A 227,691-nucleotide genomic window follows, 5' to 3' on the forward strand; every position below is an offset into this window, starting at 1 on the left:
CGCCCGCAACTCGACTGGCGGCAATGGATGTGGGGGCTGGCTTTCCTGCGTGAATGCCTTCCCAGCCGGCTCGCTCCCAACATCCGGGCGATGGTTCGCATGGCCGAATACAGCCGCGCCACCCTGCGCGGGATGCGCGCCGAACTCGGCATCCAGTACGACCACCTCGAGCGCGGCATCCTGAATTTCTACCGCGATCCCCACGAATTCGAAAACTCGCAGCGCGCCGCCGGCCTGATGCGCGACTTCGGCGTCGAACGCCGTGTCGTGACCGCCGACGAAGTCATCGCCATCGAGCCCGCGCTGGCGCCGCATCGCGCCACCATCGTGGGCGGCGATTACACCCCCGAAGACGAAAGCGGGGACGTACACCTCTTTACCGTCGCGCTGGCTGAACACTGCGCGCGCGCGGGCGTCGAATTCCAATACAACACGCGGGCGACCCGGCTCCTGACTCAGGGGGGCGCGGTCACGGGCATCGAAATCATCCAGCCCGATGGCCGGTATGCCACGCTCTCGGCCGACGCCTATGTCGTCGCCATGGGTAGCTTCAGCCCCGCGATGCTGCGTCCCCTCGGAATCCCGTGCAACGTGTATCCGGCAAAGGGCTATTCGGCCACCTTCCCGGTGCTGAATCCGGGTGCGACCCCCACCGTCAGCCTGACCGACAGCAGCCACAAGATCGTCTTCTCGCGCTTGGGCGATCGGCTGCGCATGGCGGGCACGGCGGAACTGTCCGGCTATTCCCGCAGTCTGAATACCGGCCGTTGCGAGGCCTTGACCCGCCTCGCCAAAGAACTCTTTCCCGACGCGCTCGATTTCGGGCGCGTCAGCTATTGGTCGGGCTTGCGCCCGTCCACCCCCTCGAACGTACCCATCATTGGCCGCAGCCGCATTCCGAATTTGTATATCAATACAGGACACGGTACGCTTGGCTGGACGATGGGTGTTGGCTCGGGCCGGGCATTGGCCGATCTGATCAGTGGACGGCGGCCAGAACCGGAATTCCCTTTTCTTGGTCTGTGAACCTATGAAGAAACTGCAATTGGCGGGCGTTGCCCGCGCGATGTTCGCCAGCCGGCGCGCATGGGTGTTTGGCGCCGCGATGGCGATGGCCGGCGTGGCAAATGCCGCACCCGTCGAGATCCAGGTCTGGCACACCCTGACAGACGCAAACAAGGCCGAGTTCGAAAAGCTCGCCAAGCAATACAACAAGGAACAGGACGACGTCAAAGTGACGCTGCGCGGCTTCGCCTCGCCGTCCGCCCTGGAACAAGAAGCCGTTTCCGCGGTAAAGGCCAAGAAGGGCCCGAACCTGCTGCAACTGTCCGATAACCATTCGCCCGAAATCGTGGCTCAGCACAAGGCGGTGCTGCCGCTGTACGAACTGCTGGCCAAGTATCCGATCAAGGACCTGAACTGGTTTATCCCGGCCACCAGCAATTTCACGCGCGACAGCAAGGGCCGTCTGCTGGCTTTCCCCTGGATGGCCGAAGTGCCCGTGATGTTCTACAACACCGCCGCCTACAAGAAGGCCGGTCTCGATCCCAACAAGCCGGCGCGCACGTGGACCGCGTTGCAGGCTGAACTGCTGAAGCTGCGCGACGTGGCCGACATCGACTGCCCCTACGCGTCCAGCGACCAGGTCGCGGTCCACCTTGAAAACCTGGCGCCCATTAACAACCAGCAGTTCACCAGCAACAACAATGGCCTGGATGCGGTCACCAAGAAGTCCGCTGCCCCCGCCATGCAGTTCGACACGCTGTACATGCGCCACATCTCGCTGATGGTGAGCTGGAAGCGTTCGCTGCTGTTCACTGCCTATTCCGGCGACAACGCCAACGACAAGCTGTTCGCCAAGGGCGAATGCGCCGTGCTGACGGCCAATTCGGGCGCGTTTGGCCAGTTCCTGGCCACCAAGTCGCTGAACTTCGGCGTCGCGCCGCTGCCCTACTACGAGCAAGTCACCAAGGAAGGCGGCAAGCCCTTCGTCAGCGGCTCGGCATTGTGGGCGCTGGAAGGCCACCCGCAGGCGCAGGAAAAAGCCACCGCGCAGTTCCTCGCCTGGCTGTCCAAGCCGGTCGTCGCAGCCGAATGGCACCAGCGCACGGGTTACCTGCCGCTGACGGAAGCCGCGTTCCGCGCTTCCGACGTGTCGTTCTACAGCAAGATCCCGGGCGCGCAGGCTGTTGTCGCCTCGATGAGCGCCAAGCCCGTCCAGAACAGCCGCGGCTTCCGCATGGCCAACTACGATCGCATCGAGCCCGTGCTGAACAAGGAGCTCACCGACGCCTTTGACGGCAAGGTGCCGCCCGTTGCCGCACTGAACAACGCTGCCGCGCAGGCCCGCACCATCGCCACGCAGCGCTGATCGCATCCGTGCGGCAAGCAAAGCCGCACGCCACGCGCAGCAAGCAAAGCCCGGTCTTCGGACCGGGTTTTTTTTGCGCCTGAATTCGTAGCTCCATCAGTGGGGATGATTCCATCCCTACGTACATGCCAGTCTGGCGGCGCCTTCCGCGCTCGGCCACCATGCCGCTCATGCGTGTCGCTTCTGATGCGCCCTTTGTTCGCGGTGAGGCATGGTACGAATCCTTTTCCTGGCGGCCGGGCTGTCTTGCCTTGGCGCATGCTCGTGGTCGGGCCCCGGTCCGGCGGGCGGATCTTCCTGGCAGTCCGGCATCCCGTCTTCTCAGGGGTTCCGCTTCGATTGGCAACTGTCCGGCGATCCCGCCGTTGCACCGCTGCAGGTCTTCGACGACGGCCGCGAGACCTGGTTGCAGTTCTTGCCGGGACAACCGTTGCCGGCCATCTTCGGCATGGGCGACGGTGGCGAGCACCCCTTGCCGTACGTACGGCGCGACCCCTACGTCGTGGTTGCTGGCGCATGGAATGGGCTTTCCTTTCGCGGCGGCAGGTTGACCGCGCGGGCGCGGCGCGCGCATGCCGCGCCCAACCCGGCGCGCGAACCGGCATCCGCCGCCCGCCTGGCGCTGCCCACGGCGGCAGGACCCGATCCATCGCAGCGTCCGCCGCAAGATGCCAGCGCGGCCATCACGCTTTCGGCTGACACGCCCGCGCGATCGGACGGCCACGCGCTGGCCGGCGCGCTGGTGGCCCCGCAAGCCGCCCCGTTCCGCGCGGCGCCGCCCGACGCCACGCTGCGCGCCGTCCTTGCGCGCTGGGCCGACTCGGCCGGCTGGACGTTCCAACCGCAGCATTGGGCGGTTGACGTCGACATTCCGTTGGCTGCCACGGCCGAATTTCCCGGTGACTTCAAGACCGCCGTGCGCGGCCTGCTTGGCGCAACCGAACTGGCGGACCGGCCCCTGCAACCTTGTTTCTACGGCAACCGTGTTCTGCGTGTGGTGCCGCTTGCGCAATCGTGCTCACGCGCGGCCACGCCCAAAGGAGCCGCGGCATGAACCTCAGCCTGTTTGTCTGCACCGCTCGTTTGCGCAAATGCAGGGCTCTCGCGTGCGTGTCGCTCTCGTGCGTCCTCGCCGGATGCTCGGTATCTGAACGGGTCACCGACATGCGACGCGCGGCCAGCGCCCAGCATGCGGATGCCGCTTCCCGACACGCGGCCTATGCCGACGGCTTGACCGATCGTCAGGCGCGCATCGCCGCACAGGAAGTCGCCACGCCCTGGCTTGCGGGCAAGCCGCAACCGCTTGCGCGCGAGGTCGTGCTGCCGCCTGCATTGCGCGAGAACGTGAAAACCACGCTCATGCTGGCTGACGACGCGGACCTGCCCACGCTGGCACAGCGTCTGACCGCCGCTACCGGCATCGCGGTGCGCGTGCGTCCGGAAGCGCTGCTTGCCCAAGACCATTTCCTGCCGCGTCTGGCCGTCAGCGGCTCAGTAGCCGTGGCCGCGCCCGCGCGCATTGAAGTGCGCGCGGATCCGCAACCGCTCGCCGATCTGCTCGATGCGCTGGCCGCACGCTTCTCGGTGCACTGGCGTTACGAACACAACGCGCTCGAGTTCTACCGCACCGAAACGCGTGTCTTCGACCTGCGCGCGCTGACGTTGGCCAGCAAGGTCGACGTGCGGCTCGGCCGGTCCGGCAGCGCGGAAGGCGAGGGATTCGAAAGCACATCCAACACCACGCTCTCCGCGGGCGAGCACAACGCGCTGGCCATCCTGCGCGCAAACATCCTGCCATTCCTCACGCGATCCGGCGTGATCGCAGAGCCCGTGGAAGGCGCGGCCGCGCTGGTGGTTACCGATACGCCCGACGCGCTGGACCGGGTCGCGCGCTACCTCGAGCGCGAGAACAAGGCGCTGACACGCCGCGTCCGCCTCCTTTTCGAGGAGATCACCCTCATTGCCAACTCCGAGGCCGCCGGCGGCCTGGACTGGAACGCGCTGTATGCGGCCGCGGGCGCAACGGCACGACTGGCCATGCCGGGCGTGCCCGTCACCGGCGCGGGCCTGCTTCAGGCCGCATCGGCCCAAGGGCCATTCCAGGGCTCGCAGGCCATCGTCTCCGCGCTCAGCACGATGGGGGCGGTCGTGCGGCATAGCAAGATCCCGGTTCTCACCTTGAACCGCCGGCCGGTCTCGCACGCCGTGCGAACCACGTTCTCGTACATCGATCGCGTGCAGAGCACGGCAATGCCCGGCATGACGTCCAACGGCGCAAATGGGTCGCTGCCTGCGGTGTCCATCAGCCAAAAGGAAGAAACCGTCGGTTCATTCCTCACGCTGGTGCCGGACATCCAGGAAGACGGGCAGATCCTGCTCTCTATCGCATATGACAACGCAGTCGCGCAGCCCTTGAAGACGATCACGTTCGGTGAAAACGCCAATCAGGTTCAGGTGCAGCAGATCACCATCGATGGCAGTGGCACGGTGCAGCAGATCGAACTGCGCCCAGGGCAACCCATGATCGTGGCCGGCTTTGACCGCAAGCAGGATCAGCATGATCGCCAACGGCTCGCGCCCGGCTTGCCGCTCGTGGCCGGCGGTCTGGACAGCGCGGCCACCGAACGCCATACCACCCTCAGCCTGGTGACAGCCCAGGTCGAGGAAGGGTATTGATCGTGAACCGGGCCCCTCAATTTCTGCTGATCGAATGCCCCGGTGCGGATCGCATGCTGGCGTTCGGCCTGCGCTGGTTTGCGCTTATCGGCTCCAATGTCCCCAAGCTCGCCCGATCCCGCGGGCGCCGCCTGCGCGCCACGCACTACGTTGTGGGCGGATCGCCGGCGATGGTCGCGGGGTATGGGCGGGGGCGTCCGGGCCGGCGGGCGGCGCGGCCCTGGCGCCGCGCGCGGTTACCGGGCGCCACGCCGCTGCAATCGGCCGCGCAGTTGTTCGCTCTGCTGTATCCCGAGGGCGGCCATAGTCTGGTTCGCCTGCCGGATGGACGCCATTGGCTGATTGCCGCACATGGCGGCGCAGTCCTGTCGCAGACGGACAGGGTGTTCGATTCGCTGGACGATGCACAGTCGGAACAGCGCGCGCTGCTCGCGCAGCGTCCGTCGCTGACGGAACATTCGCCGGATCGGGTGTGGGCGGCATTGGCGCAGACGGTGGAGTCTGGCGCCGCGCTGACGGTGCTGCCTTCGCGTTGGGCCGAACTGCCTGCCGCGCTGCGTCTATTTCTTGCCTGCATCGGTCTTGCCGCCATCGCGCCATCTTTGTGGAACGCGAGCGTCGCCCCGTTCGCGCGCAAACCGGCGGCCCCATCCGCGCCAGCCGCGGTTCGAGACCCGATGGCCGACGCGTACGAGGCGATGCTGCAAGGCACGACGGTCCATCCCGCCACGGACCTCACGCGCCTGCTCGCCAGCGTGGCGGCGTTGCCTGTGCAGGTGCAGGGCTGGGCGCTGCGCCGCGCCCAATGCGAGGCCGCCGCGCAGCAATGGGACTGCGCGGCTGTATATGCCAGGGCTCACCCTCTTGCCACCAATCACGGGCTGCACGCGCTGCTGCCCGCCGGCTGGCAGGTGTCGTTCAAGCCGCTCGAGGAAGCCACGCTGGCCTGGCGCGTGGCGTCGGCGCCCATCCGTGTGGCCGACCTGGCGTTGCCCACGTCGATGCACGTGGACACGCGGGTGGCAGGGGGGCTGCAAGGGCTGCGTCCCGCATTCGCTTCCGTTGCGCTGTCGCCGGCCGTGCCGCTGATGCCGCGGCTGCCTGCCGCGGCGCGTGCCGTTGCGTCGCCCGGCAGCGCTGACGGTTGGGAAACGCCGCTTGTTCGCAGGCGCAGCCTGGTCTTGCATGGGCCATTGCGATCCATGGCGTTGCTGCCGGGGCCAGTGCCTGCAGCCCGCTGGTCGCGCCTTGTGGTGAATGTGCAGCCGCAACCGCGGCCCAGCCTCGTCGCGAGTGCGCTTGTCGCTGAATTGCAGGGGGATCTTTATGAACAGGAATAAGTTTTGCATCCAGCGCAGACGCGCAACCGGGCGCATGCTGGCCCGCATTGCACTGAGCGCCGCGGCGGTCTCGGCAGGCCAAGCCCGGGCCGCGGATCACGCGCAGACGCCCCAACCCTGGCCGGAGGTCGAGACTGTCCGCACCTTGTTGCGGGCGGATGCCGCGGCCGCATTGGCGGACTGCCGGGTGCCGGGCCTTTGCGGGGTTGGCGAAGGCAAGAGCGCCTCGGCGCCATCCGTTGCGCACGGCGCAGACGACATCCGCGTGACCGCGATATTCGGCACGGCGCGCGCCTTGAGCGTAGACATCGTCGTCAACGGGACCTTGCTGCGCTACCGGGCCGGCCGCGCCGATCCCGTGGCAGGCGGCGCACTGATGGCGCCGTATCGCCTGCTGGCCGTCGACGGCGCCTGCGTGCGCTTGCAGCGCGACGGTCGCGAGCAGTCGGCTTGTCTGGATGCAGGAAGGGGCCACTGATGCCGATGCACACCTTGCCCGCTTCGGCATTGCCTGCTTGCCCGCCCGAACTGCATACGCCTGAAGACGTGGCTGGCATGGAGCCGGCTTTCGTGCGCGCGCTGAGCCGCCAGTTCGATCTGGCGGCGCTGGCCGGCCGCCTCTGCCCGGTGTTGCTTGAAGGCGGCCAGGCTGCGATCTTCGCCGTCAAGGAATACACCGTTGGCGACCCGATCGATGAGGTCGAACGGATGGTGAAAGCAGCGGGTTACCGCATGGCGCGGCCCGCGCGCTACGTCGTTCCCGCGCCGCTTCTGCTGATGATCGCGCGAGGCCAGTACACGGCGTCCGGACCGGGGCGCCTGGCAAAGGCCAACCCGGCCGAACGCGCCTCGGCGCTGGCTGCGTTGTTCCTCGACATCGTCCGCTGGGGCGTGGTGCAGGGCGCCAGCGACGTGCACATCAACGTGGACCAGCGACGCGACGGCGGCGACATCCGCTACACCATCCACGGCGAGTATGTCGGCGCCGAGCGGTTCGCGGGTCTTTCCAGCGCCACGCTGCTCGAGGTCCTGGCCGTGGCGTGGATGGACGTGCGCGGCGGCAACGGCGCGGTGTTCGATCCGGCGCTCGAGCAACAGGGGCGCATTTCTCTGACCGTGGACGCCGCGCCCATCGTGTTGCGCTGGGCCTCGCTGGCCGCGGACGCGGGGCCTTCGGTGTGCCTGCGGATCCTGCGGCTGGACGCGACCGTCAACGGCGACCTGCTGGCCTTGGGTTACCTGCCGGCTCAGGCCGAAACGTTGCTGCGGGCGCGCGAGCGCGAGGGCGGCGCCATCGTGCTGGCGGGTGTGGTCGGCTCGGGCAAGTCCACCACCATCGCCGCGCTGATGCGAGGCATCTCGCCAACACGCAAGGTCATCACGCTTGAAGATCCCGTGGAATACCACATCGGCAACGCGCTGCAGAACACGTTGAGCGGCGCGCTGGCGGACGCGGCGTGGCCCACGCTGGACGCCAAGCTCAAGACCATCAAGCGCTCGGCCATGAACGACCTGTTGATCGGCGAGGTCCGCGATATCCAGACGGGCCGCGCCTTCATGGACCTCGCCAGTTCTGGGGTGAGCCTGTACGCCACCACGCACGCCGGGTCGGCCGCGATGATTCCCGAACGCCTGGCCTCCGACGCCATCGGTGTGTCGCGAGAGTTTCTGGCTTCGCCCGGCATCCTGAAACTGCTCATCTACCAGACCCTGCTGCCACGCCTGTGTCCCGGTTGCGCGCTACCGGTGGACAGCCTGTGGTCGGGCGTCCCGGCGCGGCAGGCGCAAGGTTGGGACTGGCGCGGCTGGGTGCGCGCGATGCAAGACACCTTCGACCTGGACGCGGCGTTGCTCAAGGTCAGGAACGAGGCGGGCTGCCCCGCGTGCCGGCGCGACCACATGCCGGAGCTGAACGGCACGGCGGGACGCAGTGTCGCGGCCGAAATGATCGAGCCGGACCGCGTGCGGGGCTTTCTTGAGCAAGTGCGGCGGCGCGACAACCACGGCTTGAAGCAGCAGTTCCAGCCCGCAATAGGCGGCGCCTGGCGCGATGCCGCCTTGCGCGGCGCGCGGGCGCTGGATTGCGCCTTGTACCGGACGAGCCTCGGAGAAATCGATCCGCGCACGCTGTTGCGCCGCTTCGAACTGCCCGTCTTGCCGACGCTGGGTTCGGTGTCGGCCGTTTCAGTGCTGGCCGCAGCGCCTGCGCCGACCCGCGCGGCCGTGTCCCAGGGAGTCCGTCATGGCTGACGTCATAGCGCGCGCATCGCGCTGGTCTGCGTCGTCGGCCGGCCAGCACCGGCTGCGGCTGGATGCGCTGCGATTTCGCGCGCAGCGTGCGGACTATTACGAATACCTGGCCGATGTCGTCGAAGGCACGCAAGGGCGCAAGAGCCTGCGCGACATCTTCGAGGACGACGCCAGCCGCTACGGACCCGACACCGTGCGCGGGCGCCTCTGCCAACATTGGGCCGCCGCTTATCTGGGCGCAGGCGGCGACCTGGGCGTTGCGTGGTCTGACACGCTGCCGCACGGCGAATGCCTGTTGCTCAGTTGCGTGCAGGAGGAAGGCGGCGATCTGGCCGCTGCACTGCGCGATCTGGCGCGCGCCGTCAGGTTGGCGTCAGAGGCCTGGTCGGCATTGCTGTCGGCGGCGGCCACGGGCGTTATCGCCGCCATCGTCGCTTTCGCATTGCTGTGCGCCATTCCGTTTTTCAGCGTGCCTAGGCTGCATCAGGTTTTCCAGGCCGTGCCCGCCGAAGACTATGCGCCGCTCACGCGTGGCCTGTTCGAGCTGGCCGGCGGCTTGAAGCAATGGCTTGCGCTGTGGGTTGTCCTGATATTCGGCGCGGTCATGCTGGCGCTCTGGTCGCTCGCCAACTTCACTGGCGATATTCGCGCCGTGCTCGACCGCTGGCTGCTCTGGCGGCTGTATCGCGATTTTCAGGCGATCCGCTTTCTATCGCTGCTGGCCGTGCTCATCAGACAGCACGGCGCAGCCGACACGCGTTTGCGCCACGCGCTGTCCGTGCAGGCGCGCGACGCCTCGCCGTGGCTGCTGGCGCACCTGCAGGCCATGCTGAGCCGGATCGACGGCGGCGCCAGCGGCGCGGAAATCTTCGGCACCGGTCTGCTGGATGCCCAGACCTGGTGGTACATGGCGGACCTGATGGATGCGCTGGGCGTCGAGCCGGGTCTGGCCCGCGTGCGCCAGCGCGTGGAGGTCCGCCTGCTGGCCCGAGTGCGGCGGCAGGCGCTGGTGCTGCGCTGGTCATTGCTGATTGCCTCGTTGTCCACGGTGCTGGGCATCACGCTGTGGCACTACGCGGTGATCGACGAGCTGCGCTTGGCGTTGACCAATTTTTATGCCAGCCAGTAGTGGATCGCCGGTTGGCGGCAACTGCGCGGCTCGCCGCGCGCTTTTATCAAAGAGGATCTTCATGAAAAGAGTCAGAGTGTTTCGATGCGCCCGGTGGAAGCAGCAGGGGTTTTCGTTGATGGAGGTGTCCATCGTCACAGCGATCGTCCTGCTCATCGCGATCGTCGGCATCCCGGCCATCGGCGGCTACGTCATAGAAAACAAGGTGCCGAAGGTAGGCGAAGAACTGCAGCGCTTCGTCGCCAGCATGAAAATCAACGCCCAGGGCGGCGGCGTGACGCCTTACACCGGACTGGATACCGGTGCGTTGGCCAACGCGCTGCGCGACTCCACCGTGCTGTCTGTGCAAGGAACGGGCGCGGCGGCAAGCGTGGCCCACGGCCTGGGAGGCAGCGGCACCAGCGGCAGCGGTGTGGTCCAGGTTGAACCGGCCTCCGTTGACGGGGCGGGCATGGGGTCCGCGTTCACCCTGACGCTCACCAACGTCAGCCATGCCGCCTGCCCGGCGCTGGCGTCCGTCCTGCAGCGGGTCTCCGAAATCATTTCCATCAGCGGCAGCAGCGGCGCCAAGGTCGTCAAGGACTCGATCGCCACTCCCGCCACGCCGTACCGCGCCGCACAGGCGCAGGCGCAATGCAGCCAGGGCGACGTGAACACTTTCGTTTTCACTGCAAGATGAGCGCGCCTCGCTGCGCCCCAGGCAAGCCGGCATGGCGCCCGCGGCCGCCCGCCGTCCGGCGGCGGCAGGGGGGCTTTTCGCTCATCGGCATGGCGCTGGCGCTGGCCATCGCCACCGCCGTGGCCATCTGGGCCTCCAACGAAGTCGTTCACCGCATCGAAGCGTCCGCGGCCCGGTCCACGGGCGTCTGGATGACGCAGATCCGCCTGGCAGTGACGCAGATGCTGTCGCGGCATGCCGAGGCCCTGTCCGAAGGCAAGCCGCCTCTGGATGGCGAAGGCCAGCCGCTGTTCGCGCAGGCCCTGCGACCCAGCCTGGCGGAATTGCGCGCCCAGGGGCTGTTGCCCGCCGACTTTCCCAATCAGTCGGCGCTGGGTTTCGGCGCGGACATCCACATCGCGCGCAGCCAGACCTGCCCGGGCGATCCCTGCCGGTTGGACGGCATCGTCTACGCCGACAAGCCCCTGCTGAAAAAAGGGTCGCAAGTGCCGGACGAAGTCGCCATGGCATCCGTCGTTGCATCCACGGATGGCTACGGCGGGGCGGTGTGGCCGCAGGCGCCCGCCCAACTGCGCGGCGCCGCGTATGGGTTTCCCAATCCCCTGGCCGCCGGCGCGCCCACGCATGCGCCGGGCACGCTTGCCCTGTGGGCGGGCGCTGGCGCCGGGGTGCCCGACCTGAGCGGCTACGTGAAAATGCGCGACACGCGCGATCCAGACCTGCAAGGCGGGCTGACAGTGGCTGGCAGCGTGGAGGCGGGCGGATACGTCAACGTGGGCGCCCGGGAAGTCCCGGGCCACGCCTGCGGGGCGCAGCCCGGCGCTCTGGCCAAATCCGCCGCCGGGCAGCTGCTTTCCTGCGAATCGGGGGTCTGGATGCAGGCCAGCGGCGGGTTTGGGGGCGCCTTCAGCGTGAATTACCCGCTAGGCTGCTTCCATTACACGGGCATCTCCACGGCCAACCCCCGCACCGGCCAGTGCGCATGCCCGGCGGGCTATGAGAGCGTCGTCGTGTCCTCGGGCGGCGTCTGGAAGGGAACCGAAGGCTGGACCATCGGTTACGTCTGTGTCCGGTAACCGCCGTCCAGCCCATTCCCCGCGTATTTCCTCCAACCCTCTATAATTGGCGATTCGCCCTAAATTCTGCTTCATCCACGATGAAATCCTCCGAGATTCGCCAGCAGTTCCTGCAATTCTTCAAGTCCAAGGGACACACCATTGTTCCCTCGTCGTCGCTCGTCCCGGGCAACGATCCGACCCTGCTCTTCACCAATTCGGGCATGGTCCAGTTCAAGGACGTCTTCACGGGCAAGGAATCGCGGTCGTACACGCGAGCCACCTCGTCGCAGCGCAGCGTGCGCGCCGGGGGCAAGCACAACGACCTGGAGAACGTGGGCTACACCGCCCGCCACCATACATTCTTCGAAATGCTGGGCAATTTCAGCTTTGGCGACTACTTCAAGCGCGACGCCATCCAGTACGCCTGGGAGCTCTTGACGCAGGTCTACAAGCTGCCGGCGGAAAAGCTCTGGGTCACCGTCTACCAGGAAGACGACGAGGCCTACGACATCTGGGCCAAGGAAGTGGGCGTGCCGACCGAGCGCATCATCCGCATCGGCGACAACAAGGGCGCGCGCTATGCGTCCGACAACTTCTGGCAGATGGCGGACACCGGCCCCTGCGGTCCTTGCTCCGAAATCTTCTTTGACCACGGTCCCGAGATCTGGGGCGGCCCCCCGGGCTCCCCCGAAGAAGACGGCGATCGCTACATCGAAATCTGGAACCTGGTGTTCATGCAGTTCGAACGCGACGCCGCCGGCAACATGCCGCGCCTGCCGCGTCCCTGTGTCGACACCGGCATGGGCCTGGAACGCATCGCCGCCGTGTTGCAGGGCGTGCATTCCAACTACGAAATCGATCTCTTCCAGCACCTGATCGCCGCCGCCGCGCGCGAAACTGGCATCAAGGACCTGGAAGACAACTCGCTCAAGGTCATCGCCGACCACATCCGCGCCTGCTCGTTCCTCATCGTCGACGGCGTGATTCCCAGCAACGAAGGGCGCGGCTACGTGCTGCGCCGCATCGTGCGCCGCGCGCTGCGTCACGGCTACAAGCTGGGCCAGACCAAGCCGTTCTTCCATCGCCTGGTGCCGGATCTCGTTGCCGAAATGGGCGAGGCCTATCCGGAACTGGCAGCCGCCGCCGAGCGCGTGGCCCAGGTCCTCAAGCAGGAAGAAGAGCGCTTCGGCGAAACCCTCGAACACGGCATGCGCATCCTCGACACCGCCCTGGCCAATGTGCCCAAGGGCGGCGTGCTGGACGGCACCACGCTGTTCACGCTGTACGACACCTATGGCTTCCCAGTCGACCTCACGGCCGACATCTGCCGCGAACGTGAAGTCGAAGTCGACATGGCCGGCTTCGAGGTCGCCATGGAGCGTCAGCGCGACCAGGCCCGTGCCGCCGGCAAGTTCAAGATGGCCGAAGGCCTCAGCTACGAAGGCGCCGAGACGCGTTTCGAAGGCTACGAAAAGCTTGAGCTGGACAACGTCAAGGTCACCGCCCTGTACGTGGACGGCACCCAAGTCCAGGAAGTCAAAGCCGGCCAGAGCGCCGTCGTCGTGCTGGACGCCACCCCGTTCTATGCGGAGTCGGGCGGCCAGGTGGGCGACACCGGCCTCCTGGAAGCCGACGGCGTGCGCTTTGCCGTCGCCGACACCCTCAAGATCCAGTCCGGTGTGTTCGGCCATCACGGCACGCTGGAATCCGGCTTGCTGGCCGTCGGCGACACGCTGCTGGCTCGCGTGGACGCCGTCCGCCGCGCCCGCACGGTGCGTAACCACTCGGCCACCCACCTCATGCACAAGGCCTTGCGCCAGGTGCTGGGCGCGCACGTGCAGCAGCGCGGCTCGCTGGTGGATCCCGACAAGACCCGTTTCGACTTCGCGCAGGATGCACCGCTGACGGCCGAGCAGATTGCCCGCGTCGAAGCCATCGTCAATGCCGAAGTCCTGGCCAACCAGCCCACGGTCGCGCAGGTCATGGGCTATGACGATGCCGTCAAGGGCGGCGCCATGGCGCTGTTCGGCGAAAAGTACGGCGACACCGTGCGTGTGCTCGACATCGGCTTTTCGCGTGAACTCTGCGGCGGCACGCACGTCAGCCGCACCGGCGACATCGGTCTCTTCAAGATCGTTTCCGAAGGCGGCGTGGCCGCCGGCGTGCGCCGCATTGAAGCCATCACCGGCGACAACGCGCTCGCCTGGGTGCAGAACCAGAACGCCTTGCTGACCCAGGTCGCCGGCATGCTGCGCAGCACGCCCGCCGACCTGCCGGCGCGCATTGCGCAGGTGCAGGACCAGGTCAAGGCGCTCGAAAAGGAACTTGAGCAGTCGCGCAACAAGCTTGCGGCCAGCGCCGGCAACGACCTGGCCTCCAGCGCCGCCGTCGACGTCAAGGGCATCAAGGTGTTGGCGGCCAGCATTGGCGACGTCGATCCCAAGGCGCTGCGCGGCATGGTCGACAACCTGAAAGATCGTCTGAAGCCGGCTGTTGTGCTGCTGGCCACTGGCTCGGCCGACGGCAAGATCAGCGTGGTGGGCGGTGTCACGGCCGACCTGACCGACCGCATCAAGGCCGGCGATCTGGTGGGCTTCGTGGCCGGCCAGGTGGGCGGCAAGGGTGGTGGCCGTCCCGACATGGCCATGGGCGGCGGCACGGATATCGCCGCGCTGCCCGCGGCGATCGCCGGTGTGCAGAAGTGGGTGGACGAGCGCCTCTGATGAGCGACGTCGATTCCCGTCTCGATGCCGGCGCCGACGCGCCGGTGTTCGACCAAGAAGTCGATGCAAGCGGCCTGACCTGTCCGTTGCCCATCCTGCGCGCCAAGAAGGCGCTTGCGCAGATGGAAAGCGGGCAGGTGGTGCGCGTGATCACCACCGACCGCAACGCCATCCGCGATTTCCAGGCATTTTCTCGCCAGACGGGCAATGCGCTGGTCGCGCAGCAGGAAGCCGACGGGCGGTGCGTGCATTTCCTGCGCCGGCGCTGACCCGCACCGAATCGCGCTATCAACAAAGGCCCGCTCCCGCAGCGGGCCTTGTTCATCCTGGCGGCGTCGGCTAGCGGTGGATGGCCGCTGCGACCGCCTGGGTGATCGTGAAGTCCACCAGGTCACCTTCCTTCAGTTGCTGGAGTTTCTCGCGCAGCGCCGGGTCCCTGACCTGGATGGTGCGGCGGCCGCCCTGAGGGCCTTTCAGGATGACCAGATTCGCGCTTCGATTGATGTGCCAGATCTCGGCCGTGATCGTGGTCTGACGGCCGATGGCGCCGCCTGGCATCGCGCCCTTGGCGGTACGGGCCGCCGCGGTCTCGGTCACGACTTCCGGCGCGCCGGAGCCCGCGGGGCGCACGTCCACCGCGATCGACTCGTAGTAGTCCAGCGTCAGGGTGTCGCCCGGTTTGATCTGCTTGAAATTGCGGATATCCGGTCCGGCAACGATCTCCACGGTGTTGCCATCGGCGCCGCGCAGGGTGATCGTCCGGCTTGCCTGATCCACGGCGGTCACCTGGCCGGATGCCGTCGTCAGCGCCGCACCCATCACCCGTGCGGACGCGCCCGTTGGCAGCGCAAGGGATCCCGCCAGCAATCCAGCGACAGCCAGGCGCGCGACGGGGGCGAAGACGGATTTTTGGTTCTTCATGATGTGCACACTCCAGTTCAAGGACGTCAGCGGGGGAAAGCGCAGTCAGGCGCAGGCGCAGCCGCTCCGATCGGGGAGGCTGGGCCCTGAGGGGGCAGGAAGGCAGGGGAAGGCTGTCGTTGCGGGGAGGCCGGCAAGGGCAGGGCGTAGAGTTTTGCGCGGGTCGACATGAATCCGATCTCTCCAATCAGATTGCTCTTCAGACGCACCAACTGCTCAAACGCATGACAACGAGACAGGCTGCAGGCATGGGGCGGGGGCGGCATGACCGGGCGGACACAGCCCTCCGGCGCAACGCCGGACGCAACCACCGCCGGGCGCGCCTGCAGATAGAGCCGCAGCAGGGCTGGGCTCATGCTTGTAGAATACCCGGATGTGGTGTTTTAGGATACAAATCGCGCCACACCGCAGATTTCGGCACTTGCATTTGCCAGCAGGCTCCTTTCAGTGCTAGAATTTCCCGTTTTTCACAACTAATTCAAGGGATTACCTATGGTGGTGATTCGCCTGGCCCGCGGTGGGTCCAAGAAGCGTCCGTTCTACAACCTGGTGGCCACCGATTCGCGTAACCGTCGCGACGGCCGCTTTATCGAACGCGTGGGTTTTTACAACCCCGTGGCTAGCGAAGGCACGGAAAACCTGCGCATTGCGCTGGATCGCGTGCAGTACTGGACCGGCACCGGCGCGCAACTGTCGCCCGCCGTCGAGCGTCTGGTCAAGGAATACTCGGCCAAGTTTTCCGCCGCGGCCTAATTGCCCGCGTCGCACATCCTTAGCTGAAATTCTTTAGCTGAATTCTGAGCGGCTAGTTTTTCCACGCTGAAAGCCCTGCGCTTGCAAGCTGACATTCCTAGCTGCTTCATCGCTATCCAAGCCGATAAAGAGCACGATAAATGCCTGATGCCGCAACCTCCAACGCGGCGCCTACGGATTTGGTCGAGCTGGGCCGCATTACTGCAGCCTACGGTGTGAAAGGCTGGGTTAAAGTGCAGCCGCATTCGGCCAACGCCGAAGTGCTGCTCTCAGCGTCTCAATGGTGGTTGACTCGCCCTGTGCCTGAATTGGCGCGGGGCGCTGTCGCGTCTGCGCCTGTCGCATTCAAGATCTTGCAAGCCCGTTCGCAGGGAGCCACCGTCGTGGCGCAACTGCAGGGCATCACGGATCGCGATCAGGCCGAAGCGCTGCGCGGACATTCCGTGCAAGCGCCGCGCGGTTCGTTTCCCGCGCCCGACGAAGACGAATACTACTGGGTCGATCTCATTGGTTGCGCGCTGTACTCCAGCGCCAGCGGCGAACCCACGCGAATCGGCGTGGTAAGCGAGGTCCTCGACAACGGCGCGCATGCCGTGTTGAAGGTCCTGCTGCAGAAGGGCGAGGGCGAGAGTCCCGAACCCGTCCTGGACGCCAAGGGCCGGCCGGCCGAAATGCTTGTTCCGTTCGTACGCGCGCACATCCATGCCGTCGATCTGGCCGCGCGCCGCATCGACAGCGACTGGCCCGCGGATTTTTGATGCGTATCGACGTCGTTACGCTATTTCCCGACATGTTCGGGGTGGTGCGCGACCTAGGGGTCACCGGCCGGGCCCATGCCCAAGGCCGGTGGCAACTGCATGCCTGGAATCCGCGCGATTTCACGCATGACGTCCATCGCACCGTCGACGACCGCCCCTACGGTGGCGGTCCCGGCATGGTCATGATGGCGGGGCCGCTGGAAGCCGCCGTCAACGCCGCCCAGCAGGCGCGCGCCGGACAGGGGCTTGGTCCCGCCCCGGTGGCGTTGCTGGCCCCGGTGGGCCGGCGCTATGACCAGGCTGGCGCCGAGGCATTGGCCGCCAGCGATGGCCTCATTCTCATTTGCGGACGCTACGAAGGCGTGGACCAGCGCTTCATCGATCGCTGCGTCACGCAAGAGATTTCGCTTGGCGACTTCGTCTTGTCCGGCGGTGAGATCGCGGCGCTCGCCGTGATCGATGCCGCGGTGCGCCTTTTGCCTGGCGTGCTCAACGATGGGGATTCCGCGCTGCAGGACTCCTTCAATGACACCATGTCCGGCCTGTTGGACAGCCCGCATTACACACGCCCCGAAGTGTACGAAGGCGAAGCGGTGCCGGCGGCCTTGTTGAGCGGTCATCACGCCAATATCGCGCGCTGGCGGCGCGAGCGTTCATTGTCATTGACCGCGGCGCGCCGGCCTGAGCTCATCGCGACCGCGCGCGAGAAAGGCTGGCTAAGCAAGCTTGACGAGCGATATCTGGCCGAGCTGGCCGGGACGCCGCTACCCGCCGAGCCGGGATCATCCCGGCGTCGCCGGCCGCGCAAGCCGTCCGATCCCTCTGGCGCCGCCTGACGGTCATCGCGGCCCATCCGCAACGCCCACAACGCTAGGGAAGGTCCTAGATTGTGGGCGTTTTCGCTGCTCCTTAGTATTGAAAATTACATGCACATGAAATTTTCATATGAGCCGCTCAGCCGCCGTTCGTCGTGCCAGTGCAGCACCGTCGTCACCCGCCCGGGCGGACAGGCCGGAGTCGGCCGTCGATCTATGGCTGGGCCAGCAACTGCGTCAGCTGCGCAAGCAGCATGGACGGTCGCTCGCTGACGTCGCCCAGGCTTGCGGCATGTCGCTGGGCCTTCTGAGCCAGATCGAAAGAGGGCTGAGCTCGGCCTCCGTCAAAGTCCTTCATCTCCTGGCGCGCGAGTTTCGCGTGTCGGTCAATGCCCTGCTGCGCAATGCCGAGCACACGGGCGGCGAGGAAGATGGGCGCGTGGCGCGCGCGGGCACGCATCGCTACATCGACCTCAAGGAAAAGGGCATCTGCAAAGAGATGTACACGCCCGCCGCCTGCCGCAGCATGGATCTGTGCCGCGCCTCCATCGCGCCCGGTGGCTCCACCGGCAGCGAGCTTTTTGTGACCGGGCAGGGCGAGCAGATCGGCGTGGTGATCAAGGGCGTGCTGGAGTTGTGGGTCGGCGACCGCGTCATCCGCCTGCAGGAGGGTGACAGCTTCTGCTATGCCAGCAGCACGCCGCGCCGCTGGTGCAATCCGGGGTCCCAGACGACCGAGGTCATCTGGGCCATCTCCAACATCACTCAAGCCGCGGAGGACGACACGTCACAAGCGCCCTGAGCGCGCAGCACCCATGCGGCGGCACGCGAGGGGAGCGGGCCGCCACCGGGCGCGCCAGGCGCGGCCCGGCCTTCTTTGCCACGATGAGGATATGTCATGAAATTCAAGACCCTGGTTGTCTCTGTATTCGCAGCATTGTCCATGGCGGCGGGCGCCCAAGCCCAGACGGTATTGAAGGTGGGATCCACGCCCACCGGCAGCCCTTTCACGTTTCTCGATACCAAGACGAACAGCATCGAGGGCGTGATGGTCGACATTGTGAAGGCGGTCGGCAAGGAGGCCGGATTCTCGGTGCAGATCGAGCCGATGGCGTTTTCCGCGCTGATCGGCTCGCTGACGTCCAAGCGCATCGATATCGTGTCGGCGGCAATGTTCATCACGCCTCAGCGCCAGCAGGTGGTGAGCTTCTCTGAGCCCGTCTATCGCTATGGCGAAGGCCTGATGGTGCTCAAGAGCGACAACAAGGAGTACAAGTCGTTCGCCGACATGAAGGGCATGACGGTAGGCGTGCAGGTGGGCACGGCCTTCGTCGAGCCCATCCAGAAGAGCGGCGTCTTCAAGGAGGTGAAGCTCTACGACAATCCGCCCGACATGATGCGCGACGCAAACGCCGGCCGGATCCAGGGCGGCTTCATGGACTATCCCATTGCCGCGTATGTGCTGTCGCAAGGCAACTACCCCAATCTGAAGATGGCGCAGTCCTACCAGCCCACGATCATGGGCAGCCTGGGGCTGGCCACGCGCAAGGAAGACACCGAGCTGCTTGATCGCATCAACAAGGCGCTGGCCAAGCTGAAGGCCGACGGCGCCATCGACGCCATCCTGAAGAAGTGGGGCCTGGGCGGCGCGTGAGGCCGGCCGGGCGTTCGTAGCGCAAGCATTCGTTAAAAATCCCGCCGGCGCGATCAAACCCGCCGGCGGACGCCGCGCATCCGGAGCGCGACGCGGGCAGTCTTCTGGGGGTGGTGGACGCATGATGCAATTCATGAAGGACGCGGCAGAGTTCATGCCGATACTGCTGGAGGGCGCCAAGCTCACGATCCTGGTCACGCTGGGCTCGCTGGCGCTGTCGACGGTGCTGGGGCTGGTCTGGGCCTTGATGCGGGTGTCGGGCAACAAATACCTGTCGGGCTTTAGCGCCGGCCTGGTCAATCTGCTGCGCGGCATTCCCATCATCGTGCTGCTCTTCTACATCTACTTCGTCATGCCGGACATGGGCGTGTCGCTGAGCGCGGTGCAGGCTGCGATCATCGGCCTGGGCGTCGCGTATTCGGCCTATCAGGCCGAGAACTTCCGAGCCGGCATCCAGGCGATCGACCGCGGCCAGATCGAGGCGGCCATGGCCATGGGCATGGGCTGGGGGCTGACGATGCGCCGCGTCGTGCTGCCGCAGGCCGTGAAGATCGTCCTGCCGCCTTACGGCAACATCATGATCATGATGCTCAAGGACTCGTCGCAGGCATCCACCATCACCGTTGCCGAACTGGCGCTGCAAGGAAAGCTCATCGCCGTGTCGACGTTCAAGAACGCCACGGTGTTCACGCTGGTCGCGTTGATGTACCTGGTGATGTGCGTGCCGCTCATCCTGCTGGTGCGGCATCTGGAAAAACGGAGCGCAACCAAATGATCAGCCTGCAAGGCGTGAGGAAAAGCTTTGGGCCGCTTGAAGTCCTCAAGGGCATCGACGCCGAGGTCGAGCAGGGCGAGGTCGTGTGTGTCGTGGGGCCATCCGGCTCGGGCAAATCGACCATCCTGCGGTGCATCAACGGACTGGAACGCTACAACGCCGGCCGTATCACAGTCGACGGCGAGCTGGTCGATTGCGATTCGCCTTCCATCGTGTCGATCCGCACGCAGGTGGCGATGGTGTTCCAGCGCTTCAACCTGTTTCCGCACCGCACGGCGCTGGAAAACGTCATCGAGGGCCCGATCTTCGTCAAGAAAGAGCCGCGCGCCCAGGCGGTGGAGCGCGGCCGCGAACTGCTGGCCAGCGTCGGCCTGGCGGACAAGGAAAACGCGCATCCCAACCAGTTGTCGGGCGGCCAGCAGCAACGCGTGGCGATTGCGCGCGCGCTGGCAATGAGACCGAAGGCGATCCTGTTCGACGAGCCCACCTCGGCGCTTGATCCCGAACTGGTCGGCGACGTGCTGGGCGTCATGCGCAAGCTGGCCGAGGCCGGCATGACGATGGTCGTCGTGACGCACGAAATGAGCTTTGCGCGCGAGGTCGCCGACCGCGTCATGTTCTTTGACGGCGGCGTCATGGTGGAGCAGGGCGCCGCCCGGGAAGTGCTGAATCATCCGCAGCATCCGCGCACGCAGGACTTCCTGCGGCGTGTGTTGCACCCCATGTAAGGACGCCCCATGCAGCCAACGCCGTTTCCGCTTTCCCCGTCACTATGGGCGGCCACCGCAGCGCCGCCGCCGCCCACCGGGCCGCTTGACGCGTCCACGCAGGCCGACGTCGCCGTGATTGGCGGCGGCTACGCCGGCCTGTCCACTGCGTTGCACCTGGCCGAGCGTGGCGTCAAGGTCGTGCTTCTGGAGGCGCGCGAGATCGGCTTTGGCGGCTCGGGCCGCAATGGCGGGCAGGTCATTCCGGGCTTGAAATACGACCCTGACGATCTGATTGCGATGTTCGGCCCCGAGCGCGGCGAGCGGTTGACACGGTTCGCCGGCGGGACGGCGGACGCGGTCTTTGATCTGATCGAGCGCCACGCGATGGACGTGCCGCGCGTGCGCAAGGGGTGGATCCAGGGCGCGCACACGCCCGACGCGCTGCGCGTCGCGCAAGGCCGCGCGGCGCAATGGGCGCGGCTGGGCGTGGACGCGCAACCGCTGGATCGGGCGCAGGTCGCCCGGCTTATCGGCACGGACAAGTATCTGGGCGGATGGGTGGACCGGCGGGCGGGCGCGGTGCAGCCGCTGAGCTACGCGCGCGGCCTGGCGCGCGCCGCGCTGAACGCGGGGGCGACCCTGCACACCGACACGCCCGTCACGGGCCTGGCGCGCGACGGCGGCAAGTGGACAGTGTCCACGGCGCGCGGGCCATCGGTCAGCGCCGATCGCGTGGTGATGTGCACCAACGCCTATGGCGGCGGCCTGTGGCCCGGCCTCAAGCCGTCCATCATCGACGCCAACACGTTTCAGGTGGCCACCGTGCCGCTGCCCGACCGCATCCGCGCCGGGATATTTCCCGAGGGCCACGTCACGTCCGACACGCGCAATCTGCTGCTGTACTTTCGTCTGGATCATCAGGGCCGCCTCTTGATGGGCGGCCGGGGTCCTTTTCGCGAGCCCAAGGGCGAGGCGGATTGGGCGCATCTGGAGCGCGTGATGGTCAAGATGTTCCCGCAGGTGGCCGGCACGCCGTTCGAGTTCCGCTGGTGCGGCAGGGTGGCCGTCACGCGCGACTATCTGCCGCATCTGCATGAACCGCAGCCCGGGCTGCTAGTGGACATCGGCTGCCAGGGCCGCGGCGTCGGCTTGCAGACCTGCATGGGGGCCGCAATGGCGCAGTACGTGGTCACGGGCGATGCCAATGCGCTGCCCGTGCCGCTGTCGGCCATCAAGCCGTTTCCGCTTTATCCGCTGCGCCGCCTGTACGTCAATGCGGTGGTCAGCTGGTACCGGATGACGGACGGCGGGGTCTGAATCCCGGCTGTCCCCAAACAAAAACCCCGGAACAATGTCCGGGGTTTCTGGGGCGGCGCGAGGATCAGTTGCCGAGCTTGGCGCGCTGCTCCTGCACCTTCTGCAGGGTTTCGCCGAACTGCGCCATGCGGGCCTTTTCCTGTTCCACGACGGCGGCGGGCGCGCGCTCGACGAAGCTGGCGTTGGACAGCTTGCCCTGGGCCTTGGCGATCTCGCCGGAGAGGCGGGCGATTTCCTTGTCCAGACGCACGCGCTCGGCGGCGACGTCGATCTCGACGTGCAGCATCAGGCGGCTGGCGCCGACGACCTGCACCGGCGCGCCCGCGTCGGGCAGCACGTCCAGCACGTCAACCTGGCTCAGCTTGGCCAGCGCGGCCAGGTAGGGCGCGTTGCGGGTCAGCATGGGCGCATCGCCCTGCGCGCACAGCGGCACCTTCTGGGCGGGCGACAGGCTCATCTCGCCGCGCAGGGCGCGCACGGCCTCGACTTGCGCCTTCAGTTCGGCCACATCGGCTTCGGCGGCGGCATCCACCGCGGCCGGATTGGCCTTGGGGAAGGGCTGCACGCTGACGCTGTCGGCCACGCCTTCCTTGCGCTTGCCGGCCACGACCGACACCTTCTGCCACAGCTCTTCCGTGATGAACGGAATGATCGGATGCGCCAGGCGCAGCACGCATTCCAGAACGCGGATCAGCGTGCGGCGGGTGCCAAGCTGCTGGGCCGGCGTGCCGGTCTGGATCTGCACCTTGGCCAGTTCCAGATACCAGTCGCAGTATTCGTCCCAGACGTAGCGGTAGATTGCGTTGGCGATGTTGTCGAAACGGTAGTCGGCAAACCCGCGCGCGACGTCGGCTTCCAGCGTCTGCATCTGGCTGACGATCCAGCGGTCGACGAAGGACAGCTCGCCTTCGTCCGGCACCGACAGGTCATGGCCTTCGGTGTTCATCAGCACGAAACGCGTGGCGTTCCAGAGCTTGTTGCAGAAATTGCGGTAACCCTCGCAACGCTTCAGGTCAAAGTTGATGTTGCGGCCCAGGGTGGCGTAGGCGGCCATCGTGAAGCGCAGCGCATCGGTGCCATAAGCAGGGATGCCGTCGGGGTACTGGCGGCGCGTGGCCTTTTCGATCGCGCCGGCCTGTTTCGGATTCATCAGGCCGTAGGTGCGCTTGGCCACCAGGCCGTCCAGGTCGATGCCGTCGATCAGGTCCACCGGGTCCAGCGTGTTGCCCTTGGACTTGCTCATCTTCTGGCCGTCGGCGTCGCGGATGAGGCCGTGCACGTAAACGTGCTTGAACGGGATCTGTCCGGTCAGGTGCGTGGTCAGCATGACCATGCGCGCCACCCAGAAGAAGATGATGTCAAACCCCGTGACCAGGACGCTGGAAGGCAGGTAGCGCTGCAGGTCCGGCGTGTTTTCCGGCCAGCCCAGCGTCGTGAAGGGCACGAGGCCCGACGAGAACCACGTGTCCAGGACGTCGGGATCGCGCGTGAGCGGGCCCGTGACGCCAGCGGCGCGCGCCTGCTCGATTGCGCCTGCTTCGTCGTGCGCCACGAACACCTGGCCGTCTTCCGAGTACCAGGCCGGAATCTGGTGACCCCACCACAGCTGGCGCGAAATGCACCAATCCTGGATGTTGTTGAGCCACTGGTTGTAGATGGTGGTCCAGTTGTCCGGATAGAACTGGATGCGCCCGTCGGCCACGACTTCCAGCGCGACCTCGGTGATGCTCTTGCCCGGGTTCAGCGTGCCTTCGGGCGCGGGCTTGCTCATGGCGACGAACCACTGGTCGGTCAGCATCGGCTCAAGCACGACGCCGGTGCGGTCGCCCTTGGGCTGCATCATCTTGTGCGGCTCGACCTTGACCAGATAGCCCTCGGCTTCCAGCTGCGCAACGACCGCCTTGCGGGCCTCGTAGCGTTCCATGCCCTGGAACTGCTTGGGACCGTTTTCGTTGATGTGCGCGTCCAGCGTGAAGATCACGATCAGCGGCAGATCGTGGCGCATCGCGCAGGCGTAGTCGTTGAAGTCATGGGCGCCCGTGATCTTCACGCAGCCCGTGCCGAATTCAGGGTCGACGAAATCGTCGGCAATGATGGGAATGTTGCGGTCGCAAAGCGGCAGCTCGACTTGCTTGCCCACCAGATGCTTGTAGCGGGGATCGTCGGGATGCACGCACAGCGCGCCGTCGGCCAGCATGGTTTCCGGGCGCGTCGTGGCGATGGTCATGCCGCGCAGGGTGACGGTCTGGCCGTCCTTGTCGACGATGGTCTGCGGACCGTCGACGAACGGGTAGAGGATGTGCCACATGTGGCCATCGGTCTCTTCGGACTGCACTTCCAGGTCGGACACGGCCGTGAGCAGCTTGGGATCCCAATTGACCAGGCGCTTGCCGCGGTAGATCAGCCCCTGTTTATGCAGCCGGACAAACGTTTCCACCACGCCGCGCGACATGCGGTCGTCCATGGTGAAGTATTCGCGCGGCCAGTCGGCCGAGGCGCCCAGGCGGCGCACCTGTCCGGTGATGGCGCTGCCGGACTTCTCCTTCCATTCCCACACCTTCTCGACGAACTTCTCGCGGCCCAGGTCGTGGCGCGAAACCTTTTGCGCGTCGAGCTGTCTTTCAACGACGATCTGCGTGGCGATGCCGGCGTGGTCGGTGCCGGGAATGAACACGGTGTCGTCGCCCGACATACGGTGGTAGCGCACCAGGCCGTCCATGATGGTCTGGTTGAACGCGTGGCCCATGTGCAGGGTGCCGGTCACGTTGGGCGGCGGGAACTGGATGACGTAGGGCTGGCTTTCCGTCCCCGTTTTCACGTGCTGGCCCGCGGCGAAGTAGCCGCGCTTGTCCCATTCGGCATACCAGCGGGATTCCAGTTCGGAGGGTTCGAAGCTCTTGGAGAGTTCCGGGGTTTCGCCGGCGATGGGCGCGGCGTTCGGGGGAGCAGCTTGAGTCATTACTAAGTTCCGGCAGACAGGGGCGCCCGGGTAGGAAGCGGGCAGCAAACCGCTCATTTTAAGATGTAATGCGGTCTTCTCAGCGTGTTAGAATACCGGGTTACTGTAAACCTTTTAGAAGTCCCTGAATTCATTGAGGATTCCTTCGGAAATGCGTGCTGAATCATTGGATTGGCGCGCAGCCGGAATCCCGCTGGCATTCCAGGATGCGTCCGACAGGTCGGCAGTGTCGAATCCTGTCTTGGTCGGTGGTTCAGGGTGGCCCGAGACACCCATTCGTTTCGGATCTCCTGCGTGCCAACGGCGCGATGGCGCTGGATGTGGCACCCAAGGGTGGCACCCCAGCGTGGCATCGGCAAGCACAGAGCCCCACCAGGCAATTAACTAGAAACCCGTCAGAAATCAGTTTTCGGAGTCCTTTATGTCCATTCAACGCACCCTCTCGATCATCAAGCCCGACGCCGTCGCCAAGAACGTGATCGGCCAGATCGTCGCCCGTTTCGAGCAAGCCGGCCTGAAGGTCATCGCCGCCCGCCTGACCCAACTGTCGCGCGCCGACGCCGAGCGTTTCTACGCTGTGCACGCCGCCCGTCCCTTCTTCAAGGACCTGGTCGACTTCATGGTCTCGGGCCCCGTGTTCGTGCAAGTCCTGGAAGGCGAAGACGCCATCCAGAAGAACCGCGACCTGATGGGCGCCACGGACCCCAAGAAGGCTGAAGCCGGCACCATCCGCGCCGACTTCGCCGACAGCATCGACGCCAACGCCGTCCACGGCTCCGACGCGCCGGAAACGGCCGCTGTCGAAGTGGCTTTCTTCTTCCCCGAAATCAACATCCACAGCCGTTAATTTTTGGCTTAAGTTGTTGAAAGCGCTTTAGTTTTACCTGGTTATGGAATCCGTCGAACGAATCAATCTGCTGGGGCTGGACGGCTCCGCCCTGTCCGAACTGGTCGGGCAGTGGGGCGGCAAGCCGTTTCGCGCCCGCCAGCTGCAGCGCTGGATGCACCAGCGCGGCGCCGATTCGTTCGACGCCATGACCGACCTGGCCCGCGATTTCCGCAGCCAGCTTGCCACGCATTGCCGCATCGAGGCATTGCCCGTCAACATCGAGCAACGCTCGACCGACGGCACCCGCAAGTGGCTGTTCGATGTGGGGCAGGGCAACGCCATCGAAACCGTCTTCATCCCCGAAGACGACCGTGGCACGCTGTGCATCTCCAGCCAGGCTGGCTGCGTGGTGAACTGCCGTTTCTGCTCGACAGGGCACCAGGGCTTCAACCGCAACCTGAAGACCAGCGAAATCATCGGTCAGCTGTGGTGGGCCAAGCGCGTGCTAGAGGCCGACATCGGCACGGCACGCCTTGAAAGCGCCCGCGCCACTGAAGACACCCGCGTCATCAGCAACGTCGTCATGATGGGCATGGGCGAACCCCTGCTCAATTACGACCAGGTCCTGCCCGCGCTGCGCCTGATGCTCGACGACAACGCGTACGGCCTGTCGCGCCGCCGCGTCACGGTGTCCACGTCTGGCGTCGTGCCCATGATGGACCGCCTGTCGCAAGACTGTCCCGTGGCGCTGGCCGTGTCGCTGCACGCGCCCAACGACGCGCTGCGCGACGAGCTCGTGCCGCTGAACAAGAAGTACCCGCTGAAGGAGCTGCTGGCCGCCTGCGAACGCTATCTGGCGTTTGCGCCCCGCGACTTCATCACGTTCGAATACTGCATGCTGGACGGCATCAACGACACCGACCAGCACGCCAAGGAATTGATCCACATTGCACGCCAGGTGCGCTGCAAGCTGAACCTCATCCCGTTCAACCCATTCCCCGCCTCCGGCCTGAAGCGATCGGCCTCGGCGCGGGTGAAGGTGTTTGCCCAGCGTCTAATGGACGCCGGCATCATCACCACGGTCCGCAAGACCCGGGGCGACGATATCGATGCGGCTTGCGGCCAACTGGCCGGAGAGGTGCGGGACCGCACTCGGATCACCGAGCGCAATGCCGCCCAGCGCCAGACCATACCAATTAAACAGGTGCACGCATGACGCAGGATTTCGCTTCTGCAGTTTCCGACTCGTCCGCCGGCGCGGTGGGCAGCGTGGGCGCCGCCTTGCGCGGTTTGCGCCTGGCCAAGGGCTGGTCGCTCGACGAAGTCTCCAGCCGCATCAAGTTTTCCCCCAAGCAGATCGAAGCCCTTGAAAACGAGCAGTGGGACAACCTGCCCACCGGCGTTTCCTTGCGCGGCCTCGTGCGCAACTATGCGCGGCTGCTTGGCGCCGATGCCCAGGCCATCGTCGACTCGCTTGATCCCAAGGCCCGCGCCACCGGCCCGGCCAAGCTCAGCCCCAGCTCGCTGCATTCCGCGCATTCCATTCCCCAATCCAGCGCCGACGACGACCGCTCGTCCACGTCGTCGTGGGGCTGGCTGATCGCCATCGTGCTGGTGCTTGCCGCTGGCGTGGCGTATGCCTTCTGGCAAGGTTGGCTGCCGCAGCAGTGGCTGCCCGCCGACTGGCTGCCGAAGCCGACCAAGTAACCCGGTTCCAACCGATGCAAGATTCTTCTCTGCCTTGCCAGGACGCGCCGCCTCCCTCGGTGGGAGCCGCAGCGCGCCGCGCCACGCGTTCCGTCGCGGTGAAGTGGGGCGATCGTGTCGTGACGGTGGGCGGAGACGCCCCGGTCGTGGTTCAGTCCATGACCAACACCGACACCGCGGACGCCATCGCCACCGCGATCCAGGTCAAGGAGCTGGCGCAGGCCGGCTCCGAGCTCGTGCGCATCACCGTGAACACGCCCGAGGCCGCCCGCGAGGTCGTCGCCATCCGCGAGCAGCTCGACCGCATGGGCGTGAACGTGCCGCTGGTGGGAGACTTCCACTACAACGGCCACAAGCTGCTGACGCAGTTCCCGGAATGCGCCCAGGCGCTGTCCAAATACCGCATCAACCCCGGCAACATGGGGGGCGGCAAGCGCCGCGACGACAACTTCGCGCAAATGATCGAAGTCGCCTGCCGCTATGACAAGCCCGTGCGCATCGGCGTCAACTGGGGCAGCCTCGACCACGAGCTCATGGCGCGCAAGATGGACGAAAACAGCCGCCGCGCCCAGCCCTGGGAAGCGCAGGCCGTCATGCGCGACGCGCTGGTCGTCTCGGCCATCAGCAATGCCCAGCGCGCCGAGGAACTCGGCCTGCGGCGCGACGCCATCATCCTGTCGTGCAAGGTCAGCCACGTGCAGGATCTCATCGCCGTCTACCGCGATTTGTCCGCCCGCTGCGACTACCCCTTGCATCTGGGCCTGACCGAAGCCGGCATGGGCAGCAAGGGCATCGTGGCTTCGACCGCGGCGCTTGCCGTGCTGCTGCAGCAGGGCATCGGCGACACCATCCGCATTTCGCTCACCCCCGAACCGGGCGGAGAGCGCAGCCGCGAGGCCATCGTTGCGCAGGAAATCCTGCAGACCATGGGACTGCGCGCATTCACGCCCATGGTCGTCGCCTGCCCCGGTTGCGGCCGCACCAGCAGCACGTTCTTCCAGGAACTTGCCGACAGCATCCAGTCGTTCCTGCGCCGGCAGATGCCGGTGTGGCGCACGCAGTATCCCGGCGTCGAATCGATGAACGTCGCGGTGATGGGCTGTGTAGTCAATGGGCCGGGCGAAAGCCGTCATGCCGACATCGGCATCAGCCTGCCGGGTACCGGCGAAGTGCCGGCCGCGCCGGTGTTCGTCGACGGCGAGCGCACGGTGACGCTCAAGGGCGACCATATCGCCGAAGAGTTCCAGGCCATCGTTGAAGAATACGTTGCGCGCCGGTATGGCGCGCTCGCCTCTCACTAAAGTAAGGGTGTAGCCATTGGCGCGCTTCTCGGGCGCGCCGACGGCATGATCAAGATGACTCAAGCTTTCCAGAAAGTCGCCGCCATCCGCGGCATGAATGACCTGTTGCCGGGGGCAAGCGCCCGCTGGGAGCAATTCGAGGAAATCGTGCGCGGCTGGCTGCGCGGCTATGGCTACCGCAATGTGCGTACGCCCGTGCTTGAGCATACGCGCCTGTTTGCACGCGGCATCGGCGAAGTCACCGACATCGTCGAAAAAGAGATGTACACGTTTACCGACGCGCTCAACGGCGAATCGCTCACGATGCGCCCCGAGATGACAGCCGGGATCGTGCGTGCCTCGATCGAACACAACCTGCTCTACGATCGCCCGCAACGCGTCTACTCCATCGGTCCCGTCTTCCGTCACGAGCGCCCGCAGCGCGGCCGCTACCGCCAGTTCCACCAGATCGACGTCGAAGCGTTGGGCTTTGCCGGTCCCGATGTGGACGCGGAACTCATCGTCATGCTGGGCCGCCTCTGGAAGCTGCTGGGCCTGAAGGACGTGCGCCTTGAACTGAATTCGCTAGGCCAGCCGGCCGAGCGCGCCGCGCACCGCGCCGCCCTGATCCAGCATCTTGAAAAGCACCGCGACATCCTCGACGAAGACGGCCAGCGCCGCATGTACAGCAATCCGCTGCGCGTGCTAGACACGAAGAACCCCGCCATGCAGGAAATGGCCGACAGCGCGCCGCGCCTGTTCGACTTCCTGGGCGAAGAGTCCCGCGCGCACTTTGAAGGCGTGTGCCAGCGCCTGACCGACGCCGGCATCGAATACCGCTTGAATCCCCGTCTGGTCCGCGGCCTGGACTACTACAACCTGACCGTCTTCGAATGGGTCACGGACCGCCTGGGTTCCCAGGGCACGGTCTGCGGCGGCGGCCGCTACGACGGCCTGGTCGAACTGCTGGGCGGCAAGCCGGCGCCTGCCGTGGGCTTTGCCATCGGCATGGAGCGCCTGCTCGACCTGTGGGAGCAAAGCGTCGAAATCGCCGCGCCGGCCGAGTGCGACGTGTACGTCGTGCACCAGGGCGAGGACGCGCAGCGCCTGGCCGCGCGCGTCGGCGAAGACCTGCGTGACGCGGGCCTGTCGGTCATCGTGCATGCCGGATCGGCTGGCTTCAAGTCCCAATTCAAGCGCGCGGACGCCAGCGGCGCCCGCGTTGCGGTTATCCTTGGCGCCGACGAAGTGGCGTCGCAGACCGCCAGCGTCAAGTTCCTGCGCGCAGAAGGGCAGGGCGACTCGGCGCAGCAACAGGTTCCGCTGGCGAAGCTGGCCGACGCATTGAACAACAAGGGTTAACGCATGGCATACGATCTTGAAGAACAGGAAAAACTCGACGCTATCAAGGCGTGGTGGGCCCGCTATGGCACGCTTCTGCTGACGCTGGCGACGGCAGTGCTCCTGGCCTGGGGCGGCTGGTGGGGCTGGAAGGCGTACGAATCGCACCAGGCCAACCAGGCAATGGGCTACTTCGAAGCGCTGGAAGACGCGGCCCGCCTGGGTGGCGCCGATTCCTCGGTGCGTATCAAGACCGCAGCCTCGACGCTGCGCGAAAAGTATCCCAACACCGGCTACGCCGCGCGTGGCGCTCTGGTGGCCGCGCAGGCCCTGCAGGCGCAGAAGGATGACGCCGGCGCCCGCGAACAGCTCGAATGGCTGGCCGGTCAGAACAAGAACCCCTCCATGCAAGCCGTGGCGCGCCTGCGCCTGGCCGGCATGATGCTGGACCAGAAGCAATACGACGCCGCGCTGGCGCAGCTGAACAATCCGCCGGCCGCCTTCGCCGCCTTGTTCGCTGACCGCCGCGGCGACGTGCTGGCTGCGCAAGGCAAGCGCGAGGAAGCGCGCGCGGCCTGGCAGAGCGCCATCGATGGCCTGGGTGCGGCCAATCCCTTGACCCAGGTTGTGCAACTGAAACTGGATGCCTTGAGCGGAGCGTGACTGTAATGCGTAAATTTGCACCTGGCCGTACGTGGCGCGGCGCCGTCCTCTTGGCGAGCCTGCTTGCCCTGGGCGGATGTGGCTTGTTCTCCCATGACGACGGCCGTTACGATCCGGCGCCCCTGACCGAATACAAGGCCGGCATGTCCGTGCGCCAGGTCTGGTCCACGTCCATCGGCAGCGGCTCGGGCCTGGGCTTCGCGCCCACCGTGCTGGGCGATGCCATCTACGCCGCCACGCCCGACGGCTCCGTCGGCAAGTTCGACCTGCAAAGCGGCCGCGTCATCTGGAAGGCCAAGGCCGAGGGCAAGCTGTCGGCGGGCGCCGGCAGCGACGGCACCACCACTGCGGTCGCTTCGCCCAACGGCGACGTCATCGCCTTTGACGGCACCGGCAAGGTAAAGTGGAAGGTCCGCGCCACCAGCGACGTCACGATTCCGCCGGTCGTCGGCTACGGCATCGTCGTCGTGCGCAGCGGCGACTACCGCATCCAGGCTTTCGACGCGAACAGCGGCGAGCGCGTCTGGAGCGTGCAGCGTCCCGGCCCGTCGCTCGCCTTGCGCAGCGTCTCGCAAATGGTCCTGGCCGAAGGCCTCGTCATCACGGGCCTGCCCGGCGGCAAGATCATGGCCATCGCCTCCAATAGCGGCAACGTGCAATGGGAAGGCACCGTGGCCACGCCGCGCGGCGCCAGCGACCTGGAGCGTCTGACCGACGTGGTGGGCGCGCCCCGGATCGCGGGCAACCTGCTGTGCGCGGTTGCTTATCAGGGACGCATCGTCTGCTTTGACGTCACCGCCGGTGGCCGTCCGCTCTGGACCAAGGATTTCTCCAGCGTCAGTGGCCTCACGCTCGATGACCGCTTCGCTTATGCCGCCGACCAGAACAGCGTGGTCAACGCGTTTGCGCTCGATAACGGCGGCAATGTCTGGAAACAGAGCGCTCTGAAGAACCGCCAGCTCACGGCTCCGGCTATGCTTGGGGGAGCGCTCGCTGTCGGCGATCTGGATGGTTACGTGCATTTCCTGTCGCGCAGCGATGGCAGCCTGATGGCGCGCCTGTCGGTGGGCGGCGGCGCAGTCGTGTCACCGCCGCAGACGACGCCCCAAGGTGTGCTGGTCCAGACGGGCAATGGCAATCTCGTCATGATCGGCGCCAACTGAAACTTATAAAACAAAGCCTTTTACCGTGTCTTTCAAGCCTGTCGTTGCCCTGGTCGGCCGCCCCAATGTGGGGAAATCGACCCTTTTCAACCGCCTGACGCGATCGCGCGCCGCGCTGGTGGCCGATTATTCCGGCCTGACCCGCGATCGCCATTACGGCGAGGGCAGGGTGGGCGATATTCCGTTCATCGCCATCGATACCGGCGGCTTCGAGCCCGTGGCCAAGGACGGCATCCTGCTGGAAATGGCCCGGCAGACCCGCCAGGCCATCGCCGAGGCGGACGTCGTCGTGTTTCTGGTGGATGCGCGCTCTGGCATCAATGCGCACGATCACGAGATCGCGCAACTGCTGCGCAAGTCCGGCCAGCAGCGCGTGCTGCTGGCGGTGAACAAGGCCGAAGGCATGGGCTTAGGCCCCGCCATCGCCGAATTCCATGAACTTGGCCTGGGCCAGCCGTATCCCATTTCGGCGGCGCACGGCGACGGCATCGTGGATCTCATCGAGCTGGCGCTCAAGGATCTGGCCGAGCCGCCCGTCGAAGAAGAACCGGTCGAAGAAGGCGAGCACGATCACCGCATCAAGCTGGCGATCGTGGGCCGCCCCAACGTAGGCAAGTCCACGCTCATCAATACGCTCATGGGCGAAGAGCGCGTGATCGCGTTCGACATGCCGGGCACGACGCGCGACGCCATCGAAATCGATTTCGAGCGCGACGGGCGCCGCTACACGCTGATCGACACGGCCGGGCTGCGCAAGCGCGGCAAGGTGTTCGAGGCAGTCGAAAAGTTCTCCGTCATCAAGACCTTGCAGGCCATCGAGGCCAGCAACGTCGTGCTGCTCATGCTCGACGCGCAAACCGAAATCTCCGAGCAGGACGCGCACATCGCCGGGTTCGTGCTGGAAACCGGCCGAGCCGTGGTCGTGGCCGTCAACAAGTGGGACGGCCTGGACGGCGAAGAAAAGGAACGCATTGAGCGCGAGTTCAACCGCAAGCTGCGCTTCCTGTCGTTCGCGCGCGTGCACACGATCTCGGCGCTGCGCGGGCAGGGCATCAAGCCCCTGCTCAAGTCCATCAATGCCGCCCATGCCGCGGCCTTTGCCAAACTGTCCACGCCCAAGCTCACGCGCGAGCTGCAGGCCGCTGTCGAACAGCAGCCGCCTCCGCGCAAGGGCATCTTCCGTCCCAAGATGCGCTACGCGCACCAGGGCGGACAGAACCCGCCGCTGGTCGTCATTCACGGCAACGCGCTGGACGCCATTCCCGATTCGTACCGCCGCTACCTCGAAACGCGTTTCCGCAATGCATTCGACTTGGCCGGCACGCCGCTGCGTATCGAATTCAAGTCCTCGCACAACCCTTACGCGCAGGAAAGCTGATCCATGAGCCGCTTCTGGAGTCCCGTTGTCGGGACGCTCAGTCCCTATGTGCCGGGCGAGCAGCCCAAGCTTCAGAATCTGGTCAAGCTGAACACCAACGAGCACCCTTACGGGCCGTCGCCCAAGGTGCTCGATGCGATCCGCGCCGCTTGCGACGATACGCTCAAGCTCTATCCGGACCCTTCCTCGGACCGCCTGCGCGAGGCCATCGCCGCCGCGGTCGGCGCGCAGCCGCAGCAGGTGTTCGTGGGCAATGGGTCGGACGAGGTCCTGGCGCATGCGTTTCTGGCCCTGCTCAAGCATGATCGCCCGCTGCGCTTTCCGGACATCACGTACAGCTTCTATCCCGTGTACTGCGGCCTGTACGGCATCGAATTCGAAACGATGCCGCTCACCGCGGACTTTTGCATCGACGTCGAAGACTACCTGCCGGCGCGCCACGGTCAGGCGGGCGCCATCATCTTCCCGAATCCCAACGCGCCCACCGGCCGGGCGCTCAGCGCCGCCGAGGTCGAGCGCATCGTCGCCGGCAATCCGGACACGGTCGTTGTCGTGGACGAGGCGTATGTGGATTTCGGCGCCGAATCGGTGATCCCGCTGGTCTCGCGCTACGACAACCTGCTGGTGGTGCAGACCCTTTCAAAGTCGCGTTCGCTTGCGGGCCTGCGGGTAGGCTTTGCCGTGGGCAGCGCCGCGCTGATCGATGGGCTTGAGCGGGTAAAGAACAGTTTCAACTCCTACCCCATCGATCGTTTGGCATCCGCCGGTGCAGTAGCGGCGCTGGAAGATACGGAGTACTTTGAGCAGACCCGCAAAGCCGTGATCGACACGCGGTCCCGCATGACCGCAGGGTTGCAGGCGCTGGGCTTCGAGGTGCTTCCTTCAGCGGCGAACTTCGTGTTCGCGCGCCATCAGTCAAAGGACGCCGCGACGCTTGCCGCCGCCCTGCGCGAGCGCAGCATCATCGTGCGTCATTTCCGTCATGCACGGATCGATCAATTCCTGCGCATCACGGTGGGTACCGAAGCCCAGTGCGATCTGCTTCTGCAAGCGCTCCAGAGCATCCTGAAGGCGTGATTTTCAGAGGCATTTCAGCTGGAAAACTCTGGTCTCATTTTTGCTTCCCGGCCAAGTAGCACGGGCCGGGAAAACCCTGTAGAGTACGTGTTTCGGCGTGCACCACCAGTACAAAAAGCGCGTCATTACTCAATAACAAACAAATGGAGCCTGGCCAATGAGCAATAAAGGGCAAACTCTGCAAGATCCGTTCCTCAACACGCTGCGCAAGGATCATGTGCCCGTGTCGATCTACCTCGTGAACGGCATCAAGCTTCAAGGGCAAATCGAATCCTTCGACCAATACGTGGTGCTGCTGCGCAATACGGTCACCCAAATGGTTTACAAGCACGCCATTTCCACCGTCGTTCCCGCGCGCGCCGTCAACTTTCAAGTGGAAGTCCCTGCTGAGTAATCTCGCTCCAGCTTTACCTTTTATTGCCCGCCAGACGGTTCTCGTCGGCGGGCATTTTCGCTTTGGCTCGAATATGGTGCATGTATGCGCGCTCTGATCATCAGCGTGGATCTCGGTGATCCGGACTTCACGGCACACGCCGAGGAATTTGCCATGCTGGCCAAGGGCGCGGGCGCCGAAATCGTCGGCACCCTGACGGCCCGCCGCGATCGTCCCGACGCCAAGTTCTTCATCGGCTCCGGCAAGGCCGACGAGGGCGTCGCGATGGCGCAGGCGCTGCTTGCCGACATCATCCTTTTCGACCAGCCGCTTTCGCCAGCCCAGCAGCGCAACCTCGAACGCGCCTTCAACCTGCGCGTCGTGGATCGCGTTGCGCTCATCCTGGACATCTTCGCGCTGCGCGCAAAGAGCCACGAAGGCAAGCTGCAGGTCGAACTGGCCCAGCTTCAGCATCTGGCTACGCGCCTGACGCGCATGTGGAGTCACCTGGAACGGCAGCGCGGCGGCATCGGGATGCGCGGGCCAGGTGAATCCCAGCTTGAAATGGACCGCCGCATGATCGGCGCCAAGGTCAAGACGCTGCGTGAACGGCTCGACAAGGTCGAACGCCAGCGCATCACCCAGCGGCGCGCCCGCGCGCGGGGCGGTGCGTTGTCGGTGTCGCTGGTGGGTTACACCAACGCCGGCAAGTCGACGCTGTTTAACGCGCTGACCCGCGCGGACGCCTACGCGGCCGACCAGTTGTTCGCCACGCTGGACACGACGACCCGCCGCATCTGGATCGAAGGCGCCGGATCGGTGGTGGTGTCGGACACCGTGGGCTTCATCCGCGACCTGCCGCATAACCTGATTGCCGCCTTCCGCGCCACGCTCGAAGAAACCGTGCACGCGGATCTGCTCCTGCATGTGGTGGACTCGGCCAGCCCGCAGCGGGATGAGCAGATTTTCGAAGTCAACAAGGTCCTCGCCGAAATAGGCGCTGCCGCGATTCCAACCATTCTGGTATACAACAAGATCGACCGGGCGGGCCTGGACCCGCGGGTGGAGCGCGATGCACATGGTACGATTGCGCGAGTATTTGTAAGCGCCACCGAGCGCGCCGGTTTGGATGCGTTGCGCGGGGCAATTGCGGAAACCGGACAGATTGTGGGAAACAATGCCGCGAATTATCAAACTCTTCAATCTGAATGACCCCGGCTGGGGTCGCGGAAACAACAATGGCTCCGAGCCGCCGCCCAAGCGGCCCCAAGGCAATGGAGACGGCCCTCCCGACCTGGACGAGGTCTGGCGCGATTTCAATAATCGCATCGGGAACCTGTTCGGGCGCAAAGGCGGGGGCGGCAACAACCGGCCCGGCAATCGTGGTGGCATGACGCCGCCATCCCCGCGGGGCACACGCATCGGCCTGGGCGTCATTGCCCTGGTTGCGGCAGGCATCTGGCTGGCCAGCGGCTTCTACATCGTGCAAGAAGGCCAGGTCGCGGTCGTGACCCAGTTCGGCAAGTACAAGAGCACGTCGCAAGCCGGTTTCCAGTGGCGCCTGCCTTATCCCATTCAAAGCCATGAAATCGTCAACGTGTCGCAACTGCGCACGTTCGAAGTCGGTTTCCGTGGCGGCGCGCGCAACAAGGTCCTGCCCGAAGCGCTGATGCTCACGACGGACGAGAACATCGTCGATATGCAGTTCGTCGTCCAGTACCGCCTGCGTGCGGACGGCGCGCCCGACTATCTCTTCAAGACGCGCGACCCGGACGAATCCGTGCGCCAGGCGTCGGAAACCGCCATGCGCGAAGTCGTGGGCAAGCAGTCGATGGACTTCGTGCTGTACGAAGGCCGTACGACGGTGGCCTCGCAGGTTCAGGCGCTGATGCAGCAGATCCTCGACCGCTACAAGACGGGTGTGCAGGTCAGCACCGTCGCCATCCAGAACGTGCAGCCGCCCGAGCAGGTCCAGGCCGCGTTCGACGACGCCGTGAAGGCCGGCCAGGATCGCGAGCGCCAGATCAACGAAGGTCAGGCCTACGCCAACCAGGTCGTGCCGCTGGCCAGTGGTCAGGCTTCGCGCATGACGGAGCAGGCCGAAGGCTACAAGGCCAAGGTCGTGGGCGATGCGCAAGGTAATACCTCGCGCTTTACCAGCATCCTGGGCGAATACGAAAAGTCTCCCCAAGTCATGCGCCAGCGCATGTACCTGGAAAGCATGCAGGACATCTTCACCCGCGCCAGCAAGGTCATGGTCGACACCAAGAGCAACAACAACATGTTGTATCTGCCCTTGGACAAGATCATGCATCTCGCCGCTCAGGACGCAGGCAAGTCGAATATCGGCAGCTCCGGCTCGCCGGTGGCCAACCCGCCTGTCCAGCAGCCTTCGCGCGGTTCGGCCGCGCCGGTGCCGCAGCCTTCCGGCAGCAGCAATAGCAACACGCTGCCCCGCGACCGTATGTCGCGCTAATCCGGAGGAGTCCTGAACATGAATCGTCTTATGCCCATCCTGGTCGGCCTGCTCATCGTGCTGGCCCTCCTTTCCTCCAGCGTTTTCGTGGTCCGCGAGCGCGACTATGCCCTGGTGTTCTCGCTGGGTGAGGTCCGCCGCGTCATCAGTGAACCTGGCCTGTACTTCAAGGTTCCGCCGCCTTTCCAGAATGTCGTCACGCTCGACAAGCGCATTCTGACCATCGAAACCAACGAAGCCGAGCGCATCCAGACTTCCGAAAAGAAGAACCTGCTGATCGACTCGTACGTCAAGTGGCGCATTGCGGATCCCCGTCTGTTCTACGTGACGTTCGGCGGCAACGAGCGTGCGGCGCAAGAGCGTCTGCAAGCCCAGATCCGCGACGCCCTGAACGCATCGGTCAACGTGCGTACGGTGCGCGACGTGGTCTCGACCGAACGCGACAAGATCATGACGGAAATCCTGGACAACGTCGCCAAGCGCGCCGAGCCGCTGGGCGTGCAGATCGTTGACGTGCGTCTGCGCCGCATCGAGTTCGCGCCGGAAATTTCCGAGTCGGTGTACCGCCGCATGGAAGCCGAGCGTACCCGCGTGGCGAACGAACTGCGCTCGATCGGCGCCGCCGAAGGCGAGAAGATCCGCGCCGAGGCCGACCGCCAGCGTGAGGTCATCGTGGCTCAGGCGTACGCCAAGGCCCAGGGCATCATGGGTGAGGGCGACGCCGCCGCGGCAGCCATCTACGCCCAGGCTTATGGCAAGAATCCGGACTTCTATACGTACTACAAGAGCCTGGAAGCCTATCGCGCCTCGTTCTCCAAGCCGGGCGACGTGCTGGTGGTGGACCCCAGCTCCAGCTTCTTCCAGTTCATGAAGGATCCGGCGGGCGCCGCGCTGGCTCCGGTCACCGTGCCGGCCAAGTAACCGGCAGCAGTCGGTACGAACGAAAAAGCCCCTCGGGTACCCGAGGGGCTTTTCTGCTTCTGGCGGGATGCTCCCTTACGGGTATCGGGGACGCCGCGGGGCTCTGGACGTGCCCGTGCCCCGGGTGGCGCTTGCCGCTGAACCATGTACAATACCGCGTAAGCTAGAAAACATTCCGCAGCGGCTGAGCGGGCTTACGCCCCTCAGCCGCTTTTCGTTTGGGCGACGCCCACGCATCACTTGGCGTTATTCAGGTAAACACATTCATGGGTAACTGGCTGCTGCCCGAAAGCCTCGCCGACGTACTTCCGGCAGAGGCCCGGCGCATCGAGGAACTGCGCCGCGAACTTCTCGATCTTTACCGTACATACGGGTTCGAGCTGGTCGCGCCGCCCCTGGTCGAGTACATCGATTCATTGCTGTCGGGCACCGGCAGCGATCTGGATCTGCGCACCTGCAAGCTGATTGACCAGCTTTCGGGCCGCACGCTGGGCGTGCGCGCGGACATGACTCCCCAGGTCACGCGCATTGACGCGCACTTGCTCAACCGCGCCGGCGTCACCCGCCTGTGCTATTGCGGCAACGTGCTGCATGCCCGTCCCTCGGACTTGCTGTCGAGCCGCGAGTTGCTGCAGATCGGCGCCGAAATCTACGGCCATGCCGGATTCGAAGCCGATCTGGAAATCATCCAGCTGGTGCTGGAAACCGTTGCCATCGCCGGCGTTCGCAATCCGCGCCTGGATCTGAATCACCCCGGTGTGCTCCGCGCGATCCTGAAGTCGGATCCGGCGGCTGCCGAGCTGGCGCAGGACGCGATCCGGCTGATGCGCGACAAGGATGTGCCCGGACTGGGCGAGCTGGCGGCGCGCGCGCCCGGCATCCGTCCGGAAACGCTGAAGGCGCTGCAATTGCTGCCCACGCTGTACGGTGGTCAGGACGTGCTGAAGATCGCCCGTCGCGACCTGCCGGCGCTGCCGGGTATCGCCGAGGCGCTCGACGCCCTTCAGGCAGTGGTCGACGCCATGCCCAACGTGTCTTTCAGCGTCGATCTGGCCGACGTCGGTGGTTACGCTTACCACTCGGGCGTCAAGTTTGCGCTGTACGCTGAAGGCTGGCACGACGCGTTGGTCAGCGGTGGCCGCTACGATGACGTCAGCCACGCGTTTGGCCGGTCGCGTCCGGCCACGGGCTTCAGTCTTGATTTACGCAAGCTGGCGGCGGGTCTGCCGCCGGCGGAAAGGGCGCGAGCGGTTCGCGCGCCCTGGGGGCAGGCCCCCGCTCTGACCGAGGCGGTTCGCCGCTTGCGCCGGTCAGGGGAAATCGTCGTTCAGGTATTGCCCGGTCACGAGCAGGATCAGGACGAATTCGTTTGCGATCGCGAGCTGGCGCTGCAGGATGGCGTCTGGACGGTCAAAACGCTGTGACTAACTCCCTCTCGGAAACGAGGGGGCCGCGGGGAGATTTCCGGATTTCCCGAGAAACTCGAAATTGATTCGTATCATGAGCAAGAACGTAGTCGTAATCGGCACCCAATGGGGTGACGAGGGCAAGGGCAAGATCGTCGACTGGCTGGCGGAATCCGTCCAGGGCGTGGTCCGCTTCCAAGGCGGTCACAATGCCGGCCATACGCTGTGGATCAACGGCAAGAAGACGATTCTTCGCCTGATCCCGTCGGGCATCATGCACCCCGGTGTCACCTGCTTCATCGGCAATGGCGTCGTGCTGTCCCCGGAAGCCCTGCTCAAGGAAATCGAAGAGCTTGAGGCCGCCGGCCTGGATGTGCGTTCGCGCCTGCAGATCTCCGAGATCTGCCCGCTGATCCTGCCGTACCACGTCGCCATCGACAAGGCGCGCGAAGCGCGCAAGGGCGAGGGCAAGATCGGCACGACGGGCCGTGGCATCGGCCCGGCCTACGAAGACAAGGTCGCCCGCCGCGCCCTGCGCGTGCAAGACCTCTTCAATCCGGCGCTCTTTGACGAAAAGCTCGCCGAAGTGCTGGATTACCACAACTTCGTGCTGACCCAATACCTGGGCGCCGAAGCGGTCTCGGCCAACGAAGTGCGCGATCAGGCCATGGCTTTGGCGCCGGCCATCGCCCCGATGGTCAAGGACGTCTCCAGCAACCTGTACGCCATGCAGCAGGAAGGCAAGCGCCTCCTGTTCGAAGGCGCGCAAGGCGCGCTGCTGGACGTCGATCACGGTACTTATCCCTTCGTCACCAGCAGCAACTGCGTGGCGGGCGCGGCTTCGGCCGGCGCCGGCGTCGGTCCCCAGCAACTGGATTACGTCCTGGGCATCACCAAGGCGTACACCACGCGCGTCGGCTCGGGCCCGTTCCCCACGGAACTGGTCGACGAGATCGGTACCCGTCTGGCCACCATCGGCAAGGAATTTGGTTCGGTCACGGGCCGTCCGCGCCGTTGCGGCTGGTTCGACGGCGCCGCGCTGAAGCGCTCGGTCCGCCTGAACGGCATTTCCGGCCTGTGCATCACCAAGCTGGATGTGCTGGACGGTCTGGAAACCATCCAGTTGGGTGTCGGCTACCGCGTCAACGGCGAATTCCGTGACGTGCTGCCCTACGGCGCGCACGCCGTTGCGCAAGCGCAACCGGTGCTCGAAGAGCTGCCCGGCTGGAGCGAATCCACCGTCGGCATCACCGAGTACGCCAAGCTGCCCGCCGCCGCTCGGCGTTACCTGGAGCGTGTCGCCGAAGTCTGCGGCGTGCCGATCGACCTGGTGTCCACCGGTCCGGACCGCAACGAGACCATTGTTTTGCGTCATCCCCTGAAGGGCTGACATCGGGTTATTATTCCCAAGGCCGCGCCGGTCATACCGGCGGCGGCCTTTTCGTATTTTTGTGCAGGAGATGCTTGCCTATGAGCACGCCGACCAGTGACGATAGCCACCTGTGGGTAACGTGGGACGATTACAACCGCTTGATCGAGCGCCTTACTTTGCAGGTGCACCAGTCGGGCTGGAAGTTTGACAAGATTCTTTGCCTGGCGCGCGGCGGTATGCGCGTGGGTGACGTCATGTCGCGTATTTTTGACGTGCCGCTGGGCATCCTTGCCACCAGCAGCTATCGCGAGGCGGCTGGCACCAAGCAAGGCGACATGGACATCGCCCAGTTCATCACCATCACCCGCGGCACGCTGTCCGGCCGGGTGTTGCTGGTGGACGACATGGTCGATACCGGCAAGACTTTCAATAAGGTTTTCGACCACCTGAAAAGCCAGTTTGCCGACATCACCGAATTGCGCAGCGCCGTGCTGTGGTGGAAGGGGCATTCCCAGGCAACGCCTGACTACTACGTCGAGAAGCTGCCCACGAATCCCTGGATTCACCAGCCTTTCGAAGACTACGACAGCTTGCGTCCCCATCAGTTGGAAGCCTGGATCCGCAAGGGTTCCCAGAGCTGATATCGGGCAGGGAAGGGCGGGGCCCAGGGCGCTGGCTGTCCCTGGCAGTAGTCAAACCGTCCTTGGCCATGCTAGAATCGCTGGTTATCGCTAAACCGAACTTGGCTTGTTACTCTTTGGGTAGTCTTTGGGTAACGGAAACAGCCAGCTCAAACCCGGGTGAACGCATGCCCGGGTTGCGCTTTGAAGGTTCACAGTTCGCGGTACTTGCCTATTGGCGGTTTGCAGGTCTTATCGCCAAAGGCCGTCTTCGCGTACCTGGGTCCGCGCAGCGTTGCTGGAAAAGCAAGCCAGGTTTGTCATCAACTTTGTTACCCTACAAGCAGGCCAATTACTTTATGCCTATCGTTCGACTGAAGGAAAACGAACCGTTTGAAGCCGCTCTGCGCCGCTTCAAGCGCACCATCGAAAAGACCGGTTTGCTCACCGAACTGCGTTCGCGCGAGTTCTATGAGAAGCCCACCGCCGAGCGCAAGCGCAAGCATGCCGCCGCCGTGAAGCGCCACTACAAGCGCATCCGTAGCCAACAACTGCCCCCGCGCCTGTATTGATTTCTGATTCCCGAATCTATTGATTCCAGAATCATTCATCCAGGATTTGCTCGCCCGAGTCGACGTCGTCGACGTTGTCGGGCGATATGTGCAGTTGCGAAAGGGTGGGGCCAACTTGCTTGGCCTGTGCCCCTTTCATAACGAAAAAAGCCCTTCGTTCACTGTCAGCCCCACCAAGCAGTTCTATCACTGCTTCGGTTGTGGAGCGCATGGCAGCGCCATCACCTTCCTGATGGAACATACGGGCGCCAGTTTCCCCGACGCCGTGCGTACGCTCGCGGCGTCGGCGGGAATGACGGTCCCCGAAGAAAACCGCAGTCCCCGCCAGCAGCAGGAGTCCGCGCGCCGCAAGGCCGAGGAATCCCGGCACACCCAGGTGCTGGACGCTGCCCAAGCCCATTACCTGAAACTGTTGCGCGCTTCGCCCGCCGCCGTCCGCTATTTGAAGCAGCGCGGCCTGACTGGCGAGATTGCCGCGCATTTCGGCCTGGGCTGGTCAGGCACGGACCGGCATGGTCTGTCCCAGGTGTTTCCGAACTACGAGGACCCCACGTTGGTGGAGTCCGGCCTCGTCATCGAGTCCGAGGACGGGCGGCGCTACGATCGCTTTCGCGAACGGGTGATGTTTCCGATCCGCAATGCGCGGGGAAGCCTCATCGGGTTTGGCGGCCGGATCATCGGCAAAGGCGAACCCAAGTACCTGAACTCTCCTGAAACTCCCCTGTTTTCGAAGGGGCAGGAGCTCTACGGGTTGTGGGAGGCTCGCCAGGCCATCCGTCAGGAAGGCCAGGTGATTGTCGTCGAGGGCTACATGGACGTGGTCGGCTTGGCCCAGCAGGGCATTGCCAATGCCGTTGCCACGCTCGGCACCGCCACCACGCCGGATCACGTCAAGAAGCTCTTGCGCGCCAGCGACAAGGTCATCTTCAGCTTTGATGGCGACAAGGCCGGCCGGCGCGCCGCGTGGCGCGCGCTGCAGGCCTGTCTGCCGGTGCTTCGGGATGACATCGCGATCCGGTTCCTCTTCCTGCCGGCGGAGCATGATCCCGATTCGTATGTGCGCGAATTGGGCGCCGAAGCGTTCCGCGCATGTCTGGGCGACGCCGTGGCGCTGTCGCGCTTCCTGTTGGACGAATTGGCGTCGCGTCACAACATGACCGAGGCCGAAGGGCGCGCCAGTTGTCTGCACGAGGCCAAGCCGCTGCTGGCAACGATCCCCGAGTGCGCGTTGCGCGTGCAGATCGAACGGGAAATGGCCAAGCTGGTGCAATTGACCCCCGAGGAAATGGCGCAGGTTCTGGCGCAACAGCCTGCCAAGCCATTTGCGCCGGCCGCGCGGCCCGCGTCGGGCGGTGCCGAGTCCGGCATGGCACCGGGCGGCGAGCCGAGCCACGACGGCGGTCCGCCGGACATGGGCTACGACTACGGCAACCACGACTTCCACGACATTCCCGCCGACGAGTCCGACGATTACGGCCAGTACGCCTCGCATGGCGAAGCGTCTGGTGGCGGATCTGCGGGCTGGCAGCCAGGCGCCAAGCAGGAATGGAAGGGCAAGAGCGATTGGAAAGGCAAGAGCGACTGGAAGGGCAAGGGTGATTGGAAGGGCGGCAAGGGCAACTGGAAAGGCCGGCGCGACAACGATGTTGGCGGCTTCGAGGGGCGCCGCACCATGCCGTCGCTGGCCAAGCGGCTCTTGAGCCTGCTGCTCGCGCATCCCGAGCTGGTCGACTCCATGGGCGATCAGCAGCTTGAAGTCATCGACCATGGCCCCCATCTAGGATTGGTACGAGACCTGATCATGCTGGCGCAATCCAGCGGCGCGCGCCATGTCGGCGCCTTGCTGGAGGCTGCGGAGCCGGACTCGGACCTTGCAACCGTATTGAAGGGGCTGCGGGCGGACATCCTGGCACAGGAAGACCTGCCCGACCCGCAGACGGAATGGGACGATGCGTTGCGGCGGATCGAGTTCGATTCGGCGAAAAATGAAATGGCCAAGCTGGCGGCTTCCGGACTGGCTTCGGAAGAGGCTCGCAAGCGGTATCTTGAGCTCTCCCGCCGCATGACCGTGCTGAAAGGTGCCGGAATACGCTAAATACGCTAAAATCAAAGGTTTTCCGCTCATGCGGGGGCCTGTGAGGCCAGCGCAGGGCCGGCGCAGTTCGGCCAAGCGCGGATGCCGCCATTGCCAGCTGTGCCCGACTGTTGCATGATCGCTGGAAATTCAAGGTCGATTGTTGGCGGATTGTTCGCCATATCGATGCAGCAAGAGCAGGAACGTGACACGAAGTCCGGCAACTGGAATCTATTCCGGAAGCCGGAATCTAATGATTTATGTACCAATTTGACGAGAGCGGCCTGAAGCTCGGGCATCCCGGTTATTGAGCCCAGGCGGCATCGCTAACCACTAAAAAAGGTTAGAAACGGGACGCGTGCGTCAAGATTGTTACATCGTTAATTAATATAGCTGAGCGGTGGATCAAAAGCAGTTCAGCGGCGGTAACTCCGCGTGGCGTGAGTGGTTTGGGTGCTGTGTATACGTAGCTGCTTGGGGCAATGGCCCGATAAGCGAGCAAAGCCTATTTATAGGCAGGCAGCCCCCCCAACGTCCGGAACCCGCCGTTGAATGAGGTCATGCACGTCGGGCGTCAGAACGGTCCAGAACCGGAGACGTCGCCAGACGGGCTCGCAAGAGCCGGTGCTGCGAACAACGCAGCCGCGTGATCTTCGCCGATCCACCAGATTTACCCGTATTCCATGCCGCACCGGATCCGTATCCGGCGCGGCGTTATGCGGTGCAACAAGCCCGAACGGGTTGCGACGACCACGGAAGCGACTATGACCAAATCCACCGGCAAATCCTCCTCTGCAATTGATGCGGCCGAAACCAAGGCTGTGGCGGCCAAACGCGCCGTCAGCATGGCCGCGGAAAAAGCGCCCGCCAAGACGGCGGTGAAGGTCGCCAAGCCCGCCGCCAAGACGGCCGCCAAAAAGGCGGCCAAAACGGCAGTTGCCGCGGACAAGCCCGAAAAGGTGACGAAGGCCCGCGCCAAGAAAGCCGAAGACAAACTGGCCGACCTGGTCGGCAGCGCGCGTCCCGCGCCGAGCGGCCGCCGTCCGGGCCGCCCCGCCAAGAACGCCAACAACGACTCCGACGGTTTCGACGATCCGATGGACGGCGAAGGCGAAGTCCTGCCCGATCTGAAGCCGCCCAAGCGCGGCGGCAAGCGCGGCAAGGCCGATCCCAAGGACCTGATCGCCCGTGGCCCCGTCACGCCGGAAGAATACGAAGCGCGCCGCAATCGCCTGAAGCAGCTGATCAAGCTGGGCAAGGACCGCGGTTACCTGACGTACGGCGAAATCAACGACCATCTGCCCGACGACCTGGTCGATGCCGAAGCCATCGACGGCATCATCAGCACGTTCAGCGATATGGGTATCGCGGTCTATGACCAGGCCCCCGACGCCGAAACCCTGCTGATGAGCGAGAACGCGCCGGTTGCGTCCAACGACGACGACGTCGAAGACGAAGCCGAAGCTGCGCTCACCACCGTGGACTCCGATTTCGGCCGCACCACCGACCCGGTCCGCATGTACATGCGCGAAATGGGCTCGGTCGAGCTGCTGACCCGCGAAGGCGAAATCGAGATCGCCAAGCGTATCGAAGACGGCCTGAAGCACATGGTCATGGCCATCTCGGCCTGCCCGACCACCATCAACGAAATCCTGGCCCACATCACGCGCGTGCGTGAGGGACAGGCGCAGATCGACGAAGTCGTCGACGGCCTGGTCGATCCGGAAGACGGCGAGGAATACGCCGGCGCCGGCGTCACCGCCGATGAAGACGAAAGCGACGACGGCCCCGCCGGCGGCATGTCCAGCAAGCAGCTGGAAGACCTGCGCGTCAAGGCGCTGGCCAAGTTCGACGAAGTGGGCAAGCAGTTCGACAAGATGCGCCTGTCGTACGAGAAGGACGGCTACAAGTCGGACATCTACGTGCGCGCCCAGGAATCGATCCAGAACGAACTGATGGGCATCCGCTTCACCGCCAAGATGGTGGAAAAGCTGGCCGACACGCTGCGCAACCAGGTTGAAGAAGTGCGTCAGCTCGAGCGCGCTGTTCTGCACACGTGTGTGGACCGTGCCGGCATGCCGCGCCTGCACTTCATCAAGGTGTTCCCCGGTAACGAAACCAACCTGCAGTGGGTCGTCGACGAAGTGGCCGCCGGCCATCCGTACGCCGAAACGCTGGAGCGCCAGATTCCCGCCGTGCAGGAACTGCAGCAAAAGCTGATCGACCTGCAAACGCGCGTCGTGCTGCCGCTGAAGGACCTGAAGGACGTCAACAAGCGCATGGCCACCGGCGAAGCCAAGGCTCGCAAGGCCAAGCGCGAAATGACCGAGGCCAACCTGCGTCTGGTGATCTCGATCGCCAAGAAGTACACGAACCGTGGCCTGCAGTTCCTCGACCTCATCCAGGAAGGCAACATCGGCCTGATGAAGGCCGTGGACAAGTTCGAATACCGCCGCGGCTACAAGTTCTCGACCTACGCAACGTGGTGGATCCGTCAGGCCATCACGCGTTCCATCGCCGACCAGGCGCGCACCATCCGTATTCCGGTTCACATGATCGAAACGATCAACAAGATGAACCGCATCAGCCGCCAGATCCTGCAGGAAACCGGCGCCGAGCCGGATCCCGCGACCCTGGCGCAAAAGATGGACATGCCCGAGGACAAGATCCGCAAGATCCTGAAGATCGCCAAGGAACCGATCTCCATGGAAACGCCCATCGGTGACGACGACGATTCGCACCTGGGCGATTTCATCGAAGACACGTCCACGCTGGCGCCTTCGGATGCGGCGCTGCATGGTTCGATGCGCGATGTCGTCAAGGAAGTGCTAGACTCTCTCACCCCGCGTGAAGCCAAGGTTCTGCGCATGCGTTTCGGCATCGAAATGAGCACCGACCAGACCCTGGAAGAAGTGGGCAAGCAATTCGACGTCACGCGTGAGCGCATCCGCCAAATAGAGGCTAAAGCGCTGCGCAAGCTGCGTCACCCCAGCCGGGCCGACAAGCTGAAGAGCTTCCTGGAAGGGCAGTAAATTTCCTGGGCCTCTAGCTCATGCCTGGTTAGAGCAGCGGACTCATAATCCGTTGGTGCCGAGTTCGACTCTCGGGGGGCCTACCAAGAATGACGCGGGTTTGCATGAAGTTCATGCAGCCCGCGTTTTCTTTTGTGTGGGGGATTTTTCGCCAATCTGGCTGTGCGCCGTTTTGATGGCTTCAGTGGCCAAGTGCGCGTAGTGCTTGGTGCTGGCTGCTGACTTGTGCCCCAGCACGGCGCCCACGGTGTATAGGTCGACCTTTTGGCATTGATCATCTGGCTCGCTGCGCTGTGTCGCAGGTCGTGAAAGCGCAGGTGGCCCCAGTATGCTGGAGTTGGTGAACCATGTGCCCCGCCCGGACGCTTGAGCCGCGCGAGCGAGACGCCACGAGAAAGGCCGCGCAGGGGGAAGTGGGACAAATCTCCCTGGCTCTTGCGCCTTGGACAAGTAGGAGCCGAGGCGCACTGGCGTGCCGATCCTTCGGCTTTGCCTGAGCACATTGAAGTCTCTTTTTGAAACAACTACAAAAAAATGGTAAAAACTAAGGCTGTTATATAAGCCGCAGGAAGTTGCACACCATGAAGCAGTTGAAATTGAAGTCGGATCTCACCGTCGGAGACATCATCGGCCACGGGATTATCTGGATCCTCCTGAGTATCGTCACGTTCGGCCTAGCGCTTTTCGTGTTCCCGTATTACATGCAGCGTTTCATCATCAGCCGCACTTCGGTGCTCGATGATTCTGGACGCCGTGTTGGCCGCCTGCAATGCACCATCGATCTGGCCAGCATTATCGGAAATATCGTCATCTGGGCGATTATCTCTATCGTCACTTTCGGCATCGGGTATCTGATCTTCCTGTACAAGATCAACGCGCATTGCATGAATCACACTAAAGTGATTGACGTCACACTTTGACGCCGACCTATGCCGCAGACGGCCGCCTCCGGGCGGTTTTTTTGTTTCCGGAAAGCAGGTACCAGGAGAGAACTGTCCGCCGGGCGGCGTGGGCAGCGGCTGGCAGCGTCACGTGAGGCTGCGCGAGCCGTGCCGCGGTGCCATTCCTGATTGGTAACCCCGCGTAACACTTCCTCATCCAAAAGGACTATTCCCCAATAATCCTCGAAACCGCTCGTGGCTGTGGGCGATGAGGGGAGGGCCCATCCGCCCCGTCTGATGTTTGGCATGTGCTGATACCGAAGCTCGATCGGAGGAAGTTTCATGAAAAACAACGCTCTGCCCGCCGGCATACTGTCTCGTTCGTCGCTGCTCCCCCTTCTGGCATTTCCTTGGGTATCGGTCGCTCAGATCACAATCGAGAGTGGGCAGACGGTAACCGTTCCGGGAACTCAAGCTTCTCCCTGGAACATGAACAGCCCCCTCTTGGTTGGAAATACGGGACCCGGTACGCTGAACGTGTTGAGTGGCGGTCTGGTAAATAGCCCGGATGCTTACCTGGGAGGTGTTTTCGGCGGTGCCGGGGTGGTGTCGGTGACCGGACCAAACGCGCGATGGGAAGTGTCCGCCAACAGCTTGAGTACGCTGAATGTTGGCTGGAGTGCTGCAGGGACGCTAACGGTTGCCGGTGGCGGTGTGGTGCAGAGTCAGCGCGGCGTTCTCGGGGAATTCGACGATGGCGTCGGCGTTGTGACCGTCACTGGCGCGGGCTCGCAATGGATAAACAATCAGCTGCTTTTCATCGGGATGTCGGGTGAAGGGAGTTTGAACATTGCGGACGGCGGCTATGTCTCGACGGGCTCAAGCGCTATTGGCGTATTTGGCGGCCAAGGAGCGGTGACGGTTCGCGGGGCCAATTCTCAATGGCTGTCCGCCTCACCCATTCAGATTGGCTCATTCGGAAGTGGCAGTTTGACGATCTCGGAAGGCGGGAAGGTCATTGCTCCCGGCGCGTTGATAGGCCCAACAACTTCCGGGATCGGCAAGCTTGTCATCGGTAGCGACGTGGGCGCTGCGCCGGTCGCGCCTGGCACGCTGGAAACCACGCGCGTTTCATTTGGCCCGGGCGACAGCCGCGCGATTTTCAATCACACGTCTTCCGGTTATGTGTTCGACGCAACGATCAACGACGGCGCCAATAATGCCGCGGGCTCCAATACCGGATTGGTCGGGGGCGGGCGGTTGGAGGCGATGGCGGGTCGCACCATCCTGAATGCGGACCACGGGGACTTCTCGGGCGCCGCGCAAATAGGCGGCGCGGGCATTCTGCAGGTCAATCGCGACCTGTCGGGCGCGGCGATGCAGATTCTCTCTGGCGGTACGTTGGAAGGGCGCGGACGGGTGGGCAGTGTCGTCAATGCAGGCACCGTATCGCCCGGGGCCTCGTTGGGCACGCTGACAATCAGCGGGAATTACACGGGCAGCAGCGGTTCGCTGTTGCAGCTGGAGACGGTGCTTGGCAATGACGCGTCGCCTACCGACAAACTGGTTGTGACGGGCAATGTCGCGGGCAGTACTGCCGTCAAGGTCACCAATCTGAATGGCAGCGGGGCGCAGACGGTAAATGGCATTCGCGTCATTGAGGTCGGCGGCGCGTCGCCTGCGAGCGCGTTCAACCTTCGGGGCGATTATCGGGCCGAAAACGGTCAGCAAGCCGTGATTGCCGGCGCGTATGCGTACACGCTGCAACACGGCGGCAGCAATACGCCCACGGACGGTCACTGGTATCTCGTATCCGAATTCAAAGAACCGGAGACGGCTCCCGAACCGGAGCCAGGGCCGGGACCTGATCCAGAGCCCGAACCCGAACCCGAACCCGAACCCGAACCCGAACCCGAACCCGAACCCGGGCCGGGCGCGCCGGTGGAGGAAATTCCCGGAAGTCCCGAAGAGGGGCCACGCTATCAGCCGGGCATACCGCTTTATGAGCAGTATCCCCAGGTGCTCGCTTCCCTCAATACGTTGCCGACGTTGCAGCAACGCGTCGGAAACCGGTTCTGGCGGACGGACGGTCAGCCCGCGGCCGAGGACAAATTCGGGGGGTGGGCTCGCATCCAAGGCGCCACCAGTTCGATGCGCCCGGCACAGTCGGCGACGAAGTCGAGCCGGGATATCGATCTGTGGAAGCTGCAAACGGGCATTGACGTCGTCGCAAACCGCCAGCCCGATGGTTCGATGCTGGTGGCTGGCGTCAATCTTTCTCATGGAAACGCGTCGGCCGATATCGCGTCTCCGTATGGCCGGGGCAAGATCGACACGACTGGCACGGGCGTGGGCGCCAGCCTGACGTGGTACGGCGCCAGCGGGTTCTACGTGGACGGACAATTGCAGGCCATGTGGTTCGACAGCGACATCTCGTCGCGCACGATCGGGCGCGATGAGGTGAAGGGAAACAATGGAAACGGCGTCGCCATCTCGGTGGAGACAGGCTACCGCCATGACATCGGCAAGGGCTTTTCGCTGACGCCGCAGGCGCAGTTGATTCGGTCTCGCGTCGACTTCGACAGCTTTACGGATCCGTTCGGCGCCAAGGTGCGGCTTGACGATGGCGACAGTCTGATCGGACGTCTGGGCCTGTCGCTCGATTACGAACCTGATCGCTCCGTTGCGCAAGGGGCGGCCGGGCAAACGCATGTGTACGCCATCGCCAATCTGTACAACGAGTTCATGAATGGCACGAACGTCAACGTGGCGGGCGTGTCTTTTCGAAGCCGGGACGAGCGGCTGTGGGCCGAACTTGGCGTTGGCGGGACCTACCAATGGAACAAAGGGCGCTACGGCGTTTATGGAAACCTGAGCGTGGCCGGCGCAACCAACAACATGAGCGACAACCACTCCGTGGGCGGCATGATCGGCTTTCGCGTGCAGTGGTAGGGGCCAGCTTAGGTCGCAACGTCGTGTTGGAACCGTGACCGGCAGGGATAGGAGCACCCGCGACCAGGAACGCACCTACTAGGAAAGCGTCTCCAAATGGAAGAGCGCCCCAGCTCAAGATGAGTCTGAGGCGCTCCTGCCCGGCTTCGCACGCGATGGGTGTCAGACAGCCCGGCAACTCCAATCTACTGCTCGGACTTCAGCCCGGCAATAGGGGAAACCCTTGCCAAAAAAGGGGTGGGAACGTCATTGGCGCAGGACCTTCGAGGCATGCACATGCGTCAAGGGGGCGTGCGCGGATTTGTCCGTCTCGGCATCCACGAATTGTTCGCCCGCCGCCCGCTGGCGACACTGGCCTCCACGTTCAATGCACGGGAGAGCAGATATGTGGGGGCATCGAAAGCGCCAACTGGGACAGGGGATGACGGAGTACATCGTTGTCGTCGCGCTGGTCGCCGTGGCGGCGATCGCGGTTTATCAGTACTTCGGACAGGTCGTGCGTTCGCAGACGGCAGCCATGGCTCGCGAGCTTGCCGGCGAAGACGGAAGCACGCAATCCAAAGCGGCGCAGCAGGCGGCCCAAAAGGCGGCGGCCCAGACCAAGGCGCGGTCGCTCAAGTCATTTACCGGCAACGCCGAGATCGCGAATTGAACGCGCCGCCATCCATGTTCGACGATCAACAACGGGGCCAGGCCCTGGTGCTGGGTTTGATGGTCGCGGCCGCCGGCGCGGCGTCGCTCGTCGTCCTGTACAACGTTGGCCAGACCGTCGAGGCGCGCAGCCGCCTGACCCACGCCGCGGACGCGGCGGCCTACAGCGGTGCGCTCATGCAGGCGCGCGCGCTCAATGCCATCGCCTACGTGAATCGCAGCCAGATCGCGCATCAGGTTGCGATGGCGCATCTGGTGACGCTAGGGGCGTCGGCGCAATACCTCGATGCGTTGCAATCGCAGCGTCGGCGCGGCAATCCGCCGGCCAGCCTGATCGCGATGCTTTTCGGGCCGGCTGCCGGGGCGGCCTACCAAGGGGCGCAGGCCCCTCCGGACGCCGAAAGCCGTCTGGCGCGCGCGTTCGCGCAGCATGATCGCGTCGTGCATCAGGTGCTGGAAGCCGCGGCGCGAGCGATTGCCGGCGATTTCATCATGTCTCGGGATCGTGTCATGCGCGAGGTGCTGGCTGCCAACTATCCCGCGTTTGGCAGGACTGGCCGGGACGATGCATCCGGGGCCTCGCCGCTGGATCTGCGTGTGTTGACGGACGGCTGGCCGGGTTTCACGGAGCGCCAAGCCGCCACACGCAAGGCCGGCCTGCGGCCAGCTATTGAAAGCGCATTGGCCCACTATGGTTTCCTGGACCGCCGCAACACGACGCTACGCAACCCTTGGGCGGTCAGCACCCGGTGTCCATGGCTTCGGCACGAACTTCGGCGGCGCGGCTCGACCTGGCTTGGGCCGGATGGCCATTGGGGCGCGTTGGACACGCAGTCCTACCATGCCCTGCGCTCGAACCGCTGGATTGGCTGCTACTTCCGCGAATACGCGATGGGGTGGGGCACCGTCCAGGGCAATAAAGGCCGTGCGCCCGACGACGTGGAATTCGTCGAAGATCCGCCCGCAGACTTTTCGCAGGAAGACTTCTGGCGATGGGTGGAACACGCCACGTCCTGGAACATCTTTGACGGAGCCAACAACCCCATGGCGAACTCATACGCAATGGCTGGGGTGCGCCGGTGGCCCGGCGGCGGCTTGCCGGCCTACCGGGAAGTCGCGCCCAAGCGTCTTGCCGATCCCTTGCGTTTTGCCGTGGCGGTCGGCCTGCAATCGTCCGTCGTCAAAACCACGGACGCCAGCAGCGCTGTGTCGGCGCCGATCGGTCAGTTTCGATATGCCGCACTGGGCCGAACGGGCGCCATCACGGTCAGCACGGCTGCCGAGACCTACTTTTCCCGGCCGGAGCGGCGCGCCGACGGGCGCCTGGAGCTCGCCACGCTTTTCCGGCCCTATTGGCAGGCTCGCCTTTCTGCAGTCACGCCGCAAGAAAAAGCATTGGCCAGGAGGCTGCCGTGATGCAACGCGGATCAAACGAACAAGGACAGGCGGTGGTCGAGGCGCTATTGATGTTGCCGTTCCTGACCGTGTTGCTGTGGGCGGTCTCGGATATCGGCGCAATGCAGTTTTCGGCACAGCGCACGACCCAGGTTAGTCGTCAGGCCGCCATGGCGGCGGCGTTGGGGCAGCCGGCCGCGACGCTTCGCGCGCCGCCGCGGATGGACGTGGAAGGCAGCGCCCAACCCTGGCTTGGATCTTCCGTTGCGGGAGGCGTCGCGTTGCAGGATGAATGGTTTGGCGCGGCAATGCGTCTGCTGTCCGTGCAAGTGCGTTCGCTGCCGCCGCCGGGCAATGTCATGTTTGGACTGCCGGTCTCGCGTCACCTCAGCGTGGCAGACGGCGCGGGCTATGCGCATGGCGACGCGGATGCGCAACGCCGTATTGGGGCATCGCCAACGGGCTGGTTGCAAGCGAGCCGCACCTCGCAGGCTGAGGTGCAAAGGATGCAGCGTCCCGTCAGCCAGGCAGAGGCGCCGTGGGGGCGGCCGGCGCTGTCGCGGGATTGGCTTTCCGCGTGGGGGGATGTGCTGCCTGGTGATCGGCTTGGCGGGCGTTCGGAGGGCGGAAAATGAACCTTGTCCGAAAAGTGTGCGAAGGGCAGGGCATGCGAATCCGTCCTACCTTGCTTGCAGTCGGCATCGGGCTGTGCGGTGCGTTGATGCTGTTGCCCGAACGCGCGGGCGCATCAGGCGGCGTGTCCAGTCTGGAGGGTCTGCGGCTCCCCGAAGGGGCCTTGCGAGAACGCATGGCGGATCGGTTGTGGCTGCACGGCATGCCCGCGCAAGTGTGGGTGTTCGATGCGCCCCAGCGCCCATCGGCCGTGGCCAGAACGCTGGCCACGCAGCAACCTGCGTTGGCGGATCTGCACGTGATGCCGGGGCAACTCATCCTGTCCGGCCGCGTCGGCGATGAGCGTTGGGTGGCCCAATTGGAAAACGCGGGCGCGGATCGTACCGTCGGCAGCCTCTCGGCAATTTCTGTGCGTGCGGCGCCCTCCGCGCATCTGCCGGGGTGGCTGCCAAAGGGCGCGCGCGTCAGGTCGGACGTTGCAGTGATGGAATCCGGCGTCAAGGTTTCCGACCGGATCTGGCAGTACGCATTGCCGCCTCAAAAGCTGGCTGAACTGCTTGATGCCGCGTTGCGGCGTACGGGATGGCGGCCGCAGGGCGACCCGGATAGTGAGGGGGCCGCGATGGCGGCGTCAGCGGCCACCGCGGGGCGAGGCGCGCCCTCCGCAGGCGCAGGCCAATGGTGGTCGCGTGAACGGGAGCGGATGAAGCTTTGGCTGGTGCCTGTGGAAGGCGGCAGCGGGCTGCGAGCCCTTGGGTGGGCGCCATGAAGCCCTGGATCATTCGCGGCGCCGAGCGGTTGCGCCGTACCGGCGTGTATGGATTGGCGGTGCTGGCGGGCCTGGTCGCCGCATGGGCCGTGCGCGAGCACGTCGAGCAGCGCGTGCAGGCCCTGGAAGCCGAGGCGCAGACGCCGCTGGTCAGCCGTCTTGTGGCGGCCTATGACCTGCCGGCCGGCACATTGCTCGAAGAGGTGCATCTGGCCGTGCGCAAGATCCCGCAGCCCTGGGCGCCTGGCGCCAGCGTCGACCCGATGGAGCTGGGCAGCGTGCTGGGCGCAACGCTACTTGCCGATCTGGCGCTTGGAGACCCCTTGCTGAGAAGCTTCATGACTTACGACCCGCCGCAGCCTTCGCTGGCCGCGCGGCTTGAAGCGGGGCAGCGCGCGTTCACGGTCAACGCGGCAGACCTTGGCGGGCTTGCAGACATGCTCAAAGGCGGCGATGCCATCGATATCTACGTGACGTTCAATCATCGCCAACGCGAACTCACCGTCCCGGTGCTGCAGAGCATGCGAGTCCTTACCGCCATGAGCGACGACGGCGCGGGCAACATCACCCTGGCCGCGACGCCTGACCAAGCCATGCGGTTTATTGCCGCGCGGCAGGCTGGGGTGCTGACCGCAATGCTGCGTCATCGCGACGACGCCGCGTCCGTAAACCCCGCTGCACAAAGCGATCTGGCTTCCCTCATGGGACTGGACGCCGAACCCAAGCCCGTGCCCGGTGTCGCCATCGTTTACGGTGATCGCCTGGATGCACTGGCAGGCTTTGACGCGGAGCGGCCATGAACCGAATTCAAAGCTTGCTCGCCATCCTGCTGTGCCTGTGCAGCCTGCCTGCATGGTCCAACACCCAGACGCTGGAACTGCAAGTCGGCGAGACGCGTGTGTTGCCGCACCCCGGCGTGCGGCGCGTCGCGATCGGCAATAGTCAGGTAGCCAGCGCCGTGGCGGCGGAAGGGCGCGAGGTCGTGGTGTTTGCGCGAGCCGAAGGCGTGTCGTCCGTGCATGTGTGGGCAGGACGCGATCGCGTGGCGGCCTACGAATTGCGTGTGGTCCCTGCCGGCACGCCACAACTGCGCGAGGAGGTCCAGAGTCTGCTCTCCCGGATCCCGGGGGCGCGCAGCTCGAACGTGGGCGGCCGCATCGTCATCGAAGGCGATGACCTGTCCGACGATGATCGCGCGCGCATTGCGGCGCTGGTGGACCGGTATCCGGACGTCGTGGATTTCACGGGTCAGGTCGGATGGGACCGCATGGTGCTGCTGGACGTGCAGGTGGTCGAGATTCCCACATCGCGGCTGCAGGAGTTCGGCGTGCGCTGGGATGGCATGACGCAGGGTGGCCTCAATGCGGGCCTCGCTTGGGATGGGGGATCGCGCAGCCGCATGACACGCCCTGGCGAGCAGATCATCGAGACGGCCGCGCCGGTCGCGTCGGCCGCGGGCTACTTCGGCGTCAATGCGTTGCTTTCGGCGCGTATTGCCGCGCTGGCGCAAACGGGTGAAGCCGTAATGCTTGCGCAACCACAGCTGCTGGCGCGCAGCGGCGCCAGTGCGACGTTTCTCGCGGGTGGGGAAGTGCCCTATGCCTCCACGGATGCACGGGGCAATCCCACCACGCTGTTCAAGCCCTACGGCGTGTCGCTGAACATCACGCCTCGGATCGATCGCAATGGGGTCATCCGGTCCTTGATCGAGGTGGAGGCCAGTTCGGTCGACACGTCGCTCAGCCTTCCCGGCGGCCCGGCGCTGCGCACGCGCCGCGCATCCACCGAGTTCAACGTGCGTTCGGGCAACACGCTCGTCATCGGCGGGTTTCTATCGCGTGAGCAGGGCACCGACGTCAGCGGTCTGCCGGGGCTGCGCAACATTCCGATCCTGGGCGCGTTGTTTTCCTCGACCCGCTATCAACGCCGCGAGACCGAACTGGCGATCTTCGTGACGCCCAAGATCGTGTCGCAAGCAGAGCCCGCCATGGCCGATCGCATACGCCGCGGGCGAGAGACGCTGCAGGCGGCGTTTCCCGATCCTCCCCGCCTCGGGACGGCGGTTCCTTCGGACGCGATCGGTTGGGATCCCTACTCGGGCGCGGGTTCGCAGTGGGGACTGACGTCTGCCGAGGCCGATTCAACTTTTCCGGAGGGGCGCGATGCTCAACGTTGAACTGACCCTTGAACTGACCTTCGAGGACGCCGCGCAGCAGCAGCTCACGCTGCGCGCGCCGGTGCTGATCGGAAGGGGCGTTCAGTGCGGATTGCGGATTCCCACCTGGAGAGTCGGACGTCAGCACGCCCGGCTTCTGTGCGAAGCGGATCAAATCGTCCTGGAAGACCTGGGCACGCTGGCAGGCACGATGGTGAATGGGGTGCGGATCGTGCGGCATGCGCCGGTACAGCCTCAAGACGAGATCCTGATCGGGCCTTGCAGGCTGCGCGTGTCGATGCGGAAAGCCGAGGCCGCCTCGCCTCTTGACGGTGCGGATGCGGTGTCATCAGACCCGGTTCAACCGGAAATCCGGCCGATGGGCGATGACCGGAGCATTGCGCCGCCAGTTGTTCCGCCCTGCACCCCGCATCGGCTGCACGACCGTCGACGTCTTCACGCGGCCTTGCTGAGCGCGCTGGACCTGCGACGGCGCGACGTGGCGGGGATGAGCGATGGGATGCTTCGTGCCGAAGCCGAGCGCCTTCTGGTCCAGATCGTTGCCACGGACGCCGAACTTCCGCCCCATGCGGACAAGGCGGCGCTGTGCCGCGAGGTGCTCGATGAGGCGGTTGGGCTCGGGCCGTTGGAACCCTTGCTTGCGGCCCCCGACATCACGGAAATCATGGTCAACCGCTACGACGAAATCTATGTCGAGCGTGCGGGGCGCCTGTGGCGGGAGCAGGCCGCATTCACCAGCGAACAGTCGGTGCGCTGGGTAATCGAACGCATCGTCACGCCCTTGGGGCGCCGCATCGACGAAAGCTCGCCGATGGTGGATGCGCGGCTGCCCGATGGCTCGCGGGTCCACGCCATCATTCCGCCGGTGGCGATGAAGGGCGCCAGCCTGACCATACGCAAGTTTCCGCAGCGTCGGCCGCAGATGCCCGATCTGATTGCGCTGGGCGCGCTGAGCGACGCGATGTCGCAGTTTCTGGCCCTGTGCGTACGGATGCGCAAGAACCTGGTCGTTTCCGGGGGGACGGGGGCGGGCAAGACCACGCTGCTGAACATCCTGTCGAACGAGATTCCGGACGGCGAGCGCGTGGTCACGATCGAAGACGCTGCGGAATTGCGGCTCAACCATGCGCATCTCGTTGCGCTGGAGGCCCGGCCGGCCAACCAGGAAGGCAGAGGCCGAATCGACATCCGCGAACTGGTGCGCAACGCGCTGCGCATGCGGCCTGACCGCATCGTCGTGGGCGAATGCCGCGGCGCCGAGGCGTTCGACATGCTGACGGCCATGAACACGGGGCACGAGGGTTCCCTGACGACGCTGCATGCCAACTCTCCGCGCGATGCGTTGGCCCGGCTGGAGTCCATGATTCTCATGGCAGGGCTTGACCTGCCGCTGTCCGCGGTCCGCGAGCACATTGCCGCCAGCGTGGACGTGGTCGTGCAGCAGGCACGACTGGCGGACGGCCGCCGCGTGGTCACGTCGATCGTCGAAGTGTCGGGCATGGAAAGCGGCCGCATCCAATTGCAGGACTTGTTTGGGTTTGACCGCAGTCACGGATTTCGGGGATGCGGCGCGCTGCCCGGCTTTGCGCGCGATTGGGCCGATAAGGGCGTGAGCCTGGACGCCACCTGGTTTTCGGACTTGGCGGGTCAGGCGCCGGGCGTTGCGTCCTTTGCGCAGGGCTTGCCATGATCTGGCTTGCGGCGGCGGCCGCGATGCTGTGCGCGGGGTTGCTGGCGTGGCGCGCTCAGAACTGGTTTGCGCCCGCGCTGCGGCGATACCGCGAGGTCTACACGCAGGATGCGGGCGTGCGGTTGAGCGAGGTGTTCCTCTTCATCGACCCGCGCCAACTGTGGGCGGGCGCCATCATCTGCGGGGTGGCTGCCGCGGCGGCCGCGTTCTCGGCCACCGGAAGCGCGTTGCTCGCGGCCTTGTTCGCGCTGGCGGCCTCGCGCCTGCCGCGGTCGGTCGTTGACGGACTGCGGCGGCGGCGTGCACGGCGCTTTGAAACGCAATTACCGATGGCGCTGTTGATGCTGGCGTCCGCGCTGCGGGCTGGCGTGGCTATGACGACCGGCCTGCGCCACGTGGTGGAACAGAGCAGCGCGCCGCTGGCGCAGGAGTTTGGTCTGATGCTGCGCGAACAGCGGCTTGGCGTGCCATGGGAGGTTGCGCTTGGCAACCTGCAGGCCAGGATGCCGGCCGATTCGACCTCGCTGGTGGTGGCTGCCATGCGCATCGCGGCAACAACCGGCGGCAACCTGGCCGAGGCCCTTGAGAGCATCGCGCAGACACTGCGGGCTCGCCTGCAATTGCAAGCGAAGCTGCTGGCGCTGACCTCGCAGGGGCGGCTGCAAGCCTGGATCGTGGGCGCGCTGCCCTTGCTGCTGCTGGCGGTGCTGGACCGGCTGGAGCCCGACATCATGAGTCTGTTGTGGCATACGCCGATGGGATGGGGTGTCCTGGCCATCGTGGCGGTGCTGGAGGCGGCGGGCGTGCTGCTGATCCGGCGGATCATGCGGATCGATATCTGAAAGGGGGCGGGATGTGGCTTTATGTGGGCATGGCGGCGACGGCGGCGGGAACGGCCTGGCTTGCGTGGGTGCTGTTGTGTCCGTTGCTGCGGCAGGAACAGAACGGCGAGCGTGCGATGCCGTGGTGGTGGCGCGCCGCATGGCCGTGGATCGTGGCGGTGGCGCCGTTGGCGGGTCCCCTTTGCGCCTGGCGCTGGCGGCTGCGGCTGAACCGGGCAATAGAGCGGGCGGCCTTGCCGCCAGGAGTCGGGTATGCGCACATCGCGGCGTTGTGCGGTAGCGCGGCCGCCGCTGCCGGTGGCGTGGCCGGCGCCGTGGCGGTGGCGCTTGCTGCACCCGGCTCCGCATCGTGGGTGCTCTGGACGGCTGCCGCGGCGCTGGCCGCCGGGGTGGCGCCGGCGGCGTGGTTGAAAGGCTTGGGCACGCAGCGGCGCCGCGCCATCGAACGGGACTTGCCCTTCGTGTTCGACATGATGACGTTGTGCGTCGAGGCCGGACTGAGCGTGCAGGGCGCGCTGCATTTGGCGGCGCAGAGCGGGCCGCCTGGCGTGCTGCGCGACGCGCTGGCGGATGCGCTGGCCGAGATGCGCGCCGGCGTTTCCCGAACCGCGGCGATCAAGACCTTGGCCGAGCGCAGCAACAGCCCGTTGACGCGCAATTGGGCGGCGGCCCTGGCGCAGGCCGAGGCACTGGGAGCGAGCCTGGGGCCGGTCTTGCGCGCGCAGGCGGCGCAGTGCCGCAGCGACCGCCATACGCGGGCCGAGCAACTGGCGATGCAGGCGCCGGTGAAGATGCTGCTGCCGTTGATCGGCTGCATTTTCCCTTGCACGTTCATCGTGCTGGCGTTTCCCATCGCGATGCAGTTGCTGCAGAGCGTGCAATGAGCCGCCCCGCGCGATTGCACCAGGGGCGCCTGCGGCTGTTGACGGTAACGCGGTGGTGGGGGCGGATGCGCGGGTTGCTGGGGCGGGCCCCGCCCGGGCCGCGCACAGGGGTGATGCTGATTCCCTGTGCCGCGGTGCATACCTTCGGCATGCGTTATGCCATCGACGTGGCGTTCATCGGCCGGGACGGCCGGGTCGTGCGATTGCGCCGGGCGCTTGCGCCGTGGCGGGTGGCGTTATGCCTGCGCGCCGTTGCCGTTGTCGAGATGCGTGCTGGAACTATTGATGCCGAACACGGAGGTGTAGGCCGGATAGAAGCTGCAGTAAAGCACGCCACCGGCGGCAATATTGAACGGAATCTGCAGCGTGCCGGCCATCTGCGGCGACAGGCCGACGGCGACCAGCAGCCCGGCGCACAGGTCGATGAACAGGAAGACCATGATCCAGCAGACCCCGTAGACCAGGAACGGCAGCTTGTTGCGCCAGCAGGCAATGCCGGAGAAAAACAGGGCTTGGGTCAGGCGCAGGCCGTGCCAGGCGACCAGCACGGGTGCATGCCAGAACAGCGCCGCGATCACCACGTAGCAGATCGCAAACAGCATCAGCGGCAGCGCCATGGCTGACAGGATCGGTTCCATGCTTTTTTCGACCGAGGCGATGCGCATGCCTTCCATCATGGCGTCGGAGAAGGGCAGGAAGATGACCAGGCCCATCACCAGGCAAAGGCCGGCATACAGCACGCCCATCAGGAAGAGCTTGCGGAATACGCCCGGCTGCTTCAGCGGCTTGCCCCACATGGAGGGCAGCATGATGCGATCGGCCTCGACATGTTTGCACGCGGACAATGTCATCAGCGTGATGATGGGCATCAGGGCCACGACGAGCATCGGGCCGACTGGCGGCGTGGCCGACGCAAAGACGACGAGCAGGCTGATGGCCATGGCCCAGGTGAACATGGCCAGGGGCTGCTTGCGGAACAGGCGGAATCCGTCGCGGACCCAAAGCCAGCCGGACGTCGCGGGTAGAAATGCTGCTTGCATGGCTCTCTGAAGGGGGAGATCTTTCAAAAAGGGGGCGCTATTCCCATTATGGGGGGCGTAGCGATTACGGCAAGACGGGCAGTTCCGAGCGGTGGCGCGCTTGCAACACTCTTTCGAAGTGGCGCGGGTCGTGCGGCTTGAGCGTCTGCGCGGGGCGGGGCAGGAAGAAGTCATACAGCCTGGACAGCCAGAAGCGCAAGGCTGCCGCCCTGAGCATCTGGGGCCAGACTTCGCGCTCGGCGTCGGTGAAGGGGCGAACCGAGGCGTAGGCGGCCAGCCAGGCCTGCACCAGCTCCGGGATGAATTCGCCGGTGTCGCGCTCGATGCACCAGTCGTTGACGCTGACTGCCACGTCGAACAGCCAGGTGTCGCAGCCCGCGAAGTAGAAGTCGATGATGCCGCCCATGAGCGGATTCTCGAACGTGCCGGCAAACAGGACGTTGTCGCGGAACAGGTCGCAGTGGGCCGGTCCGCTTTGCAGGGCCTGCCAGGCGGGCGTCTTGACGGCGGCCTGCTGCGCGGCCAGTTCCGAGGTCAGCAGCTCGGCCTGGGCCGGGCTGAGAAAGGGCATGACCTTGGGCGCCGTTTCCAGCCACCAGGAAAGCCCGCGCAGGTTGGGCTGGTGGATCGGGAAGTCCTGCGCCGCGACGTGGGCGCGGGCCAGCGTGGCGCCAGCGAGCGCGCAGTGGGCGGGCCCCGGGGCAGGCTCGTAGCCGCCCGGCAGGCGTGACACGATGGCGCAAGGCTTGCCGTGCAGGGTGGTCAGCCGGGTGCCGTCGCGCAGGGTCTGCGGCTGCGGCACCGGGATGCCGCGCTCCGCCAGGTGATACATCAATTCGATGTAGAAGGGCAGTTGGGCGTGCGTCAGCACCTCGAACAGCGTCAGGACATATTCGCCACGCGTCGTGTGCAGGAAATAATTGGTGTTCTCGATACCCGCCGTAATGCCTCGAAGCGAGACAAACTCGCCCAGATCGAAATGCGCCAGCAGGGCGCGCGCGTCGTCATCGGATACGGGGGTGAATACGGCCATGGATCTTCGGTATGAGGGTTGAACGGACGCGCGCACGGGCGTGCAGGGTTGCGGCGCCGCAATTTTAGACCACATGGCGGGCGGCCTTCGGCAGCGATTCGGCCACGGGTGCCCGGGCCCGGCGGGCACAATGTCGCCAAGCACCGTAAAATACCGCATCCCCTTGTTTTGTAGAGTGATTCTTGGACTCCCCCGACTGGCGGCTCTGCGTCGCCCCGATGATCGACGTCACCGACCGCCATTGCCGGTACTTTCACCGGCTGCTGGCGCCCCGTGCCCGCCTGTACACCGAAATGATCACCACCGGTGCGCTGCTGCATGGCAATGTGGCCCGCCACCTGGACTTTGACGAAGCCGAGCATCCGGTCGCCTTGCAGCTTGGCGGCAGCGAGCCCGATGCGCTGGCGCATGCGGCCAAGCTTGGCAAGCAGTGGGGCTATGACGAAATCAACCTGAATTGCGGCTGCCCGTCCGAGCGGGTGCAGAAGGGCGCGTTTGGCGCCTGCCTGATGGCCGAGCCGGCGCTGGTGGCCGACTGCATGAAGGCCATGCAGGACGCCGTGGACATCCCTGTCACGGTCAAGCACCGCCTCGGGCTGGACTACGACGAATCCTACGAGTTCGTGCGCGACTTTGTCGGTAAGGTCTACGACACGGGTTGCCGCGTGTTCATTGCGCATGCGCGCAACGCGGTGCTCAAGGGCTTGTCACCCAAGGACAATCGCGAGATTCCGCCGCTGCGCTACGACGTGGTCGCGCAATTGAAGCGTGATTTTCCGGATTGCACGTTCGTGCTCAATGGCGGACTGGCCGATGCCGGGCAGTCGGTGCAGGCGGCCGAAACCTTTGACGGCGTGATGCTGGGCCGCGCCGCCTGGCATACGCCGCGCGTGTTGTCCGAGGTTTCCATGCAGCTGTGGCCGTCGGTGCGGCTGCCCAGCGATGCGCAGGTGGTGGACGCCATGACGGAATACGCCGCGCGGCAGGTGGCCAAGGGCGTGCCACTGCGCGTGATGACGCGTCCGATGCTGGGGCTGGTGAACGGGCAGTCGGGCGCAAGGCGATGGCGGCGGATGCTGTCGGATCCGGCCCTGCTGGCCGCGAATAATCCGGAACTGATTTATGACGCGTGGCGCAGCCAGCGTCATGCGCCGGGCGCGCGCGACGCCACGCGCGAGGCCGCGCCCGCCGGGATGTAGATCCGCAGCCGGCGCCGCAAGGGCGCCGGCTGGTTCAGGACTGGGCCGGTTCCGCGCTTTCGGCGGGCCAATCGCGGATGTAGGCCTTCAGCATGTTGTTTTCGAATTGCTGAGCCGCCACGATGGCCTGCGCCATGTCGTAGAACGAAATGACGCCCATCAGGGTGGGGCCGTCCATGACGGGGATATAGCGGGCGTGTTTTTCCAGCATCAGGCGCTGGACTTCGTCGGCGCTGGTGTTGGGCGAAACGCTGACCGGCGCGTCGTCCATGATGGATCTGATGGTGGTATCGCCGGCGCCGCCATGCGCGTGCATGTGGCGAATGATCTCGCGGAACGTGAGCATGCCGGTCAACGTGCCGAATTCCATGATGACCAGGGAGCCGATATCCTGCTCGCTCATGGTTTGCACGGCCTGGGCCACGGGCATGTCCGGCGACGCCGTGTAGAGCGTATCGCCCTTGACGCGCAAAATCTCACTGACCTTCAACATCGGTATCTCCTGGGGGCGGACTGCGCCCTATGCTTTGCTATTTCTTGTTCGCTTCCAGTTGCAGCACTGGTGCGACGCCATTTCCGGTATTTTGCGCTTCTCCGCAGAGTTCTTCCAGCGTTGGCGTGGTTTGCGGCGAATTTACGGACGATGCGATGCGCAGGATGTCGGGGTCGTTGCGCACGCGCGGCTGGCTGCGGTCCAGCAGGAAGCGATCCACGACCGGCGCCAGCGAGGTCTCGCGCGCATCGCACGTCAGCATCCAATTGTCTTCCGGGCTGCGGGTGGCCAGTCCCATCGCGCTCAGCGTTTCCAGGACTTCGTTGAGCTCGTCCTGGTGCAGCCGCAATTCCGAGGCCAGCAAGCTGGCGGACACCCCGCCCGGCGTGGAAAGCTGCGCTCGGCGCAGCGCGCGCAGGGCGTCCAGCGCGTCGACGAACGAAGCGCCGGGGTAGCGATTGATGTGCCAGCGGCCCAGCCGGATGAGCGGCGCGCTGGAGGCAAGCGTTGCGCCTAGCAAGACGGCCAGCCAGGACAGGTAAATCCACAGCAGGAAGATCGGGAGGGTGGCGAAGGCGCCGTAGATGACCGTGTAGGTGGGAAACCGCGTCAGGTAGAAGGCGAACGCGGACTTCATGATTTCCAGCACGATGGCCGTGACGCAGCCTCCGATCAGCGCATCGCGCCACAGCACCTCGCGGTTGGGCACGACGACGAAGAGCGCCGCAAATCCCAGGCCGGTGAGCACCAGGGGGATGAACGAGACGGCCACGCTGATGACTTCGGGCACGTCATTGATCAGCCCCAGCGATTCGCGCGCGACGAACGAGGTGGCCCACAGGCTGGCGCCGGCCAGCACGGGGCCCAGCGTGATGATGGCCCAGTACACCAGCGCTCGTTGCGGCAGGGGGCGCTGGCGCGAGACGCGCCAGATGTCATTGAACGCCTGGTCGATCGTCATGATGAGCAGCAGGGACGTGACCAGCAGGAATGCCCCGCCAATGGCGGTCAGGCGCGAGGCCTGGTGCGCGAACTGGTTCAGGTAGTCCATGATGTTGTCCGACACGGACGGCGGCATCAGGCTGGTGGTGAGGAAGTCCTCGAGGGCAACCCGGAACTCCTGGAACACGGGAAACGCCGTGAACAGCGACAGCACCACCGCAAGCATGGGAACGATGGCGAGGACGGTGGTGAAGGTCAGGCTGGAGGCGACCTGCAGCAGCTTTTCTTCGTTGGCGCGTTGGACGACGAAACGAAATACGCGTCCGGTCCTCGCGACCCGGGAAATGCGCGAGGTTGGTCGTTCTTTGACCGCCGGCGTAGCGGCGGCGGGCTCGGCGGGGCGATTCATCAGGCGATAATAGCAGCATGAATCCCGAACTCAACCCCCGCCTGCGCCTCGTGGCCTCGGTTTCATTGTTTGCCCTGATCGTGCTGTGCGTCGCCTGGGAAACCGTGGTGGCGCCTGTGCGGCCGGGCGGTTCCTGGATGCTGCTCAAAGCCTTGCCGTTGGCGTTTCCGCTGCGCGGCATCGTGCGCGGCAATCTCTACACCTACCAGTGGGCGGCCATGCTGTCGCTGCTGTATCTGATGGAAGGCGTGGTGCGCGCCATGTCGGATCCGGCGCCGCTGTCCGTCCTGATGGCGTGGGGCGAAATCATCCTGTCCACCACGTTTTTCCTCAGCGCCATTTTCTATGTGCGGCCCGCCAAGCGCGCCGCCCGGAGGCAACGCGCATGACCGCCCTGTCCCTGTCCGAACTGCAAGCCGTCAACTCGTTTGCGGCCCTGCCCGAGACCTTCTACACCCGGCTGGCGCCGCGGGGGCTGGACAATCCCCGCCTGCTGCACGCCAATTCGCAGGCCGCCGCCCTGATCGGCCTGGATCCGTCGGTGCTGACCACCCCCGAATTCCTGCAGGTTTTTTCCGGCACCCAGCCATTGCCGGGCGGCGATACGCTGGCTGCCGTCTATAGCGGCCACCAGTTCGGCGTGTGGGCGGGGCAATTGGGCGACGGACGGGCTCATCTGCTGGGTGAAATCCAGGGGCCCGCGGGCGCCTGGGAACTGCAGCTCAAGGGCTCCGGCATGACGCCGTATTCCCGGATGGGCGACGGCCGTGCGGTGTTGCGATCGTCGGTGCGCGAGTACCTGGCCAGCGAGGCCATGTTCGGGCTGGGCGTGCCGACCACGCGCGCCCTGGCATTGGTCGTGTCCGATGATCCGGTCATGCGCGAGACCGTCGAGACGGCGGCCATCGTGACCCGGATGTCGCCCAGTTTCGTCCGGTTCGGCTCGTTCGAGCACTGGTCGTCGCGGCGTCAGCCCGACCTGCTCAAGACGCTGGCCGATTATGTGATTGACCGCTACTACCCCGCAAGCCGCGACGTGCAGGCGGGCGAGCCCGCATCCGAGACCGCGCCATACGTGAATCTGCTGCGGGAAGTCACCCGGCGCACGGCATTGCTGATGGCGGATTGGCAGGCCGTCGGGTTCTGCCACGGCGTCATGAACACCGACAATATGTCCATCCTGGGACTTACGCTGGATTACGGCCCGTTTGGTTTCATGGACGGTTTCCGGCTGGGGCATATCTGCAACCACTCGGATACCGAAGGACGTTATTCCTGGAACCGGCAACCTTCCGTGGCGCTTTGGAATCTGTATCGGCTGGGCGGCAGCCTGCATATGCTGGTGCAGGACGCCGATGCCTTGCGTGCCGTGCTGGATGAATACGAATCCATTTTCACGCGCGCCTTCCACGACAAAATGGGCGCCAAGATGGGATTGGCGGCTTGGCAGCCCGACGACGAGGCGCTGCTGGATGATCTGCTCAAACTGATGGACGCGAATCAGGCGGATTTCACGCTGACGTGGCGACGCCTGGCCGATGCGATACAAGGCCAGCGCAGCGGATTTGTGGATTTATTTATCGATCGGCCCGCTGCCGGCGCCTGGCTTGACCGACTGATTTCCCGTCATGGCGGGCAGGGCAGGTCGGCCGCGGACACGGCGGCCGCCATGAATGGCGTCAATCCGCTATATGTACTGCGCAATCATTTGGCCGAACAAGCGATTCGCGCGGCCAAGGTTGGCGATGCCAGCGAAATCGATACCCTCATCAAACTGCTGCGCAATCCCTATGTGGCGCAGGACGGCTATGAACGCTACGCCGGTTTGCCGCCGGATTGGGCTGGCGGAATCGAAGTGAGCTGTTCGTCTTGAGTGCGATTTTGCGATATTGTCGGTGGCATTAATCTGGCTGGAAGCCCGGCATTAAGAAAAAGCTTGGGTAAAAAGGTGAAATATCGCCGTTTTTTTCACTGCAATCATTCGTTTCTAATGTAAAAGTCGTAAGATTGCCGGCTCGGGGGCATTTTTTTTGCGTGGGCGCTCCAGGGTTTTTGTCGACAATTTCAAGGTAAAGCACTCTGAATATGCCTGGTGCAGATGGTTTGCTATGTATTGGTCTGCTTGAGGACGACGCCGATTTCCGCGAGGAACTGGCGTTAGGCCTGGGCGGCTATGGCTTTCGCGTGGCGTTTGCTTGCGACAATGCGGTCGCGTTCTACCGCCGGCTGCAGGAGCAGCCCTGCGACATCGTCATCCTGGACGCCCATCTTCCCGGCGAAGACGGTTTTTCCGTCGCGACCCGCCTGCGCGCCCTGAGCCCCGTGGGCATCGTCATGCTGACGGGCCGCAGCGCCCTTGAGGACCGCGTCCGCGGCCTGGAAGGCGGCGCCGACGTCTACATGACCAAGCCGGTGGACCTCCTGGAGCTAAGCTCCGTCATTCGCAGCCTGGCGCGCCGCATGCGTCTGGCCAAGGCGCCGCGTCCGGCCGATGCCGAAACGCGCGCGTCGGCGGACACGAACTGGTCGTTGCAGGACGGCGGATGGATTCTGGTGGCGCCGGACGGCGCCTCGCTGCATCTGAGCGCGCAGGAACGGACGTTCCTGGTGGCGTTGATGGACGCCGCGGGCAGCGCCGTCAGCCGCCAGGCGCTGGCCGAACTCTTCCTGCCGGACAGCCCGGGCGGGTTTGAGTTGCGTCGTATCGACGTGCTGGTGAGCCGTCTGCGCGCCAAGGCGCAAAGCGCGGGCCTGAAGCTGCCGGTGTTGTCGGTGCGCGGCCAGGGCTACGTGTTCGCGGCCTGATCCAGGCCGCCGCCCGGGCGGCGTCTAGGCCGTCGGGCCGTTTGAGGGCAGGGTGATGACAAAGCGCGTGCCCACGCCCACCTTGCTCTGCATCGTCAGCGATCCGCCCTGGCTTTGACAGATGCGCCGGGCCAGATACAGGCCGATACCCATGCCTTGGGTTTCGCGATGCGCGGACCGCCGAAAGCGCGGCTCGAAGATGCGGGCCTGTTCTTCTTCTTCGATGCCGGGACCACGGTCCACGACGGCCGCCCAGGTCATGGGTGTTTCGCCGATGCGCGTGTGCCCCGTTTCGATCCGCACGGGCTCGTTGGCCGGCGAATACTTGATGGCGTTGTGGATCAGGTTGCGTACGACCACGCTGGTGAGCGGCCGATCGCAAAAGACCGGTTGCGGCGCTTGCGCTTCAAGCACCAGCGCGTGCGCGGTATCCGGCCGCATGGCGTTCACCACGTCGCGCACCAGATCGGCCATGTCGGTCTGTTCGCCGCGGGGGCTCCAGGCGTGTTCCTCGAGGCGGTCCTGGTTCAACAACTGGTCCATCAGTTCGGTCATCCTTCCGACAGACCGGTGAATGCGCGCCAGCCGCGTGTCCACGGTTTCGCCGCTGTCCGACAGAATCATGTCCAGGGATTGCGCGGCGGCGCTGATGGTGGCGAGCGGCGCGCGCAGCTCGTGCGAGATCAGTGCGTTCATCTGCCGCTGCGCGTCCAGCGCGCCGGCCAGTTCCGCCAGCCGCAGTTCGCCTTGCGCCACATGTTCGGCGTCGGAGCCGGCGCCGGTCTTGCGGGCGGACGCGGCGGTATTGGAGGCGTCCAGGGCAACCCAGAGCAGCGCGCCCGACACCAACATCAGCCTCAGCACTTCCATGCTGGCGCCCGCGGCGTCCGCGCCGCCAGCGTGCCAGGCGTCGTGTCCCAGAACCCAGGCAGATACGGCATAGGCAAGCGCCAGCGTCAGGCTGGCCGGGCGGCCGGCGCGCTGCCGGATCGCGCTGGCCACAAACCAAATCGCCAACGGCACGCTGAGCGCGGCGCACACGCCAGCGATGGAGGCGGGCAGCACGCCGGATTCGGTTTCGTACACAAAGATCAGCGCCAGGGCGGCCAGCCCGGACAGCAAGATGCTGATCCACCGGCATGCGGCGCCCAAACCGGCCGCAAGGCGTGATCCCCGCAACAGCGGCGCGGTCAGGGCAAGCAAGGCGGCGTAGGACGCGGCCTGCAGCGCGCCGGGCGGCATCAGCTCGGGCAGGGAGCGGAACAGTCCTTCGAGCAGCGCGAAGATCATGCCCGCCGCGAACAATGCGTTGCGGGTGTGCGCCCAGGCCACGCCGCACGTCACCGCGCAGGCGATCGCGACGCCCGCAGTCATGCCGGCGTGCAGGCCGTGGTATCCGGCATTCAGTCCGTAGGCAAGCGCATGGGCAGGCCAGAAAAGGGCGCATAGCAACAGGCCGAATCCCGGCCAGACGGATGTCCGGAACACGCCGGGACGGCTGGGGCGCAGGTGGCGAAAATGCCAGCGGGTGCGAAGAAACAATCCTTCCGTCAACTAGGAACCCATTGATGATTGTGCGCGAGGTCTTGCGCGTGGGCGGAGTTTACGACAGCGCTGCTTATCGCGCGGACGCCGATTCCCTCCAAGATGAGCTGCGTGGCGGCGTCCGGCACGTCGGCCGCATGGACCGACATGCCGAGCGTCATCGCGGTGGCGACGACGGTAGCGGCCAGATGCTGGCTGCCGGGACTATGGAGCAGGCCGCTGATGAAGCTGCCGCTCAGCGTCACGTACGAAACCGGGAATTCGTGCAGGTGCTCCATGGCGCCGAACTGCTGCGACAGCCGCGATACGCCGACCCGCCCGCCGGCGCCGGTGACGATGTCGCAGAGCTGGCGCACGTCGGCGCCTTGTTCGACGAGGCCCGCGGCTTCGACTTCCAGGATCAGCCGGCTCGACAGCGTGGGCCGGTCGGCCAGCATGCGTTCCAGGCGTCCGAAAAATGAGCCTTGAGCAAGCGTGGCAAGCGACACCGGCACGGTCAGCGCGCCTTCATGCGTGAACAGCCAGTCCAGGCCCAGGCGAATCGCCTGGATATCGCATTCGGCAGACAGCCCCAGGCGTACGGCGGGCGGCATGAAGATCGAGGCAGGCACGGGATCGGTGCCGGACAGGTCATGCAGCGTCAGGCTGGCCTCGTGCTGGAGCAGCGCGCCGGTCAGGTCGTGCAAGGGTTGGGCCGACAGCGAGAACCGGTGCTGCTCCAGCGCCGTGATCAACGCGTCGTGCCAGCTGTATTCACCGATGCGGGTGCTGTCGGCGGCCTGGCTCGCCGGGGTGATCTGGTCGTCATCGGCGCTTTCGGCGCACATCAGCGCGTGGTCCAGGCGGGCCAGGATGTCGCTCATGTTGTCGCCCGGCGCGAATGCGGCCATGGCCAACGCCCAGCGGCACCAGCCGAACTTGTCCATGGGCACGCGCAGCGACCGCAGTTCGCGGCGCACGCGCTCGGCCAGCACGCTGGCTTGCGGCGCCGAGGTGCGCGGCAGCAGCAAGGCGAAATCCGATCCGCTGATGCGCGCAATCAGCGTCCCGGGGCCGCCGAATTCCTGCACCAGCTTGCGCAGGCGGTCCGACGAGGAGCGCAGCCACTGGTCGGTGAAGGCGCGCGACAGGTGGCGGTTGATCTGCGCCAGATCGCGTTGGCGGAACATGAGCAGATGGCCGCCGGCGTCATCGGATTTGTCGGCCAGCGCCAGCCGGAACTGGTCGACGAAATGCTTGCGGTTGGACAGGCGGGAGATGGGATCCCGGTAGATCTCGCTTTGCAGCGATTCGATGCGGGCATTCTGTTCCTCGACCGTGGCGGCGACGCGGCGTTGCGCATCGACTAGCGCCTGGTCCACGCCCGGCACTTCGCATGAGCCGGTCAGCTGCGAGTCCGCGCCCGGCGCCAGCGCGCGCACGCGCTCGCAGATGTCGCGGGATGTGCGGGCTTCGATCCAGCGGACAAGGTTCGTCGCGAAAAGCGCCCAGAATGCGGCGGCCGCCAGCACCAGGCCCAGCACCCGGACGCCGCCTTGCCACAGGGTGTCGCGCGCCATCCGCGCATCGGCCTGCACCGTCAGGACGCCCTTGGCCTGGCCGCCCGGAATGACGAAGGGCCGCGACACCGCGGGCGCCTCCATGTTCAGCCACGCGGCGCGCCAGTCGGACTCTTGGCCGGGACCGGCCGCGGGTCCGGTGCGGCGCTCCACGCGGATCGCGTTCCCTTCGTTCGTGATATTGACCAGCGAATACAGGCCTTGGCCAAACAGCTGATCGGCAAGTTCGATCTGCTCTCGATGGCTGCCCGTGCTGTGCGACAGCGCCCAGGCGAGCGCGTTGGCGCCCGATTCGCTTTGCTGGGCAAGCTGGGTATTCAGATAGCGATGCGCCGCCAGCATCCCCAGGGCTTGCGCGCCGAGCAGGATGAAGCCGATCAGAAGGGCAGAGCAGAAAAGCAGCCGGCGTAATGTGGACATGTACTTGCGAGTCCCTGTCTGGGTATACGCGGCAGCGGACGCGGGCAGGTGTCCACTGCGGCTTCAACGGGCATCAGGCGGCAAGGGCGCCTGCGCGGGATAAAAAAACCTGGCTATCAAACGTGACACACGTTACGAAACGACCGTCAAGGATGCGGATGCGGGAAACAGAGGTTGTCACAGAACGCACAGAATATTACGAAATCCTCGGTCATATCAGACAAGGTGTGTAATTATTTCGCTCGTGAGAATGGTCCGGGTGAGAACTATTGAGACACTGCGTATTAATTTTTCGGGTTGCGGTGTCGTAGATGGACCGAGGCATGGCGAAAGGACCGGCCAGCGATCGCCGTCCAGGGGCCCCGCCATGACCGAAGCGAGCAACAAGGATCCAAGGAAAGTCCGGATAAAAGGGGCGCGTTGCCTCCGAAATGTGGCGTTTTTTTGCGAAAACAATGCATAATTTAAAATATGTTACAGCCCCCGGGCCCGTGGTCGGGCCGCAACGCCGGGGGCTTATGGATAGGGGGCTCCGTGCGTGAGAGTTACCTGCTCGCACTGTGCCTGACGCTCGCGGGCGCACTTGCAGCGATCAGTCTGCTGTTCTTCCGCCGCGAGCGCGCGCTGCGCCGACGCCTGACGCGGGATGAACTGACCGGCCTCCTTAGCCAGCAGGAGCTGCATCGTCGCGTGCGCGCCTGGCTGGGCCAGCCGCAGGGCACGACCCGGCGCGGCGCTTTTTTTCTCGTCAGCTTCGAGCACTATGCCCAGATCAGCGCCATGCTGCGGGCCGGTGAAGATCAGGCGCTGCTGGTTCAGGTGGCCGATCGCATCAGCCTGGTTGCCCGCGCGCTCGGGGGCATGGCCGCACGCACCGGGACCGACTCGTTCACCGTCTGCGTGCCCGGCGTTGACGAGGAGGGCGCTGCCCAGGTGTCTGCCAAGCTGCTGGCCGACCTGAGCGTGCCTTATGAACTGGGCGCCCGTCCCCTTATTGCCGTCTTTCGCATCGGCGCCGCTCTGTACCCGGCCCACGGCCGCAGCGTCGAGGAATTGCAGCGCTGCGTGCAGGTCGCGATGGTGCCGCTCAAGGATCAGGGTGGCCAGGGGTGGAATCTCTTCGACTTCCGGCTGCTGGCACGTCAGCGGGACCAGCAGGGCCTGGAAAACGACCTTCGGCTGGCCCTGACAACGCCGGCCATGGAGCAGTTCGAACTCTATTACCAACCGGTCTGCGACAGTGCGAGCGGCGTGGTGCAGGGGTGCGAAGCGCTGCTGCGCTGGCATCACCCCGTACTGGGCAGCGTGTCGCCCGCCGTGACGATCGAGCTGGCCGAACGCAGCGGCCTCATCGTGCCGCTGGGCGCCTGGATCCTGGAGCGAGCCTGCTCGCAGGCGGCGCTATGGCCGGCTGCGTGGCGCGTGCACGTGAATCTGTCGGTCAAGCAGATGAACGAGGACGGGCTGGTTCAACTGGTGTCGGACGTGCTGGCCGCCACCCGCCTGTCGCCTTGCAAGCTGGTGTTGGAGATCACCGAATCCATCTTCATCCTGCACTACGAGCGGCATGTGAAGATCCTGAACACGCTGCGTGACATGGGTATCGGGGTGGCGCTGGACGACTTCGGGTGCGGCTATTCCAGCCTGAACCATCTGCGCCATCTGCCCATCGACTGGGTCAAGATCGACCGCAGCTTTATTTCCGCGCTGGAATCGGACGCCGGCAGCCGAGAGGTGGTTTCCGCCCTGTTCGGCTTGTGTCAGGCGATGCACCTGCCGGTCGTGGCCGAAGGTGTCGAGACGGAAGGCCAGCGCGAAATCCTCAAGTCGCTGGGATGCAGGGTGATGCAGGGTTTTCTGCTGGGACGGCCTGCGCCGGCCGCCGAAATCCAGGCTTTGGCTGCGGCGGTGTCATAATCGGGGTTGCTTGCAAACCCGACCTGTTGACTCCTTATGCCCGGCAATACCCTAGGTACTCTCTTTACCGTCACGAATTTCGGCGAATCCCACGGGCCGGCCATCGGTTGCGTCGTGGACGGCTGTCCCCCGGGGCTGGCCCTCACTGCGGCCGACGTCCAGTTCGAACTGGACCGCCGCCGCCCGGGCACCTCGCGCCATGTGACGCAGCGCCAGGAAGCCGATCAGGTCGAGATCCTGTCCGGCGTCTATGAAGGGGTCACCACCGGCACGCCCATCGGCCTGCTGATCCGCAATACCGACGCGCGCAGCAAGGATTACTCCAATATCGAGGACACCTTCCGGCCCGGCCACGCCGACTTCGCTTACTGGAACAAGTTCGGCGTGCGCGACCCGCGCGGCGGCGGACGATCGTCGGCCCGCCTGACCGCGCCCACCGTGGCGGCCGGCGCCATCGCCAAGAAGTGGCTGTCCGAGCACTACGGCGTCAAGGTGCGCGGCTACATGAGCCAGCTCGGCCCCGTCGCCATCCCGTTCGTTTCGTGGGACGAAGTGCCCAACAATCCCTTTTATGCGCCCAACGCCGAGGTCGTGCCCGAACTGGAAGCCTACATGGACCAGTTGCGCCGGGACGGCGATTCCATCGGCGCGCGCATCGAGGTCGTTGCCGAAAACCTGCCGGCCGGCTGGGGCGAACCCATCTATGACCGCCTCGATGCCGACATCGCCCACGTCATGATGGGCCTGAACGCGGTCAAGGGCGTCTCCATCGGCGCAGGCTTTGACTGCATCACGCAGCGCGGCTCGGAACACGGCGACGAAATCACGCCCGATGGCTTTCTGAGCAACCACGCCGGCGGCGTGCTGGGCGGCATCTCCACCGGGCAGCCCATCACCGTGTCGCTCGCAATCAAGCCCACTTCCAGCATCCGCGTCGAGCGCCGCTCGGTCAACCGCGCCAACGAGCCGGTGATGGTGCAGACGCTGGGCCGTCACGACCCCTGCGTCGGCATCCGCGCCACGCCGATCGCCGAGGCGATGCTGGCGCTGGTGCTGATCGACCACGCGCTGCGCCATCGCGGGCAGTGCGGCGCCGCCGCGGTCTGATACGTTTTTCCGTTGTTGAAAATGGCTTGGAGGCCGACATGAAACAGAAGCGTCATTTTCTGCGCAATGCCGGAGCCGTGCTGTCGCTGGCCGTGCTGGCGGGCTGCACCGGCATGAACACCACGCAGTCGGGCGCCGTGGGCGTCAACCGCACCCAGTACATGTCCAGCATGGTGCCTTCGCAGGCGCTGGAACAGGAAGCAACCCAGCAATACGCCGAGATCCTGCAGCAGGCCAAGTCCAAGGGCTTGCTGGACAAGGATGCCAAGCAGGTGGCGCGGGTGCGCGCCATCTCGCAGCGGTTGATCGCGCAGGCGGGCGTGTTCCGTCCGGATGCCACAAGCTGGAAATGGGAAGTCCACGTGCTGTCCAGCGACGAGGTCAACGCCTGGTGCATGCCCGGCGGCAAGATCGCGGTCTATACCGGCCTGATCTCGAAGATCAACCCAACCGACGATGAGCTGGCTGCGGTACTGGGCCACGAGATCGCCCATGCGTTGCGTGAACACGCCCGCGAGCGCGTGTCCCAGCAGATGGCTACCAGCCTGGGCCTGCAGGTGTTGTCCATTGCCACCGGATCGTCGGCGGCGTCGGACCTGGGCGGCGAATTGACCAATGTGATGTTCACGTTGCCCAACAGCCGCACGCACGAGACCGAAGCGGACCGCATGGGTGTTGAATTGGCCGCCAGGGCAGGTTACGACCCGCGTGCGGCCGTGACGCTGTGGCAGAAGATGGGCGCCGCCAGCCAGGGCAGCGCACCGCCCGAGATCCTGTCCACCCACCCCTCGGCAGCCTCGCGCATCAGCGACCTGCAAACGGCGGCGCAGAAGGTGATGCCGCTTTACGAGCAGTCCAAGGGACAAGCCGCGCGCTGATCGCGCGGGGGGCGCGGCGCTCCGGTTGGGGCGCCCGCCGGCTTGCCGGGCTCAGCCCGGACCGTCCCGCTTACTCCACGCTCGCCGTCTTGACGCCCTGGCCTCGCATGATGTCGATGCCCAGCCCTTGCAGGATGCGTTGGGTTTCCGCGTCCGGCACGTCTTCCGCATAGACGGCAATCCCCAGCGACCGGGCCGTTTCCAGCACCGAGGCCGTGAGCTGCTGGCTGCCCGGGCTTTGCGACATGCCGCCCACGAAGCCCCCGCCCAGTTTCACGTAGGACAACGGCAGCGTGTGCAGTTGCGCCACCGCGCCGAACTGCTGCGCCAGCCGGCGCACGCCGATATGGGCGCCGAACTCCGCGGCGACGCGGGCAAATGCAGTGATCTGCTCGTGGCATTCCACCAGGCCGTGCGCGTCGATTTCCACGTACAGGCGGCGCGCAAGCGGCCGGTTTTCGGTTAGCAGCAACGCAAGCTGGCGCAGGAACTTCTGGCCGCGCAGCGACGGCAGTGACACGCGCACGGCGAGCTCGCCCGCGTGGCTGGCCAGCCATTCCAGGCCCAGCCGCACCGCTTCCAGATCGCACTCGGCCACCAGGTCCAGCCGCACCGCCGGCGGAATGAATAGCGTGGCGGGAATCGGCTCCTGATCCGGGGCAGTGCGCAGCATCAGCATGGCTTCGGTGCGCACGACGCGTCCATTCAGCGCCAGCAGGGGTTCGGTCGACAGCTCGAAGTGACGGCCTTCCAACGCCGTCTGGATGGCGTCCTTCCAGGCGCGCTCGCCGGCTTCCGACGGCGAATGCGTGTCCGTGGCGCCCGCGATGACGACCTGGTCGTTGCCGGCGCTTTCCGCGCGCATCAGGCCGAAATCCAGGCGGGCAAGCACGGCGCCGGCCTGGCTGCCGTGTCCATAATCGGTCATGGCCTGCGCCCAGCGGCAAAGATGACCTTCGCCGACGGGAATGCGCGAGGCATGCAGGTCGGCCCGGACCTGCTCGGCCACCATCATGGCCTGGGGCGCCGCGCAGCCCGGCAGCAGCAGCGCAAAGTCCGATCCATTCAGCCGCGCCAGCATGGGCGCGGCGACGTGCATGCGTTTGAGCGTGCCTTGAATGCGTTCGCAGGCGGTGCGCAGCCACTGATCGATGAATTCGCGCGGCATGTGGCGGTTCAAGTCGGCCAGGTCGCGCTGGCGGAACACCAGCACATGCCCGCCATCGATCCGCGACGTTCCCGCCGCAGGCCGGGTTTCCAACGCGCGACGGAACTCGTTGACGAAGTACTTGCGGTTGGGCAAGCCGGTCACGGGGTCCTGGTTCAGCTCCAGTTCCAGCGACTCGATCTTGGCGTTCTGTTCTTCGACGCTGGCGTGAATGCGCTCGCGCGTCTGGTTCAACGCCTGCACCACGCCGGACAGTTCCGGCACCCGCGCCTCGACCTGCTCGCCCGGCGCATCCCGGCCGATGCCGCGGACGTGGTCGCTGATTTCGCGCAGCAGACGGTTCTTGATCCACCCGACCAAAACGAAGGCGAAGATGGCCCAAAGGATGCCCGCGCCGACCACCAGCGCAATCATCTTCAGGCTGCTGCGCCACAGGGCTTCCCAGGCGTAGGCATCGTTGGCGATCAGGGTGACTTCGCCAATCTGCCGCCAGCCGTCGCTGACCGCATGGCTGGCCGCCTGGCTATCCAGCGGCGCCAGCGCCTGGAACCACGCAGGCACCGACGCGGCAGTGGCGGTCGACCGGCGTTCGATCAGCACCTTGCCGTCGGGATCGGTCAGGCGCACCAGCGAAAAGTGCCCGCCATCGTAAAGCGCGGACACCAGCAGTTCCTGCACGACCGGGTCGTTGTTCGCCGGCTGCGACAAGGACAGGGCCAGCGATACGGCCGCGTCGGTGCTTTGCACCTGAAGCTGGCCCGACAGGTACTCGCGCGCCGAGTTGACGCTGAGCGCCAGCGTTCCCAGCAAGATGACGCTGATGGCGAGGGTCACGCTGAGCAGTAGCTGTCGAAGTATGGACATAATCTTGTTTCCGGACGTCAGGGGCGGATGCCTTCCCGTTCCATGCGTTGAAGGAGGTCGCGCCAGCGGCTGAGGCGGTCGACAGGCGCGGCCGCCTTGCCGTCCACGTAGACGCCGTCGGCGTTGAAACTGAACACCGGCGTCAGGTCGCGCCGCTGCGTGGCCGGCAGGATGGTTGAAATCAGGCTGTCCAGCACAAGCGGGACGGCATTCGGGGTTTCGTAATAGCCCAGCACCATGTGGGCCACCTGGCTGCTGCTGGCCGCGCCGCCGATGCGGGCGCGCACGTAGATGAAGCGCAGCTTGTTGGCCGGCACCCCCATGGAGAGCAGGGTGAAATACTTGCCGATGACATAGTCTTCGCAATCGCCGGCGCCCCGGCCCAGCGACTCCAGCGGCGTGGCCCAGTAATCGGCCTGCTTCCAGATGATGGAGTCCTCGCCGGAGAGCAGGGCGCGGTTCCAGAAGTCGTTGGCGACGGTGAGGCGGTCGCGATCCGATGCCGGAGCGGGGCTGCGCAGCAATTGCAGCCAGTTCGATACGGACTTTGCGCCCTTGGCGCCGTAGCGGCTGGCGGACAGGCTTTGCAGCCTGTCCGTGTTGATCTCCAGCGCCGAGCTGCCGCTCCACCCGCAAGCCAGGCATAGCAGCGCCACACGGCACAGAGTCAGCGCGCTACGAAAACGGCGGGTTGGGGGCATGAAACGGATTTTCACATTTTTTCGGGCATCTTGGACGTGCCCTTGAAAAAATGCGTCGGGCGGGAGGGTAAGGCCTGGGCCGGCCCTCCCGTCACGTCGATGATCAATGATGATCGACGTTCAGCTTCCCCTTCTGCAGCAGGTCGTTGATGATGGCCTGGTTGCTGACGGCCTGACCGTGGACGTCATGGGTGAGATCGACGCCCTCCAGCACGATCTTCTGATCGGCACCCTGGCCGATCTGGCCCTTGGTGTTGATCTCGAGAATCGTATTGTTGGCGTTGGCCGGATCCTGCTTGAAGTTGAGGTAGTTGGACAGATTGCCATCCTTCTCGCCCACGAGCAGGTCCTTCAGGTCCAGCACATCGCCGCCGTCTGCGGGTTTGGCCAGCGAGAAGTCCTTGATCCGGTCCACGGCCGGGTTGGACGTGGTGCCCTGATCGTTGAACTCCCAGCGGAACGTATCTGAACCGTCGCCACCGATCAGGGTGTCGTGGCCCTTGCCGCCGATCAGCACGTCGTTGCCCTTGCCGCCGTTCAGGGTGTCGTTGCCATCTCCCGCAAGCAGGATCTCGCTCTTGTCGGTGCCCAGCAGGCTGCTGCCCGCTTGATAGGCCACAGACACGTTGGCGCTATCGCTATGGCCGTCCGCCGTACTGATCGTGTACGAGGAATTGGCCACGGTGTCGGCAACGGCAGATGCGCGGGAATAGTCGACGGTCATCGTGAGAATGTAATTCTCCGGGCCGTCACCAAACCAACCCGAGCCATTGTCGTCAAGATTGACAAGGTGGATTTCGTATTGGCTATCGGCCGTGGGGCTGATGCTGTCTCCGCTTTGCAGCGCTTTGTAGGGACCCGACGTTCCGGCGAGGCGATACTCCATCCGAACCCAGTTCTCCTGCATGTCATGACTCAGCGTCAGGACTTCGCCGGCCTTCATGGCAAAGGTGATGGTGTCCTCATCATTGCTGCGGCTAGCGCCCACGCTGGCGAGGTATCCATCTACCTTGATCTGAGCCCGATTCTGGCCGATCTGAGCCAGATCTGCGCGATCTACCGTCAGGAATTTGTTCGCATTGACGTTGCCGTTCGTTCCCGCGAACGGAAGCTCCTTGACCGACGAAGCAATGAAGTCGCCTCCCTTATCCTTCCAGCCCGTGTTCACCGTCAGCGGTCCGATCGTCAACGCGCCCGTGCCGCGCACGTCGTTGGCGAGCAGCGAGCCGGCCTGAACCGTCAATTGCGGGCTCAGGATGTTGGTGATCACCGTGTCGTTCACGGCATCCGGGTTTTGATAAACCGGCGCCGTCACCGTCAGCGTGAGGCTGGAGCTTGCCGTATCGCCGTCGCCATCCCTGACCGTGTACTGGACGGTGTCGGTGCCGGCGGCTTGCGGCTGGTAGCGATAATCGCCCAGGTTTTCACCCGCCAGATCGATCGTGAACTTGCCGTGCGACGTCGTCACAGTCAGTTCGGACTTGGCCGAATCGAAGGTGAAGGTCGCGCCGGAGCTGGCCGTGACCTTGTTGGTCGCAACGTCGTAGTTGAACGTCTTGCCGTCGATCACCAGTTGCGTGATGCGCGCACCGGCCAGGTCGGCGCCCAACGTGCCGCCCGCCGAGATGTCGCCGACGATCGGCGGTGCGATGGTGTCCGAAATCGCCGTATCCAGACCGTTCAAGTCCTTCACGATGATCGTGTTGCTGTCCTGCGGCTTGCTGGGGTTGTAGGACACCGGATCGATGTACGTGCCGGTGGCGTTGGTGCCAAGACCGATGCCGTACGAATTGATCTGGTTGTCCGTGAGGAACTTTTCCCACGTCGCCTGCTGAGGGGCGTAGACGGGTCCGTTTTCAGGGTTTCCGTCGGTGAAGAAGTAGGAAATGTTCTGGACATTGGCGCCTTCCAGCTTGCCCGTGCCAGAGTTGTTCCACGCCGTCATGGCGGTGTTCAGCGCAGCTTCGTAGTTGGTGCCGCCACCGTAGCTCAAGCCGTCGACCAGCGTCTTGGCTGCGGCCAGCGACATCCAGCCGCCGCCCTTCTGACTCGCGGACGAGTTGAATTCCACAATCATGACGCGCACGTCGCCGGACTCGCCATACTGGTCGAGCAGCTTGGCGACCGAGGATTTCAGTACCTCCAGGCGCGACAGCTCACGCTTGTTGCTGTAGACACCGCTGCCGTAGTTCATGCTGCCGGACGTATCCAGCGTGAGCATGATGTTGGTGCCGCGTGACGCCAGCGCGGAGCTGTCGGCAATCGGGACCAGGTTGGGCGCCGTATCGGTCACCAGCACGCCCAGGTCGCCCGTCGCCTTGCCGCCGAACTTGTCTTCGACCGTGATCGCGAAGTGGTCCTGGACGTTGGTGTCGTCGCCGGTGTGTTGCTGCGCGCCGCTGGTCTGGTAGGTGTAGGTCACCTTGCCGGTTGCCGCGTCGTAGCCGGTGAGCGTCAGCGTGCCCTTGCTGGTGGTCAGCGTGAGCGGGTTGCTCGACAGGCCCGCCAGGCGGTCCAGAGTCAGCGTCGCGTCGGCGTTGCCGGTGCCGTCGATCGAGATCGACTTCAGTCCGGCTGCCGCGGTGATCACGAAGGAACCGCTGCCGGTGGCCTGTGCTTCGGACACGCTCAGGACGCCAGGCGCGCCGGCATTGTTGTCTTCAATCGTCAGGGTCGGGCCCGTGGGCTCGACACCGCCAACCTGGAACTGGCCGTTTGCGAAATCGCCATCCGCGTCAGTCACTTGGTACGTGAAGTCGATCAGCTTGTTGGCCGTGCCGTTCATGGACTGGTACTGATAGAACTCCCACTTTCCGGTGGCCGGCGTCAGGCGGATCTCGAACACCAGATTGCCCGACGCATCCAGACCCTGGATCAGGTTGCCGTTGGCAGCCACATTGGTCTTGATTGCGCCGCCATCACGCGTCGTCAGGCCGCTTTCCACGCCCGTCAGCTTCAGCGTGCCGGGGCCGTCAGCGCCGTAGGCAAATTGCAGGTTGCCGTCGGCGTAGGCGATGGCATGGACATCCTGGCTGCCCAGGAACGTCACGCCAGTCACGGTGAAGTCGCTGTTGTCGCTCGACGAATTCTTGTGGTTGTCCGTGGCAGACACGACGATCGTGTCGAAACCGCCTTCCTCGACCCGGAAGTTCGCCGCGTAGTCGCCGCCGCCCTTGTCCGAGGTGAAGGTGCGTTCGGCGATCAACACGCCATCGCGGTAGAAACGTGCGATGCCGCTTTCCACTTCGCCACCATACATGGCGGCGAAGTCGATGGTTGCGCCGTAGGCGATCTTTCCGCCGGTCAGACGGATCGTCAGTTCTTCCGACGCGCCCTGGCCGTTCAATTCGCGGTAGTCCACCTCGTTCGCGATGTTGTGATACGGGGAGCCCGAGCTCGCCACACCCAGCCCTGCGGTGCTCTGGTTGACCTTGGCGTCGATCAGCGTCAGGTCGTTATTCGACGTGAATCCCTTGGCCGAGACTTCCACGGCGCCGTTGCCGAACGTGAACTTCCACTGGCTATCGCTGCTGGAAGAGCCGGCAAAGGAGACCTTGCCGGTATAGACATCGGGAATGCCGGCGGACTCGACGTTGACGGGCGCGTTCTGCTGCACGACAGGCGAATCGTCTTCGATCGTGACGTTCAGCGTGGTGGTGACGGGCGCATTGACGCCGTCCGCGACCTTGACGGTCACGGACAGGCCGACCGTGTCTTCACGCGTCGTGTCCGGATGATCCACCGGCGCCAGCATCTGCACCGTGTAGGCGCCAGCATTGTCGATCTTGATGATGATGGCGTCGGTGGTGCCGGCGCGGCCGGTCAGCGTATGGCCATTGTCGGACAGCGTCCAGTTGATTGGCACGCCGTCGGAGCTGAGGCTGCCATTGGCCGGCGCCACCAGCGTGATCGTGTAGGCGGCTCCGCTGTTGTCGTCGGTGATGTTCAACTGGCCATTGGCCTTCGCCGAATCGGTGGTGTCGGACGTGCCATTGCCGTCCTTGATGCCACCGCTCAGGCCTTCCTCGGACACCGCGACGGATGCATTGCCCACGACAGGCGGCTTGTTGATGTCCACGATGGCCGCATTGCCGCTGTCCGAGATGCCTGCCGGAAGGGCGGTACCGCTAGCGGTCTGACCGGAGAGCGTGGCGTTGAGAACCATGCTTTCGGTGCCTTCGTAGATGCCGTCGGCAGTCGTGGGCACTTGGACGACGATGCCGCCGGTGGTGCCGGACGGAACCTTGACGCTGTACGAGCCGTCTGCGTTGGCCGTCACCGCCACAGACGTTCCGCCGATCGTCACAACGGGCTTGCCGTAGTCGGCGCCGGTAACCTGGCCGCCCAGCGTGAAGGTCAGCGTCGTTTCGGCATCGACCGGCTTGCTCAGGGTCACGTTGAAGCTCGCCGTGTTCCCTTCGGTCACGTTGCCCGCGTCGGAGACATTGAGCGACGGCACATCGGCGCCCGGACCACGGCTGTCCACGATGGCGGCGTTGCCGGTATCGGTGATGTTGCCAGGCAGGGCGACGCCGCTGGCGGTGTTGCCCGAGAGCGTGGCTTCCAGGGTCAGCTGCTCGCGGCCTTCGAAGACGGCGTCATCGGTGGTGGGGACGGTGACAACGATGCCACCGGTCGTACCAGCCGGCACGGTGATGCTGTAGGAGCCATCGGCGTTGGCCGTGACGGTGGCAGGCTTGCCGCCGATCATGACCGTGGGCGTGCCCACGTCGCCAGCTTCGATCTGACCGCCGAGCGTGAACGTCAGCGTGGTGTCGGCATCGACAGCCTTGGTCAGCGCGACATTGAAGACGGCGTTGCTGCCTTCGTTGACGTCGCCGGCATCCGAGACGGTCAGGGCCGGCACGTCGGCGCCCGGGTTCGGGTTCGACGGGTCGGTGCTTTCCGTATCGACAATCGTGGCGCTGCCGGAATCGGTAATGTTGCCAGGCAGCGCGACGCCGCTGGCGGTATTGCCCGAGAGCGTGGCGTCCAGCGTCAGCTGTTCGCGGCCTTCAAACACGGAATCATCGGTGGTCGGGACGGTGACAACGATGCCGCCAGTCGTGCCGGCCGGCACGGTGATGCTGTAGGAGCCATCGGCGTTGGCCGTGACCGTGGCGGGCTTGCCGCCGATCATGACCGTGGGGGTGCCCACGTCGCCGGCTTCAATTTGACCACCCAGCGTGAACGTCAGCGTGGTGTCGGCATCGACAGCCTTGGTCAGCGCGACATTGAAGACGGCGTTGCTGCCTTCGTTGACGTCGCCGGCATCCGAGACGGTCAGGGCCGGCACGTCGGCGCCCGGGTTGGGGTTGGACGGGTCGGTGCTTTCGGTATCGACAATCGTGGCGCTGCCGGAATCCGTGATGTTGCCAGGCAGCGCGACGCCGCTGGCGGTATTGCCCGAGAGGGTGGCGTCCAGGGTCAGCTGTTCGCGGCCTTCGAAGACGGCGTCATCGGTGGTCGGGACGGTAACGACGATGCCGCCAGTCGTGCCAGCCGGAACCGTGACGCTGTACGTGCCGTCCGGATTGGCGGTGACGGTGGCGGGCTTGCCGCCGATCATGACCGTGGGCGTGCCCACGTCGCCGGCTTCAATCTGGCCACCCAGGGTGAACGTCAGCGTGGTGTCGGCATCAACAGCCTTGGTCAGCGCGACATTGAAGACGGCGTTGCTACCTTCGTTGACGTCGCCCGCATCCGAGACGGTCAGGGCCGGCACGTCGGCGCCCGGGTTTGGGTTGGACGGATCGGTGCTTTCCGTATCGACAATCGTGGCGCTGCCGGAATCGGTAATGTTGCCAGGCAGCGCGACGCCGCTGGCGGTATTGCCCGAGAGCGTGGCGTCCAGCGTCAGCTGTTCGCGGCCTTCAAACACCGAGTCGTCTGTGGTCGGAACGGTGACGACGATGCCGCCGGTCGTGCCCGCAGGAACCGTGACGCTGTACGTACCGTCCGGATTGGCAGTAACGGTGGCAGGCTTGCCGCCAATCATGACGGTGGGGGTGCCCACGTCGCCGGCTTCGATCTGGCCGCCGAGCGTGAACGTCAGCGTGGTGTCGGCATCGACAGCCTTGGTCAGCGCGACGTTGAAGACGGCGTTGCTGCCTTCGTTGACGTCGCCCGCGTCGGAGACGGTCAGAGCCGGCACGTCGGCGCCCGGGTTCGGGTTCGACGGGTCAGTGCTTTCGGTATCGACAATCGTCGCGCTACCGGAATCAGTGATGGTGCCCGGCAGGGCGATGCCGCTGGCCGAGCTGCCGGTCAGCGTGGCGTCCAGCGTCAGCTGTTCGCGGCCTTCAAACACGGAGTCATCGGTGGTCGGGACCGTGACAACGATGCCGCCGGTCGTGCCGGCAGGCACGGTGATGCTGTACGAGCCATCGGCGTTGGCCGTGACGGTGGCAGGCTTGCCGCCGATCATGACCGTGGGCGTACCCACGTCGCCAGCTTCAATCTGGCCACCCAGGGTGAACGTCAGGGTGGTGTCGGCATCAACCGGCTTGGACAAGGCGACGTTGAAGACAGCGTCGTTGCCTTCGTTGACGTCGCCGGCATCCGAGACGGACAGGGTGGGCACGTCGGCGCCCGAACCGTGATCGTCAACAATGACAGCGCTGCCCGAGTCGGTGATGGTGCCCGGCAGGGCGATGCCGCTGGCCGAGCTGCCAGTCAGCGTGGCGTCCAGGGTCAGTTGCTCGCGGCCTTCAAAGACGGAGTCGTTGGTGGTCGGGACCGTGACGACAATGCCGCCTGTGGTGCCAGCCGGCACCGTGATGCTGTAGGAGCCATCGGCATTGGCCGTGACCGTGGCGGGCTTGCCGCCGATCATGACGGTGGGGGTGCCCACGTCGCCAGCTTCGATCTGGCCGCCGAGCGTGAACGTCAGCGTGGTGTCGGCGTCGACCGGCTTGGACAGGGCGACGTTAAAGACAGCGTCGTTGCCTTCATTCACATCGCCTGCATCCGAGACGGACAGGGTCGGCACGTCGGCGCCCGAACCATGGTCGTCAACGATGACGGCGCTGCCGGAATCGGTGATGTTGCCCGGCAGGGCGACACCGCTGGCGGTATTGCCCGAGAGCGTGGCGTCCAGGGTCAGCTGTTCGCGGCCTTCGAAGACGGAGTCATCGGTGGTCGGGACGGTGACGACGATGCCGCCGGTCGTGCCAGCAGGAACCGTGACGCTGTACGTGCCGTCAGGATTGGCAGTGACGGTGGCCGGCTTGCCGCCAATCATGACCGTGGGGGCACCCACGTCGCCGGCTTCAATTTGACCGCCCAATGTGAACGTCAGGGTCGTGTCGGCATCGACAGCCTTGGTCAGCGCAACATTGAAGACGGCGTTGCTGCCTTCGTTGACGTCGCCCGCGTCGGAGACGGTCAGAGCCGGCACGTCGGCGCCCGGGTTCGGGTTCGACGGGTCAGTGCTTTCGGTATCGACAATCGTGGCGCTACCGGAATCAGTGATGGTGCCCGGCAGCGCGATGCCGCTGGCCGAGCTGCCGGTCAGCGTGGCGTCCAGCGTCAGCTGCTCGCGGCCTTCGAAGACGGCGTCATCGGTGGTGGGGATGGTGACAACGATGCCACCGGTCGTGCCAGCCGGCACCGTGATGCTGTAGGAGCCATCGGCGTTCGTCGTGACGGTGGCAGGCTTGCCGCCGATCATGACCGTTGGCGTACCCACGTCGCCAGCTTCAATCTGGCCACCCAGGGTGAACGTCAGGGTGGTGTCGGCATCAACCGGCTTGGACAGGGCGACGTTGAAGACAGCATCGTTGCCTTCGTTGACGTCGCCTGCATCCGAGACGGACAGGGTCGGCACGTCGGCGCCCGAACCGTGGTCGTCAACGATGACGGCGCTGCCCGAGTCGGTGATGGTGCCCGGCAGGGCGATGCCGCTGGCAGAGCTGCCAGTCAGCGTGGCGTCCAGCGTCAGCTGTTCGCGGCCTTCGAAGACGGAGTCATCGGTGGTCGGGACGGTGACCACGATGCCGCCGGTGGTGCCAGCAGGCACGGTGATGCTGTAAGAGCCATCGGCGTTGGCCGTAACGGTGGCAGGCTTGCCGCCGATCATGACCGTGGGCGTGCCCACGTCGCCGGCTTCGATCTGGCCACCGAGCGTGAACGTCAGGGTGGTGTCGGCGTCGACCGGCTTGGACAGGGCGACGTTGAAAACAGCATCGTTGCCTTCGTTGACGTCGCCTGCATCCGAGACGGACAGGGTCGGCACGTCGGCGCCCGAACCGTGGTCGTCAACGATGACGGCGCTGCCCGAGTCGGTGATGGTGCCCGGCAGGGCGATGCCGCTGGCAGAGCTGCCAGTCAGCGTGGCGTCCAGCGTCAGCTGTTCGCGGCCTTCGAAGACGGAGTCATCGGTGGTCGGGACGGTGACCACGATGCCGCCGGTGGTGCCAGCAGGCACGGTGATGCTGTAAGAGCCATCGGCGTTGGCCGTAACGGTGGCAGGCTTGCCGCCGATCATGACCGTGGGCGTGCCCACGTCGCCGGCTTCGATCTGGCCACCGAGCGTGAACGTCAGGGTGGTGTCGGCGTCGACCGGCTTGGACAGGGCGACGTTAAAGACAGCGTCGTTGCCTTCATCGACGTCGCCGGCGTCCGAGACGGACAGGGTCGGCACATCCGCACCCGAACCATGGTCGTCAACAATGACGGCGTTGCCCGAGTCGGTGATGGTGCCCGGCAGGGCGATGCCGCTGGCCGAGCTGCCAGTCAGCGTGGCGTCGAGCGTCAGCTGTTCGCGGCCTTCAAACACCGAGTCGTCGGTGGTCGGGACCGTGACAACGATGCCGCCGGTCGTGCCAGCCGGCACGGTGATGCTGTAGGAGCCATCGGGGTTCGTGGTAACCGTGGCAGGCTTGCCGCCGATCATGACGGTGGGGGTGCCCACGTCGCCGGCTTGGATCTGGCCGCCCAGGGTGAACGTCAGCGTGGTGTCGGCGTCGACAGGCTTGGAGAGCGCGACGTTGAAGACGGCGTCGTTGCCTTCGTCGACGTCGCCAGCGTCCGAGACGCTCAGCGAGGGCACATCCGCGCCGGAGCCATGATCGTCAACGATGACGGCGCTGCCGGAGTCGCTGATGTTGCCAGGCAGCGCAACGCCGCTGGCGGTATTGCCCGAGAGCGTCGCTTCGAGCGTCAGTTGCTCGCGGCCTTCAAACACCGAATCGTCAGTGGTCGGGACGGTAACGACGATGCCGCCGGTCGTACCCGCAGGAACCGTGACGCTGTACGTACCGTCCGGATTGGCCGTGACGGTGGCGGGCTTGCCGCCAATCATGACGGTGGGCGTGCCCACGTCGCCAGCTTCGATCTGGCCGCCCAGCGTGAACGTCAGCGTGGTGTCGGCGTCGACGGCCTTGGTCAGCGCGACATTGAAGACGGCGTCGTTGCCTTCGTTGACGTCGCCCGCGTCGGAGACGGTGAGGGCCGGCACGTCAGCGCCCGGGTTCGGGTTGGACGGGTCGGTGCTTTCCGTATCGACAATCGTGGCGCTGCCGGAATCGGTAATGTTGCCCGGCAGGGCGACGCCGCTGGCGGTATTGCCCGAGAGCGTGGCGTCCAGCGTCAGTTGCTCGCGGCCTTCGAAGACGGCGTCATCGGTGGTCGGGACGGTAACGACGATGCCGCCAGTCGTGCCAGCCGGCACGGTGATGCTGTAGGAGCCATCGGCGTTGGCCGTGACGGTGGCCGGTTTGCCGCCGATCATGACAGTGGGCGTGCCCACGTCGCCGGCTTCGATCTGGCCGCCGAGCGTGAACGTCAGCGTGGTGTCGGCGTCAACAGCCTTGGTCAGCGCAACATTGAAGACGGCATCGCTGCCTTCATTGACATCGCCCGCGTCTGCGACGGTGAGGGCCGGCACGTCGGCGCCCGGGTTCGGGTTCGACGGGTCGGTGCTTTCCGTATCGACAATCGTGGCGCTGCCGGAATCAGTGATATTGCCCGGCAGGGCGATGCCGCTGGCCGAGTTGCCGGTCAGCGTGGCGTCCAGCGTCAACTGCTCACGGCCTTCGAACACCGAGTCGTCGGTGGTCGGAACGGTGACGACGATGCCGCCGGTCGTGCCGGCAGGCACCGTAACGCTATACGTGCCGTCAGGATTGGCCGTGACGGTGGCGGGCTTGCCGCCGATCATGACAGTGGGGGTGCCCACGTCGCCAGCTTCGATCTGGCCGCCCAGCGTGAACGTCAGGGTCGTGTCGGCATCGACAGCCTTGGTCAGCGCGACATTGAAGACGGCGTCGCTGCCTTCGTTGACATCGCCCGCGTCGGAGACGGTCAGGGCCGGTACGTCAGCGCCCGGGTTCGGGTTCGACGGATCGGTGCTTTCGGTATCGACAATCGTGGCGCTACCGGAATCGGTGATATTGCCCGGCAGGGCGATGCCGCTGGCCGAGTTGCCGGTCAGCGTGGCGTCCAGCGTCAGCTGTTCGCGGCCTTCGAAGACGGCGTCATCGGTGGTCGGGACGGTGACCACGATGCCGCCAGTCGTGCCAGCCGGCACGGTGATGCTGTAGGAGCCATCGGCATTCGCAGTCACGACGGCAGGCTTGCCGCCGATCATGACCGTGGGGGTGCCCACGTCGCCGGCTTCAATTTGACCGCCCAACGTGAACGTCAGGGTCGTGTCGGCGTCGACAGCCTTGGTCAGCGCGACGTTGAAGACGGCGTTGCTGCCTTCGTTGACGTCGCCCGCGTCGGAGACGGTCAGGGCCGGCACGTCGGCGCCCGGGTTCGGATTCGACGGGTCGGTGCTTTCCGTATCGACAATCGTGGCGCTGCCGGAATCGGTGATGTTGCCCGGCAAGGCGACGCCGCTGGCGGTATTGCCCGAGAGCGTGGCGTCCAGCGTCAGCTGTTCGCGGCCTTCAAACACCGAATCATCGGTGGTCGGGACCGTGACGACGATGCCGCCAGTCGTGCCGGCAGGAACCGTGACGCTGTACGTGCCGTCCGGATTGGCGGTGACGGTGGCAGGCTTGCCGCCGATCACGACCGTGGGGGCACCCACGTCGCCGGCTTCAATCTGGCCGCCGAGCGTGAAGGTGAGGGTGGTGTCGGCATCAACCGGCTTGGACAGCGCGACATTGAAGACCGCGTCGCTGCCTTCATTGACATCGCCCGCGTCCGAGACGGTCAGGGCCGGCACGTCAGCGCCCGGGTTCGGGTTCGACGGGTCGGTGCTTTCGGTATCGACAATCGTGGCGCTACCGGAATCCGTAATGTTGCCAGGCAGGGCGACGCCGCTGGCCGTGCTGCCGCTCAGCGTGGCGTCCAGCGTCAGTTGTTCACGGCCTTCAAACACCGAGTCGTCGGCGGTGGGCACGGTGACAACGATGCCGCCGGTCGTGCCGGCAGGCACGGTGATGCTATAGGAGCCGTCGGCATTGGCCGTGACGGTGGCGGGCTGGCCGCCAATCATCACGGTGGGGGTGCCGATGTCCCCGGCTTCGATTTGACCGCCCAGCGTGAACGTCAACGTGGTGTCGGCATCGACGGCCTTGGTCAGCGCGACATTGAAGACGGCGTTGCTGCCTTCGTTGACGTCGCCTGCGTCGGACACGTTGATGGCCGGCACATCGGCGCCGGTGCCGCGGTCGTCCACGATGACGGCGCTGCCGGAGTCGGTGATGTTGCCAGGCAGGGCGATGCCGCTGGCCGAGCTGCCGGTCAGCGTGGCGTCCAGCGTCAGCTGTTCACGGCCTTCGAACACGGCGTCGTCGGTGGTGGGGACCGTGACGACGATGCCGCCGGTCGTGCCGGCCGGCACCGTGACGCTGTAGGAGCCATCGGCGTTGGCCGTGACGGTGGCGGGCCTGCCGCCGATCATGACGGTGGGGGTGCCCACATCGCCCGCTTCAATTTGGCCGCCCAGCGTGAACGTCAGGGTGGTGTCGGCGTCGACAGCCTTGGTCAGGGCAACGTTGAAGACGGCATCGCTGCCTTCGTTGACATCGCCCGCGTCCGAGACGGACAGGGCCGGCACGTCGGCGCCCGGGTTCGGGTTGGTCGGGTCGGTGCTGTCGGTATCGACGATCGTCGCGTTGCCGGTGTCGGAGATGCCGGCGGGCAGTTGGGCGCCGTTGGCGGCCTGGCCGCTGAGCGTGGCCTCCAGCGTCAGGGTCTCGCTGCCCTCGAAAGTGTTGTCGTCGGTCGTGGGCAACGTCACCACGATGCCGTTCGTGACGCCGGCGGGCAGCTGGAAGCTGTACGTGCCGTCTGCATTGGCAGTCACGGCCACGGCCACGCCGCCGATGGTGACGACCGGCACGCCGACGTCCTGGGGTTCGACCTGGCCACCAACCTTGAGCGTGATGGTCGTTTCACGGTCCAGATCGATCGTGTTGCCCAGACTGATGTTGAACGTGGCGCTGCCGCCTTCGTTGATGGTGCCCGCGTCCGAAACGGCGATCGTGGGCACGTCGAGCACGCCAACGATCGTGACGGCGACCGTTGCGGTCGAGGTGGCGCCCGACGGATCGGTGATCGTGTAGGAAATGGTGGAGCTCGCGGTCTCGCCTTCTCCCAGCGCCTGGTAATCGCCATTGGGGTTGAAGACGTACGAACCGTCAGGGAACACCGTGAACGATCCGCCGTTCGAGCCGGGCACAGTCAGGCCGGCGCTGGTCATGGGGCGGCCGTTGACGGAAACCAGCGTCAATGCGTCGCCATCGGCGTCAGCGTCGTTGGCGAGCAGATTTCCGCTGATCGAATTGTCCTGACGGGTGGTGACGCCGTCGTTCTGCGCGACCGGGGGAGTGTTGCCGGGGACAGCCGCTGCAGCGTCGCCGCCGTCGGCGGTCAGCGCCGCGCCGGAAACCCGCGGCAGCGTGTCGTCGCCGCGCGCCGGATTCGGGTAGGCAAGATCCAGCGGGCTGGTGGTTTCGAGGATGCGGGCCAGACGGACGAAGCTGCTGCCGCCGGCTTCACCGCCGCCAGCCACGACGGCGGCGGTCGGATCGAGTTCGTCGAACGGGTCGCGGCCGGCTTGCAGCGCGGCCAGCAGGCGGTCCGAATCGGTGCCCGAGGGCGGCGCAACCGCGGCTTCGGTCGGATCGGCCAGCGGGCCGGTCATGTCGCCGTTGACCGCGACTTCGCGGCCTTCGCCGATCACGATCGGCATGCCGTTTTCAACCTGAAGCGAAACCGTGGCGCCCGAGGCAGTGACGATGTCGCTGCCGGCGGGGACTTTGCTGCCTTGATGCAGTTCGGTCAAGGAACCGTCGCTATTGCGTATCCACGCGCGACCGGAGATTTCGTTGACGACTGCGGGAGAGGAGTTGGCCATGTTGGTTCCGTTTCAGGGAGTTATCCAAGATGGCCAGATACTACGGGTCGCCGCTGGCGGCGGGTATTGTCCTTGAGGACAGGTTTACGCGGTGATTTTGCTGCGCGCGTCGGCGGGTGCGGAAATGCCGTGGACCAGCAGGGCGAGCTGGAGGCGATCGGTGACGCCCAGCTTGTCGAAAACAGCCGACAGGTGCGCCTTGACCGTGCGTTCGGTGATGCCCAGCGCTTCGGCGATCTGGGCGTTGGACTGGCCGCTGGCGGCGTAGCGCGCGACGGTGATTTCGCGCTCGGTGAGACGGCCGCCGTCCCACGCGTGCGCGTCCTGCGCACGCTCGGTGACGAGCTTGAGCAGACGCGACACCAGCGAGCGCCCCATCCAGATGCCGCCGGAGGCGACGACTTCGAGGGCCTGGGCCATCGCGGCGGGCGGCGCATAGCTGTGGCAGTAGCCGTGCGCGCCGGCGCCCAGCGCCTGCGTGCCTTGTTCATCGTTGGGGCTGGCGCTGGCGACCACGACGTGCAGGCCGGCCAGCGTCGGGGTCCAGAACGGATCGTGCCAGGCGGGCAGCTTGGGCACGTCGGCGTCCAGCACCGCCAGCGTGCGGCCTTGTTCTCGCCAGCGTTGCAGATCCGCCAGGCCTCGCCCGCGGGCAGCCATCCAGCGCGCCGGGTCAAGCGCGCGCCAGTGCTGCCAGAGCAGGTCGTCGTGCGTAATCAACAGGACGGGAATGGGTTTCATAAGGCCTTGAAGCTCTCCATTAACGTTCGGTGAAGGCGTTGGCCTTCGCCCGCAGAATGGGCTTGAGCAGGTACTGGAGCACCGTGCGCTTGCCTGTCAGGATATGAACCTCTGCCACCATCCCGGGGATGATGGGCAACAGCTTGTCGCCTACCGTGCTGCGGTCCGTGCGCACGCGCACGACGTAGTAGGAGTTGCCCTTCTCGTCGGTCACGGTGTCCGCGCCGATCTGTTCCACGCGGCCTTCCAGGCCCCCGTAGATCGCGAAGTCGTAGGCCGTGAACTTGACCTCGGCCTTCTGGTCCGCGTGCAGGAAACCGATGTCGCGCGGCTGGATGCGCACTTCGAGCAGCAGCGTGTCGTCCTTGGGGACGATTTCGATGATGTCCTTGCCCGGCTGCACCACGCCGCCGACCGTGTTGTTGAACAGGGTCTTGACGGTGCCGCGCACCGGGGCGCGCACTTCGGCCAGCTTGACCCGGTCGACCAGCGCCGCCTTGCCTTCGCGCAGGGTCGCCAGCTTGGTGTTGGTTTCCGAGAGCTCGCTGCGGGCCTGGTTGCGGATGTTCAGCTCGGCTTCCTGGATCTTGCTTTCGGCTTCCTTGATGGACGCCTGGAAGCGGTCGATCTGCGCCTCGGCGCCTTTCTGCTCGCCGCAATAGCGGGCAACGTCGCGCTGCAGGCGCAGCAGATCGACCTCGGACACGGCGCCGCTCTTGAGGAGCGGCCGGGTCACCTGCAGCTCGCGCGAGGTCAGGCCGCAGCTGGCCGAGGCCTGGTCGCGCTTGGCGATGGTTTCGCGCAGGTCTTCCTGGCGCTGCTTGAGTTGTTCTCGGGCCACGTTGACCGTGGCGTTCAGCTCGGTGTTGCGCGCCTGCCAGGCGTTGCGTTCCATTTCGCCCAGGCCGGGCGCCTGTTTCAGCACTTCCTCGGGCGTGACGAAGGGTTCGCCCGTGGCCAGCGCCTTCAGGCGGGCCGCCTTGGCCAGCAACGACAGGTACTCGGCGTTGTTCTCGCCCAGCGACGAGTTGAAACGGGTGGAGTCGATCTTGAGCAGGACCTCGCCGGCCTCGACTTCCTGGCCGGGGCGCACCAGGATCTCTTCGACGATGCCGCCGTCCAGGCTCTGGATGATCTGCACCTGGCGGGACGGCACGACCTTGCCTTCGCCGCGGACCACCTCATCGATGCTGCCAAAGCCTGCCCAGACCAGCAGGCCCATGGTGGCCAGCAGCGACGTCCACAGCAGGATGCGCGAGCCGCGGGCCTGCGACTCGTGGATGACCCATTCGGCATTGCCGATGTAGTCGGACCGCTGGGCGGGCTTGCCTTTCTCGGCGCCGTCCAGCAGGCGGTCGAAGAAGAACACGAAGACGTTGCGCGGCGCGCGCAGCAGGTTGCCAAAGAAACCGTGCTTGGGGGCTCCAGGATTGTTCAGCATGGTCTTCTCAGCTTCCGCGTCCAACGCGTCCTTGACGCAGGGCTTCGACAACCTGTTCCTTCGGACCGTCGGCCACGATATGGCCGTTGTCGATCACGATGAGCCGGTCGACCAGCTCCAGGAGCGCGGTGCGGTGCGTCACCAGCAGGACCGTCTTGGTTGCGCTGGCTTCGCCCAGGCGCTTGCGCAGCTGGGCCTCGCTCTGGTGGTCCATGTTGCTGCTGGGTTCGTCCAGCAGCAGGATGGGCGGATCGTTGATCAGCGCGCGCGCCACGGCCACCGATTGGCGCTGCCCGCCGGAAAGCGATTCGCCGCGCTCGCCGATGATCATGTCAAAACCGTTGGGATGCAGGTTGGCGAATTCGGTCACGCCGGCCGTGTTGGCGGCCGCCAGGATGCTGGCGTCGTCGGCGTAGGGCGCGCCCATCGCCAGGTTGTGCTTCAGGCTGCCGTAAAAGAGCAGGGGATCCTGCGGGACGTGGCCGATGGCACGGCGCACGTCGGCCGGGTCGATCTGGCGGACATCCACGCCATCGAGCAGCACGGCGCCTTCGGTGGGCTGGTACAGGGCCAGCGCCAGTTTCTCCAGCGTCGTCTTGCCCGAGCCGATGCGGCCGATGATGCCGACCTTCTCGCCGGGCTTGAGCTTGAACGACACCTTCTTGAGCACCGGCTGCGTGCTGCCGGGATACGTGAAGGTCACGTCGCGGAATTCCAGGCCGCCGTGGAACACGGGGCGATGCAGGAACTCGGCCTCGGCCGGACGCTCGATCGCCATCTTCATGTAGTTGTCGATGGAGCCCAGCGAGGTGCGGGCATTCTGGTATTGCATCAGCAGGCCGGCGACCTGGCCCAGCGGCGCCAGGCAGCGGCCGGCGATCATGGACGCGGCAATGATGCCGCCCATCGACAGCGCGGATTCCTGCGCCAGGTACACGCCGATGATCACGACGGCGATCGAGACGAGCTGCTGGACGGCCTGCACGAAGCCGACCGTCGACGAGGAAATCAGCTTGAGCTTGCCGCCCGTCTGGGCGATGAACTCCGTGGCGCGTTCCCAGTTACGCTGGATAGCGCCCTGGGCATTCAGCGTCTTGACGGCTTCCAGGCCGGTCAGCGCTTCGACAAGCGTGGCGTTGCGCTGCGACGAGGCCTGGAAAGAGGCCATCGTCAGCGCTTCCATGCGCGCCTGCGCCGCCAGCGACACCAGCAGGATCAGCACGATGGCGACCAGCGGCGGCAGGATCATCCACGGCGAAATCCAGGCCAGGGCGCCCAGGAACAGCAGGATGAAGGGCAGGTCGACCAGCGTGGTGATGGTGGCCGAGGCGATGAAGTCGCGGATGGATTCGAACGAGCGCAGGTTGGCCGCGAACGAACCGACGGACACCGGGCGGCCTTCCAGGCGCAGGTCCAGCACGCGCTCCATGATCTGCGAGGACAGGCGCACGTCGACCCGCTTGCTGGCGCTGTCCACGACATGCGAGCGCGCGGTGCTCAGGATCATGTTGAAGATCACCACCAGCGTGATGCCGATGGCCAGCACCCATAGCGTTTCGACGGCGTTGTTCGGCACCACGCGGTCGTACACGTTCATGGTGAACAGCGGCATCGCCATCGCGAACACGTTGATCAGCAGCGCCGCGACCAGGGCGTCGCGGTACAGCCGGCGGTTCTCCATGATGGCGGCCCAGAACCAGTGGCGCTCGCGCACCTTGGCCACTTCCGGGGACCGGGCGTCAAACCGGAATTGCGGACGGACAAAGCAGACCAGCCCGCTGTACTGCTCGGCCAGTTCGGCCGGATCCATGTCGATGGAGCTGCCGCCCAGTTCGGGGTGGCTGACCACGAACTTGCCGCCGTCCTTTTTCAGCAGCAGGCAGGCGCGTTCGCCCTTGAGCAGCAGGATGGCGGGCAGCAGGTCCGGCGAGATGTGATCCAGCGAGCGCTTGACCACGCGCGCGGAAAGCTGCGCCCGCGCGGCCGCCCGAGGCAGCAGGGCGGGCGTGAGGCGGTGTTCTTCCAGGGGCAGGCCCGCAGACAGGGCTTGCGCGGTCGCCGCGACGCCGTGCAGGCGGGTGATTTCCACCAGGCAATCGAGCAGCGGGTCGTCGTGCGCGGAGCGGGCGTCCGCGCGCCATTCCCGGGCAGCCAGATCAGATAACTTGTCCATCTTCGTCATCCAACAGGTCAAGGTGTTCCGAGAGGCGCGCACGCTGCTGCTTGCGCTGGGTGAGCTTTTGCTGGGCCTGGATAGGCAGGTCCGTCATACGCAAGGTGCCGTTGGCGATCAACGCGTCGATCAAGTCTTCCAGGACGCGGACAAAGTCCGCGTCCAACTGCGAGAAATCACTGCCCTTGTTGGCCATTGGGCCTCCTTGCGGCCTGCTCCGATCAGGGTCGGGCGGCAGGCGAGTTCACCGGCACCAGCGTCGGGGGAAGGGTGCCTTCGTTGTAGTGCACGCGAACGGGAGCCAGGCGGGCGGTGTCCGGAACGGTCGAATTGCACAGCTTGATCACTTCGTCCGACACTTCCAGCTTGCCGTTTTCCTCGGGCATTTCGTTGCGCGCGGGTTGCAGCGCCAGCGCCGGCAGCAGGGTGTGGGACAGCGCCAGCCAGCGATACTGCGCAAGACGCAGATCATAAATGGCATTGGTCAGCGCACGGCGCGATTCGAACAGTTCATTTTCCGTGTCCAGCAGGTCCAGCAGAGAGCGCTGGCCAATCTGGAACTGTTGCGCGTACGCATCACGCACCTTGGTCGTGGCCACTTCGTGGTCACGCAGGAAGGGCAACTTCTGGCTCAGGCTGGTGATGTTGTTCCAGGCCACGGCCAGATCCTGCTGCACGTTGCGGCAAGTGTAATCGCGGATGTCGCGGGCGGCATACGACTGGTTGGCGGTCTGGCGCACGCGGGCGGAGTCGGCGCCGCCCCGGTACAGGTTGTAGCTCATCACGACCTGGACGCTGGAGCTCTGGATGTCGCGGCTTTGCGGGGTCGGATCATTCTGGTCGCGGCCGGTGTTTGCCACGAACTCGAACTTGGGCGAGAACGCGCCCTTGGACGACTGCACGCCCGCCTGCGCGGCCTGCAGGCTGGCCTGCTTGGACAGGAAGCTGGGATTGCGGCGCAGGGAGTCATTGAAGTTGCCCGGGGCCTTGGGCAGCTTGTCGGCGATATCCGGAGCCGGCAGCATCGATTCGGGCGGCAGGGCGCCGGTCACGCGCTGAAAGCGCTGCTGCACGTCCAGCAGGTTGGCCGTTTCGGTCATCAGGTTGGTCTGGGCCAGCGACAGGCGGCCACCGGCCTGCTCCAGGTCGACGCGACGGCCCACGCCGGATTCCGTGCGCTCGCCGATCTGCTTGAGCGTGTTTTCGTGCAGCGAATAGTTCTGGCGGGCCAAAAGCTCCATGTCGCGGTAGCGCTGCAGGTCGATGTAGGCCTGCACGGCGGTGAACGCGGTGTTGTCGCTGGTGGCCAGCACGTCATAGAAGCGGGCCAGCTTGTCGAAACCGGCCTGCTTGACGTCGTTGGTGGTGCGAAAGCCGTCAAAAATCAGCTGACGCAGCTCGACGCTCCAGCCGGGGCGGTTCCAGCTCTGCGAGCCGACGCCGGGCACGTTGTTGCGCCATTCGCGGCCCAGATAACCTTGCGCATTGATCTGCGGAAAGTAGGCGGCGCGGGCGACGGCCTGGCCTTCCAGGGACGCCTGGAAGTCGTGGTACTTGGCCTGGATTTCGGGATTGCTGAGCAGGGTCTGCTCAACGATCTGATTCAACGTCACTTGCGGCTGCCCGGCCGGTGCGGTGGCAGCGGGCGTCGCGGACTGTGCAAAAACGGCAGGGGCAAATGCAAGGGCAAGGACCGAGGTCGTGCTTTTGAGCAAAAACGAAGCCATAGTGATTATTCGCGAGTCAAGTTGAGATTGAATGGCCGCCATGTTGTATGTAAATGTCAGCTTTGGCGAGTCAAGATTTGTTAATTCTTGAGGTTTGTTGCCGGCGGTCCATAAGGTGAATTTCGCGCAACATCTAACTACTTCTTCGAATTTGCACGAACATCGCTCAATCTAAAATCGTTTATTTCTATTAATACGGTTTATTACGCATTATTTCGAAGTGAACGCTTTCAGGGCGTGGGACGATTATATCTATTTGAGAGTTCTGTATCTATTTTGTTTACCAATTTGTATCGATAGTGATTTTTCCCGGGCATTAATTGGCTATGCAACAAGTCAACACAACTGCGGGATCGGCCCCCGGCGAGTCGGTCAGCATGGTAGTGGTAGTACTGGTATATCAGGTGTGCTTGTACTAGGTTTGGTGGCTGGGCATAATTCCCGTCATGCCGCAGCAGCCGGCGCGGCAGGGTAGTGTTTTACCCCTCGCGCCAGGCTCGAGCCGGATTGTCTATTTGCAGAGCGCATCCATGGCCCAAACTCTTTACGACAAACTCTGGGACGCCCATATCGTCCACCAGGAATCAGACGGCACCTGTCTGCTCTATATCGACCGCCACCTGCTGCACGAGGTCACCAGCCCGCAGGCGTTCGAGGGGCTGACGCTGGCGGGCCGCAAGCCGTGGCGCACCGGCGCCAACCTGGCGGTGGCCGATCACAACGTGCCCACGATGAATCGCGCGCAGGGCATCGACGATCCCATCTCGCGCCTGCAGGTGGACACGCTGGACGCCAACTGCGGCAAGTACGGCATCACCGAATTCCGCATGAACGATCTGCGCCAGGGCATCGTCCACGTGATCGGACCGGAGCAGGGCGCCACCCTGCCGGGTATGACCGTGGTCTGTGGCGACTCGCACACCAGCACGCACGGTGCGCTGGGCGCGCTGGCCTTCGGCATCGGCACGTCCGAAGTCGAGCACGTGCTGGCCACGCAGACGCTGCTCATGAAGAAGGCCAAGAGCATGCTCATCAAGGTCGATGGCGAACTGCCCTTCGGCTGTACGGCCAAGGACGTGGTGCTGCACATCATCGGCATCATCGGCACGGCCGGCGGCACGGGTCACGCCATTGAATTCGCCGGCAGCACGATTCGCTCGCTGTCCGTCGAAGGCCGCATGACCGTCTGCAACATGGCGATCGAAGCGGGCGCCCGGTCCGGCATGGTTGCGGTCGACGACAAGACCATCGAATACTTCCGTGGCCGTCCCTTTGCACCCACCGGCGTCGTCTGGGACCAGGCCGTCAAGTACTGGCGCACCCTGCACACCGATGAAGGCGCCAAGTTCGACACCGTGGTCGAAGTCAATGCGCGCGACATCAAGCCGCAGGTCACCTGGGGCACGTCGCCCGAAATGGTGTTGCCGGTGGATTCGCGCGTGCCGGACCCCGACCGCGAAAAAGACGACGTGCGCCGCAGCGGCATGGAGCGCGCGCTGGAATACATGGGCCTGAAGCCCAACACCCCGCTGACCGATATCCGCGTGGATCGCGTGTTCATCGGTTCGTGCACGAACTCGCGCATCGAAGACCTGCGCGCCGCAGCCGTCGTGGCGCGCGGCAAGCGCGTGGCTTCCAATGTGCGCCAGGCGATGGTCGTGCCGGGCTCCGGCCTGGTCAAGCAGCAGGCCGAACGCGAAGGCCTGGACAAGATCTTCATTGAAGCCGGCTTTGAATGGCGCGAACCGGGCTGTTCCATGTGCCTGGCCATGAACGCCGACCGCCTCGAACCCGGCGAACGTTGCGCCTCGACCTCGAACCGCAATTTCGAGGGCCGGCAAGGGCAGGGCGGCCGCACGCACCTGGTCAGCCCGGCCATGGCCGCCGCCGCGGCCGTCGCCGGCCATTTCGTCGACGTTCGCACGTTCCGATAAGCGTCAAGCACCGAGTAGACAACATGCAAGCATTTACCACTCATGAAGGCCTGGTGGCGCCGCTCGACCGCGAAAACGTCGACACGGACCTCATCATCCCCAAGCAGTTCCTCAAGTCCATCCAGCGCACGGGCTTCGGGCCCAACCTGTTCGACGAGCTCCGTTACCTGGACCACGGCGAACCGGGCATGGACAACAGCAAGCGCCCGCTCAATCCGGACTTCGTGCTGAACCAGCCGCGCTACCAGGGCGCCTCGGTCCTGCTGGCCCGCAAGAACTTCGGCTGCGGCTCCAGCCGCGAGCACGCGCCCTGGGCGCTGACGCAGTTTGGGTTCCGCGCCATCATCGCGCCGTCCTACGCCGACATCTTCTTCAACAACAGCTTCAAGAACGGCCTCTTGCCGATCGTGCTGTCCGAACTGGAAGTGGCGCGCCTTTTCGACGAAGTGAAGGCGTTCCCGGGCTACAAGCTGAACATCGATCTGGACCGCCAGGTCGTGATCGCCGCGGACGGTCGCGCGATGGGCTTTGACATCGAACCCTTCCGCAAGTACTGCCTGCTGAACGGCCTGGACGATATCGGTCTGACGCTGCGCCACGCCGACAAGATCCGCGCCTTCGAAGCCGAGCGCCTGGCCCGCCATCCGTGGCTCGAAAGCCGCCCCATCGCCTGATCAAACCATCGAACACAGGATCGTTATTCAATGACCCACAACATCGCAGTCCTGCCGGGTGACGGCATCGGCCCGGAAATCGTCGAACAGGCCGTGCGCGTCCTGAAGGCGCTGGATGTGCCCTTCGACATCAAACAGGCGCCGGTCGGCGGCGCAGCCTTCGATCAGTTCGAACATCCGCTGCCGCCCGCCACGCTGAACCTGGCCAAGGAATCGCACGCCGTGCTGTTCGGCGCGGTCGGCGACTGGAAGTACGACAGCCTGCCGCGCGAGTTCCGTCCGGAACAGGCGATCCTGGGCCTGCGCAAGGCGCTGGGCCTGTTCGCGAATCTGCGTCCGGCCATCCTGTACCCGGAACTGGCCAGCGCCTCGTCGCTCAAGCCGGAGATCGTGTCGGGCCTGGACATCCTGATCATCCGCGAACTGACCGGCGACATCTATTTCGGCACGCCGCGCGGCGTGCGCTCGTCGCCGGACGGCGCCTTCACTGGCGAACGTGAAGGCTACGACACGATGCGCTACGCGGAATCCGAAGTGCGCCGCATCGCGCGCATCGGCTTCGAATCGGCGCAAAAGCGCAACAAGAAGCTGTGCAGCGTGGACAAGGCCAACGTGCTCGAGACCTCGCAGTTCTGGCGCGACATCGTCATCGAAGTGGCGCGCGAGTACCCGGACGTCGAGCTGTCGCACATGTATGTCGACAATGCGGCCATGCAACTGGTGCGCAACCCGCGCCAGTTTGACGTCATCGTCACCGGCAACCTGTTTGGCGACATCCTGTCAGACGAAGCGGCGATGCTGACCGGCTCCATCGGCATGCTGCCCTCGGCGTCCCTGAACGCCAGCGGCCAAGGCCTGTACGAGCCCAGCCACGGTTCGGCGCCCGACATCGCGGGGCAGGGCATTGCCAATCCGCTGGCGACGATCCTGTCGGCCGCCATGCTGCTGCGTTACTCGCTGAACCTCGCGCCGCAGGCGGACCGCATCGAGGCGGCCGTGCGCAGCGTGCTGGCTAGCGGCCTGCGCACCGCGGACATCTTCGAGCCGGGCACGACGAAGGTCACGACCGCCGGCATGGGCGACGCGGTCTTGAAGGCGCTTGCCTGATGACGCAAGGGGCCGCGTCCTGATCGCGGTCTCTTTATATATAGCGAGGCCGCCCCGCGGGCGGCCTCGCTTGTTTTGCCAATGCAAGACGCCGTGTTGCCGGCGCGCGCCGAAAGTCTCTCCTTGCGCTTGCGGCCCCGTTTTTTTCTAGCTGCATCGCAACATCCCTGCGTGCATTCTGATAAATTGTTGAATTGCACGATTTTTCCCTCCTTACCTTGTCACCCCCTTTAAAGAGCGATTGAAATGAATCAAGCAGTAGGCCTTGTCGGCTGGCGCGGTATGGTCGGCTCGGTGCTCATGCAACGCATGCGCGACGAGAACGACTTCGCACTGATCGAACCGGTGTTTTTCTCCACCAGCAACGCTGGCGGCGCCGCCCCCACTTGGGCGACTGGCGCGGGCCCGCTGCAAGACGCCTACAACATCGACGCTCTGAAAAAACTGCCGATCATCGTGACGGCGCAAGGCGGCGACTACACCTCCGATGTCTATCCCAAGCTGCGCGGCGCGGGCTGGAACGGCATCTGGATCGACGCGGCCAGTACCCTGCGCATGGCCGACGACGCCATCATCGTGCTGGACCCGGTCAACCGCCCGGTGATCGACGCGGCCCTGAAGCGCGGCGTGCGCAACTTCATCGGCGGCAACTGCACGGTCAGCTGCATGCTGATGGGCCTGGCGGGTCTGTTCAACAACGACCTGGTCGAATGGATGACCTCCATGACGTACCAGGCCGCGTCGGGCGGCGGCGCGCAGCACATGCGTGAACTGCTGACCCAGTTCGGCGAGATCAACCAGTCGGTCAAGTCCCTGCTGGACGACCCGGCCTCGGCCATCCTGGAAATCGACCGCGGCGTGCTGGCCAAGCAGAAGGACGACGCGCTGCCCCACGAACACTTTGGCGTGCCGCTGGGCGGCAACCTGATTCCCTGGATCGACAAGGACCTGGGCAACGGGATGTCCAAGGAAGAGTGGAAGGGCGAAGTCGAAACCAACAAGATCCTGGGCCGCGGCGCCGCCTTCGGCACGCCCGTCACCCCGATCGACGGTCTGTGCGTGCGCATCGGCGCGATGCGCTGCCACAGCCAGGCACTGACCATCAAGCTCAAGCGCGATGTGCCGCTGGACGAGATCGAAGCGCTCATCGCCCAGGGCACGCAGTGGGCCAAGGTCGTTCCCAACACCAAGGAAGCCACCGTTTCGGCGCTGACCCCCGTGGCCGTCACCGGCACGCTGGACATCCCGGTGGGCCGCCTGCGCAAGCTCTCGATGGGCTCGCAATATCTGGGCGCCTTCACGGTTGGCGACCAACTGCTGTGGGGCGCGGCCGAGCCGCTGCGCCGCATGCTGCGCATCGCGCTGAACGAAGCCTGATGTCGTGCCGGGCGGCTTTTCTGGCCGCCCGCCATGCGCAAGAGGCAGTCAGGGCACCTTCGGGTGCCCTTGTTTTTTTGCCCGCGGCTGGATTGTCCAGCCCGCGAAGATGCACCATCGTGGCGCAGCCCGGCCGAGCCCGGCGGGCGACACGTACGCCCATAAGCGCCGCCCGTGCCCGCCAGCCAACGTGCGCGCCCCTTTCAGGTTTGTGAAATGCGCTTGATCCATTACACTTTTCGGGTGAATTGAGGCCCTTTTTTGCGCGGCAAATGGCGCGAATGGGTCCAGGCCCGTAATTCGATTACAAGAACGGAATTCCAGCTTATGACCCAGCGTTCGCGCCAAGTGAAGCATGCCCGCCGTTTGAAAGCCCTTCAGTGGGCCATTGCGCTGGCGATCGGTTCAAGCGTGTGCGGTTCGGCGCTGGCCATGCGCGTCGGGCATTCGCGCGTCGTTTCCGTGCCGGGCGCGCCGCTGCAAGCCACCGTGGGTCTGCAGGAATTGACGCCCGAAGAGATCAGTTCGCTCAAGGTTTCCATCGCCGATGAAGCCGCGTGGCAGCGCGCGGGCGTCAAGCCGCCGGTGCCGCTTGCCAGCATGGTGGTCCGCGTCGAAGACGGAATGGATCCGACGCGCAAGAATTTGCGGGTGCGGTCCACGCAGGCGCCTGCGGGCGGTGCGGTGGATCTGCTGCTGGACATCAACTCCAGTTCGGGACAGCGCCAAGTGCAGGTCAGCATCCTGGTGCCGCTGCGCGGCACGGGCGCCGACGTCACACCCGCCGCCGTGGGCGGGGCCGCCCGCGCGGGCGGCACCTCGGGCTCGGTCACGGTGAAGTCGGGCGACTATCTTTTTGCCATCGCCCAGCGCAACGCGGTGCCCAACGCCTCGGTCTACCAGATGCTGGTGGCGATGTGGCGCGCCAATCCGCAGGCCTTCATTCAGAACAACATGAATCTGGTGCGGGCTGGCCAGACACTCAAGATCCCGGATGCCGCCACGGTGCGCGCCATCGATCCGGCCGAAGCCCGCCGCATCTTCAATGAGCACGCCGAGGCCTATGCCAAATACCGCGGCCGCGTGGGCGCGGCGGCGGGATCGAACCCGTCGGTGGTCAAGGGTCAGGACGCAGCATCGGGCACGGTCGCCCCGCCGGCCGACACCGGTGTGGCAACCGCCGCGCCGACACAGGACCGCGTGCGCCTGTCGACCGGTCAGGCCCAGGACAGCGCAGCCGCGCAGGCCGAAGCCCAGGCAGACGCCAAGACGTCTGCCGACCGGGCCTTGGCCGACGCGCAAGGGCGAGTCGCCCAGCTGCAAAGCAATGTCGACGAACTGACCAAGGCCGTCGCGCAGCAATCGGGCGCGGCCGGCACAGGCACGGCTGGTGCGGCGGGCGCAGCTGGCGCTTCCGGTGCAGCAGGCGCTTCCGGTGCGGCAGGCGCTTCCGGTGCAGCAGGCACTGCCGGTGCAGCAGGCGCTCCCGGTGCAGCGGGCGCTTCCGGTGCAACAGGCACTGCCGGTGCGGCAGGCACTCCCGGTGCGGCAGGCACTCCCGGTGCGGCAGGCACTCCCGGTGCGGCAGGCACTCCCGGTGCGGCAGGCACTCCCGGTGCGGCAGGCACTCCCGGTGCGGCAGGCACTCCCGGTGCTGCTGGCGCTCCCGGTGCAGCAGGCGCTCCCGGCGCGGCAGGCACTCCTGGTGCAGCAGGCGCTCCCGGTGCAGCAGGCGCTCCCGGTGCGGCAGGCACTCCCGGTGCGGCAGGCACTTCCGGTGCGGCAGGCACTTCCGGTGCGGCAGGCACTTCCGGTGCGGCAGGCACTTCCGGTGCGGCAGGCACTTCCGGTGCGGCAGGCACTGCCGGTGCGGCAGGCACTCCCGGTGCAGCAGGCACTCCCGGTGCAGCAGGCACTCCCGGTGCAGCAGGCACTCCGGGTGTAGCAGGCACTCCCGGCGCAGCGGGTTCTCCCGGTGCAATGGGCACGCCCGGCACCGCAAGCACTCCGGGCGCGGCAACTACACCGGGGGCCGCAACGACCACGTCGAACGCCACGGGCGCGTCGACCACCACCACCACCCCAGGCGCCGCAGGCTCGGCGCCCGTCGATGCCGACAAACCCATCGGCACGCTGCCGGACAAGACCGTGCAAACGGGTATGCCGGGCTGGCTGGCCGACAATCTTCTCGTGATCGTTACCGCGGTGCTGGCGCTCGTCGCCTTCGCCATCGCGTGGCTGTTGCGCCGGGCCGGGGCGCGGCGTGACGACGATGACGAAGAAAGCTACCCGTACAACGAGCCGGCGCTGGATACGGCAGCGCTGAACCGCAAGCTCGACACCATCAATCTCGACCTGGACGTACCGCCCACGGACGAACCGCGCCGTATCGGCGGTCCTCGGGTTTGAAGCATGTCTAGAGTTGCATTGGGGCTGGCGTATGACGGCTCCGCCTGGCAGGGTTGGCAGACACAGCCGCACCGGCAGACGGTGCAGGACTGCCTGGAGTCCGCCCTGGCCAGTTTTTGTGGCGTCACCGAGCCGGTGCCCACGATCTGCGCCGGCCGCACCGACACGGGCGTGCACGGCGCGATGCAGGTGGTCCATCTGGACACGACGCTCACCCGCAAGACGGAGTCCTGGGTCCGAGGCGTGAACGCGTTTCTGCCGCCGAGCATCTCGGTGCAGTGGGCCGAAGAAGTGTCCGAAGAATTCCATGCGCGCTTTTCGGCGCGCGCCCGCACGTACGTCTATCTGCTCTGGCGGGGCCGGGTGCGTCCGGCGCTGTGGGCGGGGCGCGCCGGCTGGTGCTTCCAGCCGTTGGATGTGCAGGCCATGCGCGCGGCCGCAAAGGCGCTTGTCGGCGAACATGATTTTTCCAGCTTCCGTTCCTCGCAATGCCAGGCCAAGCATCCAGTGCGGCACATGCACAGCCTGGAGATCGAGGAGCGGGGACCGTTTCTCGTCTTTACCTTGAAGGCAAACGCCTTTCTGCATCACATGGTGCGCAACATCATGGGCGCGTTGCTGCAAGTGGGGCAGGGCAGGGAAACGGTTGACTGGATGACGCAGCTCTTGGCGTGGCGCGACCGCAAGCGCGGCGCGCCCACGTTTGCGCCTGACGGCCTGTACCTGGCCGCGATCGACTATCCCGAATCCTTCGGACTGCGCGAACTCGACGGCGGATCGTCGCTGCTGTCGCCCTTTACTCAATCCTTTTAGGGAAGCCGCCGCGCAGGCGGCGGGATCCCGCGCCTTTCTGGAGGCATGCGCCATGCAACGCCGCGCGTTTCTGAAGCAAACTGCCTTGGGCGCCGCCGCGGGCAGCGCCGTGCTGGCGGCCCCCGCGATTGCGCAGGAAGCTCCCAACCTCACCTGGCGGCTGGCTTCCGATTTTCCGGCCGACGCGACTACGCTGTTCGCGGGCGCGACCGACGTCGCGCGTTGTGTGGCCGAGGTCACGGCGGGGCGGTTCACCATCGAGATATCCGCCGCCGGCCAGCTGTTCCAGTCGGGTCAGGTGCTGGAGGCCGTGCAGCACCGCATCGTCGAATGCGGCCACGCGGCGTCGGCCCGCTACTTCGGCACCGATCCCGCGATTTGCTTTGACGGCGGCGTGCCATTCGGCCTGAATACCCGCCAGATGAACGCGTGGATGCGGCAGGGCGAGGGGCTGGCGCTGACCCGTGAAGCCTTTGGCAAGTACGGCATCCTGAACTTTCCGTGCGGCTATACCGGCGCGCAGATGGGCGGATGGTTTCGGGGCGAGATAAAGACCCTCGATGACCTGCGCGGACTCAAGGTGGCGGCTGACGGCTTTACGGGGCACATCCTGTCGCGTCTGGGCGCCTCGCCGCTGGAAATCCCCGTTGGCGAACTGCATGCCGCGCTGGCAGAAGGCCTTGCGGACGGGGCCGTCACGATTGGACCGTTGGAGGACGAACGCCTGGCGCTCTTTGACGTCGCGCGAAACTATTACTTTCCGGGCTGGTGGGCCGGTACGCAACAGTTGTCGCTGTACGTGAACCAGGACGCCTTTGCGGAACTGCCCAAGTCATACCAGACCGCGCTGTCGCTGGCTTGCGCGGCGGCAAGCGAAAACATGATCGCAACCTTTGATGCCAACAATCCGCAAGCGCTGCGCCGGCTGATGTCGCAAGGCGCGCAACTGAAGGCGTATTCCCGGCCGCTGCTGCAAGCCGCTCACGAAGCCACGGTGGCGGCCTGCAATGAATTGAGCGCCAAGGACGCGATGTTCAAGAAGCTCTACGACAGCATGCTGGCATTGCGCGGCAACCAGATCCCCTGGTTCCGCATGGCCGAGGGCAGCTTCGACAACATGATGGCCACGCTGGGTTCGACTGGCGCGTGAGACCGGTTTTTCGGTCCGGATATACTGATCCAGCCAGTCGCCGCGGGGCGACACTTCCAGAAAATGTCATGCGTACACGCATAAAGATCTGCGGGCTGACCCGCGAACAAGACGTCGAAGCCGCCGTTGCCGCTGGCGCCGACGCGATCGGATTTGTCTTCTATCCCAAGAGCAAGCGTTGCCTCACGCCCACGCGCGCCGCGCAGCTGCGCCGGATGGTGCCGGCGTTTGTCGACGTCGTCGCGCTCTTCGTGAACGCGCAGGAAGAAGAGATCCGCACCGTGCTGGGTGAAGTGGGGCCCGAGCTGCTGCAGTTTCATGGCGACGAAACGCCGCTGGAGTGTGCGCGCTACGGGCATCGCCATCTGCGGGCCTTCCGGGCCGGTGCGCCGGGCCTTGAGACGGCGGAGAGCCTTGCGGCCACGTGCCGCGCCTACGGAGAGGCGGCGGGCTGGTTGTTCGACAGCTACAGCGCCGGCTACGGCGGCAGCGGGCATGGATTCGACTACGCGTTGCTCGACGAGGTGCGGGCCGACCCGGTGTCCCGTCCCTTGATCCTGTCCGGCGGACTGAACGCCGAAAACGTGGGCGCCGCCATCGAATTGGTGCGGCCTTGGGCGATCGATGTGAGTAGTGGCGTCGAAGTCGAGCAAGGAATAAAAAGTTCTGATAGAATCTCGTTCTTCGTTGCTGCGGCACATGACGCAGACACGAAATTGAAGGGCAAGATGTAGTGCTTAAGCGGGTGGTGCAGGGCGTTGAATGGCAATTTGGTTTTGGCCGAATTGATTTAAACGCGCTTTCAACCGCGTTGCGCAAGAAGTGAAGCTGGCATTCGGTAAACGCCGCAAAACTTCAGGCGCAACAAAAAATGCAAAAAATCTTCCAAGACGATTTGCATAGTTTAAAAAAGCACTATATAATTCTTCTTCTTTGCAGGCGGTTAGCTCAGCTGGTTAGAGCGCCACGTTGACATCGTGGAGGTCGTTGGTTCGATTCCAATACCGCCTACCAAATTCCTGCAAAGGTGTGTTTGACAGAGCTAGTCGAACACAGACCTGAAAAGCCGCGTAAGTCTGATGACTTCGCGGCTTTTTTGCATTCAGCAGCGCAGTTGATTTGCCTGCTACTTGCTCAGCCAGAGGGTGCGCCCAGCTCCTGCCGTGTGCCAATACTGCCAGACGTCGCGACAGGCATTTTCCACAGCAATAGGCGGTGTTGCGTGCGAGCCACGACCCCAGGTTACAATGCGCCAGCGGAATTATTCACCGCCCCGGAGTGCCGCGGCGATATATTGGTCACGATTCAGTATTCCGCATTTTGCCGTGAGCGGTGGTGTCATAGTCGGCGGCAGACGGCCAATATGGCACACGGCGGGAATGCCAATAATGAGTTTCACGGGTGGCAGAGCAAGCCACTCCAGAGAAACTCCACATAAGAAAATTAATGGTTGGTGGCAGGGATTCTGCCGGAATGCGGGCTTGTGCAGACCTTCCTTAAGGTCTGTTTCTCAATCGCGGTTGGTTGCATGGTGTCATGGAAAACAAGGGTAATACTGCATCGAGCAGTTTCAAGATCGCCGTCGTTATACCGTCTTATAAGGTAACGAAGCACATCCTGCATGTCATTGCGGCTATCGGTGATGAGGTCTGCCGAATCTACATCGTCGACGACTGCTGCCCCGATCAATCGGGCAAATTCGTGGAAGCGCATTGTTCCGACCCTCGCGTCGTTGTCTTGCGCAACGAAACCAATCAGGGCGTCGGTGGTGCCGTGATGGCGGGCTACAAGGCGGCAATTGCAGATGGCATGGACATCATCGTCAAGATTGACGGTGACGGACAAATGGACCCGTCTCTGCTGCCGGAGTTCGTCTCCCCGATTATTTTTGGAGAAGCAGACTACTGCAAGGGCAATCGCTTTTTCGATCTTGAAAGCGTCCGCGCCATGCCCAAGCGGCGCTTGTTCGGCAATGCCGTGCTCTCGTTCATGACGAAGCTCTCGTCCGGATACTGGAATATTTTCGATCCCACCAATGGATATACTGCGATCCACGCTAGCGTAGCCAAATATCTTCCTTTCGAAAAAATCAGCAATCGATATTTTTTCGAGACCGACATGTTGTTTCGGCTCAACACCCTTGGCGCTGTGGTGGTGGATGTGCCGATGGTGGCCAAGTATGCCGATGAAGTCAGCAATCTGAAGATAAGCAAAATCGTTGGGGAATTTCTGGTAAAGCATGTCCGGAATTTCTTCAAGCGCCTTTTCTATAACTATTATCTGCGCGGAGTTTCCCTGGCGTCCCTTGAATTGCCTCTGGGCGTCCTGCTGGTATTGTGCGGTGTTTTCTTTGGCGCCGGCCATTGGATCGAGTCGGCTCGGACGGGGGTTTCGACTGCGGCGGGTACCGTCATGATATCCGCGATGCCAATCATACTTGGAGTGCAGTTCATTCTTTCATTCATTGGCTACGATATCTCATCGGTGCCGACCAGGCCGTTCCATAGAACAAAATTGAAATGACATATTTACTCGCAATCGCATGTGTGGTCGGTATCGCCATCGGTCAGCTGCTGTTCAAATTTGGGGCCGCGACTCTGAAGAACAGCGGTTCGATCTTCGATCCCAAGACTTTCATGGTGCTTTCTTTTTCCATCGGTCTTTACGGGCTCGTGACCATTTTGTGGATTTACGTCCTGCAACGGCTGGAACTCGGAAAAGTCTATCCACTGATGGCGCTGGCGTTTGTGCTTGTTCCCATCGGCAGCTATTTCCTGTTTGGCGAAAGATTCCAGCCCCAATATTTCGTCGGCTTATTTCTGATCCTGCTCGGCATTATTGTCATAGCCAAGGCGTAAGGCGGCACGAACGCGACTTGAATAAGACGATATGTTGATCTTGCTTTCTTCGTTGGGTTTCCTGACCTTTTTTGCAGGACGCCTGCGCATCAAGCTGTCCATCGCCATGTACTTGCATGTGGCGTTGACGGTGCTATGGCTGTATGCCGCCGGCCTTGCCGGACTGCTGCGCCCAGGTGCGATCATTTCCGTGTTGGCGGGAATGGGGCTGCTGGCATACACCCTGATCTGGCTCTTCCGGCGGCGTGCGGAGCTTCTGCCGCTGAAGTGGAGTGCCGGCAAGCTCAGCCAGTTGCTTTACCTTGTACCGTTCGTATTTTTCGTCTCCCTCGTGCCGTTCGATTTCAAGCTCACGGGTTGGGATGAGTTTTCCTTCTGGGGGCTCGGCGCGAAAGTCATTCACGCCACCCATTCGTTGTATCTGAAAGATTCGCCGATCGTCGATATTTTCAAGGCGTATCCGCCCGCTCAGCAGCTATTTCAGTATTACTTTCTGTTTTTAGGTCCGTGGTCTGAAAGCGGGTTGCTGTCGGCTCAAATCATCTTCATGCTTGCGGCGCTTGCATGTGCGATAGGCGCTTTTCACGCGCGTGCTTCGGTTCTCGAGGTGCTGACGTTCTTTTCGGCTTGCGCAATACCCTATTTCTTTGGGTTCGACTATAAACACATATTCGTGGATCCGTTGCTGGCCCTTGTGTTTGCCGCAAGCGTTTCGCTGGCGGCGACGGCCAAGGGCCTCAGAGGATCGCTCCTGGTAGCGGTCAGCCTCGCGGTGCTGGTCCTCATGAAGCAGATCGGCCTGATATTGGCGATGCTTGTCATCGCGATCCATTTTTTCTCGTCTGTTCTGCAAACGGCCGAAATCAGTGTTGCTGCCAGATTCAAGCGCGCCATCGCTCAAGTAATCCCAGGCTGTCTCGCAACACTTCTGACCTTTGCCTCGTGGCAGTGGTACTCGAAATCGATAGGCGCGGGTCTTACCGTGTCCATGCCCAAGCTGAGTGCGCTGTTCCAGGAGCCTCTGCTGGGCCGGATCGGAAAGACGGCGCTCGAATTCATTCAGCGGTTTCAAGCGGAGAACTTCGGGCTTTATCCCGGCGGCTGGAAGATCGTGCTGCTCATGTCTCCGTTGAGCGTGATGCTTTGGCTGATGGCGCTCAGTGCGATGTGCATCCTGATCAGCCGGCGCTACGAGATATTGCCTCGGATCGCAGCGTTCTCGCTGCTTTCCGCCGGTGCGATCGCCTACCTGCTGTTTCTTCTGCTCTCGTATCTGCTGTTCTTTTCGGAGTACGAAGGAATACGGCTGGCTTCTTTCGAAAGATATGCGGGAACCTATTTCCTGGCGTGGGCCCTGGTCGTGTTTGGCGCCTATTCAGGGGCGGTAGACACATTCAAGATCAAATGGCTGCGCCCCGTTCTCGCCATCCCCATACTGGCGGGGTTGCTGTGTTTGCCCCTCGGTTTGTTCGCTCCGCCGGTCTCATCTCCCCAGATCGAGAAGGTTCTGGAGCAACGTGAGCGAATCGATGCGTTGGCCGAGCTCGTCAAGAAGCATGCTGCGAAGGGGGATAAGGTCTATTTCATTGACCAGAATTCCACGGGCTTCGAGAAGTTCATGTTCAGCTACAGCGTGAGTCCGCTTGAGACCCAATGGTGGTGCTGGTCCGTGGGCGAAAAATACAATAAGGACGACGTCTGGACCTGCAAGGAAGATCTGCGAAAGCTTCTCGATGGCTATTCGTTTGTCGTCCTGTACAACGCTGACGAGCAATTTTGGGGATCCAATTCCGATCTCTTTGCACCGGATGCCCGAGGACGGACAACGGGCGTATTCAGCGTTGCTCGCAAGGATGGGCAGATTGTCTTGACCCAGGTCCAATAGCCGAAATGTCGGATCTGGAGGCGGCCCCGGGCGGCACTTCGTGCTTGTGCACGGTCAACCGAGTGGCGCTGGCTTTGCTGCTGGCCCAATCGCTGTGGTTGTCCGGCTGCGTGATCAAGCTTCCTGCGCCCGCTCCGGTTCAAAGCGACGAGGCGCCGATGTATGCCGGGGTGGATCGCCGCGCGGCCGCTGCCTTGCGCGCGGGCGATGAACAACAGGCCGCCGAAGCCTTGAAGGTGTTTGGATCGCCTGCCGCGGCAGCGCAGGCGCGGGTCGAGCTGGGCTACCGGCTTTTTCGCGAAGACCGGCCGGGCCAGGCCATGCGGCAATTCAATCAGGCGTGGCTGCTCAATTCCGACAACCCCGAGGTGTACGCGGGTTTCGCGGTGGTGCTGGAAAGCCAGCGCAAGATCTGCCAGGCGATGAGCATGATGGACCGCGCGATCAGCATGAATCCCCCGGCGTTTCGCGGCATTCATGCGGATGCCGGCCGGATCGCGGCGCGTTGCGCCGCCGAGGACAAGACGCTGCCCCCCGAAGCGCGTATCGCGGCGACGACCCGGTCCGACGAGTGGTACCGCAAGGGCGAGGCCGTGGAGCCCGACAAGGGCTATCTGTATGCCTCGTGGGCCACGGCCTATTACTGGCGTGGCCAGTACGCGGAAGCCTGGGCCATGGTCCACAAGTCACGCGCCGCGGGCGGCAGTCCGGATGCGAAATTCGTCAGGATGCTGCGCGCAAGGATGCCGGAGCCCCCAACGTCGTGAATCAAGCGGCGCACGATGCCTGGCGGACTGCCGGCTGCCCATTTGCGATATCCTGCTCACCATCATGATGAGAGCACTTTGGTTATGCCTGGGCTGCTTGATGCTGGCGCTGGGCGTCATCGGCGCCTTCTTGCCGGTGATGCCGACGACGATCTTCCTGATCCTGGCGGTGGCCTGCTTCTCCCGCTCGTCGCCCCGGCTTGAAAAATGGCTGCTGGATAGCCCCACATATGGCCCGTCGCTGCGCGCGTGGCGCGACGAGGGCGCGGTGTCGCGCAAAGGCAAGACGTATGCCAGCCTGGGCATGGCGGCTGGTTACGGGATCTTTTACTGGAGCGCCCATCCCTCGCTGCCCCTGGCCATCGGCGTGGGCATCTTCTTTCTGGCCAGCGCGGCGTATGTCCTCAGCCGGCCCAGCCCCCGCGCGGGCGGCCCGGCCAGCAAGCCGCCGCGCGAATAAGCCGCGCGCCAAGCCGCACCCCTTTCGGCCTCAGTGCGAATGCCGCGGATCCCCCCGCGTCTCGACCACTTTCAAATACAGCGTCGCCGCCTCAAGGCATCCGCCCGTGGAAAGCTGCCCCACGGTCTGCCGGTACAGTTCCTGCCACGGCGTCTGCGATGGCGGCGCTTCGTACGGCGGCTCCTGGCGGCGCCGTTCCAGTTCCGCTTCGTCCACTTGCAACATGACCGACCGCTGGTTCAGGTCCACGCGGATCCGGTCGCCCGTGCGCAGCAGCGCCAGTCCGCCTCCCACCGCGGCTTCGGGCGACATGTTCAGGATGGACGGGCTGGCCGAGGTGCCGCTCTGGCGGCCGTCGCCCAGACAGGGCAGGGACTCGATGCCGCGCTTGATAAGGTGCGATGGCGGGGCCATGTTCACGACTTCCGCGCTGCCGGGGTAGCCCACGGTGCCGGCGCCCCGGATCACCAGAATGCAGTGTTCGTCGATGTTGAGCGCCGGGTCTTCGATGCGGGCGTGATAGTCCTCCGGGCCCTCGAACACGATCGCGCGCGCCTCGAAGGCGTTTTCCGACCCCGGTTCGGACAGGTACGCCCGGCGAAAGGCTTCGCCCACGACCGACATCTTGATGATGGCGCTGTCAAAGAAGTTGCCCGACAGCACGATGAAGCCGGCGCGGTGCTTGAGCGGCGCGTCGCAGGTCCGGATGACGTCGGTATTGTGGGTCTTGGACGCCGTCGCAATATCGCCGATGGTCTTGCCGGATACGGTTCGGCAGTCCGGATGCAGGCGGCCGGCTGCCAGCAGCTCGTGCAGCACGGCGGGTACGCCTCCCGCGCGGTGAAAGCCTTCGCCCAGATGCTCGCCCGCCGGCACGCAGTTGACCAGCAGCGGCACGTCTTCGCCCAGCCGTTGCCAGTCGTCCAGGCTGAGGTCGACGCCCATGTGGCGCGCGATGGCAATCAGGTGTGGCGGGCAGTTGCTGGACGCGCCCAGCGCCGAGGCCACGACGATGGCGTTCTCGAACGCCTCGCGGGTCAGGATTTGAGATGGCCGCAGGTCTTCGCGCACCATGTCGCAGATGCGCATGCCGGTGGCATAGGCCATCTGCCCGCGCTCGCGATAGGGCGCCGGAATGCTGGCGCAGGTGGGCAGCGACATGCCCAGCGCTTCGGCCAGCGAGTTCATCGACAGCGCGGTGCCCATGGTGTTGCAGTGGCCGATGGACGGCGACGATGCCGTGGCAAGCGTCATGAAACCTTCGTAATCCAGCTTGCCGGCCGCCATCAGGTTGCGTGCGTGCCAGATGACCGTGCCCGAGCCGACGCGCTGGCCCTCATGCCAGCCGTCCAGCATGGGACCGCCGGACAGCACGATGGCGGGAATATCCACCGTCGCCGCCGCCATCAGGCACGCGGGCGTGGTCTTGTCGCATCCCGTGGTCAGCACCACGCCATCCAGCGGATAGCCGTGCAGGATCTCCACCAGGCCCAGATACGCCAGGTTTCGGTCCAACGCCGCCGTAGGCCGCCGTCCCTGTTCGGCCAGCGGGTGCACCGGGAATTCCATGGGAATGCCGCCGGCGTCGCGGATGCCCGCCTTGATGCGTTCGGCCAGCGCCAGATGGTGGCGATTGCAGGGCGCCAGGTCGCTGCCTGTCTGCGCGATGCCGATGATCGGCCGCCCGGACTGCAGTTCCTGGCGCGTCAGGCCATAGTTGAGATAGCGCTCGACGTAGATCGCCGTCATGTCGGCGTGCGAGGGATCGTCGAACCATTTCTGGCTGCGCAGTCGGCGGGGTGTCTGGGACATGGCTGTCTCGCTTTGCTTCGGTTGCATACAGGCCCGGACCCCCACGGGATCCAGGCCGGCACGGTTAGTTCCGCGCCTTCTGGATTTCGTCGTTCAACTGCTTGATCAGTTCCGGCCCGAGTTCCTGGGTGTACTTGTCGACCACGGGCTGCACCTTCTGGCGCATGCGGGCGACTTCCTCCGGCGAGACGGTGTTGATCTTCATGCCGTTCTTCTCGAGCGTGCCCATGGCCTTGGTGGAATCGGCGCGGCTATCCTGCCGCTCGAAGTCGCGCGACGACGCGGCTGCCTGGCGGATCAGCTTCTGTTCCTCGGGCGAGAGCGTGTCCCACCACTTCTTGGAGGCCATCACCACCCACGGCGTGTAGACGTGGCGCGTGATGGTCAGGAAGGGCTGCACCTCGTAGAACTTGCTGCTCTGGATCGTGGTGATGGGATTCTCCTGGCCGTCCACGGTGCGGGTTTCCAGCGCGGTGAACAATTCCGAGAACGGCATCGGCACGGCATTGGCGCCCAGCGTATTGAAGACGCCCAGCGCAATCTGGTTCTGCATGACGCGCAGCTTGATGCCCTGCAGGTCCTCGGCGCGCGTGATCGGACGCTTGGAGTTCGTCATGTTGCGAAAGCCGTTTTCCCAGTAGACCAGGCCGACCAGTCCCTTGGCTTCCAGCTTCTTGAGCAGATCCTGTCCGAGCTGGCCGTCCAGCACCGCGTCGGCTTCCTTTTCGCTGTTGAAGAGGAAGGGCAGGTCGAAGACGCCGAACTCCTTGACCATGCCGGCGAGCGGCGCGGTCGACCCCACCATCATTTCCTGCGCGCCGCCCACCAGCGCGCTCTGCATCTGCTCGTCCGACCCGAGGTTGGCCGAGCCAAACGTCTTCATCTTGAGCTTGCCGCCGCTGACCTTCTCCAGCTCCTGCGCCAGATGGCGGGCAGCGCGGCCCTGCACGCTTTCCTCGTTCAGCCCGTAGCCAAAGCGGATGAGGCGCGGCTTGACGTCCGCCGCCGCGGCCACCCCGGCGACGGTGCAGGACAGCACCGCCGCCAGGACAAGAACGCGGGTCTTCAATTGCTTGATCATGGTGTTTCTCCTCGGGGGTTTGTAATTGCCGCTAGTGCATCCAGCGTGCGGGTACGGTGATCAGTTCGGGGAAGATCACCAAAAGAACCAGCAGCAGCGTGTAGGCCACGACATAGCGCCACACCCCTCTGCAGATGGTTTCCATATTGATGCGGGCGACGCCGCATACGACGTTGAGCACCGTGCCGACCGGCGGGGTCAACAGGCCCACGCTGCCGACCATGACGAACATGACGCCGAAGTAGACGGGGTCGATGCCGGCCTTGGTGACGACGGGCATCAGCACGGGGCCGAGAATCAGGATGGTCGGCGTCAGGTCCATCACCGTGCCCACGAGCGTCAGCAGGATCAGCAGCGCGAACATCAGCAGCTTGGGCTGGTCCATGACCGGTTCCAGGAGAGCGATGAGATCCTGCGGCAGGTCCGCCAGCGTGATCATGTAGGACGACACCATGGCGGCCGCCACCAGGAACATGACGACAGCCGTGGTGCGGGCGGCGTTGATGAAGAGCGGACCCAGGTCGCGCCAGCCGATCTCGCGGTACACGAAGATGCTGACCAGCAGCGCATACACGGCGGCGACGACCGCGGCCTCCGTGGGCGTGAAGATGCCGCCCCGCAAGCCGCCGATGATGATGACTGGAAGGAACAGCGCCCACAGCGATCCGCGCAGCGCTTTCAGCCGGTTGCTCCACGGCTCGCGCGGCGAGGGCGTGATGCTGCCGTGCTTGCGCGCCACCCACGTCCACACCGCCACCAGCGTAAGCCCCATCATGAGGCCCGGTGCGATGCCGGCGAAGAACAGTTTGGTGATCGACACATTGGTGGCGACGCCAAAGATGATGAACGAGATCGACGGCGGAATGATGGGCGCGATGATGCCGCCCGAGGCGATCAGGCCCGAAGCCTGCCCCGCGTCATAGCCTTTTTCGCGCAGCATGGGGATCAGCAGCGACCCCAGCGCCGCGGCGTCTGCCACGGCCGAGCCCGACAGCGATGCCAGCAGCACGCTGGCGAAGATAGCCACGTAACCCAGGCCGCCCTGGATGTGACCCACAAACGTGTTGGCCAGGTGAACGATGCGGCGAGAGATGCCACCGGCATTCATCAATTCGCCGGCCAGCATGAAGAGCGGCACCGCCATCAGCGTAAAGCTGTTGGCGCCGGAAAGCATGTTCTGGGCAAGGAGCTGGGTGTCGTAGAAATCCAGCTGGAACATCATGACGATCGCGCTGATGATGAGCGCGAAGGCGATCGGCAGGCCCAGGGCAATCAGCCCCAGCAGCACGACTAGGAAGACGGTCAGGATCATTGCGGGTATCCGGGCGGATGGGTGTGGGGCGGGTGTGAGGCGGGTGAGGGCCGGATCAGACCAGCGGGTCTTCCGGACTGGATTCCGCCGGCAGCGGACCGCCCGCAATCACGCGGACCAGGTCGACGACCGTCAGGATGCCCATTGCCACCGCGGCATACAGCCCTGCGGCGTTGAACACGGCCTGGGGCATGCCGGTGACAGGCAATACGGTGTCAAGGCCGATGACCGTCTGGACCCAGCTGCCTTCGGCCATCAGCCACAGCACCCACAGGATCATCAGCTGGCAGGCAATATGCGACACCCGGCGCGCGCCTGGGCCAAAGCGTTCCACCAGCATGGTCACGCCGATGTGCTGGTGCTCGCGCAGCGCAATCACCGAACCCAGGAAAATCATCCAGACGAACGCCAGGCGCGAGACCTCGTCCGAGACGTTGATGCCGGAATTAAGGAGATAGCGCAGCGCCACGTTGCCGAACAGCAGCACGACCATGATGACCAGACAGGCGACCATCAGCCAGGTCTGTAGCGCAAAACACCAATCCGCGGCGCGGGCCAGCGGCGAGCGGCCCGGACGCGATGGCCCCGGCCGCCCCAAGGGGGAAGCTTGCATGTTTGTCTCCTCTCCGTTTGCCGGAATTTTTTTAGCCGTTTGATGCGGATCATGTTAGCGCTAACATTTTTGCTTTGGCAAGCCCCTTTTTTTCGGTCAGACTACGCGCTTGCATTCACCGCGAGGGTCCATGTCCATCCGCAAACCTCGAAGCTCGCGCGCCGGCCGCGTCACCATGCAGGACGTCGCGCGGCGCGTGGGCGTCAGCGCGATCACCGTATCGCGGGCGTTGCGAACGCCCGATAAGGTGGGCCAGGATCTGCGCCAGCAAATCGCGCGGGTGTGCCAGGAACTGGGCTACGTGCCCAACCACGCCGCCAGCGCGCTGGCGTCGGCGCGGTCGCAGACCATCGTGGTGCTCATTCCGTCGCTCAGCAACGTGGTGTTCGTGGACATCATCACGGGCATCAAGGAAGTGCTGGATCAGCACGGCTACCACATGCTGATCGGCGTGACGGGCTATTCGCCGGACGAGGAAGAAGCGCTGCTGCGCAAGTATCTGCAGCATTCGCCCGACGGCGTGGTCCTGACCGGCATCGACCACAATCCGGGCGTCTGGGAACTGCTGCGCGCGCAGGCGATTCCCACGGTGCACACGATCGAAACGCTGGACGGCGGCGAGGACATGAGCGTCGGGTTCTCGCAGTTCGACTCGGGCTACGCAGCAGGCCGCCATCTGGTCGAACGGGGCTACCGCCGTATCGGCATCATCGGCGCGCAGCTCGATCCCCGGTCGCTGCGCCGCTGCGAAGGGTGCCGGCAGGCGCTGCGCGATGCGGGGCTGTACGACGCCGCCCTGGAAATCATGACGCCGGAAAAATCGTCGATCAGCCTGGGGGCGTCGTTGATCCAGGATCTTCACGCGCGTCATCCCGACTGCGACGCCGTGTTTTTCTGCAACGACGACCTGGCGCAAGGCGCGGTGTTCCAGTGCGGCCGGGATGGCGTGCGTGTGCCGGAACAGATGGCTATCGTCGGCTTTCATGACTTCCCGGGCACGGCCTGGACCACGCCGCCGCTGTCCACCATTGCCACGCCCCGCTACCAGATCGGCCTGTCAGCCGCGCAACTGCTCATGCAGCACCTGGCGGGCGAACCCGTGCCCGCGCGGCATGTGGACTTGGGTTTCGAACTGGTCCAGCGCGAAACCAGTTGAGGACGCCGCCGCAAGAGGCGCCGCGCCTGTTCAAGCGGCCGGCGCCGATGGCTTTCTGACAGGTCGCAGCGCCAGAAAGACCCCGGCCGCGATGATCAGCCCCATGCCCGCCAGCGCCAGCGCGTCTGGCGGGCGCTGGAACCAGAACGTGCTGAAGCCCAGCGCCAGCAGCAGCTGGAAGTAGTTCAGGGGCGCCAGCGTTGCCGCCGGAACCCGCTGGAAGGCCGCGATCAGCAGGATCTGCGCCAGGCCGCTGCAGGCGCCCAGGGCAAGGATGATGACGGTATCGGCCGTTCCGGGCCAGGGGTCGGGCAGGAAGAACGGCGCGGGCAGCGCGGTCACGATCAGGCAGATGAAGGCCGTGTACGCATACTGCACCGGCCCCGGCACCTTATTCGACAGTTTGCGGGTCAGCACCTGGAAGATCGCGTAGCTGACGGCCGACACCGCCATCAGCAACGTGCCCAGCAGGGGCAGGTCGCCGCCGGGCCGCACGATCAGCAGCATGCCCGCAAAGCCGGCGGCAACGGCGCCCCATTGCGCCGCCCGGACGCGTTCGCCCAGCAGCCACGGCGACAGCGCCACCATGATGAGCGGGGCGGTGAAGTAAATGGCGGTGGCCTCGGACAGCGGCATCCAGATCAGCGCGGTCATGAAGCACGTGGCCACCGTGGCCAGCATGACACCGCGCAGCACCAGCAGGGGCTTTTCCGGCGCGTCGCGCAGCCGCAGGCCGCGGCCGTGGCGCCACAGCATGCCCATCGCCAGCGTCACCACCGCCAGGTAGCGCATCACGTTCAGAAAGGGCGCCGGATAGCGTTCCAGAAGCTGCTTGGCGCCCGCATCGAAGGTGGCGAACGCCACTAGCGCCGCGAAGAACAGCAGGACGCCAGTCTGGCGCGTGCCTTCATTTGCCGCCACGGCCAAAGCCTTCAAGAAACGCATCCAGCGCGGGCCCGATCGCCTCGACCATGTAGCCGCCTTCCTGCACCACGACGGTGGGCACGCGCAAACCGGCGACGCGCGCGCCGATGTCGCGGTACGCGTCGATGTCCAGCCTGAGCACGCTGATCGGGTCGTCCTTGTAGGTGTCGAATCCCAGCGGCAGGACCAGCGCCTGCGGCGCATAGCCCGCCAGGGCATCTAGCGCGGTGTCCAGCGCCTGCAGGAATTCCGCGTTGCCGCAGCCGTGCGCCAGTGGCAGGTTCAGGTTGTAGCCTTCGCCCGCGCCGTGCCCGCGCTCGTGCGCGTAGCCGGTATAGAAGGGGTAATACCCGGCCGGATCGGCGTGCAGCGAGACGGTCATCACGTCCGCCCGGTGATAGAAGATGTTCTGCGTGCCATCGCCATGATGCGCATCCACATCCAGCACCGCCACTTTCGACCACGTCTGCAACAGGCGGCTTGCCGCGGCGGCGCTGTTGTTCAGGTAGCAGAAGCCGCCAGCGCGGTCGCGATGGGCATGGTGGCCGGAGGGCCGCGAAAGCGCGTAGGCCACGCCACCGGCGCTCGCCACATGGTCCGCCGCCGCCAGCGCGCTATGCGTGGACCGCAGCGCCGAGCGCCAGGTCTGCGGCCCGATGGGGCAGGCGAGGTCGCTCAGGTAATACCCGGTTTGCGCCACGATGGACGGGGACGGGCAGGGGCCCCGTCCGGCGGCATCGATGCGGCCGTTGTAGTAGGGCGAAAGATTGGGCAGCACTTCCGGACCGGGATCGACGCCCGGCGCCTTCAGGGCCTGCCAGCGCGCAAAGGCGGTTTCCAGGTAGTCCAGATAATCCGTGCTGTGCACGTGTTCAAGCGGCTTGCGGCCATAGTCGGATGGCGCTTCGACCTTCACGCCGCGGGCGGCCAGCGCCTGCTGCAGGCTCTCAGCGCGCGACGGCAGGTCGGTGGGGGCGCTGATGCGGCCCAGCCGCATGAATTGCCGGGGCGAATGCAGCAACTGTTCTTCGGAAAAAAACGCCTTCATGGATATCCTCGCTCAGACCGTCACGGTCGCTGCCAGATGCGTGGGGCTCATGCCTGCTTGAGTTCGATCTCGACGAACACGAATTCCGTGTCGCTGGGGTTGATGACGTTGTGTTCCACGCCCACCGGCCGGTAATACGCCACCCCCGTGGTGAGCTGGCTGGTGACCTGGCCGTTGGGCGTGTCCAGCAGCAAGGGGCCGGTGGTCTGCGGGACCACCACGTAGTTCATGCCATGACGGTGCCAGCCCGTCTCGCCGCCCGGCGGAAAGCGCCATTCGGTGACGGTGACCAGTTCGTTGTCGATCTGCACGGTGGGGATGGCGGCGGGGCGTTGCATAGCGGTTCTCCTGGATTCAAGGTTGAGGCGATGTCCGGTCAGGCGGCCTGCGCCTTGGTCGGGTCCCAATGCTGGCCCGGCACGGCGGCGATCAGCTGGCGGGTGTAGGCATGCTGCGGGTTGTCGAAGATCTGGGACGGCGATCCGTACTCCACCACCTTGCCGCGATGCATGACCAGCACCGAATTGCAGATCTGCGCCGCCACGCGCAGGTCATGGGTGATGAACACCAGCGCAATCTTCAGCCGCTGCTGCAGGTCGTGCAGCAGTTGCAGCACCTGCGCCTGAACCGACACGTCCAGCGCCGACACCGATTCGTCGGCCACCAGCACCTTGGGCTCCAGCGCCAACGCGCGCGCGATGCCGATGCGCTGGCGCTGGCCGCCCGAAAACTGGTTGGGATAGCGGTCAAAGGCGGACGGGTCCATGCCCACCAGCGACAGCAGTTCGCGCGCCCGGGCTTCGGCTTGCGCGCGCGGGACGCCATTGGCGACCGGGCCGTCGCTGATGATGCGGCCCACCGTGTGCCGGGGATTGAGCGAGGCGAATGGGTCCTGGAAGATCATCTGGATCTCGTGCCGCATCGGCCGAAAGCGCGATTCGGGCAGCGTGGCGATGTCTTGGCCGTTAAATAGCAGCTGGCCGCCATTGATGCCGACAAGCTTGAGCAGGCATTTGCCGATCGTGGACTTGCCCGAACCGGATTCCCCCACGATGCCCAGCGTCTCGCCGCGCCGCACGGCAAAGCTCACGCCGTCCACCGCGTGCACCTGGCGCTTGTTGCCCAGCCATCCGTGGCCGATCACGTAGGTCTTTTTCAGATCTTTGACCTCCAGCACTGGCGTGTCGTCGGCAACTCCGGCGCGCTCCTCGCCGCGCCGATGCGGCACGGCCGCGATCAGGCGCTGGGTGTAGGGATGGCGCGGGCGGTTGAGCACTTCGCTGGCCGGGCCTTGCTCCACCAGAATGCCTTTTTCCATGACGGCGACGCGATGGGCAATCTCGGCCACCACGCCGAAGTCGTGCGTGACGAACATCACGCCCATGCCCTTTTCCTTCTGGATGCGCGCGATCAACGCCAGGATCTGCGCCTGGGTGGTCACGTCCAGGGCGGTCGTGGGCTCGTCGGCGATCAACAGCGCGGGCTCCAGCGCCAGCGCCATCGCAATCATCACGCGCTGGCGCTGCCCGCCGGACAAGCGGAACGGATACACGTGATACAGCGTGGCCGGATCCGGCAGGCCGACGAAATCCAGCAGTTCGAGCGTGCGCTTCAAGCGTTCTGCGCCGGGGTAGGCGTTATGCACGCGCATCACCTCGCTGATCTGTTCGCCCACCGTCATCAGCGGGTTCAGGGCCGACAGCGGCTCCTGGAAGATCATCGCCATGTCCTTGCCGCGCATGGCCTGCAGGGCGGGTTCGTCCAGTTGCAGCAGGTCCTGGCCGCGGAACAGGATGCGCCCGGCCTGCGGCGTCAGGTAATCGGGCAGCAGTCCCATGATGGCGTTGGCGCTCATCGACTTGCCCGAGCCCGATTCGCCCACGATGCACAGGATTTCACCGGCGCGAATGTCGTACGACACGTCCTCTACCGCGTAAGGACGGTCGCCGCCCTTGGGCAATGCGATGGTCAGATTCTGGATCGACAGGAGCGGCGGGGTTGTCAGGTTTTCATTCATGCCGGCCTCCTATTCGCCGCGCTTGCGCAGTTGCGGGTTGAGGGCGTCGTTCAGGCCTTCGCCGATCAGGTTGATGGCCAGCACGGTCAAGAGGATGGCGACCCCGGGCCACACGCTCATCCACCAGGCCTCGCGGATCATGGTGCGCGCCGCGCCGATCATGAAACCCCAGCTCATCAGGTTGCGGTCGCCCAGGCCCAGAAACGACAGCGACGACTCCGTCAGGATCGCGGTCGCCACCATGAACGAGGCCGACACGATGATGGGCGACATGGCATTGGGCAGGATCTGCGTGCCCACGATGCGGACCGGCGTCTGGCCGATGACGATCGCGGCCTGCACGAATTCGCGCTGCTTGAGCGTCATGAATTCCGAGCGGACCAGCCGCGCGGCCGGCGGCCAGGACACCACCGCGATGGCGCCCATGATCGAATAGACCGACGGGCTCAGGATGGCGACCAGCACCACGGCCATCGCCAGTTGCGGGATGGTCTGGAAAAACTCGGTGAACCGCATCAGTGCGTCGTCCACGCGGCCGCCGCAGTAGCCGGCTATCGAACCGACCACGATGCCAAAGAGCAGCGCGACGGCGGTGGACAGCAGGCCCACCATCAGCGACACGCGCGCGCCCCACACCAGTCCCGCGGTGATGTCGCGGCCCAGCATGTCCGTGCCGAACGGATAGTCCGCATTGGTGAACGGCGGGATCAGCGGGTCGGCCACCATCATCCAGGGCGACTCTTCGTACAGCAGCGGCGCCGCCAGGGCCACGGCCACCACGATCAGCATGATGACCAGGCCGGCCACCGCCCCGTAGTTGCGCAGGTAACGTCGGGCGAATGACTTCATGCGGAGGCTCCTTGCTGCGCACCCGCGCCGATGCGCGGATCGATCAGGCGGTACAGCACGTCGGTCAGCAGGTTGAAGACCACGACCATGATGGAGGTGACCAGGAAGATGCCCAGCAGAAGCTGGTAGTCGCGTTGCAGCAGGGCGTCGAACATCAGGCGTCCGATGCCGGGCCACGCGAAGACGGTCTCGGTCAGCACCGCGCCGCCCGCCATCTGCCCCAGCTGGATGCCGGCAAACGTGATGACCGGCAGCAGCGCGTTGCGCAGGACGTGCGCGCGGATCACGCGGCTGGGGCTCACGCCCTTGGCGCGCGCCGTCTTCACGAAATCCATGCCGATCACTTCCAGCATCGACGCGCGAGTCAGCCGCACGTAGACGGCCATGAAGAAGCAGCCCAGCGTCACGGTCGGCAGGATGAGATGCAGGGCGATGTCGCCCGCGCGCGCCCAGCCGGTCAGGTTTGCGCCCACGGTCTCCATGCCGAAGGCCGGCAGCCAGCCCAGCACCACCGAAAACAGCAGGATGCCCATCAGCGACAGCCAGAAGAGCGGCGTGGCGTAGAGCAACAGGGCGCCGGTCATCACCGAGCTGTCGATCCAGCGGCGCTTGTTGCGATAGCGCGCCTTGGCCGCCACCACGCCCAGCAGCACGCCCAGCACGATGGAAAACACGAAGGCGCACGACATCAGGAGGAACGTGGCGGGCAGGCGCTCGACGATCAGGTCCAGCACCGGCACGTGGTTGCGGTACGAAAAGCCCAGATCCAGCTGCACCACGCCCTTCAGGTAGAGAAAAAGCTGCGTCAGGACGGGCTTGTCCAGGCCGAAGGCGACACGCAGCTGGTCCACGTAGGCGGCGTCGCCCGCGCCGGCCTGGCCGGCCAGCACGGCGGCGGGATCGCCGGGCGCAAGCCGTATCAGGAAGAAATTGATGATCACCACGCCCAGCACCACCACCAGGGCCTTGCCGATGCGGGACAGCAGGAAAGACAGGAATCTCATGCTCGGGTCCTTTCAGGACGGACGTGCCTCGCGGCAACTCTGCCCGCCGCGCAGCCGGGCGCCGCCGCGGACACGGGATCCGCGGCGGCGCACCGGGGGCGCTTACTTCTTCTCGAGGTAGACGTCGTCGAACGACTCGTTCAAGCCGATGGCGGTCTTGACCAGGTTCTTCACGTTGGCGCGATACAGGGTCGGAAACTCCATGTCGACCAGGAAGCCATTGGCGACCTCGTTGACGAGCGTCGTCTGGATCTGGGTGTAGAGGGCCTGACGCTTGGCCGGATCGACCTCGGAGGCGGCGGCCTCCCACAGCTTGTCGGTCTCGGGGTTGCTGTAGCCCTGCACATTGGCAAAGGGCGATCCCTTGACGATGTTCGACGAGATATACAAGCGCTGCACGCCCAGCGCGGGGTCGCCGTACTGGTACGTGAAGGTGGTGGTCAGGTCGAAGTCCCAGTTGCCGGTGCGGCTTGCCCAGCCGCCCGCGTCGGTGGATTCCACGTTCACCTTGAAGCCAAGCTGTTCCAGCGCCTGCTTGGTGTATTCACCCAGCCGGTCCCACGTCGAGCCGTACGGGAAGCTCAGTTGGCGGATCGTGTAGTCGCCGGGCTTGATGCCCGATTCCTTGATCAGCGCGCGCGCCTTCTTCATGTCGAACGGCATCGGCGGCATGTTCTTGTCGTAGAACATCTCGGTGGTCACGAAGGGGCTGGTCGACACCTTGCCCAGACCGAAGAAGATGTTGTTGACCACCATGTTGCGGTTCATGGCCGCCATGACCGCCTGGCGCACCTTCAGGTTGTCGAAGGGCGGCTTACGCATGTTGAAGATCAGGTAGGCCTGCGGCGAGAACATTTCCCAGCCCGCGGTCGTGTATTCCACGTTGGGCAGGCCGCGCAGGCGCTTGATGTCGACGTTGTCCACGTCGCCGCCGCGCAGCACGTCCACGCTGCCGCGCTCGAAGGCCACGGCGCGCGACGCCGCGTCCGGAATCACGTTGAACACCAGCTCGTCCAGATACGGCTTGCCCGGCTTCCAGTAATCGGGATTGCGCGCCAGCTTGATGTATTCGCCGCGCTTCCATTCCTTGAAGACGAACGGGCCGGTGCCCACGGGCTTCTGGTTGGCCGGGTTGGTCATGTAGTCCGTGCCGGCGTACAGATGCTTGGGCATCATCGGCGCAAAACCGGGTTCGAACATCAGCATGAAGGCCGGAAACGGCGTCTTCAGCTTGATGACCACGGTCTTGGCGTCGGGCGCCTGCACGGACTCGACGAACTTGTTCAGAATGACGCGGGCACGCGCGTGGGTCTTGGGCAGCATGTCCGCCAGCGAGAACACCACGTCCTCGGACGTGAACGGCTTGCCGTCATGCCACTTCACGTTGTCCTGCAGGTGGAAGGTGTAGGTCAGTCCATCGGCGGCGGCCTCCCACGACTTGGCCAGTCCGGGCTGCGGCTTGAGGTCCGTGGAGTAGGTCAGCAGGCTCTCGTAGATCTTGCCCGCGACGAATTGCGTCGGCCCCTGCTGATTGATGGCCGTGACGATCACCGGCGGTTCGGGCTGGACGATCATGTTCAGCGTGCCGCCCTTGGTCTGAGCCAAGGCCTGCGTGGCGGGCAGCGCGGCCGCAAGGACCAATGCGCCGATGCTTAGGGAAAACCAGTTTTTCGATTTCACTGCGAGCCTCCGGGCTGGAAAGGGTCGGACAGGCGGCCGCTCGGACGCGGCGATCGCCGTGCCGGATCAAGCAAACCTCATGCCACCTGCGTTTCTCGGGTACTGCGGGTGGAGCTGCTGCAACAATGCTTCGTTCAGGTGCTGGTTAAGGCGCCGCGCACCAATGCGGAGAATTCAGTGGTGCTTGGCCATGTCTGCGGTGGCGGCTTGGGGCGCATTGGCTCGCGCCACCATGGCGTCGAGCAACACGTTGCAGCCGGCTTCCAGATGCTCGGGCCGGGCGTCTTCGATTTCGTTGTGGCTGATGCCGTCCTTGCACGGCACGAAGATCATCGCGGTGGGCGCCACAGCAGCCATGTAGACGGCATCGTGTCCGGCGCCCGTGACGATGTTCATGGCGGGCAGGCCGCGGTCCGCGGCGCCCTTGCGCACCTTGTCGACCAGATCGGGATCGAACGGCGTGGGCGGAAAGTACTGCACGTCCTTCACGTCGACGCGAACGCCGTGCGCGACCGCAATGTCGTCGCAGATGCGCCGCCAGTCCCGGTCCATGCGGTCCAGCGTCGCTTCATCTTCGTGGCGCAGGTCGGTGGTGAAACGGACCTGCCCCGGAATGACGTTGCGCGATCCCGGATACGCGTGGATCTCGCCCACGGTTCCGCGCCCATGAGGCTGATGGGTGTTGGCAATGTTCACCACGGCTTGCAGCAGGAAGCTGGTGGCGAAGAGCGCGTCGCGGCGGATCGGCATGGGCGTCGGGCCGGCATGCATTTCCATGCCGGTCACGGTGACGTCGTACCAGCGCAGGCCCAGCGAGCCCGTCACGACGCCGACCGTCTTTTCCTCGTGCTCCAGGATCGGACCCTGTTCGATATGCGCCTCGAAGTAGGCGTCCACCGGGCGTCCGCCGACGGGGTCGGCGCCGGCGTAACCAATGGCCTGAAGTTCGTCGCGCACGCTGATGCCCTGCGCGTCGCGCGCCGACAGCGCGGTTTCCAGCGGAAACTTGCCGGCAAAGACGCCCGATCCCATCATCACGGGTACGAAGCGCGAGCCTTCCTCGTTGGTCCAGATGGCCACTTCCAGCGGGGCCTCGGTCGTCACGCCCGCGTCATTGAGCGTGCGGATCACTTCAAGACCGGCCAGCACCCCGTAACAGCCGTCGAACTTGCCGCCGGTAGGTTGGGTGTCGATATGGCTGCCCGTCATCACGGGCGGCAGGCTGTCATTGCGGCCCGCGCGCCGGGCGAAGATGTTGCCCACCTGATCCACCCGCACCGTCATGCCGGCGTCGCGCATCCAGCCGGTCACCAGATCGCGGCCCTGGCCATCGAGCGCCGTGAGCGCCAGGCGGCAGTTGCCGCCCTTGGGCGTCGCGCCGATCTGCGCAAGATCCATCAGGGACTGCCACAGCCGGTTGCCGTTGATGGACAGAGGGGGTGTCGTCATAGGTCGCCTCGGGGGTGGGAAACGTCGCCAAAATCCTCGCGCAGGCGCGCCAGGATGCCAAGCAGGTGAGCGTGCATGGCGTGCCGCGCACGAATGGGGTCGCGCGCCACGATCGCGGTCAGGATGCGCTGGTGTTCGGCGTGGGCCACGGCCCACACCTTGGCATCGACGAAATAGTCCTGCATCCGCCGGTACACCGAGCTGGATTGGGTCAGGTTCCACAGATGGGCGACGGCAGCGGCCAGCGCGGCGTTGCCGCAGGCGGCGGCGATCGCGCCGTGAAACTCCCGGTCATGCCGGCCTGGCGAATCCGTCAGGGACATGCCGTCGTGGGCGTCGAGGATGGCCGCCAGTTGGGCGGCCGTGGCATGCTGCGCCGCCATGCCCGCGCATTCGGGTTCGATGATGAGGCGCGCTTCCAGCAGGTCGAACGGGCCGATGTCGTCGACGCCCGGCGCCGCGCTGGGCGGTGTTCCGGCGGCGGCCGCCATGCCGGCGCCTTCCTTGTCCGCCACGAACACGCCGGTGCCCACGCGGACCTCGACGTAGCCCTCGATTTCAAGCGCGATCAGCGCTTCGCGGATCGACGCGCGGCTGACCTGCAGTTGTTCGGCCAGGTCCCGCTCCGACGGCAAACGCCGACCGCGCGGGAAGTCGCCGGCCCGGATACGTCCGGCGATCTGGTCGGCGATCATGCGATACAGACGGGTGACGGCGACGGCTTGGAAGGTGCTCATCGGGCGGGGGCTTGGCCTGGTGGTCAGGCCACCAATATAGGCACCTCGCCATTGAAAAAAAAGGGAAAACTGGCGCTTTCAGGGAAAACGATGTGAGGGATTCCACCGCTGTTCGTCTGGTGGTCAGGCCAGTGAACCGGCCCTTTGAGGTCCGCCGCCGGGGCAGGGCGGCGGGATGCCGGGTTTGCTACGCTTCGTCGTCCGGTTCGGGCGTCTGCGTGAAAGCGCGAACCAGCCGGGCGATGCCGTCCAGTTCGTCGTGCGCGCCCATCACCCATTCCGGTTTGTCGAAGGGGCTGTCCGCCGGCGTGTTGTCCAGATTGGCTTTCAGGTCGCCCAGCAGTTCCAGCGCCATGTCGGTGGCCTGGGGGCTGCTGCGGGTGGATAGGGCGATCGCGATCGCCAGCGCCTGGCGCATGGCCAGCAGACGGCCTTCCAGTTCGGTTTCCATTAGGGGTCCTTGTTTGCTGCGGGAATCGCGGCATTTTACGGGGCAGGGCGCGGGCCGGTAACGGCCCGGCAAAGCTTGCCCAACGGCAGATGCGTTGCGCTCGGTTTGCGCAAGATCAATGTAAAGGGCGCGGGGCAGGCGAATAATCCGCGTTATGCAAGCCGCTCTACGCCCTCAATCTTTGGAATCGCCGGCGCCCGCCACCGCCGAGCCGTTTTTTCCTCCCCAACTGCTGGCCCGGTTGGACAAGAACGGGCCGCGATACACCTCGTATCCCACGGCGGACCGCTACCACGGGGGCTTCGCCGAGCAAGACTACCGGCTTGCCTTGCAACAGCGGCGCGCAACCAGTCCGGCCGAGCCGCTGTCGCTCTACGTACACATCCCGTTCTGCGAATCGGTCTGTTATTACTGCGCCTGTAACAAGGTGGTGACCCGCCACCATGACCGAGCCGCCCGCTACCTGGATGCCCTGTCCCGCGAAATCGCCTTGCACGTGCAAGAACTCGGCCCCGGCGTGCCGGTGTCGCAGCTGCATTTCGGGGGCGGCACGCCCACATTCCTGTCCAACGAGGAACTGGCGCGCCTGATGGGCGATCTGCGCGGCGCCTTCCATTTCCAGCCCGACGCCGAAATCTCCGTCGAAGTCGATCCGCGCACTGCAACGCCCGAGCGCCTGGCGTTCCTGCAGCAGCTGGGGTTTAACCGCCTGAGCTTCGGCGTGCAGGATTTCGACGAACGGGTGCAGGTGGCGGTGCATCGGGTTCAGTCGTTCGATGACGTCGCCGCGCTGATGCACAGCGCCAGGGCATTGGGCTATGCGTCGGTCAACGTCGATCTCATCTATGGCTTGCCGCTGCAAACCGCGGCGTCGTTTGCCCGCACGATCGAACAGGTCATCGCGCTGCGCCCCGACCGCATTGCGCTCTACGCCTACGCCCACCTGCCCGAACGCTTCAAGCCGCAGCGCCGCATCAACGAAGCAGACCTGCCCGATCGCGAGACGCGCGTTGGCCTGCTCAGTTCGGCCATTCAGGGCTTCCTGAACCAGGGCTACACCTACATCGGCATGGACCATTTCGCGCTGAACACCGACGCGCTGGCCATTGCCAAGCAACGCGGTGAACTGCACCGCAATTTCCAGGGATACAGCACGCAGCCGGATCGCGACCTCATCGCGCTGGGCGTGTCGGCCATCGGACGCATTGGCGACACCTACAGCCAGAACGCGAAGATCCTTGACGAATACTACGCGGCCATTGAATCCGGAAAGTTCGCAGTCGAGCGCGGCCTGACGCTCAGCGCCGACGACCTGGTCCGCCGCGAGGTCATCATGGACATCATGTGCCAAGGCCGGGTGGACTTCTCGCGGATCGAAACCAAGCACGGCCTGCAGTTCGGCGACTACTTCAGCCGAGAGCTCTCGCAGATGGCCAGCCTGGCCGAACTGGGCCTGGTGAACCTGCACCTCGGAGAACTGCGCGTTACCGGCCTGGGTTGGTATTTCGTGCGGGCGGTGGCCATGACCTTCGACAAATACCTGCGCTCGGCCATGCCGACCGCCAGGTACTCCCGCATCATCTGACCGGCGCGCGGCCAGGGCGCCGCGCGCTCATTCGGCAAACTTGTCGCGCAGGTACAGCGCCAGCGACAAATCATCGGACAGTCCCAATTTGCGCATGGCGCGGCGCTTGTGCGTGCTGACTGTCTTCTTGCTGCGCACCAGCCGTTCGGCGATCTGCGTCACCGACATCCCCTGCCTGATGTGGCGCAGGATTTCCACTTCCGAAGTCGTCAACAACGCGTGCGGCGCCGTCGGCTCCATGCAGCGGATCTTTCCGTCCTCTACCGTCAGAAAGGGCGCCTTGGCCTCGATGACGCCGCGGATCATGTCCGGCAGCAAGACCAGCCCCCATTGCTTTGCCAGATAGCCGGCGGCGCCGGCGCGGTATGCCGCGTACTCGGTCTCTTGCCGGTTGCCGGCCGAAAACGTGATGACCGCCATGCTGGGGTGGTAGCGGCGCACCCGCCGCAGATAGTTGACGCCGTCGCAGGGTTCCAGCGGCAGATAGAAATCGATGAGTGCGACGTCGCACGGCTGCTTCGCCAGTTTTTCCAGCAACGCGCGCGCGGAGGTTTCGCGATGAACGACATGAAAGCCAGGCCGGCTTTCGAGGAACGCGCCGATGCCCAACGCCACCACGGGATGGTCGTCCAGGACCGCGACCCGGATGACGGGCGGCGGCCGCGACAGCAGCAGGTGCTTTCGGGTTTCAAAGCCGTCCTCCGGCGCGATAAACGGGCCGTGAAGCGAGCCGCCGGTCATCTGGCTTGCAGTCTCTGAAACGCAATTCATCGTTGCTCCACGATCGGATGGGGGTTCAGGGCGATCCGGGCGGCCACGAGGGGCGGTCGCGTGGCGCGTTTCCTTGAGCAGCCCTGAAATTGGTGGGCAGATTACGTGGTCGGCGCGCGTTTGGGTCGCCAAACGAGGCAAAATCAGACCGATGCACTCGGCGCAATTGATCCGTTGCGGTCCCCCGCGTCGCCCTGCAATCCTCCGTGGCGTTTTCGCCACGGGCAGGGCGCAAACGGTGCTACAATCGGCAACGATCCATGCAGCTATTTCGGCTGCATTTGTCTTGCTGCACCTTGATTTGCGCTGCGCTTCGCGCGCGCACCCACAGGCTCAAAACATGCTTTTCCCGCCCGCACGAACTACGACCCGGAACTTTCGCCCCATGTCGCGTTAGTTTTTTCGTGCGTCGGGTTTCACCGTGTCAGGTCAGCGGTAGGACTCATCAAGACAATCAAATGAACGCGGCTTTGAAGCCGCGTTTTTCGTTTCTGTTTTCGTTTTTCAGTTCCAAGAACCCCAGGAAGCACTCCCGATGGTACAGATCACATTGCCCGATGGTTCGCAGCGCCAATTTCCGGGACCGGTCACGGTCGCCGAAGTGGCGCAATCGATCGGTACGGGCCTGGCGAAGGCTGCCCTGGGCGGCCGCGTGACGTTCGACGGCGCGGAATCCAAGCTCGTCGACACCAGTTTCCGGATCGCGCAAGACGCCCGGCTGGCCATCGTGACGGCCAAGGACGCGGACGGCCTGGATCTGATCCGCCACTCGACGGCTCACCTGCTGGCTTACGCCGTCAAAGAGCTCTTCCCGGACGCCCAGGTCACCATCGGCCCCGTGATCGACAACGGCTTCTACTACGACTTCTCGTACAAGCGCCCCTTCACGCCCGAAGACCTGACCGCCATCGAAAAGAAGATGGCCGAACTGGCCAAGAAGGACGAAATCGTCACACGCGAAGAATGGTCGCGCGACGACGCCGTCGAATTCTTCAAGGGCATCGGCGAAAAGTACAAGGCGGAAATCATCGCCTCGATCCCGTCCAACGAGACGCTCAGCCTGTACCGCGAAGGCGACTTCATCGACCTGTGCCGCGGTCCGCACGTGCCGTCCACCGGCAAGCTCAAGGTCTTCAAGCTGATGAAGGTGGCCGGCGCCTACTGGCGCGGCGACAGCAAGAACGAGATGCTCCAGCGCATCTACGGCACCGCCTGGGCGACCAAGGAAGAACAGGAAGCCTACCTGCACATGCTCGAAGAGGCCGAGCGTCGCGACCACCGCAAGATCGGCCGCGAACTCGACCTGTTCCACTTCCAGGACGAAGCCCCGGGCCTGATCTTCTGGCACCCCAAGGGCTGGACCCTGTGGCAGCAGGTCGAGCAGTACATGCGCAGCGTGTACCGCGACAACGGCTACCAGGAAGTCAAGGCGCCGCAGATTCTGGATATTTCGCTCTGGAAGAAGACGGGCCACTGGGACAACTACCGTGAAAACATGTTCACGACCGAGTCCGAAAACCGCGTCTATGGCCTGAAGCCGATGAACTGCCCGGGCCACGTGCAGATCTTCAATGCGGGCCTGCACTCCTACCGCGAACTGCCCCTGCGCTACGGCGAATTCGGCCAATGCCACCGCAACGAGCCCTCCGGCTCGCTGCACGGCATGATGCGCGTGCGCGGCTTTACGCAGGACGACGGTCACATCTTCTGTACCGAAGAGCAACTGCAGGACGAATGCGCCGATTTCACGGCGCTGCTGCAAAAGGTCTACCGCGATTTCGGCTTTACCGAAGTCCTGTACAAGGTTGCCACGCGCCCTGAAAAGCGGATCGGCACGGACGAAGTCTGGGATACGGCCGAAGCCGCCCTGATGGAAAGCCTGCGCCGCACGGGCTGCGAATTCGAAATCTCGCCGGGCGAGGGCGCCTTCTACGGCCCGAAGGTCGAATACACCCTCAAGGATGCCATCGGCCGTCACTGGCAGTGCGGCACGATTCAGGTCGACTTCTCCATGCCCGTGCGCCTGGGCGCCGAGTACGTGGACCAGAACGACCAGCGCCGCCCGCCCGTCATGCTGCACCGCGCGATCCTCGGTTCGCTCGAGCGCTTCATCGGGATGTTGATCGAAAACCACGCCGGCGCCATGCCGCCGTGGCTGGCGCCTGTGCAAGCAGTTGTGTGCTGCATTTCCGAACCTTCGGCCGATTATGCGGCGCAAATCACGCAAAGCCTGAAAAAACAAGGCTTTAGAGTCGAGTCCGATTTGCGCGGTGAAAAAATCACTCGTAAAATCCGGGAACACAGCCTGCAAAAGGTGCCGTACATTCTTGTCGTCGGCGACAAGGAAAAGCAAAACGGCACTGTTGCCGTACGCGGACTGGGCGGCCTGGATCTTGGCGCCATCCCCTTCGACGACTTCGTTTCCCGGTTGTCCGACGACGTGGCCGCCCGCCGCGACGTCCAACCGACTTGATAGCAGCGCTGCTTAACATTTCTAGGAGCTTTCAACATCGCCACTGAAAAAGCCAATCGCATCAACGGTGAAATCCGCGTCCCCGAGGTGCGCCTGATAGGTCTGGACGGAGAACAGCTGGGCATCGTCAAGATTGCCGACGCCTTCCGTCTTTCCGAGCAAAACGACGTGGATCTGGTGGAAATCGCGCCGAACGCCGAGCCCCCGGTCTGCCGTTTGATGGACTACGGCAAGTTCAAGTACCAAGAGCAAAAGCGCCAGGCCGAAGCCCGCTCCAAGCAAAAGGTCATCCAGGTCAAGGAAGTCAAGTTCCGCCCGGCGACCGACGAGGGCGACTATCAGGTCAAGCTGCGCAACCTGCGCCGCTTCCTCGAGGAAGGCGACAAGGCCAAGGTCACGCTGCGCTTCCGCGGCCGCGAAATGGCTCACCAGGAACTTGGCATGCGCGTCCTTGAGCGCGTGCGCGACGATCTCCTGGAGCTTGCCCAGGTCGAAGCCATGCCCAAGCTCGAAGGCCGTCAGATGGTCATGGTGCTGGCGCCGAAAAAGAAGGCTGTGCCTGCAGGCAAGCCTGAATCGGCAGCCTGAGTCCCAGCCGTACCGACAGGCAGGGCCCAGCCGCCCAGTCCTGCAACCCGCCGTGTCCGTCTCGTGACCGGCGGGTTCGCTTATTGGCTGGCTCTACGCTACGATGTCACAAAGCATAGCCGCCTTCCCAGCAGGGGAGGCGGCGTCCGTTCAGGGTGTCGCGATGCACGTTTTGTTCGTTTTGGATCCCTTGCCGCTGCTCAAGGCGTACAAGGATAGTTCGGTCGCCATGATGCGTGCCCTCGTGGCGCGCGGCCATACGCTCAGCGTGGCCATGCAGGGCGACCTCTACATCGAGGCGGGCGTCGTCAAGGCGCAGACCACCCCGATCGAGCTCGTCGCCGATGCCGACCTGCACGGCCACGACTGGTGGCGCGAATCCGCCCCTCAGGATCTGCCGCTTGCGGATTTTGGCGCGGTCGTGATGCGCAAAGACCCCCCGTTCGACATGGAATACGTGTATTCCACGCATCTGCTCGAATATGCCGAGGCGCAGGGTGCCTGCGTGTTCAACGGCGGCGCGGCCATCCGCAACCACCCCGAAAAACTGGCCATCACCGAGATCAGCGAGTTCACCGCCCCGACGCTGGTGACCCGCAACATGGCTCGCCTCAAGGCGTTTCATGACAAGCACCAGGATGTCATCGTCAAGCCGCTGGACGGCATGGGCGGCACGGGCGTGTTCCGCCTGCAGCCCAAGGACCCCAACCTGAACGCCATCCTGGAGACGCTGACCGACAACGGCGCGCGCACCATCATGGCGCAGCGCTTCATTCCGGACATCGTCAAGGGCGACAAGCGCATCCTGCTGATCGGCGGTGAACCCGTGCCGTATTCGCTCGCGCGCATCCCGTTGGCTGGCGAAACGCGCGGCAATCTGGCCGCCGGCGGCCGCGGTGTCGCCCAGGAGCTCTCCCCCCGGGACCGCCAGATCGCCGAAGCCGTGGCGCCCAAGCTGGCCGCCCGCGGCCTGCTTCTGGTTGGCCTGGACGTCATCGGCGACTTCGTCACCGAAGTCAACGTCACCAGCCCCACCTGTTTCGTCGAAATTGCCGAGCAGACCGGTTTCGATGTGGCCGGCATGTTCGTGCAGGCGCTCGAGAAAGCGGTGGCGGCCAAGGCTGCAGGCGCTGCCGCCGTTGCAGCCTGATTTTCCGGAACCGACATGACCACGGGTATTGTGATCGTCGTGCATGCGCCCCTGGGCGCCGCAATGCGCGAATGCGCGAGCCACGTCATGGGCGATCTGGACGGCATGCTGGCTATTCACGACATCCAGCCGGAAGATCAGCCGGACGACCTGGCGCCGGATGTCCTGAAAGACATCCTCGAACAGGACCACGGCTCGGGCGTGCTGGTGCTGACCGACCTGATCGGCGCCACCCCCGCCAATATTTCCAAGCGCGCGGTCGCCGACGCGCAGGCCCAGGGCATCCAGTGCTGTGTACTCGCGGGTCTCAACACCCCGATGCTGTTGCGCGCGTTGACCTACCGCAACCTGCCATTGGCTGAAACCCGCGAAAAGGCGCTTGCCGGCGGCGTGCAAGGTGTCTTGCGGGTAGACTGACGGGCAGAAAATTGCCCTATTATGTCGGCTATTATTTCAAGCCGACGATCGGTTCGACGATTGGCTGCGATCAACACTGCGGCATGGTCCGCGGTCACCATCTTTCCTATGCCTAATACTGACATTGTCATCAGCAACAAACTGGGATTGCACGCTCGGGCCGCGGCCAAGCTGACGCAGCTTGCCAGCAAGTTTTCCAGCGAAATCTTCATTTCGCGCGGTGCGCAGCGCGTGAACGCCAAGAGCATCATGGGCGTCATGATGCTGGCGGCCGGTCTGGGCGTCACGGTCAAGCTCGAGGCCTCCGGCAGCGATGCCGAGCAAGCCTTGTCCGAAATCGAAACTCTGTTCGACAGCAAATTCGGTGAGCAGGAATAAAACGTCTTCTGAAGCTGCCGGCCCGGCTCGGGCCGGTTCGCTTGCACCCGCGACCGGCGCGCCCGCTGCTGGCGCGCCCCACGGGGCTGGCTCTGCCAGCCCCGTTGTGTGTCTGTACGGCAAGGGCGTCGCCAAGGGGTACGCCATCGGCCGCGCCGTGGTTATGGGCGCTGCCGCCCTTGAAGTGGCGCATTACCGGATCTCTCCGGAAGACGTGCCCGCCGAGAGCGCACGCCTGACCGAAGCGCTGGCGTCGGCGCAGCAGGAACTGCTGCAACTGGCCGACACGCTTCCGGCCGACGCGCCGCGCGAACTGGGCGCGATGCTCAATGTGCACAGCCTGCTCCTGGGCGATCCGCTTCTGGCCGAACAGACGCTTGCCCTGATCGCCGACCGTCACTACAACGCCGAGTGGGCGCTGACGACGCAGGGCCAGATCCTGGGGCAGCAGTTCGACGCCATGGAAGACGAGTACCTGCGCGAGCGCGGGGCGGATGTGCGCCAGGTGATCGAGCGCGTGCTGCACGTCCTGGCCGGCACGTCGGCGATCCTGCCCGACATGTCCCACATGGGCGGCGACGATGCCCTGGTGGTGGTGGCGCACGATATCTCTCCCGCCGACATGCTACGCCTGCGCGGCGGCCGGTTCGCCGCCTTCGTCACCGACCTGGGCGGCCCGACGTCTCACACCGCGATCGTGGCGCGCAGCATGGGCGTGCCCGCCGTGGTCGCCATGGGCAACGTGCGCGAGCTCGTTCGCGACGGCGACATGCTGATCATCGACGGCTCGGTCGGCGCGGTGGTGGTCAACCCGTCCGAACGCATCCTCCAGGAATACCGCCGCCGCCAGGCCGCATACGCAGACGAGCGCGCTGAGCTCAGCCTCCTGCGCGACGAGCCCTCCGTCACGCTGGACGGCATCGACATCGTGCTGCACGCCAATATCGAGCTGCCGGACGAAGCCGCGCTTGCGCTGGCGTCCGGCGCGCATGGCATCGGGCTCTTTCGCAGCGAATTCCTCTTCATGGGCCGGCCAGACCTGCCCGGCGAAGAAGAGCAGTACGAGGCCTATGCGTCGGTCGTCAAGGTGATGGCCGGCCGTCCGGTCACGATCCGTACGCTGGACATCGGCTCGGACAAGACGCTGGACGGCGAGGCCACCGTGGCCACCAACCCCGCCCTGGGACAGCGCGCCATCCGCTATTGCCTGGCGCGTCCCGAGATGTTCGCGACGCAGCTGCGCGCCATCCTCAGGGCGTCCGCCCACGGCCCGGTGCGTCTCTTGATCCCGATGATCGCGCACATGCACGAAGTCGTGGCTGCCAAGGCCGCCATCGAATCTGCCCGCCGCGAACTCGATGCCCGCGGCCAGGCCTATGCGCCACACATGGAAGTGGGGGCGATGGTCGAGGTCCCCGCGATCGCCATCGCGATCGAACCCTTCGCCCAGGCGCTGGATTTCCTGTCCATCGGCACCAACGACCTGATCCAGTACACGCTTGCCATCGACCGGGGCGACCACGACGTGGCGTCGCTGTACGATCCGCTGCATCCGGCGGTGCTGCGCCTGGTCGCCAACACCATCAATGCGGGCGAACGCGCGGGCAAGCCGGTCGCCGTCTGCGGCGAAATGGCGGGCGATTCGCGCATGACGCGCCTGCTGCTTGGCCTGGGCCTGACCGAGTTCTCCATGCACCCGCAGCAGCTCCTGGACGTGAAACGCGAGGTGCGCCGCGCGCATTCCAATGCGCTCCGCATCAAGGTGGCCTCGGCGCTGAACCGCGCCTTGCCCGTCGACTTGGACGCCCTCGGCCCGGCTTGATTCGTCCTTCGCGGCAGTGACTGAACCGGGTGTCGGACACCCTCCCAAGCAAGCTGACAAAAAAAGAGCCCTTCATCATGAAGGGCTCTTTCATTTTCCATCCCGCCCCGCCGCAGGGCGCGGCGGGAGCGTCGCAGCAGCTTAGCTGTGATAGGCAGATTCGCCGTGGCTGGTGACGTCCAGGCCTTCGCGCTCCTGGTCTTCCGGCACACGCAGACCGCACAGGGCGTTGGCGATCTTGTAGGCAATCCATGCCACCACGCCAGACCACACGACCGTCAGCAGGACACCTTCGAGCTGCACCCACAGTTGGTGGGCGATCATGCCGGGCTCGGCCAGGCCGGGGCCGCCGAAGACCTGCGCGTTGAACACGCCGGTGAGCAGGGCGCCGACAATGCCGCCCACGCCGTGGATGCCGAACACGTCCAGCGCATCGTCAGCACGCAGCAGGCGCTTCAAGCCATTCACGCCCCAGACGCAGACCACGCCAGCAACCACGCCGATGATCAGGGCGCCCACCGGACCGACCAGGCCGGCGGCGGGAGTGATGCCGACCAGGCCGGCGATGGCGCCCGACGCGGCACCCAGCATCGAGGGCTTGCCCTTGATGGCCCATTCCGTGAACAGCCAGGCCAGGACGGCGCCCGCCGTGGCGATCATGGTGTTGAAGAAGGCCAGGGTGGCGTTCTCGTTGGCGGCCAGGGCCGAACCCGCGTTGAACCCGAACCAGCCCACCCACAGCAGGGCGGCGCCCACGAACGTCATCGGCAGGTTGTGCGGCTGCATGGCTTCGCGGCCGTAGCCCACACGCTTGCCGACCACGTAGGCGCCGACCAGGCCAGCCACGCCGGCGTTGATGTGCACCACGGTGCCGCCGGCGAAGTCCAGCGCGCCTTGGGCATTCAACAGGCCCGGCGCGGTTTCAGAGGCGAACCACACCATGTGCGCAATGGGGATGTAGGCGAACGTGAACCAGATCACCGTGAACACCAGCACGGCCGAAAAGCGGGCGCGCTCGGCAAAGCTGCCGACCACAAGGGCGCAGGTGATGCCGGCGAACGTGGCCTGGAACGAGGCGAACAGCAGCTCGGTCAGGGTGTTCGACATGGCGTACGTGCCGTCTGCCGGGTTGAACATGCCAGAGAAGAAGGCGCGCGAGAGGCCGCCGAAGAAGGCGTTGCCCTCGGTGAACGCGAGGGAGTATCCATAGATGAACCAGAGAACCAGGCCCAGCACGAACGTGCACAACACTTGCAGCAAGACGGACAGCACGTTTTTGCTGCGCACCAGGCCGGCGTAGAACATGGCCAGGCCGGGTACGGCCATCATCAATACAAGCAGGGTAGAGACGAGCAACCAGGAGATATCTGCTTTATCCATTTTCAGGCTCCATTGAGGCTTTATTTATTTACAGCGCAGCTTCGCCGGCTTCGCCAGTTCTGATACGGATGACTTGTTCAAGGGGGGCGGCGAAGATCTTGCCGTCGCCGATCTTGCCGGTGCGGGCGGCTTGTTCGATCGCTTCGATGACCTGGTCGACAAGGTGATCGGGCACGGCAGCCTCGACCCGCAGCTTGGGCAGGAAGTCCACGGCGTATTCCGCGCCGCGATAGAGTTCGGTGTGGCCCTTCTGGCGGCCAAAGCCTTTGACTTCGGTAACGGTCAGGCCCTGGACCCCGATCCCGGACAGAGCCACCCGCACTTCGTCGAGCTTGAAGGGCTTGATGATGGCGATGATGAGTTTCATGGCATTTCCTCTCATGGTTGCACGCACCCTGGTTAAAGCAATATCCGTGCCATGTTGGACAGCGCCGGGGAGGGCCGGGAAAGGCGCAAATGTTGTGCGGAAAGGCACCATCATGGTGCGTAATGCACCGTGGAGCGGCCTCTTTTTGGTGCGCCACAATGGGTAGCCCCGCCATGCAACCAGATGTATGCCGCACGAAGGATTTGTAGCCATTTAATGCGGACGTGTCGGTTACGTCCGCGTGCGTGCCGCCGCATCCGCCGGTGCGTTGTGCCGGCTCCGCAGGCCGCTCAGCTTTACCGGCTGCGGCTCCGCGCATGCAGCGCGGGTTTCGGAGGCGGCCGCGTTTGCCCCAAAGCGCCTCAAATTGGGGTGCGAGCCTGATACGAGGGTTTACACCGATCGGCTTGTTGGCAGGGGTGGGGTCGAGAAGAATCGAAACCAGGACGTGTATCGGGCAAATGACCGATGCACAGCGCGGTCTCAGCGACCGGCGGCAAGGCTAGTGGTGTTGGTAGGGGGTTGCCGTCAGGCAGCCCGGTTTTCTCCTGTGCTTTGAAGGGCGGTCACCGCATGCGGCCCGCCCTTTTTTTTGCGGCGGCGCAAGCGGGGCGGCCTGAACCCGGCAACCAACGCACTACACTTGAGGCATCCGGAACATCGAGAGGCAACTATGAACAATCGCACCCAGTGGATGGAAGACTTTCAGAAGAACATTTCCGACCTGATCGCGCGCAGCCCGGCGGCTGACGTGGAGCGCAATGTGCGCGCCATGATGACGCAGGCGTTTTCCAAGCTGGATCTGGTCACCCGCGAAGAGTTCGACGTCCAGGCGGATCTGCTTGCCCGCACGCGCGCCCGCGTCGATCAACTGGCTGCCCAGGTGCAGCAGATGGAACAGCGCCTGACCGGGCTGGACAAGGGGCCGGCCACCGGGCTGGACAAGTAAGCAAGCCCCGCGCGCCCGCTTTGCGCGGGCCCTGCGCGAGATCGTTTTGTCACGGCCGCTTCCCGCGGCCGTTTGTTTTTTGCGGATACTGGCGGCCCGAACCATCCGGAGACCGTCGTGACGCTTGCCGTACTTGCCAGCCGGGCCCTTTGCGGCATGCATGCCCATGCGGTCCGCGTGGAAACGCACCTGGGACCCGGGCTGCCGGGTTTCAACGTCGTCGGGCTGGTCGACACCGAAGTCCGGGAAAGCCGCGAGCGGGTCCGCGCGGCCATCATCAACAGCGGTTTCGAATTTCCGGCGGGGCGCATCACCGTCAACCTGTCGCCGGCCGACATGCCCAAGGAGTCCGGCCGCTTCGATCTGCCGATTGCGTTGGGGGTGCTGCTGGCGTCCGGGCAGTTGGCTGCCCCCGCGCAAGACGGCGCGCCGGCCGGCGCACCGGATCCCGCGCTAGCCGGGCTGGTGCTTGCAGGCGAACTTTCCCTCACGGGGGCGCTCGTGCCCGTCGCCGCGCCGCTGGTGATCGCCCTGAGCGTCGCTCGGGACGCGCCTGACGCCACACTTATCTTGCCAGCCGGCAGCGCCGAGCAGGCCGCCTGGGTTCCCGGCTTGCGCGTGCTGTCGGCCCGCTGCCTGGCGGATGTGGCCGCCCACGCGGCGGGCGTCTGCCTGCTTCCCAATGCCGTGCCCGCGCCGTGGCCGCCCGCCGCGCCCGTCCCCTGTCTGTCGGATGTGCGAGGCCAGGCCGGCGCGCGGCGGGCGCTTGAAGTCGCGGCGGCGGGCGGCCACAGCCTGTTGATGCTGGGGCCGCCTGGTGCGGGCAAGAGCATGCTGGCCGCACGCCTGCCGGGCCTGCTGCCGCCGCTGGAGCGCAATCAGGCGCTCGAGGCGGCGGCCGTGGCGACGATGGCCGGAATGCCCGACACGCTCACCGGGCAGCCGCCGTTCAGGGCGCCGCACCACTCGGCGTCGGTAGCTGCGCTGGTCGGCGGCGGCGGGCGCCCGCGGCCCGGTGAAATCAGTCTGGCGCATCACGGCGTGCTGTTCCTGGATGAGCTTCCGGAATTCAGCCGCCGCTCGCTCGAGGCGCTGCGAGAGCCGCTGGAGGCGGGCAGGGTGGTCATCTCGCGGGCGTTGCACGCCGCGCAGTTTCCGGCCCGTTTTCAGCTCGTGGCCGCCATGAATCCCTGTCCTTGCGGCTGGCGCGGCCATCCGGCGCGCACGTGCGCCTGCACGCCGGATCAGGTGACGCGTTATGCGGGCAAAATATCGGGGCCGCTACTGGACCGGATCGATCTGCATGTGGCCCTGCCGCCGTCCGATCCCGCCTGGATGACCGCGCCGCCCGGTGAATCGTCGCAATCCGTCCGCGAGCGCGTGGTCCGCTGCCGTGAGCGCCAGATGGCCCGCCAGGGCAAGATCAACGCCGGGCTGGCCGGGGCCGAGCTGGACGAATTCTGCGTGATGGATGCCGATGCCCAGATGCTGCTGCAGCAGGCCATGCGCCGCCTGACAGGCTCGGCGCGGGCGATGCACCGGGCGCTGCGCGTGGCCCGCACGATCGCGGATCTGGACGGCCAGGCAGTGCTGGCGGCCAGTCATGTCGCGCAGGCGGTGCAGTACCGGCGTACGGGGGTATGATCCCCGGGCGGCGTCGGACCTTCGTCCCGTTGTTCCGGGCGTACGCGCTGACTCGACAAAGTCCAGGAAATCACCATATAATCAAAGGCTTTTCCGGATGTGGGTCAGTTTTGTCCGCCTTCGGGAAACAATCGCGAAACCGCCTGGCCGGCTGCTTTATCGAATGGATGCATTTCGTTCGGAGCCGGCTTTTCAGATTTCGCGAACCCCCCAGAAGTGGCAACAGGTCTACAAGTTTTGGCGTCTTTGGCGCCAAGCACCTGGCGTCATGTAAATCAACAATGCGTGTTTTAGTTTAGGGAATCATCATGCCCAAGATGAAAACCAAGAAAAGCGCCTCCAAGCGCTTTAAGGTGCGCGGCAGCGGCTCCATCAAGCGTGGTCAGGCGTTCAAGCGTCACATCCTGACCAAGAAGACCACCAAGGCCAAGCGTCAATTGCGCGGCTCTGCGGCGGTTCATGACTCCAACGTGGCCTCCGTCAAGGCCATGATGCCTTTCGCTTGATCTAAGGGAGATCTACTATGCCTCGCGTCAAACGCGGCGTAACTGCCCGCGCACGTCACAAGAAAGTCATTGCCGCCGCCAAGGGTTACCGTGGCCGCCGCGGTAATGTGTTCCGTATTGCCAAGCAAGCAGTCATGCGCGCTGGCCAATACGCCTACCGCGACCGCCGCAACAAGAAGCGTACGTTCCGCGCTCTGTGGATCACGCGTATCAACGCGGCCGTCCGTGAGCATGGCGTCAGCTACAGCGTGTTTATCGCTGGCCTGAAGAAGGCTTCGATCGAACTCGACCGCAAGGTCCTGGCCGATCTGGCCGTGCGCGACAAGGCCGGCTTTGCCGCCATCGTGCAGCAAGCCAAGGCTGCCTTGGCTGCCTGATCGCGCGCTTTAACTCATCGCGCATCGCTGCAAACGGGGCTGTAATGGCCCCGTTTGCGTTTTGAAGGCTGGATTTCATGACTCGATTGGTTGACGACCTGGTAGCCCAGGCGCAAGAACGGTTCGCCGCGGCTACGGATGCCGCCGCGCTTGAGAACGCAAAAGCTCGCTTCCTGGGCAAGGAAGGCGCCTTGACGGTGCTGCTCAAAGGCCTGGGCAAGCTCGATCCCGAGCAGAAGCGAGAGGCCGGCGCACGAATCAACCAGGCCAAGCAGAAGATCGAAGAGCTTCTGACCTCGCGCCGTGCCGAACTGGCGCAGGCGGAGCTGGATGCCCGTCTGGCATCCGAAACCATTGACGTCACCCTCCCGGGCCGAGGTCGCGCGCCGGGCGGTATCCATCCGGTGATCCGGACCTGGGAACGCGTGGAAGAAATCTTCCGTTCCATTGGCTTTGACGTGGCCGACGGCCCCGAAGTGGAAAACGACTGGACCAATTTCACCGCATTGAACAACCCGCTGGACCATCCGGCGCGTTCGATGCAGGACACGTTCTACGTCGACATGAACGACGCGGACGGTCTGCCGCTGCTGCTGCGCACGCACACCAGCCCCATGCAGGTGCGTTATGCCCGCATGCACAAGCCGCCCATCAAGGTCATCGCGCCCGGGCGCACCTATCGCGTCGACAGCGACGCCACGCACTCGCCCATGTTCCACCAGGTGGAAGGGCTCTGGATCGCCGAGGACATCTCGTTTGCCGATCTGAAGGGCGTGTACACCGATTTCCTGCGTTGCTTCTTTGAAAGCGACGATCTGGTCGTGCGATTCCGCCCGTCGTTCTTCCCGTTCACGGAACCGTCCGCCGAGATCGACATGATGTTCACCTCGGGTCCCAACCGCGGCCGCTGGCTGGAGATCTCCGGTTCCGGCCAGGTGCATCCGCAGGTGGTGCGCAATTTCGGGCTGGATCCCGAGCGCTACATCGGCTTTGCTTTCGGCTCCGGACTCGAGCGCCTGACGATGTTGCGCTACGGCGTCAACGATCTGCGCCAGTTCTACGAAGGCGATTTGCGCTTCCTGCGCCAGTTCAACGAATAACAGACGGCTGATCATGCAATTTCCCGAATCCTGGCTGCGTACGCTGGTCAATCCTCCGATCGCAACCGATGAACTCGCGCACCGGCTCACGATGGCCGGCCTGGAAGTCGAAGAAACCGAACCCGCCGCGCCCGCCTTCTCCGGCGTGGTCGTCGCGCACATCGTCGAAATCGCCCCGCACCCGGATGCCGACAAGCTGCGCGTCTGCCAGGTCGACGACGGCTCGGGCGAACGCCTGCAGATCGTGTGTGGCGCGCCCAACGCGGCCGCCGGCCTGAAGGTGCCGCTCGCCCGCGTGGGCGCGGAACTGCCCGGCGGCATGAAGATCGGCGTGGCCAAGATGCGCGGCGTGCAGTCCTCCGGCATGCTGTGCTCGGCGCGCGAACTGGGTCTGTCGCAAGACCACGCGGGCCTCCTGGAACTGCCCGCGGACATGGTCCCCGGCCAATCCATCCGCGAAGCGCTGGACCTGGACGACACGCTGTTCACGCTCAAGCTGACGCCCAACCGCGCCGACTGCCTGTCGATTCTGGGCGTGGCGCGCGAAGTGGCCGCGCTGACCGGCGCGCCGCTGTCGGTGCCGACCGCCGCTGCCGTGCCCGTCACGCTCGATGAGCGCCTGCCCGTCAAGATCGAAGCGCCCGACCTGTGCGGCCGTTTCGGCGGCCGCGTCATTCGCGGCGTGAACGCGCGCGCAGCAACGCCCGAGTGGATGAAGACGCGCCTTGAGCGCGCCGGCCAGCGCTCGCTGTCCGCGCTGGTCGACATCTCCAACTACGTCATGCTTGAACTCGGCCGCCCGTCGCACGTATTCGATCTGGACAAGATCGGCGGCGACATCAGCGTGCGCTGGGCGCGTGAAGGCGAAACGCTTGAACTCTTGAACGGCCAGACCGTCACGCTCGATCCGAAGGTCGGCGTCGTCGTCGCGGGCGATCAGGTCGAAAGCCTGGCCGGCATCATGGGCGGCGAAGCCACCTCGGTGACGCTGGACACGCAGAACATCTATCTCGAAGCCGCATTCTGGTGGCCGCAAGCCATTGCCGGGCGTGCGCGCCGCTTCAAGTTCAGCTCCGAAGCCAGCCACCGCTTCGAACGCGGCGTGGACTACGCCAGCATTCCCGAGCACATTGAATTCATCACCCGCCTCATCGTCGACATCTGCGGCGGCCAGGTGGGTCCCATCGACGACCAGATCGTCAATCTGCCGCAGCGTCCGCCGGTGCGCATGCGCCTGGCGCGCTGCCATCGCGTGCTGGGCGTGCCGGTCACGCGTGAGCAGGTGGCAACCATCTTCGGCAGCTTGGGCCTGGACTACGCGCTAGAGGGCGATGACTTCATCGTCAATCCGCCGTCGTACCGTTTCGATCTGGAAATCGAAGAAGACCTGATCGAGGAAGTGGCTCGCATCTACGGTTTTGAAAGCATCCCCGACGTGCCGCCGATGGCGCGCGCCAAGATGTTCTCGCAGCCCGAAGTGCGCCGCGGCGCGCACGCGCTTCGCCGTCTTGCGGCCGCGCAGGACTACCAGGAAGTCGTCAACTACAGCTTCGTCGAAGCCGACTGGGAACGCGATTTTGCGGGCAACGACAACCCCGTGCGGCTTGTGAACCCGATCGCCAGCCATCTGTCGGTCATGCGTTCCAGCCTGATCGGCGGCCTGGTCGCCAACATCCGTCACAACGCCAACCGCAAGCAGTCGCGCGTTCGCCTGTTCGAACTGGGACGCGTGTTTTTCCGCGATGCGTCGGCCGAGGACGGCCCGCTGCAAGTGGCGGGCGTGCGCCAGCCCATGAAGCTCGCGGGCGCAGCCTGGGGCCCAGCGGCCGAAGAGCAGTGGGGCGTGCCCACGCGCCAGGTAGACTTCTTTGACGTCAAGATGGACGTCGAGTCGCTGTTTGGCGCACGTGGCCGCCGTCTGCGCTTCGAGGCTGCGGCGCATCCGGCGCTGCATCCCGGCCGTGGCGCGCGCGTCATGCTGGACGGCAAGCATGTGGGCTGGATCGGCGAATTGCATCCGCGCTGGGCGCAACAGGCCGACCTGGCGCATGCGCCGGTGGTCTTCGAGCTGGACGAGGACGCGCTGTCGGAAGGCGAATTGCCGCAGGTGCGCGAGCTCTCGCGCCAGCCCGTGGTGGTGCGCGACCTGGCGCTGTGGGTCGACGAGGACGTGACGGTCCAATCCATGCTCGATACCGTCGCCAAGGCCGTCAAGGCCGATGCGCAACTGGCCGTTGTGCAGGATGCGCGCGTGTTCGACGTGTGGCGCGACAAGGCGCAGGGCAGCGAACCGGTCGCCGAGAAAAGCCTTGCGTTCCGTTTCTGGCTACAGGACACTGAGGTCACTTTGGACGAAGCCCGCGTGGCCGACTGCCTCGCGCGCATCAAGGAAGCCCTGGTTGCCGCGCACGGCGCGCGCCAACGTGGCTGAACATGGGGACCAGTATGCTTGCCGAGCAACGCACCCTCACCAAGGCCGAGCTGGCCGAGCTGCTTTTCGAGCGGGTCGGCCTGAACAAGCGCGAAGCCAAGGACATTGTCGATACGTTCTTCGAGGAAATCCGCGACGCCCTGGCGCGCGGTGATTCCGTCAAGCTCTCGGGTTTCGGCAACTTCCAGGTGCGCGACAAACCGCCGCGCCCTGGCCGCAACCCGAAGACCGGAGAGACCATTCCCATCGCGGCGCGGCGTGTCGTCACCTTCCACGCCAGCCAGAAACTCAAGAGCGTGGTCGAGCAGGCCGTTCCTACAACGCCCGACGCCGCGGAGTGATACGCTTTGTCGGTAATTGTTATCGGCGCACCACGCATCGCGCGCATAAAATCCGCTTATGACACGTACTGAATCCACCGTTACCTTACCGCCCATTCCCGCCAAGCGTTACTTCACCATCGGCGAAGTCAGCGACCTGTGTGGCGTCAAGCCTCATGTGTTGCGGTACTGGGAACAGGAATTCACTCAGCTCAAGCCCGTGAAGCGCCGCGGCAACCGCCGCTATTATCAGCACCACGAAGTGCTGCTCATCCGCCGCATCCGTTCGCTGCTTTACGAACAAGGCTTCACGATCAGCGGCGCGCGCAATCGCCTGGGCGATGCGCGCGACGTGCCGCACGACCAGGACGCTGCCGTGCGCCTGTCGGGCACCGAGATGCAGTCGCTGCGCACGGAACTCGGCAACGTGTCGGCGATGCTTGCCGAAGCCTTGGGAACGACGGGTACTGCGCCCGCCGCCGCTGCGTCGACGCAGACCGCGCCCACTGCCTGAGCCGTTTTCTTCGCGACGCATCGGTTGCAATCCAGCGTTTGATTTCAGTACCCGCGACGCGCGACCGCCTTCATGGCAGCGCGCGTTGCAGACCGTAGTGCCTTGCGCTTCGCGCGCGCCGCTTCATCGCTTGCACTGATGTGAACGGCGAACGCAAAGCGCAAAATTTTTTCCGGTATTCAGCACTTTTTTTGCACCAATGCGTGCAAACATTTTTTAGTTCTGCTATACTCTTTTTCTTTCGGGGCGTAGCGCAGCCTGGTAGCGCACTTGCATGGGGTGCAAGGGGTCGCGAGTTCGAATCCCGCCGTCCCGACCAGTAGTTCCAAGGCCGTTAGTGAGAAATCACTAACGGCCTTTCTCATTTCTTAGGCTTTATTCTTGAGCTGCAAATTGCAGAGCTCAAATTATCGTGCTTGATAACCGGGCCCGAATACCGAGCCCGAATATTGGGCCCGATAACCGACCCCAATCCCCGCTACAGCAAAAGCAACGCGCCCGCCGCAACTGCCGTGGGGCCCAACGCGCCAAGCAGCAGTCCGCCGATGCTGATGGTCTCGTCTGAAAAGCCGCGCTTTAGCAGCGCCACGCCCGCAGGATTGGGGGCGTTTGCGATGACCGTCAAGCCGCCGCCGGCGACGGCGCCCGCCACCAGCATGTATTTCGATTCGTCGGAGATGCCGTCGATCAGCGAGCCCAGATAGGTCAGTGCGGCGTTGTCGGTGATCGCGGTGAGCGCCAGGGATCCGAAGAATAGTGCGATGGGTTCCAGGCTGGAGACGATGGGCTGCAGCCACCACGCCTGCATGCCTCCCAAAATGACGAGGCCGGCCAGGAAGAAGCCAACGAGCAGCGCCTCTTTGAGGATCAGCGGATTCTGATGCCGCTCATAGGCTTGCGTGAATCCCAGGAACATCAGGAACAGGCCGAGAAACGCGACGGGATGGTGCGCCAGGGCAACGACCGCGGCCAGCACGACCAGGTGAACGAGGACCACGGTGATCGGCACGGGAGGGCGCTCGGACCGGGTCATGCTTTCGGCCGGCAGTTGAAGCAGATACTTGCGCATCATGAGCGTGGCCACGGTGGCGTTCACGACCACGGCAATGGCGGCTTTCCAGCCGAAGGTGGCGAGCATGAATGCCGAGTCCCAATTCCAGGTGGCGGCGACCATCAGAACGGGGGGCGCCGCGTAGGCGGTCAGTGTTCCCCCGATCGAAATGTTGACGAACAGCACGCCAAGCGCGAAGTACTTGGGAACGGCCGGAACCGACGGCCGAAACAATTGCGGGGCAAGCATGAGGGCCGCAATGGTCATGGCGGCCGGCTCTGTGATCAGGGATCCCATCAGCGGAACCGCGGCAAGACCCAGCCACGCGGTGGCCACGGAGGTATGGAAGGGCAGGTTCTTTGCGATCAGGTTGACGGCGACCATGACCGTTTGAAGGACCGGGCGGGATGCCGCCACGACCATGACCACAAATACGAAGAGCGGTTCGGTGTAGTTGCGAGACTCGGCGTAGGCGAGCGCTTGATCTCCACCGGCGGTAATCGCCATGACGATCAGAAGCACAAAGGCCCAAAAGCCGAAGACGATCTCGACTTCGCCGAGCAGGTGAAACAGGCCGGCGTGGCGGGGATAGCGGTGGGAGAGCCGCTCGAACTGTTTGACCGTGAAGGTGTGGATCAGCGCCAATGCAAAGATGATGGCGGCTGCGATGTCGAGGGCATGGGGGATGCTGGGCTGCATGGACGCGCGGGCTCCTGCGTGGCGGCCCGACCAGCGCGTTGACCTGCCAGCGCGAAGGAATACGCCTGACACCCAGCCGGGTAGTGTATCTCGATCGCGGATTTCGGCCTACCCCACCGCCGTGGCCGCTGCGGGACACGATCGCGACGATTGATGTATTTCAAGAGGCGGGACGAGGATTCATATTGTTCCTATCGACATACCTTTTGTATTTCCGGATATTGGCGAGGTTATCAATCGACGGGGCGATCGAATGGTCCAACGGTCAATCGCAGGTATTGTTCTTGAGACTGCAGCAGTCGGCGCTCTTGCGAAGGCGCTGGCTGTGCCGCGTCAGTTCAGGAGTTAGCGATGCGCTGCAAAGGGCTGGCCGGGCGGTTGTTCAGTCACGACTTCCGGCCGGTGTTTGATACCGCGGCGGTCGTTACCGCGGCGGTCGATACCGCGGCGGTCGATACCGCGGCGGTCGGCACCGCGCCGCCGAAGGCGAAAGCACTGGTCGCAGGGCCGTCTCGTGACTCGAATAACGTCGTGGGCGCAACGTCATCGATGGGCGATCGCTTTTACAACGGCCATGTATGCGTGCGCTGCGGGTACAAGATCATCCGGGAACTGTAATGCGCTCGCGCAGCAAGCGCGCTTGCTGGGGACAGCGCGGAGAAATTGAAGCGGCGGAAAGGGCCGCAGCGGCTAGAGGGAGGGAGTGTGCGGAGCCGCCCTCTGCTTGATCGAATGACAATCACGCCGCTGCGGCAATCGGGTTCCAGCAAACCCCGTTCCCGGCAGCGGGCCAGACGTGATCAGTCCAGCGATTGTTGCAATATCCGGCGGCGGCGAAGCTCGGCAAGGCGGGCTTCGTTTTCCTGATGCCAGCCGGCCTGCCACGAGGCCAATCTGGCGCGCCAACCAGGTAGCGATTCGCCCGTATGGCTGGGCATGTTGGTTTCTTTCATGAGGGGGCAGGCAGATAGCGGCACACCATATCTGGCGGCTTCCTGGCCGGCTCTGTGAACGGGGTCATCCATTCGCGCCTCCTCGTGGGAAAGGTCCTGAGCCAAAAGATGAGCGCGATCGCCATCCTTGTCCAGAAAAGTTACGCGCAGAAATAGCGGGATGGATCATCGTCCGCAAGGCCTTGAGGCGCGGCTACAGGTGCACCCACTGCATCCACCACCCCTGGTAATAGCGCCTGCCGTCGATTTCTTCGAAGCCGCAGACCATCATGCCGCGATCGGATCCGAAGGTGAGCAGTTCGGGCTCGAGCAGATCGGGGATAGGGCCTTTCTGCGACGCGCCGAACTTGGCCAGGGTGTCCAGCGTCATGACGCTGATGTAGCGGCGCATGTCCTCGCGCATGATGGAATACATGCGGACCGTCCCGGTCACTGCAGGGGCGGGATCGTTGTCGTGGCGCTTCCGGCCCAGGGTGTGGGTTCGGATGACGGTGCATCGCATGATGAAACTAAAAATACTGTATGAATGTACAGTATATGTCGATAAAAACGGGGCCGATTCACTTATCCCGGTTTCTTATCTGCACAACGACATTTGCTCGCCACGCCAAATGCAAAGCCCCCGGAGCCGGGGCGCAGGTCAACGAGTCAATTGCAAAGCCGCGCCATTGCGCGCGGCACGTAGCGGAAACGGCCGCCAGGGGTCGCCTGGCCGCCGCCCGTGGCCTCCATCCATCCGGTTTCCCAGGCTTCGACCTTGCCGCTCCATTCGGAGATCGATTCGCCGGTATGGCCTGGCATGGCGGCGGCTCGATAGAACGGGCAATCCCACAACGTCAAACCGTCTCGGGCAGCTTGTGCGCCCAGCTTTTGGATGTCTTCGCGTTGCATTGCAATCTCCTCCAAAAGTAGTTGGTCGGAACGCAAAGTATTCCGCAGCGATCTGTGATTTTCAATAGTGATGGCGCATCATCCGGGGCGGTGCGGCCGTCATGCCGGCCGCGCAGATGCGAGGCCGGGAAAGCCGAGGGCGCCATGAACATCCAGGCGCGACGACACGCCTTCCATGATGTCTAAAGGCGTCTGTTATGCGTGCAATTTCGCGGCTCTGTGCCTTTTCACGTTCGCGCCGCGGCACGCACAATCTGGGCTTGCCGCCCGTGTCGGGTGGATCTTGAGGATGTTTGGATGCGCTACCGCTACGTGACGGCCGATGTGTTCACCGGCCATGCTTACCTCGGCAATCCGCTGGCTGTCGTGCTGGACGCGCAGGGTCTGGACGCACGCCAGATGCAGCGGATCGCACGCGAATTCAACTATTCGGAAACCAGCTTCGTGATGCCGCCGCAAGACCGTGCCCATACCGCGCACGTGCGCATCTTCACGCCGGATCGCGAGGTGCCGTTTGCCGGCCATCCGAATGTGGGCACCGCGGTCGTGCTGGCGCGCGAGCAGATCGCGGCCGGGTTGCCGGCGCCGCAGGCGTTCGTGTTCGAGGAAGAAGCCGGCCTGGTGCGCATTGCGTTGACGTACGGGGAGCACGGCCTGCAGGGTGCGCAGCTGCGCGCGCCGCAGCCGCTGTCGCGCGGCAGCGAGGCGCCGTTGGACGCGGTGGCCAGGGCGCTGCGTCTGGATTGCGCGGACATCATGGTGTCTACGCACGCGCCGATGGTGGCGTCGGTGGGATTGCCGTTTTTGGTGGTTCAGGTTGCCAGCCGCGACGCGCTGCGCCGCGCGTCGCCCGATGCGGCGGGCTACGCGGCCTTGATGCCGCAACTGGGCGCGAAGTCCATCTATGTCTACACCACCGACACGGCAAGCGAAGCGATGGATGCGCCCACCGATATCCAGGCGCGGATGCTGACGAGCCGCATGACCGAAGACCCCGCCACGGGAAGTGCGACGGCGGCCGTCACGGCGCTGCGCGCCTCGCTTGCGGGCAAGGGTGCCCTGCGGCTGCGCGTGGGGCAGGGCGTGGACATGGGACGTGCAAGCCTGTTGCTGGCGCATGCGGAGCCGCGGGACGATGGCGTGTGGGCTAACGTGGCCGGACAGGCGGTGGTGGTGATGGAAGGCACACTGCCCGCGCCCGCAAGCGATTGACAAGGCAGCGTGGGGTTTGCGGGCGGCAGGGCGCCTCGTGTAAGCTGCAGCGCATGAACGCACCGCACATCGCTGCCGCATCGCGTGCAGATTTCCGACGAATCACTCGACGTCTCCGTTGAGTGGCTAGCCGTGTTCGGGCGCCGGTTATGCGGCGCTTATCCCAGAAGGCCACGATACCCCTCGTGGCCTTTTTTGTTTGATTGCGTTTTGCATCCGGGGCGTATCGCAAGGCCTTCGTTCTTTCATCACAAGGAATGAAGCATGTCTCAGCAAGACCTCGCCATCCGGCCGTTTCAGGCATCCGACGAAACCGCGCTGATCGCGTTGTGGCAAGCCTGCGGGCTGACGCGGCCGTGGAACGATCCGCGCAAGGACATCGCGCGCAAATTGACGGTGCAGTCCGATCTCTTTCTGGTGGGTGAGTTGGATGGCGCCATTGTCGCGACGGTGATGGGCGGCTACGACGGCCACCGTGGCTGGATCAATTATCTGGCCGTCTCACCCCTGCATAGGCGGTGCCATTTCGCCACGGCGCTGATGCGGGCGGTCGAGCGCAAGCTGCTTGAGATGGGTTGCCCGAAGATCAATCTGCTGATCCGTTCCGAGAACGTCGCGGTGAAGCGCTTCTACGACAGCCTGGGCTTTCAGGAGGACGCGGTGATCAGCTTGGGCAAGCGCCTGATTCCGGACCTTTGAGGACTTGGCGGGCATCAGGCGCAAGGGCGCGTGATGCCCGGTATGCGCGGCGATCCGGGCGCATGCGTACAGCGCCCGCGTCGCTTGGTCACGCGATGTCAGGCGTCAGATCGCCTGTGTCAGATACACGGCTTCGCGGCCCACGATGGGCATGCGCGTGGGCATGAAGATCGTGCAAGCATCGCACGGGGAGCGGATTTCTTCCGTGCCATTCATGGCGATCAGTTCGCCCTTGTCGAAGGTCTCAAAGCCAATCACCGGACGCGTGAAGGTGAAGTCTTCGGACTTCACCATGTGGACCTCCAGCAGGCGATAGCGCTGCGGGGTGGGCGGGGCCGGGGTGCCGGCCGGCGTGTCGATGAGGCCCAGATGCGCGAGAAAGCGCAAGGTCACGTCGGTGGCGAGTTCGGCCGCGGAACGCGAAAAATGCTGGCCGCATTCGACAACGAGCGCACCGCCACTGTCGGACAGCGGGTCGCCATGATGGCCGTAGCCCATGACCCCGGTGCCCGGAAACTTGTCTTGCGGCATGACCAGGTGCACCTGCGGCGAGCCGACTGCAGCGGCCAGCGCAGTGTTGCGGTCCATCTCGTTGTAGACCCAGAAGGGTTGCACCGGGGCGCGCGTGGAATGGATGTCCAGCACGAAGTCGGCGGCGTCCAGGACAGGGCGCATCTCGCGGGCGCGGCGCAGTTCCGGGCTGTCTTCCGCGCCGTCCAGCATGGCGGCCGACCAGATGCGGTTCAGGTTGTGCACGAGCTGGCGGTTGTCGTAAGGTCTGTCGATGTCGAAAGCCTCGTAGGCCTCGACGTGCGCAAAGCTGACCGTCAAGGTGCCGATCTTCGGGCGCACGCCGGTGTCCAGCAGATGGGTGGCGGCCACCATGCCACAGATCTCGTTGCCGTGCGTGATGGCGTTGATGAGCACGTGCGGCCCGGGCTTGCCGGAGTCGAAGCGATGAACGTAGGGGATGCCGGTGTTGCCCTCGCGATAGGCGGACAGGTCTCGCGGCAAGACTTCCAGCGGAGCGGTATCAGGTTCGAAGACGGGTTTGTTCATGGGGTCGATGGCAGGTTTGAATGTGAGCCGGTAGGGGCAATCAATTACGCGCAGCGCAGTGGCCTGACATTATGCGCCGGTTCGCCAATTCGGCGATGAGGGCAAAAATGCGGGTTTTTAGCGCTGATTTTTTCAACTTCAAGATGCCTTCGCACTAGGCGAATTAGTACTGTTTTACCCCTTAAAAACTCTGCTTTCCAAGCCTTTTTGTTTGGTGCATATTGCGGCCCGTTAGTCGGAATTCAGAGGTGCAGCATGAGCGGGTGGCCAGAGCGTCATATCAACGGTTTTCAAGTGCAGTGTGAAGTGGTGGACTTGGAAACCGGGGTTTTGGCTATCGAAATCATGGTACGCCGGCAGGGCAACGAGGCCGCCGCGCAGCGGTGGTCGCTGCCCCGTTTCGTCACCTTCAACGATCCTGCCGCCGCGCGGCGTCATGCCGAGCTGGTGCTCTCGGGCATCCGGACCGTTGACGAGTTCACTGGCGAACCCCGATACGGAATTCTCTAGCGCTCGCTAGTGTTTTGTTTCGTTTATCACATTCATGTGTCTTGTCGGACGTGGAATGCCCGGTACAGTTGTTCATGCATGACAACAAAAGGAGAGTTCCATGTTTGACGCTTATCCCGTTCTGCGCCGCACCGGCATGGCGATTGCAATCGGCGCCGCCGGCGTTCTGTTTGCAGGCTGTACCACGACCACGCCTTCCAAGTCTCCGGCCGCTTCGACGGCAGAGCAGCGGCAATCGATGAACAGCGCGGCCAATGCCACGCTCGCCAAGCTGTATGAAGCCGCTCCCCAGTCCAAGGACCTGGTTGCGCGCGCCAAGGGCGTGCTGGTGTTCCCCGACGTGTTGAGCGGCAGCTTCATCGTCGGCGCCGAGCATGGCAAGGGCGTGCTGCGGGTGAACGGCGCGAATGCCGGCTACTACAGCACGACGGCGGGCTCGATCGGCTTCCAGGCCGGCGCGCAATCGAAGGCGATGATCCTGCTCTTCATGACGGATGACGCCTTGAACAAGTTCCGCAACAGCAGCGGCTGGACCGTTGGCGCGGACGCCACGGTGGCGGTGGTCAATATCGGCGCCAATGGCCGCATCGACACCAACACGGCCCAGCAGCCGGTCGTGGGCTTCGTCATGAACAATGGCGGCTTGATGGCTGGCGTGTCGCTCGCGGGCACCAAGATCTCGAAGCTGGATCGCTGATCGCGCAAGCGTCCAGTCAAAACGCCGCGGCATCAAGCCGCGGCGTTTTGTTTTGCTGCGGAGCAAGGTGGATTTGCTCCGCGGCCTTTGCCGGCCGGTCAGCCGATCACGTCATCGCTGTTTTTGAGGACGGCGGTTTCGCGATCGATTTCGGCTTGCTCGATGGCGGGGTCCAGACCGCGCCAGCGAAGGATGTGGCCGCGCTCTTCTTCGGGCTCCCAGCCCAGCATGCCGTAGCGCGTGATTTCAGTTTCGCCGGAGGCGAACTCCACTTCGAAGTAACCCTGACGATCGGGTAGCGTGTTGCCGGGGAACCAGTCGGTTTCGGGCATGGTGTGCTCCTTGCTAAGCGATGGGAGGGATGCTGGCGCCGGAATGAACGAAACGGCGCCATGCAATTTGATTGTGGGCTTGCCGCCGCAATCCCGCAAGCGCTCGATGGATACCAGATGCGGCGTCAGGCCAGCGGCACGGCGGTGGTGTAGAGCACCTGCTTCAACGCAAAGCTGGATCGGATGCTTGCCACCCCGGGAATGCGCGTGATGTGTTCGACGATCAGCCGTTCCAGCGCATCGACGTCGGGCACGAGCGCGCGGATCAGGTAGTCGGCGTCGCCCGACATCAGGTAGCACTCCATGATTTCGGGCAGCACCGCGATCTCGCGTTCGAACACATCCAGCGCGGCCTTGCGTTGCTTGTCGAGCGAGATCTGAATGAAGACGTTCACCTTCAGGCCCAGCTTGCGCGCGTTCAAGAGCGTGACGCGGCGGTCGATGAGTCCTTCGGTTTCCAGTCGCCGCACTCTCGCCAGGCAGGGCGAGGCGGACAGATTCACGCGGGCGGCAAGTTCCACATTGGTGAGCCTTGCGTCGCGCTGCAGCTCGTTCAGGATGCGGATGTCGGTGGCATCCAGGTTGATTTCCGGCATAAGTCACCTCAAGACGGCGGTTTTACGGTGCATGTGTGCCGAGTATGCCGGTAAACGACGCACAAAGCGGTCAAAAATGCTGGGGTTTACCCTATAGACTGTTCCGTTCTTCGGCTATATGGCCGGAATGCAGAATATTCAGCGGCAGAGCAGGGTAGTGATGAGTCAGCAAGGCAGTCTTCGCAGGTTTCTCCCGCTTGCGGGTGCGGTCGCCATCTGGGGAGGGAATTGGCCCGTGATGAAAATGGGGCTGGCCCATATGAGCCCGTTGTGGCTGGCTGCCAGCCGGTTCGGATCCGCCGCGCTCATCAGCGTGCTGGTGCTGGCCCTGCTGGGTCGCCTGCGTTTGCCGACACGCCAGGAATGGCCGCTGGTCGCGGGTGTGGCCTTGCTGCAGATGGGCGCCTTCACGGCCCTCGCGCTGTGGGCGTTGCAGTATGTGGCGCCTGGACGCGCGTCGGTCATTGCCTACGCGACGTCCATCTGGGTGATTCCGCTGTCGTCGCTGATCCTGAAAGAGCGCCTGTCGATGGGCCAATGGCTGGCGACGGCGCTGAGCTACGCGGGCATCGGCATCATCGTGGCGCCCGCGTTCAGTCCGTGGCAGGCGCACACCGTCATCGGTCTGGTGATGCTGCTTGGCGCATCGTTCGCATGGGCCTGCAACATCATCCAGCTGCGCGCCAATCGCCACGTTCGCCTGGGCGCCGACATGATTCCCTGGCAGACCGCATTGGCCACGATACCGCTGGCCGCGCTGGCCTGGATGCGTGACGGCGCGCCGACCTTTCTGGCCGATGCGCAAGCCTGGCCGCTGATCCTCTACACCGGACCGCTTGCCACTGCGCTGACGTTCATTGTCGTGCTGAGCATGACGCAGAAGCTGCCGCCGGCCGCGACGTCCATTGCGATGCTGTGCGTGCCGGTGATCGGGCTGATCGTGTCGTCCGTCGTGTTCCACGAACGCATCTCGGCGGACCTGGCGCTTGGGCTTGCGCTGATCGCGGCCAGCGTGGCGGCCTCGGCGCTGGCCGCGCGCCTGCGGCCGTTGGCGCTGCGACCTTCATAGAAGGCTCTAGAATGGCGTGCGCCGGAAATGGTGCCGGCACGTCATGCGGAACGCGCAGCGGATATGGACTCGTTATATGTAGTGGTCGTGGTGGGCGCCATGGCCGCGGGCTTCGTGCAAGGCTTGTCCGGCTTTGGTTTCGGCATGGTGGCCATGTCGTTCTGGGCCTGGACCGTGGACCCGCGGCTGGCTGCGGCGATGGCGGTGTTTGGCGCGTTGACCGGACAGTTGCTGGCGGCTTTCACCGTGCGCCGGGGCTTTGCCGCCGCGCATCTGCTGCCATTCATCGCCGGCGGATTGCTGGGCATTCCGCTAGGCGTGAAAGTGCTGCCGCATCTGGATCCGACGGTGTTCAAGGCCTTCATCGGCGGGCTGCTCGCGATCTGGTGCCCGATCATGCTGTTCGCCGCGCGCATCCCGCGCATCACGGTAGGCGGCAAGGTTGCCGATGGCGTCGCGGGCGCGATTGGCGGGGTCATGGGCGGGCTGGGCGGGTTCACCGGGGTGATTCCGACGTTGTGGTGCACCTTGCGCGGCTTTGACCGCGACGTGCAGCGCGCGGTGATCCAGAACTTCAACTTGTCGATGCTGATGGTGACGATGGCCAGCTATGTGCTGACCGGCGTGGTCACACGCGACATGCTGCCCCTTTTTGCGCTGATCGTGCCGGCAATGCTGGTGCCGACACTCTTGGGCACGCGCGTGTATGTCGGCATCAGCGACGTGGCGTTCCGCCGCGTCGTACTGGGCCTTTTGACGGTTTCGGGCGTTGCGTTGCTGGCGTCGTCGGTGCCTCGTCTGCTTGGCTGACCATTGGCTGACACGTGCCGGACGGGCTTGACGGCCATGCTATCGTAGACAAATTCACGAGAGAACCACGCATGGCATTGCATCGTTTCGAAAAGGGCGAACTGGGACATTGGCTGCGCGTCGTGGCCGACAACAACGAGCCCGGCGCAGTCCAGACCGACGTGCCCGCAAACGTCGCACAAGCGCTTGAGACGCTGCGCTGCATTCAGGCCGGCGCAGACGGCCGCTGGGTCATCACCGACAAGGGCAGGCTCTCGCTACGCATGGAAGAGCCGGGCGCCATCCATTTGCGTTAAGCCATTTGCGGTCGTCGCACGTTTACGGCAGCCGCCGGCTTACGCACCATGCGAGCGTTGGCGTGCCCAAGGCGGCAACGAACTTACCGCATGGTTGCGAATGTTTTCGCAGTATTTCGTGCGCCGCGCCGCCGCCCCTGTGCCGTCCGGCATATCCTGAGACGGAATGTGCGAATTGACATCTTTCCGTCGTATCCGGCCCCGCGTCTCGCCAGTAAGATGAACTTTGCGCGACGTTTGAAGGTCTATTGTCTTGCGCGGGAAATTTTGTCCTGTTGCACGTCACGCGTGGTTCGCGCGTTTAGGTAACCGACTGGGAGGTAGCACATGCAGCATCGTGACCAGGAAGTACTGATCGACGTTTCCACAGCGGCCATGGACACCGGCGGATATGGCGTATTGCTGACGGTTACGGCTGAGGGCGGCACCGAAGTGGATGCCGCGTTTTCCCACTTGGGCAACTGCGCTTCGTTGGACGAAGCTCGTGATCGCGCGGAAATCTTCGCGCAAAACTGGGTAGAGGAAAATATCTTCCGATAGGGCTTGCACCCTGGACGGAGCTGATCGGCACGACCGGTCTGTGTGTGCATGAGCACGTGGCGGATTCCTGCGAGATGGCGACGACGATTTCGGTTATCGTTGCTGCTCCAAAACCTGGGGCCCTCGTCGGGTTTGCGCCGTTCCAAGATGACTGCCGCACAGACCAATTCCTTTCTTGCGGATGATATCCGCGCGCTGCGGGCGCATTTTGATTCTGTCGTGTTGCCCATGTGGTTGGACCGCGGCTTCAACGACGCGCTCGGACTGCCTTACGAATCCTTGGACGCCGCCAGCGGTGAACCGCTGCCCGTGACGCGTTATCGCGCCATGGCGTGCGCGCGCCAGCTTTATGTTTTTGCGCAGGCGCCTGGCGAGGCGGCCGCGCAGCACGCTGATCGCCTCTTCGAATCTCTGCGTCGTGTTTTTCAGGACGAGCATGGCGGTTGGCGCTATAGCGTCGACGCGCAGGCTCGGCCGCTGGATGACACCCAGGACCTGTACACGCACGCGTTCATCGTATTGGCCGCGTCGGCGTATTTCCAGCGCAGCCGCAATGCGCAGGCGCGCAAGCTGATGCTGGCCACGGCGCGCACGATCGAGGCGCGTTTCAAGACCACGGATTCGCTGTACCACGCGGCGCTGAGCGCGGACTTTTCCCAACCTTTGAAGCCGCCGGCGCAAAACCCCATGATGCACCTGACCGAAGCCTATCTGGCGGCGGCGCAGGTTGCCGAACCGGCGGGGTTTGCGCAGCACCTGCGCGAGCTTGCGCAAGGCGTCAGCCAGTTCTTCGTTCACGCGCCCACGCAATGCATATCCGAGGCGTTGCAGGGCAGCGCAGGCAACCGGCTGGAACCGGGTCATCAATTCGAATGGCTCTCCCTCGTGCATGAATCGGCGCAGGTGTTCGAAGGCCTGGATCTCGCCGAAACATTGCCGCGCGCCGTGCAATGGTCGCGCACCCATGGCGTGGATGCCGCGGGGGTGATCGCGTCGCTGGATGAGTCGGGGGCCGTGGCGGACGATACGCGCCGGATCTGGGCGCAGACGGAATACCTGAGAGTCTTGGCCGTGATGGGCGATCTGCCGGCGCTGCAAACGGCTCTGGCAAGCTTTCGCGAGCGGTTTCTGCATCCGGGCGGCTGGCACGAATGCCTGGATGCGAAGGGCAACGTGACGCGGGCCGACATGCCGTCGACCTCGCCTTATCACTTGGCGACCTGCCTGACCGCGTTACAAAACGTTGTATCCTAATCACGTTAACAATTTTTATTCCCAAGTTGAGGGCGAATTAATAGAAAGACATTGGTGAAATCCCTTACAATTTGCTAACACTGTTTGTGGGGAAGCATCAATGAGCGTTATGTGTTTGGCTTGCCAACGCATTAATCCAGGCCTTGCCGGTGTTGCGCCGCATTCGCACCTGGGACATCAAGGATTTACCAACCCAACGCAGAAGGGCCGGGAGGAAAGCCGCGAAGACCACTTCCGCTGCCTGAATTGCGGCGCGAAATGGCTGCGCGAGACCGACAAGTGGGGCGTGGACCTGGGCTTCAAGCTCGCGCCCTGACCGGATCCGCCGGCAACTCGTACGACACGGGCCCCTTTATGGGGCCCGTTGCTTTTGGTTGCAGGCGTGGGCATTCCCCGCACGATGGCGCTTGAAGCTCAGGCGGGAGCGCCGGCCGCCATGACGTCAGGATCCAGGCTGGCGGTTTCCAGCAGCCATTGGCGGAAACACGCCAGGGCGTAGTGGTCGCGCCGCTGCGCGGGCGCGCAGAGGTGGTAGCCGCGGTCGATACGGATGGCCAGTTCCGGGAAGGGGGCGGCGACGCGGCCGGCCTGCAGTTCGTCTCGTACGAGGCAGCGTTGCAACACAGCGATGCCCATGTCGGCCATGACCGCACGGATCAGGATCGATACCTGATCGAACCCGTTCGACAACGTGACGCTGGCGCGAGGCACGCCGGCCGCGGCGAACCATTGGGCCCAATTTTCCCGGCCGTTGGTGTGATACAGCAGGGGCTCGCCCAACAAGCCCTGCGGCGTGCTCCACAGGCCCTTGGCCTGGCGTGCCGCCAGCCGCCCCGGGTGGCAGATCACCACCATTTCGCGGCCGATGACGTAGTCCGCGTGCCAGCCCGGCCACTGGTCCGGCGTGCCCGACAGAATGCTCGCATCCGGCGTGGCGCCGGAGAAGTCTTCGTTGCGGCGGTAGGCGGAGAAGCCGAGTTGGATGTCCGGGTGACGCTGGTGGAAGTCCGGCAGACGCGGCACGAGCCACGCGCTGGCCAGCGTGGGCACCGAGGATAGGGTCAGGCGCAGCCGGCGGTCATCAGCACGCAATTCCGTGCTGAGCGCTTCGATCGCATGCAGGGGCGCCTGTGCGCCGTCGTACAGCTTGCGGCCGGTCTCGGTCAGCGTGAGGCCGTGGGCATTGCGGTGCATGAGCGGCTGGCCGAAGTGCGCCTCCAGGCGGGAGATGGCGCGGCTGATGGCGCCCTGGGTCACGCACAGCACCTCTGCTGCCTGGGTGAAGCTGCCCAGCCTGGCCGCGGTCACGAAGGCATGCAGCTCGGACATCGAGGGCGAATGCAGGCGCATCTAGCATGACCTTTGGTAATGAAGGAGTGCAATATAGTCGTTTGAAAGGGGATCGTAAAGTTTGGACACTGGCGGCCTTCAGCACGACAACCCAGGAGTCGCCTTATGTCCCGCCGTCTTTTTGGCCGGTCCGCGCGCTTTGCGCTCGCCGGCATGTTTGCCACGTTGTCCTTTGCCGGCATGTCGCATGCCGCCGACTACCCTGCGCGTCCGATCAAGCTGGTGGTGCCGTTTGCCGCGGGCGGGTCGACCGACATCGTGGCGCGGCTTGTGGCCGAGTACGCGGGCCGCGACCTGAAGCAGACCATCGTCGTCGAGAACAAGGCGGGCGCCGGCGGATCGCTGGGCATGGAACAGGTGGCGCGGTCCACGCCGGACGGCTATACGATCGGCATGGCGACCATGAGCACGCACGGGTCGAATCCGGCGGTGTTCCGCAAGATGAACTACGACCCGGTCAAGGATTTCGTGCCGGTGGCCAATGTGCTGGCCGTGCCCAGCATCTTCGCGATCAACCCCAATGTCCCGGCCAAGAACATGGCCGAATTCGTCGCGCTGGCCAAGGGCGCGCCCGAACGCTACAGCTTCGCGTCGCCGGGCGTGGGATCGCTGGGGCACGTGAACATCGAGAATTTCATGATGCTGTCCGGCATCAAGCTGCTGCACGTGCCGTACCGTGGCGCGGGGCCGGCGCTGAACGACGTGATGGGCGGGCAGGTGGACGCGATCACGGACAACCTGTCGTCAACGCTGCCGCAGGTGCTGGGCGGCAAGCTGCGTCCGCTGGCGGTGCTGGGCGCCGAGCGCTCGCCGCTGCTGCCCGACGTGCCCACCTACATCGAGCTGGGCTATCCCGACATGGGCACCGGCGGCTGGTTCGGCCTGGTCGCGCCGGCGGGCACGCCGCAGGCCGTGGTGGAGCGTCTGAACAAGGCCGTCCGCGCTGCGATGGAAGATCCGGAATTCCGCAAGAAGGCCGAAGACGTGGGTGGTACGCTGATGCCCACGACGCCGCAAGAATTCCAGGTGCAGATCGACCAGGCCCTGGCCCGCTACGCAAAAGTGGCCAAGACCGCCAACATCCAGGCTGATTGAACGATGACGACCGCCGACTTCCCCGCTGTTTCCGTGCATGAACCCACCGGGCCCGCGTTGCCGCTGGTCTGTGATTCGCCGCATAGCGGCGAGCGCTATCCCGATGATTTCGGCGCCTCGGCCACGCTGGCGCAATTGCGCCAGGGCGAGGACACGCACGTGGACGCGTTGTGGTCGGCGGCGCCCGCGCTGGGCGCCACGCTGGTCGCGGCCAATTTTCCGCGCGTCTACATCGACCCGAACCGCACGTTGCAGGATCTGGATCCGGAGCTGTTGGCCGAGCCCTGGCCCGAGCCGCTGGACCCCGGCGAAAAGACGCGCCTGGGCAAGGGCCTGATCTGGCGCCGGATGGACAAGGCCACGCCGATCTACGACCGCAAGCTGACGCTGTCGCAGGTGCGGCATCGCATCCAGGCGTACTACGAGCCTTATCACGCGGCCTTGGCTACGGCGATCCGGCACGTCCACGAGCGCTTCGGCGCGGTATGGCACCTGAATCTGCATTCGATGCCGAACGACGCCTACGAGCGGCTGGGACGCCAGAGCGAACATCCGCTTGCCGACTTTGTGCTGGGCGACCGCGACGGCACGACGTGCGAGCCGGAGTTCATTGCGCTCATCGAGACGGCGCTGCGCGACAAGGGCTACACGGTGGCGCGCAACGACCCGTACAAGGGCGTGCAGCTCATCGCGCAGATTGGCCAGCCCGCGCTGAACCGGCACAGTCTGCAGGTGGAGATCCGCCGCCCGCTCTACATGGACGAAGCCACGCGGGAACGCAACGCGGGTTTTGACGCGTTGCGCGCGGATCTGTCGCATGTGCTGGAACAGGTGGCGGCCTATGTGCGCGTGCGCGCGCAAGCGGTCACGTCGACAAAATAGAGTCGTTTGAATAACCGGCGCGCAGGGCGGAATCCCGCGCCGGTCCCGGCTTAAGTTTTCTTGGGGCAAGCCGTTGTGAACGTGTCGGCGCGCCCGATCGATCGCGCCCAAGGAAACCGCAATGTCCGAGAAGATCATCGATGGATTTTCAGTGGTCGCCTATGCGACCCAGCCCGAGGGGCGCATCCCCGCGCGCGCGTTTCTGGAGACGCGGCGCCTGCCCGTGAAAGCCGCCGAAGCGCCTGCGCCTGCCGATGGCGCCGAGCCCGGCGCCGAAGCGGCTGCGCCCGAGCCGGAAAGCCAGGCCTTCGAGATATTCCTTTCGCGGCGCTTTCGCAGCACGATCGAGGCCATGTCGGCGGCGCGCAATGCGCTGGATCGCGTGAAGTCCGTGGATGCGGACGGCGTGCCGGACCCGTTGCCCGAGTAGGCTGCCGTCAGGCGGGTCAGGTCAGGGTGCTGCGCATGAGGATGTCGATCAGCGCGCGGGTGGGTTTGCCCGGCGCCGGGGCCGAGATGACGATGAATTCCACCGGCGGCAGCGCGGGCAGGTTGGCCGCGCCCGCGGGCGCCGACAGGCCGGCGGTGGACAGGTGCGAGGGTTGGACGGTGATGCCCAATCCTGCGCGCGCGGCCGCCTGGCAGCCTGCGTAGCTGGTGCTGGTGCAGACGATTTGCCAGCTGCGTCCGGCGCGCGCCAGCGCGTCCAGCGTCAGCGTGCGTGTGACGCTGGGCTCGCGCAGCAGGATCAGCGGAAGCGGTTCATCGGACACGATCCGCAAGCCTTCCTTGGCGCGCCACAGCAGCGCCTCTTTGTGCAGCGTCTGGCCGCGGCGGTCGCCGCGCCGGCGCTTGCCGATCATCACATCGAGGCGGTTGTCGTCCAGCAGCTTGTAGAGCTCGCTGGTGACGCCGATGGTCAGGTCCAGCTCCACTTCGGGATGCGCAAGCCGGAACGCCGCCAGGACGTCGGGCAGGGGACCCATCGCCAGATCGTCCGAGGTGCCGAGCCGGATCCGGCCGCGCAGCCGTGGCGCATCGAACAGGCGTTCGGCTTTTTCGTGGGCGGCCAGGATGATTTCGGCATGCACGAGCAGGCTGCGGCCATCGCTGGTCAGGGCGAGCGAATGCGTGTCGCGCTGGAACAGCCGGCGATTCACGGCCGATTCGAGTTGCCGGATGTGTTCGCTGACGGTGGGCTGGGTCAGGCCCAGCCGGCGCGCGGCCTCGGTGAAGCTTGGCGCGCCGGCGGCGGCCGCGAAGGTCTTGAGCCACAGGGGATTGAGCATGGGCGCGGTCTGGTCATAGGAAATGCCGATGACAGTTAAAGTACCCAGTGGCCTTCACGATGGCAAGGGGCGCGCCTATAGTGGGCGCATTTTCTTCGACACGTCCCTGCCATGCGCCGCTTTCTGCCCGACCAATTCACGCTCATCCTGATCGCCACCGTGGCGTTCGCCAGCTTTTTCCCGGCGGTGGGCAAGGGCGCGACGTTCATGATGGTGGCCAGCAACGTGGCGATTTCGCTGCTGTTCTTCCTGCACGGAGCGCGGCTGTCCACGGACGCCATCGTGTCCGGCGTGAAGGACGTGCGCTTGCACGGGCTGATCCTGGCCTGCACCTTCCTGCTGTTTCCCGCCTTGGGTCTGGGCCTGCGCGCCCTGTTTCCCGGGCTGCTGACGCCGTCGCTGTGGCTGGGCGTGCTGTTCGTCTGCACGCTGTCTTCCACCGTGCAGTCCTCGATTGCCTTTACCTCGATGGCGCGGGGCAATGTGCCGGGTGCAATCTGCGCGGCGACGGCCTCCAACCTGTTGGGTACCGTGCTGACGCCGCTGCTGGTGGCCGTTTTGCTTCACCGCCAGGGCGGCGGGCATGGGCTGGCCGACGCCGGCCGCATCCTGCTGCAGCTGTTGCTGCCGTTTGCGGTGGGCAGCCTGCTGCGGCCGTGGATCGGGGCGTGGGCGCTGCGCAACAGCCGCACGCTGTCCAAGGTCGACCGCAGCTCGATCCTGCTGGCCGTCTACACCGCGTTCAGCGAAGCCGTCGCGCAAGGCATCTGGCACGCGTTTCCGGCCATCGACCTGGCCACGATGGTGCTGGTGAACGCCTTGCTGCTGGGATCGGTGCTGGTGATCACGACGTGGGGCAGCCGCAAGCTGGGGATGACCAAGGAGAACGAGATCACGCTGGTCTTTTGCGGATCGAAGAAGTCGCTGGCGTCGGGCATTCCGCTTGCGACGGTGCTGTTTGGCACGTCGCAGATGGGCGTGGTGGTGTTGCCGCTGATGATCTTTCACCAGATGCAGCTGATGGTTTGCGCGGTGCTGGCGCGGCGCTATGCCGAGCGCGAGGAACCGGCGGCGGCGGTGCCGGCCCGGGCGTAACGCCCCGCGCGGCGCGCCGCCTGGCGATGGGATCAGGCGGCTGCGTCCAGCGGCTGGATCTTGCCGGCGGGCTGCCAGAAGACGCCGCCGTCGCGCTCGGTGACGGCCAGCGCGGTCAGGCGTCCGTTCTTGCAGGGCCCGCCCACGCAAACGCCCGTGTCGGGCTGGTAGGTGGCGCCATGGCGGGCGCACATGATGAGGTCGCCCGCGCGGGTGAAGAAGCTGCCTTCCCAATCGAGTTCCACGCCGATGTGGGCGCAGCGGTTCAGGTAGCCGTGCACCTGATCCTGGTAGCGCACGAAGAAGGCGGTGGTGCGGCCCGCGCCATCGGTCACGGGCACCTTCACGCCCAGGCCGCCGTTGACCAGGTCGCCGGCGGCGCAGACGAGCACTTCGGGAAGGGTGGGAGAATCCTGCATGGGAGGCCTGGCTATCAAAGGGTGCGATGTTCGGACAGGGGGCGCGGCTTGTCAATCCGCGGGCGCGGACCGTGCGCTCTCCTGCTGGCGGGTCCACATGCCGGCGTAGATGCCGCCTTGGGCGAGCAGTTGCGGATGACGGCCGCGCTCGACGATGCGGCCGTCTGCCAGCACGATGATCTCGTCCGCGTCGGCCACCGTGGACAGGCGGTGCGCAATGATCAGCGTACTGCGGCCCTGGCTGACCTCGCGCAGGTTGGCCTGGATCTCGCGTTCGGTATGGGTGTCCAGGGCGCTGGTGGCTTCGTCGAACAGGAAGATGGCCGGATTCTTGAGGATGGTGCGGGCAATCGCGACGCGTTGCTTTTCGCCGCCTGACAGCTTCAGGCCGCGCTCGCCCACCAGGGTGTCGTAGCCGTCCGGCATGGTCAGGATGAGGTCCTGAATGTGCGCCAGGCGCGCGGCGGCCTCGATTTCCGCTTCCGTGGCGCCGGGCCGCCCGTAGCCGATGTTGTAGCGGATGGTGTCGTTGAACAGCACGGTGTCCTGCGGCACGACGCCAATCGCGGCGCGCACGCTGGCCTGCGTGACGTCGCGCACGTCCTGGCCGTCGATCAGGATGGCGCCGCTGTCTGCGTCATAGAAGCGGAACAGCAGGCGCGCGATCGTGGACTTGCCGGCGCCCGAGGTGCCGACCACGGCCACTGTTTTGCCGGCGGGAATGGAAAAGCTGACGCCCTTCAGGATGGCGCGGCGCGGGTCGTAGCCGAAATGCACGTCGCGGAATTCGACGGCGCCGCCCGAGACCTGCAGCGGCGTGGCGCCCGGGCGGTCGGCCACTTCGCGGTCCTGGCCCAGCAGCTCGAACATGCGCTCCATGTCGATCAGCGCCTGCTTGATTTCGCGGTAGATGAAGCCGAAGAAACTAAGCGGCGTGTAGAGCTGCAACAGATAGGTGTTGACCAGCACGAAGTCGCCCAGCGTGTAGCGGCCCTCGGCGATGCCGTTGGCCGCCATCCACATCACGAGCGTCAGCCCCACGGAGATGATGGCGGCCTGGCCCACGTTCAGGATCGACAGGCTGACCTGGCTGCGCACGGCGGCGCGTTCGTAGCGGGTGAGCGACGCGTCGTAGCGCCGGGCCTCGTGCTCTTCGTTGCCGAAATACTTGACCGTTTCGTAGTTCAGCAGGCTTTCGATGGCCTTGGTGTTGGCCTCGGAGTCGGTTTCGTTCATCTGGCGCCGGAACTTGGTGCGCCATTCGGTCACAGCCAGGGTGTAGGCCATGTAGAGGACGACCGTGGCGCCCGTGGCCAGCGCCAGCCAGCCGTCGAACATCTTCCACAGCACGACGCAGACGAGGCTGATTTCGAAGAACGTGGGCAGGATGTTGAACAGCAGGAACGACAGCAGCGTCTGGATGCCCTTGGTGCCGCGTTCGATGGCGCGGTTCAGCCCGCCGGTCTGGCGCGCCAGGTGAAAGCGCAGCGCCAGGCTGTGCAGGTGACGGAAGATCTGCAGGCCGACGGAACGGATCGCATGCTGGCCGACCCGCGCGAAGATCGCGTCGCGCAGTTCGGAGAACAGCAGCGACAGAACGCGCGCGGTGCCGTAGGCCAGGATCAGCCCGAGCGGCACGGTCACCGTGCCGGGCGCGCCCTTGCCCAGCTCGTCCACCGCCTGCTTGTACAACAGGGGCACGTAGACGGTCGCGGCCTTGGCGGCGAACAGGCACAGCAGTGCCGCCACCACGCGCAGCTTCAGGCCGGTCTTGCCGGGCGGCCACAGGTAGGGAAAGAGGGTGCGAAGCGTGGCAAGACCGCCGCCCTTGCCGGGCCGCGTTTCAGGAGGATTCATGGGTCGGGATGCCGTGGTTGAGGCGGGCTCCACCAGGGGAGTTAAGCCGTTTGCAGGGCATTATGGGGCACCAGCGGTACTATTTGAGGCATAACCCCTGGGCACGGGTGCACCTTAACCGGGGGCGTCAAGGCGGTATCGCGACACGGGCGCAGCGCGTCGGGCCCGTTTCTTTCTCTTCCAACCGGGGGGCCGGCCGCCTGCTCCCCTGGTTACGCGACCGGGCGCGTTTTCGCCGCGCCGCGGTGGCGTTGCATGCTATGGAGGGTCTTATGGCGAAGGTACCCGCAGTGAAATTGAACGACGGAGGCAAGATTCCGCAGTTGGGCCTGGGCGTGTGGCAGGTGCCGGATGATCAGGCGGCCTCCAGCGTGAAGGAAGCGCTGGCGGCAGGTTACCGGTCGGTGGATACGGCAGCCATCTATGGCAATGAGGCGGGCGTGGGTGTGGGACTGCGGTCAGCCGGCGTGGCGCGCAAGGACCTGTTCATCACGACCAAGCTGTGGAACGACAGGCATGGCTACGACGACGCGCACAAGGCGATGGACGAAAGCCTGGAGAAGCTGGGCCTGGCGTACGTGGACCTGTACCTGATTCACTGGCCGGTGGCCGGCAGCGAGAAGTTCCTGGACGCCTGGCGGGCCATGATCGAGATGAAGGAAGATGGCCGCGCGCGATCGATCGGCGTGTCGAACTTCACGCAAGCGAATCTGGAACGCCTGATCGACGCGTCGGGCGTCACGCCCGCCGTCAACCAGATCGAGCTGCACCCCGGATTCACGCAGACCGCGCTGCGGGCCTTCCATGCCCGGCATGGCATCGTGACCGAATCCTGGAGCCCGCTTGCGCAGGGCAACATCACGAAGGAAAAGGTGATCCTGGATCTGGCGCAAAAGCACGGCAAGTCGCCGGCCCAGGTGACGCTGCGCTGGCATCTGCAGCACGACCTGGTCGTGATCCCGAAGTCCATCACGCCGGCGCGGATCCGCGAAAACATCGACGTCTTCGACTTCGAACTGTCGCCGGCCGAGATGGCGGCCATCGACGGCATCAAGGAAGGCCCGCGGCTGGGGCCGGACCCCGAGAAGTTCGCGTAACGAGCGGCGCGGGCACGGCGGGCGCGGCGAGCGGGGCCGCGCGGCCGTCCTGGACCGCCCGATTGCGCCGGCAAGCGGTCGGCTAGTGATCGAGCGGGAAAACCCAGTAGCGCAGGATCACCACGAGCAGAATGGTGAGGGCGGTCCATGACGCCCAGTGCCACGCGCCGGTGCCCAGTAGGGCGGCCAGCAGGCCGAAGATGCTGAGGGCGCCCAGCAGGATCGGCATGCCCCACACGAACAGGAAGCCGCGGCCGCCTTTGCCTTTGAACTGGCTCATGCGGGCGTCCTTTGCGGGGCGGCGGCTGCCTGGTGTTTCTTGATGAGGTCGTTGATGCGCGCTTCGGTGGCGCGGCGGCGGGCCAGCCACAGGTACAGGCCGCTGACCAGCACCACGATGGTGACCAGGTCGAGCAGCGCCCAGATGATCTTGAGCGGCAGGCCGCCGTAATCACCGAAATGCAGCGGCCGCGAGACTTCCAGCGCGGTCAGGTACCACGGCATCCGCGCGACCGTCGTCAGTTCGCCGGTCCGGCCGTCGATCAGTACGGGCGTATTCAGCTTGGACGTCAGCGGCGTGTCGCCGCGCATCCAGGCGATGAAGTGTTGCGGGCTGCCGAAGGCGTTGCCGGGGAATGAAATGAACGAAACCTCGTTGCCGGGCATGGCCTTGCGCGCGGTGTCTGCTGCCAGTTGCGCCGATGCCAGTTGCGTGGGAATGGGCTGGCCCTTGTAGGGTTCCAGGACGCGAGGCAGTTCGGTGGACTGCCATAGCCGGAAGAGCGGCGTGGACAGTTCGTTGACGACGCCGGTGACGCCCACCACGAACGCCCAGACCAGCGTGACGATGCCCAGCAGGTTGTGCAGGTCCAGCCACTTCAGGCGTGTCGAGCGCGTGGCGCGCACGGTGCCGAATTCCAGCTTCTTCATGAAGGGGCCGTACAGCACGACGCCCGACACGATGGCCACGCAGAACAAGAGGCCCATGAAGCCCAGGAACAGCTCGCCCGCCAGCCCCGCGAAAAGGTCCACATGCAGCGCCAGCATGACGCCCATGAACGAAAACTTGTCTTCGGTGTAGAGCGGGCCGTCGAGCAACACATCGCCCGTGCGCGCGTCCATGCGGATGGCGTGCCCCGAGGCCTGCCCGTCGCCCGGCGTCTTGGCCATGCCGACGAAGACCTGCGGTTCGTCGGGGTCGAAGAAGAGGTAGTCGACGACCTCGTTCGGGTACATCTCGCGGGCGTTCGCGACAAGCTTGTCGAGGTTGGCGGGCGGCGTGCCGGCAGGCACCTCCGATAGCGGCTTGGCATCGTCCAGCCAGTGCTCGATCTCGTGATGGAACACGAGCGGCAGGCCGGTGAGACAGATGATCAGCAAGAAGATCGTGCAGACCAGGCTGGTCCATTTATGGACCAGATACCAGGTTTTGATGGTGGACGCGGCGGTCATGGTGACGGCGGGGAAGCGGCCAGGCGCAACCCCTCAAGAACGGAACGGGAAAGGAGGAAACATTATCACGAACAAGAGCGATTCTCGTAACGCTATTTGACCCTTCCGGCGTCCGGGCTGGCCGTGGGGACAGAGCAAAGCGGGTTAAAAAGAAGGGTCAGATTTTTCCTTGCGGCATACCCGAAGCATCATGGAGCAGCGTTTTCTCAAGGTCCCGCGCAATGAAGCCGGCCGCGATTTTGCGGTGGGCGACGTGCACGGCCATTTTTCGCGTCTGCAACAGGCGCTGGATGAACTGGGGTTCGACCCAGCCTTCGATCGGCTTTTTTCCGTGGGCGACCTAGTCGACCGCGGGCCCGAGAACGAGGCCGCGCTGGACTGGCTGGAAAAGCCGTGGTTTTACGCGGTGCAAGGCAATCACGAGGACTACGCGATTCGCCATGTGCGCACCGGGCAAGTGGACGTGAAGAACTGGCGCGGTTACGGCGGTGGCTGGTTTCTGGATTTGCCTGCCGAGCGGCAAGCGGTGTTTGCCGAGGCCTTTACCCGGCTGCCCATTGCCATCGAGGTGGAAACGTCGTCGGGCGCGGTCGGACTGCTGCATGCCGACTGCCCGGTGCTGTTCTGGCCCCGGCTGGAGTCCGCGTTGCAGGACCGCTACAAACGCACCAGCGCGGCGTGCCAGTGGTCGCGCGACCGCCTGCGCCAGATGGACCGCACCGGCATCCTGGGCGTCAGGGCGGTGGTGGCGGGGCATACCCCGGTGGCATCGCCGCTTGCGCTGGGCAATGTGTATCACATCGACACCGAAGGCTGGAACGCCGGCTACTTCACCTTTTTGAATCTGGAATCCCTGCAGGCGTGGCCGCGCGAGGTCGTGACCGAGGCTGCGGCCGCCGAGTAGCGGGGGCCGGTCTCAAAAGAAAAACGGGCGCCGAGGCGCCCGTTTTGCGTGATGCGCGGCGCTTAAAGCGGCCGGGCGGTTACCGTGCCGGGGCTGGTGACGGCGCTGGCGCTTACGCCGGCCGAGTCGGCCGGCGCAACCGCGGCAGGCAGGGCCGGCGGCTGCACGCCGCCTGCGGCGGGCATAGCCTGCGCCTGCGGGCCGGGCGCGGCGTCCGCGCGCGGCACCGGGATCGGCATCAACGGCGGTTGGATCGGACTGTCTTGCGGGGCTGCGGCGCCGCCCGGGGGCAGCGGCTTGACCGAGGTGTCGACGCCGTCCGTCGAGCGGTTGTTGTTCAGGAAATCGGTGAGCGCGTCGCCGGAAGACAGGTCCAGCGAGGCCACTGCCTGGCCGGGCGGGAATTCGGAGAAGTAGTACTCGCCGTTGTCCACCAGCAGGCCATCGGGACGGGGCGCCGGCTTGGCCTGCGGCACGTCCTTGAGCACGGGCTGCATGTAGTCCAGCCAGGTGGACAGCGCCAGGCCGCTGCCGAACTCGTTGGTGCCCAGCGACTTGGGCTGGTCAAAGCCCATCCACACGGTGGTGGCCAGGGTCTGCGTGAAGCCCGAGAACCAGACGTCGACCGCGTCGTTGGTGGTGCCGGTCTTGCCGCCGATGTCGTTGCGCTTGAGCACCTGATGCGCGCGGGCGGCGGTGCCGTTGACGGTGACGTCCCGCAGGATGTCGTCCATGACCCAGGCGGTGCGTGGGTCGATGGCGCGCGCCTGCGCATCGCCGGCCACGACGGGCTGCGCCTTCATCAGCACGTTGCCGGAGCGGTCCGTGACGTGGTCGATGAGGTAGGGCGTCACGCGATAGCCGCCGTTGGCGAACACGCTGTAGCCATTGACGACTTGCAGCGGCGTGGCGCCGCCCGCGCCCAGGGCGAGCGGCAGCACGGCCGGCCAGCGCGACTTGTCGAAGCCGAAGCGCGTCAGATAATCCTGCGCATACTGCGGAGAGATCGCCTGCAGGATGCGGATGGACACCATGTTCTTGGACCGCATGAGGCCCTGACGCAGGGTCAGCATGGGTTCGTACTTGTTGCCGTCGTTCTTGGGCTGCCAGGCCTTCGAGCCCGTCTGCTCGGCGGTCAGCATGAAGGGCTGGTCGGAAATCTGCGTGGCGGGCGTGAGGCCCCGTTCCAGCGCGGCCGCGTAGACGAACGGCTTGATGTTCGAACCGGGCTGGCGCCAGGCCTGCGTGACGCGGTTGAAGTGGCCGCGATTGAAGTCAAAGCCGCCGATCATCGCGCGGATGGCGCCATCCTGCGGCACCATCGATACCAGCGCGGCCTGCAGCGCCGGCATGTTGATGATTTCCCAGTTGTCGCCGTTCTTGTGGATGTAGACGACGGAACCGCGGCGGATGCGCTGGGTGTCGCTGGCCTTGGGATTGAGCGCGCGGGCGACAACCGCCAAGGCCTTCTTGTCCGAGATCGTGATGATGTCGCGTCCGCTGCGCGCCACGGTGACTTCGGTGGGGCTGGCGGCCAGCACGACGGCGGCGAGCAGGTCTTCGCTGTCGGGCGACTTTTCCTGCACGCCATCCAGGACCTCGTCGAGCGCCTGCGGGTCCTTTTCCACGCCGTCGGGCAGGTCGACCTGGTCTTCCGGCCCCGGATAGACGGCGCGGCGCGTGTAATCGATGATGCCGTCGCGCACGGCGCGGTAGGCGGCTTCCTGCGCCTTGGAATCGATCGTGGTGTAGACGTCGATGCCCTGCGAATACGTGTTTTCCTGGAAGACGCCGTACATCAGCTGGCGGGCCAGCTCGGCGGGATAGTCGCCATGCACCGCGAAGCCACGTGCGCTGCTGCCGTCCGAGCCGCGGATCGTGAGGCGCTGGTTCAGGGCCTCTTCGGTCTGCTCCGGCGTCAGGTAGCCCAGCGTCTTCATGCGGCCCAGCACGTAATGCTGGCGGATTTCCGCGCGCGGGAAGTTGGTGATGGGGTTAAAGCGCGAGGGCGCCTTGGGAATGCCGGCCAGCATGGCGGCTTCGGCCGGCGTGACTTCCGACAGCGGCTTGCCGAAGTACGTGCGCGAAGCGGCCGCGAAACCATAGGCGCGATGGCCCAGGTAGATCTGGTTCATGTAGAGCTCGAGGATCTGGTCCTTGGTGAGCTCGGATTCGATCTTGAACGTCAGCAGCAGTTCGTAGAACTTGCGCGAGTAGGTTTTCTCCGACGACAGATAGAAGTTGCGCGCGACCTGCATCGTGATCGTGCTGCCGCCCTGGGACTTGGAGCCCTTGACGATGTTGGTCAGCACGGCGCGCGCAACGCCCATCCAGTCGACGCCGCCGTGGCTGTAGAACCGGTCGTCCTCGGCCGCCAGCACGGCTTGGCGCATCACCGGAGGAATCTCATCGAAACGCAGCACGTTGCGGTGTTCTTCGCCGTACTCGCCGATCAAGACCTTGTCCGCGGTATAGACGCGCAACGGCACGCGTGGCCGGTAGTCGGTCATCGCGTGCAGGTCGGGCAGGCTGGGCCACGCCAGGGCCAGCGCGAGGCCGAGCAGGATGGCGCCGCACACGGCTGCGCCGGCGGCTGCGATGCCCGCTTTGACCAGGAGAGGTTTCCAGGGGAGGCCCGATTTGCCGCCCGGGTTGGCGGAGGATTGCTGGGGGGTGCTCATTGCAGGCGATTCTAGGTCAGAACGCTATAGACCGCCCAGGGCGCAATAAGGTTTCGGTAACGAAATCTGCCCGCCCAGGGGGAATTCAGCGTTATGTCAGGCGCCTCCGGCGCCGGGGACGGATTGCAGGTAGCGCTGCGGGGGCGCGCCCAGCGCTCGGTGGAACATGGCCGAGAACGCGCTGGCGCTACGGTAGCCGAGGTCCGCGGCAATCCGCGCGACGGGCTCGCCCAGCGACAGGCGGCACACGGCGTCGGCCAGGCGCACCTGCTGCACCCATTGGCGGTAGTTCAATCCCAGTTCGCTTTGAAACAATCGGATCAATGTGCGGCCGCTGGCGCCGATTTCGCTGCCCCAGTCGTCGATGCCGCGCTGCAGGCCGGGCTGGTCCAGGATGGCCGCGCAAATGGCTTGCAAGCGCCGGTCGCGCGGCCAGGGGATCTGAATCGGCACGACGCGGGCTGCGGCCAGTTCGGCCAGGATCAATCCGGCGATCTGTTCGATCCGTCCCCCGAGCGGGTAGTCGATGGGCTCGGCCGTCAGCGCCAGGATCAGTTCGCGCAACAGGCCGCTTACCTCGATCACCTGGCACTGGGGCCAGTAGCCCGCGGCCGCTTCGGCCTGGATGTAGAGCGAACGCATGGAGACCGCGCCCACCATGTCCACGCCGTGCGGCACGCCGGCCGGCACCCAGAGCGCGCGCAGCGGCGGCAGGGCCCAGAAGCCGCTGGGCGTGGTGACGCGCATCACGCCTTCGATGGCGTAGATGAGCTGCGCGCGGGGGTGCGAATGCGAGCCGGTCTGCGCGCCCGCGGGAAATTCCTTGGCCATTGCCGTCACGACGCGCGGGCGATGCTGGTAGTCCTGGGCATTGATGCTGCGCGCGGGATCGGGGGCGGGGCGCACGACCATGGTGTCACTTCCGGCAAAAGAATGAGGGCACGCCCAAAAGCGCAGTGCGCCTATTTTGTCACTTTGGCGACGAAAATTGGCAGATCGCGCGGACGCCGGATTTCTACACTTGAGGCCTGGTTCCGGCGTCTGGCCGGCTGTCCTTCAATCTTTCTTGCGCGTCCCATGAACTCCGCCCAGAATCCCGCCGCCGGCCTGGCTGCCACTCCGCCCGCGGCACCGGCCGCCTCGTCCGATCCCTCCACCGCCTTCAAGGTGTTGGGCGCCATCAGCGTGGCGCATCTGATGAACGACATGATCCAGTCGATCCTGCTCGCCATCTATCCGATGCTCAAGGATTCGTTCAGCCTGACGTTCACGCAGATCGGCCTGATCACGCTGGTCTACCAGCTTGCCGCGTCGTTGCTGCAGCCCTTCATCGGCTTGTACACCGACCGGCATCCCAAACCGTACTCGCTGCCGGTGGGCATGGGGTTCACGCTGGTGGGCCTCTTGCTGTTGTCGATGGCGCCGTCCTTCGGCTGGCTGCTGGTGGCGGCGGTGCTGGTGGGCACGGGCTCGTCGGTGTTTCACCCCGAGTCGTCGCGGGTGGCGCGCATGGCGTCGGGGGGGCGGCACGGGCTGGCGCAGTCGCTGTTCCAGGTGGGCGGCAATGTGGGATCGGCGCTGGGACCGCTTCTGGCCGCGCTGGTCATCATTCCGCACGGACAGGGCAGCGTGGCGTGGTTCTCGGTGGCGGCGCTGTTCGGCATCGGGGTGCTGATGTGGATCGGCCGCTGGTACAGCGCCAACCGCGTGCTGCTCAAGCCGCGCGCGCGGCGCGAGGGCGCGGACAATGGGCGCACGCGCCATCAGGTGATGGGCGCGTTGGCGGTGCTGGGCGTGCTGGTGTTCTCGAAGTACTTCTATTTGGCCAGCCTGAACAGCTACTTCACCTTCTACCTGATCGACAAATTCGCGCTGTCGGTGCGCGAGGCGCAGCTGTATCTCTTTCTGTTCCTGGCTGCCGTGGCGGTGGGCACCGTCGTGGGCGGACCGGTCGGCGACCGCATCGGCCGCAAGATCGTGATCTGGGTGTCGATCCTGGGCGTGGCGCCTTTCACGCTGATGCTGCCGCACGCGAACCTGTTCTGGACGGGCGTGCTGGTGGTCATCATCGGCGTGGTGCTGGCCTCGGCGTTCTCGGCGATCGTGGTCTATGCCCAGGAACTGGTGCCGGGCAAGGTGGGGATGATCGCGGGGCTGTTCTTCGGCTTTGCGTTCGGCATGGGCGGCCTGGGCGCGGCGGTGCTGGGCAGGCTGGCCGACGCCACCAGCATTGGCCATGTCTATCAGCTATGCGCCTATCTGCCGCTGCTGGGCGTCGTGGCCATCCTGTTGCCGAAGATGCGGCGCGTGTAGGGGCGCGCGCGAGGATCGCAAGGATGCCGGCGCCAAACGCACGCGCCACGCCCGCGGGGCGTGGCGGCGGCGCTTACGGCTGGGCCGTCGACGCACGGAACTTTTGCGGATATTTGCGTAAGTTAACTGTCAATTACTGCAAAGGGAACGTCACGGCGCGGGCGCCTTGGCGTATTCTTTCGTCGCAGGCCGTGCGATCGTCTTGGCGCGGGCGGTAAAGGTTCTGAACGAACAGGCGCGCGTTGCCCGATGGGCAAACGCGCAGCGGGTCATTTTGTCGTTCTGGTAACAAAAAGCATCAAAAATGCTGACGTGTAACGCGTTATCGATTGCGAACCCAGTGCAACTGCAATTCCCAACGGCGGGGCAGGCCCAGAAGGCCTGAGCCGGAACAACCATGACGACTAGCTTGTTTTTCCTGATGTGGGGACTCGCCACGGCGCTGGCGTTGCCGCTGCTGCTGCCATTTCATGGCCGCGGCGTCGAAGGCGTGCCCGCGTTCATGGCGGCCAATGCGCTGGCCGTGCTGTCGATGCTGGCCTACGCGTGCGCCGAAATGATGCCGCCCGCGGCCTATGTGATGGTGTCCAACGCGGCCTGGGCCGTGTCCGCCGCGCTGGTGTACATCGGCGTGCGCCAGTTCTTCGGCTTGCATCCGCACATCCTGCGCACGACCGTGTTGTGCTCGCTGTGCACGTTTGGCTTTGCACTGCTGCTATATCGCAACGACAGTCTGCTGTCGCGAATGATGCTGTATTCCGGCTATACCTGCGTGCTGATGGCGGCAACGGGCTGCGTCATCTTCCGGCAGCGGCGGCGCATCCAGACCAAAGGCGTCGTGCTCTATCTGCTGCTGGCCTTCTTCGGGCTGGTGGGATTGCACGCGCTGCGCGTGTATGTCTACGGCGCGGGCGTGGAAGCGCCGGTGTCGCTGTTGCAGCCGTCGGCGTGGGGCCTGTTCTTCATCGTGTGCGGCTCGGTCACGGTGCCGGGGCTGTTTCTGGCGCTGCTTTTCATGATCCAGTCCAGCCAGGCGGAAAAGATGCAGGCCGCGCTGACGTTCGACAGCCTGACGCAGGCCTACTCGCGGCGCAGCATCCTGGACGAGCTGGAACGCGAGCTGCAACGGTGCGAGCGCAGCGGCGGGAAGCTCGCGGTGCTGGTGCTGGACATCGACTATTTCAAATCCATCAACGACCGCTATGGGCACGCGGGCGGCGACACCGCGCTGCGGCACTTCGCGCGCGTGGTGCAGAACGCGGTCCGGTCGAGCGACCGCTTCGGACGCATGGGCGGCGAGGAATTCGTGCTGCTGATGTACGACTGTGATCCGGCGAGCGCGCTGGTGCAAGCGCAGCGCGTCTGCGACGCCTTGCGCGACATGCCGCTTTACCTGCAGGGGTTGGAAGTGCAGATGACCACGAGCGGGGGGCTGGCGTCCTACCAGCCCGGCGATAGCGCCGACGTGATCCTGGCGCGGGCCGACGTGGCGTTGTACCGGGCCAAGGAACAGGGGCGCGACCGGGTGGAAATGGCCTGGAGCGGCCGGGGGATGGTTCGGGCAGGCGGCGGCCAGCCGGCCGCCGCCACGAATGCCCTGGAGGCCGAAGCCGCGGGCACTACGGCTTGAGGTGTTCCGTCAGGAACTTCTCCATGGCCTCGTAGAACTCGAACTTGTTCTCGTCGTTGTGAAAGCCGTGGCCTTCGTTGTCCTTGACCATGTATTCCACATCGACGCCGCGAGCCTTGAGCGCCGACACCATCTGATCGCTCTCGTCCTTGTTCACGCGCGGATCCTTGGCGCCTTGCGCCACGAATAGCGGCGTGCGGATCTTGTCCGCATGCAGCGCCGGCGACGTGGCGGTCAGGCGGTCGCGGTCCCGCACCGGGTCGCCCACCATGTCCTGCATCTTGTCCAGCATCGGCTTCCAGTAGGGCGGAATCGACTTCATGAACGTAAAGAGGTTGGACACGCCCACGTAGTCGACCGCCGCGGCGTACAGGTCCGGCGTGAAGGCCACGCCGGCCAGCGTGGCGTAGCCGCCGTAGCTGGCGCCATAGATGCCGATGCGCTTGGGATCGGCGATGCCTTGCTTGACCAGCCATTCGACGCCATCGGTGATGTCGTCCTGCATCGCCAGGCCCCATTGTCCGAAGCCCGCTTCCCAGAAGTCGCGGCCGTAGCCGGTGGAGCCGCGGAAGTTCATCTGCAGGACGCAGAATCCGCGGTTGGCCAGGAATTGCACTTCGGGGTTGTAGCCCCAGCCGTCGCGGGCCCAGGGCCCGCCGTGCGGGTTGACCACGCAAGCCAGGTTCTTGGGCGTGCGGCCCGCGGGCAGCGTCAGGTAGCCGTGGATGGTGCGGCCGTCGCGGCTTTGGTAGCTGATGGGCTGCACCCGCGACATATCGGCCTCGGGGATCGCCGGATTCAGGTCCGCCAGCTTGGTCAGCGTGCCGGCTACCGCGTCATAGATGTAGCGCGAGCCGGGCGTGCGGTCGTTGTAGGCGGCGACGATGAACTTGTCTTCGTCGCGGTTGCCGCCCTGCAGGACGACGTCGTAGCCGGGCAGGCGCTCGGCGAGGGTCTTGTACAGCGCTTCGGTTTCGGCGTCGAAGAATTTGTATTGCGGCTTGTCGGTCTGGTAGGACGCGACGGTCAGCACGCGGCGCTTGCGCGAGAATGCCGCGCCGTCCAGGTCGACCGCGTCGGGCGTGAAGATGACGTCTTCAACGTCCGGCGTGGCCGGGTCAATGACGACGAGCGAAAGCTTGTCGCGGCCGCGGTTGCTGAGCGCGTAGAACTTCTTGTCGTCGAACGTGAAGAACGCGGGGCTGACGCTGGTGCGGTAGTCGGTGGTGATGAGGGGGCGGAAGTCTGAGGCTTCGTCGTCGCGGTAGAGCAGGGTGGTGTTCAGCCCGTCGCTGGCGACGGCGGCGCGCACCTTGCCGGCGTGGTCGGTCTGCCAGCCGACGATGTTGCCCGGGTTCTGCGCCACCAGCACGGCCGCGCCGGTGTGGACGTTGACGCGGTAGACGTCGAAGACTTCGGGGTCGCGCTGGTTGTGACTGATCAGCACGTGGTCGGGATCGTCTTCCAGGTCGTCCTCGATGCCCGCGCGCACGCCCTCGTAGGGCGTCAGGTCGGTGATCGTCCCGGTCTTGGCATTGACGGCCAGGACGTGGAAGTTCTCGTCACCGCCAAAATCCTTCTGGTACAGCACCACGTCCGCGCCTTTCCAGAAGTAGGCGCTGATGTCGCGCGCGGTCTCGCGGGTCAGTTGGCGCGGTTCGCCGATGAGCTCGCTGCCTTGCAGGGGCTGCACATAAATGTTCATGCGGGCCGGATTGCCGTCCACGCTGGTCGGCTGCATGAACGAGAGCGTCTGGCCGTCGTCCGAGAGCCGGAAAAAGCCGCGATCCGGGTGGCGGAAGAAATCTTTCAGGGGATAGGCGCGAGGAGGCGGCTGCGTGGCGCAGGCACCCAATGAGGCGCCGACAATGCCGGCCGCCAGGACGGTGCGCAGGAATGAGAACAAGGGAAACCTCCGTGATGTCGATCCGCGTTGCAATGGCCGGTCGATAATGCCATAGCCGCGCGAGGGGTGTCGAACCGGCCCCACTTATGCCGCCAGGCGGTTTGCGGGATAATCGCGGCAATTCTTCTGGAGATTTACATGTACAGGAATCTGGTCGCGGCCTCGGCGCTGGCCCTGGGGCTGGCCGGCTGCTCGCTCGGCATTTCGCCGGACAGCGCGTCGCCGCACAGCGAATTCAAGGCGCCGGTGGCGTTCAAGGACGCCTACGATGCGGTCATCCGCCAGTCCAACGCCTGCCTGCGCAGCACCGACAACGCCTACCGTGTCGTGTCCGACCTGAACGAAAGCGCGCAAACCGGGGTGGTGCGCGTGCTGGCGCCGTACTCTGATCGCGAAATGTCGCGCGTGGACCTGAAGTCGCTGGGCCCGAAGTCCACGGACGTGCGCGTCGTGATGTGGGGCAAGGGCACGTGGGATGCCGCCGCGATGCGCGCCATGCAGGACGCGGTGTACTACGGGCTGGTGTCGTGCAGCACGTACATGCCGCTGGATCCGCGTCCGCCCGTCAAGCCGTCGCGCGACCTGCCCAGGTAGGACAGGGAGCCTGGTAAGGTCAGTCGCCGCCCGGACGGCGGCGGATGATCTTGAAGGTGGCGGTGGCGCGCGCCACCAGTTCGCCGTCAGCGCGGCGGATGTCGCCCTCGCAGAAGGCGATGGAGGCGCCGCGGCGCAGGCACCGCGCCTCGATGACCAGATCGCCGGTGGCGGGCGACAGGAACGTGGTGTTCATGTCGATGGTGGCCATGCCTTCGGTGGCGTCAGCCGAGCCGCGGGCGGCGGCGCTCAGGGTGAAGTCCAGCACGCTCATCAGCGTGCCGCCGTGCACATCGCCGCGGCTGTTGGTCAAGTCTTCGCGCCACGGCAGCGTCGTGCGGGCGTAAGCGGGCGCGATGCTTTCCGGCACCAGGCCGATGAAACTCATGAAAGGAATGGTCAGGCCGAAGTAGTCGGTGTTGGCGCGGGCGGGTGCAGTCATGGATCCGTCGGGGGCAAGAAGGGATAGCGAATTGTCGCCGGTCATAATATATGTTTTTGCCACGGGATTGAGGCCATGACGGGGCAGGCGCCCGCGCAGTCCGCGCGCAAGATCGTGCATGTGGACATGGATGCTTTCTATGCATCCGTGGAGCAGCGCGACAACCCCGACCTGCGTGGCAAGCCGGTGGTCGTGGCCTGGACGGGCCCGCGCTCGGTCGTGTGCGCGGCCTCGTACGAGGCGCGGCGCTACGGCATCCATTCCGCGATGTCGGCCATCAAGGCCGAACGCCTTTGCCCGCACGCGATCTACGTGCCGCCCGATTTCAACCGCTACCGCGACGTCTCGCGCCAGGTGCGGCAGATCTTCGCGCGCCATACCGATTTGATCGAACCCTTGTCGCTGGACGAGGCCTACCTGGACGTCACGGTCAACAAATGCGGGCTGCCGTCGGCCACCGAGGTGGCGCAGGTGATCCGCCAGCAGATCCGCGAGGAAACCGGCCTGACCGCGTCGGCGGGCGTGGCGCCAAACAAGTTCCTGGCCAAGATCGCGTCTGACTGGAACAAGCCCGATGGACTGTTCGTGGTGCGGCCCAACAAGGTGCTGGCGTTTCTGGAGGCCTTGCCGGTGCGCAAGGTGCCGGGCGTGGGCAAGGTCACGCAGGCGCGGCTGGAGCAGCTTGGAATCCAGACGGTGGGCGACCTGGCGACGCACAGCGCGCAGGAACTTGAGCACTATTTCGGCCGCTACGGCCGGCGCCTGTATGAACTGGCGCGCGGCATCGACGAACGCGAGGTGCAGACGGACCAGCCGCTGCAACAGGTGTCCGCGGAAACCACGTTTTCCAACGATGTCCGGCTGGACGCCGTGGGAGACGCGCTGGACCGCATGGCGGAAAAAGTGTGGGATCAGGCGCTGAAGAAGGGCGCCTTGGGACGCACGGTGGTGCTCAAGCTGAAGACCGACCGCTTCCGCATCCTGACGCGCAGCCAGACCTGCGCGCAGCCGCCCGCATCCGCCCTGGAACTGGCCGCGCTGGCGCGGCTGCTATGCGAACGGGTCGAACTGCCGCCGGACACGCTGTACCGGCTGGCGGGAGTGGGGATGAGCAACTTCGCAGACCCGGCGGAGCAGTCGCGCCAGCCGGATCTGTTTGGGGGGGCGTTTTAGCTCGCGAGGCGGGCCTTGACCTGCTGCGACAGCGCCGTCATGTCGGCGCGGCCGGCCAGGTTTTGTTTGAGGATCGCCATCACCTTGCCCATCGCGGGCGCGCCGGTCACGCCTTGCGCGGCCACTTCCGCCAGCGCGGCGTCGATGGCGGCAGCCACTTCCTCGGGCGTCGCGGCCTGGGGCAGGAATTCCTGCAGCACGGCGAGTTCGCCCTTTTCCTGCTCGGCGGTTTCCGTGCGGCCAGCCTGCTCGAACGCGGCGATCGATTCGCGGCGCTGCTTGACCTGCTTTTCGATGATGGCGGTGATTTCGGCGTCGGACAGATCGCGGCGTTCGTCCACTTCCTTCTGCTTGACGGCAGCCAGCAGGAATCGCAGCGTGGTCAGGCGCTCGGTGGCCTTGGCGCGCATCGCGTCCTTGACGGCGTCAGACAGGCGGGTCTTGAGCGTAGCAGTGCTCATCGGTAAACCTTTGTGGTGTTGCGGTAATCGGGAAGTGTAAACCGGGCCGGGGTGCACCGGGCGGCCCCGGCCCGTTGGGCTTACTTCACCGTGGCGAGGTCGCCGCGCAGCGCGACGCCTGCCACCATGGCGCCGGCGTGGCACTCGTAATCGGTGGTGCTGCGGTATTCGTTCTTGCGGTAGTAGCTGACGATATTGGTGACGGCATTGGCGCCGGCCTTCTTCGCGGCCTCATGCAGCGCGATCACGGCGGACTGGGCCACCCACACGCAAGCCTCTTCGTCCTTCTTGGCAAAGGCGTTCGTCTTGCGGTTGGTGACCACGCCAGCCTCCAGCACCTTGCCCTTGGGCCCCGTGCCCGCCAGGTAGAACTTGACGCTGCCGTCGATCTTGCCGGCGTCCTGCGCGGCCTTGACGGCGGCCGCGAGGGGCAGGTGGACGGTGCGATCCGCGGCCAGGACCGGGGCGGTCAGGGCAAACGACACGGCCAGCGCGCCAGCGAGCTTGCAATGGAGGGTCATGACTTGCATTCCTTGATGAGACGTTGGAAAAGCGGGAAAGCGGGGAAGCGTTACCAGCGGCGCTGGCCCGCGTCAGGGCCAGCGCTTGAAGATCAGGGACGTGTTGATGCCGCCGAATGCGAAGTTGTTGTTCATCACGTATTCGTTGCTCATGCGCCGGCCGTCTCCGTCCAGATAGTCGAGCTCACCGCATAGCGGATCGACATTCTGCAGATTCAGCGTGGGCGCGTACCAGTCGTTCCTCTGCATCTCGATGCTGAACCACGATTCCAGCGCGCCGCAGGCGCCCAGCGTGTGGCCCAGGTAGCTTTTCTGCGAACTGATCGGCATGCGGCTGCCAAAGAGGCCGGAAGTCGCCTGCGTTTCGGCCACGTCGCCCTGTTCGGTCGCGGTGCCGTGGCCGTTCACGTAGCCGATTGCCTCGGGCGGCAGGCCGGCGTCGGCCAGCGCCATCTCCATCGCAATGCGCATGGTGGCCGCCTCGGGCCGGGTGATGTGCGTGCCGTCCGAATTGCTGCCAAAGCCCACGATCTCCGCGTGGATGCGCGCGCCGCGGGCCTGGGCGTGTTCCAGCGATTCGAGGACCAGCATGCCGCTGCCTTCGCCGATGACCAGTCCGTCGCGGTCGCGGTCGTAGGGGCGGGGCGTCAGTTCCGGCGTGTCGTTCTTCTGGCTGGTTGCGTACAGCGCGTCGAACACCAGCGCTTCGCTGGGGCACAGTTCTTCGGCGCCGCCCGCCAGCATCAGGTCCTGACGGCCGTAGCGGATGGCCTCGTAGGCGTAGCCGATGCCCTGGCTGCCGGACGTGCAGGCGCTGGAGGTCGGGATGATCCGGCCCTTCAGTTCGAAGAAGATGCCGATGTTGGCCGCGGTGGTGTGCGGCATCATGCGCACGTAGGAATTGGCGTTCAGGTCATCCGTCACGCCGTTGAGCAGCATGTTGCCGAAGGCGCGGATTTCCGCGGTGCTGCCGACCGACGATCCGCAGGCCACGCCCATGCGCCCGTCGGTGATGCTGCGCTCGCCCAGCAGGCCGGCGTCGGCCAGGGCGTTTTCGGCGGCGCGCACCGCCAGCTGCGACACCCGGCCCATGCTGCGCAGCTGCTTGCGCGTCCAGTGCGAGGGCGGCTGGAAGTTTTCGACCGGGCCGCCCAGACGGGTGTTCAGTTCCGTGTAGCGCGACCAGTCGGGCATGACGCGAATGGCGCTGCGGCCCTCCTGGAAAGCCTGCTGGATAGCCTGCCATTCCGATCCCAGGGCGCTGATGCCGGCCATGCCGGTGACAACGACGCGTTTCATCAGCAAAGTCCTCCGTTTACAGCGATGACCTGGCGCGTGATGTACGCGGCGCCGGGGGACATCAGGAATGCCACGGTCGCGGCCACCTCTTCGGGCCGGCCCATGCGCTGCGCCGGGATGGCCTTCAGGATTTCTTCGACGGGCACCTGCTCGTCGATCATGTCCGTATCGATCAGACCGGGCGCCACACAGTTGACGGTGATGTGGCGTTTGGCCAGTTCCACGGCCAGCGCCTTGGCGGCGCCGATGAGGCCGGCCTTCGAGGCGCTGTAGTTGACCTGTCCGCGGTTGCCGACCAATCCGGAGACCGAGGTCATGCACACCACGCGGCCCGCCGCGCGGCGGCGGATCATGGGCATCGCCAGCGGGCTCATCACGTTGTAGAAACCGTCCAGGTTGGTCCGCAGCACCTGGTCCCAATCGTCGCCCGTCAAGGCGGGGAACGCGCCATCGCGCGTCAGGCCGGCATTGAGCACCACGCCGTAATACGCGCCGTGCGCGTCGACGTCTGCCTGCAGCACCGCGGCGCACTGCGCGCGGTCGGCCACGTCGAACTGAAGGATGCGGGCCTGGCGGCCACGGGCCTGCACCTCGGCCTGGACGGCCTCGGCCTGCGCGCGCTGTTGGCGGCAATGCAGCACCAGATCGTGGCCCGCGTCGGCCAGGGCCAGCGCGATGGCGCGGCCGATGCCGCGGCTCGAGCCGGTGACGAGAATGGGGTCGGCGCTCATTGGGGGGCTTGTTCCTGCATAAGGGTGTTGGGGTCGCTGGGCTGATAGACGTTGAGCCGGGCTTGGGCCAGCACGCGCGTGCCCTCGCGCAGTTCGCATTCGAAGACGCTCATGCCGCTGGCGTCGATCAGGCCGCGTTCGACGTGGATGGTGAGGGCGGCGCCGGCGGGCAACGATGCGTCGTGGCATTCGTAGCGCCGCGTGCCAAGCAGGAAGCCGAGCTTGACGGCTTCGTTAGCCTGGCGGGCTTGGCAACCTGCCCAGGCGCCGACGGCCTGCGCCATCAGTTCCATGCCAAGCCAGGGCGGCAGGGAGCCGTCGGGCAGCGAGTAGGGGCCCGGCCGCACGACGGCCTGGGCGGTAAGGCTGTCCGCGTCATGGTGGGTGACCGCGTCGAGCAGGATCATGTCGCCCGCGTGCGGCAGCAGGCTGGCAATGGGCCACGTCGTCATGGCTGGCCTCCCAGCACCAGGCTGGCATTGTTGCCGCCGAAGGCGAACGAGTTGCTCATGGCGAGCCGCCGCCGGCCCGCCGGGTAGCGGTGCGCGGACGTGCTGAAGTCCAGCGCGGGCAGCGCCGGATCCGGTTGGCCATCCCACACATGGGGCATCAGCGCGCCATGCGTGTTGGCCGCGGACAGGGTGATCCAGGCCAGCGCGGCTTCCAGGGCGCCGGCCGCGCCCAGCGTGTGGCCGGTCAGCGCCTTGGTCGACGCGCAGGGCACGCCGTTCGGAAACACCGCGTGAGTGGCGTGGCTTTCCATGGCGTCGTTGTGCGGCGTGCCGGTGCCGTGCAGGTTGAGCCAGCCGATGCTGGCGGCGTCCACATGGGCCGATTGCAGCGCGGCCTGCATGGCCCGGCGCGCGCCTTCGCCGGTCGGGTCGGGCGCGGACATGTGCCAGGCGTCGGAGCTGGCGCCGCCGCCCAAGAGCGCCACGGCGTTGGCATCGGCTGGATCGCGTTCCATCAGAAACAGCACGCCGGCTTCGCCGATGTTGATGCCGCGGCGATGGGCCGAGAAGGGCGCGCACAGCGCTTCGTCCACCGCTTCGAGCGTCGCGAAGCCATTGATGGTCAGGCGGCAGAGCGTGTCGGCGCCGCCGCAGATCACTGCGTCGCACAGGCCCAGCTGCAGCAGCCTGCGCGCCGACAGCAGGGCGCGGGCGCTGGAGGTGCATGCGGTGGACAGGGTGTAGGCCGGCCCCGTCACGCCCAGCCAGTCCGCAAGGAAGGCGGCGGGCGAGGACAGGGCCTGCCTGCGGTAGTCGTAGTCGTCCGGCCATGCGCCGTGCGCGCGCAGATGGCGGAACGCGGGCGCATTGTCGTTCACGCCGGACGTGCTGGTGCCCAGCACCACCGCGACCCGCGCGGCGCCGTACCGGGCGATGGCGCCGCGCAGCCGGTCCTCGATCTGGAGGGCCGCCGCAAGCAGCAACTGGTTATTGCGGCTGTGGTGATGCACGGGCATCTGCGGGGGCGCCGGCGGCAGCGCGGCGGTGACGGCGCCCAGCGTCAGTGTGCGGCCGTTCACCCAGCCGTCCTGGGCGCGCATGCCGCTCGTGTCGCCCGCGAACGCGGCGCGGCCGACGGCGTCCACGCCAGCGCCAAGCGCGCAGACAATGCCGGGAGTGCCAAGCCAGGTCGTCATGGCTGCTCCTTCAGGGGGGTGATGCGCCACGTCACGCCGCTGGCGCTGCCGATCGACAACGCCTGGCTCTGCAAGTCCGCGGGATAGGTGACCGTCCAGCGCACCTTGCCGCCATCAAGCAGCAGACGCTGCGTGGCGCCGCCTTGCGAGGCCGTGCGCCACGACGCCGCGCCGTAGGCTGCGTCAAGCTCGGCCTGCGGGGTCCAGGCAAACATCAGCGCCGCGAACAGATCGCGCGCCTGCGCGTTGGGCCGCATGAAACCATCGTTGCGCCATTGCCCGCGTTCCAGCATCTGGCGCGCCTGCGGCACGCCCATGGGGTCGAACAGCGACCACCGCAGGGCGGCATCTTCGCGCTGGACCACCAGGAGCAGGTCCTGGGCGGGCTGGCCCGGCGCGGCCTGCACCACGTGCAACTGGCGCGGCAGCGAAAAACCGGTGTCGCGCGCGGGCAGGGGCGGCGCGCCCGCGCAGCCGGCCAGCGCCAGCAAGGCCAGCGTCATCGCCAGGGCGCGGCAGGCGGACAGGAAGGGGGCGGGATGGGCGGTCATGGCGGGTTCAGGCGGGCTGGGCGAGCCGGTCGCCGCTGCGGCACAGCTCGCTCAGCGTGCGCAGGCGGCGATGCGGGTTGGCGACGAAGGGGTTGGCCGTGTCCCAGGCGTAGCCGGCCAGGATGGAGCTGATCATGCGGCGGATTTCCGGTTGCGCCTGCTGGTAGAAGACGACGTCCTGGAATTCGCCGGTGTACCAGCCCTGCACATACGCGCGGAAGGTTTCCACGCCGATCATCAACGGGTCGGCGAACTCGGCTTGCCAGTCCACCTGCGCGCCGCCCAGTTGCCGGTGCAAGGCGTCCGAGGCCAGCTTGGACGAGCGCAGCGCGATGGTGACGCCAGACGAGAACACCGGATCCAGGAATTCCGCGGCGTTGCCCAAGAGGGCGTAGCCGGGGCCGTGCAGGCGGGTGACGCTGGCGGAGTATCCGCCGATGGTGTTGGCCGGCGTGTCCCAGACGGCGTTCTTCAAGACGCGCTTCAGGTTGGGCGCGGCATCGGCCATGGCGCGCAATGTGGTCATCAGGTCCTCGCCGGGGCCGCCGAAAAGGTCATCGCCGCCCACCACGCCGAACGAGCAGCGGCCGTTGGAGAAGGGAATCAGCCAATACCAGATGCCGCGCTGTTCGGGGTGAACCGTGATCAGGATCTTCTCGCGGTCAAAGCCGGGATCGTCGATGCGGTCTTCGATGTGCGTGAAGATGGCCTTGCGGGGCGGCAGGCCGGACGGGCGTTCCAGGTCCAGCAGACGGGCCAGCACGCGGCCGTAACCGCTGGCGTCCAGCACGAACTGGCTCTTGACCTGATAGGCGCTGCCGTCGGCGCGGCGCACGTCCAGCAAGGGCCCGGCGCTGCCGAAGTCCGCGGCGGTGACTTCCTGCTGGTAACGCACCTCGACGCCCTGGCGCGCGGCGTCGTCCGCCAGCACCTTGTCGAAATGCGCGCGCTGCACCTGGAAGGTCGTGCCCGGCCCAGCGGTGAACTTGTCGCGGAAGTCGAAGTACGTGTAGGCGTCGCCGCAGGCGAACGCGGCGCCGTTCTTGACCTGGAAGCCCGCGGCCTGGACGGCGGGCAGCATGCCGGCCTCTTCCACGAATTCGAGGCAATGCGCGAGCAGGCTTTCGCCGATGGAGAACCGGGGGAACTGCTGGCGCTCCAGCATGAGCACGTCATGTCCCTGCCGCTTGAGCAGCGCCGCGGCAACCGCGCCGGCGGGGCCCGCCCCGATAACCACAACTTCCCGATGTTCCATGCTGGAGGTTTCCATGATTCCTTGGTGAAAGAGGCAGATGTCAGGCCCGCTGGGGCGGCCGGACCCAGGGCGCCCACAGGAGCGAAAAGGCGACCCCCAGGGCCACCGCCAGCCCGAAGTTGGCGATGGCGGGCGTGTGGCTGAGGGCAAGCAGTCCGAAAGACAGCAGCGTCGTGACGGCGCCCAGCAGAATGCCGACGAGGCTGGCGGCGGCGCCAGCGACGCGCTCGTACATGAAGATGGCGTAGTCCACGCCGATGGCCGACACCAGCAGCAGGCCGAAGAGGCTGAAGAGCGTCAAGGGCTGGCCCAGGTAGCCCAGCGCGGCCAGGCTGCAGGCGGTGGCCGCCAGCGGCACGGCAAGGATGCGCCAGGTGGCGGCGCGTCCCAGCGTCAGAAGCAGCAGCACGGCCGCGGCCACGTAGGACAGCAGCTTGAGTTCGGCGGCTTCGACCCGCGTGGCGGCGAACATGCGGTTCAACTCGCCGCTGCGGTCGACCAGCGTGACGCCCGGCGCGGCCTGCGCGATGGTTGGCAGCGCGGCCGGATCGGTCAGGCCCAGCAGCGAGATCATGCCCGCGTATTCGCCGTCGTGCTGGCCTAGCCACAGTGCGCGCCAGCGTTCGGCCTGCGGGCCTTGCAGCGCGCCATCGATGGTGACGACTGGCAGCGCCGCCAGCGACTGCAGCTCCTGCGTCACGGACTCGAGCGGAATGCCCAGGTCCGTCATGGGCTTCCACACTTGCGGTAGTCCGGCCAGCTCGGCCAGGCGGCGGCCCAGGGCCTGCTGGTCGGCGGCGGGCGACACAAGCTGGCTGAGCGCGTTGTAGGTGGCCAGGCCGCCCCGCTGGACCAGCGTGTCGAGCGCTTGCGCGACCCGCGCCTGGCGGCGCAGCAGTTCGTCGGGATCCGGTGCGCGCACCAGAAAGAACTGGCTTGTGGGCACAAAACCGGTGATCTCGCCGATCTGCCGGGCCTGCTGCATCAGCGGCGCCGGCAGGCTCAGCCATTGACGCAGATCGTCCTGGATGCCCAACCGCGCGATGCCGCCCGCCGTCATCGCCACCAGGACGGCCGCCCCGGCCCACAGAAGGCCGCGCCGGGCGCCCAGCCGTTCGCGCGTGGCGAGCGCGGCCTGGGCAAAGTGAAGCAGCGGCAGCCAGGGGCGCGGCTGCCAGCCCCGCATCCACGCCGGAAGCTGGCACACGGTGCAGGCATACGCGCCAAGCAGGCCGGCCGCCGAGAACACGGCGGTCTGGGTCAGCGCCGGAAACGGCGTGAACGCCAGCGCGACGTAGCCCACCAGACTGGCGGCCAGGCTGATCGTCAGGCCGGGCAGCACGCGGCGCAGCGCGGGCCATGCTTGCCAGTCCGGCATCCCGAAGCGCTTGCCCAGCCAGTGCATGGGAAAGTCGACCGCCACCCCGATCAGGCTGGCGCCGATGACCAGCGTCAGGACGTGGATCGAGCCGAACACCGCGACGCACGCGACCGCGCCGGTCACGAGGCCCACGGCCACCGGCACGAAGGCCAGCAGCACGCGCCAGCGGCGCAGCGCCAGCAGCAGGACGAGCACGATGCCGATCGTGGCCCCGGACCCAATCCAGCTGCTTTCGGCGACCGCCTGCGCTTTGCCGGCGGCCGCGTACAGCGCGCCGCCCGCCACCAGCATCTGGGCGCCGCCGGCCTGCAGGGCCTCGCGGTCCTTGGCGATCTGCGTGGCGATGCGTTGCGGCGCATCGGCGTCGAACGCGTCGCCGCGCGTCTCGGCGCGCACGAGCACCCAGCGTTTGCCGTTTTGCTGCGCCTGCAGCGTGCCCGAGCCCATGTCGTAATGCACGGGTCCGCCGGGCCTGAGCGATTGCTCGGCTCGGCGCGTGAGCCCCAGCCAGTCTTGATCGGCGGGCACGAGGCCCGACGAGGAGAAAGGATCGGACAGCTCGCGCGCGCGGCGCTGTGCGAATGCGGCGGGATCCGTCTCAAGCAGTTGGCGGTCCGCCAGCGGCAGCATCGCCAGGCGGCCGGCCAGCAGTTGTTCGCGCAGGGCGGCCAGGTCCACATTGACTTCCACCTGCACGACCGAAAAGAGGCCGCTATCCGACCAGCGTTTGGCAAGCAGGCGCGCCGGCTGCGCGGGGTCGGCGCCATCCGGGGCAGACACCAGCGCGATGAGCTGGCGCGACAGCGGTTCCTGGATGCGGGCCTCGGCCAGCTGGCGCGTGGCGTCACTGGCGCTTTGCGGCACCAGCTCCATCAGGTTGGCCGACACCGGCCAGCCATTGCGGCATTGCCAGGCGCCGGCAAGCAGCACCAGCAGCAGCCCCAGCTTGAAGAGGCGGGGCAGCCAGCGTTCAGTCCGAGAATGCACGCTGTTCCTCGGGCGTGAGCGCATCGGCCGCAACCGCGCCCGTCATCTGCAGGACGCTGCGGTCGCCTTGCGTCTCGCGCAATTCGATGCGATCGACCAGCGCGCCGCCGTCGATCTGGATCGTGCTGAAGATCTGCTTGAGCAGCGCCGACCGCGGCGTCAGCGTCAGTTTCCAGGCGGTCGCCTCGCCCGTCAGCGCCAGGTCGAAGTTCTCTTCGAGCCCGCGCGTGTCGCCAGCCAGGACCGACAGGAACAGCTGGTTCTCGCGTCCCGCGCCGGTGTGCTGGGGCAGCGCCTGCCAGGCGCCCGATTCGTCGCGGCGCGCGATGCCGTCGGCGTTGATGCGCAGGTCCTGGGCGATGGGCGTACGCAAGCGCCACAGCAGGCCCTTGCCCGCGGCCAGCGTGAAGTCGCCGCGGCTGGTCAGGGGTTGGGGCAGCGACCGCAGGAATTTCTGCTGGACGAACTGGCCGCGCACGATCGGCGTGGCGCGCAGTTGCTGTTGCAGGGCGTTCAGGTCGAACGCCTGGGCGCTCAAGGGCAGCAGCGCCATCGCCAGCAGAAAGAGAAATCGGTTCCAGCGCCGCGACAGGGTCAGGTGCTGGGGCAGGGTCAGGCGCATGTCGCGGTCTCCTGGGATTGAAGGGCGCGTTGGACCGCATCAACGAAGACGTTGGGCGAGGTCAGCTGCATTTCGCGGCTGGCCAGGCACACGGCGACCTGCTCGGAGGTGGCCCGGGTGAGCCGCTGGCCCGTGGCAGCGTCCTGGATGAGGTAGTTGATCTTGAGGCGGTGCTCCCATTCGACCAGTTCGGCGCGCACGACCAGGCGTTGGCCGAACTGCGCGGGCTGGGCGTAGCGCAGATGCAGGTCGATCACCGGCCAGGCGTAGCCGCTCGCCCGCATCGCGTCGTAGTTGTGGCCGATCCGGTCCAGAAGCTCGCAGCGCGCCTGTTCCAGATATTTGACGTAATGGCCGTGCCACACGACGTTGATTGAATCGACATCGAAGAAGGGCACACGGATTTCGACTTGCGCGCCGATCGCGCCACGTTTACGCATCGTCTTTCCAGAAGGGGTAGAAGTTGAACCACTGCAGCGGCGCGTCGCGGCAATGCGCGGCCAGACGGTCGGCATAGCGCTGGGTCCAGACGGCGATCTGCGCCTGCCGGGTCGCGCGCGTCCATTCGACGCGCTCGGTCAGGCGCTCCATCGAGACGCGATAACGGCCGCCGTGGCGGGTGCAGCGCAGCAGGTTCACGGGGCAGCCCAAGAGGCCCGCCAGAAGCCATGGGCCCTGGGGGAACAGGGCGGTGGCGCCCAGGAATTGCACGGGCACCGTGCGGTCGCCGCGCAGCGGCACCCTGTCGCCGGCGATGGCAAGCCATTCCCCGCGCTCCAGGCGCTCGGCCAGATCCAGCATGACGGCGGCATCCAGCTCGCTGACCTGGATCATGCGCAGCCCGCCGCCGGCCTCGTCGAGCAGGCGGTTGAAGTTCACGGCGTGCTTGCTGTGCACCAGCACATTGAGCCGCAGCGCGCCGGTCTGCTCCGCAAGCGCGCGGCAGATTTCGAGGTTGCCCAGGTGCGAGCCCACCAGGATCTGGCCGCGGCCGTGGCCCATCTGGCCATGCAGGCCGTCCGGGTCCGCGATATCCAGACGCGCCATCGTGATCTTGCCCTGCCATACGTCCAGCTTGTCCAGCATGGCGGTGGCGAAGGCGAGGTACTGGCGGTACACGGGCAGGGCGCGCGGCAGCGGCGCGGCCAGTTCGCCGGAGGCCGCCACGCGAGACTGGTACACCGCGATCGCGCGCCGAGCGCGGGCGCCAAACGCGTAGAAGTACAGCACCACCACCCAGACCACGGGGGCGACCGCGCGCCGTCCCAGCCTGCGCGCGGCCCAGGCCGTCAGGCGCATCAGCACGGGGCTGCCGCGTTCGCGCTGCCCGGCCCAATGCGGATCGGCCACGCTCATGGCTGGGCGCTCCGGGACACGCGGCGCCACAACAGCGCCGGCGACCGGGCCAGCATGCCGAAGAACAGGCGCGCGTGCATGCGGCTGATCAGCACGTTGTCTTGCAGGCCCTTGAAATGCGAAATGCCGCCCTCGGGGTAGACCACGCGCGTCGGCAGCCAGGCCATGCGCACGCCGCGCCAGTGCAGCCGCACCAGCACGGCAATGTCGAAGTCCATGCGCTGGCCGACGTGGGCGCCGTCGATCACCGGCAGCACGGCTGCCAGCGGGTAGACGCGAAACCCGCACATGGCGTCGGGGATGTCGAGCGACAGGGTGTTGATCCAGACCCACACGCGGGTCAGCCAGCGGCCGTAGAGACGGCTGCGCGGCACGTCGTCGCCGTACACGGGCGCGCCGCAGATCACGGCGTCCGGCTGCTCGCGCGAGGCTTGCGCGAATAGCGGGATGTCTTGCAGCGCATGCTGGCCGTCGGCGTCCACCTGCAGGGCATGCGTGTATCCCAATGCCAGCGCGGCCCGCAAGCCATCCTGCACTGCGGCGCCCTTGCCGCCGTTGACGGGGCGGCGTACCAGGTGGGTGTCGGGCCGTTCGGCCAAGGCGTCCAGCACGGCGGCGCATGCGGGGGCCGAGCCGTCGTCCACCAAAACGCAAGGCAGGCCTTGCGCGGCAAGCTGTGCGACGACCGCGGCGACGGTGCCGCCGTGGTTGTACACGGGCACGACCGCGCAGAGCTTATGCGGCGTCATGGCTTGCTCCGTGGAGAATGCGCCCGGACGAGCACGGCGCGTCATTCACCGTGAACGTGAAGTAGAGCTTCTGTTTGGCGGTATCCCATTTCAGCGTCAGGACGGCGGCGTCGCCCGGACGCAGCAGACGCTGGAACTTCAGCGCTTCCATGCCCGCGAAGTTCAGGCCGGGGTGCAGGTCGCGCTGGGCAAGCGACATGGCCCAGCTGATCTGCGCCACGCCCGGCACGACCGGCGCCGCGGGAAAGTGTCCGCTGAAGTAAGCCAGGTCGTAGGGAATGTCCAGCGTATAGCGGCGTTCGTTGTCCGGTTGGCCGGGCAGGCCAGCCGGGATGGCGGCGGGCGCCACGGGGCGCGGGCCGGCCGCGGCCTCGAAGTCGGCTTGCGGCAATTTGCCTTGGGCGTTGGCGGGCAGGTGGGGCAGCAGCCGCCAGGTGCGCGGAATCGCCAGCGATTCGAAGCGCGCGGCCAGATGGCCGCGAAGCGCGTCCACCACGGCTTTGCGGCCCTGGTTGCGCAGTGCATGCAGGCCGTGGGCCGACAGCGCAACGAGCGCGGCCAGGCGCGTGGCGCCGGCGGCCTTGCCGAGCCGGACGTCGGTCGCGAAGGCATGTTCCATCAGCGCGTGTTCGATCATGGGGAGCGACACGCGCTTGTCTTCGATCTTCATGATGCGGTCCAGCCTGCCGAGCAGCCGGAAACCCGTCGCTGTAAGCTCGGCGCCATCGGCGGTCTGCGCCTCGCTGGACTGCACCCAGGGCGACGACACGCGCAGCGCGCCTGCGTCGTTCAGGTCGACGCTGACGCCCGGCAGCGGCTGCCAGTCGGTGTCGCCGGTGCGCCAGGCGACCGCGCCCGTTTCAGAACTGCCGTAGATCTCGGTGGGGCGCAGTCCGAGCGAACGTTCGATGTCGTCGGATACGTCAAGCGGCAGCGCGCCGCCCGACGAATGGATGCGCGTCAGCCGCCCGCGCAGTTGCGCCGCGTCCAGGCGCTGGCCCAACCGGCGCAACAGCGCGGGGCTGGCGATCCAGGCGAATGTGGGAAAGCGCAGGCTGGCCTGTTGCAGGTCTTCGGGGTACAGCCGCTGGCGGCGGTCGATCTGGCGGCCCGCGCAAAGCGGCCACAGCACGCGAAAGGGCAGTCCATACATATGCTGGGCGGACACGCTGCCCAGCACGGGCGTGTGCGTGTCGGGCCATTGGCGCTGCAAGGCGTCGATCTCCGCCGCAAGCTGGCGCCATTGCTTGACGATGTGCTTGGGCGCGCCGCTGGAGCCCGATGTGCACAGCACCAGCGTCACCGATGCATCCAGTTCGGCCGGCGCGAGCGGCGGCTGGTCCAAGAGGTCCGCCAGCCGCCATTGCCGCGCGGCAGGCACGGGCAGATCGGTGTCGGTCAGCCACGCATCGACCGTACCGTCCAGGCCGTTGCAGGTCTGGCCCTGGTTGTCTCCGGGCAGGACGGCCACGACGCCCGCGCGCCAGCACGCGAACAGCGCGCAGGCCAGTTCCGCCGCGTCGTCGAACCACAGCGCGGCGCGGCGCACCGGGCGCGCGCGCAACGCGCCCGCCACGGACAGGGCGTTCCGCGCAAAGACCTCACGGGTGATCGCCGGGCCATCCGCGATGGCGGCGTCCATGGCGCCAGGGGCGGGCATCAGCAGGCGGGGCAGGGGCGTCCAGGCCATGGCTTCAGGCGGCCTTCGCGGCGGCGGGGCGCACCAGCCATTCGCCGGCGGCCATCATGCCCATCAGCACGTAGCTGGCGCAGCCGTTGTAGGCCACCCACCAGCTCCACGGCGCCCAGGCCGCCAGCGCGGCGGCGATCGTGCCGTTCAAGGCGAAAAACACGCACCAGGCGCGGGTCACGTTGCGGGTGTAGCGCACGCCCTCGGGCGGCAGATCGGGGTGGCGCAGGCGCGCCAGGCGTTCCACCACGGGCTGTCCGGCGCGCAGGCTCATGCCGAAAATGGCCAGCATCATGGCGTTGACCAGCACGGGATACCAGCGCAGCCAGCTCTCGGAATTGGTTACCGCCAGGATCAGGCAGAAGACCAGTGCGGCGGCGGGCAGCAGCTTGTCGCCGGGCTGCGCGGCGCGCGCGGTCAGGCCGCGGGCCAGCCACAACAGGGCCAGCGGCAAGGCCAGCCAGGCGGCGTTCACGCGTCCCAGCATCGCATACACGACGAAGGGGTAAGCCACTGCGGCGGCGGCCAAGGCGGCCGCAACGCCACGGTTCATGCGGCCGGGTCCTGCTTTTGCCACATGGCCTGCACGACGTCTTCGACGGTGCGGACCGTGCGGAAGTCGTTGGCGTCCAGCTTGCGGCCGGTCTGGCGGCGCACGTGGTCGATGAGGTCGATCGCGTCGATGCTGTCGATTTCCAGATCGGTATACAAATGCGCGTCGGGCGTGATCCGTTCCGGTTCGATTTCGAACAGTTCGACGAGGGCGCCGCGCAGCGTGTTGAAGATTTCGTCGCGGGTGTGCATGGTGACTCCGTATGCGTCAGTCGCGGCGTTGCGCAGTGACAAATGCCGCCAGGCTGGCAATGCTGGCGAAATGCTCGCGCATGTTGCGCGTTTCGGGATCGATGGTGATGGCGTAGCGCTTTTGCAGCGCCAGGCCCAGCTCCAGCGCGTCGACCGAATCCAGGCCCAGTCCGTCTCCGAACAGGGCGGCTTCGCGGTCGATGTCGTCGGGCGTGATGTCTTCGAGCCCGAGGGACTCGATGACGAGCGTCTTGAGCTCAAGTTCCAGTTGATTCATCCAGCTTTGACTCCACTTGCGCCGCCGTGGGCGGCGGCGCGTTCATTGGGGCGCCCTGTGGCGCCTGCGGCGCCAGCTTGGCTTCGAAATAGGCGTGCAGGTAGGCATTCATCTTGCGGCCGGCGATCGGCAGCGGATGCGCCTGGCTCCAGGTCGCCGGGTCGATGTCTTCACCGACCTCGATGACGTAGCGCATGCGCGAGGGCGGAATCCGGTACCAGGGCTCGCCCTTGGTGAGGCTGCGCGGATTCATCCGGATCACGACCGGCGTCACGACCTGCGCGCCGCGCAGCGCAATGGCGCATGCGCCGCGATGAAACTGCGGCATGGCGTCCGGCGGCGTGCGCGTGCCTTCCGGGAAGACGATCAGGGTTTCGCCATTGCGCAGCACATCAGCCGCGCGGTCGAACATGTCGAAGCTTTCGTCATTGGTGATGTATCCGGCATTGGCCACGGGGCCGCGGGTGAAGGGATTCGTGGCAAGGCCATGCTTGACGATGCAGTTGGCGTTCTTGACGTGCCCGACCAGGAACACCACATCCAGCAGCGACGGGTGGTTGGCAAGAATCATCTGGCCCGGCCGGCCCAGGCGGTCGGCGCCCTTGAATTCCACGGTCAGGATGCCCACGCGCACCATGAACCGGATGAACAGCCTGAAGGTGCCATTCAATGCCCAGCGGGCCCGGCGTTGGCGGTCCTGGCGGTCGCCCGGCAGCAGGCGCTGGGGCGGAAACACCATCAGGCGCAGCAGCACGCCGCCCACCCCGAACATGGTGAAGGCCATGCCGGTGGCGACCAGGCGCCAAAGCCAGAAATCTTGACGAACTTGAGCCGGGGAGGTCATGCGTTACGTGTCCAGGTCCATTGGCGGCTGCGGTTGGCGTGCCGCCAGCTTGGGGTCTGCAGCGTCAGGTGGCGGACCAGATTCAGCGGATTGGGCCACACTTGCGGCGCCGCACCGCCGTCGCCAGCCGGATCCATCGAGAGCGCCCAGTCCGTGCCCGGGCACAGGCGGAACGCGGCGGCGTAGGAAAACGGCGCATCGGCCACCCAGGGCGCGTACGGGCGCGGCGGCACTTCCTCGGCCAGCACCACCAGCACGTTGTCATGCCCCTGGCCGAACAACAGGGCGGCTTCGAGGAAGGCGTGCTCCAGGCCGTCGTCCTCGACGGACAGCGCCACGGACTCGGCCGTTTCGCGGCGTATGATCGACCATTGCGCGGCTATCGCGTTGTGCACCGACAGGCCAAATGCCGTGGGCGACAGCGGCTCGTCCGCCGCCAGCGACTCAAGCAGTCCGAAGTTGCGCGTGGTTTCTCCGTGCCGCGAGGCGAAGACGAACGGCATGTCCGGGTATCCGTCGGCAAGCGGCCACGCGCACGCAAACACCCCGCGAGCCAGAGGGCTGAGGCGGCGGCGCTGCATGGGGGGCAAGAAGTCGAGGCGGGCGGCGGCCTGATCTCCGAGGGGGCAATACGGGTGTTCCGCCCAGTGCTGCCAACTGCTCGGGTCTTGAAATCCTGGTGTCCAACCTTGCCAATGCGCGATGGAGAACGTCAACATAGCGCGCGATTCTACTATGGCAAACTCGGCTCAAACTGTTTTGAATGGTTACACATCACACAAATTGGCTTAGATTTCTCGCATTATTTTCTAAATAGTTACGTTCTCCGTTGGATATTCAGGAACTTTTAATCTGGTGGGCGGATCAAAGCGCCGCCTCTCTATATAGCCCCGAGCAGCTGTCCGCCGAAGACGCTGCCCGAGCGGCTGCGATCCGCAGCGGCAAGGCGCTGCGCGACTGGAAGGCCAGCCGCGCGCTGTTGCATGACGTGCGCAGCCGCCAGCCCGATTTCCGCCCGGCCTCGCTCAGCCACAGCAACGGCCACGCCATCGTGGCCACCGCCCCGGCTGGGTGGAAAGTCGGCGCCGACCTCGAGGCAATCTCTTCGCGCGACGTGCAGGGGCTGGCCCAGTGGGTGTGTTCGTCCGCCGAACGCGACCTGTTGGCGGGGCTGCCCGACGAGGCGCGCCTGCTCCGCTTCTACCAGCTATGGACATTGAAAGAGGCCTTCATCAAGGCCGCCGGCCTGGATTTTCCGGCTGACATGGCATCGGTGGGCTTGTGTCTGGGGCCGTCCGGTCTGACGCTGCGCCCGCCCCCGGGACGCTGGCGGGCCTGCTCCTATCGGGTGGGCGCCGGCTGGATGGCCTCGGTGGTGTGGCAGGCCCCAGAAGGATCGGCAGGGGACTTCGCGCAACCCGTGTGGACCGGCGCGGCCGGCTGTCGGCTGCCGGATGTCCTGATACAAGGTTGTTGGCTGCCCGATACGACTTGAAACCGCCCTGACGTTTCGCTGCTCGCATTTAAAGATGTATTATGAATATATGTTTAAAGGCGATCCTGTTCGCCATTCAAGGAGCAGTCGATGTTGAGCCCCCAAATCCGCGAGCTGGTCAAAGCCACGGCCCCCGTCCTGAAGGTCCATGGCGTCGCCTTGACCAAGCACTTTTACGCGCGCATGTTCCAGCACAACCCGGAACTCAAGCACGTGTTCAACCAGGCCCACCAAGCGGGCGGCGCGCAGCAGCACGCGCTGGCCGGCGCGGTCACCGCCTATGCCGAGCACATCGACGATCCCTCGGTGCTGATGCCGGTGGTGACGCGGATCGTGCACAAGCACGTCAGCCTGGGCATCCGGCCCGAGCACTACGCCATCGTGGGCAAGCATCTGCTGGCTTCCATTCGTGAGGTGCTGGGCGAAGCCGCCACCGACGAACTGGTGGACGCGTGGGCCGCGGCGTACGGCCAATTGGCCGACCTGCTGATCGCCGAAGAGGCCCGCCTGTATGCGGAATCGGCCAACAAGCCCGGCGGCTGGACCGGCTGGCGCGCGTTCCGCGTCGTGGGCAAGCAGCCCGAAAGCGCCGAAATCACCTCGTTCTACCTCGCCCCGGCCGACGGCGGCACGGTCCCGGCTTACCGGCCCGGCCAGTATGTGTCCGTGCGCGTGTTCGTGCCGGAACTGGGCCTGATGCAGCCGCGCCAATACAGCCTGTCGGACGCGCCCGGCCAGGATCGCCTGCGCATCTCCGTCAAGCGCGAGCCGGCCGGCGACCAGACGCCGGCGGGCCGCGTGTCCAACGCGCTGCATGACCGCCTGGAAGAAGGCGGCGTGCTGGACGTCGCGCCGCCGCAGGGCGATTTCCACCTGCGCGAGGACGGCGATGCGCCCGTCGTGCTGCTGAGCGGCGGCGTGGGTCTGACGCCCATGGTGTCGATCCTGAACCATCTGGTGCATGCCAATGACGCGCGCCAGATCCGCTTCGTGCACGGCTGCCGCAATCGTTCGGTGCACGCCATGCGCGACCACGTGAACGACATCGCGGCAAAGCGCGCCAACGTGCGCAAGGCGGTGTTCTACGAAGAGGTGGGCCATGGCGACCAGGCCGGCCGCGACTACGATCACCAGGGGCGCGTCGATCTGCACGCCATTCGCGACGAGGCCATCGTGCCGGGCGCGGACTACTACTTGTGTGGCCCGGCGGCCTTCATGCGTGCGCAGCGCGAGGCGTTGCTGGGGCTGGGCGTGACCGAAGACCGCATCCACGCCGAAGCCTTCGGCACCGGCGGCGTCGCCGGCTGACCGGTGTATCCTGGCGGCCCGACGTTTCCGGGCCGCCCGGTCCACATGTCCTGACCACCATGCAACTGAACCGATTCACCGACTTCGGCCTGCGCGTCCTGATGTATCTGACGCAATGCCGCGACCGGTCCGCAGCCGTCACGATCCCCGAGATCGCCGACCGCTTTGGCCTGTCGCGCAATCACCTGGTCAAGGTCGTGCATTTCATGTCGCAGCGCGGCTGGGTCAGCACCACGCGCGGCAAGGGGGGCGGGCTGAGCCTTGCCCGTCCCGCCACGGAATACCGCGTCGGTGATCTGGTACGCGAGCTCGAGCAGCAGGGTCCGCTCATCGATTGCCGCGAACCCCCGTGCGCGCTGGACGGCGTGTGCCGGCTGTCGGGCGTGCTGGCGCAGACGCTGCAGGCTTTCTACGACACCCTCAATGGCTACACGCTGGCCGATCTGGTCCGGGAACCGACCGCCGCCGCGATCATCAAGCTGCACCGCGTCGCCTGAATCGGAGACATGATGTTTGGTTATGGCCCCTGCGGCGTTTGGCATTTGCCGGCGCGGGGGCGGCCGTTACAGAATGGCCGTGTTCGCGGTCTACTTGGATAACGGTATGCGCGTTTGCGTAATTGGCGCCGGCGTCGTCGGTGTGACGTCGGCCTATTTCCTGGCGCGCCAGGGTCATGACGTGGTGCTGGTCGACAGCCAGCCCCGCCCGGCGGAAGTCTCCAGCTATGCCAATGGCGGTCAGCTCAGCTACAGCTATGTGGCGCCGCTGGCCGGGCCCGGCGTGCTGCCCAGCGTGCCGGGCTGGCTGCTGCGCCATGATTCGCCGCTGCGGTTCCGGCCCCGCCTGGACCCGCATCAGTGGCGCTGGTGCCTGCAATTTGCGCTGGCCTGCCGCGCCTCGGTCGCCAAGGCGTCCACCGCCCAGATGCTGACGCTGTCCTACCTCAGCCGTGATGTCATGCACTCGTTGCTGGAACAGGAAGACCTGGCTTTCGGCCACCTGAAGAACGGCAAGCTCATCGCCTACCGCAGCCCCGACCTGCTGGAAAAGGCGCGCGCGCTGGTGGCGTACCAGGCGGCGCACGGCGCGGACCAGCAGGTGCTCGATGCCGCCCAGACCGTGGCGCGCGAACCGGCGCTAGCCGGCATGGGCACCAGCCTGGCGGGCGCCATCTATACCCCCAGCGAAGAAGCCGGCGACTGCCGCCAGTTCACCGAAGCGCTGTTCGACCGCCTGCAAGGCCTGGGTAACGTGCAGTGCGCCATGTCCAACCCGGTGTCCGGCCTGCAGCGCGAAGGCCGCCGCATCGTCGCGGTCAACACGCGCGACGGCGACATCGGCGCCGACGCCGTCGTGCTGGCCACGGGCATCGGCACCCGCGCCTTGCTGGGGCCCCTGGGCCACGACGTGCCGCTGTACCCCCTGAAGGGCTACAGCCTGACCGTGCCGCTGGCAGACGACGACACCGTGGCGCCGCGCATCAGCGTGACCGACTACGAACGGCGCATCGTCTACGCCCGCGTCGGCGGCGTGCTGCGGATCGCGGCCATGGTGGACATCGGCAGCAACAACGCCGACATCGACCCCGCTCGCGTCGGTCTTCTGAAAAAACAAGTGCTCGAAGCCTTCCCGCAACTGGACCTGCGCCAGGCCATTCCGTGGGCGGGCCTGCGCCCGGCCACGCCCACCGGTAAGCCGCTGATCGGCCGCAGCCCGGCAGCCGACAATCTGTGGCTGAACGTGGGGCAGGGGGCGCTGGGGTTTACCTTGGCCTGCGGCAGCGCGGCGTTGCTGACGGCGCAAATGGGCGGCCTGGAGCTGCCGCTGGATCCGGCGCCGTTCAAGCCCTGAACCTCGAAGCGTGAACGCGGCGCCGGCAAGGGCAATGTCCATTTTGCGATAGCACATGCCATTTCGTCGGCAGACGGGCTGACGCGGGCTCAATAGGATGACGATCACTCCTTCGCCAGACCGCATTCTTGCGGGCGCGAAGGAGCCGATCCCTCCTTCGAGCCTTCCACCATGTCCTATCTGTTTCCGTTGTTCGCCATCCTGTTCTGGGCGGGCAACGTCATCGTCTCCAAGATGGCCGCCAGCGCCATCTCTCCCACCGCCATCACCTTCTACCGCCTGCTGCTGGCGCTGTTCCTCATGGGGCTGTTCACGGCCCGTCCCGCGTGGCGCAATCGCAGGGTCATCCTGCGGCACTGGCCGAAGCTGGCGCTGTACGGCGCGCTGTCGTCGGCGGTTTTCCAGGCGCTGTCGTACCGGGCGGCCGAAACCACCACCGCCACCAACATGGCCATCCTGACGGCGCTGATTCCGCTGCTCAGCATGCTGGGCAGCGTCGTGATCCTGCGCGATCCGCTGACGCTCGGCATGGCCGCGGGCGGGGCGTTGTCGTTTCTGGGACTCTTGTACCTGGTCGGGCAGGGCGACATGCTGAGCGTGTTCCAGCATGGCGTGCACGTGGGCGACGGCCTGATGCTGCTGGCCGCGTTGTCGTACGCGCTGTACGGCGTGCTGCTGCGCCACTGGAAGGTGCCGGTGCCCGCCTGGCAGTCCACCTTTGTGCAGTCGATTTTTGCGCTGATCTATATGCTTCCGCTCTACCTGCGGGTGCCGGCCGCCCAGGCCGCGCTGGACACCAATACCATTCCGCTGATCCTGTACGCCGGCATTTTCTCGTCGGTGCTGCTGTCGTACCTCTGGATCGAAGGTGTGCACCGCTTGGGCCCGAACCGCTGCAGCATCTTCATCAACCTGCTGCCGCTCTTTACCGCGCTGGCCGCTTTCGTGATGCTGCGCGAGCACCTGCAGCGCTATCACGTCCTGGGCGGCGCGGTCACGCTGGCGGGCGTGCTGCTGGCGCAGACCGTGCAGCGGCCGCTGTTTGGCGCCGGGCGCGCGCTGGCGGCCGGCAAGGCGTAGCCCCGCCGTTCACGGGCGTTCAAGACAGGCGCCCGCCGCCGACGCATAGTGGCCGCTTTGCGCGGTGAGGCGATGAGCATTTTTCAAAAGACCACAATTGCGCTGGCCCGGAGCCCGGCGGTCGGCCTGGCGATGCGGGCGATGGCCGCCCGGACATCGCTGGCGCGCCGGTTCGTCGGCGGCGCCGGCGTGGACGAAGCCGTGCGCACCGCCGTGAGACTGCGCGAGGCGCACGGCATCCGCGCGTCGCTCTTCTATCTGGGCGAGTACGTGGCGGATCGCGCCGCCATCGACCACAACGTCGGGCAAGCCATCGACGCCTGCCGGGCGTTGGCGGGCGTGGGCCTGGACGTGCATGTCTCCGTCGACCCCACGGCCATCGGCTACATGCACGCCGACGCCCTGGGCGAGGAAAACGCGCGCCGTATCGGCAAGGCGGTGCAGGCCGCCTCGCGCACGGGGCGGGACTGGCTGGTGCTGGACATGGAAGATTCCGGCATCCGCGATCGCACCTGTGCGCTGCACCGGACACTGCTGGCCGAGGGCCTGCCGGCGGGCCTTACGCTGCAGGCGCGGCGTCGGCGCACGCCCGAGGATCTGGCCTGGGCGATCCGGGAGCGCACATCGCTGCGGCTGGTGAAAGGCGCCTTCCCCGAGCGCGCGCTGGACCACGCGGGGCGCGCGCGCATCGACCAGGCCTATCTGGACGCGGCGTCCATCATGTTGTCGCGCGAGGCCCGCGAATCGGGTTTTTACCCGGTGTTCGGCACGCACGACGACCGGCTGGCCGGGGCCATCGTCGATCTGGCGCGCGAGCGCGGCTGGCCCGCCGAGGGATTTGAATTCGAAATGCTCTACGGCGTGCGTCCGGACTGGCAGATTGCGCTGCGCGGATTGGGCTATAACGTCAGGGTTTATCTTCCGTTCGGCGCGGACTGGTGGCCGTATGCCATCCGCCGCGTCGGCGAAAATCCTCGCAATGCGTGGCTCCTGGCCCGTTCGCTGACCTCGGACGGGCATTACTTCGGATAGCCGCGACTGGCTGGCGCAACATGGCGGTTTCTCAACACATCTGGCATTGCGGCGCGGGACTGCCCGGCGACGTGCTGATCGCGGACCTGCGCGCCTACCGGTACGCGCCGCATTTTCACGACGCCTGGTCCATCGGCGCCATCGAGCATGGCCGGTGCGACTTCACCGTGCAGGGGGAGACCCACGCCGCCTGCGCGGGCGAACTGGTGGTGATCGCGCCGGGGCAGGTACACACGGGCGGCACGGCCGCCGGACCGCTCGCGTATCGCATGGCGTACATCGATCCTGCCTGGTTCCAGGACCATGCTCGCGCGCTGCATGCGCAGGGTGCGCGGCTGGCGGGACCGGTGATCGCGGATGCCGCCCTGTGCGCGCAATGGCTGGAGGCGTTGACGCCCGACGAGATCGCGCCCGCCGAACGCAGCGCACGCCTGTCCGCGGCCCTGTTCGGCACGCTGGCCGCGCACGGCGAGGCGCTGGACGAAAGCGGGACGCCCGCTGCCGGTACGCCCGAAGCCGGTAAGCCCGCAGCCCCCCCCTCCGATGACCTATCCGCCATCACCGACGTCTGCGCCATGCTGCTTGCGCGCATGGCCGCGGATCCGTCCTGCGCGCCCGACCTGCAAGCGCTGGCGCAGGCGCAGGATCGTCATCGGACCACGCTGGTCAAGCAGTTTGCGCGGCGTTACGGATTACCGCCGCAAGCGTGGCTGCGCAACTGGCGCGTGGCGCGCGCGCGGGTGCTGCTGCGCGGCGGCTTGCCGTTGGCGGACGCGGCGCAGGCGGTGGGTTTTGCCGATCAGGCGCACCTGACGCGGGTGTTCAAGCAGGTCTACGGCAGTCCGCCCGGCGTGCTGGTGAGAGCCGGCGCGGTGGGCTCCCAGACGTTGTGACTGCGGGGCGTTTCAAGCCGGTAATCCGAATATTTGCGCGTGAAGAATTCCGCGCCCAGTGCCTGCGCGGCGGCCAGCGGGCGCCGCGGATCCAGCGCCACCTCGCCGCGCCGGTTGCCCGCGCCGTGCACATATCCCACGAAGTCGGAATGCGTGTAGCGCGCAAACTCCTGCACCTGATGCACGATGCCCAGCGCCGCGCCGGGATAGGTCTCTTCGGACGCCACCGTCAGTCCGAGCCGCTTGCCGGCCATGCGTGCCTTGACGCGTTCGGGTTCGGGGCCGGAACCCGCGTAGTGGCTGAAAGATCGGTCAAAGAACGCCTTGGTCTGCGCCGACATTCCATACCAGTAGATGGGCGTGCAGAACAGCACGCCATCGGCCGGCAGGAAATGGTCCAGGAAAAGTTCGGCGTACCGGTCGGCGGGCGGTTTGGCATGGCGCAGATCGGGCAGCAGGCCCTGGATGTAGTCATCCAGGAAAAAGAGGGAGGCCGAAATGCCAGCCGCCTGCGCGCCCTGGCGCGCGGCGTGGGCCAACGCCGCGCTGTTGCCATTGCGGCGCGGGCTGCCCACCAGGATCAGCAATCGTTGTTTTGGGTGATTTGAATTCATTCTTGGCTCCTTGGTGAAATGCTGGGACTACGTTCGGATAGGTAATCCTGATCTCCAGGCAGGGCCGCGACAACTGACGATTCCTTCACTAAGATGAATCCTGTTCATCTCAGGAATCGCCCATGTTCGCCACGCTTCCCGTCACTGCGCTGCGCACGTTCGAGGCCGCCGCGCGGCTGCGCAGTTTCAAGCTGGCCGCAGCCGAACTGTCCGTCACCCCGACGGCGGTGTCGCATCAGGTCAAGGCACTGGAACGCCATGTGGGGTGCGCGCTGTTCGATCGCGTTCCGCGCGGCGTGCGGCTGACCGACCAGGGGGCGCGCCTCTTTGCCGGCGTGCACGGCGCGTTGCTGGACGTGGCGCAGACGCTGGACGCCTTGCGGCCCGCGCCGGAATCCGGCGCGCTCACCGTGTCCACGACGCATTCCTTTGCGGCGTTGTGGCTCGTGCCCCGGCTGGGGCGCTTTCACGAGGCCTACCCGCAGTATCAAGTGCGTCTGGATACGTCGCCTGATCCCGTGGACCTGCTGAAGGACGCCAGCGTGGACGTCGCCATCCGGTACAGCCGGGCGCGCTATCCCGCATTGCACGCGGCCTGCGCGCTGCCCGAATGGTTCGGGGTATACGGCGCGCCGGCGCAGGTTGCCCGTGCGGGCCGGCGGGCGCCGGCCCTGGTGACGGTGCGCTGGCGCGACTCGCCCTTATACGAACAGGGGTGGCAGGCGTGGTGCGAAGCCGCCGGCCTGCCGGCATGGAAGCGGCCGGTGGCGGAGCACGCCTACACCGAGGAACACTACGCGCTGCAGGCCGCCATTGCCGGGCAGGGCCTGGTGCTGGCCAGTTCGGTGATGGTGTCCGACAGCGTGGCCGCGGGCACGCTGGCGCCTTATCGGCCCGAGGTCCGGGTGCCGGGCGCGGCCTACACTGCGCTGTGCGCGCCGGGGCGCGAGCGTCATCCGCCCGTCAAGGCATTCCTTGCATGGTTGCGCAAGGCCTTCCAAGGCTAGTGGCCGGCCGCGCGCGGCATCCGTGGTGCGCGTACGCGGCGGGACAGGAGGCGCACGAGCGGGTACATTGACGTCGCCGCCCGTGTGCGGCATTCGCGTTTTCAGACTACGGAGTGCGCCCCGCCGTGAACCGATTCCACGAAATGACGGTATTTCTTGCGGTTGCCGACGCGGGCGGCTTTGCCGCGGCAGCGCGCCGGCTGGAGATGTCCGCGCCCAGCGTCACGCGCAGCGTCGCCGCGCTCGAACGCCGCCTGGGCGCCTTGCTGCTGGTGCGCACGACACGCAGCCTGCGCCTGACCGAGGCCGGCCAGCGCTACGCCGCCGATTGCCGCCGCATTCTCGACGAGGTCGAGCAGGCCGATGACGCCGCGGCGGGCGCGATGGCGGTGCCGCGCGGCGCGCTGTCCATCACCGCGCCCGCGCTGTTCGGCGAGCTGCACGTGATGCCGGCGGTGCTGGGCTATCTGCGCGGGCATCGCCAGGTGTCGCTGCGCGCGCTGCTGGTGGACCGCGTGGTGAACCTGGTGGACGAGGACATCGACGTGGCCGTGCGCATCGGCGCGCTGCCGGACTCGTCGCTGACAGCGGTGCCGGTGGGTCATGTGCGCCGGGTGGTGTGCGCCGCGCCGGGATTCCTGAGCGCCCATGGCGAGCCGGCCGACCCCGAATCGCTGCATCGCTTCTGCACCATCACCGCGGCCATGGAAGGCCGCGGGCCGCAATGGCGCTTCCTGCAGGACGGCCAGAGCCTTCGCTTGAACATGCAGTCGCAATTGACCGTCACCTCGTTCCAGGCGGCCGTGGCGGCTGCCCGGGAAGGGTGGGGCCTGACCCAGGTGATGTCTTATCAGGTGGCCCCGCACCTGGCCAGCGGCGCCTTGCAGGTGGTGCTGCGCGACTTCGAGATGCCGCCCGTGCCCGTCCATCTGGTGTATCCGGAAGGGCGCAAAAGCTCGGCCAAGGTGCGCAGCTTTGTCGATTTCTGTGTCGAGGCGCTGCGCCGCGACCTGGCGGCGCTGCCGGCCTGACCGGTTTATTTCATTTCCGGCAAGAGTGTCTTGCCGGCGCCGGCCGTTCTCCATTGGCGCGGGCAGGCTCAAGATGGTGGCTCGAATCCACCTGAGAGCCTCCGATGCCATCCACCTCCTTGCACTCCGCCCCGGCGCAAGCCGCCGCTCCGCTCAAGTTCTACAGCTTCGCGCTTTCCGGCCACGCGCATCGTGTCGCGCTGATGCTGTCGCTGCTGGACGTGCCGCACCAACGCATCGACGTGGATCTGCGTCAGCGTGAGCAGAAGCGTCCCGAATTCCTGGCGCTCAACGCCTTCGGCCAGGTGCCGGTCATCGACGACAACGGCGTGGTGGTGGCCGACTCGACCGCCATCCTGGTGTACCTGGCCAAGCGCTACGGCGGCGGGGCCTGGCTGCCCGAGGATGCGGCGGGCGCCGCGGCCGTGCAGCGCTGGTTGTCGGTGGCGTCCGGGCCGCTGGCGGGCGGTCCGGCGTCGGCGCGGCTCGTGACGCTGTTTGGCGCGCCGCTGGATGTCGACGCCACGCTGGCGCGCGCGCATGCGCTGCTTGCCGTGATGGAAAGCGAACTTGCGCAGCGCGACTTCCTGGCTGGCAGCGAGCCCACCATCGCCGATGTGGCCTGCTATGCCTACGTGGCGCATGCGCCTGAAGGCAACGTGTCGCTGGCGGACTATCCGCGGATCCGCGCGTGGCTGAGCCGCATCGAGAACCTGCCGCGCTTCGTTCCCATGGAATCGTCGCCAGTGGGCCTGCTGGCCGCCTGATTCCCGCCAATCGACCGCGAGGACATTGCCATGGACCTTCCCGAAAACACCACGCCGTCGCCCTGGCACGAGGGTGAATTACAACTGCAAGCGCACGCGGGCGTTGCCGCGCGCATGGACATGGTCGGCCGCAAGGTCATCCGCGACTACATGCCCGATCAACACCGCGAATTCTTCGCGCAGTTGCCGTTCGTGGTGGCCGGCGCGGTCGACGACCAAGGCGATCCGTGGGCCGGCATCCTGGAAGGGCAGCCCGGCTTTGCCGTGTCGCCGGACCCGCACACGTTGCGCATCGCCGCCATGCCGGACGCGGACGACCCGTTGCGCGCGGGACTGGGACTGGGCAAGCCGGTGGGATTGCTTGGCATCGAGCTGCACACCCGCCGGCGCAACCGCATGAACGGCCGCATTGCGGCGTGGGACGGCAAGCGCTTTGACGTGGCGGTGGCGCAGTCGTTTGGCAACTGTCCGCAGTACATCCAGTCGCGGGATTTTTTCTTTGCGCGTTCGCCGTCGCTGCGCTTTGCCGCCGCGCGGGAGGAGCGCGCGGGGCTGGATGACGCGGCGCGCGCCCTGATCTCGGTGTCCGACACCTTCTTTGTGGCCAGCTATGCGGACCGCGATGAAAGCGTGGGCGGACGCGCCGTCGATGTCTCGCACCGGGGCGGCAAGCCGGGCTTCGTGCGGGTGGATGGCGATGTGCTGACCATTCCGGACTTCTCGGGCAACCGGTTCTTCAATACGCTGGGCAATCTGGCCGCCAATCCCGTCGCGGGGCTGCTGTTCATCGACTTCGAACGCGGCGACGTGCTGCAACTGACGGGAAGGGCGGAGGTGATTCTGGACAGCCCGGAAATCTCGGCCTTCCAAGGCGCCGAACGCCTGTGGCGCGTGCATGTGCGCCGGGTGGTCAGGCGGCCTGGCGCGCTGGCCTTGCGCTGGCGCTTCGATGCCTGGTCGCCCACGGCATTGGCGACGGGGCGGTGGCCTGCCGCGGCCTAGCGGCTGTCTTGCGCCACCTTGCGCACGACCGTGTCGCCGGGGCGCAGCGGCCGGCCGTCCTGCGCGCGGATCTCCATGCGTTGCACCGGCTGGCCGCGCTGGCGATCGATCAACGTCGAGTGCGGCTCGTCCGGTCCGAAATAGTGGTCCTCGCCCCATTGGCGCAACCCGACGATCACCGGAAACAGCGCCTCGCCTTTTTCCGTCAGCACGTACTCCTGATACGCGCTGCCGTCGGACGCCGGGGCGACGGCCAGGATGCCGTGCGCGACCAGCGTGCGCAGCCGGTCGCTCAGGATGTTCTTGGCCATGCCCAGGTTCTTCTGGAATTCGCCAAACCGGCGCAGGCCGTCGAAGGCGTCCCGCACGATAAGCAGCGACCACCAATCGCCAATGGCGTCGAGCGAGCGCGCAACCGGGCAGGCGGCGCCTTCAAGGCTGGTGCGTTTGACCATGCGGATTCCTTGCGCTGGCTGAGGGTGAAGGTGGTTGCATTATAAAACCTCATGAACTAGCATTCTGGTTTCTTTATAAAACCAGATGGATCATGATGCCAACCGCCCGATCCCGCGCGCCGGGATACGACGAGATACCCTCGATGCCGCCCGCGCTGGTGCTGCTGTTGGCTGCGGCCTGCGCGCTGAGCGTTGCCAATGTGTATTACGCACAGCCGCTGCTTGATGCGATCGGCCGCGAGTTCCGCATGGATGAGGGTGCGGTGGGCATCGTCGTCACGGCCACGCAACTGGGCTGCGCGCTGGCACTGTTCTTCGTCGTGCCGCTGGGCGACCTGCTGGACCGGCGGCGACTGATGCTGGCGCAGCTGGCACTGCTGGTGCTGGCTCTGGCGGCGGTGGCGGCGTCGGCAAGTTCGCCCTGGCTGCTGGCCGGCATGGTGGCGTTGGGCTTGCTCGGCACGGCGATGACGCAGGGTCTGCTTGCGCTGTCCGCGGCCCTGGCCGCACCGGCAGAGCGCGGGCGCGTGGTGGGCGCGGCGCAGGGCGGGGTGGTGATCGGCCTGTTGCTGGCTCGCACGCTGGCCGGCGCCCTGGCGGATCTGTGGGGCTGGCGCGCGGTCTACGTGGTGTCGGCCTGCTTTTCGGCGTTGCTGGCGCTGGTGCTGGCCCGCTGGCTGCCGCGGCGGCGCCTGCCCGTGGCCGGGCTGGGTTATGGCGCGTTGCTGCGCTCGGTCTTCACGCTTCTCGCGACCGAGCGCGTGCTGCGAGTGCGCGGCATGATCGCGCTCTTGATGTTCGCCGCGTTCGGCGCGTTCTGGACGGCACTGGTGCTGCCGCTGAGCGCGCCGCCGCATTCGCTGTCGCACACGGCGGTGGGGGCATTCGGATTGGTGGGCGTCGCGGGCGTGCTGATGGCGGCGCGCGCCGGCCGTCTGGCCGACGCCGGGCACGGCCAGCGCACCACCGCGCTGGGCTTGGCCCTGCTGTGCGTGGCCTGGGTTCCCATTGCCTTGCTGGACCACAGCCTGTGGCTGCTTGCGCTGGGCGTGTTGGTGCTGGACCTGGCGGCGCAGGCGCTGCACGTGACCAACCAGGCCATGATCTTCAGCATCAGCGCGCAGGCGCACAGCCGCCTGGTCGCGGGCTACATGATGTTCTACGCGGTGGGCAGCGGCCTGGGCTCCATTGCCGCGACGGCCGTGTATGCGCGCGCCGGGTGGCTGGGCGTTTGCGCGTTGGGCGCGGGCATCAGCGTGGCGGCATTGGTGTTCTGGGCGGCGACGGCGCCGCGCGCCAACTGTGCAAGGCAGGGGCGGGCGCGCGCCTGACGGCGTGCGCGCCCGCCGCTTGCCGTTCAGCCCAGCCAGCGCTTGATGCGGCCGGCCAGCGCTTCACGGCTGATGCCGTAGCGGTCATGCAGGGTGGGCAGGGCGCCGGCATCCAGGAACGCGTCCGGCAACCCGGCCAGCTGGAATCCGGCCGGTTGCACACGATGCCGCAGCAGGGCGCTGGCGACGGCCTCGCCCAGTCCGCCGATCACCGAATGGTTCTCGGCCACGACGACCAGCCGGTGCTTGTAACGCACCGCCTCGACCAGGCTGGCCTCGTCCAGCGGCTTGATGGTCGGGCTGTGCATCACCGCCACGCCGATGTTGTCGCGCGCCAGATCCTCGGCGGCCTCCAGCGCGCGCATCGTCATGATGCCGCTCGAAATGATGAGCACGTCGGCGCCTTCGCGCAGCATTTTGGCCTTGCCCAGCTCGAATCGGTAGCCCTCGATGTCATCCAGTACCGCGGGCACCTGGCCGCGCAGCAGGCGCATGTACACCGGACCCTGGTGTTCGGCGATCTGCGGCACGGCCTGTTCGATGTCCAGCGCGTCGCAGGGGTCGACGATGGTCAGGCCCGGAATGCCGCGCATCATCGCCAGGTCTTCGGTGGCCTGGTGGCTGGGACCGTAACCCGTCGTCAGGCCCGGCAGCGCGCAGCAGATCTTGACGTTGAGGTTCTCCTCGGCGATGACCTGATGGATGAAGTCGTAGGCGCGCCGCGTGCCGAATACCGCATAGGTCGTGGCGAACGGCACGAGGCCTTCCTTGGCCATGCCGCCGGCGGCGCCCATTAGCAGCTGCTCGGCCATGCCCATCTGGTGGAAGCGTTCGGGGTAGGCCTGCGCAAACAGGTGCAGGTCGGTGTACTTGGCCAGGTCTGCCGTCAGGCCGACGACCTGCGGATTGGACGCGGCGTATTCGACCAGCGCCTTGCCGAAGGGGGCAGCCCGGACGCGCTGCCCCTCGGAGGCAATCGACGCGATCATGGCCGACGTGGTGAGGCGGGGTTTTTGCTGGGTGCTGGCGCTGCTCATGACCAGGCTCCTTCGGTCGTGGGGGTGGGGCGGTTCTGGTCCAGGATGTCCAGCGCCTGTTGCCATTCCGGCGGATCGACGCGGATGAAGTGGTTCTTTTCGCGCTGCTCAAGGAAGGGAATGCCCTTGCCCATCCGGGTATCGAACAGGATGACCCGCGGCTTGGCGTCGGGCAGGGCGCGCGCGGTGTCGAACGCCTGGATGACGGCGGCCAGGTCGTTGCCGTCCACGCGCTGCACATGCCAGCCAAAGGCGGCCCACTTGTCGGCCAGCGGCTCAAAGCCCAGCACCTTGCCCGACGGCCCGTCCGCCTGCTGGTTGTTGATGTCGACCAGGCAGATGAGGTTGTCCAGTTCATGGTGCGCGGCGCCCATCGCTGCTTCCCAGGTCGAGCCCTCGTCCAGTTCGCCGTCCGACATCGAGTTGTAGACGAACGCCGGATTGCGCTTGTGCTTGAGCCCCAGCGCAATGCCGACGCCGATGGACAGGCCCTGGCCCAGCGATCCGCCAGATATCTCCATGCCCGGCGTGTAGGTCGCCATGCCCGACATGGGCAGGCGGCTGTCGTCGCTGCCATAGGTCTCCAGTTCGCTTTCCGGAATCACGCCGGCTTCGATCAGGGCTGCATAGTGCGCGATGGCATAGTGGCCGTGCGACAGCAGAAAGCGGTCACGGCCCTCCCATTGCGGGTCGCCAGGCTGCACGTTCATCGCATGGCGGTAGGCCACGGCCAGCACGTCGGCCCAGCCGAGCGCCTGGCCGATGTAGCCCTGGCCCTGGACTTCGCCCATGCGGACCGCGTAGCGGCGGATGCGCCACGCGGCGGCCGCCAGATCGCTCAAAGACTTGGATTGCTCCATTCGAAGCTCCCTATTCATGGTGTGGGGGTTCATTGCAGGATGCTGGCGGGCACGTAGGACACGAGTCCCAGCACCGCAAACGCGACCAGATAGAAGGGCGCCAGCTCGCGCACGGTCTGGCCCACCTTTACCTTGGCCAGTGCGCTGGTGATGAAAAGCGTGGTGCCCACGGGCGGCGTGTACAGCCCGATCGCCAGGTTCACCACCATCATCACGCCCAGCTGCGTCATGTCCATGCCGATGCTCTGCGCCAGCGGAACGAAGACCGGCGCCAGCAGCAGCACTGCGGCGGGCAGGTCGATGAACATGCCAAGAAACAGCATCATCAGGTTCATCAGCAGGATGACCAGCCATTTGGCATGGACATTCTCCTGCACCCAATGCGCGATGCCCTGAGGCGTCTGGTCGAACGTCAGCAGCCAGCCGATGGCGGACGAGGCCATGATCACCAGCAGCACCACGCCGGTCGCCAGTCCCGCGTGGACGATGGCGGCGTTCAGCCGCGACCACGACAGATCCCGGTACATCACGGCGGACACCAGGCCCGCGTAGAGCGTGGACAGGACCGCGACCTCGGTCGGCGTGGCGATGCCGAACCGCAGGAACACGATGATGAGCAGCGGCAGCACCACGGCGGGCAGCGCATACAGCAGGTGCCGGCGGAAGGCGGCGCCGTTGAAGGGCGACCTGTCCCGCGGGAAGTTGCGGCGGCGGCCCACCCACCAGCACGCAAACATGAAGCCGCCGCACAACAACAGGCCGGGCAGCACGCCCGCGACGAACAGCGACGCGATGGAGGCGTTGGCCGTCAGGGCGAACAGGATCAAGGGGATCGACGGCGGAATCAGGATGTCGATCGTGGCGGCGGCTGCCAGCGTGGCGGCCGAGAACGCGGCCGGATAGCCCAGCCGCTTGTGCCAGGGAATCATCAGCGAGCCGATGGCAGACGCGTCCGCCACCGCCGAACCCGACACGCCGCCGAACAGCGTGGACGACAGAACGCCCACCTGCGCGGGGCCGCCGTGATAGCGGCCGATCAGTGCCGACAGCACGCCGACCAGCGCCTCGCCAAGCTTGCCGCCCATCATCAGGGAGCCGGTCAGCATGAAGAACGGAATGGCGATGAGAGGAAAGCTCTGCACCTGCGCGACCATCTGCTGCACCACCACATCCAGGGGCACGCGGTCCGTGCTGGCGACCGCGGCCATCGCGGCGACCAGCAGGGCGTGGGCGATGGGCATGGCCGCGACGGCGGCGCCCATGAAGACGACCAGTATCAATGCACTCATGGCTGTTCTCCCGTCACCAGTGCACGGCGGGCGCCTGCGGCTCGCCGTCGGGCTGCGCCGCGGCGTCGCGGCTACGCCAGCTCTGCCAGGCCGACTGCGCCGCCAGCACGGCGAGCAGCAGCATGCCGCCCATCACGCACCCGTAGGTAAGCGAGCCGGGCATCTGCAGAATGGGGGATTTTTCGTCGTGGACGATCTCGATCATGTTGAACGTCGCCCAGGACAGCGTCGCGTACAGCACGGCGACCACGCTCCAGGCCACGGTCGCGACCAGGCGGCGGGCGTGCGCGGGCAAGGCGTCCATCAGGAATGTGGTGGCGATATGCGCGTTGTGCAGCGCAGCCAGCACGACCCCCGACATGACGAGCCAGGGAAAGAGCAGCTCGGGGATCTCATTGGCCCATTCCAGGCTTGAACCGGTTGCGTAGCGCAGCGCGGTGTTGACGACGAGGATCACGAAGATCACCGTGGTGGACAGCCACAGGACCACGCGGCATATGCCGTCGATGACCCTGCCGACCCATCCGTGTCGATCGGTATTCATGTTGTCTCCTGCCTTGTGCCGGTCCGCCGCCGTGCCCGGCGCGAAGGCGGGCGCGGCGGCGGCCGAAGGACGTATCAGTTGCCGCGCGCGGCGGCCAGGACCTTCTTCACATAGGGGCCGATGGGACCGGCCAGCCATTTGTCGTCGACGGACGAAGTGGCCTTGGCGAAGGGGGCGGTGTCGGGCGTGGTGACCTGCACGCCCTTGGCCTTCAACTCGGCCAGCAGCCGGGTGTCGGCGTCCTGGCTCAGCTTGCGCTGCAGGGCAGACGCTTCGTCCGCCGCCTCGCGCACGGCCTTGCGGTCGGCTTCGCTCAGGCGATCCCAGGTGCGCTTGCTCATCAGGAAGGGCGTCATCTGGAACTGGTGGTTGGTCATGGCCAGGTGCTTCTGCACTTCATACAGCTTGCTGGCCTCGAAGTTCACCAGCGGGTTCTCCTGGCCGTCCACCACACCCTGCTGCAGCGCCACGTACAGTTCGGCAAACTTGATCTGCTGCGCCTGCGCGCCCAGGGCGTTCATGATGTCGACCAGGGTTGCGTCGGGCGGCACCCGCATCTTCAGGCCCTTCATGTCCTCGACCTTGTTGATGGGGTGCTTGCTGTTGGTCATCTGGCGGATGCCGTTGTCCCACGTGCCGAGCAGGATCAGATTCTTGGCGGCCGACTTCTCGGCCAGCTCCTTGCCCAGCGGCCCATCCAGCAGCTTGAAGGCTGCCTTGGCGTCCGGGAACAGGAACGGCATGCCGAACGCCGCGTACTCCGGCACGGCGGCGGCAACGGCGCCTTGCGAATTGGCGCTCATATCCAGCGCGCCCGTGCGCAGCGCGGTGACCATCGCGGCGTCGTCGCCCAGTTGCGCGGACGGCGCGACCTGGACCTCGATGCGTCCGCCCGTCTTTGCCTTAAGCACTTCGGCAAACTTCACCGACGCCTCGTGCCGGGGATTGCCCACGGCCGCGCCATGGCCAAGGGTCAGCTTCAGATTCTGCGCATGCGCCGTGATCGGCAGCAAGGTGGCGGCGGCCAGGGCAAGGCTTACGTACCGCCAGGTTCTGTTTTTCATGATGTGTCTCCTCCTGTTTTTTATGGGGTCCTGCGGATCAGTGAATCAACATGCCTCCGTTGACGTCCAGCGTGATGCCCGTGCAGTAAGCGGACAGGTCGCTTGCCAGGAACACGCACGCGCCCGCCACGTCATCCGCGCGGCCCAGGCGCGCCAGCGGGATGGTGCCTTCGATGTCGGCCTTGCGCTCGGCGGACAGCTTGCCTTGCGTGATGTCGGTCTCGATGAGGCCGGGCGTGATGCAGTTGACCCGGATGCCGTCGCCGCCGAATTCGCGCGCCATGGCGCGCGCCAGACCCAGCACACCCGCCTTCGCGGCGGAGTAGTGGGGGCCGCCGAAGATGCCGCCGCCCCGCTGCGCCGACACCGACGAGATGCACACGATGGACCCGTTGCGCTGCGCCTGCATGGCGGGCAGCACCGCTTGCGACAGGTAAAGCGTGCCGCGCAGGCTGACGTCCAGGATGCGGTCGTAGTCCGCGCCGGTGATCTCCAGCGTCTTGACCGGCTGCGTGATGCCGGCGTTGTTCACCAGGACGTCGATCCTGCCGAACGCCTTGAGCGCCTGTTCGATGGCCGCCACGCAGGCAGCCTTGTCGGTCACGTCCGCGAACAGTCCCAGATGTCCGTCGCCCAGCCGGGCGGCCGCGCTGGCGGGCTCGGCGCGCGCCAGATCCAGGATCACCACGCGCGCGCCTTGCGCGGCCATCTGCCGCGCAGTGGCGAACCCCAGTCCGTTGATCCCTGCGCCGCCGGAAATCACGGCGACCTTGTCCTTGAGCAGCATCTGTCGTCCTCCTGTCCTTGTTGGAATATGTGCGGACAATTCTGGACGCCGCCTAGCATTAAGACAAACGATGTGTCATCAGTCTAAGATGACGAATCGTCATCTGAAGTCAGGGTCAACCCCCATGCCTGCGCTGCCGCCCATTGTCAATCTGCTGGCCTTCGAGGCCGTCGCGCGCCGGCGCAGCTTTGCCATCGCCGCGACCGAACTGCATCTGACCGCGTCGGCGGTCAGCCACCAGATTTCAAGGCTGGAATCGGACCTGGGCGTGCGCCTGTTCGAGCGCAGCGCGCACGGGGTGCGCCTGAGCAGCGCGGGCGAGCAATATCTGGTGCGTATCGGCGGGGCGCTGGCGGCGATCACGTCAGCCACGGAAGACCTGCGCCAGGGCGTCAGCAACAGCCTGTATGTGCATTCCGCCCCCAGCATTGCGAGTCTGTGGCTGATGCCGCGGCTCAGGCGTTTTGCCGAGGCGCATCCGCACGTGGCGCTGAACCTGTCGGCGGCGCATTCGCACAGCGATTTCGCGCTGGGCCAGTCCGACATCGACATCCGCTATGGCGTGCCGCATTGGGACGATGTGGTGGTGGAACCGTTGTTCGAAGAGCGGATACTGCCGCTGGCCAGCGCGGCGTTCATTCGGGAACACGGGATCAAGCGCATCGACCAATTGCTGGACGTGCCGCTGATCCAGAGCAACGTCAGCGTCATCCAGTGGTCCGACTGGTTTGGACGCTATTCGGAGAAGCGCGCGCCGGATCACTTCACCATCCGCTTTGACCGCGCGCAGATGTCGCTGGATGCCGCGGCGCAAGGATTGGGCGTGGCGCTGGAAAGCGCCACCATCGCGGGCATGCATCTGGCCCAGGGAAGCCTGCAGCCGATCTTCGGGATGGCCAAGGCCATCGCGGTGAAGGCGCACTTCGTCGTCTACCCGGCGAGGCACGCCAAGCGGCCGTCAGTGGAGGCCTTTCTTGCGTGGCTCCACGCCGAAGCTGCCGCCACCGTGATGAAACGATAGGACCGGCCCGCGGGCCGGCCCCGGGGGGCGTGTTACGGCTGAACCTCGTACTCCGCCGTGCCCAGCACCACCGCCGCCAGGCCCGGCGCCTGCGTCAGCTTGTGCAGGGCAAAGCATTGCGCGGTGGCGATCTTGGCGTTGTGGAAGGCCGGGTCTTCGGCCTGCAGGTCCAGGCTGGCCAGCAGTGCGCGGGCCATCTGCCAGCCGGCGAAGGTCGTGCCCGCCAGTAGCAGGTAGGGCACCGCCGCACCAAAGACCGCGTTGGGATTGCCGGCCGCGTTGGCAAGCATGAACTCGACCGCGCTGGCCAGCGCTTCGCGGGCCTCGCGCAGCGGCTTGAGCATGCGGGCGGCGGCGGGCTCGTTGCGGGCTTGCAGATCGGCCTCGGTCTGGCGGACCGCGTCCAGCAGGGCGCGCGCCACGGCGCCGCCGTCGCGCAGCGTCTTGCGGCCGACCAGGTCGTTGGCCTGGATGGCGGTCGTGCCTTCATAGATGGTCAGGATGCGCGCGTCGCGGTAGTACTGCGCCGCGCCGGTCTCTTCGATGAAGCCCATGCCGCCGTGCACCTGCACGCCCAGGCTGGCCACGTCGATCGACATTTCGGTGCACCAGCCCTTGACGATCGGCACCAGGAATTCCTGGATTGCCAGGTGGCGCTTGCGCTCGTCCGCATCCGGGCTGGCATGCGCCAGGTCTGCATGGCCCGCAGTGACGTAGGCCAGCGCGCGGCCGGCTTCGGTCAGGGCGCGCATGGTGCCCAGCATGCGGCGCACGTCCGGATGCTGGATGATGGGCACGGCCTCGCGCGACGATCCGTCCACGGGGCGGCTCTGCACGCGGTCGGCGGCGTACGCCACCGCATGCTGGTAGGCGCGGTCGGCGATGGCGATGCCTTGCACGCCGACGGCATAACGCGCGGCGTTCATCATGATGAACATGGCGTCCAGGCCGCGGTTCTCCTGGCCGACCAGGTAGCCCAGCGCGCCGCCGCCGTCGCCGAACTGAAGCGTGCAGGTGGGGCTGGCCTTGATGCCCAGCTTGTGTTCGATGGACACGCAGGCCACGTCGTTGCGCGCACCCAAAGAGCCGTCTTCGTTGACCAGGAACTTGGGCACCAGGAAGAGCGAAATGCCCTTCACGCCGTCGGGCGCGTCCGGCAGGCGGGCCAGGACCAGATGCAGGATGTTCTCGGCCAGGTCGTGCTCGCCGTAGGTGATGAAGATCTTGGTGCCGGACAGGCGGTACGTGCCGTCGCCCATCGGCTGGGCGCGCGTGCGGATCATGGCCAGGTCCGAACCGGCCTGGGGCTCGGTCAGGTTCATGGTGCCGGTCCATTGGCCGGAAATCATGGGGCCGATGAAGCGCTCGCGCAATTCGGGCGAGCCGGCCGTCATCAGGGCCTCGATGGCGCCGTTGGTCAAGAGCGGGCACAGCGCGAACGACAGGTTGGCGGCGTTCAGCATTTCAGAGCACGGCGAGCCGATCAGGCCGGGCAGCCCCTGGCCGCCGTATTCGGCGGGGTGGGCCAGGCCTTGCCAGCCGGCGTCGGCGTATTGGCGAAAGGCCTCTTTGAACCCCGGGGCGGTGGTCACCGCACCGTCGTGCCAGGCGCTGGGTTCGCGGTCGGCCGGATGGTTCAGCGGCGCCAGCACTTGCGCGGCGAAGTGGGCGGATTCTTCCAGCACGGCCTGGGCGGTGTCGGGCGTGGCCTCCTCGAAACCGGGCAGGGCGGCCACCTGCGGCAGGCCAGCCAGATGGTTCAACACGAACAGCATGTCTTTCACGGGGGCTTGGTACGTCATGGCGTAGGCGCTCCTGGTTTTATGGAATTAGCGGATCAGGCGGGCTTGCCGGGGTCGGCCACGTCGATGGCGGACGTGGCGCCGACGGCGGCGCGCAGCTCGAATTTCTGGATCTTGCCGGTGGAGGTCTTGGGCAGTTCACCGAAGCGCACCGCGCGCGGCACCTTGAAGCCCGACAACAGCAGCTTGCAGTGCGCGATGATTTCCTCGGCGGTGGCGGTGCAGCCGGGCTTGAGCTCGACGAAGGCGCAGGGCGTCTCGCCCCATTTTGGATCCGGCATCGCCACGACGGCCACGGCCGCCACGGCGGGATGCCGGTAGAGCGCGTCCTCGACCTCGATGCTGGAGATGTTCTCGCCGCCCGAGATGATGATGTCCTTGCTGCGGTCCTTGATGCGGACGTAGCCGTCGGCTGTCATCACGCCCAGGTCGCCGGTGTGGAACCAGCCGCCGGCAAAGGCGTCATCGGTCGCGCGGGCGTTCTTCAGGTAGCCCTTCATGCAGATGTTGCCGCGGAACATGACTTCGCCGATGGTCTGTTCGTCGGCCGGCACCTCCTGCATGGTGTCGGGGTCGCGCACCGAGACGCCGGCCTGCAGGTGATAGCGCACGCCCTGGCGGGCGGTCAGCAACGCGCGGCGCTCGGGGTCCAGCGCGTCCCACGCGTCCTGGTGGGCGCAGACCGCGGCGGGTCCATAGACTTCGGTCAGGCCGTACACGTGGGTGAGTTCAAAGCCGATCTCGCGCATCTTGTCGATCACGGCCGGCGCGGGCGCGGCGCCCGCCACCATGGTGCGCACGGTGTGGGTGATGCCGGCGCGCAGCTCGGCCGGGGCGTTGGCCAGCGCGCTCTGCACGATGGGCGCGCCGCAGTAGTGCGTGACGCCTTCGTCGCGGATCAGGTCGAACACCGTCTTCGGGTCGAACTTGCGCAGGCAGACGTTCACGCCCGCGCGCGCCGCGATGGTCCAGGCGAAGCACCAGCCATTGCAATGAAAGAGCGGCAGCGTCCACAGGTAGACGGGATGCTTGGGCATGTCCCATTCGAGGATGTTGCTGACCGCGTTCAGGTAGGCGCCGCGGTAGTGGTAGACCACGCCCTTCGGATCGCCCGTGGTGCCGGACGTGTAGTTCAGCGCGATGGCGTCCCATTCGTCGGCGGGCGGTTTCCAGTCGTAGGTGGCGGGCGCGGCCGCCAGGAAGTCCTCGTAGTCGGTGGCGCCCGGCAGCGTGGCGGGAGCGCTTTCCAGGTCGTGCACCGAAATGATCTTCAGGTGCGGGAATTCGGCGCGGGCGCGCTGGGCGACGTCGGCGTATTCGGTGTCGACGATCAGCGCCCGGGCTTCGCCGTGGCCCAGCATGAACAGCACGCTGGGCGCGTCCAGGCGGGTGTTCAGGGTATTCAGCACGGCGCCCAGCATGGGCACGCCAAAGTGCGCCTCGACCATGGCGGGAATGTTGGGCAGCATGACGGCGACCGTTTCGCCGCGCTGGATGCCGGCCTGGGCCAGGGCGCCGGCCAGGCGCTGGGCGCGTTCATAGGTCTGCGCCCAGGTCCGGCGGACCTTGCCGTGGACGATGGCCAGCCGCTGGCCATAGACTTGCGCCGCCCGGGCAATGAAATCCACGGGGGTCAGGGCTTCGTAGTTGGCCTCGCGGCGTTCAAGGCCGTGATCGAACATGCCGGTCATGCTTGTCTCCAATGGGGCGGGTTGACCCCTTATCAAGTCCGCGGGGTGTTGGTCCCCGTCGCTTGCCCTAGCTTATGGCCGGCTGGAAAATGGCGTCTGTCGCCTGCATGACAGACCCCCGGCCGGTTGCGCATTCCTCAAGTTTTACACGGTTCTTCCCATGTCCGATGTTTCAAACACAGTTTTTGCCGACGAACTGCCGGCGCTGTTTCGCGCCTGTACGTGGTTCGGGGCGCTGGATGCTCGGCACCAGGCGCTGGTGCTGGCGACCTCGCGCGCGGAACACGTGGCCAGCGGCGCATGGATTGCGCGGCGCAACGCGCCGTCGGACTACTGGCTGGGCGTCAGCCAAGGACTGCTCAAGCTGGCCATCTATAACGAATCCGGCCGCAGTTGCACGTTCTCGGGCGTGCCGCCGGGCGGCTGGTTCGGCGAGGGCAGCGTCATCAAGCGCGAGCTGCGCAAATACGATGTCGTGGCCATCCAGCCGTCGCTGGTGATGATGGTGCCCACCGCGACATTCCACGCGCTGCTGTCGGCCAGCCTGCCGTTTTCGCACTTTGTCATCGGCCAGTTGAATGACCGCATGGGCGAGTTCATCGCGTCCATCCAGAACCACCGTTTGCTGGATGCCGACGCGCGCGTGGCGCAATCGCTGGCGCAGCTGTTCAACCCGCAGCTGTATCCGTCCACCGATCTGACGCTGGCGATTTCGCAGGAAGAACTGGGTTACCTGACGGGGCTGTCGCGCCAGCGGGTCAACCAGGCGCTGCAGACGCTGGCCGACCAGGGCATCCTGGCGCTCGCCTACAACCAGATCAAGGTGCTGGACCTGTCGCGCTTGCGCCAGTACGGGCTGGATCAGATCTGACCGCCGTCAGGCGGCCAGGCCGCCCAGCGCATGGTCCAGCGCGGCGCGCGCCAGCACGCGGGTCGAGTCCAGCGTCGGCAGGACGCAGTTGCCGTCGTTCAGCACCAGCGGCAGTTCGGTGCAGCCCAGCACGACTGCGTCGCATCCGTCGTCCTTCATTCGTTGGACGATGCCTTGCAGCCGGGACACCGAGGCCGGCTCGAAGACGCCATAGACCAGCTCGTCCATGATGATGCGGCCCAGCAGCCGGCGGTCGTCCTGTCCCGGCCGCGCATACGCCAGGCCGCGGGCACTGAAGGCAGCGGGGTAGACGTCGCTGTCCACCAGCCAGTGGGTGCCCAGGATGCCCACGCGCCGGTAGCCGCGCGCCGCCGCCACGGTGGCGACTTCCTGGGCGATGTGCAGCCACGGGCGCGGCGAGTCCGTCACGACGCCGCCAAGCGCCTGATGGATGGTGTTGTCCGGGCAGATCAGAAAGTCGGCGCCCGCGCGGGCCAGCTTGCTGGCCGACGAAAGCATCAGGGCGGCCACGCCGTCCAGGTCGCGGGCATCCAGGCAGGCGACGTAGTCTGCCAGCGAATGCGTGTGCAGCGAGATCTCGGGATGCGCATGCGGGCCCATGCGCTGCGCGCCGTCGGCGCACAGAGTGCGGTAGCAAAGCGCGGCGCCTTCGGCGGAGCAGGCGACGATGCCAATGTGCAGCGGCGTGGCGTTCATCCAGGCGATTCCTTCTGTAAGGGTCCAATCGACCAGATGGCGGTCGAATCAGGGTCAAATTCACCATGCAGGGGTTGTTTATACCCGCAATCGCGATAGTAAAAAACACCACAAAGAATTCAACCTGTTGATTCTTCGTGGTTTTTTTCTGGCACGGATTTCGCATGAGGACACGTACCCAACCAACCGCAACACAGGAGGGCGTTCCCATCATGGGTCCGTATCGGAAATTATGGTTCACGTTGATCGCCGTGGTGGCGATCACATTTGCACTGCTCGGGTTTTACGGCGGCGAGGTCTACCGCCAGGCGCCGCCGATTCCCGGGCATGTGGTGACGTCCGACGGCCGTGCGCTGTTCGGGCGCGAAGACATCCTGGATGGGCAGACCGCCTGGCAGTCCGTGGGCGGCATGCAGCTCGGTTCGATCTGGGGCCACGGCGCCTACCAGGCGCCCGACTGGACGGCCGACTGGCTGCACCGCGAGCTGATGGCCTGGCTGGACCTGGCCGCGCGCGACGAGCACGGCCAGGCCTACGCCGACCTGTCCAAACCGCAGCAGGCCGCGCTGCGCGAAACGCTCAAGGCCGAGTACCGCGCCAATCGCAGCGACGCCGCGACCGACACGCTGACCATCACGCCGCGCCGCGCCAAGGCCATCGAGCAGACGGCGGCCTATTACGACCAGTTGTTCTCCGATGCGCCGGCCCTGCAAGGCAGCCGCGAGAGCTTCGCCATGAAGGAAAACACGCTGCCGGACGCCACGCGCCGCCAGCAGCTGACGCACTTTTTCTTCTGGACGGCCTGGGCCGCGGCAACCGAACGCGAAGGCAAGCCGGTCACGTACACCAACAACTGGCCGCATGAACCGCTGATCGGCAACCAGCCCAGCGCTGAAAACGTCATGTGGTCCATCATCAGCGTCGTCGTGCTGCTGGCAGGCATCGGCTTCCTGGTCTGGGCGTGGGCGTTCCTGCGCGGCCAGGAAGAAGGCGAACCGCAACCGCCCGCCCGCGATCCGCTGACCACCTTCGCCCTGACGCCCTCGCAGCGCGCGCTGGGCAAGTACCTGTTCCTGGTCGTGGCGCTGTTCGGATTCCAGGTGCTGCTGGGCGGGTTCACCGCGCACTACACCGTGGAAGGGCAGAAGTTCTATGGCATCGACGTCTCTCAGTGGTTCCCGTATTCGCTGGTGCGCACCTGGCACATCCAGAGCGCCCTGTTCTGGATCGCAACCGGGTTCCTGGCCGCCGGCCTGTTCCTGGCGCCGCTGATCAACGGCGGTCGCGATCCCAAGTTCCAGAAGGTCGGCGTGGACATCCTGTTCTGGGCGCTGGTGCTGGTCGTGGTCGGCTCGTTTACCGGCAACTACCTGGCCATTGCACAGATCATGCCGCCCGAGCTGAACTTCTGGCTGGGCCATCAAGGCTATGAATACGTCGACCTGGGCCGCCTGTGGCAGATCGGCAAGTTTGCGGGCATCTGCTTCTGGCTGGTGCTGATGCTGCGCGGCATCGTGCCCGCGCTGCGCACGCCGGGCGGCGACAAGAACCTGCTGGCGCTTCTGACGGCATCGGTCGGCGCCATTGGACTCTTCTACGGCGCGGGCTTTTTCTACGGCGAACGCACGCACCTGACCGTCATGGAGTACTGGCGCTGGTGGATCGTCCACCTGTGGGTCGAAGGCTTCTTCGAAGTGTTCGCCACCACCGCGCTCGCGTTCATCTTCTCCACGCTGGGGCTCGTGTCGCGCCGCATGGCAACGACAGCCAGCCTGGCTTCGGCCTCGCTGTTCATGCTGGGTGGCATCCCCGGCACGTTCCACCACCTGTATTTCGCGGGCACCACCACGCCTGTGATGGCGGTGGGCGCCAGCTTCTCGGCGCTGGAAGTGGTGCCGCTGATCGTGCTGGGCTATGAAGCCTGGGAAAACTGGCGCCTGAAGACCCGCGCCGCCTGGATGGACAACCTGAAGTGGCCGCTGATGTGCTTCGTGGCCGTGGCCTTCTGGAACATGCTGGGCGCCGGCGTCTTCGGCTTCATGATCAACCCGCCCATCTCGCTGTACTACATCCAGGGTCTGAACACCACGCCGGTGCACGCGCACGCCGCGCTGTTCGGGGTGTACGGCTTCCTGGCGCTTGGCTTCACGCTGCTGGTCCTGCGCTACATCCGTCCGCAGTACGCGTTGAATCCGGGCCTGATGAAGCTGGCGTTCTGGGGCATGAACATCGGTCTGGCCCTGATGATCTTCACCAGCCTGTTGCCCGTGGGCCTGATCCAGTTCCATGCCAGCGTCAGCGAAGGCATGTGGTACGCCCGCAGCGAAGCCTTCATGCAGCAGGACCTGCTCAAGACCTTGCGCTGGGGCCGCACGTTCGGTGACGTCGTGTTCCTGCTGGGCGCGCTGGCCATGGTCATGCAAGTGATCCTGGGCCTTCTCAGCAGCAAGCCCGCGCTGGTCGAACCGCGCCTGACGCCCAAGGCGGCACGCGGCTGACCTGCGCACCTGCGCGACTTTGCGCCAGCGCAACGTTGCGAAGGGGACCTCCCGGTCCAATGGAAGCAAAGCCTGCGCCGGCCTGGCGCAGGCGCTTCGGAGAAACTCCGCATGCGCTTCCTGCCCATTGCCGCAACCATTGCCGGCGCCATGACATTGTTGTTGATCGCTTGCGGGCCCGCAGACCGGGCCCGCTTTGCGTTGCCTGACCTTACGCGGCTACCGCCTGGCGAGGTCACGCATCAGCCCCCCGGCGAGGCGCTGCGCAATGGCTATCCCGTCACCCCCGCACCGGTCACCACCCGCCACCCGCGCGGCGTCGCCATCATGACGCGGCAGGTCAGCCAGGCCGAATACGCGGCGTGCGTGGCCGCCGGCGCCTGCAAACCGCTGGACGCGGCGCACCGCAAGGACGCGTCTGCCGATCTGCCCGCCACCGGCATCAGCTGGTCCGACGCGACGGCCTACGCCGCGTGGCTATCGGGCTCGACCGGCCAGCGCTATCGCTTGCCACGCTACGCCGAATGGATCTACGCGGCCGGCGAGGCCTATCGCGAAGAAGCGCCGCCTGCCGCCTTGCAAGACAACGGTCAGGCGCCCAACGACCCCGCGCAGCGGTGGCTGGCGGAATACGAACAGGAAAGCCGCCGCGGCAAGCAGGGCGCCGACATCGACGTGCGGCCGTTTGGCCAGTACGGCGCCAACGCGGCCGGCCTGAAGGACATGGCGGGCAGCGTGTGGGACTGGACGTCCGACTGCCACTCGCGCCGCGTGCTGGACGCGGCGCCAGACGCTGCCGAAGACGCGGACCTGAGCCGCAATTGCGGCATACGCGTCGCGGCCGGACGGCATATTGCGTACCTGCCTGATTTCATCCGCGATCCCAAGAACGGCGCGTGTTCGGTCGGCGTGCCGCCCGCGAACCTGGGGATGCGGCTGGTATTGGAAGAGGGCTAGTGGCCTGTTGCTGGTGACCCGTTGCGGCAAGACAGGCACGATGCGCAGTCCATGGCCGGCTGCGCGTTCTGCGACAGGCTGGCCAGGGCGGCGGGCGAGCGAAGCACGATGCGCTTGCGGCCGCTGCTGACGATGCCGCGCTGCTTCCAGTCGCTGAGCAGCCGGCTGACGGTGTGCAGCGTGGTGCCGGTCATTTCGGCGACGTCCTGCCGCGTGATCGGAAAGCTGATGCCGATGCCGTCGTGCGTGGGCTGCCCGGATTGCTGCACCAGCCGCAGGATGGCGCGCGCCACGCGCTGTTCGACTTCGTCGGTGGACAGTTCCTGGATGCGCAGGTGCGCATCCTGCAGCCGTTGTCCCATGGTCTGCAGCGCAATCGCGCCCAGTTGCGGATGGCTGCCCATGAAGCCTTCCCAGGCCGACGCCGGCCACGCCAGGCACACGCTTTCCTGCACGGCCAATACGCTGGCCGGGTAACAGGACTGCCGCATCGCGCAAGCCAGGCCAAACATATCGCCCGGATTGACATATCTCACGACAACTTGATCGCCTTCCGATGTAATTTGGGTGACCTTGAGGCAACCGTGCAGCAACACGAAGAAATGGGCGCCTTCGGCGCCTTGCCGGTAAGCGGCTTCGCCGGCTTCAAGGCGGCAGGGAACGGCGTCGTTAAGCGCGGTGTCTAGCTGCGCATCGGACAAGGGCCTGAACAGATCCAGGTTGCGCAGCAGGGCATGGCATAAAGGCGATGGCATGGCGGTCCGCGTGTGGACGTGGAGGGATTTTCCACGGATCGATGGTGA

At 65.6% G+C, this 227,691-nt stretch carries 204 protein-coding genes, 3 tRNA genes and 1 pseudogene (1 of these 208 cut by a window edge); 127 read left to right on the forward strand and 81 right to left on the reverse strand.

Annotation, left to right across the window (positions count from 1 at the left end; genetic code table 11):
• The 12 genes from H4P35_RS08615 to H4P35_RS08670 form a co-directional block, all read left to right on the forward strand.
• On the forward strand, positions 1–1,026 hold the 3' portion of the coding sequence (locus H4P35_RS08615) for a D-amino acid dehydrogenase (RefSeq protein WP_152383911.1). 231 nt of this gene lie to the left of the window's left edge; 1,026 of the gene's 1,257 nt are visible here — the last part of the coding sequence; the start codon falls outside the window, past its left edge; its stop codon occupies positions 1,024–1,026.
• A 4-nt stretch (positions 1,027–1,030) separates the two neighbouring features.
• Entirely contained in the window at positions 1,031–2,371 is a 1,341-nt protein-coding gene (locus H4P35_RS08620; RefSeq protein ID WP_152383912.1) for an extracellular solute-binding protein, read from the forward strand.
• Positions 2,372–2,582: 211 nt separating this feature from the next.
• Positions 2,583–3,425, forward strand: coding sequence for a TcpQ domain-containing protein (locus tag H4P35_RS08625; protein ID WP_226848629.1), 843 nt, complete (start codon positions 2,583–2,585; stop codon positions 3,423–3,425).
• Positions 3,422–5,047 carry a hypothetical protein gene (locus H4P35_RS08630; protein ID WP_226848631.1) on the forward strand — a complete coding sequence of 542 codons (1,626 nt, stop codon included), beginning with the start codon at positions 3,422–3,424 and terminating at the stop codon, positions 5,045–5,047. The genes H4P35_RS08625 and H4P35_RS08630 overlap by 4 nt, the downstream gene beginning before the upstream one ends.
• Positions 5,048–5,049: 2 nt before the next feature.
• Entirely contained in the window at positions 5,050–6,387 is a 1,338-nt protein-coding gene (locus H4P35_RS08635; RefSeq protein WP_226848633.1) for a hypothetical protein, read from the forward strand.
• A gap of 34 nt (positions 6,388–6,421) precedes the next feature.
• Positions 6,422–6,865 (forward strand): hypothetical protein, encoded by a 444-nt coding sequence (locus tag H4P35_RS08640; protein WP_226848635.1) that lies wholly within the window; start codon positions 6,422–6,424, stop codon positions 6,863–6,865.
• A 5-nt stretch (positions 6,866–6,870) separates the two neighbouring features.
• Entirely contained in the window at positions 6,871–8,637 is a 1,767-nt protein-coding gene (locus tag H4P35_RS08645; RefSeq protein ID WP_370638975.1) for an ATPase, T2SS/T4P/T4SS family, read from the forward strand.
• Complete coding sequence (locus H4P35_RS08650) at positions 8,630–9,766, forward strand: general secretion pathway protein (RefSeq protein WP_226848637.1); 1,137 nt, start codon at positions 8,630–8,632, stop codon at positions 9,764–9,766. Before H4P35_RS08645 ends, H4P35_RS08650 begins: the two co-directional genes overlap by 8 nt.
• Positions 9,767–9,827: 61 nt before the next feature.
• Positions 9,828–10,445, forward strand: a complete 618-nt coding sequence (locus H4P35_RS08655; RefSeq protein WP_056315659.1) for a type 4 pilus major pilin — start codon at positions 9,828–9,830, stop codon at positions 10,443–10,445.
• Entirely contained in the window at positions 10,442–11,521 is a 1,080-nt protein-coding gene (locus tag H4P35_RS08660) for a prepilin (protein ID WP_226848638.1), read from the forward strand. Before H4P35_RS08655 ends, H4P35_RS08660 begins: the two co-directional genes overlap by 4 nt.
• 80 nt (positions 11,522–11,601) lie before the next feature.
• Complete coding sequence (alaS, locus tag H4P35_RS08665; protein ID WP_226848639.1) at positions 11,602–14,226, forward strand: alanine--tRNA ligase; 2,625 nt, start codon at positions 11,602–11,604, stop codon at positions 14,224–14,226.
• Entirely contained in the window at positions 14,226–14,495 is a 270-nt protein-coding gene (locus tag H4P35_RS08670; RefSeq protein WP_180100755.1) for a sulfurtransferase TusA family protein, read from the forward strand. The genes alaS and H4P35_RS08670 overlap by 1 nt, the downstream gene beginning before the upstream one ends.
• A gap of 70 nt (positions 14,496–14,565) precedes the next feature.
• Here the strand turns inward: H4P35_RS08670 and H4P35_RS08675 are convergent, their stop codons facing one another.
• Positions 14,566–15,147: a hypothetical protein gene (locus tag H4P35_RS08675; protein WP_226848640.1), complete on the reverse strand. Its 582-nt coding sequence runs from the start codon at positions 15,145–15,147 to the stop codon at positions 14,566–14,568.
• Between the two features lie 492 nt (positions 15,148–15,639).
• On the opposite strand from H4P35_RS08675, the gene rpsP reads away from it, so the two are divergent.
• The 8 genes from rpsP to H4P35_RS08715 all read left to right on the forward strand — a co-directional run bounded on the left by rpsP (position 15,640) and on the right by H4P35_RS08715 (position 21,929).
• Complete coding sequence (gene rpsP / locus H4P35_RS08680; protein ID WP_226848641.1) at positions 15,640–15,900, forward strand: 30S ribosomal protein S16; 261 nt, start codon at positions 15,640–15,642, stop codon at positions 15,898–15,900.
• Positions 15,901–16,040: 140 nt separating this feature from the next.
• A complete protein-coding gene (gene rimM / locus H4P35_RS08685; RefSeq protein WP_226848642.1) occupies positions 16,041–16,658 on the forward strand; it encodes a ribosome maturation factor RimM in 618 nt (205 codons plus the stop codon).
• Positions 16,658–17,494, forward strand: coding sequence for a tRNA (guanosine(37)-N1)-methyltransferase TrmD (gene trmD / locus H4P35_RS08690; RefSeq protein WP_226848643.1), 837 nt, complete (start codon positions 16,658–16,660; stop codon positions 17,492–17,494). The genes rimM and trmD overlap by 1 nt, the downstream gene beginning before the upstream one ends.
• Before the next feature lie 109 nt (positions 17,495–17,603).
• Entirely contained in the window at positions 17,604–18,275 is a 672-nt protein-coding gene (locus H4P35_RS08695) for a helix-turn-helix domain-containing protein (RefSeq protein ID WP_226848645.1), read from the forward strand.
• A 96-nt stretch (positions 18,276–18,371) separates the two neighbouring features.
• Positions 18,372–19,127 carry an ABC transporter substrate-binding protein gene (locus tag H4P35_RS08700; RefSeq protein WP_056315679.1) on the forward strand — a complete coding sequence of 252 codons (756 nt, stop codon included), beginning with the start codon at positions 18,372–18,374 and terminating at the stop codon, positions 19,125–19,127.
• 121 nt (positions 19,128–19,248) lie between these two features.
• Positions 19,249–19,902: an amino acid ABC transporter permease gene (locus H4P35_RS08705; protein WP_062842033.1), complete on the forward strand. Its 654-nt coding sequence runs from the start codon at positions 19,249–19,251 to the stop codon at positions 19,900–19,902.
• Positions 19,899–20,630, forward strand: a complete 732-nt coding sequence (locus H4P35_RS08710) for an amino acid ABC transporter ATP-binding protein (protein ID WP_056315684.1) — start codon at positions 19,899–19,901, stop codon at positions 20,628–20,630. The genes H4P35_RS08705 and H4P35_RS08710 overlap by 4 nt, the downstream gene beginning before the upstream one ends.
• Before the next feature lie 9 nt (positions 20,631–20,639).
• Positions 20,640–21,929 carry an FAD-binding oxidoreductase gene (locus tag H4P35_RS08715; protein WP_226848647.1) on the forward strand — a complete coding sequence of 430 codons (1,290 nt, stop codon included), beginning with the start codon at positions 20,640–20,642 and terminating at the stop codon, positions 21,927–21,929.
• A gap of 64 nt (positions 21,930–21,993) precedes the next feature.
• On the opposite strand, the gene H4P35_RS08720 is transcribed toward H4P35_RS08715, so the two are convergent.
• On the reverse strand, positions 21,994–24,888 hold the full coding sequence (locus H4P35_RS08720) for a valine--tRNA ligase (RefSeq protein ID WP_226848649.1): 2,895 nt from the start codon (positions 24,886–24,888) through the stop codon (positions 21,994–21,996).
• A gap of 421 nt (positions 24,889–25,309) precedes the next feature.
• On the opposite strand from H4P35_RS08720, the gene ndk reads away from it, so the two are divergent.
• The 32 genes and pseudogenes from ndk to H4P35_RS27260 form a co-directional block, all read left to right on the forward strand.
• Entirely contained in the window at positions 25,310–25,735 is a 426-nt protein-coding gene (gene ndk, locus H4P35_RS08725) for a nucleoside-diphosphate kinase (RefSeq protein ID WP_056315689.1), read from the forward strand.
• A gap of 43 nt (positions 25,736–25,778) precedes the next feature.
• Complete coding sequence (gene rlmN / locus H4P35_RS08730; protein WP_056315692.1) at positions 25,779–26,933, forward strand: 23S rRNA (adenine(2503)-C(2))-methyltransferase RlmN; 1,155 nt, start codon at positions 25,779–25,781, stop codon at positions 26,931–26,933.
• Positions 26,930–27,424 (forward strand): RodZ family helix-turn-helix domain-containing protein, encoded by a 495-nt coding sequence (locus H4P35_RS08735; protein WP_226848651.1) that lies wholly within the window; start codon positions 26,930–26,932, stop codon positions 27,422–27,424. The genes rlmN and H4P35_RS08735 overlap by 4 nt, the downstream gene beginning before the upstream one ends.
• A 14-nt stretch (positions 27,425–27,438) precedes the next feature.
• Positions 27,439–28,725, forward strand: coding sequence for a flavodoxin-dependent (E)-4-hydroxy-3-methylbut-2-enyl-diphosphate synthase (ispG, locus tag H4P35_RS08740; RefSeq protein WP_062842031.1), 1,287 nt, complete (start codon positions 27,439–27,441; stop codon positions 28,723–28,725).
• Between the two features lie 54 nt (positions 28,726–28,779).
• Positions 28,780–30,066 (forward strand): histidine--tRNA ligase, encoded by a 1,287-nt coding sequence (hisS, locus tag H4P35_RS08745; protein WP_175157100.1) that lies wholly within the window; start codon positions 28,780–28,782, stop codon positions 30,064–30,066.
• Positions 30,067–30,069: 3 nt separating this feature from the next.
• Entirely contained in the window at positions 30,070–30,708 is a 639-nt protein-coding gene (locus tag H4P35_RS08750) for a tetratricopeptide repeat protein (RefSeq protein ID WP_056315703.1), read from the forward strand.
• Between the two features lie 5 nt (positions 30,709–30,713).
• A complete protein-coding gene (gene bamB / locus H4P35_RS08755; RefSeq protein WP_226848653.1) occupies positions 30,714–31,871 on the forward strand; it encodes an outer membrane protein assembly factor BamB in 1,158 nt (385 codons plus the stop codon).
• A 25-nt stretch (positions 31,872–31,896) separates the two neighbouring features.
• Entirely contained in the window at positions 31,897–33,249 is a 1,353-nt protein-coding gene (gene der, locus H4P35_RS08760) for a ribosome biogenesis GTPase Der (protein ID WP_062842029.1), read from the forward strand.
• Between the two features lie 3 nt (positions 33,250–33,252).
• Positions 33,253–34,326, forward strand: a complete 1,074-nt coding sequence (gene hisC, locus H4P35_RS08765) for a histidinol-phosphate transaminase (protein WP_152383922.1) — start codon at positions 33,253–33,255, stop codon at positions 34,324–34,326.
• Between the two features lie 157 nt (positions 34,327–34,483).
• Entirely contained in the window at positions 34,484–34,720 is a 237-nt protein-coding gene (hfq, locus tag H4P35_RS08770; protein ID WP_006218585.1) for an RNA chaperone Hfq, read from the forward strand.
• A gap of 84 nt (positions 34,721–34,804) precedes the next feature.
• Positions 34,805–35,911 carry a GTPase HflX gene (gene hflX, locus H4P35_RS08775; RefSeq protein WP_062842027.1) on the forward strand — a complete coding sequence of 369 codons (1,107 nt, stop codon included), beginning with the start codon at positions 34,805–34,807 and terminating at the stop codon, positions 35,909–35,911.
• Positions 35,877–37,175, forward strand: coding sequence for an FtsH protease activity modulator HflK (gene hflK, locus H4P35_RS08780; protein ID WP_056315713.1), 1,299 nt, complete (start codon positions 35,877–35,879; stop codon positions 37,173–37,175). The genes hflX and hflK overlap by 35 nt, the downstream gene beginning before the upstream one ends.
• Before the next feature lie 18 nt (positions 37,176–37,193).
• Entirely contained in the window at positions 37,194–38,096 is a 903-nt protein-coding gene (hflC, locus tag H4P35_RS08785; protein WP_056315716.1) for a protease modulator HflC, read from the forward strand.
• A 266-nt stretch (positions 38,097–38,362) separates the two neighbouring features.
• On the forward strand, positions 38,363–39,520 hold the full coding sequence (locus H4P35_RS08790) for an ATP phosphoribosyltransferase regulatory subunit (RefSeq protein WP_062842025.1): 1,158 nt from the start codon (positions 38,363–38,365) through the stop codon (positions 39,518–39,520).
• A gap of 76 nt (positions 39,521–39,596) precedes the next feature.
• A complete protein-coding gene (locus H4P35_RS08795) occupies positions 39,597–40,892 on the forward strand; it encodes an adenylosuccinate synthase (RefSeq protein WP_056315722.1) in 1,296 nt (431 codons plus the stop codon).
• A gap of 80 nt (positions 40,893–40,972) precedes the next feature.
• Positions 40,973–41,515, forward strand: coding sequence for a phosphoribosyltransferase (locus H4P35_RS08800; RefSeq protein ID WP_056571405.1), 543 nt, complete (start codon positions 40,973–40,975; stop codon positions 41,513–41,515).
• Between the two features lie 338 nt (positions 41,516–41,853).
• Positions 41,854–42,066 (forward strand): 30S ribosomal protein S21, encoded by a 213-nt coding sequence (gene rpsU, locus H4P35_RS08805; protein ID WP_006218592.1) that lies wholly within the window; start codon positions 41,854–41,856, stop codon positions 42,064–42,066.
• 19 nt (positions 42,067–42,085) lie between these two features.
• Positions 42,086–44,161, forward strand: a complete 2,076-nt coding sequence (dnaG, locus tag H4P35_RS08810) for a DNA primase (RefSeq protein WP_152383925.1) — start codon at positions 42,086–42,088, stop codon at positions 44,159–44,161.
• A gap of 743 nt (positions 44,162–44,904) precedes the next feature.
• Positions 44,905–47,172 (forward strand): RNA polymerase sigma factor RpoD, encoded by a 2,268-nt coding sequence (gene rpoD, locus H4P35_RS08815; protein ID WP_056315728.1) that lies wholly within the window; start codon positions 44,905–44,907, stop codon positions 47,170–47,172.
• A gap of 7 nt (positions 47,173–47,179) precedes the next feature.
• A tRNA-Ile gene (locus tag H4P35_RS08820) sits at positions 47,180–47,258 on the forward strand.
• 495 nt (positions 47,259–47,753) lie between these two features.
• The gene (locus H4P35_RS08830; protein ID WP_128827942.1) at positions 47,754–48,092 is read left to right on the forward strand and encodes a DUF6693 family protein; all 339 of its coding nucleotides are present in this window, start codon (positions 47,754–47,756) and stop codon (positions 48,090–48,092) included.
• A 303-nt stretch (positions 48,093–48,395) separates the two neighbouring features.
• A complete protein-coding gene (locus H4P35_RS08835; RefSeq protein WP_226848655.1) occupies positions 48,396–51,005 on the forward strand; it encodes an autotransporter outer membrane beta-barrel domain-containing protein in 2,610 nt (869 codons plus the stop codon).
• Between the two features lie 385 nt (positions 51,006–51,390).
• Positions 51,391–51,657 (forward strand): hypothetical protein, encoded by a 267-nt coding sequence (locus tag H4P35_RS08840; RefSeq protein ID WP_056315734.1) that lies wholly within the window; start codon positions 51,391–51,393, stop codon positions 51,655–51,657.
• Between the two features lie 14 nt (positions 51,658–51,671).
• On the forward strand, positions 51,672–53,072 hold the full coding sequence (locus H4P35_RS08845; RefSeq protein ID WP_226848657.1) for a hypothetical protein: 1,401 nt from the start codon (positions 51,672–51,674) through the stop codon (positions 53,070–53,072).
• A 50-nt stretch (positions 53,073–53,122) separates the two neighbouring features.
• On the forward strand, positions 53,123–53,686 hold the full coding sequence (locus H4P35_RS08850) for a pilus assembly protein (RefSeq protein ID WP_226848659.1): 564 nt from the start codon (positions 53,123–53,125) through the stop codon (positions 53,684–53,686).
• Positions 53,683–54,453: a hypothetical protein gene (locus tag H4P35_RS08855; RefSeq protein WP_226848661.1), complete on the forward strand. Its 771-nt coding sequence runs from the start codon at positions 53,683–53,685 to the stop codon at positions 54,451–54,453. The genes H4P35_RS08850 and H4P35_RS08855 overlap by 4 nt, the downstream gene beginning before the upstream one ends.
• Positions 54,450–55,253: a Flp pilus assembly protein CpaB gene (cpaB, locus tag H4P35_RS08860; RefSeq protein ID WP_226848663.1), complete on the forward strand. Its 804-nt coding sequence runs from the start codon at positions 54,450–54,452 to the stop codon at positions 55,251–55,253. The genes H4P35_RS08855 and cpaB overlap by 4 nt, the downstream gene beginning before the upstream one ends.
• Entirely contained in the window at positions 55,250–56,629 is a 1,380-nt protein-coding gene (locus H4P35_RS08865) for a type II and III secretion system protein family protein (RefSeq protein WP_226848665.1), read from the forward strand. The genes cpaB and H4P35_RS08865 overlap by 4 nt, the downstream gene beginning before the upstream one ends.
• Complete coding sequence (locus H4P35_RS08870; RefSeq protein ID WP_226848667.1) at positions 56,616–58,319, forward strand: ATPase, T2SS/T4P/T4SS family; 1,704 nt, start codon at positions 56,616–56,618, stop codon at positions 58,317–58,319. Before H4P35_RS08865 ends, H4P35_RS08870 begins: the two co-directional genes overlap by 14 nt.
• Positions 58,316–59,161 carry a type II secretion system F family protein gene (locus H4P35_RS08875; RefSeq protein WP_142049650.1) on the forward strand — a complete coding sequence of 282 codons (846 nt, stop codon included), beginning with the start codon at positions 58,316–58,318 and terminating at the stop codon, positions 59,159–59,161. The genes H4P35_RS08870 and H4P35_RS08875 overlap by 4 nt, the downstream gene beginning before the upstream one ends.
• Before the next feature lie 11 nt (positions 59,162–59,172).
• Positions 59,173–60,045, forward strand: a complete 873-nt coding sequence (locus H4P35_RS08880) for a type II secretion system F family protein (RefSeq protein WP_226848669.1) — start codon at positions 59,173–59,175, stop codon at positions 60,043–60,045.
• A gap of 113 nt (positions 60,046–60,158) precedes the next feature.
• Positions 60,159–60,275, forward strand: a pseudogene (locus tag H4P35_RS27260) (DUF192 domain-containing protein); the annotation flags it as partial.
• Between the two features lie 6 nt (positions 60,276–60,281).
• On the opposite strand, the gene H4P35_RS08890 reads toward H4P35_RS27260, so the two are convergent.
• A complete protein-coding gene (locus H4P35_RS08890; RefSeq protein ID WP_226848672.1) occupies positions 60,282–61,085 on the reverse strand; it encodes a BPSS1780 family membrane protein in 804 nt (267 codons plus the stop codon).
• A 64-nt stretch (positions 61,086–61,149) separates the two neighbouring features.
• On the reverse strand, positions 61,150–62,118 hold the full coding sequence (locus tag H4P35_RS08895; protein ID WP_152383934.1) for a homoserine kinase: 969 nt from the start codon (positions 62,116–62,118) through the stop codon (positions 61,150–61,152).
• A 218-nt stretch (positions 62,119–62,336) separates the two neighbouring features.
• Between H4P35_RS08895 and dusA the strand changes: the two genes are divergently transcribed.
• Positions 62,337–63,317 carry a tRNA dihydrouridine(20/20a) synthase DusA gene (gene dusA / locus H4P35_RS08900; RefSeq protein ID WP_056315760.1) on the forward strand — a complete coding sequence of 327 codons (981 nt, stop codon included), beginning with the start codon at positions 62,337–62,339 and terminating at the stop codon, positions 63,315–63,317.
• A 34-nt stretch (positions 63,318–63,351) separates the two neighbouring features.
• On the opposite strand, the gene H4P35_RS08905 is transcribed toward dusA, so the two are convergent.
• Together H4P35_RS08905 and H4P35_RS08910 are read right to left on the reverse strand one after the other, a co-directional pair.
• Positions 63,352–63,810: a CBS domain-containing protein gene (locus H4P35_RS08905; protein ID WP_056315762.1), complete on the reverse strand. Its 459-nt coding sequence runs from the start codon at positions 63,808–63,810 to the stop codon at positions 63,352–63,354.
• 37 nt (positions 63,811–63,847) lie between these two features.
• On the reverse strand, positions 63,848–65,161 hold the full coding sequence (locus H4P35_RS08910) for a YihY family inner membrane protein (RefSeq protein ID WP_056315765.1): 1,314 nt from the start codon (positions 65,159–65,161) through the stop codon (positions 63,848–63,850).
• Between the two features lie 17 nt (positions 65,162–65,178).
• Between H4P35_RS08910 and H4P35_RS08915 the strand changes: the two genes are divergently transcribed.
• The 3 genes from H4P35_RS08915 (at position 65,179) to H4P35_RS08925 (ending at position 67,966) form a co-directional block, all read left to right on the forward strand.
• Positions 65,179–65,550: a DUF2069 domain-containing protein gene (locus H4P35_RS08915; protein WP_056315766.1), complete on the forward strand. Its 372-nt coding sequence runs from the start codon at positions 65,179–65,181 to the stop codon at positions 65,548–65,550.
• The gene (locus tag H4P35_RS08920) at positions 65,547–67,034 is read left to right on the forward strand and encodes a YdiU family protein (RefSeq protein ID WP_226848674.1); all 1,488 of its coding nucleotides are present in this window, start codon (positions 65,547–65,549) and stop codon (positions 67,032–67,034) included. The genes H4P35_RS08915 and H4P35_RS08920 overlap by 4 nt, the downstream gene beginning before the upstream one ends.
• Before the next feature lie 212 nt (positions 67,035–67,246).
• The gene (locus H4P35_RS08925; RefSeq protein ID WP_043518814.1) at positions 67,247–67,966 is read left to right on the forward strand and encodes a response regulator transcription factor; all 720 of its coding nucleotides are present in this window, start codon (positions 67,247–67,249) and stop codon (positions 67,964–67,966) included.
• A gap of 24 nt (positions 67,967–67,990) precedes the next feature.
• Here H4P35_RS08925 and H4P35_RS08930 read toward each other — a convergent pair whose 3' ends face one another.
• Complete coding sequence (locus tag H4P35_RS08930) at positions 67,991–69,454, reverse strand: sensor histidine kinase KdpD (protein ID WP_226848676.1); 1,464 nt, start codon at positions 69,452–69,454, stop codon at positions 67,991–67,993.
• A gap of 62 nt (positions 69,455–69,516) precedes the next feature.
• Complete coding sequence (locus tag H4P35_RS08935; RefSeq protein ID WP_226848677.1) at positions 69,517–71,490, reverse strand: EAL domain-containing protein; 1,974 nt, start codon at positions 71,488–71,490, stop codon at positions 69,517–69,519.
• 534 nt (positions 71,491–72,024) lie between these two features.
• Between H4P35_RS08935 and H4P35_RS08940 the strand changes: the two genes are divergently transcribed.
• From H4P35_RS08940 to H4P35_RS08950, 3 genes are read left to right on the forward strand one after another with little or no spacing between them, the layout of a single operon-like run.
• Positions 72,025–73,407, forward strand: coding sequence for a bifunctional diguanylate cyclase/phosphodiesterase (locus H4P35_RS08940; protein WP_226848678.1), 1,383 nt, complete (start codon positions 72,025–72,027; stop codon positions 73,405–73,407).
• Between the two features lie 36 nt (positions 73,408–73,443).
• Entirely contained in the window at positions 73,444–74,514 is a 1,071-nt protein-coding gene (aroC, locus tag H4P35_RS08945) for a chorismate synthase (RefSeq protein ID WP_226848679.1), read from the forward strand.
• Positions 74,515–74,552: 38 nt separating this feature from the next.
• Entirely contained in the window at positions 74,553–75,392 is an 840-nt protein-coding gene (locus tag H4P35_RS08950; RefSeq protein WP_062842088.1) for a M48 family metallopeptidase, read from the forward strand.
• Positions 75,393–75,462: 70 nt separating this feature from the next.
• Here the strand turns inward: H4P35_RS08950 and H4P35_RS08955 are convergent, their stop codons facing one another.
• The 8 genes from H4P35_RS08955 to H4P35_RS08990 all read right to left on the reverse strand — a co-directional run bounded on the left by H4P35_RS08955 (position 75,463) and on the right by H4P35_RS08990 (position 97,522).
• Positions 75,463–77,424, reverse strand: a complete 1,962-nt coding sequence (locus H4P35_RS08955; protein ID WP_180100844.1) for a LapD/MoxY N-terminal periplasmic domain-containing protein — start codon at positions 77,422–77,424, stop codon at positions 75,463–75,465.
• A 17-nt stretch (positions 77,425–77,441) separates the two neighbouring features.
• On the reverse strand, positions 77,442–78,125 hold the full coding sequence (locus tag H4P35_RS08960) for a transglutaminase-like cysteine peptidase (RefSeq protein WP_056315781.1): 684 nt from the start codon (positions 78,123–78,125) through the stop codon (positions 77,442–77,444).
• Between the two features lie 103 nt (positions 78,126–78,228).
• A complete protein-coding gene (locus H4P35_RS08965; RefSeq protein ID WP_226848681.1) occupies positions 78,229–91,440 on the reverse strand; it encodes a retention module-containing protein in 13,212 nt (4,403 codons plus the stop codon).
• An 84-nt stretch (positions 91,441–91,524) separates the two neighbouring features.
• Positions 91,525–92,181, reverse strand: coding sequence for a response regulator transcription factor (locus H4P35_RS08970; RefSeq protein ID WP_056315795.1), 657 nt, complete (start codon positions 92,179–92,181; stop codon positions 91,525–91,527).
• A gap of 19 nt (positions 92,182–92,200) precedes the next feature.
• The gene (locus tag H4P35_RS08975; RefSeq protein WP_056318595.1) at positions 92,201–93,622 is read right to left on the reverse strand and encodes an HlyD family type I secretion periplasmic adaptor subunit; all 1,422 of its coding nucleotides are present in this window, start codon (positions 93,620–93,622) and stop codon (positions 92,201–92,203) included.
• A 7-nt stretch (positions 93,623–93,629) separates the two neighbouring features.
• Positions 93,630–95,795, reverse strand: a complete 2,166-nt coding sequence (locus H4P35_RS08980) for a type I secretion system permease/ATPase (protein ID WP_370638960.1) — start codon at positions 95,793–95,795, stop codon at positions 93,630–93,632.
• Complete coding sequence (locus tag H4P35_RS08985; protein WP_056315801.1) at positions 95,779–95,991, reverse strand: hypothetical protein; 213 nt, start codon at positions 95,989–95,991, stop codon at positions 95,779–95,781. Before H4P35_RS08985 ends, H4P35_RS08980 begins: the two co-directional genes overlap by 17 nt.
• A gap of 25 nt (positions 95,992–96,016) precedes the next feature.
• Entirely contained in the window at positions 96,017–97,522 is a 1,506-nt protein-coding gene (locus tag H4P35_RS08990; protein ID WP_152383946.1) for a TolC family outer membrane protein, read from the reverse strand.
• Positions 97,523–98,052: 530 nt separating this feature from the next.
• On the opposite strand from H4P35_RS08990, the gene leuC reads away from it, so the two are divergent.
• From leuC to H4P35_RS09060, 14 genes are all read left to right on the forward strand, one after another.
• The gene (gene leuC / locus H4P35_RS08995) at positions 98,053–99,456 is read left to right on the forward strand and encodes a 3-isopropylmalate dehydratase large subunit (RefSeq protein ID WP_056315809.1); all 1,404 of its coding nucleotides are present in this window, start codon (positions 98,053–98,055) and stop codon (positions 99,454–99,456) included.
• Between the two features lie 23 nt (positions 99,457–99,479).
• Positions 99,480–100,130 (forward strand): 3-isopropylmalate dehydratase small subunit, encoded by a 651-nt coding sequence (gene leuD / locus H4P35_RS09000; protein ID WP_056315812.1) that lies wholly within the window; start codon positions 99,480–99,482, stop codon positions 100,128–100,130.
• A gap of 30 nt (positions 100,131–100,160) precedes the next feature.
• On the forward strand, positions 100,161–101,237 hold the full coding sequence (gene leuB, locus H4P35_RS09005) for a 3-isopropylmalate dehydrogenase (RefSeq protein WP_056315814.1): 1,077 nt from the start codon (positions 100,161–100,163) through the stop codon (positions 101,235–101,237).
• A gap of 246 nt (positions 101,238–101,483) precedes the next feature.
• On the forward strand, positions 101,484–102,614 hold the full coding sequence (gene asd, locus H4P35_RS09010) for an aspartate-semialdehyde dehydrogenase (protein WP_226848685.1): 1,131 nt from the start codon (positions 101,484–101,486) through the stop codon (positions 102,612–102,614).
• Between the two features lie 327 nt (positions 102,615–102,941).
• On the forward strand, positions 102,942–105,023 hold the full coding sequence (locus tag H4P35_RS09015; protein ID WP_226848687.1) for a FimV family protein: 2,082 nt from the start codon (positions 102,942–102,944) through the stop codon (positions 105,021–105,023).
• A 3-nt stretch (positions 105,024–105,026) separates the two neighbouring features.
• Positions 105,027–105,836, forward strand: a complete 810-nt coding sequence (truA, locus tag H4P35_RS09020) for a tRNA pseudouridine(38-40) synthase TruA (RefSeq protein ID WP_152383950.1) — start codon at positions 105,027–105,029, stop codon at positions 105,834–105,836.
• 52 nt (positions 105,837–105,888) lie between these two features.
• Complete coding sequence (locus H4P35_RS09025; RefSeq protein WP_226848689.1) at positions 105,889–106,986, forward strand: TRAP transporter substrate-binding protein; 1,098 nt, start codon at positions 105,889–105,891, stop codon at positions 106,984–106,986.
• Between the two features lie 68 nt (positions 106,987–107,054).
• A complete protein-coding gene (locus H4P35_RS09030; protein ID WP_226848691.1) occupies positions 107,055–107,720 on the forward strand; it encodes a phosphoribosylanthranilate isomerase in 666 nt (221 codons plus the stop codon).
• A gap of 203 nt (positions 107,721–107,923) precedes the next feature.
• A tRNA-Val gene (locus H4P35_RS09035) sits at positions 107,924–108,000 on the forward strand.
• Positions 108,001–108,522: 522 nt separating this feature from the next.
• The gene (locus tag H4P35_RS09040) at positions 108,523–109,509 is read left to right on the forward strand and encodes a glycosyltransferase family 2 protein (protein WP_226848693.1); all 987 of its coding nucleotides are present in this window, start codon (positions 108,523–108,525) and stop codon (positions 109,507–109,509) included.
• A complete protein-coding gene (locus H4P35_RS09045) occupies positions 109,506–109,844 on the forward strand; it encodes an EamA family transporter (RefSeq protein WP_056315836.1) in 339 nt (112 codons plus the stop codon). Before H4P35_RS09040 ends, H4P35_RS09045 begins: the two co-directional genes overlap by 4 nt.
• A gap of 31 nt (positions 109,845–109,875) precedes the next feature.
• Positions 109,876–111,729, forward strand: coding sequence for a hypothetical protein (locus H4P35_RS09050; RefSeq protein WP_226848695.1), 1,854 nt, complete (start codon positions 109,876–109,878; stop codon positions 111,727–111,729).
• 5 nt (positions 111,730–111,734) lie between these two features.
• Positions 111,735–112,496, forward strand: coding sequence for a tetratricopeptide repeat protein (locus H4P35_RS09055; protein WP_226848697.1), 762 nt, complete (start codon positions 111,735–111,737; stop codon positions 112,494–112,496).
• A 64-nt stretch (positions 112,497–112,560) separates the two neighbouring features.
• Positions 112,561–112,956: a YbaN family protein gene (locus H4P35_RS09060; protein WP_196589544.1), complete on the forward strand. Its 396-nt coding sequence runs from the start codon at positions 112,561–112,563 to the stop codon at positions 112,954–112,956.
• 30 nt (positions 112,957–112,986) lie between these two features.
• Here the strand turns inward: H4P35_RS09060 and H4P35_RS09065 are convergent, their stop codons facing one another.
• The 4 genes from H4P35_RS09065 to H4P35_RS09080 form a co-directional block, all read right to left on the reverse strand.
• Positions 112,987–114,768 carry an IlvD/Edd family dehydratase gene (locus tag H4P35_RS09065; RefSeq protein WP_056315842.1) on the reverse strand — a complete coding sequence of 594 codons (1,782 nt, stop codon included), beginning with the start codon at positions 114,766–114,768 and terminating at the stop codon, positions 112,987–112,989.
• Between the two features lie 64 nt (positions 114,769–114,832).
• Positions 114,833–115,849 (reverse strand): TRAP transporter substrate-binding protein, encoded by a 1,017-nt coding sequence (locus H4P35_RS09070; RefSeq protein ID WP_056315844.1) that lies wholly within the window; start codon positions 115,847–115,849, stop codon positions 114,833–114,835.
• 31 nt (positions 115,850–115,880) lie between these two features.
• The gene (locus H4P35_RS09075; RefSeq protein ID WP_108696955.1) at positions 115,881–117,161 is read right to left on the reverse strand and encodes a TRAP transporter large permease; all 1,281 of its coding nucleotides are present in this window, start codon (positions 117,159–117,161) and stop codon (positions 115,881–115,883) included.
• 55 nt (positions 117,162–117,216) lie between these two features.
• Positions 117,217–117,774 (reverse strand): TRAP transporter small permease, encoded by a 558-nt coding sequence (locus H4P35_RS09080; RefSeq protein ID WP_226848698.1) that lies wholly within the window; start codon positions 117,772–117,774, stop codon positions 117,217–117,219.
• Positions 117,775–117,904: 130 nt separating this feature from the next.
• Here H4P35_RS09080 and H4P35_RS09085 point away from each other — a divergent pair, with 130 nt between their 5' ends.
• Positions 117,905–118,930: a LacI family DNA-binding transcriptional regulator gene (locus H4P35_RS09085; RefSeq protein ID WP_056315850.1), complete on the forward strand. Its 1,026-nt coding sequence runs from the start codon at positions 117,905–117,907 to the stop codon at positions 118,928–118,930.
• Positions 118,931–118,960: 30 nt separating this feature from the next.
• On the opposite strand, the gene H4P35_RS09090 is transcribed toward H4P35_RS09085, so the two are convergent.
• From H4P35_RS09090 to H4P35_RS09135, 10 genes are all read right to left on the reverse strand, one after another.
• Positions 118,961–119,875, reverse strand: a complete 915-nt coding sequence (locus tag H4P35_RS09090; protein WP_370638961.1) for a DMT family transporter — start codon at positions 119,873–119,875, stop codon at positions 118,961–118,963.
• Positions 119,838–120,902 (reverse strand): histone deacetylase family protein, encoded by a 1,065-nt coding sequence (locus H4P35_RS09095; RefSeq protein ID WP_152383956.1) that lies wholly within the window; start codon positions 120,900–120,902, stop codon positions 119,838–119,840. Before H4P35_RS09095 ends, H4P35_RS09090 begins: the two co-directional genes overlap by 38 nt.
• A 47-nt stretch (positions 120,903–120,949) precedes the next feature.
• Positions 120,950–121,240: a cupin domain-containing protein gene (locus H4P35_RS09100; protein WP_142049609.1), complete on the reverse strand. Its 291-nt coding sequence runs from the start codon at positions 121,238–121,240 to the stop codon at positions 120,950–120,952.
• 38 nt (positions 121,241–121,278) lie between these two features.
• A complete protein-coding gene (locus tag H4P35_RS09105; protein WP_226848700.1) occupies positions 121,279–122,919 on the reverse strand; it encodes an ABC transporter ATP-binding protein in 1,641 nt (546 codons plus the stop codon).
• A 9-nt stretch (positions 122,920–122,928) separates the two neighbouring features.
• Positions 122,929–123,768, reverse strand: coding sequence for an ABC transporter permease (locus H4P35_RS09110; protein ID WP_226848701.1), 840 nt, complete (start codon positions 123,766–123,768; stop codon positions 122,929–122,931).
• Entirely contained in the window at positions 123,765–124,772 is a 1,008-nt protein-coding gene (locus tag H4P35_RS09115; RefSeq protein WP_056315866.1) for an ABC transporter permease, read from the reverse strand. The genes H4P35_RS09110 and H4P35_RS09115 overlap by 4 nt, the downstream gene beginning before the upstream one ends.
• 102 nt (positions 124,773–124,874) lie before the next feature.
• Positions 124,875–126,452: an ABC transporter substrate-binding protein gene (locus H4P35_RS09120; RefSeq protein ID WP_062841886.1), complete on the reverse strand. Its 1,578-nt coding sequence runs from the start codon at positions 126,450–126,452 to the stop codon at positions 124,875–124,877.
• A gap of 174 nt (positions 126,453–126,626) precedes the next feature.
• Positions 126,627–127,901, reverse strand: coding sequence for a Zn-dependent hydrolase (locus H4P35_RS09125; RefSeq protein WP_056315867.1), 1,275 nt, complete (start codon positions 127,899–127,901; stop codon positions 126,627–126,629).
• A complete protein-coding gene (locus H4P35_RS09130) occupies positions 127,898–128,638 on the reverse strand; it encodes a FadR/GntR family transcriptional regulator (RefSeq protein WP_226848702.1) in 741 nt (246 codons plus the stop codon). The genes H4P35_RS09125 and H4P35_RS09130 overlap by 4 nt, the downstream gene beginning before the upstream one ends.
• 187 nt (positions 128,639–128,825) lie before the next feature.
• Positions 128,826–129,089 carry a hypothetical protein gene (locus tag H4P35_RS09135; protein WP_056315870.1) on the reverse strand — a complete coding sequence of 88 codons (264 nt, stop codon included), beginning with the start codon at positions 129,087–129,089 and terminating at the stop codon, positions 128,826–128,828.
• Between the two features lie 154 nt (positions 129,090–129,243).
• On the opposite strand from H4P35_RS09135, the gene hemN reads away from it, so the two are divergent.
• Positions 129,244–130,674, forward strand: a complete 1,431-nt coding sequence (gene hemN / locus H4P35_RS09140) for an oxygen-independent coproporphyrinogen III oxidase (protein ID WP_226848704.1) — start codon at positions 129,244–129,246, stop codon at positions 130,672–130,674.
• A 27-nt stretch (positions 130,675–130,701) separates the two neighbouring features.
• Here hemN and H4P35_RS09145 read toward each other — a convergent pair whose 3' ends face one another.
• On the reverse strand, positions 130,702–131,415 hold the full coding sequence (locus H4P35_RS09145) for a response regulator transcription factor (RefSeq protein ID WP_056315872.1): 714 nt from the start codon (positions 131,413–131,415) through the stop codon (positions 130,702–130,704).
• A 565-nt stretch (positions 131,416–131,980) separates the two neighbouring features.
• Here H4P35_RS09145 and thrS point away from each other — a divergent pair.
• The 6 genes from thrS (at position 131,981) to ptsP (ending at position 138,273) form a co-directional block, all read left to right on the forward strand.
• Entirely contained in the window at positions 131,981–133,918 is a 1,938-nt protein-coding gene (gene thrS / locus H4P35_RS09150; protein WP_062841883.1) for a threonine--tRNA ligase, read from the forward strand.
• A gap of 36 nt (positions 133,919–133,954) precedes the next feature.
• On the forward strand, positions 133,955–134,506 hold the full coding sequence (gene infC, locus H4P35_RS09155) for a translation initiation factor IF-3 (protein WP_076812461.1): 552 nt from the start codon (positions 133,955–133,957) through the stop codon (positions 134,504–134,506).
• 163 nt (positions 134,507–134,669) lie between these two features.
• On the forward strand, positions 134,670–135,656 hold the full coding sequence (gene gshB, locus H4P35_RS09160) for a glutathione synthase (protein WP_062841882.1): 987 nt from the start codon (positions 134,670–134,672) through the stop codon (positions 135,654–135,656).
• A gap of 15 nt (positions 135,657–135,671) precedes the next feature.
• A complete protein-coding gene (locus tag H4P35_RS09165) occupies positions 135,672–136,073 on the forward strand; it encodes a PTS sugar transporter subunit IIA (protein ID WP_226848707.1) in 402 nt (133 codons plus the stop codon).
• A gap of 108 nt (positions 136,074–136,181) precedes the next feature.
• The gene (locus tag H4P35_RS09170; protein WP_006387993.1) at positions 136,182–136,451 is read left to right on the forward strand and encodes an HPr family phosphocarrier protein; all 270 of its coding nucleotides are present in this window, start codon (positions 136,182–136,184) and stop codon (positions 136,449–136,451) included.
• A gap of 163 nt (positions 136,452–136,614) precedes the next feature.
• Entirely contained in the window at positions 136,615–138,273 is a 1,659-nt protein-coding gene (gene ptsP / locus H4P35_RS09175; protein WP_233462034.1) for a phosphoenolpyruvate--protein phosphotransferase, read from the forward strand.
• Positions 138,274–138,414: 141 nt separating this feature from the next.
• Here the strand turns inward: ptsP and amt are convergent, their stop codons facing one another.
• Both amt and H4P35_RS09185 read right to left on the reverse strand, forming a co-directional pair.
• Positions 138,415–139,653 carry an ammonium transporter gene (amt, locus tag H4P35_RS09180; protein WP_056315887.1) on the reverse strand — a complete coding sequence of 413 codons (1,239 nt, stop codon included), beginning with the start codon at positions 139,651–139,653 and terminating at the stop codon, positions 138,415–138,417.
• A gap of 28 nt (positions 139,654–139,681) precedes the next feature.
• The gene (locus tag H4P35_RS09185) at positions 139,682–140,020 is read right to left on the reverse strand and encodes a P-II family nitrogen regulator (RefSeq protein ID WP_006218735.1); all 339 of its coding nucleotides are present in this window, start codon (positions 140,018–140,020) and stop codon (positions 139,682–139,684) included.
• A gap of 673 nt (positions 140,021–140,693) precedes the next feature.
• Between H4P35_RS09185 and H4P35_RS09190 the strand changes: the two genes are divergently transcribed.
• From H4P35_RS09190 to H4P35_RS09230, 9 genes are all read left to right on the forward strand, one after another.
• Positions 140,694–140,969, forward strand: coding sequence for an accessory factor UbiK family protein (locus H4P35_RS09190; protein WP_226848708.1), 276 nt, complete (start codon positions 140,694–140,696; stop codon positions 140,967–140,969).
• A gap of 117 nt (positions 140,970–141,086) precedes the next feature.
• Positions 141,087–142,613, forward strand: coding sequence for a YifB family Mg chelatase-like AAA ATPase (locus H4P35_RS09195; RefSeq protein ID WP_226848709.1), 1,527 nt, complete (start codon positions 141,087–141,089; stop codon positions 142,611–142,613).
• Positions 142,614–142,921: 308 nt separating this feature from the next.
• Complete coding sequence (gene rpmI / locus H4P35_RS09200; RefSeq protein ID WP_008159912.1) at positions 142,922–143,119, forward strand: 50S ribosomal protein L35; 198 nt, start codon at positions 142,922–142,924, stop codon at positions 143,117–143,119.
• Between the two features lie 17 nt (positions 143,120–143,136).
• Positions 143,137–143,496 (forward strand): 50S ribosomal protein L20, encoded by a 360-nt coding sequence (rplT, locus tag H4P35_RS09205; protein WP_006218741.1) that lies wholly within the window; start codon positions 143,137–143,139, stop codon positions 143,494–143,496.
• A gap of 77 nt (positions 143,497–143,573) precedes the next feature.
• Positions 143,574–144,596 carry a phenylalanine--tRNA ligase subunit alpha gene (gene pheS, locus H4P35_RS09210; protein ID WP_056315894.1) on the forward strand — a complete coding sequence of 341 codons (1,023 nt, stop codon included), beginning with the start codon at positions 143,574–143,576 and terminating at the stop codon, positions 144,594–144,596.
• Between the two features lie 13 nt (positions 144,597–144,609).
• Positions 144,610–147,027 carry a phenylalanine--tRNA ligase subunit beta gene (pheT, locus tag H4P35_RS09215; protein WP_226848711.1) on the forward strand — a complete coding sequence of 806 codons (2,418 nt, stop codon included), beginning with the start codon at positions 144,610–144,612 and terminating at the stop codon, positions 147,025–147,027.
• Between the two features lie 2 nt (positions 147,028–147,029).
• Entirely contained in the window at positions 147,030–147,368 is a 339-nt protein-coding gene (locus tag H4P35_RS09220) for an integration host factor subunit alpha (protein WP_081101104.1), read from the forward strand.
• A gap of 58 nt (positions 147,369–147,426) precedes the next feature.
• Positions 147,427–147,861, forward strand: a complete 435-nt coding sequence (locus H4P35_RS09225; protein ID WP_180100279.1) for a MerR family transcriptional regulator — start codon at positions 147,427–147,429, stop codon at positions 147,859–147,861.
• Positions 147,862–148,103: 242 nt separating this feature from the next.
• A tRNA-Pro gene (locus H4P35_RS09230) sits at positions 148,104–148,180 on the forward strand.
• A gap of 159 nt (positions 148,181–148,339) precedes the next feature.
• Here the strand turns inward: H4P35_RS09230 and H4P35_RS09235 are convergent.
• Positions 148,340–149,611 (reverse strand): putative Na+/H+ antiporter, encoded by a 1,272-nt coding sequence (locus H4P35_RS09235; RefSeq protein ID WP_180100278.1) that lies wholly within the window; start codon positions 149,609–149,611, stop codon positions 148,340–148,342.
• A 351-nt stretch (positions 149,612–149,962) separates the two neighbouring features.
• On the opposite strand from H4P35_RS09235, the gene H4P35_RS09240 reads away from it, so the two are divergent.
• On the forward strand, positions 149,963–150,229 hold the full coding sequence (locus H4P35_RS09240) for a hypothetical protein (protein WP_226848713.1): 267 nt from the start codon (positions 149,963–149,965) through the stop codon (positions 150,227–150,229).
• 182 nt (positions 150,230–150,411) lie between these two features.
• On the opposite strand, the gene H4P35_RS09245 is transcribed toward H4P35_RS09240, so the two are convergent.
• The 3 genes from H4P35_RS09245 to H4P35_RS09255 form a co-directional block, all read right to left on the reverse strand.
• Positions 150,412–150,636 (reverse strand): CrpP-related protein, encoded by a 225-nt coding sequence (locus H4P35_RS09245; protein WP_226848715.1) that lies wholly within the window; start codon positions 150,634–150,636, stop codon positions 150,412–150,414.
• Between the two features lie 121 nt (positions 150,637–150,757).
• Positions 150,758–150,979 carry a hypothetical protein gene (locus tag H4P35_RS09250; protein WP_056315910.1) on the reverse strand — a complete coding sequence of 74 codons (222 nt, stop codon included), beginning with the start codon at positions 150,977–150,979 and terminating at the stop codon, positions 150,758–150,760.
• Positions 150,980–151,212: 233 nt separating this feature from the next.
• Positions 151,213–151,455, reverse strand: coding sequence for a CrpP-related protein (locus H4P35_RS09255; protein ID WP_180100274.1), 243 nt, complete (start codon positions 151,453–151,455; stop codon positions 151,213–151,215).
• 297 nt (positions 151,456–151,752) lie between these two features.
• Between H4P35_RS09255 and H4P35_RS09260 the strand changes: the two genes are divergently transcribed.
• A complete protein-coding gene (locus H4P35_RS09260; protein ID WP_056315915.1) occupies positions 151,753–152,667 on the forward strand; it encodes a PhzF family phenazine biosynthesis protein in 915 nt (304 codons plus the stop codon).
• A gap of 264 nt (positions 152,668–152,931) precedes the next feature.
• Positions 152,932–153,366 (forward strand): GNAT family acetyltransferase, encoded by a 435-nt coding sequence (locus tag H4P35_RS09265; RefSeq protein WP_226848717.1) that lies wholly within the window; start codon positions 152,932–152,934, stop codon positions 153,364–153,366.
• A gap of 105 nt (positions 153,367–153,471) precedes the next feature.
• Here the strand turns inward: H4P35_RS09265 and H4P35_RS09270 are convergent, their stop codons facing one another.
• Entirely contained in the window at positions 153,472–154,425 is a 954-nt protein-coding gene (locus H4P35_RS09270) for a succinylglutamate desuccinylase/aspartoacylase family protein (protein WP_056315919.1), read from the reverse strand.
• A gap of 255 nt (positions 154,426–154,680) precedes the next feature.
• On the opposite strand from H4P35_RS09270, the gene H4P35_RS09275 reads away from it, so the two are divergent.
• Together H4P35_RS09275 and H4P35_RS09280 are read left to right on the forward strand one after the other, a co-directional pair.
• On the forward strand, positions 154,681–154,935 hold the full coding sequence (locus H4P35_RS09275; protein WP_152383973.1) for a hypothetical protein: 255 nt from the start codon (positions 154,681–154,683) through the stop codon (positions 154,933–154,935).
• A gap of 100 nt (positions 154,936–155,035) precedes the next feature.
• Positions 155,036–155,632 carry a YSC84-related protein gene (locus H4P35_RS09280; protein ID WP_062841872.1) on the forward strand — a complete coding sequence of 199 codons (597 nt, stop codon included), beginning with the start codon at positions 155,036–155,038 and terminating at the stop codon, positions 155,630–155,632.
• A gap of 98 nt (positions 155,633–155,730) precedes the next feature.
• On the opposite strand, the gene H4P35_RS09285 is transcribed toward H4P35_RS09280, so the two are convergent.
• Together H4P35_RS09285 and H4P35_RS09290 are read right to left on the reverse strand one after the other, a co-directional pair.
• On the reverse strand, positions 155,731–155,964 hold the full coding sequence (locus H4P35_RS09285; RefSeq protein ID WP_056315928.1) for a hypothetical protein: 234 nt from the start codon (positions 155,962–155,964) through the stop codon (positions 155,731–155,733).
• 125 nt (positions 155,965–156,089) lie between these two features.
• Positions 156,090–156,560: an Lrp/AsnC family transcriptional regulator gene (locus H4P35_RS09290; RefSeq protein WP_006226939.1), complete on the reverse strand. Its 471-nt coding sequence runs from the start codon at positions 156,558–156,560 to the stop codon at positions 156,090–156,092.
• Between the two features lie 160 nt (positions 156,561–156,720).
• On the opposite strand from H4P35_RS09290, the gene H4P35_RS09295 reads away from it, so the two are divergent.
• The 6 genes from H4P35_RS09295 (at position 156,721) to H4P35_RS27265 (ending at position 160,845) form a co-directional block, all read left to right on the forward strand.
• Positions 156,721–157,629 (forward strand): DMT family transporter, encoded by a 909-nt coding sequence (locus H4P35_RS09295; RefSeq protein WP_226848719.1) that lies wholly within the window; start codon positions 156,721–156,723, stop codon positions 157,627–157,629.
• 63 nt (positions 157,630–157,692) lie between these two features.
• The gene (locus H4P35_RS09300; protein ID WP_063954780.1) at positions 157,693–158,439 is read left to right on the forward strand and encodes a sulfite exporter TauE/SafE family protein; all 747 of its coding nucleotides are present in this window, start codon (positions 157,693–157,695) and stop codon (positions 158,437–158,439) included.
• A 71-nt stretch (positions 158,440–158,510) separates the two neighbouring features.
• Complete coding sequence (locus tag H4P35_RS09305; protein ID WP_056315937.1) at positions 158,511–158,735, forward strand: hypothetical protein; 225 nt, start codon at positions 158,511–158,513, stop codon at positions 158,733–158,735.
• 327 nt (positions 158,736–159,062) lie between these two features.
• Positions 159,063–159,275 carry a hypothetical protein gene (locus tag H4P35_RS09310; protein WP_006218759.1) on the forward strand — a complete coding sequence of 71 codons (213 nt, stop codon included), beginning with the start codon at positions 159,063–159,065 and terminating at the stop codon, positions 159,273–159,275.
• A gap of 147 nt (positions 159,276–159,422) precedes the next feature.
• Positions 159,423–160,529 carry an AGE family epimerase/isomerase gene (locus tag H4P35_RS09315; protein WP_226848720.1) on the forward strand — a complete coding sequence of 369 codons (1,107 nt, stop codon included), beginning with the start codon at positions 159,423–159,425 and terminating at the stop codon, positions 160,527–160,529.
• 100 nt (positions 160,530–160,629) lie between these two features.
• Positions 160,630–160,845: a hypothetical protein gene (locus H4P35_RS27265; RefSeq protein ID WP_006388022.1), complete on the forward strand. Its 216-nt coding sequence runs from the start codon at positions 160,630–160,632 to the stop codon at positions 160,843–160,845.
• 98 nt (positions 160,846–160,943) lie between these two features.
• Here the strand turns inward: H4P35_RS27265 and H4P35_RS09320 are convergent, their stop codons facing one another.
• Positions 160,944–161,879 (reverse strand): LysR substrate-binding domain-containing protein, encoded by a 936-nt coding sequence (locus H4P35_RS09320; protein WP_062841869.1) that lies wholly within the window; start codon positions 161,877–161,879, stop codon positions 160,944–160,946.
• A 105-nt stretch (positions 161,880–161,984) separates the two neighbouring features.
• On the opposite strand from H4P35_RS09320, the gene H4P35_RS09325 reads away from it, so the two are divergent.
• The 3 genes from H4P35_RS09325 (at position 161,985) to H4P35_RS09335 (ending at position 164,286) form a co-directional block, all read left to right on the forward strand.
• Positions 161,985–162,974, forward strand: a complete 990-nt coding sequence (locus H4P35_RS09325) for a tripartite tricarboxylate transporter substrate binding protein (RefSeq protein WP_056315942.1) — start codon at positions 161,985–161,987, stop codon at positions 162,972–162,974.
• A 3-nt stretch (positions 162,975–162,977) separates the two neighbouring features.
• Positions 162,978–163,856 carry an N-formylglutamate amidohydrolase gene (locus H4P35_RS09330; protein WP_180100266.1) on the forward strand — a complete coding sequence of 293 codons (879 nt, stop codon included), beginning with the start codon at positions 162,978–162,980 and terminating at the stop codon, positions 163,854–163,856.
• 121 nt (positions 163,857–163,977) lie between these two features.
• Positions 163,978–164,286, forward strand: a complete 309-nt coding sequence (locus tag H4P35_RS09335) for a hypothetical protein (protein ID WP_226848721.1) — start codon at positions 163,978–163,980, stop codon at positions 164,284–164,286.
• A gap of 16 nt (positions 164,287–164,302) precedes the next feature.
• On the opposite strand, the gene H4P35_RS09340 is transcribed toward H4P35_RS09335, so the two are convergent.
• A complete protein-coding gene (locus H4P35_RS09340; RefSeq protein WP_062841866.1) occupies positions 164,303–165,145 on the reverse strand; it encodes a LysR family transcriptional regulator in 843 nt (280 codons plus the stop codon).
• 111 nt (positions 165,146–165,256) lie between these two features.
• Here H4P35_RS09340 and H4P35_RS09345 point away from each other — a divergent pair, with 111 nt between their 5' ends.
• Positions 165,257–166,240, forward strand: coding sequence for a bile acid:sodium symporter family protein (locus tag H4P35_RS09345; RefSeq protein WP_056315950.1), 984 nt, complete (start codon positions 165,257–165,259; stop codon positions 166,238–166,240).
• Between the two features lie 32 nt (positions 166,241–166,272).
• Here the strand turns inward: H4P35_RS09345 and H4P35_RS09350 are convergent, their stop codons facing one another.
• Positions 166,273–166,659 carry a Rieske 2Fe-2S domain-containing protein gene (locus H4P35_RS09350; RefSeq protein ID WP_226848722.1) on the reverse strand — a complete coding sequence of 129 codons (387 nt, stop codon included), beginning with the start codon at positions 166,657–166,659 and terminating at the stop codon, positions 166,273–166,275.
• 51 nt (positions 166,660–166,710) lie between these two features.
• The gene (locus H4P35_RS09355) at positions 166,711–168,516 is read right to left on the reverse strand and encodes an ABC transporter ATP-binding protein/permease (RefSeq protein ID WP_226848723.1); all 1,806 of its coding nucleotides are present in this window, start codon (positions 168,514–168,516) and stop codon (positions 166,711–166,713) included.
• A gap of 272 nt (positions 168,517–168,788) precedes the next feature.
• On the opposite strand from H4P35_RS09355, the gene H4P35_RS09360 reads away from it, so the two are divergent.
• Entirely contained in the window at positions 168,789–169,613 is an 825-nt protein-coding gene (locus H4P35_RS09360; RefSeq protein WP_128827993.1) for an aldo/keto reductase, read from the forward strand.
• Positions 169,614–169,695: 82 nt separating this feature from the next.
• Here H4P35_RS09360 and H4P35_RS09365 read toward each other — a convergent pair whose 3' ends face one another.
• Together H4P35_RS09365 and H4P35_RS09370 are read right to left on the reverse strand one after the other, a co-directional pair.
• Positions 169,696–169,893 carry a hypothetical protein gene (locus H4P35_RS09365; RefSeq protein ID WP_056315961.1) on the reverse strand — a complete coding sequence of 66 codons (198 nt, stop codon included), beginning with the start codon at positions 169,891–169,893 and terminating at the stop codon, positions 169,696–169,698.
• Positions 169,890–171,065 carry a PepSY domain-containing protein gene (locus H4P35_RS09370; RefSeq protein ID WP_152383981.1) on the reverse strand — a complete coding sequence of 392 codons (1,176 nt, stop codon included), beginning with the start codon at positions 171,063–171,065 and terminating at the stop codon, positions 169,890–169,892. The genes H4P35_RS09365 and H4P35_RS09370 overlap by 4 nt, the downstream gene beginning before the upstream one ends.
• 190 nt (positions 171,066–171,255) lie before the next feature.
• Between H4P35_RS09370 and H4P35_RS09375 the strand changes: the two genes are divergently transcribed.
• Positions 171,256–171,969, forward strand: a complete 714-nt coding sequence (locus H4P35_RS09375; protein ID WP_152383982.1) for a metallophosphoesterase — start codon at positions 171,256–171,258, stop codon at positions 171,967–171,969.
• A gap of 62 nt (positions 171,970–172,031) precedes the next feature.
• Here the strand turns inward: H4P35_RS09375 and H4P35_RS09380 are convergent, their stop codons facing one another.
• Positions 172,032–174,650 (reverse strand): penicillin-binding protein 1A, encoded by a 2,619-nt coding sequence (locus H4P35_RS09380; protein WP_180100257.1) that lies wholly within the window; start codon positions 174,648–174,650, stop codon positions 172,032–172,034.
• A 96-nt stretch (positions 174,651–174,746) separates the two neighbouring features.
• Positions 174,747–175,562: a helix-turn-helix domain-containing protein gene (locus H4P35_RS09385; protein ID WP_226848724.1), complete on the reverse strand. Its 816-nt coding sequence runs from the start codon at positions 175,560–175,562 to the stop codon at positions 174,747–174,749.
• A gap of 165 nt (positions 175,563–175,727) precedes the next feature.
• Between H4P35_RS09385 and H4P35_RS09390 the strand changes: the two genes are divergently transcribed.
• Together H4P35_RS09390 and H4P35_RS09395 are read left to right on the forward strand one after the other, a co-directional pair.
• Positions 175,728–176,963: an MFS transporter gene (locus H4P35_RS09390; RefSeq protein WP_226848725.1), complete on the forward strand. Its 1,236-nt coding sequence runs from the start codon at positions 175,728–175,730 to the stop codon at positions 176,961–176,963.
• 397 nt (positions 176,964–177,360) lie between these two features.
• Positions 177,361–178,593 (forward strand): GGDEF domain-containing protein, encoded by a 1,233-nt coding sequence (locus H4P35_RS09395; protein WP_226848726.1) that lies wholly within the window; start codon positions 177,361–177,363, stop codon positions 178,591–178,593.
• On the opposite strand, the gene H4P35_RS09400 is transcribed toward H4P35_RS09395, so the two are convergent.
• Positions 178,583–180,499, reverse strand: a complete 1,917-nt coding sequence (locus H4P35_RS09400; RefSeq protein WP_226848727.1) for a S9 family peptidase — start codon at positions 180,497–180,499, stop codon at positions 178,583–178,585. The genes H4P35_RS09395 and H4P35_RS09400 overlap by 11 nt on opposite strands.
• Positions 180,500–180,637: 138 nt before the next feature.
• Here H4P35_RS09400 and H4P35_RS09405 point away from each other — a divergent pair, with 138 nt between their 5' ends.
• On the forward strand, positions 180,638–181,093 hold the full coding sequence (locus H4P35_RS09405) for a BPTD_2524 family lipoprotein (protein WP_056315981.1): 456 nt from the start codon (positions 180,638–180,640) through the stop codon (positions 181,091–181,093).
• A 19-nt stretch (positions 181,094–181,112) separates the two neighbouring features.
• On the opposite strand, the gene H4P35_RS09410 is transcribed toward H4P35_RS09405, so the two are convergent.
• Positions 181,113–181,535 carry a PaaI family thioesterase gene (locus H4P35_RS09410; protein WP_152383986.1) on the reverse strand — a complete coding sequence of 141 codons (423 nt, stop codon included), beginning with the start codon at positions 181,533–181,535 and terminating at the stop codon, positions 181,113–181,115.
• A 75-nt stretch (positions 181,536–181,610) separates the two neighbouring features.
• Between H4P35_RS09410 and dinB the strand changes: the two genes are divergently transcribed.
• Positions 181,611–182,708, forward strand: coding sequence for a DNA polymerase IV (dinB, locus tag H4P35_RS09415; RefSeq protein ID WP_152383987.1), 1,098 nt, complete (start codon positions 181,611–181,613; stop codon positions 182,706–182,708).
• Here the strand turns inward: dinB and H4P35_RS09420 are convergent.
• The 19 genes from H4P35_RS09420 to H4P35_RS09510 all read right to left on the reverse strand — a co-directional run bounded on the left by H4P35_RS09420 (position 182,705) and on the right by H4P35_RS09510 (position 198,603).
• Positions 182,705–183,169: a GatB/YqeY domain-containing protein gene (locus H4P35_RS09420; protein ID WP_056315985.1), complete on the reverse strand. Its 465-nt coding sequence runs from the start codon at positions 183,167–183,169 to the stop codon at positions 182,705–182,707. The genes dinB and H4P35_RS09420 overlap by 4 nt on opposite strands.
• An 80-nt stretch (positions 183,170–183,249) precedes the next feature.
• The gene (locus H4P35_RS09425) at positions 183,250–183,690 is read right to left on the reverse strand and encodes an excinuclease (RefSeq protein ID WP_082586165.1); all 441 of its coding nucleotides are present in this window, start codon (positions 183,688–183,690) and stop codon (positions 183,250–183,252) included.
• Between the two features lie 72 nt (positions 183,691–183,762).
• Positions 183,763–184,989 carry a beta-ketoacyl-ACP synthase gene (locus tag H4P35_RS09430; protein WP_180100247.1) on the reverse strand — a complete coding sequence of 409 codons (1,227 nt, stop codon included), beginning with the start codon at positions 184,987–184,989 and terminating at the stop codon, positions 183,763–183,765.
• Positions 184,989–185,720, reverse strand: coding sequence for a 3-oxoacyl-ACP reductase FabG (gene fabG, locus H4P35_RS09435; protein ID WP_056315995.1), 732 nt, complete (start codon positions 185,718–185,720; stop codon positions 184,989–184,991). The genes H4P35_RS09430 and fabG overlap by 1 nt, the downstream gene beginning before the upstream one ends.
• Entirely contained in the window at positions 185,717–186,172 is a 456-nt protein-coding gene (locus tag H4P35_RS09440) for a hotdog family protein (RefSeq protein ID WP_056315998.1), read from the reverse strand. Before H4P35_RS09440 ends, fabG begins: the two co-directional genes overlap by 4 nt.
• The gene (locus H4P35_RS09445) at positions 186,169–187,368 is read right to left on the reverse strand and encodes a beta-ketoacyl-[acyl-carrier-protein] synthase family protein (protein ID WP_226848728.1); all 1,200 of its coding nucleotides are present in this window, start codon (positions 187,366–187,368) and stop codon (positions 186,169–186,171) included. Before H4P35_RS09445 ends, H4P35_RS09440 begins: the two co-directional genes overlap by 4 nt.
• Positions 187,365–187,919: a DUF3261 domain-containing protein gene (locus H4P35_RS09450; protein ID WP_226848730.1), complete on the reverse strand. Its 555-nt coding sequence runs from the start codon at positions 187,917–187,919 to the stop codon at positions 187,365–187,367. Before H4P35_RS09450 ends, H4P35_RS09445 begins: the two co-directional genes overlap by 4 nt.
• Positions 187,920–187,926: 7 nt before the next feature.
• A complete protein-coding gene (locus H4P35_RS09455; protein ID WP_226848733.1) occupies positions 187,927–189,189 on the reverse strand; it encodes an NAD(P)/FAD-dependent oxidoreductase in 1,263 nt (420 codons plus the stop codon).
• Positions 189,190–189,214: 25 nt separating this feature from the next.
• Positions 189,215–191,542: an MMPL family transporter gene (locus H4P35_RS09460; RefSeq protein WP_226848735.1), complete on the reverse strand. Its 2,328-nt coding sequence runs from the start codon at positions 191,540–191,542 to the stop codon at positions 189,215–189,217.
• Positions 191,526–192,164: an outer membrane lipoprotein carrier protein LolA gene (locus tag H4P35_RS09465; RefSeq protein ID WP_226848737.1), complete on the reverse strand. Its 639-nt coding sequence runs from the start codon at positions 192,162–192,164 to the stop codon at positions 191,526–191,528. Before H4P35_RS09465 ends, H4P35_RS09460 begins: the two co-directional genes overlap by 17 nt.
• Positions 192,155–192,604 carry a thioesterase family protein gene (locus H4P35_RS09470; RefSeq protein ID WP_056316008.1) on the reverse strand — a complete coding sequence of 150 codons (450 nt, stop codon included), beginning with the start codon at positions 192,602–192,604 and terminating at the stop codon, positions 192,155–192,157. Before H4P35_RS09470 ends, H4P35_RS09465 begins: the two co-directional genes overlap by 10 nt.
• The gene (locus H4P35_RS09475) at positions 192,597–193,520 is read right to left on the reverse strand and encodes a glycosyl transferase (protein ID WP_152383997.1); all 924 of its coding nucleotides are present in this window, start codon (positions 193,518–193,520) and stop codon (positions 192,597–192,599) included. The genes H4P35_RS09470 and H4P35_RS09475 overlap by 8 nt, the downstream gene beginning before the upstream one ends.
• Positions 193,517–194,269 (reverse strand): glycosyltransferase family 2 protein, encoded by a 753-nt coding sequence (locus H4P35_RS09480; RefSeq protein WP_152383998.1) that lies wholly within the window; start codon positions 194,267–194,269, stop codon positions 193,517–193,519. The genes H4P35_RS09475 and H4P35_RS09480 overlap by 4 nt, the downstream gene beginning before the upstream one ends.
• Positions 194,256–195,959, reverse strand: a complete 1,704-nt coding sequence (locus tag H4P35_RS09485; protein ID WP_226848739.1) for an AMP-binding protein — start codon at positions 195,957–195,959, stop codon at positions 194,256–194,258. Before H4P35_RS09485 ends, H4P35_RS09480 begins: the two co-directional genes overlap by 14 nt.
• A gap of 4 nt (positions 195,960–195,963) precedes the next feature.
• Positions 195,964–196,512, reverse strand: coding sequence for a hypothetical protein (locus H4P35_RS09490; protein ID WP_142049508.1), 549 nt, complete (start codon positions 196,510–196,512; stop codon positions 195,964–195,966).
• On the reverse strand, positions 196,509–196,763 hold the full coding sequence (locus tag H4P35_RS09495; protein WP_056316019.1) for an acyl carrier protein: 255 nt from the start codon (positions 196,761–196,763) through the stop codon (positions 196,509–196,511). The genes H4P35_RS09490 and H4P35_RS09495 overlap by 4 nt, the downstream gene beginning before the upstream one ends.
• A 16-nt stretch (positions 196,764–196,779) precedes the next feature.
• Complete coding sequence (locus H4P35_RS09500) at positions 196,780–197,040, reverse strand: phosphopantetheine-binding protein (protein ID WP_056316022.1); 261 nt, start codon at positions 197,038–197,040, stop codon at positions 196,780–196,782.
• On the reverse strand, positions 197,021–197,884 hold the full coding sequence (locus H4P35_RS09505; protein WP_152384001.1) for a 1-acyl-sn-glycerol-3-phosphate acyltransferase: 864 nt from the start codon (positions 197,882–197,884) through the stop codon (positions 197,021–197,023). The genes H4P35_RS09500 and H4P35_RS09505 overlap by 20 nt, the downstream gene beginning before the upstream one ends.
• On the reverse strand, positions 197,881–198,603 hold the full coding sequence (locus tag H4P35_RS09510; RefSeq protein WP_180100229.1) for a beta-ketoacyl synthase chain length factor: 723 nt from the start codon (positions 198,601–198,603) through the stop codon (positions 197,881–197,883). The genes H4P35_RS09505 and H4P35_RS09510 overlap by 4 nt, the downstream gene beginning before the upstream one ends.
• Positions 198,604–198,713: 110 nt before the next feature.
• Here H4P35_RS09510 and H4P35_RS09515 point away from each other — a divergent pair, with 110 nt between their 5' ends.
• From H4P35_RS09515 to H4P35_RS09545, 7 genes are all read left to right on the forward strand, one after another.
• Entirely contained in the window at positions 198,714–199,379 is a 666-nt protein-coding gene (locus tag H4P35_RS09515; protein WP_226848741.1) for a 4'-phosphopantetheinyl transferase superfamily protein, read from the forward strand.
• Between the two features lie 90 nt (positions 199,380–199,469).
• Positions 199,470–200,687 carry an NO-inducible flavohemoprotein gene (gene hmpA, locus H4P35_RS09520; RefSeq protein WP_062841836.1) on the forward strand — a complete coding sequence of 406 codons (1,218 nt, stop codon included), beginning with the start codon at positions 199,470–199,472 and terminating at the stop codon, positions 200,685–200,687.
• Positions 200,688–200,746: 59 nt separating this feature from the next.
• A complete protein-coding gene (locus tag H4P35_RS09525; RefSeq protein WP_056316034.1) occupies positions 200,747–201,184 on the forward strand; it encodes an Rrf2 family transcriptional regulator in 438 nt (145 codons plus the stop codon).
• 106 nt (positions 201,185–201,290) lie between these two features.
• Positions 201,291–202,538, forward strand: coding sequence for a D-amino acid dehydrogenase (locus tag H4P35_RS09530; protein WP_179688802.1), 1,248 nt, complete (start codon positions 201,291–201,293; stop codon positions 202,536–202,538).
• A 171-nt stretch (positions 202,539–202,709) separates the two neighbouring features.
• A complete protein-coding gene (locus H4P35_RS09535; protein ID WP_062841835.1) occupies positions 202,710–203,618 on the forward strand; it encodes a DMT family transporter in 909 nt (302 codons plus the stop codon).
• 72 nt (positions 203,619–203,690) lie between these two features.
• Complete coding sequence (locus H4P35_RS09540) at positions 203,691–204,650, forward strand: proline dehydrogenase family protein (protein ID WP_226848743.1); 960 nt, start codon at positions 203,691–203,693, stop codon at positions 204,648–204,650.
• Positions 204,651–204,670: 20 nt separating this feature from the next.
• Complete coding sequence (locus H4P35_RS09545) at positions 204,671–205,543, forward strand: AraC family transcriptional regulator (RefSeq protein WP_226848745.1); 873 nt, start codon at positions 204,671–204,673, stop codon at positions 205,541–205,543.
• Here H4P35_RS09545 and H4P35_RS09550 read toward each other — a convergent pair.
• Positions 205,483–206,157 (reverse strand): flavodoxin family protein, encoded by a 675-nt coding sequence (locus tag H4P35_RS09550; RefSeq protein ID WP_056316046.1) that lies wholly within the window; start codon positions 206,155–206,157, stop codon positions 205,483–205,485. The genes H4P35_RS09545 and H4P35_RS09550 overlap by 61 nt on opposite strands.
• Positions 206,158–206,279: 122 nt before the next feature.
• Between H4P35_RS09550 and H4P35_RS09555 the strand changes: the two genes are divergently transcribed.
• The 4 genes from H4P35_RS09555 (at position 206,280) to H4P35_RS09570 (ending at position 209,964) form a co-directional block, all read left to right on the forward strand.
• On the forward strand, positions 206,280–207,164 hold the full coding sequence (locus tag H4P35_RS09555) for a LysR substrate-binding domain-containing protein (protein ID WP_062841832.1): 885 nt from the start codon (positions 206,280–206,282) through the stop codon (positions 207,162–207,164).
• 125 nt (positions 207,165–207,289) lie between these two features.
• Positions 207,290–208,195, forward strand: coding sequence for a LysR family transcriptional regulator (locus tag H4P35_RS09560; RefSeq protein ID WP_062842078.1), 906 nt, complete (start codon positions 207,290–207,292; stop codon positions 208,193–208,195).
• A gap of 104 nt (positions 208,196–208,299) precedes the next feature.
• Positions 208,300–208,962 (forward strand): glutathione S-transferase family protein, encoded by a 663-nt coding sequence (locus tag H4P35_RS09565; RefSeq protein ID WP_226848747.1) that lies wholly within the window; start codon positions 208,300–208,302, stop codon positions 208,960–208,962.
• Between the two features lie 30 nt (positions 208,963–208,992).
• A complete protein-coding gene (locus H4P35_RS09570) occupies positions 208,993–209,964 on the forward strand; it encodes a pyridoxamine 5'-phosphate oxidase family protein (protein ID WP_226848749.1) in 972 nt (323 codons plus the stop codon).
• Here H4P35_RS09570 and H4P35_RS09575 read toward each other — a convergent pair.
• Entirely contained in the window at positions 209,961–210,419 is a 459-nt protein-coding gene (locus H4P35_RS09575; RefSeq protein WP_226848750.1) for a helix-turn-helix domain-containing protein, read from the reverse strand. The two genes, H4P35_RS09570 and H4P35_RS09575, sit on opposite strands and share 4 nt — an antisense overlap.
• Before the next feature lie 92 nt (positions 210,420–210,511).
• Between H4P35_RS09575 and H4P35_RS09580 the strand changes: the two genes are divergently transcribed.
• Positions 210,512–211,750, forward strand: coding sequence for an MFS transporter (locus tag H4P35_RS09580; RefSeq protein ID WP_370638962.1), 1,239 nt, complete (start codon positions 210,512–210,514; stop codon positions 211,748–211,750).
• A 26-nt stretch (positions 211,751–211,776) separates the two neighbouring features.
• Here the strand turns inward: H4P35_RS09580 and H4P35_RS09585 are convergent, their stop codons facing one another.
• The 6 genes from H4P35_RS09585 to H4P35_RS09610 form a co-directional block, all read right to left on the reverse strand.
• On the reverse strand, positions 211,777–212,787 hold the full coding sequence (locus tag H4P35_RS09585; RefSeq protein ID WP_056316060.1) for a transketolase family protein: 1,011 nt from the start codon (positions 212,785–212,787) through the stop codon (positions 211,777–211,779).
• Positions 212,784–213,647: a transketolase gene (locus H4P35_RS09590; RefSeq protein WP_175236184.1), complete on the reverse strand. Its 864-nt coding sequence runs from the start codon at positions 213,645–213,647 to the stop codon at positions 212,784–212,786. The genes H4P35_RS09585 and H4P35_RS09590 overlap by 4 nt, the downstream gene beginning before the upstream one ends.
• A gap of 29 nt (positions 213,648–213,676) precedes the next feature.
• Positions 213,677–214,936, reverse strand: coding sequence for a TRAP transporter large permease (locus H4P35_RS09595; protein WP_056316065.1), 1,260 nt, complete (start codon positions 214,934–214,936; stop codon positions 213,677–213,679).
• Between the two features lie 13 nt (positions 214,937–214,949).
• The gene (locus tag H4P35_RS09600) at positions 214,950–215,480 is read right to left on the reverse strand and encodes a TRAP transporter small permease (RefSeq protein ID WP_056316068.1); all 531 of its coding nucleotides are present in this window, start codon (positions 215,478–215,480) and stop codon (positions 214,950–214,952) included.
• Positions 215,481–215,554: 74 nt separating this feature from the next.
• Positions 215,555–216,544, reverse strand: a complete 990-nt coding sequence (locus H4P35_RS09605; RefSeq protein WP_226848751.1) for a TRAP transporter substrate-binding protein — start codon at positions 216,542–216,544, stop codon at positions 215,555–215,557.
• Positions 216,545–216,581: 37 nt separating this feature from the next.
• Positions 216,582–217,331 carry an SDR family NAD(P)-dependent oxidoreductase gene (locus H4P35_RS09610; RefSeq protein WP_226848752.1) on the reverse strand — a complete coding sequence of 250 codons (750 nt, stop codon included), beginning with the start codon at positions 217,329–217,331 and terminating at the stop codon, positions 216,582–216,584.
• Between the two features lie 124 nt (positions 217,332–217,455).
• On the opposite strand from H4P35_RS09610, the gene H4P35_RS09615 reads away from it, so the two are divergent.
• Positions 217,456–218,352 carry a LysR substrate-binding domain-containing protein gene (locus H4P35_RS09615; protein ID WP_056316078.1) on the forward strand — a complete coding sequence of 299 codons (897 nt, stop codon included), beginning with the start codon at positions 217,456–217,458 and terminating at the stop codon, positions 218,350–218,352.
• 32 nt (positions 218,353–218,384) lie between these two features.
• Here H4P35_RS09615 and H4P35_RS09620 read toward each other — a convergent pair whose 3' ends face one another.
• Together H4P35_RS09620 and H4P35_RS09625 are read right to left on the reverse strand one after the other, a co-directional pair.
• Complete coding sequence (locus H4P35_RS09620) at positions 218,385–220,154, reverse strand: acyl-CoA dehydrogenase (RefSeq protein WP_226848753.1); 1,770 nt, start codon at positions 220,152–220,154, stop codon at positions 218,385–218,387.
• 35 nt (positions 220,155–220,189) lie between these two features.
• On the reverse strand, positions 220,190–221,845 hold the full coding sequence (locus H4P35_RS09625; protein WP_226848755.1) for an acyl-CoA synthetase: 1,656 nt from the start codon (positions 221,843–221,845) through the stop codon (positions 220,190–220,192).
• A 160-nt stretch (positions 221,846–222,005) separates the two neighbouring features.
• On the opposite strand from H4P35_RS09625, the gene H4P35_RS09630 reads away from it, so the two are divergent.
• Positions 222,006–222,716 (forward strand): Crp/Fnr family transcriptional regulator, encoded by a 711-nt coding sequence (locus H4P35_RS09630; protein WP_226848757.1) that lies wholly within the window; start codon positions 222,006–222,008, stop codon positions 222,714–222,716.
• A 6-nt stretch (positions 222,717–222,722) separates the two neighbouring features.
• On the opposite strand, the gene H4P35_RS09635 is transcribed toward H4P35_RS09630, so the two are convergent.
• A complete protein-coding gene (locus H4P35_RS09635; protein ID WP_226848759.1) occupies positions 222,723–223,433 on the reverse strand; it encodes an aspartate/glutamate racemase family protein in 711 nt (236 codons plus the stop codon).
• A gap of 212 nt (positions 223,434–223,645) precedes the next feature.
• Between H4P35_RS09635 and H4P35_RS09640 the strand changes: the two genes are divergently transcribed.
• A complete protein-coding gene (locus tag H4P35_RS09640; RefSeq protein ID WP_226848761.1) occupies positions 223,646–225,931 on the forward strand; it encodes a nitric-oxide reductase large subunit in 2,286 nt (761 codons plus the stop codon).
• 111 nt (positions 225,932–226,042) lie between these two features.
• The gene (locus H4P35_RS09645; protein ID WP_226848763.1) at positions 226,043–226,888 is read left to right on the forward strand and encodes an SUMF1/EgtB/PvdO family nonheme iron enzyme; all 846 of its coding nucleotides are present in this window, start codon (positions 226,043–226,045) and stop codon (positions 226,886–226,888) included.
• Here the strand turns inward: H4P35_RS09645 and H4P35_RS09650 are convergent.
• A complete protein-coding gene (locus H4P35_RS09650) occupies positions 226,885–227,643 on the reverse strand; it encodes a Crp/Fnr family transcriptional regulator (RefSeq protein ID WP_152384016.1) in 759 nt (252 codons plus the stop codon). The genes H4P35_RS09645 and H4P35_RS09650 overlap by 4 nt on opposite strands.
• Between the last annotated feature and the right edge of the window lie 48 nt (positions 227,644–227,691).

Source organism: Achromobacter sp. 77 (assembly GCF_020541125.1).
GTDB classification, from domain to species: Bacteria; Pseudomonadota; Gammaproteobacteria; order Burkholderiales; family Burkholderiaceae_B; genus Achromobacter; species Achromobacter mucicolens.

Excerpts from the sequence above, each read along its gene's own strand:
- H4P35_RS08925 (WP_043518814.1), top strand. The coding sequence starts at position 67,247 with ATGCCTGGTGCAGATGGTTTGCTATGTATTGGTCTGCTTGAGGACGAC.
- H4P35_RS08670 (WP_180100755.1), top strand. The coding sequence starts at position 14,226 with ATGAGCGACGTCGATTCCCGTCTCGATGCCGGCGCCGACGCGCCGGTG.
- H4P35_RS08645 (WP_370638975.1), top strand. The coding sequence starts at position 6,871 with ATGCACACCTTGCCCGCTTCGGCATTGCCTGCTTGCCCGCCCGAACTG.
- hisC (WP_152383922.1), top strand. The coding sequence starts at position 33,253 with ATGAGCCGCTTCTGGAGTCCCGTTGTCGGGACGCTCAGTCCCTATGTG.
- amt (WP_056315887.1), bottom strand. The coding sequence starts at position 139,653 with ATGGATAAAGCAGATATCTCCTGGTTGCTCGTCTCTACCCTGCTTGTA.
- H4P35_RS09245 (WP_226848715.1), bottom strand. The coding sequence starts at position 150,636 with ATGGATGACCCCGTTCACAGAGCCGGCCAGGAAGCCGCCAGATATGGT.
- H4P35_RS08675 (WP_226848640.1), bottom strand. The coding sequence starts at position 15,147 with ATGAAGAACCAAAAATCCGTCTTCGCCCCCGTCGCGCGCCTGGCTGTC.
- H4P35_RS09275 (WP_152383973.1), top strand. The coding sequence starts at position 154,681 with ATGAGCGGGTGGCCAGAGCGTCATATCAACGGTTTTCAAGTGCAGTGT.
- H4P35_RS09235 (WP_180100278.1), bottom strand. The coding sequence starts at position 149,611 with ATGCAGCCCAGCATCCCCCATGCCCTCGACATCGCAGCCGCCATCATC.
- H4P35_RS09100 (WP_142049609.1), bottom strand. The coding sequence starts at position 121,240 with ATGCAACGCCCCGCCGCCATCCCCACCGTGCAGATCGACAACGAACTG.
- H4P35_RS08915 (WP_056315766.1), top strand. The coding sequence starts at position 65,179 with ATGAATCCCGAACTCAACCCCCGCCTGCGCCTCGTGGCCTCGGTTTCA.
- thrS (WP_062841883.1), top strand. The coding sequence starts at position 131,981 with ATGGTACAGATCACATTGCCCGATGGTTCGCAGCGCCAATTTCCGGGA.
- fabG (WP_056315995.1), bottom strand. The coding sequence starts at position 185,720 with ATGAGCGCCGACCCCATTCTCGTCACCGGCTCGAGCCGCGGCATCGGC.
- hfq (WP_006218585.1), top strand. The coding sequence starts at position 34,484 with ATGAGCAATAAAGGGCAAACTCTGCAAGATCCGTTCCTCAACACGCTG.
- H4P35_RS08965 (WP_226848681.1), bottom strand. The coding sequence starts at position 91,440 with ATGGCCAACTCCTCTCCCGCAGTCGTCAACGAAATCTCCGGTCGCGCG.
- H4P35_RS09430 (WP_180100247.1), bottom strand. The coding sequence starts at position 184,989 with ATGAAACGCGTCGTTGTCACCGGCATGGCCGGCATCAGCGCCCTGGGA.
- H4P35_RS09070 (WP_056315844.1), bottom strand. The coding sequence starts at position 115,849 with ATGATCAAGCAATTGAAGACCCGCGTTCTTGTCCTGGCGGCGGTGCTG.
- H4P35_RS09365 (WP_056315961.1), bottom strand. The coding sequence starts at position 169,893 with ATGAGCCAGTTCAAAGGCAAAGGCGGCCGCGGCTTCCTGTTCGTGTGG.
- H4P35_RS09090 (WP_370638961.1), bottom strand. The coding sequence starts at position 119,875 with ATGCGTTTCTTGAAGGCTTTGGCCGTGGCGGCAAATGAAGGCACGCGC.
- H4P35_RS09220 (WP_081101104.1), top strand. The coding sequence starts at position 147,030 with ATGGGGACCAGTATGCTTGCCGAGCAACGCACCCTCACCAAGGCCGAG.
- H4P35_RS09265 (WP_226848717.1), top strand. The coding sequence starts at position 152,932 with ATGTCTCAGCAAGACCTCGCCATCCGGCCGTTTCAGGCATCCGACGAA.
- rlmN (WP_056315692.1), top strand. The coding sequence starts at position 25,779 with ATGGAATCCGTCGAACGAATCAATCTGCTGGGGCTGGACGGCTCCGCC.
- H4P35_RS09095 (WP_152383956.1), bottom strand. The coding sequence starts at position 120,902 with ATGAAGGCGTTTTTTTCCGAAGAACAGTTGCTGCATTCGCCCCGGCAA.
- H4P35_RS09075 (WP_108696955.1), bottom strand. The coding sequence starts at position 117,161 with ATGATCCTGACCGTCTTCCTAGTCGTGCTGCTGGGGCTGATTGCCCTG.
- H4P35_RS09495 (WP_056316019.1), bottom strand. The coding sequence starts at position 196,763 with ATGCACACCCGCGACGAAATCTTCAACACGCTGCGCGGCGCCCTCGTC.
- H4P35_RS09540 (WP_226848743.1), top strand. The coding sequence starts at position 203,691 with ATGAGCATTTTTCAAAAGACCACAATTGCGCTGGCCCGGAGCCCGGCG.
- H4P35_RS09635 (WP_226848759.1), bottom strand. The coding sequence starts at position 223,433 with ATGAACGCCACGCCGCTGCACATTGGCATCGTCGCCTGCTCCGCCGAA.
- H4P35_RS09185 (WP_006218735.1), bottom strand. The coding sequence starts at position 140,020 with ATGAAACTCATCATCGCCATCATCAAGCCCTTCAAGCTCGACGAAGTG.
- H4P35_RS09375 (WP_152383982.1), top strand. The coding sequence starts at position 171,256 with ATGGAGCAGCGTTTTCTCAAGGTCCCGCGCAATGAAGCCGGCCGCGAT.
- H4P35_RS09355 (WP_226848723.1), bottom strand. The coding sequence starts at position 168,516 with ATGAATCCTCCTGAAACGCGGCCCGGCAAGGGCGGCGGTCTTGCCACG.
- aroC (WP_226848679.1), top strand. The coding sequence starts at position 73,444 with ATGCCCGGCAATACCCTAGGTACTCTCTTTACCGTCACGAATTTCGGC.
- H4P35_RS09315 (WP_226848720.1), top strand. The coding sequence starts at position 159,423 with ATGACTGCCGCACAGACCAATTCCTTTCTTGCGGATGATATCCGCGCG.
- H4P35_RS09030 (WP_226848691.1), top strand. The coding sequence starts at position 107,055 with ATGCGTACACGCATAAAGATCTGCGGGCTGACCCGCGAACAAGACGTC.
- H4P35_RS09165 (WP_226848707.1), top strand. The coding sequence starts at position 135,672 with ATGACCACGGGTATTGTGATCGTCGTGCATGCGCCCCTGGGCGCCGCA.
- H4P35_RS09255 (WP_180100274.1), bottom strand. The coding sequence starts at position 151,455 with ATGCAACGCGAAGACATCCAAAAGCTGGGCGCACAAGCTGCCCGAGAC.
- trmD (WP_226848643.1), top strand. The coding sequence starts at position 16,658 with ATGCGTATCGACGTCGTTACGCTATTTCCCGACATGTTCGGGGTGGTG.
- H4P35_RS09300 (WP_063954780.1), top strand. The coding sequence starts at position 157,693 with ATGGACTCGTTATATGTAGTGGTCGTGGTGGGCGCCATGGCCGCGGGC.
- H4P35_RS08720 (WP_226848649.1), bottom strand. The coding sequence starts at position 24,888 with ATGACTCAAGCTGCTCCCCCGAACGCCGCGCCCATCGCCGGCGAAACC.
- H4P35_RS09125 (WP_056315867.1), bottom strand. The coding sequence starts at position 127,901 with ATGACGACACCCCCTCTGTCCATCAACGGCAACCGGCTGTGGCAGTCC.
- H4P35_RS09500 (WP_056316022.1), bottom strand. The coding sequence starts at position 197,040 with ATGAATCAACTGGAACTTGAGCTCAAGACGCTCGTCATCGAGTCCCTC.
- H4P35_RS09450 (WP_226848730.1), bottom strand. The coding sequence starts at position 187,919 with ATGACCGCCCATCCCGCCCCCTTCCTGTCCGCCTGCCGCGCCCTGGCG.
- rimM (WP_226848642.1), top strand. The coding sequence starts at position 16,041 with ATGCCTGATGCCGCAACCTCCAACGCGGCGCCTACGGATTTGGTCGAG.
- H4P35_RS09445 (WP_226848728.1), bottom strand. The coding sequence starts at position 187,368 with ATGACGACCTGGCTTGGCACTCCCGGCATTGTCTGCGCGCTTGGCGCT.
- H4P35_RS09380 (WP_180100257.1), bottom strand. The coding sequence starts at position 174,650 with ATGAGCACCCCCCAGCAATCCTCCGCCAACCCGGGCGGCAAATCGGGC.
- H4P35_RS09015 (WP_226848687.1), top strand. The coding sequence starts at position 102,942 with ATGACCCAGCGTTCGCGCCAAGTGAAGCATGCCCGCCGTTTGAAAGCC.
- rpsP (WP_226848641.1), top strand. The coding sequence starts at position 15,640 with ATGGTGGTGATTCGCCTGGCCCGCGGTGGGTCCAAGAAGCGTCCGTTC.
- H4P35_RS08870 (WP_226848667.1), top strand. The coding sequence starts at position 56,616 with ATGCTCAACGTTGAACTGACCCTTGAACTGACCTTCGAGGACGCCGCG.
- H4P35_RS09335 (WP_226848721.1), top strand. The coding sequence starts at position 163,978 with ATGTCCGAGAAGATCATCGATGGATTTTCAGTGGTCGCCTATGCGACC.
- bamB (WP_226848653.1), top strand. The coding sequence starts at position 30,714 with ATGCGTAAATTTGCACCTGGCCGTACGTGGCGCGGCGCCGTCCTCTTG.
- ptsP (WP_233462034.1), top strand. The coding sequence starts at position 136,615 with ATGGGCGCTGCCGCCCTTGAAGTGGCGCATTACCGGATCTCTCCGGAA.
- H4P35_RS09225 (WP_180100279.1), top strand. The coding sequence starts at position 147,427 with ATGACACGTACTGAATCCACCGTTACCTTACCGCCCATTCCCGCCAAG.
- H4P35_RS08840 (WP_056315734.1), top strand. The coding sequence starts at position 51,391 with ATGTGGGGGCATCGAAAGCGCCAACTGGGACAGGGGATGACGGAGTAC.
- H4P35_RS09595 (WP_056316065.1), bottom strand. The coding sequence starts at position 214,936 with ATGAGTGCATTGATACTGGTCGTCTTCATGGGCGCCGCCGTCGCGGCC.
- H4P35_RS09395 (WP_226848726.1), top strand. The coding sequence starts at position 177,361 with ATGACGACTAGCTTGTTTTTCCTGATGTGGGGACTCGCCACGGCGCTG.
- H4P35_RS08700 (WP_056315679.1), top strand. The coding sequence starts at position 18,372 with ATGAAATTCAAGACCCTGGTTGTCTCTGTATTCGCAGCATTGTCCATG.
- H4P35_RS08735 (WP_226848651.1), top strand. The coding sequence starts at position 26,930 with ATGACGCAGGATTTCGCTTCTGCAGTTTCCGACTCGTCCGCCGGCGCG.
- ndk (WP_056315689.1), top strand. The coding sequence starts at position 25,310 with ATGTCCATTCAACGCACCCTCTCGATCATCAAGCCCGACGCCGTCGCC.
- H4P35_RS08985 (WP_056315801.1), bottom strand. The coding sequence starts at position 95,991 with ATGGCCAACAAGGGCAGTGATTTCTCGCAGTTGGACGCGGACTTTGTC.
- H4P35_RS08975 (WP_056318595.1), bottom strand. The coding sequence starts at position 93,622 with ATGCTGAACAATCCTGGAGCCCCCAAGCACGGTTTCTTTGGCAACCTG.
- H4P35_RS09130 (WP_226848702.1), bottom strand. The coding sequence starts at position 128,638 with ATGAGCACCTTCCAAGCCGTCGCCGTCACCCGTCTGTATCGCATGATC.
- H4P35_RS08750 (WP_056315703.1), top strand. The coding sequence starts at position 30,070 with ATGGCATACGATCTTGAAGAACAGGAAAAACTCGACGCTATCAAGGCG.
- H4P35_RS08790 (WP_062842025.1), top strand. The coding sequence starts at position 38,363 with ATGGGTAACTGGCTGCTGCCCGAAAGCCTCGCCGACGTACTTCCGGCA.
- H4P35_RS09025 (WP_226848689.1), top strand. The coding sequence starts at position 105,889 with ATGCAACGCCGCGCGTTTCTGAAGCAAACTGCCTTGGGCGCCGCCGCG.
- H4P35_RS09505 (WP_152384001.1), bottom strand. The coding sequence starts at position 197,884 with ATGACCTCCCCGGCTCAAGTTCGTCAAGATTTCTGGCTTTGGCGCCTG.
- H4P35_RS27265 (WP_006388022.1), top strand. The coding sequence starts at position 160,630 with ATGAGCGTTATGTGTTTGGCTTGCCAACGCATTAATCCAGGCCTTGCC.
- H4P35_RS09250 (WP_056315910.1), bottom strand. The coding sequence starts at position 150,979 with ATGTATTCCATCATGCGCGAGGACATGCGCCGCTACATCAGCGTCATG.
- pheS (WP_056315894.1), top strand. The coding sequence starts at position 143,574 with ATGACTCGATTGGTTGACGACCTGGTAGCCCAGGCGCAAGAACGGTTC.
- H4P35_RS08695 (WP_226848645.1), top strand. The coding sequence starts at position 17,604 with ATGAGCCGCTCAGCCGCCGTTCGTCGTGCCAGTGCAGCACCGTCGTCA.
- alaS (WP_226848639.1), top strand. The coding sequence starts at position 11,602 with ATGAAATCCTCCGAGATTCGCCAGCAGTTCCTGCAATTCTTCAAGTCC.
- leuC (WP_056315809.1), top strand. The coding sequence starts at position 98,053 with ATGGCCCAAACTCTTTACGACAAACTCTGGGACGCCCATATCGTCCAC.
- H4P35_RS08660 (WP_226848638.1), top strand. The coding sequence starts at position 10,442 with ATGAGCGCGCCTCGCTGCGCCCCAGGCAAGCCGGCATGGCGCCCGCGG.
- H4P35_RS08715 (WP_226848647.1), top strand. The coding sequence starts at position 20,640 with ATGCAGCCAACGCCGTTTCCGCTTTCCCCGTCACTATGGGCGGCCACC.
- H4P35_RS09345 (WP_056315950.1), top strand. The coding sequence starts at position 165,257 with ATGCGCCGCTTTCTGCCCGACCAATTCACGCTCATCCTGATCGCCACC.
- H4P35_RS08620 (WP_152383912.1), top strand. The coding sequence starts at position 1,031 with ATGAAGAAACTGCAATTGGCGGGCGTTGCCCGCGCGATGTTCGCCAGC.
- H4P35_RS09340 (WP_062841866.1), bottom strand. The coding sequence starts at position 165,145 with ATGCTCAATCCCCTGTGGCTCAAGACCTTCGCGGCCGCCGCCGGCGCG.
- H4P35_RS09135 (WP_056315870.1), bottom strand. The coding sequence starts at position 129,089 with ATGGAAACCGAACTGGAAGGCCGTCTGCTGGCCATGCGCCAGGCGCTG.
- H4P35_RS09555 (WP_062841832.1), top strand. The coding sequence starts at position 206,280 with ATGTTCGCCACGCTTCCCGTCACTGCGCTGCGCACGTTCGAGGCCGCC.
- H4P35_RS08630 (WP_226848631.1), top strand. The coding sequence starts at position 3,422 with ATGAACCTCAGCCTGTTTGTCTGCACCGCTCGTTTGCGCAAATGCAGG.
- H4P35_RS09285 (WP_056315928.1), bottom strand. The coding sequence starts at position 155,964 with ATGCCCGAAACCGACTGGTTCCCCGGCAACACGCTACCCGATCGTCAG.
- H4P35_RS09260 (WP_056315915.1), top strand. The coding sequence starts at position 151,753 with ATGCGCTACCGCTACGTGACGGCCGATGTGTTCACCGGCCATGCTTAC.
- rplT (WP_006218741.1), top strand. The coding sequence starts at position 143,137 with ATGCCTCGCGTCAAACGCGGCGTAACTGCCCGCGCACGTCACAAGAAA.
- H4P35_RS09620 (WP_226848753.1), bottom strand. The coding sequence starts at position 220,154 with ATGACGTACCAAGCCCCCGTGAAAGACATGCTGTTCGTGTTGAACCAT.
- H4P35_RS09280 (WP_062841872.1), top strand. The coding sequence starts at position 155,036 with ATGTTTGACGCTTATCCCGTTCTGCGCCGCACCGGCATGGCGATTGCA.
- H4P35_RS09525 (WP_056316034.1), top strand. The coding sequence starts at position 200,747 with ATGCAACTGAACCGATTCACCGACTTCGGCCTGCGCGTCCTGATGTAT.
- H4P35_RS09645 (WP_226848763.1), top strand. The coding sequence starts at position 226,043 with ATGCGCTTCCTGCCCATTGCCGCAACCATTGCCGGCGCCATGACATTG.
- H4P35_RS08830 (WP_128827942.1), top strand. The coding sequence starts at position 47,754 with ATGAAGCAGTTGAAATTGAAGTCGGATCTCACCGTCGGAGACATCATC.
- H4P35_RS09050 (WP_226848695.1), top strand. The coding sequence starts at position 109,876 with ATGTTGATCTTGCTTTCTTCGTTGGGTTTCCTGACCTTTTTTGCAGGA.
- H4P35_RS08950 (WP_062842088.1), top strand. The coding sequence starts at position 74,553 with ATGAAACAGAAGCGTCATTTTCTGCGCAATGCCGGAGCCGTGCTGTCG.
- H4P35_RS08850 (WP_226848659.1), top strand. The coding sequence starts at position 53,123 with ATGTTGCCGTTCCTGACCGTGTTGCTGTGGGCGGTCTCGGATATCGGC.
- H4P35_RS08655 (WP_056315659.1), top strand. The coding sequence starts at position 9,828 with ATGAAAAGAGTCAGAGTGTTTCGATGCGCCCGGTGGAAGCAGCAGGGG.
- H4P35_RS09145 (WP_056315872.1), bottom strand. The coding sequence starts at position 131,415 with ATGACCGGCGGCTCGCTTCACGGCCCGTTTATCGCGCCGGAGGACGGC.
- H4P35_RS09545 (WP_226848745.1), top strand. The coding sequence starts at position 204,671 with ATGGCGGTTTCTCAACACATCTGGCATTGCGGCGCGGGACTGCCCGGC.
- H4P35_RS09615 (WP_056316078.1), top strand. The coding sequence starts at position 217,456 with ATGCCTGCGCTGCCGCCCATTGTCAATCTGCTGGCCTTCGAGGCCGTC.
- H4P35_RS09105 (WP_226848700.1), bottom strand. The coding sequence starts at position 122,919 with ATGAATGAAAACCTGACAACCCCGCCGCTCCTGTCGATCCAGAATCTG.
- H4P35_RS09580 (WP_370638962.1), top strand. The coding sequence starts at position 210,512 with ATGATGCCAACCGCCCGATCCCGCGCGCCGGGATACGACGAGATACCC.
- H4P35_RS09170 (WP_006387993.1), top strand. The coding sequence starts at position 136,182 with ATGCCTAATACTGACATTGTCATCAGCAACAAACTGGGATTGCACGCT.
- H4P35_RS09585 (WP_056316060.1), bottom strand. The coding sequence starts at position 212,787 with ATGAGCAGCGCCAGCACCCAGCAAAAACCCCGCCTCACCACGTCGGCC.
- H4P35_RS09590 (WP_175236184.1), bottom strand. The coding sequence starts at position 213,647 with ATGGAGCAATCCAAGTCTTTGAGCGATCTGGCGGCCGCCGCGTGGCGC.
- H4P35_RS09565 (WP_226848747.1), top strand. The coding sequence starts at position 208,300 with ATGCCATCCACCTCCTTGCACTCCGCCCCGGCGCAAGCCGCCGCTCCG.
- H4P35_RS09065 (WP_056315842.1), bottom strand. The coding sequence starts at position 114,768 with ATGTCCCAGACACCCCGCCGACTGCGCAGCCAGAAATGGTTCGACGAT.
- H4P35_RS09045 (WP_056315836.1), top strand. The coding sequence starts at position 109,506 with ATGACATATTTACTCGCAATCGCATGTGTGGTCGGTATCGCCATCGGT.
- H4P35_RS08865 (WP_226848665.1), top strand. The coding sequence starts at position 55,250 with ATGAACCGAATTCAAAGCTTGCTCGCCATCCTGCTGTGCCTGTGCAGC.
- H4P35_RS08890 (WP_226848672.1), bottom strand. The coding sequence starts at position 61,085 with ATGCAAGCAGCATTTCTACCCGCGACGTCCGGCTGGCTTTGGGTCCGC.
- cpaB (WP_226848663.1), top strand. The coding sequence starts at position 54,450 with ATGAAGCCCTGGATCATTCGCGGCGCCGAGCGGTTGCGCCGTACCGGC.
- H4P35_RS09425 (WP_082586165.1), bottom strand. The coding sequence starts at position 183,690 with ATGACCCTCCATTGCAAGCTCGCTGGCGCGCTGGCCGTGTCGTTTGCC.
- H4P35_RS09470 (WP_056316008.1), bottom strand. The coding sequence starts at position 192,604 with ATGCGTAAACGTGGCGCGATCGGCGCGCAAGTCGAAATCCGTGTGCCC.
- H4P35_RS08910 (WP_056315765.1), bottom strand. The coding sequence starts at position 65,161 with ATGAATCGCCCCGCCGAGCCCGCCGCCGCTACGCCGGCGGTCAAAGAA.
- H4P35_RS08935 (WP_226848677.1), bottom strand. The coding sequence starts at position 71,490 with ATGTCCACATTACGCCGGCTGCTTTTCTGCTCTGCCCTTCTGATCGGC.
- H4P35_RS09060 (WP_196589544.1), top strand. The coding sequence starts at position 112,561 with ATGATGAGAGCACTTTGGTTATGCCTGGGCTGCTTGATGCTGGCGCTG.
- H4P35_RS09440 (WP_056315998.1), bottom strand. The coding sequence starts at position 186,172 with ATGACGACGTGGCCCATTGCCAGCCTGCTGCCGCACGCGGGCGACATG.
- H4P35_RS09480 (WP_152383998.1), bottom strand. The coding sequence starts at position 194,269 with ATGACGCCGCATAAGCTCTGCGCGGTCGTGCCCGTGTACAACCACGGC.
- asd (WP_226848685.1), top strand. The coding sequence starts at position 101,484 with ATGAATCAAGCAGTAGGCCTTGTCGGCTGGCGCGGTATGGTCGGCTCG.
- H4P35_RS09190 (WP_226848708.1), top strand. The coding sequence starts at position 140,694 with ATGAACAATCGCACCCAGTGGATGGAAGACTTTCAGAAGAACATTTCC.
- H4P35_RS08920 (WP_226848674.1), top strand. The coding sequence starts at position 65,547 with ATGACCGCCCTGTCCCTGTCCGAACTGCAAGCCGTCAACTCGTTTGCG.
- H4P35_RS09115 (WP_056315866.1), bottom strand. The coding sequence starts at position 124,772 with ATGAGATTCCTGTCTTTCCTGCTGTCCCGCATCGGCAAGGCCCTGGTG.
- H4P35_RS09305 (WP_056315937.1), top strand. The coding sequence starts at position 158,511 with ATGGCATTGCATCGTTTCGAAAAGGGCGAACTGGGACATTGGCTGCGC.
- leuD (WP_056315812.1), top strand. The coding sequence starts at position 99,480 with ATGCAAGCATTTACCACTCATGAAGGCCTGGTGGCGCCGCTCGACCGC.
- H4P35_RS08980 (WP_370638960.1), bottom strand. The coding sequence starts at position 95,795 with ATGGACAAGTTATCTGATCTGGCTGCCCGGGAATGGCGCGCGGACGCC.
- H4P35_RS09420 (WP_056315985.1), bottom strand. The coding sequence starts at position 183,169 with ATGAGCACTGCTACGCTCAAGACCCGCCTGTCTGACGCCGTCAAGGAC.
- H4P35_RS09550 (WP_056316046.1), bottom strand. The coding sequence starts at position 206,157 with ATGAATTCAAATCACCCAAAACAACGATTGCTGATCCTGGTGGGCAGC.
- H4P35_RS09330 (WP_180100266.1), top strand. The coding sequence starts at position 162,978 with ATGACGACCGCCGACTTCCCCGCTGTTTCCGTGCATGAACCCACCGGG.
- H4P35_RS09270 (WP_056315919.1), bottom strand. The coding sequence starts at position 154,425 with ATGAACAAACCCGTCTTCGAACCTGATACCGCTCCGCTGGAAGTCTTG.
- H4P35_RS08625 (WP_226848629.1), top strand. The coding sequence starts at position 2,583 with ATGGTACGAATCCTTTTCCTGGCGGCCGGGCTGTCTTGCCTTGGCGCA.
- hisS (WP_175157100.1), top strand. The coding sequence starts at position 28,780 with ATGACTCAAGCTTTCCAGAAAGTCGCCGCCATCCGCGGCATGAATGAC.
- dusA (WP_056315760.1), top strand. The coding sequence starts at position 62,337 with ATGATCGACGTCACCGACCGCCATTGCCGGTACTTTCACCGGCTGCTG.
- H4P35_RS09490 (WP_142049508.1), bottom strand. The coding sequence starts at position 196,512 with ATGAACCGTGGCGTTGCGGCCGCCTTGGCCGCCGCCGCAGTGGCTTAC.
- H4P35_RS09310 (WP_006218759.1), top strand. The coding sequence starts at position 159,063 with ATGCAGCATCGTGACCAGGAAGTACTGATCGACGTTTCCACAGCGGCC.
- H4P35_RS09575 (WP_226848750.1), bottom strand. The coding sequence starts at position 210,419 with ATGGTCAAACGCACCAGCCTTGAAGGCGCCGCCTGCCCGGTTGCGCGC.
- truA (WP_152383950.1), top strand. The coding sequence starts at position 105,027 with ATGTCTAGAGTTGCATTGGGGCTGGCGTATGACGGCTCCGCCTGGCAG.
- hmpA (WP_062841836.1), top strand. The coding sequence starts at position 199,470 with ATGTTGAGCCCCCAAATCCGCGAGCTGGTCAAAGCCACGGCCCCCGTC.
- H4P35_RS09350 (WP_226848722.1), bottom strand. The coding sequence starts at position 166,659 with ATGCAGGATTCTCCCACCCTTCCCGAAGTGCTCGTCTGCGCCGCCGGC.
- H4P35_RS08705 (WP_062842033.1), top strand. The coding sequence starts at position 19,249 with ATGATGCAATTCATGAAGGACGCGGCAGAGTTCATGCCGATACTGCTG.
- H4P35_RS09630 (WP_226848757.1), top strand. The coding sequence starts at position 222,006 with ATGTCCGATGTTTCAAACACAGTTTTTGCCGACGAACTGCCGGCGCTG.
- H4P35_RS09405 (WP_056315981.1), top strand. The coding sequence starts at position 180,638 with ATGTACAGGAATCTGGTCGCGGCCTCGGCGCTGGCCCTGGGGCTGGCC.
- H4P35_RS09390 (WP_226848725.1), top strand. The coding sequence starts at position 175,728 with ATGAACTCCGCCCAGAATCCCGCCGCCGGCCTGGCTGCCACTCCGCCC.
- H4P35_RS08880 (WP_226848669.1), top strand. The coding sequence starts at position 59,173 with ATGTGGCTTTATGTGGGCATGGCGGCGACGGCGGCGGGAACGGCCTGG.
- H4P35_RS09110 (WP_226848701.1), bottom strand. The coding sequence starts at position 123,768 with ATGAAGTCATTCGCCCGACGTTACCTGCGCAACTACGGGGCGGTGGCC.
- hemN (WP_226848704.1), top strand. The coding sequence starts at position 129,244 with ATGCAAGCCGCTCTACGCCCTCAATCTTTGGAATCGCCGGCGCCCGCC.
- H4P35_RS09535 (WP_062841835.1), top strand. The coding sequence starts at position 202,710 with ATGTCCTATCTGTTTCCGTTGTTCGCCATCCTGTTCTGGGCGGGCAAC.
- H4P35_RS09600 (WP_056316068.1), bottom strand. The coding sequence starts at position 215,480 with ATGAATACCGATCGACACGGATGGGTCGGCAGGGTCATCGACGGCATA.
- H4P35_RS09325 (WP_056315942.1), top strand. The coding sequence starts at position 161,985 with ATGTCCCGCCGTCTTTTTGGCCGGTCCGCGCGCTTTGCGCTCGCCGGC.
- H4P35_RS09385 (WP_226848724.1), bottom strand. The coding sequence starts at position 175,562 with ATGGTCGTGCGCCCCGCCCCCGATCCCGCGCGCAGCATCAATGCCCAG.
- H4P35_RS08990 (WP_152383946.1), bottom strand. The coding sequence starts at position 97,522 with ATGGCTTCGTTTTTGCTCAAAAGCACGACCTCGGTCCTTGCCCTTGCA.
- H4P35_RS09085 (WP_056315850.1), top strand. The coding sequence starts at position 117,905 with ATGTCCATCCGCAAACCTCGAAGCTCGCGCGCCGGCCGCGTCACCATG.
- H4P35_RS08895 (WP_152383934.1), bottom strand. The coding sequence starts at position 62,118 with ATGGCCGTATTCACCCCCGTATCCGATGACGACGCGCGCGCCCTGCTG.
- H4P35_RS09510 (WP_180100229.1), bottom strand. The coding sequence starts at position 198,603 with ATGTTGACGTTCTCCATCGCGCATTGGCAAGGTTGGACACCAGGATTT.
- rpoD (WP_056315728.1), top strand. The coding sequence starts at position 44,905 with ATGACCAAATCCACCGGCAAATCCTCCTCTGCAATTGATGCGGCCGAA.
- rpmI (WP_008159912.1), top strand. The coding sequence starts at position 142,922 with ATGCCCAAGATGAAAACCAAGAAAAGCGCCTCCAAGCGCTTTAAGGTG.
- H4P35_RS09465 (WP_226848737.1), bottom strand. The coding sequence starts at position 192,164 with ATGCGCCTGACCCTGCCCCAGCACCTGACCCTGTCGCGGCGCTGGAAC.
- H4P35_RS08845 (WP_226848657.1), top strand. The coding sequence starts at position 51,672 with ATGTTCGACGATCAACAACGGGGCCAGGCCCTGGTGCTGGGTTTGATG.
- H4P35_RS08835 (WP_226848655.1), top strand. The coding sequence starts at position 48,396 with ATGAAAAACAACGCTCTGCCCGCCGGCATACTGTCTCGTTCGTCGCTG.
- dinB (WP_152383987.1), top strand. The coding sequence starts at position 181,611 with ATGACGGGGCAGGCGCCCGCGCAGTCCGCGCGCAAGATCGTGCATGTG.
- hflX (WP_062842027.1), top strand. The coding sequence starts at position 34,805 with ATGCGCGCTCTGATCATCAGCGTGGATCTCGGTGATCCGGACTTCACG.
- ispG (WP_062842031.1), top strand. The coding sequence starts at position 27,439 with ATGCAAGATTCTTCTCTGCCTTGCCAGGACGCGCCGCCTCCCTCGGTG.
- H4P35_RS09485 (WP_226848739.1), bottom strand. The coding sequence starts at position 195,959 with ATGGCCTGGACGCCCCTGCCCCGCCTGCTGATGCCCGCCCCTGGCGCC.
- H4P35_RS09475 (WP_152383997.1), bottom strand. The coding sequence starts at position 193,520 with ATGAGCGTGGCCGATCCGCATTGGGCCGGGCAGCGCGAACGCGGCAGC.
- H4P35_RS08650 (WP_226848637.1), top strand. The coding sequence starts at position 8,630 with ATGGCTGACGTCATAGCGCGCGCATCGCGCTGGTCTGCGTCGTCGGCC.
- H4P35_RS08800 (WP_056571405.1), top strand. The coding sequence starts at position 40,973 with ATGAGCACGCCGACCAGTGACGATAGCCACCTGTGGGTAACGTGGGAC.
- H4P35_RS09290 (WP_006226939.1), bottom strand. The coding sequence starts at position 156,560 with ATGCCGGAAATCAACCTGGATGCCACCGACATCCGCATCCTGAACGAG.
- H4P35_RS08855 (WP_226848661.1), top strand. The coding sequence starts at position 53,683 with ATGAACCTTGTCCGAAAAGTGTGCGAAGGGCAGGGCATGCGAATCCGT.
- hflC (WP_056315716.1), top strand. The coding sequence starts at position 37,194 with ATGAATCGTCTTATGCCCATCCTGGTCGGCCTGCTCATCGTGCTGGCC.
- rpsU (WP_006218592.1), top strand. The coding sequence starts at position 41,854 with ATGCCTATCGTTCGACTGAAGGAAAACGAACCGTTTGAAGCCGCTCTG.
- H4P35_RS08875 (WP_142049650.1), top strand. The coding sequence starts at position 58,316 with ATGATCTGGCTTGCGGCGGCGGCCGCGATGCTGTGCGCGGGGTTGCTG.
- H4P35_RS09360 (WP_128827993.1), top strand. The coding sequence starts at position 168,789 with ATGGCGAAGGTACCCGCAGTGAAATTGAACGACGGAGGCAAGATTCCG.
- H4P35_RS08710 (WP_056315684.1), top strand. The coding sequence starts at position 19,899 with ATGATCAGCCTGCAAGGCGTGAGGAAAAGCTTTGGGCCGCTTGAAGTC.
- H4P35_RS08955 (WP_180100844.1), bottom strand. The coding sequence starts at position 77,424 with ATGTCCATACTTCGACAGCTACTGCTCAGCGTGACCCTCGCCATCAGC.
- H4P35_RS09040 (WP_226848693.1), top strand. The coding sequence starts at position 108,523 with ATGGAAAACAAGGGTAATACTGCATCGAGCAGTTTCAAGATCGCCGTC.
- H4P35_RS09455 (WP_226848733.1), bottom strand. The coding sequence starts at position 189,189 with ATGGAAACCTCCAGCATGGAACATCGGGAAGTTGTGGTTATCGGGGCG.
- H4P35_RS09055 (WP_226848697.1), top strand. The coding sequence starts at position 111,735 with ATGTCGGATCTGGAGGCGGCCCCGGGCGGCACTTCGTGCTTGTGCACG.
- gshB (WP_062841882.1), top strand. The coding sequence starts at position 134,670 with ATGCACGTTTTGTTCGTTTTGGATCCCTTGCCGCTGCTCAAGGCGTAC.
- H4P35_RS09650 (WP_152384016.1), bottom strand. The coding sequence starts at position 227,643 with ATGCCATCGCCTTTATGCCATGCCCTGCTGCGCAACCTGGATCTGTTC.
- H4P35_RS09295 (WP_226848719.1), top strand. The coding sequence starts at position 156,721 with ATGAGTCAGCAAGGCAGTCTTCGCAGGTTTCTCCCGCTTGCGGGTGCG.
- H4P35_RS08905 (WP_056315762.1), bottom strand. The coding sequence starts at position 63,810 with ATGTTGAAGGTCAGTGAGATTTTGCGCGTCAAGGGCGATACGCTCTAC.
- H4P35_RS09370 (WP_152383981.1), bottom strand. The coding sequence starts at position 171,065 with ATGACCGCCGCGTCCACCATCAAAACCTGGTATCTGGTCCATAAATGG.
- H4P35_RS09625 (WP_226848755.1), bottom strand. The coding sequence starts at position 221,845 with ATGACCGGCATGTTCGATCACGGCCTTGAACGCCGCGAGGCCAACTAC.
- H4P35_RS09610 (WP_226848752.1), bottom strand. The coding sequence starts at position 217,331 with ATGCTGCTCAAGGACAAGGTCGCCGTGATTTCCGGCGGCGCAGGGATC.
- H4P35_RS08640 (WP_226848635.1), top strand. The coding sequence starts at position 6,422 with ATGCTGGCCCGCATTGCACTGAGCGCCGCGGCGGTCTCGGCAGGCCAA.
- H4P35_RS09605 (WP_226848751.1), bottom strand. The coding sequence starts at position 216,544 with ATGAAAAACAGAACCTGGCGGTACGTAAGCCTTGCCCTGGCCGCCGCC.
- H4P35_RS09570 (WP_226848749.1), top strand. The coding sequence starts at position 208,993 with ATGGACCTTCCCGAAAACACCACGCCGTCGCCCTGGCACGAGGGTGAA.
- H4P35_RS09240 (WP_226848713.1), top strand. The coding sequence starts at position 149,963 with ATGCGCTGCAAAGGGCTGGCCGGGCGGTTGTTCAGTCACGACTTCCGG.
- H4P35_RS09410 (WP_152383986.1), bottom strand. The coding sequence starts at position 181,535 with ATGACTGCACCCGCCCGCGCCAACACCGACTACTTCGGCCTGACCATT.
- H4P35_RS09530 (WP_179688802.1), top strand. The coding sequence starts at position 201,291 with ATGCGCGTTTGCGTAATTGGCGCCGGCGTCGTCGGTGTGACGTCGGCC.
- hflK (WP_056315713.1), top strand. The coding sequence starts at position 35,877 with ATGCCGCGAATTATCAAACTCTTCAATCTGAATGACCCCGGCTGGGGT.
- H4P35_RS09320 (WP_062841869.1), bottom strand. The coding sequence starts at position 161,879 with ATGCGCCTGCATTCGCCCTCGATGTCCGAGCTGCATGCCTTCGTGACC.
- pheT (WP_226848711.1), top strand. The coding sequence starts at position 144,610 with ATGCAATTTCCCGAATCCTGGCTGCGTACGCTGGTCAATCCTCCGATC.
- H4P35_RS09640 (WP_226848761.1), top strand. The coding sequence starts at position 223,646 with ATGGGTCCGTATCGGAAATTATGGTTCACGTTGATCGCCGTGGTGGCG.
- H4P35_RS08795 (WP_056315722.1), top strand. The coding sequence starts at position 39,597 with ATGAGCAAGAACGTAGTCGTAATCGGCACCCAATGGGGTGACGAGGGC.
- H4P35_RS09080 (WP_226848698.1), bottom strand. The coding sequence starts at position 117,774 with ATGCAAGCTTCCCCCTTGGGGCGGCCGGGGCCATCGCGTCCGGGCCGC.
- H4P35_RS08970 (WP_056315795.1), bottom strand. The coding sequence starts at position 92,181 with ATGAAACCCATTCCCGTCCTGTTGATTACGCACGACGACCTGCTCTGG.
- leuB (WP_056315814.1), top strand. The coding sequence starts at position 100,161 with ATGACCCACAACATCGCAGTCCTGCCGGGTGACGGCATCGGCCCGGAA.
- H4P35_RS08960 (WP_056315781.1), bottom strand. The coding sequence starts at position 78,125 with ATGCCCCCAACCCGCCGTTTTCGTAGCGCGCTGACTCTGTGCCGTGTG.